The organism is Corynebacterium sp. LaCa_282 (assembly GCF_057198125.1).
On sequence record NZ_CP191095.1, the window covers coordinates 402,125 to 630,336 of the forward strand.

Sequence of the window (228,212 nt, forward strand, 5' to 3'; positions counted from 1 at the left end):
CCTAGGAGGTCAATGGTATTACCGGTGGCATCGGCAAGCTGCACCGAGCCCTTCGTGCCGGACATATTGACCTTGCCTTCCGCATCCGGGGTGGGAAGAGCCTGGGCCTGGCCATTGCCGGCGGCGCCCTGCACCAGGTAATAGCCGTGGGGAGCGATGGTGCCGGAAAGTGTAATCTTGCCGCCGCTATTGCCATTGGAGGCGAAGTACTCCACGGACCAGCCAGTGAGATCGATCGCGGCATCGGTGGGGTTATAAAGCTCGATGAAATCATTGGAAAAGCTCGCGCCCTTGTTTCCGCCACCGCCGTAGACCTCAGAGATGACCGCGGTGGAATTATCCGGGGCGGCCATGGCGGAAGGCACCGCGACGGATAGGGAGAGGGTGGAGAAACCGGCAGCGAGGGCTACCCTGCCAAGGCGGCGAAGTGCCATAGAAGTCACCTTAATCATAGAGAAAGTTGTCATGGACGCCTTTTATATTTACTCGCTGAACAATTGGTGTACCCGTGGCCGCAAGGGGTGGGTTGTGCGCGAGCAGGCGGTGAAACCTGGGTGCCGCGCAAAATTCGTTTTCCTGTTGGTCGTAATTTACGCGGTGTTTGCTTTGCTGGGGTGAAAACCCTGCAGTGGGGGTATATCTAGGGATTGGGCGGGGGTATGACTACACTGAATCGGGCAGACCTAAGCCCCATACAGTAAGGCAAAAATTTCATGGCTCGTGTAGTTGTCAATGTCATGCCCAAGGCGGAAATTTTGGATCCGCAGGGCCAAGCTGTCGTCCGCGCATTGGGTCGCATCGGAGTATCCGGTGTCAGCGATGTGCGCCAAGGAAAGCGCTTCGAACTCGAGGTAGATGACTCCGTTACCGCAGAGGAACTGGATAAGGTGGCAGAAACGCTGCTGGCTAATACCGTCATCGAGGACTACGAGGTTACGCAGCTGGAGGTCAAGTAAGTGACCGCAAAAATCGGAGTAATTACCTTCCCCGGCACCCTGGATGATGTGGATGCCGCCCGCGCGGCCCGCACCGCCGGCGCCGAGGTCATTAACCTCTGGCACGCGGATGCTGATCTGCGCGGCGTGGACGCGGTAGTCGTGCCGGGCGGTTTTTCTTATGGTGACTACCTGCGCTCGGGCGCTATTTCGGCGCTCGCCCCCGTCATGCGCAGCGTCATCGACCGCGCCAAGGCAGGAATGCCGGTGCTCGGCATTTGCAATGGTTTCCAAATCTTGACTGAAGCAGGCCTCTTACCGGGCGCATTGACTCGGAATAAGGGCCTGCATTTTCATTGCACCGATACCTACCTGGAGGTGGAGCACTCCACCACGGCCTGGACCAGTGAGTTTGAAAGGGGCCAAAAGATTTTGGTGCCCGCTAAGCACGGTGAGGGCCGCTTCCAGGCAGGCGATGACGATATCGCCCGCATCGAGGGCGAAGGCCGCGTGGTCTTCCGCTATACCGATAATTACAACGGCTCCATCAATGGCATTGCCGGTGTAAGCGATGAGTCCGGCCGGATTGTTGGCCTCATGCCGCACCCGGAGCACGCCATTGACCCGCTGACCGGCCCATCCACCGACGGATTGGGACTTTTCGTATCCGCCATCAAGGCCGTCGCGGAAGCGCCGGCGGTTTAAGGAGGCCACCTACATGACCGTTTCTAATGACACCGTAGACAAGGCACAGTCCACCCCGGATGAGCAGCAGCCGTACGTTGAGCTTGGCCTAAAGGATGACGAGTATCAGCGCATCCACGATATTTTGGGCCGGCGCCCCACCGACGCGGAGCTGACCATGTACTCCGTGATGTGGTCCGAGCACTGCTCTTATAAGTCTTCCAAGACGCACCTGCGCTACTTTGGTGAGACCATGACGGAGGAGATGGGGGAGAAGATCCTCGCTGGCATTGGTGAAAACGCCGGCGTGGTGGACATCGGCGATGGCAATGCGGTGACTTTCCGCGTGGAATCGCACAACCACCCCTCCTACGTGGAGCCCTACCAGGGCGCGGCCACCGGCGTGGGCGGCATCGTCCGCGACATCATGGCCATGGGTGCGCGCCCCATCGCCGTGATGGATCAGCTGCGCTTTGGGCCTGCCGATGCCCCCGATACCAAGCGCGTGCTGCCCGGCGTCGTATCCGGCGTGGGCGGCTACGGCAACTCCTTGGGCCTACCCAATATTGGCGGCGAAACCGTCTTTGATGAAACCTATGCGGGAAACCCGCTGGTCAACGCCCTGTGCGTGGGCACGCTCAAGGTCGATGACTTGAAGCTCGCCTTCGCCTCCGGCACCGGCAATAAGGTCATGCTCTTCGGTTCCCGCACCGGCCTGGACGGCATCGGCGGCGTATCCGTGCTGGCCTCCGATACCTTTGAAGACGGCGCCGAGCGCAAGCTTCCTGCCGTGCAGGTGGGCGACCCCTTCGCGGAAAAGGTGCTCATCGAATGCTGCCTGGACCTCTACCACGCCGGCGTCGTGGTGGGCATCCAGGACTTGGGCGGCGCCGGCCTGGCGTGCGCCACCTCTGAGCTGGCCGCGTCCGGCGATGGCGGCATGGAGGTCAACCTCGATGCGGTACCGCTGCGCGCGGAAAACATGACCGCCGCGGAAATCCTTGCCTCCGAGTCCCAGGAGCGCATGTGCGCCGTCGTGGCACCGGAAAACGTGGAGAAGTTCCGCGAAATCTGCGAGCACTGGGAGGTCACCTGCGCCGAAATCGGTGAGGTTACTGAAGGTGACCACTTGGTCATCCGCCACCAGGGTGAGGTCGTCGTCGATGCGCCGGCTGGCACCATCGCGGATGAAGCACCCGTCTACGAGCGCCCCTACGCCCGCCCCGAGTGGCAGGATGAGCTGCAGAAATACCAGGGCACGGACAAGCGCGGCCTGGTGGAATCCCTGCAAAAGCTCATTTCCTCGCCTTCGTTGTGCTCGCGCGATTTCATCATGAATCAGTATGACCGCTACGTGCGTGGCAATACCGTCCAGTCCCACCACGCGGACGCGGGTGTGCTGCGCATTGATGAGGAGACCGGCCGCGGCGTCGCCGTTTCCGCCGATGCTTCCGGCCGCTACACCAAGCTGGATCCGAACATGGGCGCGCGCCTGGCCTTGGCGGAGGCCTACCGCAACGTCGCGGTTACCGGCGCGAAGCCCGTTGCGATTACCAACTGCTTGAACTACGGTTCGCCGGAAAACCCGGACGTGATGTGGCAGTTCCGCGAATCCGTGCATGGGCTTGCCGATGCCGCCGTGGAACTCTCCATCCCCGTCTCCGGCGGCAACGTCTCTTTCTACAACCAGACCGGCTCCGAGCCGATTCTGCCCACCCCGGTCGTGGGCGTGCTCGGCGTGATCGACGATGTGCACAAGGCCATTGGCAATAACCTGGGCACCGTCAATGAGAAGGAGGTCCTCATCGCCTTGGGCGAGACCAAGGATGAGTTCGGCGGTTCCATCTGGCAGCTGGTGAGCGCCGAGGGCGCCGATAAGGACAACCTCAACGGCCTGCCGCCGCAGGTGGATATGGCTAATGAGAAGCGCCTCGCGGACTTCTTCCACGGCAACGATCTGCTCACCGCCGCGCACGATGTCTCTGAGGGAGGCCTTGCCGTCGCCGCCTTTGAGATGGCCAAGCGCGCCGGTGCGCTTGCCGATGCCGCCGGCCTCGGCCTCGACCTCGATCTCACCGCCGTGCACGAGGACGCCTTTACCGCGGCCTTCTCCGAGTCCGCTTCCCGCGTGCTCGTGGCCACCACCGCCGACCGCACCGATGAGGTGCTGGCTCGCGCCGCCGAGTTCGGAATCCCCGCCACCATCGTGGGTGAGACCACCAACACCGGTGCCTTGACCCTCGGCGGTGAGTCTGTCGCCATCTCCCAGCTGGTTGAGGCATGGTCTGCCACCTTGCCTGACCTCTTCGGCCACGCCGTGGGCGCCAACTCCGTCGTGGAGTAAACCAGCCCCTGGCATTGCCCAGCACAAGCCCGGCTTCGGCCGGGCTTGAGTAGCGTTTAGGCAATCTCCGATTTTCCCGGCCGCCGCCCATTAGATAACGCCATTTCTCTCTGATTCGAATCGTGATTTTACAGTAGGAGTCCCATGAGTGCGCATTCCCGCCACCAAGCCTCCGCACCCGCATCAACAGTGGTGCGGTGGTGCCACCATGGTATTGGGCTGGTATTTGGCCTAGTGGTCGCCATAATTTCCGTCGGAAAAATGAATTACGATGACTGGGATGCGTTATGGGTGGCGGGATTGCTCGTACGCGATGGAAACCGGGATCACCTCTATAGCATCAATGAACATGATTTCGCGATGCCCCGTGGTGACGTCTGGCTAGATACCATCGCCCACTCCGATGTCACTGGGTTTCCGCACCCTTATGTTCACGCTCCATTTCTTGCCGATGTCATGAGCTTGGTCGTGCAAGTCATGAGTTTTGATGTCTCCGTGATAGTGCTCGCGATTGTTTCCGGGTGGGCGTTGGTGGTGCTGATAGCCTCCGCCTGGTTCTTGTGGTTTGAAGAAGAAATACCGACCATGATCCTGCTTTTCGGCATACTCTTGGGCTGGGTATCGACGGCTTTTCAGTCATCGTTGATCCTTGGCCAGACGAGCCCGTTGATCTTTGCGGGGGTTGCATACGGCCTTGCTGCGTCCCGCGTGCACCCAGTGCGCGCGGGAATTGCACTGGGACTTGTATCTGCGGTGAAGCTAACCCCCATTGTCCTTGTGCTCATCTGCGTGGCATTTCCGCGGGCGCGGAAAACGGGAGTGGTAGCACTCGGGACAGGCGCCATCGCTGTACTGTACTCAATCGTCGTTTCTGGCTGGAACGTATTTACCTCTTGGTGGGATACCCTTCAGGACATCATGGGATCAGTAATGGTCGCCCCCGTCAACGGATCGATCGCCTCCCAGCTCAGCACCAACCGCGTTGAAGATGACAACCTCCTTGTCACCATTGTCGATGATCCTTCACTGGCTGCCAGCATTATTCCGCTACTTGTCACCCTGGCATTGATTGCACTGGTTATTGTTACCGCTGTGCGGTCACAGGATCCGTGGCGCATTACTGCCGTCGGCATCTTTACGGTGCTTACAGCTACCAGCAGTATCTTGTGGGATCATTACGTCTTGTGCGCCGTATTGCCACTGCTAGGCGTTCTGGCCCGCGGGCAGAATCGCATTATTTATGCCGTCCCAGTCTTGGGACTCTTCCTATTCCCGCCGCTGGCCAAGTCAGATTCTGATTTGTGGTTGCCGTGGTCCTCTTTCATCGCCTTGGCAGGTTTTGTCATCGCACTGTGTATCGCGGAGCTAAGCCGGAAGGACGCCCTGCCCCTGCGGGACCGCCGTCTTTCTTTCAAGAAAGCGAGTTAGTAGGCGGCTTTAGTCACAACGCCTTTCCAGAACTGAAGACTTCAAGATCGTTGCCCGGCCCTATCCGGCCAATGATGGTGGCACCCACCCAGTGATGATGTATGTCCACGGCGGCCAGGCGGTGCTGCATTCGCTTGCCGATGCCGCCGGCCTCGGCCGGGCCTTTGCTTGGGTTACGCTACTATTTAAGACCTACGGATAGTGAAGGAGGATCGTCATGGCACCTGTACGAGTGACGATTCAACCTGCTGTGCTGGCTTGGGCGGTATCCCGCACAGGGCTCTCACAATCCGCGCTACTCAAGCAATTCCCCAAAATCCAAGAATGGGAAGCTGGTGAAGAGCGTCCCACTCTAAAACAAGCGAAAGGCCTAGCGAAGAAAGCTCACATCCCTTTCGGCAGGCTGCTTCTCGATGTCCCTACAGGCGATGAGGTTGAGGTCGCGGACTTTAGAACCGTGCGCAATGAGCAGCTCGATACAGTCAGCCCAGAGCTGCAGGAAGTCATGTTCGCTTCCCAGACTCGCCTCGATTGGTACGTCGAATACGCACGGGACATAGGAATTGATCCGCCGGAGCTTTTCCATACCGCGAAGATTTCTGAGTCTGCTGCGGTTGCCGCTAGTAGCGTTCGGGACGTACTCCGCCTCACTCAAGAAACACCTCTTCCCGGGCGTGACAAAGTTCGTGAATTGGTTTCATTGATGGAAGATGCCGGGATACTTGTCGCCCGAAACTCCATTGCCGAAAACTCGACCCGTAGGGCACTTAATGTAGAGGAATTTCGTGGATTTACTCTTGAGGAGGATGGCTACTGCCTGGTTTTCATCAATACCCGCGATACCAAGACAGCCCAGCTTTTCAGTCTTGCGCTCGAATTGGCGCACGTTGTGCTTGGCAAACCCGGAATTTCTGATCACTCGGAGCGCCTAGAAACTGAGCAATGGTGTAATCAATTTGCTGCGGCTTTCTTGTGCCCGGGGCATTCTTTGCGGGAGAACTCCTGCCCAACCAGTGAAAATTCTGTCACTTCCTGCGTGGGGGAGAGGTTCTTCGAAACAGTGTTGAGCGCTGCAAGATCTGGTGTGTTGCCTGAGAAGCAGGCCGCTAGGTTCCTCGGCGTATCTTCGTATGCTTCCTATAAAGAACTTGTGCCGCTACCTGTCCAGTAAAAGTGGAGGTGTAGAAAGAATGCTTCCGATATTGCGGTATAAAGATTCGTCTCAAAAGGTTGCGTCGAAGTTTTCTTATCTTCATTTGTATCGTCCTGAATGATACAAATGAAGATCATTAGATGATACAAGTGGAGGGTTGCGTCCGCTAGTGTGGTGTATCTGTAACCCGTGGTAAGCCTCGTGCCGGTGCATAATAAGGCGACCATCACGGGTACCTTTCGAATCAACTTCTACTTATCTTCGAAAGGAATGTAACTGCGATGGCTGCTAATCCCCATCATATCGATCCCACTGCGTATCTGGAAGAATTGCTGACCCAAGCCTCCCCAGACTTGATGCGCCAGATGCTTACAGACTTCATTAAGCAGATACTTTCAGCCCAGGCTGACACGGTCTGCGGCGCTGATTACGCCACGGCACCGCGTTTGAACTATTCGGAGTAGTTGGAAATGGTGGTAGATTACCTTTCTTTTCAAGCCAACCGGGCTGGATGTCAGGCGTCCACCAAACGGGGATCGGGCCCAAGGTCCTTAGTATGGAGAGTTAAGACAGGAAGTCGTCAGAGTATTGCCGAATAACCGAATCGAAATCTTGGTCGCGCTCGAATCCTAATTTTTCCATTCGCTTTACGTCGAAGTTTCCGGGCCAGCTAGTAACAATGGAAGCTACACGTTCATTGGGCACATCAGAAGTTAAGGCTCTTGCTTCAGAACCCCCTACTCGTTCTAAGGATGCGAGCATTTCGCCTACAGTGACGCTGATTCCAGGAAGGTTCATGATCCGCCAGGAACCGAGGCGTGAGCTTTCAATGACTATTGCCCGTGCAATATTACGGATCGCAACTTGCGGTGAAGAGAGCCACATTAGCGTGTCATGTGGAACGGGAACTTCGGATGGAATCCCGTTGAGTGGTTCTCGGATAATGCCGCTGGCAAATGAGCTTGCCGCGGAGTTTGGCTTTCCAGGCCGTACGGAGATTGTCGGTAGGCGACAGATGCGTGCATCAATAAACCCTTTACGGCTGTATTCGTTGACCAGGATCTCGCAAATGGCCTTGGTCGCACCGTAAGTTGAGGCGGGCTGTGTGGCCCAGTATTCCGGCATTGTTTGAGGAAGCTCTCCGCCGAAAACAGCGAGCGAACTCGTGAAGATGAAGCGAGGTACAGGAGTTTTTTCCAATTCACGAACGGACCGTGCCGCTTCAAGGAGTGTACGAGTTCCGTCAATATTGACGTGCGTAGCAGAATCGAAGTCTAACTCCGATCCTCCCGAAAGAACAGAGGCCAAGTGGACGATAGTGTCAGTATTTTCGGTAACTGCTTGGCTGACGGCGTCTTTATCCGTGATTTCTCCTGTTATTGATCGCACCCGCGGGTCCGTGACGCTAGTGGGGATAAGATCGAAAGAAATTACCGAATCCAGTTTTATTTTTCCAGCGTCAGCTTCGGAGAGGAGATGTTGAATTAGCAGGGTGCCGAGGAACCCGGCTCCCCCGGTAATGACGATGTTCATAGTGGCTCCTTCGAGGACTGAAAAGTGGCAGGTTTGAGAAAAGGATAAATGCTGGGCATGCTCCAGTCGAGGCTTAAAGCGTATTTAATTATCGGGGTCGTACTAGCTGGGAAGTCGAAGTTTGCTGGTAAGGGCGTTGGAGACACACCGGGTTTCAGTGCCTGAAAGCAACGGTCAGCATTAAAGCAAAGGTTTCTTTTGGATGGGTTTCCTTTTAGTTACTTTTCCGTAAGAAGTGATGTAAGAGCTATCAGATCCAACATGTTATTGACTTCACAGCGGGCACCCCTTAGGGTAACAAACATCTGATTGAAGAAACATATCGGGTGTTTTATCCGTTTTATAATGCCCCCTCGGAAGCCATGAGGATCTTTAATGTCTCCAACTTTTCTTGTGACACTTGGTGTTGTCGCTGTAGCCCTCATCCTTGTCCTCATTATTAAAGCCAAGGTGCATCCATTTCTGGCTTTGCTTTTTGTGTCCATCGCGCTTGCGTTAACAGCGCGCGTGCCAATTTCGGAAGTCGTTCCTCTATTAAAAGATGGTATGGGCGGCACCCTTGGCGGAGTTGCACTCATAGTGACGCTTGGTGCTATGTTGGGTCGAATTGTTGAGGTGTCTGGCGGTGCAGATGTACTCGCTCGAGCCCTCGAGAAAAACTTTGGTGAGAAGCGTGCGCCTTGGGCATTGGGTGTTGCCTCCTTCATCTTTGGTATTCCTGTGTTCGTGGATGTGGCGACGATTGTGTTGGTTCCAATTGCCATCGCTGTCGCTCGGCGAATGATTGGCAAAGTCAACATGCTTGCTTTTGCACTTCCGGTCGTTTCTGCTCTGCTTGCTGTCCATGTGGTTCTGCCCCCTCATCCCGGCATTGTTGGTGCTTCGGAATTGATGCAAGCAGATGTGGGATTAGTGCTTCTTATCGGATTTATTCCCGTAATCGTGATGTGGTTTGTGGGACAGGTTTTGTCCGGATATGTGGCAGGAAAAGTGTTTTCACCAGTTCCTGTACTTGGTACTCAAGCGGCTGGTACAGCTGTGAGCGAGGAAAATGACACGGAACGTGAGCAAGCTCCGTCTGTCGGACTTGTCTTGGCTGCGATTATCCTTCCTCTTGCGCTGATTATGGGAGGCACAGTTTCTAAATTGGTGCTACCTGAAGGAAACTCCATTCGAGATTTTCTTGGATTCATTGGAGATTCCCCTATCGCCCTGTTCATCGGTGTAATTTTCGCTATCGCAACGCTAGGGATTGCTCGTGGATGGGGTAAAGAAAAGATCGAGGACGTCGTAGCATCTGCTCTTCCAGCCACTGCGGCCGTGATTCTTATTACTGGTGCTGGTGGAATGTTTGCCAAAGTTCTTACTGAGACCGGGGTGGCTGATGCCGTCGCAGATCTACTGGTTTCCACAGGCTTGCCAGTTCTGGTGCTGGCGTGGATGCTCGCTGCATTTCTCCGTGCCGCTCAAGGATCTGCGACTGTGGCAGCCCTCACCACCGCACCACTCGTGGCACCTATGACAGCATCGTTAGACCTCAACAGTCTGCAAATTGCTCTACTGACGGTAACCGTTGGTATCGGATCTATGGCATTCAGTCATGTCAACGACTCGCTTTTTTGGGTTTGGAGCCGTTACTTCCAAGTGGACACTGCGTCTGCATTGAAGTCTTATACAGTGACAACGACGATTATGTCGGTTACAGGTTTTGCCGTGGCAGGCGTCTTGTGGGGAGTTTTGGGGGCATTTGCATAAATAATGAAAATATTTTCAGAAATTGAAAGCTTGGAGGCTAATATGCGCCGAATTTTGGTCCTTGACGATGACCCTACCGGTTCCCAATGTGTGTCAGGAGTTGACGTCGCATTCGATACGGATCCATCGATTGCTGCGGATGTACTCAAAGAGCCCGGATCTACATGTTTCGTTTTAACTAATACTCGTGCTCTCGATGAGGACGCTGCAGTGAAGATGAACCATGAAATTGTGGCTGGTGTACTGAACGAATTAAGCCACCGGGATGGATTGCACGTGGTGTCTCGTTCCGACTCGACGTTGCGGGGGCATGTAATTGAGGAACCTAATGCAATCGCCGACGTGCTTTTGGAACATGGCTTAGAAGTGGATGCATTCCTTTTCTGTCCAGCGATGATTGAGGCAGGACGCTTCACAAAAGATGACGTGCATTTCGCAAAGGTTGATGGTGTTGAAAAGCGGGTAGAAGATACGGATTTTGCGAAGGATGCGACATTCGGATATTCCCATTCCAACCTTGCAGAATTCCTAGAGGAGCGTTCAGGGAGAGAAATTCAAGCCAAGGATTGTCTCTCGATTGGGCTTACTGATATCCGCGAAGGTGGCGTGCAGCGAGTGAAATCCCTGCTCCAGCAGGCTAAAAATCGCCGATGGGTGATTGTAAACGCTACGGAATATTCTGACATGGACGTGGTAGCGAAAGCTGTGGGGGAGCTTGAATCCCAAGGTCGAGTTTTCGTGTCTCGCTGTGGTCCTTCCTTTGTTCGTTCTCTTGCAGGGCAGCACCGTGCTCGAGTCCTCACGGAAGATGCACTACAAATCGATTCATCAAGATCATCACACGGACTGGTCGTAGTAGGTTCCCATGTGGGCCTAACAAGTCAGCAGCTTGCAGAGCTGCAAAGCCGCGGCGGCCATCTAGAATTTGAGCTTCAGGTTCCGAAACTTTTAGATTCTGCGACGCGTGAGAGCCATATCAACGAGATTTCTTCGAACATAATCAATCAATTAGCTAGTTCTGATTGTGTTGTGTACACCAGTCGCGAACTGATTAGTACAGATTCGAAAGCTGAATCACTCGAAATTGCGCGCCAAGTATCTGACGCAGTCGTCGCGGTCGTAAGGGCAGTCTGCAAAGCTCATCCAGCTTGGATTGTGGCCAAGGGAGGTATCACTTCCCATGAAGTCGCAGCATCAGGGTTGGGGATTCGCAGGGCGAAGGTGGAAGGCCAGTTTTATGAGGGGCAGATTAGTTTATTCACCGCTACTGATGCTCCAGATGACGTTCGTGGTGTTCCTTACGTGGTTTTTCCAGGGAATGTAGGAGGAACAGGCGCCTTGGCGGAGGTGGTTCAAAGACTACGCAACGCTTCGGAAAATGTTTGATTGGTAGATTTGGCACTGGGACAACGCGGCATACTGGAGCCCTTTTTAGCCAGTTAAAGACTCTGGTAACAAGAGTGATTCCCATATCGCATACAGGGTGATGCTGCCGCATATTTTGGCCATTTTAATTCTAAGTTCTGATCCAAAGGAGTAACTTTAATGACTACGACACCTAAAATTGCCTGGATTGGCCTAGGTGCTATGGGGGCACCAATGGCTCTTGCCACCGCTGAGGCAGGCATGAGTGTGACCGCATACGATGTATCTCCGGATTCGCTGAAAGCAGTTGAGTCTCACCTCTCTGTAGCTTCCAATGCTCGCGAGGCTGTCACTGGAGCTGATGTTGTAGCGATTATGGTCGCTACGGGCGCTCAGCTGGACTCCGTGCTTTTCGGGGACGATGGGGTTGCCTCGGAACTGAAGCAGGATACTGTTGTTTTGGTTATGGCAACCGTCGGGCCTCAAGCAATTGAAAGTGCTGCAGCAAGGCTTGAGGACGTGAATGTTCGAGTCGTTGATGCGCCAGTATCTGGTGGTGTCGCTCGAGCTAAGACTGGAGACTTGCTCATCATGGTTGGCGGCGAATCTTCTGATGTCTCCGTAGTACAGCCACTTCTCAACGCCATGGCAGCCAAATCTCCCGTCGTCGGTCCAAAACCGGGAGATGGACAGCGCTTCAAAATTGTAAATCAGTTGCTATGCGGCGTGCATATTGCTGCCGCCGCTGAAGCACTTGCACTGGCAGATTCTATGGGTCTTGACCTAACACAGGTCCACGACGTACTTGGGACCGGTGCTGCTGCGAGCTTTATGTTTAGCGACCGAGGACAGCGAATGATCGATGAAAACTTCGATGACGTTCGTAGCGCTCTAGATATTTTTGTTAAAGACATGGGCCTCGTGAGTGAAGCAGCGCGGGAAGTGCATCAACAGGTACCGCTCTCGTCGACGGCCGAGCAGCTTTATGTTCGGGGGCACCGTGAAGGCCTAGGACGCAAAGATGATTCAATAACTTTCAAGCTACTTCGAGGCGACAGTGATTAGCTTTAACAGCTAGATTAATATCCTTGTTCCTTGCAGCTTGTCTCAAATTACTGAACGATATAGAACATTGTCGGTGCAAGGTAAGGCTAGTGAATGATACAAGTTATTTGCGCGCCCTTGGGTGAGCGGCCAATCGGTCGTGCCAAGTTGTTTGTGTGTGGAGTGGGGTATAAGTATTAGCCCTACCCCGCGATGTGCCCACCAAGTCCAAGTGGGATCACGGCGTAAAACGTGGTTACCCTCTTTAGGCTGAAGAGATCACCAACCTTTTTCGATGATTTCCTCTTGGATGTACCTGAATATCTCGTCTGCGAGAGCATCGCTATGGTACTTCGAAAACATCGTCGTGCCCTTTCGCATTTGGCCGAGCGCCAATTCACGAGCAGCAAGGAGGATGGAATCTTCCATCAAAAGCTCATCGATTGCGAAGTCTCCGGGATACAGGATTGTCTTAACAGGGCCTGCTGAACGATAACTACTTCTGAACGTGTAGCCGCGCATATACGCCGGCGGCTCGTAGGTATCAGCAATATTTAATGTCGTGCAGGGCCTCCAAGTTCCGCCTTTGGAATTGCGACTAATTCTTAGGAAGAGCATTTCCACGTTGTTAATGCTCAAAGTGGCCACGCGGCGATCGATAGCGGACCTGTTCGTAGAGGGCATCGCCGTGACGGTCCAGATCTTCTTCTCCGTCAGATGTGGATAGGGGATGACATATGCCACGTAAGCGGACAGCGACCTTAAAATGTCTTCCCATCCAGGCTGCTTTCTAAGCTCCTCGAACTTTTTATTTGAAAGGTTTCGCTTTTTAGCGGTAACGGCTCGGTCGCCGATTTCGACCTCTCCTTCATCGGTAGCTTCTACGTCGAGCCATTTAGCTTGGACCTGCTGATCTATGAGCGCATCGAGTGGGGAATCGCCCAAAGGCTGTGCGAGGAGCGTCTTATTGCGCAGTAGGATTCCTGCTTTTCGGCGGCGTTGAATCTCGCCATATTCTGCCATGTTGAGCTCCCTTGCAGGAACCGGACAGAAATTGATGGCAACGATGTCAGGGTAGGTTCGCCGGTGGTCGGCTAAGCGCGAGGGAAAATTTACCGATTGGCCTACGTACTGCTCGCCATCGGAAAACTCAAGCACATAAATGCCACACGGATTTTTCAGTGTCAAGACTGCCGAGGGCGCCACATCGGAGGTGTAGTCCCATCTTTTGAATCGGAGATTACTCATTGCATTCCCACTTTATTCGTCTGGTTCAAGTTAATCAGGCTGTGGTCGTGACTTCCTCGTAAAAGCGTGGAAACACTTGCGCGTGACTCCGGTTCTCTTACTGAAAGCAGAATCTCCACCATGCATTTCCGGAAACGAGGACTAACGTTGCCGGTATGAAGATCATTGCTCGGCTGCTCTCCGTCCCGCTTGCGCTTGTCGCTTTCCTCGCGCTGTGGCTTGCGGTGGCACCATTTACGCCGCATATTCCGTATTGGGGTGCCGGCGCGCTCATCGGCCCGCAGTATATCGGGCCGGTGATTCTCTTTTCCCTTATTCTCCTAGTCCTTGCGGCGATTGGAAGGCTCGGCTCCCGCAGCTTTTACGTGCCAGGCGCGTTCGCGGCGGTTGCGCTCATTGCAGGCATTTCGCTTTTTGGGACGCAGATTCATGCTGCGAAGGAGCAGGGGACCGACGTAGATATTCGCGCCGCGTTGAGTTGGGCTGGTGTGGAAAGCACCGACGAGGGCCCTGATCATACGGTGGCCTACGATTCCTTCCATGGCGAGGACCTAGACATGGATATTTATACGCCCAATGATGGCGGCACCCACCCGGTGATGATGTATGTCCACGGCGGCGGCTGGGATCAGATGAACAAGCACTCTCAGGCGTTCAACATGCGTCAGATGGCGCAGCGCGGCTACCTCGTATTATCCATCGATTACACGCTATCCAGCTGGGACCAGCCCACGTGGAAGGTGGCAGCGGGGCATGTGGGGTGCGCGATGAATTGGGTCAATGCCCATGCAGCGGATTATGACGGCGACCCAGGGCGTTTCTTTACATACGGCGAATCTGCCGGTGGCCAGTTGGTGCTGAATGCGACTGCCGATGCCGCCGCGCACCCCAACCACCTACCTTCCGCCGATTGTCCCGGCACGCCGGCCGTTCCCCGCGCCGTGTATGCGGACTCACCGGCCCTCGATGTCCGCCACATCTATGATTCTGACGATCCTTATGCCGCGCAGGGTTCCCGCGATACCGTGCAGAAATACCTGGGTGGAACGCCCGAGGAATATCCCGACCGTGCAGATTTCGTCACCTCAGCTACGCATCTCACCACGGATATGCCACCCATCAAGATTGTCCGAAGCGACAACGATCGTCTCGTTCCGCCGGAAAGCTACGACGATTTTCGCCGCATAGCCCAAGAAAAGAATATCGACCTGAGCGAATACGTGCGCCCACACGCCGACCACGCATCCGCCCTTAGCGCTCATGGAGTCTGGAACCAGCACCTGCTCCAGGCGATGCCCCAATTCTTCGCCGAGCACGATCCACAAGGTTCTTAACCTGCCGAAACCCCTGGATCTATGCGTGGCTCATTTGGCTGACCTTGAAATGCTCCGAAGCAGTTTTGATGGCTCCGAAGGCTGCCCAAGTGACATGGAGGAGGAGCAGAACCAGCAGGGCGGCGCTCACGGTATCCATCCAGCCCAGGCCCCATGCCAGCGCCGCGGGCTGCGTGGATAGGGTATGGGTGCCCAGGCAGCAGGTGCCCACGGGGAAGGTGCTGGCCCACCAGCTGGGGTTATAGGACATTGGGGTATTTCCCAGGGCGGCGCCCCAATGCTTGGCGATGGCATAGACCGACAGCGGCACGCCCAAGCTCAGCATCGCTACGCCGTAGACCATGGCGCGGAAATGCCACTGGTCACTGGCGAGAAGCTGTGCCGCGGCGGTGGACTGGCCGACCAAGCCCATTGGGATCCAAGCGGTGGCAGCGAAGTTTATGGGAACCTTGGGAAAGGTACGCCGGTAAATAAAGGTAAATATCGGCATTCCCGTCACCAAAGCCACTACGAAGCAGAAAACGCCAACGCCGTGGACAAGCGAGCTCCACTCACCGACCTGCGTTGCCAGCTGCGCCGAAGAGGTTGCGGAAACCATCGGTGCCACCAGCGGCAGACCCAATGCAAAGGCTGGATCAGTGGGGTGGTTGAAGAAAAGATACTTTAAATACTTGATGCAGGTCATGAGGCTGAGGACGGTACCCACGGCCCAACACACAGTGTGAATCAACCAGGTATCAAGGATGAGGGAGTAGGCGCTACCCAATGCGAGGATGCCCATGGAGACCATGCCCCATGCAGGCATATCGTCGGAATGAAACCCAGGATTCCGGTACTTAATGAATCCCGCCGTAAGCGCCAAGAAGACAAGAGTTGCCACGCCGAGCATGATTTCAGCTGGAAGGTGCCCCAACACCGGACTCAGGTGGGTATCAATAAGGGATGAGGAGATCGATAGTCCCATGAGTGCTCCCGCCCAGGCAGGCCCTAGCGGCGGAATTTTCATGTCATTCCGAACTTTTAACATTTCAGGTTATGTGCTTCCTCATGCGTGCGGGGAGTGTGTAATCCGAACAGGATCCCAATGAATAAATCTACTCTCACATGAGATGATGATAGAGATCGGGCCTCTCCCATGCGGTAATGGAAACCGTACGGAAAGTCGATGTGTTGGATTCTGGCGAAAAGGATTAGATTCTCCTTTTCCTTGAAGCTCCTCACTCCTCTCAGTAGACTTACGGTAACGTAACTTAGCTCTGGTGGGAGAAAGAAGTATCGCTGTGGCTCAGATACATGCTGAAGGAACTCAAGAGGCGGGGGAGCATCCCTTGAAAGAAGGCTTGGTGCAGCGCACCTATTGGATGGCGGATCGCGGCGAGCGGCCGCTGACCCGTGGATGGGGTCATGCGCTGGCGGCGTTGCTATCGGTGATCGCCTCGACCGTGCTCATCACGTATGCGTGGATGACGCTCCATTGGTGGCAGGGCCTGGGCGTTACCGTTTATGGATTAGGACTGGTGGGGCTTTTTGGCGTCTCGGCGCTCTACCACCGCTATCCGTGGGCTAGCCCCCGGGCGGTGCGGTGGTGGCGGCGAGCAGACCACGCCACGATTGCGGTGTTTATTGCCGCCACGTACACCCCGCTGTGTTTGATTGCGCTGTCCCCGGCGCAGGCCGCGTGGATGCTGGCCATTGCGTGGGCGGGTGCCATCTTGGGCGTGATTTTGAACTTGGTGTGGATTGAGCACCCGCGGTGGCTCGACGTTGTGGTTTACCTGGCGTTGGGCTGGTTGGTGCTGCCGCTACTGCCCACGCTGTGGAGCGATGCCGGCGCGGCAGTAGTCTGGCTACTACTGGCCGGCGGAGTGGTTTACTCCGTAGGCGCGCTGGTCTATGGCTTTAAGTGGCCTGGGCGCAATGCGCGTTACTACGGCTATCACGAACACTTCCACACCGCGACCATCGCGGCGGCGGTGGTCCACCTCGTGGCGGTATGGCAGGTCGTGGTAGGAGCTAGCTAGGCTGGTGCAGACGGAGGAACCATGACCAGACCAAGCGATCACCCGGTGCGCACGAACTGCGCCGAGCCGCATCGCTGTCCGCGCGATGTCCGGCTGCGTGCGTTAGCTCAGTCGCGCCTGACAGGAATGCTGGAAGAAGAACAGCACGCGGACTTGGATACATATTTGCGCGCGTGGTCGTGGGCTAAAGGCGATCCGCTGGTCCTGGCGGGGCAGAAAAATACCGGGTGCTATATCTTGGTCGCAGGCAGGGTGCGCATTGAGCGCGCTGTGGGCGATGGCAAGACCGCTACCGTGGATATTGCGGTGCCCGGTGATATTATTGGTTCTTTGCTCGAGCCGGTCGCGGAAGAATCCGCCTGGGCCATGGAGACCACGTGTGCGCTGCACCTACCCGGGGATGCTTTAAGCGCGGTCGTGCACAAGTATCCGGCGATTTCCCTGGCCATCATGCAGCTGCAAGAGGAAAAATTGGCCCTCTCCCGCCAGCTTTCGCTGTCCCAAAGCGCACAGACGGTACAGGCTCGAGTGGCGGGGGCACTTATTCATTTGGATGAAAAATTGGGCCAGCAGCGTAGCGATGGTTCGCGGCTTTTGCAGGTGCGCCTGCGCCGCGAAGACCTAGCGGGCTTGGCAGGGACAACGGTGGAATCCACGTCCCGGGCGCTGACCAAGATGAAGAAACAATCTCTCATTGATTCGGGCCGGGAGTGGATTGTGGTGCTGGATTATGAGGCGCTACTCAAGCTTGCGGGGGCGTAGCAGCAGCATCGCGATGGCGATAACCAACAGCACGCTGGCTTCGTGGACAAGCATGCCGATGGACATCGTGACCCCGCCTAAGAAGACGCCGGCAAGCAAGATGGCCACGGTAATCAGTGCGATGGCAATATTTATCCGCATGGTGCGCACCGTGCGCTGGGCTAGGTTCAGTGCATAGGGCAGGCGGGGAAGCGCATCGGCCATCAGCGCAATATCCGCGGTTTCGATGGCAGCTGGAGGACCAGCCGCGCCCATCGCTACGCCGATATCGGCCTGCGCAAGCGCCGGGGTGTCATTGACGCCGTCGCCCATCATGGCCACCGTGTAGCCCTCGCCTTGTAGCTGCTTGACGATGTCCAGCTTGTCCTCCGGCAACAATTGCGCTCGCACCTCATCCACACCGAGCTCTTTCGCTACGCTTTTTGCCACGGGGTAGGCATCACCAGTGGCCATGACGATTTTTATGTCATTATCGTGCAGCGCTCGAACGGCTGCGGGGGCATCATCGCGGATGGTATCGGCCACGGCCACCACACCGATGGCTGTACCATCCATGCCGACGTACATGGCGGTCTTGCCCTCTTCATTGAAGCGTTGGACTACGTCATCCTCCGCGCCGGGGGCAGGCGTGGTGTCGAGGAGTTCTGCCGCCCCCACCACAATGGTGTGCTTGTCGATGTTTGCGGTAATGCCCTTACCCGTTACGGGGTTGGCGCTTTCTACCGGTTCCACCTCCAAATCCCTGTCCTTAGCGCCGGTGATTATGGCCTCAGCCAAGGGGTGCTCAGAGGCGGTTTCGGCGCGCGCCGCCAAGCGAAGGACTTGCTCTTCGGTGTAGGAGTGGTTGAGCACAGTGACATCGGTAAGCGCAGGGCGCCCCTTAGTTAAGGTACCGGTCTTGTCCACCACGAGGGCATCGATCTGGGCAGAAGTCTCTAGGTAGTCGCCGCCCTTGATCAGCACGCCGTCCTTGGCAGACCGGCCGATACCGGCCACGATGGAGACGGGGATCGAAATGACCAGCGCACCGGGGCAAGCGATGACTAGTAGGGTCAAGGCTAGCTCAATATCGCTGCTGATGAGTCCGATGAGGACAGCAAAGGCTATAACCGCCGGGGTGTAGTACTGGGAGAAGCGCTCTAGGAAGGATTGAGTGCGCGCCTTATCGTCTTGGGCGTCCTCCACGCGGTGGATGATCTTTGCCAGGGTGGAATCCGCGCCAATGCCTTCCGCGGTAACTCGCAGCAGACCAGACCGCAACCAAGTACCGGCGAAGACCTCGGAGTCTTGCGCCTTTTCCGCCGGCACGGATTCGCCGGTAATGGTGGCTTCATCGACCCCGCCGTGGCCGGAGATAACCGTTCCATCGACGGGAATCTGTTCGCCATTGCGCACGATGACGGTATCGCCAGGTTCTACCTCCCACAGTTCCACGGTCTCTTCTTCGCCCTCGCGCAGTACCTTAGCGATCTCTGGGGCAGAATCCACCAGATCCGATAGCGCCTTGCGGGTGCGATTCATCGTGGCCTTCTCTAGCGCCTTACCCAGCGCGAAGAGGAAGGTGACCGCGGCTGATTCCCAATAGTTCTGAATAAAAGCGGCACCCACGGCGGCGATGATGACCAATAAATCTATGGACACCATCTTGATGCGCAGGGCTTGCACTGCCGAGATAGCGATCTGCCACCCGGCGATGACCGCTGCCGTGAGCATGAAGACATCGGCTAAGCTGAGCGCTCCTACCGCGTCGATCTCAGAGGGAATAATCCACGAGAGGAAGATCAAAAGTCCAGAGACTATGACCACGCCCCAGGTTTTCGTCTTAAACATTGGCTGCGTTCCTTTCTGCTTGGCAGCGAAGCCAGGACTAGATGGCAGACGGCTTTGCCGTATAGCCAACGTCAGCAACGTACGAAACGAGATCGCGGACCGAGACTGCATCGGGGTCGTGCTTGACCATGATGCGGCCGGAGGAGAACTTCACTTCTGCGGATTCCACGCCGTCCAAACCATTGAGTTTGGTCTCGATCCTGGCGATGCAGCTGGGGCAGCTAAACTCATCAGAACGCAGGGTCGTGTTTTTAAATTGGGTTGCATTAGCCATGATGACTAAACCTTTCTGCACCGTATCCGGTACTTTTCGTGCTGTGTTCCTTACACTTTTGAATGTACGGAGGCAGGCAGAAAGGATCTTTGACCTAGATCAAAGAACGCGAAACTAGGTCAAAATTTCAGCAAGGCTCTCTTTTTCTAGCGTTGCGCTAAAAGATACGGCCTTATTCCGCAGCGGGGAAGAGCGCCCGCACATCCGAGTCGGTGGCCACGGCGGCGGCGACAAGCATGCGGGCCTGGGGCGCGCGGAGGGGTCCGGCGGAGATGACGCCGGCATCGGCAAGCGCGGCACCGCCACCGTAAATGCCCTTCACGGGGCCTTGGTCCACACGGGTGGTGAGCACGACCGGCATCGTCTTGGCGGCCTCCTTCGCGGCGGCGGCGAGGGAGGCGCTGATATTTCCGGTGCCCATGCCCTCGATAACGATGCCCTGGGCGCCACCGGCTACGGCGCGCTCGATGAGATCGCCAGACGCGCCGGGGTAGGCGGCGATAATGTCTACGCGGGCATCGCCAAGCGGAGCGTACTTCAGCGGGGCTGGGCGCTCCGGGAAGTCCTTCTCGCTATTGGTGGCAAAGCCATTTGGTTTGGTGGTATCGGCCATATATGCCCCACGGGCGGGCAGGACCTTATCCCCAAAGGCGATGAAGGTTCCCTTGCCCTGGTTCTCGGGATTGGCGATGGCCTCCACTGCGGCGGTGAGGTTATCCGGGCCATCCGCATCCGGGTCATCGGAGGGATGCATCGCGCCGGTGAGCACCACGGGCTTGTCGCTATCGTGGAAGGTATCGAGCGCAATCGCGGTTTCTTCGATGGTGTCGGTGCCGTGGGTGACAATCACGCCATCGACGTCCTTGCGCTTAATTTCCTCGCTGACGGCGCTGATAATGGTATCGGTATCGGCCAAGGTCATCTCGGGGGAATCTAAGTTAGCAATGTCTTTGACCTCGAGCTCCAGCTTGTCCTTATCAAAGGTGTCATAGAGCGGTTTTACGAGGTCATCGCCGGTAAGGGTGGGTGCAATCTCGCCCTTGTCATTGCGGGTGCTGGCGATGGTGCCGCCGGTAGAAAGCACCACGATGTGGCCCTCGATGGAGGCCGGGTCCACTGCGGCCTGCGGCTCCTTGGAGGAGGATGCGCTGGTGGTGCTGGACTTAGAGGACGCGGAAGAAGACTCGGAGGAGGACTTGGAAGAGCTGGTTTCGCTGCTGGGCTCGCTGGACTCGCTGGTCTCACTGGTAGTACTGCTGCTGCTACCAGCGCTGGTTTCGCCGGTTTCACTGGTAGCGCTACTGCTGCTACCAGCGTTGGTCTCGCTGGCTCCCGTGGAGGAGGAATCCTCCTGGTTGGCCGGGTTCTGGCAGGAGGCCAGCAGCAGCACGGAGGCAACTAATGCGGCGGAGTATTGCACCCTGCGGCGCAGGCGTGGGTTAGACATGTCAACTCGTTTCTCTAGCGTGGTTTCTGTTACCTATTTAATACCACGCTAGGGCACAAGCGCCGCGTACAAGAAAATGTGCTGAAAATTTAATCCACGTGTTGGTAGTGCGGCGCCACGATGAGCGGCTTGGGGGAATATTCGCCGCGCAGCTCGCGCAAGATATTGGCGTGCTCGGCCAGGCGGATATCTTCTTCCGTTTGTGGGGTAAAGGTGCGCGCGGTTAGCGGCTGCCCGTCGCGGTCCAGGCCAATATAGGCCACGGTGGCGTGGATGGCGGTGTTGAGGTTTTCGCGGCCGCCGCGGGGATCGCCGGAGCGGACGTGGATGGACATCTGCATGGAGCGGCGGTCCGTGCGCATCATGCGGGCATCGACCTCAATGAGATCGCCGATGGAAATGGGCTTATAAAAGCGGATGCCGCCGGCATAGACGGCCACGGTGCGCTCACCGGACCACTCCATGGTGCAGGCGGTGCCGGCCTCATCGATCCACTGCATCGCGGTGCCGCCGTGCACCTTGCCGCCCCAGTTGACGTCGGTGGGCTTGGCCAAAAAGCGGTTGACCATCCGTGGGGCATCGGAAGGCCCATCGTAGGTTTGCTTGTCCATCTCCAGCTCGATGGCCTTGCGCAGCTCGATGCGGGATTTCGCGGCCTCGGCCACGCGCAGGTGCTCATCGGTATCCGGCACGAAGGTGGGAACCGGGGTGGTCTTATCGCTTTCGGGATCCTTGGCCACGAAGATGACCAGGCAATCGCAGGCGCGGGTGAAAATTCCCTCGCGGGGATCGGCAGACAGCACCTCGTTGATGATGTGCATGGAAGACCGGCCGGTCATCGCGATGCGCGAGCGCACCTCCACGATGTGCCCGGAGGGAATGGGCCGGGTGAAGTGGATATGGCCCACATAGGCGGTCACGCAGTACTGCCCGGACCACTGCACGGCGCAGGCGTAGGCGGCCTTATCGATCCATTCCAGCACGCGCCCGCCATTGATGCCGGGGGCGCCGGCCATGGTGACATCGGTTGGCGATGCCATAAAGCGCAGCGTCAGGGTAGGGGACTTCTGGGTTTCCGCAGCAGCGTCAGTAGGTGACATAAACAATAAGATAACAGTAGCTATGCTGTGGCTATGCCTAAACCCGTAGATCCCGCCGCCACGCGCGCGGCCATAATCGCCATCAAGGATTGGATTCAGGACCCGGACGGGCAACAAAAGCCAGGCAGGGCCCTGCTTGCCGATGCCGTCCGTCGCACCGCCCGCACCCTCGAGGCCGACGCGCCGGGGCACTCGGTGGAGCTGCGCGTACCCCCATTTGTTGCGGTGCAGTGCATTGAAGGCCCCCGCCACACGCGCGGCACCCCACCCAATGTGGTGGAAATGGATGCGGAGACCTGGCTGCGTTTGGCCACCGGTGTCACGGACTGGGACGAGGTTAAAAACACAGGTCGCGTCGATGCTTCCGGGTCGCGTTCAGGGGAGATTGCACAGTGGCTTCCCATCATTCCGTTAGTTTTCGACGGCCCAACGCGCTAATATAAACGCCGTGGTAGAAGTACATACTCCTAGTATCACTGACCTTGACGATCATAACGAGGAGGAACCCCGCGAAGAGTGTGGCGTCTTTGGCGTCTGGGCTCCCGGGGAGGAAGTCTCCAAACTTACCTACTTTGGCCTTTTTGCTCTCCAGCACCGCGGCCAAGAAGCCGCCGGAATCGCGGTGGGCGATGATGACCGCATCGTCGTCTTTAAAGACATGGGCCTGGTGGCCAATATTTTCGATGAATCGACCCTTTCTGCCTTAACCGGCAACGTGGCGGTGGGCCACACGCGCTATTCCACGGCCGGCGGCAAGGAATGGTCCAACGTGCAGCCGATGTTTTCCACCTCCTCTACGGGCGTGGACATTGCCCTGGGCCACAACGGCAACCTGGTCAATTACCTCGAGCTGCGCGCAGAGGCCGTCGAGCGCGGCCTGATTAAGCCGCACGAGGAGTCGGTTTCTGACTCGATGTGCTTGTCCATGCTGCTTGCCGATGGCGTCGATGAGACCACCTCCGTCTTCGACTCCGCCCGCGAGCTCCTACCGCGGGTCAAGGGCGCATTCTGCTTGACCTTTACCGATGGCCACACCATGTACGCTGCGCGCGACCCGCAGGGCGTGCGCCCGCTGGTGCTGGGCCGGCTGGCCAAGGGCTGGGTCGTTGCCTCCGAAACCTGCGCGCTGGATATCTGCGGCGCGCAATTTATTCGCGAGATCGAGCCGGGCGAGCTCGTCGCCATCGATGAGGCCGGCATCCGCTCTGAAAACTTCGCGCCCGCCAAGCGCAGCGGCTGCGTTTTTGAATACGTCTACCTGGCCCGCCCGGATAGCGATATCAAGGGCCGCTCCGTCAATGCCTCCCGCGTGGAGATCGGCCGCCGCCTAGCTCGCGAATACCCGGTTGAGGATGCAGACCTGGTCATCCCCGTGCCAGAATCCGGCAACCCAGCCGCGGTGGGCTACGCCCGCGAATCCGGCCTCACCTTCGCCCACGGATTGGTGAAAAACGCGTATGTGGGCCGCACCTTTATTCAGCCCACGCAGACCCTGCGCCAGCTGGGCATCCGGTTAAAGCTCAACCCGCTGCGCGAGGTCATCGATGGTAAAAAGCTCGTCGTGGTGGATGATTCCATCGTGCGCGGCAATACCCAGCACGCGCTCATCCGCATGTTGCGCGAGGCCGGCGCCGCCGAGGTCCACGTGCGCATCGCCTCCCCGCCGGTAAAGTGGCCGTGTTTTTATGGCATCGACTTTGCCTCGCCCGGCGAGCTCATTGCCAACGCCAGCCCGTCCGATGATCCGGACGAGATTTGCTCCACCATCTGCGAGACCATCGGCGCTGATTCTTTGGGCTTTGTCTCCATCGATGAAATGGTCGCCGCCACCGAGCAGCCTCGCTCCGAGCTGTGCACCGCCTGCTTCTCCGGCGAATACCCCCTTGGCCTTCCCGCCGGAAACCCCAATGCCGATGCCGTGCGCACCCTGCTCGGAACCCACTAAAACTTTCTAAGGACTTCTACAAACATGAGTGACAACACCTACGCCGCAGCCGGCGTCAATATCGAAGAGGGCGACCGCGCGGTCAGCCTATTTGCCCCACACGCCAAGCGCGCCACCCGCCCGGAGGTTATGGGCGGCCTCGGCGGTTTTGCGGGGCTATTCAAACTGGGCGATTACAAGGAGCCCATCCTCGCCGCCGGCTCCGATGGCGTGGGCACCAAGCTGGCCGTGGCACAGGCCATGGATAAGCACGACACCATCGGCATCGATCTGGTGGCCATGTGCGTCGATGACCTAGTCGTCTGCGGCGCCGAGCCGCTATTCCTGCAGGACTACATCGCCGTGGGCAAGGTCGTGCCGGAAAAGGTGGCCGAGGTAGTCAAGGGCATTGCCGAGGGCTGCGTGCAGGCAGGCGCTGCGCTGCTTGGCGGCGAGACGGCCGAACACCCAGGCATGATGGGGGAGAACGAATACGATGTCTCCGCCACCGCCGTTGGCGTGGTCGAGGCCGATGGCGTGTTGGGCCCAGACAACGTGCGCGAGGGCGATGTGCTCATCGCTATGGGCTCGTCCGGGCTGCACTCCAACGGGTACTCGCTCGCGCGCCACGTCCTGCTGGAGCAGGCGGGCATGCCGCTAGATGGTTATGTGGAAGAGCTCGGCCGCCCGCTAGGCGAGGAGCTCTTGGAACCCACCCGCATCTACGCCAAGGAATGCCTGGCGTTGGCACAGGAATGCTCCGTATCCACCTTCTGCCACGTCACCGGCGGCGGGCTAGCCGGCAACCTGGAGCGCGTCATCCCAGAGGGCCTGAGCGCCGAGGTTAACCGCTCCACGTGGAATCCGGGCCAAATCTTCAAGCTCATCTCCTCCATGGGCAAGGTCGAACTGGCGGAGATGGAAAAGACCTTCAACATGGGCGTGGGCATGATTGCCGTCGTCAACCCGGAGGACCGCGACCGCGCCTTGGCCATGCTCACCGCCCGCCACATCGATGCGTGGGAGCTAGGCAGCGTCCGCGAGGCGGACGGCGAAGAACCGCGCGTTATCATGCACGGCGAGCACTCAAACTTCTAGGTACAAGAGGAAGGCCTTAGGTCAATAACCTAAGGCCTTTTGTGGATTTATCCGGCGAGCGGAAGATTAGCGCTCGTCGTCGTTGTCCTCATCCCATTCGTCGACATACTCGGCGTAGGGATCATCATCCTCTTCGTAGTCGTGGGAGTCACCCTCCTGCTGAGCAGCGAGTTCCCGCTGAAGGGACTCGATATCCATCTCGGGTGAGTTGTACTTGAGCTGGCGTGCAACTTTGGTCTGCTTTGCCTTAGCGCGTCCGCGTCCCATGTGCATGACCCCCTTGGGCTAGTAGGGCGCTCCAGGGATTCTTGGGCGCCCCATCGGCTTGTCAATTGTGTATCTTCCTGTAAGACACAATAGCGCGTGTGACGAAAAAATTCCGCACCGGCCCCCCGATGAGTGGAAAATCTACCGCCCGCGCAGCCGGTTTACCGCCTCGCGCCCGGCCTTTGGGCCCTCATCTTCGGGGATGGAGGACGCATCAATCGATGCCGCGGTATCGCCGATATCCAATGTGCCTGCATCCAGCGCAGAGCGCTTCACCAAGCCTAAGGCGATGGGGCCGAAATCGCAGTCATCCACGATGGTGCCGATGCGACCTACCTTACGTCCATTAAATGAAATGTCATCGCCCACATTCGGCCGCTCCGGCGCGGATCCGTCCAAGTGGAGGAGCACCAAGAGGCGGGGAGAGCGGCCCAGGTTCTCCACGCGCGCCACGGTTTCTTGGCCGCGATAGCAGCCCTTATTCAGGTGCACGTGGGCGGGATCGGCATCGCTGCGGCTAATCCACTGCGGAACCTCGTGCGGGATGGATTTCTTATCCAAATCGGCGGCAAGCTCCGGCTCGCGGGCGCGCACGCGCTCAGCAGTAAAGGCCATGAGCCCGGCCAGCCGCGCGCCCTCGGCCTCCAGGGCGGCCATGGATTCCACGAACTTTTCGCGCGGAACGGCGAGGTCAACGCGCTTGATTCCCGGCCATTGCACCTCGCGGGAAAAAACCACGGTGGGTGGGGTAGGAATATCGGCTTCACCCAGCAACGTCACTATGGCGATATCGGCTTCCTCGACCGTGACCTCGGACCAAAAGACCATTTTGGTCAAAAAGTCCTGGGCGGATTCGAACTGCGCGGCGGGCAGATCGAGGTAGAAGTCCTCGCCTGCGCGGGTGATATCCATGTGGTGCAAAATATGGCCCTGGATATCTAGGTCGAGGGCGCCGGCGGAGAAGCCGGAGGGGGCATCGTCAAGCTTCTGCGTGAGCAGGTTATTAAGAAACCCCGGCGCATCCGCACCGCTGACGCGCAGCACGCGGCGTTGCGAGCGGTCGATGGCGATGGTCCCGGTCTCGGCCGCACGCTGTTCCCCGAGGGGATTGCCATAGTGCCAGGCCACACCTTGGGCATCGAGTACAGTCGCGTCCTGGTGCTCGGCGGCACCGGCGCGTTGAAGAAGTGGCGAAGAATAACTCACATCTACCGATGGTAGGGCATAATCATTTCTATGAAACCCTCCCCGCGAAAAGAGCCGGTCATCTACGTCGTGGAACCCTTTGGTGGGTCGGTGCGCAAACATTCGCCCTCCCTGCCGCTGGTTTATGCCGATGATGCCGCCGTGACCCGCGGCGATGGCATCTTTGAATCGCTTCTGGTCCGCGGCGGCAAGGCGGCCAATCTCGCCCGCCACGCCCAGCGCTTTCGCGATTCGGCGCGGGCGCTCGATTTGCCGGAACCGCCGATGCACAAGTGGGAGGAGGCGACCCGGCTGGCGATCGCGGATTATTGCGGTACCGATGCCGATCATCCCGATGCCAAATGCACCTGGACCTACACCCGCGGCCGCGCCTCGACCGGCGTGCCCACCGCGTGGGTGACGGTGCAGCCGCTTGGCGATGCCCCGCTTCGCCAACGCACCACCGGCGTTACCGTCCTGACGAGCCCGCGCTTGTGGCACGTGGCCGAAGAGCTACCGGCCAAGACACTCAACTACGCCGCGACGATGGCGATGCTGCGCATGGCCAAGGACAAGGGCTACGACGATCTCATCCTCACGGATCCAGATAGCGGCGAAATCTTAGAGGGCGCTACCTCTACCGTGGTGGCGGTGCGGGGAAAGAAGCTGCGCACCGCCGCCGGGCGCGGCATTTTGCCCGGTACCACGCAGGCAGCGCTCTTTGACTATGCCCAGGACCGCGGCTACCGCTGCAAGGCCAAGCCGCTGACGGTGGAGTACTTAGAAAAGTCCGATTCGGTGTGGCTGGTCTCGTCCGTGCGCGTGGCGGTGCGGGTGACCAAGCTGAATGAAAAAACGTTAAAAGCCCCGGATAACGAGGAAGAAATCCGGGGGCTTATCGATGCCGCGCTAGGGGCCTAGCCAGTCTTAGCCGGCTCTAGCCGGCGATGCGGGTGAGCTCGGCGGACATGTAGGGGCGCATTTCGCCATCGACCATGCGCTCATCTACCCAGCCCAGGTTGTTATTGGGCATGAGACCGTACATGCGCTTGCCGGGGCCCAAGTTCTTCGGGCCGGTCTCGGTGACCATGGTGGAGGCGGATTCGAGCTGCCAAGCGCGCTCGTTGAAGGGCTCGCCGTAGAAGATTTCCACGATGCCGGTAGAAGAGGTATAGGTGACCTCGATTTCATCCTTGGCGGAGATGCGCCAGAAACCGGTCTCGCGGGTAGACGGGCCCTGCGGCTTGCCTTCGGTATCGATCTTCCAGGTGCGCGAGCTAAAGGTCAGGTAATTCTCGCCGTCGTGGGCGACGACCAGCTGCTGGCCAAAGGTGTATTCGCTGCCATCGGTGTCGTGGGCCTGGCCCTCGCCCTGCCAGACGCCTACGAGGGGGAGGAGCCCCAGCAGGCCATCGTGTAGCGACGGCCCCTGGCGCAGGTTGGCGGTATCGGCGGGAACAGGGACATCGCCAAGCTCAATGGCGGGGATATTGTGGCTGGCCGCGTCCTTCCACTGCTCGGCGGCTTGGTCGACCGCGTCATTGCCATTGAGCGCGCCGGAGGTGTTTTCCGGGTGGGACGCGGCGGCGGTCTCGACGTTCGGGGTATTGGTGTTCTCGGTATTTTCGCTCATGGGCGTCCAGCCTAGTCGTGCCGGGGCCGCTTTAACTACTAGACTGGTCCGTTGTGCATGCGCTGATGATTTCCAATCCCAATTCGACCTCGCAATCCAACGGGCTCTTTCGCCAAATCGTGCCCGCCCTGCGGGCCGTAGAAGGCATGCACCTATTGGTCAAATTCACCCATTACCCCGGGCATGCAGAAGACATCGTTCGGGGGCTTACCAGGGATGATTATGATGTCATCATTGCCGTGGGCGGCGATGGCACCGTCAATGAGATTGTCAACGGCCTGCTGGGACCGGCCGATGAAGATATCCCCAGCCCAAACGAGGTGCCGGCGCTCGCCGTCATTCCCACCGGATCCGCGAACGTCTTCGTCCGCGCCCTCGGCTTTCCCAATACGCCGGTTGAGGCCACCCACGTTCTGGCCCGCATGCTCGAGCGCGATCTGCGCCGCACCATTTACCTGGGCACTTGGAACGAACGCTGGTTTGCCGTCAACGCCGGCTTTGGCATGGATGCGGACGTCCTCGCACGCGTGGACCGCGCCCGCGAACAAGGCTTTTCCGCCACGCCGCTGCGCTACTTGAACGTGGCCATTCGGGCCTGGCTACGCGCGCGCCGCAACCCGCCGCAGATTACGGTGCACGCGGAATCGCGCTTGGGGCAGACGCTCCATAAGAAGGACTTCCCGCTCCTATTTACCTCTAATACCAACCCCTGGACCTTCTTGGGGCCCTTGCCGGTCGTGACCAACCCGCGCAATTCTTTCGATGAGGGCCTGGCCCTTTTCGGTCTGGAAAAACTCAGCGGTGTGCGTGGGGTCATCGGCCTGCTGCACCTCTTTGGCGCCGATAAGCACGGCTGGCTCAAGCGGCTGGTGAAGGAAAAGACCCTGGGCTTTGATGACGCCAAGCGCGTTGAGCTCGATTGCCACACCCCGCAGCGCTTCCAAGCCGATGGCGAATCCGAGGGGACCTTCCGCCACGTGACGCTGACCTCTGTGGCCGATGCCATCGAGGTCTACGCCCCGCAAGACAGGCGGCAGGTGGCCCAGCGCTCCGTGCAGGAAGTGCTGCGGGACTTTATTCGCCTCCGCTAGGATTCACCCTCTTTCGGTGCGGGGCCTACCTTATTGGCGGTATCGGCCGCCTTCTTTTCGGCCTCTTCCACGGCTCGTTGCTCAGATCCCTCGATTTCCAGCGGGGATAGCTGGGCCATCTGGACCTTGATATTGCGGCGCTGGACCTCAAAGTAAATGGTGCCGCCCTGCAGCCTTACCATGGTGGCCTGCGCCGGCAGCGGGAGCTCGCGTGTATCGAAGTTGAGGGAAAACGCCTCCTTGAGGCGCGGATCATCGGTTCCGTAGACCTCCATGCGAAACTCTGGGCCCACTAGCCGCAGCGTGACCATGGCGGTGGACTTTTCTTTGTCCCCGGGCAGGGTGCCGGTAAGCTCCGCCTCGGCAGAAACGCCGCCGGAGGGAGAAATATCATCCGGGTTAGCAATGGAGAGATCGGTAATGCCCAAAAGGCGGCCTAACGCCACGCCGTCGAGGGAAATTCCGCGCGAATACGTGGATACGGGTGCGCCTTCAATATCGCCGCTTACTACCTGCTCAGGGGTGACGGTAATATCGCGCAGCACGGTCGAGGCATTGACCATGCCCAGCTTGGGAACCTCCACATCGAGCGCCTTGACCTGCAGATAAGGAATTTCCTTGGAGCCTGCCGCCAACAGGTACGGGGTGCCGCCGATATACACCTGGGGCGAGTTTTCCAGCCTGGAGTTCTCCTTAACCTCCTGGGCAATCTTGTGTTCAGAATGCATGGCCACGCAGGCATCGGCCACCCATGCGGCAATGACCACGCCCACCACGATGAGGACGTGCACAATGCGCCGGTCGACTTTGACTACACTCACGCCTTCAAATTTAGCCTACGTATTATGGGCACCATGAATATCACCGAAGAAAACCTCCCCGCCTCCCCAGAGCTGGCGGGCACCCTGGAAGAACTAGCAGCGCACGCTGAAAAGACCGACGGCATCGCCCCGCTGTCGGAGCAATTCCTCAATGGCCTGCGCGATGAGCGCCTGCATCACAAGCACTTGGTGGCCTGGCTGGACGGCGAGCCCATTGGCGTATCCAGCCGCGAGGATTCCACCGCGGAGCTTTTTATCGCCCCAGACTATCGCGGCAAGGGCTATGGCACCGCGCTTTACGATGCCACCGCTAACGCCACCACCAACCTCGAGACTTGGGCGCATGGCAACGGCAAGCCCGCTCAGGCCTTGGCTAATTCCCGCGACCTGAAGGTCACCCGCACCCTCGTGGTCATGGGCATCGAGGGCAGTGATCTGGATAGCGCAGCCCACGTAGGCGAGCTTCCGCTACAAGCCGCCAATTACAGCGAGGCGGTGGACAAGTGGGGCAAGGACATCGTGGAAAAGGAGTGGCTGCGCGTAAATAACGAGGCCTTTAATTGGCACCCAGAACAAGGCGGCTGGGATTTAGAGCGCCTGCACCGCGGCATGGAAGCCGAATGGTTCGATCCTAAGGACGTCTTGTTCTTCTGGGATGAGAAGGAGCAGGGGCACCCGACCCTGGCTGGTTTCCACTGGACCAAGTGGCACGAGGAAGAAGATTCCGGCTTTGGTGAGGTCTACGTGGTGGGCCTTGCAGAGGCGTATCGCGGCCAAAAATTGGGCGGTCCATTGCTACAGATTGGCCTGCGCCGCATGGTAGAAAAGGGAGCTCAGCGGGTTATTTTGTACGTGGAAGCGGATAATGAACCGGCGCTGAAGGCCTACAAGCGGCTGGGCTTTTCCGTTGATGAAGAGCACGTTGTCTGGGGCTAGTGCGATTAAGGTCATGTCAACTTCTTGGCATGTTCATTAAGTGTTTACCTCACGTCACCCTGCTGGTTAATTCCGCCGGTTAGCTTTACTGATTGTGAGAAAGCCGCGCCTGCGCACCTGCACCCCGCTGCCGAAAAGCGGACGTGGGATGTGGGTTCCTCTTTATGGGGATGCGGTTTCCTCGGACAATCAATCTCTGATCTGCACCGGAAAGGGTTTTCCCGTGATTCGCAACTTCAAGCGCTCTGCCGCTATCTTCGGCCTCGTGGCCGCTACCTCTACCGCTCTCGTAGCGTGCTCTGAGGACACCTCCTCTTCCTCTGATTCCTCGGGATCCTCCGAGGGCAGCGGCGTCGCTGGCGAGCTTGTTGGTGAGGGCGCATCCTCCCAGCAGAACGCAATGTCCTACTTCGGCACCGTCTTCGCAGAGGACAACCCAGACGCAAACCTGTCCTACACCGCTTCCGGCTCCGGTAAGGGTGTTGAGGCATTCCTGAACGGCCAGGCAGACTTCGCTGGTTCTGACTCCCCGCTGAAGGAAGACGACGGCCAGATTGAGGCTGCCAAGGAGCGTTGCGACGGCAACGACGCATGGCACCTGCCTTCCACCATCGGCCCAGTTGCCATCGCTTATAACCTGGGCGACCAGGAGATCAACCTCTCCACCGATACCATTGCCAAGATATTCAAGGGCGAGATCAAGAAGTGGAACGACGAGGCCATTGCCGCTGATAACGAGGGCGCAGACCTGCCGGACACCGACATCCACGTCATCTTCCGTTCTGACGAGTCCGGTACCTCCGATAACTTCCAGAAGTTCTTGACCGCTTCCACCGGCAACTGGGACGGCGAAGGCAAGCAGTTCCCAGACTCCGTTGGTGAGGGTGCAAACGGCTCCTCCGGCGTTGCTGACCAGGTAGCCAACATCGAGGGTGCTATCACCTACGTCGAGGCTGGCTTCGCTGACCAGAAGGAAGCTGACGGCGTCAAGAAGGCCAAGATCGACTTTGGCAACGGCCCGGTTGAGCTGAATGACGATACCGTCAACAAAGCCCTGGAGAACCTGGAGTTCAAGGACACCGCTTCCGAGAACGACATGGTCGTTGACTCCAAGGCCCTCTTCGCTTCCGATGCAGAGGGTGCATACCCGCTCATCCTGACCACCTACAACATCGTCTGCTCCGCTGGCTACGATGACGAGACCGCTGAACTGGTCAAGACCTTCTTCAACGACGTTCTGGACCACCAGGATGACCAGTTGGCAGAGCAGGGCTTCATCCCAGTTAAGGGTGACCACCTTGACCGCCTGAAGAGCGCCGTTGACGCACTGCAGTAAGGCGTAAACTGCGCTTTACCTCGCGAAATAACGCTCCGCCCGCCCCCACTGCCGCCCTCGAGACGCGCTTTGGGGGCGCAGGCATGTAACGCATGACCCTTTGTTCCACTTTAAATAAGGATTAGTACGTCTCATGGCAGACAATAATCTCACCAAGGCATCGACCTCGGAGACCCTTCCCGTCTCTGGCGTTGAACAGCCTCATACCCGTGGCGATAACGAGAATGACTTGGCTACCTCCAGCTCCGGTAGCTCCGTCAAGCGCCCCGGTGACCGCATTTTCGAATTCCTCTCCACGGCCTCTGCCACGCTGATTACCGTGATGATCGCGGCGATTGCTGCCTTCCTCATCTGGCGCGCCGTGCCGGCGCTCAGCGTGAACGAGAATGGCCTGCTGGGCTTTTTCACCCACGGTGAGCGGTGGGAGACCACCGATACCTCCGCGATGAAGTTCGGTATCCCGACCATGTTCGGCACCACCGTCCTCATCTCGGTCTTCGCCCTGATCCTGGCCATGCCAGTGGCGCTTGCGATTGCCATCTTCTTGTCCAACTACGCCCCGGCACGCCTGGTTAAGCCGCTGGGTTTCTTGGTGGACATGCTGGCCGCCGTGCCGTCCATCGTCTACGGCCTGTGGGGTTGGCAGGTCCTCGGTCCGGCCCTGTCCGGCTTCTACACCTGGTTGGAATCCTGGGCCGGCGGGTTCTTTCTGTTTACCCATTACGATAATTCGCCCGCCTTTGCTACCGGCCGCAACCTCTTTACCGGTGGCATCGTGCTCGCCGTGATGATCCTGCCGATTATCGCCGCCACCGCCCGCGAGGTCTTCGTGCAGACCCCTCCGGGCCAGATCGAATCCGCTCTGGCGCTGGGCGCAACACGCTGGGAAGTCATCCGCATGACCGTCCTGCCCTTTGGCATGTCCGGCTACGTTGCTGGCTCCATGCTCGGCTTGGGCCGCGCTTTGGGTGAGACCATGGCGCTGTACATGGTGGTCTCGCCGCTGGTGGACTTCCGCTTCTCGCTTTTCGATGGCGGTACTACCTTCGCCACGGCCATCGCCCTCGCCGCTGCCGAGTTCGGTAACGAGACGCGCGCCGGTGCGTATATCGCTGCCGGTTTGATGCTGTTCTTGCTGACGTTCGTGGTCAACGCCATTGCCCGCGCCATCGTGAAGAGCAAGTAAGGAAGGACAACAATGACTACTACGACAAATAACAAGCCTGCCTCCGCTGGTGGGGCAACCTTCCTGGAAATCTCCGGTTCCCGCAAGGCGGCCAATAGTATTGCCACCGTCGTTGTATGGGCCGCTATGGCCTTGGCGATGGTCCCTTTGATCTGGGTCCTCTGGGAGCTGATCTCGCGCGGTAGCGGCGTGATTTTCTCCGCTGACTGGTGGACGCTGTCCCAGCGCGGCGTGATGAATAGCGCCGAAGGCGGTGGTGCCGCCCACGCCATCGTCGGTACCTTTGTCCAGACCGCCCTAGCATCCATCTTATCCATCCCGATCGGCATCTTTACCGCCATCTACCTGGTGGAATACTCCAAGGGTGGCTGGCTGGGCCGCACCACCACCTTCATGGTGGACATCCTGTCCGGTGTGCCCTCCATCGTCGCGGCGCTGTTTATCTTTGCCATGTGGATCACGCTCTTTGGCTTTGGCCGCTCCGGCTTTGCCGTCGCACTGTCCTTGGTCCTGTTGATGATTCCCATCGTGGTACGCAATACCGAAGAGATGCTGCGCGTGGTTCCGATGGACCTGCGCGAGGCCTCCTATGCCCTCGGCGTGCCCAAGTGGAAGACCATCGCACGCATCGTGCTGCCTACCGCCCTGTCCGGCATCGTGACCGGCATCATGCTGGCCATTGCCCGCGTGATGGGTGAATCTTCCCCAGTGCTGGTCTTGGTTGGTTCCTCCTCGGTCATCAACTGGGACGCGTTTAAGGGCTCGCAGTCTTCGCTGCCGCTGATGATGCTTGATATGTACAAGGCCGGCGCGCAGCCTGCCGTGCTGGATAAGCTGTGGGGCGCAGCGCTGACGCTGGTTATCCTCATCGCCATCCTCAATATCGCGGCGCGCGTAATTTCCGCGAAGTTCTCGGTCAAGAAATAGCCGCACTCGATTCCGCCACTTATACACCCCTTAAGAGGAGAAACCTCCACAATGTCTAAGCTCGAGCTCAATGACGTCGATATTTTCTACGGCGATTTCCACGCCGTGCAGAACGTAAATATGCAGATCCCGGCGCAGGCCGTGACCGCCTTCATCGGCCCCTCCGGCTGCGGTAAGTCCACCGTACTGCGCACCTTGAACCGGATGCACGAGGTCATCCCTGGCGCATCCGTCAAGGGCGAGATCCTGCTCGATGGCACTAATATTTATGGCCCCAAGGTGGACCCGGTATCCGTGCGCAATACCATCGGCATGGTCTTCCAGAAGGCCAACCCATTTCCCACCATGTCCATCGAGGATAACGTGGTTGCCGGCCTGAAGCTGTCTGGTGAGAAGAATAAGAAGAAGCTCAAGGAAGTTGCCGAACAGTCCCTGCGCGGCGCTAACCTTTGGGACGAGGTCAAGGACCGCCTGGATAAGCCAGGCGGCGGCCTGTCCGGTGGTCAGCAGCAGCGCCTGTGCATCGCCCGCGCGATTGCCGTGGAGCCAGAAGTTCTGCTGATGGACGAGCCCTGCTCCGCACTGGACCCGATTTCCACCCTGGCCGTGGAGGATCTCATCCACGAGCTGAAGGAAAACTTCACCATCGTCATCGTCACCCACAACATGCAGCAGGCCGCCCGCGTGTCCGATAAGACCGGCTTCTTCTCCCTAGAAGCTACCGGCAAGCCGGGACACCTCGTGGAATTCGATGAAACCACCCGCATCTTTGAGAACCCCTCCCAGAAGGAGACCGAAGACTACATTTCCGGCCGCTTCGGCTAATACGTAGCCCCTGATTGTCCGACAAGGGCGGTACCTCCAGCGCAGGGAGGTACCGCCCTTGTGGCAGTTTTAGGTCTATGGTCCTAGCGGCGGAATTGGCGTTCCAGTTCGCTCATGCGGGCCTCGAACTCGGCGTCCTTTTGATCCTCTTGGAGTTTTCTTTCAAACTCTTCCGGCAATAGGCCGGTGGCGAAGTAAATGATGCGCCCAGCCACGGAAACGCAGTGATCGGCGTAGCGCTCGTAGTAGCGGGTAATCTGCGCTGTCTCTACGGCCTGGCGCACCGTCCCTTCCCATTCGCGCTGGGTGAGGATGCGCAGCAGGTGGTGGTTAATATCGTCCACGGCATCATCATCGGAACGCAGGTTAACGGAGAGCTCGGCATCCGGGGTGACCAAAATATCGTGCACCACCGAACCCATTTCCTGGGTCAGGCGGAACATTTCTTCCATGAACCCGAGGTATTCAGCGGGCACGACGGCCTCTGGGTGGCGGCGGCGCGCGGCATCGGCAATGTGCTGGGCAAGCTGTCCCATGCGGAAGAGGTCTTCGACGATGTAAATGGAAGATACCACCTGGCGCAGATCCTGGGCCATGGGATTTTCCAACGCCAGGAGCTTTACCGCGCGTTCGGAGCAGCGCGAGCGAATCTCATCGAGTTCTTCGGTGAGGCTAAGCGCTTCCTCCGCGGGTTCCAGGGCGCGATCGAGCAGCGCCTGGGAGGCCTTATCCATGATGGTGCGGACGGTATCGCACATGACGATGAGGTCGTGCGAGAAGTTGTCCAGATGCTCACGGTAGGCAGTACGCATGCAGGAAATGATAGCTCACAAACCGCGCAAATGCTTGCTGAGTCACACCAGTGTGGGTTTAGCCGCCGGAGTTATAAATATCGGCGCCAACCGGAACGAATTCGTCCTCGGGGTCATCAAGCCAGCCATCGGGAAGCGCGACCTGGGAGGGCGAGCCCTGGCGCCCGCGCGCACCATCGGCATCGGCAGCCAAAGCATCAGAATCCGCCCAGGGCTCCAGCAATTCGCGCAGGCTCTCTAAGGAATCCACCTTGGCCAAGCCGGCGCGGACCTGCCCGCCGACGGGGAAGCCGCGCAGGTACCAGCCAATGTGCTTGCGGATGTCCCTGGATGCGTGATCCTCGCCCTCGTGCTGAGCGAGTAGCTCTGCGTGGCGGAGGATGACCTGGGTGACCTCGCCCAAGGTGGGCTCGGCGGGGATGGACTCGCCGCGCAGGGCAGCGCCCAGCTCCGCGAAGAGCCACGGCCGGCCCAGGCAACCGCGGCCGACCTGCACGCCATCGCAGCCCGTGGCCTCCATCATGCGGCGGGCATCATCGGCGCGGAAAATATCGCCATTGCCCAATACCGGAACGCCGGTATCCGCCAGGTGCTCCTTGAGCCGGGCGATCTCATCCCACCGGGCATCGCCGGAATAGCGCTGCGCGGCCGTGCGCCCGTGCAAGGTCACGGCGGCGGCGCCGGAATCCACGGCGATCCGCCCGGCATCGAGGTGCGTGTGGTGCTCGTCGTCGATGCCCACGCGCATCTTCACCGTGACGGGGATATTCGTGCCCTCGGTGGCCTTGACGGCGGCAGAGACGATATTGCCAAACAGGCGGCGCTTATAGGGCAGAGCAGAGCCGCCGCCACGCCTGGTCACCTTGGGGACGGGGCAACCGAAATTCATGTCGATATGATCGGCCAAGTTCTCATCCACGATGATCTTGGCGGCCTTATAGGTGTATTCCGGGTCCACCGTATAAATCTGCAGGGAACGCGGATCTTCATCCGGGGCAAAGGTGGTCATGTGCATGGTTTTCTCGTTGCGCTCCACCAGGGCGCGGGCGGTGACCATCTCGCAGACATACAAGCCCGATACCGTCCCGGTGCGGGCCAGCTCCTGCTCCCGGCACAACGTGCGGAAGGCGACGTTGGTTACCCCCGCCATGGGGGCGAGGATGACGGGGGAGGAGAGGTCATAGTTTCCAATGCGCAAATTCACGCCCTAATTGTGCTCGTTAACGGCGGAATTTAGCAACTAACAGCAAGGTGGTGGTTACCGAGGATTCCCATGATTGGGGTGAAGATCACACAATGATGGTGGCAAAAACGTTAATTTTCGCTACTGTGGTCTGTGTAACTAAATTGGGTTGGCCGTAACCCCGGTCTACTCGCAGATAAAGGAGGATGACAGTTGTCCGATAGAATCGCATACGCCCCGTTTGAGAAGCTCGTAGTTTCTGCAGAGGAGGCTGCGAAGCACGTCAACAATGGTGACCGCGTAGGCATCTCCGGCTTCACCGGCGCCGGTTACCCTAAGGGTCTGCCTACCGCCATTGCAGATAAGGCGAAGGCGCTGCATGACAAGGGCGAAGAGTTCAAGATTGACCTCTTCTCCGGTGCTTCTACCGCCCCGGACTGCGACGGTGTTTTGGCAGAGGCGGAAGCCATTAACTTCCGCTCCCCGTACAACTCTGACCCACTGCTGCGTAAGCAGTTCAACGATGGCACCGCGCTCTACCAGGACATTCACCTGTCCCACCTGGGCCAGCAGGTAGAAGAGGGCTTCTACGGTGACTTCCAGGTAGCCATCATCGAGGCCGTACGCATTACCGAGGAAGGCCATATCGTGCCCTCCTCCGCAGTGGGCAATAACCTCGAGTTCGTCGAGGCTGCAGACAAGATCATCATCGAGATCAACGAGTGGCAGTCCGAGAACCTCGAGGGCATGCACGACATCTACCGCATCGACAAGCTGCCTAACCGCCAGCCCATCCCGATTAACAAGCCGGGCGACCGCATCGGTACCACCTACATGGAGATCCCAGAGGAGAAGGTCGTTGCAGTTGTTAAGACCAACTCCCCAGACCGCAACGCTCCATTCCGCGAGCCGGACGAGACCTCTGAGAAGATCGCCGCTAACTTCATCGAGTTCCTGGAGGGCGAGGTAGCCGCAGGCCGCCTTGAGTACGACAAGTTCATCATGCAGTCCGGCGTGGGTAACGTGCCGAACGCCGTGATGGCAGGCCTGTTGGACTCCAAGTTCGAAAACATCCAGGCATACACCGAGGTCATCCAGGACGGCATGCTGGACCTTATCGATGCCGGCAAGATGACCGTGGCTTCTGCAACCTCCTTCGCATTGTCGCCAGAGTACGCAGAAAAGATGAACGCGGAGGCAGACCGCTACCGCAACCACATCATCCTGCGCCCGCAGCAGATTTCCAACCACCCTGAGGTCATCCGCCGCGTCGGCCTGATTTCTTCCAACGGCATGATCGAGGGAGATATCTACGGCAACATCAACTCCACCAACGTGTCCGGTTCCCGCATCATGAACGGCACCGGTGGCTCTGGTGACTTCACCCGTAACGCGTACATCTCCACCTTCGTGTCCCCGTCCATCGCGAAGGATGGCGCCATCTCCGCTCTGGTTCCGTTTGTATCCCACACGGACCACACCGAGCACGACACCATGGTCATCATCACCGAATACGGTGTGGCTGACCTGCGTGGCCTGGCTCCAAAGCAGCGCGTAGAGAAGATTATCGCCGTGGCTCACCCGGACTACCGTCCGCTGTTGGAGGAGTACTACGAGCGTGCGAAGGAAAACAAGTTCCAGCACACCCCGCACGACCTGAAGTCCGCCTTCGACTTCCAGGTTAACTTCATGGAAAAGGGTGACATGCGCGGTTAATCTCCACCGCCATGGCAAAGGAGGGCCTCCCGGTTGGGAAGCCCTCCTTTTGCTGTGTGTGGATACTCTCAGGCGAGGGGTGAATTAGGAGATCTAAAAGTCAACACGCTAATATAGAGCGACGTTGGGCCTTTAGCTCAGTTGGTAGAGCTACGGACTTTTAATCCGCAGGTCGTGGGTTCGATCCCCACAGGGCCCACATCAGGAGCCGCCTTCGGGCGGCTCCTTTCTAGTTTTTCACGAGCTTCTTAATGGCGTGCATAGCCTCCGCTAGCTTCTCCTTAGCCACCTCGCCGTCCTCGGCCGCCGCACCGGCCACGCAGTGCTCTATATGGTCCTCTAAGAGCGCCAGAGAGACGTTCTCTAGTGCGGAGGTCACCGCGGAGATTTGGGTGATGATATCGATGCAGTACTGGTCCTCATCGACCATGCGGTGAATCCCGCGCGCCTGGCCTTCGATGCGTTTCAGGCGCGCCAGATAACGCGCTTTGCTCTTGCTATCGGCGTTGTATCCGTGTACATCCGGCTCGTGGCAGGAACAAGTTTTCTGCTGCTCAGACATGGTAAAAACTCCTTCTGGGGGAGCGATTTTGTTTCTTGGTGATGTCTCCAGTATATTTCTAGAAGTCGCCAAGAAGCGACTGGCCCCCATCGTCTAGCGGCCTAGGACACTGCCCTTTCACGGCAGCGGCACGGGTTCGAATCCCGTTGGGGGTACCAACACTTTCGTGTTGGTTCTAAATAATTTCTCATTTGGCCTTGTGGCGCAGTTGGTTAGCGCGCCGCCCTGTCACGGCGGAGGTCGCGGGTTCAAGTCCCGTCAAGGTCGCATTCTGAACAGTACACGCTTCGGCGGGTGCTGTTCTTTTTTGGTTTTAGGCCGCTGTGTGGTGGTGTCACCTTGATGCAGGGGCATCGGCAAGCGCGGGAAAACCGCCTTTGTAGTGCTGATTTGTGTTGTTTCGAGGCGTCTGTGTAAAGTAACTACCCGTGCCCAAGGGGCACACAAAACTGAAAATGGCCTTGTGGCGCAGTTGGTTAGCGCGCCGCCCTGTCACGGCGGAGGTCGCGGGTTCAAGTCCCGTCAAGGTCGCGGAAACCTTCGGGTTTCTGGCCAGATAGCTCAGTCGGTAGAGCACACGCCTGAAAAGTGTGGGGTCGCCAGTTCGATCCTGGCTCTGGCCACAACTATGGTCCCTTCTTATTATCAAGGAGGGGCCATTTTTGGTTTAATGGGGGACATGGAAAAAGCAATTTCTCATCAGTCCGATTTGTCCCGTTTCGTGCTCACCGTTGATGGTGTGGAGGCAGGAATCTGCGAGTACGTAGATTCCGGTGATACCCGCGAATTTAATCACACGGTCATCGGGGATGACTTCCGCGGCCAGGGCTTGTCCTCGCCGTTGATTAAGGCGGCCCTCGATGAAACCCGGGAGGCCGGCATGAAGGTCATCGCCACCTGTTCCGCAGTGGCGCACTTTATGGACAAGAACTCCGAATACCAGGATCTGCTGCGCGGTTAAGCACAGCAAAAAGCGGCCCACATAAGCCTGTAGGCTGCTTTTAGTCTATTTAGATGTAGTAGTCCGGATCCACGAGTTTGACCCGCTCATGCCTATTTGAAGGCCGGTTTTGGGCGGGGATGCCCACGGCGATGTGGTCGGCCGGGACGTCTTTCGTCACCACGGCATTGGCGCCGATGGCGGAACCAGCCCCGATGGTGATGGGGCCTAAGACCTTGGCGCCTGCGCCGATGGTGACGTTATCTTCCACCGTGGGGTGGCGCTTGGTCTGGGTGAGCACCTGACCGCCGAGCGTCACGCCGTGGTAGAGCATGACGCCATCGCCAATTTCCGCGGTTTCGCCGATGACAATGCCCATCCCGTGGTCGATAAAGAAGCGGCGCCCGATGGTGGCGCCTGGGTGGATCTCAATGCCGGTAAAAAAGCGGTTAATTTGGGCCAGGATGCGCGCAGGGCCCCGCAGGCCGCGCTTCCATAGCCAGTGGGAGACGCGGTGAGACCAGATGGCGTGCAGGCCGGAATAGACGATCGCATTTTCAACGTCGCCGCGGGCGGCAGGGTCGTGGTCGCGGGCATTGGCTAAATCTTCGCGGATATATTTAATAATGCTCATGGGGACTATAGTACTGGTCACAAAAAGGCACCCGCCAAGCTTGACGGGTGCCTTTTATTCACGGACTAGGTGGCGGGGCTAATTATGCCTCGCGGATGTCCTCAAAAAGAACGGTGGAAACGTAGCGCTCACCAAAGTCCGGCAGGACAACGACGATGGTCTTGCCCTCGAACTCGGGGCGCTCGGCCAGCTTCAGTGCGGCGGAGAGGTTTGCGCCGGCGGAAATACCAACCAGCAGGCCTTCCTCGGTGGCAAGAGCGCGGGAAAGCTTGATGGACTCCTCGAGGGAAGCGGTCAGAACCTCATCCAGCTGCTCGCGGTTGAGCACGTCCGGCACGAAGTTGGCGCCCAGGCCCTGGATCTTGTGCGGGCCGGCCTGGCCTTCAGACAGGACAGGGGAGTCAGCCGGCTCAACGGCTGCGAGGTAGACGTCTGGGTTCTTGGACTTCAGGTAGCGGCCTGCACCGGTGATGGTGCCGCCGGTGCCGACGCCAGCGACGAAGGCATCGACATTGCCCTCGGCGTCTTCCCAGATCTCCGGGCCGGTGGTGGCCTCGTGGATCTTGGGGTTGGCCTCGTTAGCGAACTGGGAAGCCAGGATGGCGTTGCCGCGCTCGGCGACGACCTCGTTGGCCTTGTCAACCGCACCCTGCATGCCGGCGGCGCCGGGGGTCAGGATGATTTCTGCACCGTATGCGCGCAGCAGCACCTTGCGCTCATTGGACATGGTCTCTGGCATGGTGAGGACGACGTCATAGCCCAAGGTTGCGCCGGCCAGTGCCAGGGCAATACCGGTGTTACCGGAGGTAGCCTCAACGATGGTGCCGCCCGGCTTCAGGTCGCCGGACTCCTCGGCGGCCTTGATGATGGCCAGACCGATGCGGTCCTTCACGGAGTTACCAGGGTTAAAGGACTCTACCTTGGCCAGCACGGTGGCGCCCTTGCCCTCTGCTAGGCGGTTGATGCGGATGAGCGGGGTACCGCCGATGGTCTCCAGGACATTGTTATAAATAGCCATTTATTAAGACTCCTTTGGGAATCAGATTCGCGGTCAAATCAGGTACAAGCGTAAGGATACACTATTTAAGTAGACAGAGTGGTATATTTATTGCAGACAGCCTATTCGGGCATGGAATGTGGGATTCACCGCTGGGGAAACAAAGAGGCGATTTCGAATTACCCCCACTTGCTGTCTATAATTCCACGTAGTTACCCGCTGGTCCCCAAGTTTTCGGGGATATCGGGTGCACCTGCTTGGTTACCCCCGACGAGGAAAGAGTCTCATGGAGTCGCATCGCCTCAAAGATGATGAAGAATCCGTACGCGCGGCACTATCGTCCCTCAAAACCGCCACCGGAATCCCGGTGACGATGTACGCGACATTATTGGCGGATAACCGCCTGCAAATTACCCAGTGGGTGGGCCTGCGTACGCCGGCGCTGCAGAATCTGCTTATCGATGCCGGCGTGGGCGTCGGCGGGCGCGTGATCACCACCCGCCGCGCGGTTGGCGTATCGGACTACACGCGGGCTACCACCATCTCCCACGAGAACGACAGCGTCATTCAAGACGAAGGCCTGCACTCGATCGTGGCCGTGCCCGTTACCGTGCAGCGTGAAATCCGCGGCGTGCTCTACGTCGGCGTGCACTCCCCAGTGCGCTTGGGCGATAAGGTTATCGAGGAAGTAACGATGACGGCCCGGACCCTGGAGCAAGACCTTGCGGTCAATTCCGCGATGCGCCGCGCCGATGGCGGAAAGGGAGGCGCTTCCCGCGGTCACGCCATGAACGGTGCGGAATGGGAACAGGTTCGTTCCACCCACTCCAAGCTGCGCATGCTAGCCAACCGCGTCGAGGACGAGGAATTGCGCAAGGAACTTGAGGCACTCTGCGATCAGATGGTTTCTCCCGTGCGCGTGAAACAATCAACCAAGCTGTCCGCCCGCGAGCTCGATGTCCTTTCCTGCGTGGCGCTCGGCCACACCAATGTCGAAGCGGCAGAAGAAATGGGCATTGGCGCCGAAACCGTGAAATCCTACCTGCGCTCCGTGATGCGCAAGTTGGGGGCGCATACTCGCTACGAAGCCGTCAATGCAGCCCGCCGGATCGGCGCGTTGCCCTGATTACCGGTAGCGTAGAAACCTGTGAAAGATCAGTTTATTGTTTCCGGCGGTGCCCGCCTTGCAGGCACCGTCAAAGTAGATGGCGCCAAAAACAGCGTCCTTAAGCTCATGGCCGCCGCATTGTTGGCGGAGGGGACGACGACGCTGACCAATTGCCCAGAGATTCTGGACGTACCTTTGATGAAGAAGGTGCTCGAAGGTTTGGGCTGCGAGGTGACAATCGATGGCAGCACCGTTCGCATCACCACCCCCGCGAAGCCGCAATCGAACGCGGACTTTGATGCGGTTCGCCAATTCAGGGCATCGGTATGCGTCCTAGGCCCACTGACCTCGCGCTGCGGGCATGCCAAGGTAGCGCTGCCCGGCGGTGACGCCATTGGCTCCCGCCCGCTCGATATGCACCAGACCGGCTTGGAAAAGCTCGGCGCTACCACGCGCATTGAACACGGCGCCGTGGTGGCTGAGGCCTCCGAGCTTCGCGGCTCCACCATCCGCTTGGACTTTCCTTCCGTTGGTGCGACGGAAAACATTTTGACCGCCGCCGTCTTGGCCGAAGGCACCACCGTCCTCCACAATGCCGCCCGCGAGCCAGAGATCGTGGACCTGTGCGAGATGTTGAAATCCATGGGTGCCAATATCGAGGGCGAGGGTACCTCTGAGGTCACCATCCACGGAGTCGAGCGGCTCAATCCCACGGAGCACGAGGTCATCGGTGACCGCATCGTGGCCGGCACTTGGGCTTATGCCGCCGCCATGACGCAAGGCGATATCACCGTCGGCGGCATTGCCCCGCGCCACCTGCACCTTCCGCTGGAAAAGCTGAAGTCCGCCGGTGCGGATATTGAAACCTATGAAAACGGCTTCCGCGTGCGCATGGAAAAGCGCCCCACCGCGGTGGATTACCAGACGTTGCCTTTCCCAGGCTTTCCGACGGACCTCCAACCCATGGCCATCGGCATTTCCGCCATCGCCGAAGGAACCACCGTGATCACGGAGAACGTCTTTGAATCCCGGTTCCGCTTCGTTGACGAGATGCTGCGCCTGGGTGCCGATGCCCAAGTAGATGGCCACCACGTGGTGGTGCGCGGTAAGGAACATCTTTCTTCTACGCACGTGTGGAGCTCCGATATTCGCGCCGGAGCCGGCCTGGTCCTCTCCGCGCTGTGCGCCGACGAAGCCACGACCGTTCACGATGTCTTCCATATTGACCGCGGCTATCCCCACTTTGTGGAGAACCTTTCGCGGCTTGGAGCCACCATCGAAAGGACGCAGGAAGAAGAAATCTTCTAAATTAACCTGTCCCCAGTACGCATTTTTATGGTGTGTGCTGGGGATTTGTGTGTTTTTCGGGGTTGGGTGTAACTTTATCGAAGTCGCCGAGAGGTAGCCGGTTGGTTACTTTTGAGTGACTTTTTGTACTGACTTGGCTCGAGGATTTGACTTGGTTCAGGTTGTTGGGTAAGTTGGTACGAGGCGCCGCTGAGAGGTTAACGTTTGGTTAACTTTCTTGTGGTGTGTGGATGTTGTTTGAGAACTCAATAGTGTGCCAATGTACTTATTTTTTATTTTTGTGTGCATGGTTGTGTGTTGATTGGTCTGTTGGCCGGCGAACCTAATGGTGGTTTGTTGGTTGGTGTGTGCCGGTAAGGTGTTGGAATACGCATCTTTTTGAATACTGTTTAGTGTTTCGGCTGCATTGATGGATTGGTTGGCATGTGATTGTGTTCAACTTTTTTGTCTCCCTTTTTGTGCCCCGTCGGGTTGGGGAGGCAGTGATTTTTTCTTTGTAGTAATTTTTTGGACGCCAGCATGGGCCTGCTTTTGTGGGTTTGTGGTGGTTTGTTCTTTTGGTTAGGTTTGGGCTTTTCACGGCCTTTTCAGTGTTTTGCTGAAATTCTTTTTGTGGAGAGTTTGATCCTGGCTCAGGACGAACGCTGGCGGCGTGCTTAACACATGCAAGTCGAACGGAAAGGCCCTGCTTGCAGGGTACTCGAGTGGCGAACGGGTGAGTAACACGTGGGTGATCTGCCCTGCACTTCGGGATAAGCTTGGGAAACTGGGTCTAATACCGGATAGGAACCATCTTTAGTGTGGTGGTTGGAAAGTTTTTTCGGTGTAGGATGAGCTCGCGGCCTATCAGCTTGTTGGTGGGGTAATGGCCTACCAAGGCGGCGACGGGTAGCCGGCCTGAGAGGGTGTACGGCCACATTGGGACTGAGATACGGCCCAGACTCCTACGGGAGGCAGCAGTGGGGAATATTGCACAATGGGCGCAAGCCTGATGCAGCGACGCCGCGTGGGGGATGAAGGCCTTCGGGTTGTAAACTCCTTTCGCTAGGGACGAAGCTTTTTGTGACGGTACCTAGATAAGAAGCACCGGCTAACTACGTGCCAGCAGCCGCGGTAATACGTAGGGTGCGAGCGTTGTCCGGAATTACTGGGCGTAAAGGGCTCGTAGGTGGTTTGTCGCGTCGTCTGTGAAATTCTGGGGCTTAACTCCGGGCGTGCAGGCGATACGGGCATAACTTGAGTGCTGTAGGGGTAACTGGAATTCCTGGTGTAGCGGTGAAATGCGCAGATATCAGGAGGAACACCGATGGCGAAGGCAGGTTACTGGGCAGTTACTGACGCTGAGGAGCGAAAGCATGGGTAGCGAACAGGATTAGATACCCTGGTAGTCCATGCCGTAAACGGTGGGCGCTAGGTGTGAGGGTCTTTCTACGACTTTCGTGCCGTAGCTAACGCATTAAGCGCCCCGCCTGGGGAGTACGGCCGCAAGGCTAAAACTCAAAGGAATTGACGGGGGCCCGCACAAGCGGCGGAGCATGTGGATTAATTCGATGCAACGCGAAGAACCTTACCTGGGCTTGACATACATCAGATCGCTGCAGAGATGTAGTTTCCCTTTGTGGTTGGTGTACAGGTGGTGCATGGTTGTCGTCAGCTCGTGTCGTGAGATGTTGGGTTAAGTCCCGCAACGAGCGCAACCCTTGTCTTATGTTGCCAGCATTTGGTTGGGGACTCATGAGAGACTGCCGGGGTTAACTCGGAGGAAGGTGGGGATGACGTCAAATCATCATGCCCCTTATGTCCAGGGCTTCACACATGCTACAATGGTCGGTACAACGCGCTGCGACACTGTGAGGTGGAGCGAATCGCTGAAAGCCGGCCTTAGTTCGGATTGGGGTCTGCAACTCGACCCCATGAAGTCGGAGTCGCTAGTAATCGCAGATCAGCAATGCTGCGGTGAATACGTTCCCGGGCCTTGTACACACCGCCCGTCACGTCATGAAAGTTGGTAACACCCGAAGCCGGTGGCCTAAACGTGTTAGGGAGCCGTCGAAGGTGGGATCGGCGATTGGGACGAAGTCGTAACAAGGTACCCGTACCGGAAGGTGCGGGTGGATCACCTCCTTTCTAAGGAGCTTTTATTAGGCTGCAGTTGCAGCCATGACCCACAGTTGTGGGTTGCCCACTGTTGTTTGATGGTGGGTTGGTGGTTGAGTAGGCGAGTGTTCTGCTGCCACCATTGTTGAATCCGGGTAGGAGACACACCTTAATCAGCAGGGTCTAAGTGTTGAGACAGTGCTTTGTGACATGCGTAAAAGTGTCCATGCATACAGGAAGTAAAGTTGATTGGTAAGTCGTTGGTGCATTGTTGGGTGTCTGGGGCATTATCCCCTTTTTTGTGTGCCTGACTGGTTGATGAGCATCGTTTGTTGTGGTGGTGTTTGTTGCTGGTTGGGGTGTTGTGTGAGAACTGTATAGTGGACGCGAGCATCTCACATGATGCCGCCTGCTTATGTGGGTGGTGTTGTGTGTGTGATGTGATTTTTCTTTTTGTTTATTTTGTCAAGTTCACTTGTTGCCACTGCATACGGATTGTGTGACCTTTGTGTTGTGTGGTTTGTGTGTGGTGGTTGGTGTGTTCGTTATTTAGGGCGCATGGTGGATGCCTTGGCATGCTGAGCCGATGAAGGACGTGTAAGGCTGCGTTAAGCCTCGGGGAGTTGTCAATAAAGCGTTGATCCGAGGATGTCCGAATGGGGAAACCTGGCCCTGGTTATGTGGGGTTACCCTTCAGTGAATTCATAGCTGTTGTGGGGGTTACGCGGGGAAGTGAAACATCTCAGTACCCGTAGGAGGAGAAAATAATAATGATTCTGCTAGTAGTGGCGAACGAACGTGGATGAGGCTAAACCGTGTGCATGTGATACCTGGTAGGGGTTGTGTGTGCGGTGTTGTGGGGCCTGATTTTGTGTCATCTACCAGTGGCACGCCCTTTTTGCATTGTTGTTAGGTGAAGTGGTTTGGAATGATCTGCCGGAGTAGGTGAGAGTCCTGTAGCTGAAGATGATGATGTGGGGGTTGTTGGGTGCCCGAGTAGCAACGGGCTCGTGGAATCTGTTGTGAATCTGCCGGGACCACCCGGTAAGCCTAAATACTCAGTGTGACCGATAGTGGATAGTACCGTGAGGGAATGGTGAAAAGTACCCCGGGAGGGGAGTGAAATAGTTCCTGAAACCATGTGCTTACAATCCGTCAGAGCACCTGTTTGTGTGTGATGGCGTGCCTTTTGAAGAATGAGCCTGCGAGTCAGCGGCATGTCGCGAGGTTAACCCGTGTGGGGTAGCCGTAGGGAAACCGAATCCTAATGGGGTGTTTAGTGGCATGTCCTGGACCCGAAGCGGGGTGATCTACCCATGGCCAGTGTGAAGCAGCTGTAAGAGGTTGTGGAGGCGCGAACCCACGTAGGTTGAAAACTGCGGGGATGAGCTGTGGGTAGGGGTGAAAGGCCAATCAAACTCCGTGATAGCTGGTTCTCCCCGAAATGCATTTAGGTGCAGCGTCGCATTTAGCTTGGTGGAGGTAGAGCGACTGGTTGGTTGAGCGGGACTACAATCTTAGCAATGTCAGCCAAACTCCGAATGCCATCAATTGTGTTGTGCGGCAGTGAGACTGTGGGGGATAAGCTTCATAGTCGAGAGGGAAACAGCCCAGATCGCCGGTTAAGGCCCCTAAGGGTGTACTAAGTGGAAAAGGATGTGGGATCGCGAAGACAGCCAGGAGGTTGGCTTAGAAGCAGCCATCCTTGAAAGAGTGCGTAATAGCTCACTGGTCGAGTGGTTCTGCGCCGACAATGTAGTGGGGCTCAAGTACACCGCCGAAGCCGCGGCAAGCAACAATTTTTTGTTGTTTGGGTAGGGGAGCGTCGTGCATGGGTGGAAGCGTTACCGTGAGGAGGCGTGGACTGTGTGCGAGTGAGAATGCAGGCATGAGTAACGAATTGTAAGGTGAGAATCCTTACCGCCGGATGACTAAGGGTTCCTGGGTCAAGTTCGTCTTCCCAGGGTGAGTCGGGACCTAAGGCGAGGCCGACAGGCGTAGTCGATGGATAACCAGTTGATATTCTGGTACCCGTACATGTGCGCCCATGATAAAGCACGGATACTAACCACTGCGGATACGCTACCTTTGCACTCTTTGAGTGTTGGTGGTGTTGATGTCGTGGGGCCTGATGTGTGGTTCAAGTGATGGGGTGACGCAGTGAGGTAGCCGCGCCACTTAGTGGATTGGTGGTGTAAGCGTGTAGGCCGTGTGGTAGGTAAATCCGCCACACATTGTGGTTGAGGCGTGATGCGTAGACCCAAAAGGGTTGATGGTGGTGATCCTGTACTGTCGAGAAAAGCCTCTAGCGAGTGTGTGTATGGCCCGTACCCTAAACCGACACAGGTGGTCAGGTTGAAGATACTAAGGCGTTCGGGTGAACTGTGGTTAAGGAATTCGGCAAAATGCCCCCGTAACTTCGGGAGAAGGGGGGCCCTGTGACGTGAAGACCCTGTGCGGTTGGAGTGTTGTGGGGTCGCAGAGAATAGAGGGAAGCGACTGTTTATCAAAAACACAGGTCCATGCGAAGACGTTAAGTTGATGTATATGGACTGACGCCTGCCCGGTGCTGGAAGGTTAAGAGGACCGGTTAGTTAACGTTTGTTAGCGAAGCTGAGAATTTAAGCCCCAGTAAACGGCGGTGGTAACTATAACCATCCTAAGGTAGCGAAATTCCTTGTCGGGTAAGTTCCGACCTGCACGAATGGCGTAACGACTTCTCTGCTGTCTCGACCACAGGCCCGGTGAAATTGCATTACGAGTAAAGATGCTCGTTACGCGCGGCAGGACGAAAAGACCCCGGGACCTTCACTATAGCTTGGTATTGGTGTTTGGTTCGGTTTGTGTAGGATAGGTGGGAGACTGTGAAACCGTCACGCTAGTGGTGGTGGAGTCGTTGTTGAAATACCACTCTGATCGGATTGAGCATCTAACCTTGGCCCATGATCTGGGTTGGGGACAGTGCCTGGTGGGTAGTTTAACTGGGGCGGTTGCCTCCCAAAATGTAACGGAGGCGCCCAAAGGTTCCCTCAGCCTGGTTGGCAATCAGGTGGTGAGTGTAAGTGCACAAGGGAGCTTGACTGTGAGACAGACATGTCGAGCAGGGACGAAAGTCGGGACTAGTGATCCGGCACCTACTTGTGGATGTGGTGTCGCTCAACGGATAAAAGGTACCCCGGGGATAACAGGCTGATCTTCCCCAAGAGTCCATATCGACGGGATGGTTTGGCACCTCGATGTCGGCTCGTCGCATCCTGGGGCTGGAGTAGGTCCCAAGGGTTGGGCTGTTCGCCCATTAAAGCGGCACGCGAGCTGGGTTCAGAACGTCGTGAGACAGTTCGGTCTCTATCCGCCGCGCGCGTTGAAACTTGAAGAAGGCTGTCCCTAGTACGAGAGGACCGGGACGGACGTACCTCTAGTGTGCCAGTTATCCCGCCAGGGGTATCGCTGGTTGGCTACGTACGGAAGGGATAACCGCTGAAAGCATCTAAGCGGGAAGCCTGTTTTAAGATGAGGTTTCTTTTGAGGTCCCCTAAAGACTATGGGGTAGATAGGCCAGACTTGGAAGCACTGTAAGGTGTGAAGGCTACTGGTACTAATTGACCAAAACAAACACACCACAACAACCCCCAATCACTGTTTGGTTATGTTGGGTGGACTTGTTCTAGCGAGTAAACAAACAAGAAAACACATTATCGTGTGTGTCGCGTCCACTATGCAGTATCTGACACAACACCACACGCACATGTGGTGGGTAGTGTTCTGATAGGTTTGTCGGTGGTCAATAGCTACAGGGAAACGCCCGGTCCCATTCCGAACCCGGAAGCTAAGCCTGTACGCGCTGATGGTACTGCAACCGGGAGGTTGTGGGAGAGTAAGTCACCGCCGACACCAAACAACAAAACAACAAAATAGTGTTTATACGGTAGTCCCCGAAAGACCAACCACCCTGATTCGTTGGGGTGGTTGGTGTTTCGGGGACTACTTGGTGTTTTACCCCCGTTGGTATTTGCGACGTGTACTCTGTCGAGCTGGGGGAATGCGTGGTAGGTGTCGTGGTGTTACCCCCTACTGTCAGGTGTGGTGGATAGGGTGAATCCGTGTTAGACGAAAACACATTCGACACTTTTAAGGGTGTAGTACACCCCGGGGGATACGGTTACGATGACAAGTAGCACACCACCACCTACCACGACAGACCACGAGCCAGTTGGCGACACCACGCTGGGGAATACCCGTAAAGCCGGCGAGCCACTGGACTACGACACCAACACTGATCCTGATTACGACTCTGATGGTGAGGCTGTGGGGGAGGTACCGGTAGTCTTTTTTGCCACCAACACCCCAGACAATCCTATTGCTGCAGCTGGAGCACACGCCCGGAAGAACTCCTGGTTTTTCTACCAATCACTCCTTCCAGACCTCGACGACGACGTCGATCTGACACTGACGAGCCTGGCTAAAGATTTAGGCCTAACCTACAGCACCCTGTCGGGGATTATCAGGGCACATTTCCGCATGCAAGAACTACCCCTAGTCGCAGCGACCAACATGGAGCAGTGGATCCTGGATACACCACGCCTGCGGGTTATTGATAGGGAAATAGAACGCGTAGGCGACAACCACGACCACATAGGCCTCGTGGATGCCGCCCTGGCAGACTTTCTCACCCCGACAGCACCGTGCCAGCATGTGCCCACGGTGGCGGATATCCGCCGGTTTATCCGCGACTTCATCGACACCCACCACCTGGCAGACGACGAGACAGACGAGGTCGAACCCACCCTCAACGTGTCAGTGCATAACAACCGCGCCACCATGAGCCTGACGTGTGATAAAGCTACGGCCGCTATTATCGCCCGCCACATCGATTCCCAAGCAGACAATAATCAGTGCGGTGCTGGTGAGGCGCTTATCCAACTCATCTTGGATAACACCAATACCAAAGTTGCGATTAATACCTTCACCACCGCAGCCGCCAGTAACCCCGACCACAATGACGGTTCCGGAACTGGTGCCGCCGGGACTGCAGATACAAAGGTCTACTTCCCAGGCTACGGCTGGTCCCACAGGTTGCGTCCAGTAGCGTGGTGTATCTGTAACTGACGGTGGGCCCCTTATGAATGAGGCCGGCGACCACCGTAGTACCTTTCGATTCCGTAACCACACTTCCTCGAAAGGGATAACCACGATGGCCGCTAGCCCATATTCTATAGACCCGACTACCTACTTAGACGAATTGCTTGCCCAAGCATCCCCAGATCTCATGCGCGAGATGCTTCAAGGATTCATCAACCAAATCCTATCGACTCAAGCAGACCAGATCTGCGGCGCCGACTACGCCACCACGTCTAAGTCTCGAACCAATGTCCGCAATGGCTACCGCCACCGCGATCTTGATACTCGCGTTGGCACCATTGATGTCGCTGTACCCAAACTACGTACCGGGTCATTTTTCCCGGACTGGTTATTGCAACGACGCACTCGGGCAGAACGAGCACTAACAACCGTAATAGCTACCTGCTATTTAAAAGGCGTGTCCACACGCAGGATGAACGATCTCGTCGCCAGTTTGGGAATTAATAATCTTTCAAAGTCGCAGGTATCTGACATGGCTAAAGACCTGGACGAGATGGTCGAAGACTTCCGTACCCGACCACTCGATACCGGTCCATACCTGTATGTTGCCTGTGATGCATTGACCATGAAAGTCCGCGAAGGAGGACGCGTGGTCAAAGCTTCCGTCCTCGTGGCTACCGGGGTTAATGCCGAAGGCTATCGTGAGCTATTGGGCATGCAGGTTGCTACATCTGAGTCTGTGGCGTCGTGGACTGGGTTCTTTAGGGATCTTAAAGCTCGCGGACTTAATGAGGTCTATCTTGTCACCAGTGACGCGCATCTAGGAATCCAGCATGCGATTAGTGACGTGTTGCCGAATGCGTCCTGGCAGCGGTGTCGAACGCACTTTTCTAAAAACCTGTCTTCGATGGTTGCCAAGACCCAGTGGCCAACCCTATCGGCGATGTTTCATACGATATTCCAGCAACCAGACTCGGAATCGGTGTGGTCCCAAGCACGTGAGGTCGTAGCGTTTTGTGAAGATAAATTCCCCCACGTTGCCAGCTACCTGGAAGAAGCCCTCGACGAGCTCTTAGCTTTTACCAACGCCCCGAAATCCGTCTGGAAGAAAGTCTGGTCGAATAACCCTACTGAACGGCTCAATCGTGAAATCCGCAGGCGTACGGATGTTGTAGGCATCTTCCCCAATCGTGACGCTGTCGTGCGCCTTGTTGGTGCTGTCCTAGCAGAACAACACGATGACTGGATCCAGCAAAACCGCTACATGTCACTAACCAGCCTGGAACAGACCAAAGCATTGATTACCGCCAACGTCATAGACGCTGACACCACCAAGGAGGTCGCATGAACCAGTTAAAGCACCGAGCACGTGCTGGCCCCTGACACCATCACACTGCATGCTCTATCGAAAGGTAGAAACACCACTCAAACGGACTTGACCGTCCCACATTAAAAACCTAGAAAACATTGACACCTTCACCCGACACTTAAAACCAAAAGAAACCGAAAGCTACCAGCCCACCAGCCACATCCGCGCCTACACACAAGGAAGAGACCTCACCTGCCGCTGGCCCGGATGCACCATCCCAGCACACAAATGCCAACTCGACCACCGCATCGAATACAACGACGGCGGACCCACCAGCCCCGATAATCTTGTGACTTTGTGCCAGCATCACCACAACATCAAAACCGACAAACGCGTCCACTACATCATGGACCCGGTCACCGGCACCATCGCCTGGCTACACCAAGACGGCACCTACCACATAGACCACCCCACCGGGCCACTAGCCACCACAAACACACACTGGCACTACACCTGGACACAATTCCTCAACCACAAAAGAAACAAACACAACAAACAAAAATAAAACCCCACCAACCCAACACCACCACACCAGTGCGCCCAAATCAGCCCATGGGATGATGGGGCACTGCGGACAGGCGGGTTACTATGTAGAAAGGTAATTTCCCATTTACAAGGAGAACACGCTTTATGACTGATGCCGCGGCACGCGCCGTTGACTTGTTTAAGCAATACGGAAGCGATGACACGGCCGTTATCGCCCTTGATCACGTTTCCATCGAGTTTGGAAAGAACCAATTCACGGCCATTATGGGCCCTTCGGGTTCGGGCAAGTCCACGTTGATGCACACGATGGCAGGGTTGGACTCTGCTACCTCTGGCTCGGCGTTTATCGGAGATACCGATATGTCCCACCTCAATGACAAGGAAATTACGGCGCTGCGCCGAGACCGCCTGGGATTCATCTTCCAATCCTTCAACTTGGTTCCCACCTTGACGGCTGCGGAAAACATCACGCTGCCGACCGATATTGCGGGCAAGGACGTCGATAAGCAGTGGTTCGAAGAAGTCACGCGTCGCCTGGGGCTGGCGGAGCGCTTGGAGCACCGTCCGGCGGAGCTGTCTGGTGGTCAGCAGCAGCGTGTGGCCTGTGCTCGCGCCTTAGTGTCGCGGCCGGAGATTATTTTTGGCGATGAGCCTACGGGTAACTTGGACTCCAATTCTTCGGCCGAGGTATTGGATATTCTGCGCACTGCGGTGGACCAGGATAACCAGACTGTGGTCATTGTGACGCACGATGCTAAGGCGGCATCGTACGCCGATCGCGTTGTTTTCCTTGCTGATGGCAAGCTCGTTAACGAACTGCAGGATCCAACGATGGAGGCCATTCACAATGTAATGGCAGAGATTGAGGGTTAAATGGCACGCGGAAACGCAATGCGCAGGGTATCCGTGCGCAATATTTTGGCGCATAAATTGCGCCTTGGCCTGACAATTCTGGCGGTGGTTTTGGGCACCGCCTTTATTGCTGGCTCTTTCATGTTCACTAACTCATTGAAGGCCACTTTTGATTCTGCGGTGGATAACCAATTCCGCGGGGTAGACGCGGTGGTCAGTGAGAACGATGACAGCGACCAGAAGCTGGATGAAGGGCTGCGCAAGCAGCTGCTTGATGATGATGACGTTAAAAACATCAACGTCGCTGACTCGCAGACTGTGGTTGTTGCCGATGAAAACTCGGAGGCCTTCCAAACCCAAAGCGGTACTGCGAGCCTCGTGCCGTACTATTCCGCGGATAAAACCGTCGGTGGCGCGAGCGAACTCACGGAAGGCGATGAGCCAAAGGCCAAAGATGAGGTAACGATCAATTCGTCCGCTGCGGAGAAATACGATATCTCCGTTGGTCAGAAGCTTTTGGTGGTTCATCCGGATAGCCAGGATGAGGTTAAGGTTACGGGCATCGTGGAGCCGCCGGTGGAGCAGGGCGATAGCATCGAACTGCGCATGGACGAGTCGGATTACCTAGAACGCTTTGGTGATCCCTCCCAGCTGAAGGTCTCTGCCGCCGATGGTGTGGATGCGAATGCGCTTGTCGATGACCTGAATGACAAGTTCGACATCAAAGCCGAGTCCGGTGAGCGCCTTGCAGAGCAGACCAGTGAGGCAATGACCGAGGCATTGAAGTTTGTGAACTACTTCCTCGTTGCCTTTGGTCTGATCGCCTTGTTGGTGGGCACGTTTATTATCGCCAATACCTTCTCCATGATCGTGGCCCAGCGCATTAAAGAGTTCGCGCTTTTGCGCGCATTGGGCGCGTCGCGCCGCCAGATCACCAATTCCGTTGTGGTGGAGTCCGTCATCGTGGGTGTGCTGGGGTCTATCGTCGGTGTCGTTGCCGGTGTGGGATTGGTCGCGGTTATCAAGGCGGTGATGGGTGCCAACGGTATGGACATCGGCGGTGGCCTGGGCTTGAGTGTTTCTGCCGTGGTGGTCCCGATTATTTTGGGCACGATTGTTACCGTGGTCTCCGCATGGGCTCCGGCGCGGCGCGCGGGTGCCGTGGAGCCGGTTGAAGCGATGCGCACGACGGAGTCGGCCTCCGGTTCTTCGCTGAAGGTCCGCACGATTTTCGGTGCGATCCTCATGATTGGCGGCATTATTGCGGCGTTTGCGGGCGTGCTTAGCGATGCCGAAACGAACGTCCGCGCCATCCTCGTCGGCCTCGGCGCCGTCGGGGTGATTATCGGCTTCTTCTTGGCTGGGCCAGCGCTTTCTTTGCCGCTGGTGCCAACGCTGGGCAAGGCTATTGGGGCGCCCTTCGGGTCCATCGGCAAGCTGGCCGCTACCAACTCTCGGCGTAACCCGCGCCGCACTGCCGCCACGGCCTTTGCCCTGACCTTGGGCGTGGCATTGGTCACGAGCATCGGCATGCTGGGCCAGACAATGAAGGCCTCCATCTCTGATACCGTGGACCAAAATATTACGTCGGACTATATTTTGTCCGGTCCGAGCTCCGGAAACTTCCCGACGCCGAAGGAAACCGGCGAGCGTGCCGCAGAGGCAGACGGTGTGGATAAGGTCATTACCGTTGGCTCGGCCCCGGTTGCCGTGGACGGTCAGGCCTCCTTGGACTTTGGCGCCGGCGGGTTGTTCACCGTGACGGTGGATGCTGACCCCACCTCGATGCTGGCGATGAACATGGTGGAAGGCGATGCCAATATTGAAGGCGGCTTTGCCGCCACGGAAGACTTCGCCAAAGAAAATGGCTGGAAGGTAGGAGAGACCTACGAGGTCACCGGCAGCAAGCCGGGCAAGACTGCGGAAGCCAAACTGGTCGGCACCTTTGAGCCCATCGAGACCATTCAAAATATGGTGGTTTCGCAGGACGTGGCAGAAGAAGTCGCCGCTGACGGAGAATTCTCTGTGCAGATGGTGGGCGTATTAGGTAAAGAAGGCTACGACAAGGAAGAGCTACGCCAGAACCTCGAGGATGCCGTCAAGGATCTCGTGGTGGTGCAGGTCAACACCGGTAAGGAATATGCGGGTCAGGCCGCTGGCTTCATCGACCAGATGCTGGCCATTCTCTACGGTCTTCTCGCACTCGCCGTGATCATTGCCGTGCTGGGCATTGTCAATACCTTGACCTTGGGTGTTATCGAGCGCCGCCAGGAGATTGGCATGTTGCGTGCGGTGGGTACGCAGCGCCGCCAAATCCGCCGGATGATCACGCTGGAGTCGGTGCAGATTTCGCTCTTTGGCGCAATCATGGGCATCCTCATCGGCCTCGGCTTGGGCTGGTCCTTCATCGAGATCCTGAATGACCAAGGCCTTGGCGGTGCCGAGGTTCCGTGGGGCATGCTGGTGATCATGCTGCTGGGATCCGCGGTTGTGGGCGTCATCGCAGCGGTATGGCCATCGCAACGCGCGGCAAAGACGCCGCCGCTGGAGGCGATTGCGGATTAATGCTTGGACATCCAGGCCTTGACCGCATCCGTGGTCTTGAGGTCTGGAAGGTAGGCGTGCACGGTCGCTAGACCGATATTAGGAAGTTTCAGCTCGTCGTCGTAGCACAGGAACCAAGGGTGCTCTTCGGGCTGGAACTTCTTTTTGCTTGCTGCCAGGCTTTGGAATCCATATAAGGGCTCTACTTCTTTGCCTAGCCGGTGCAGGAGGTTATCGAGCCACGTTGGCGCTGCGGCTTCGCCGGCGAGGGGAGCGCCGGATAAAGAAATCCAGGCGCAGCCCTCGGAGTGGGCGATGAGCATGGCTTCTGAAATAAGTAGTTCCATGACGCCTTTGAATCCGTGCTCATTGCGTCGCATGACGTCGAGCGTGTAGCCCGCTATGCAACCTTTTTCAAAGACCGGCATCCAACTGGTCACGCCGTGGAGCGTACCGTCTTGGTCTTCGGCTACAAGAAGGCGGGTGCCGAGGACTTTCATTTCTTCCAGTCCACCCAGGGTAAAGCCCATTTCGGGGAGGGCCTTGTCTGACACCCATTCCTCACTCAGCGCGGTGATCTTGGCAATGGTGGCAAGATCAATGTCGTTCCAGCAGGTCCAGCGGGTATGAATTCCTTCTTTTACGGCCTTATTGCGGGCGGTGCGGATGTTTTGGAATTTTTTGCCCTTAAACTCCACGGTGCGGCAGGGTAAAACGGCTTCTTCCGCAACCTGGACGTGCTTGAGCTCGGGATGGGACGCGGCGAAGTCCGCCCCCACGGAATACCACGCCACGTCCCAGCCTTGATCAGAGGCAAAAGCGGAAAATTCGGCGCTGATGTCGTTTCCAATAGGAGAGCCCAGGGTTAAGGCGATTCCGTTGGATACGCGGTAGGCAACGTAGGAATCTTCGTGGAAGAAATAACGATTAGATTTCCATAGCGTCATAAAAGATAAATGGTCTCCGGTGCCGGACTCGAGGAGGCGTCGCGCGGTGCGGAGATCCTCCTCGTGCGCGGGGTCAGTAGGCCGGGAAAAGCCGCGGTAGAGGCGGAAGGCGACAAAGATCCAGAAGGCATTGCCTATCCATTCATAGACGAACCACGATATGGAGGACGCCGGGATGACGTAGTGGGGCAGGATCATGGCCACGATGGTGGGCAGGAAGCGCAAAGGGGTTTCAGCGAGCACGCGGGGAAGTGGGTCGTGCAGCAGCGCGATACCAATCCACAATCCGGCCCCAACCAGCGCAATCAGGGCGCTCAACAGTACCGTGCGCAGGAGATACGTACGGTTTTCATGGGTGCGGAATAACCTGCGGTTAGCTAGCAAGATTCCGAGGACGCACAACCATGGCAGCGTAACGGGGATGAGGCTGGGGAGAGAAGGGTTAGTGTTCCATAGCTGGTAGATGAGCAGTGCTAGGGCTATGACCTGGGAGGCTACTGCGAGCCGCCACGCGGTGATGCGCCCGCGCACTAGGCCGAAACAAAAAACGAGCTGCAGGATGAGCGGAAGTAGGTTAGCCACCATCGGGCCGATGCCATGGGCGCGGGCGAGGTCCAGGGTATCTGAGCTAGGCTCCCATAGCAGTCGCGTGACCTCGGAGAAGGGCCCTTGCGCCAGCGGGTCCAAGGCGATAAATGCTGGGCCTATCGCCACGCAGGCGACGCACACGGCGATGAGCACGCGTTGCTCGCGGGTCGACGGCGTACCAGAGGCAGGCTTCGCGAGTAGTTGGCCGGCGGTGATGGATAGGGCGGCGGTGATGGTGCCGAGGGCATCGGAAAGCGTGCCGGAATACAGCACGTATGTCGCGGTCAAGGAGACGATGGTGATGCGGAAGCGGCGGCGCCACAAGCGCGGCATGAACGCAGAGGCAAACCCAGCCGCCCCCACGATGAAACCAATCGGGCTAAGATACGCGGTGCTATCGGGCCACTGCTTGGCGATGCCCAGCGTCAACGGCACCCCAATCGCCGTCGTCGCAAGGCCGGCAAGGAGCGTGTAGGCGGAGCCGAGGCGCCACTCGGCAGGGGCCAGCCAGATGACGAGAAGCACGGTCAAGATGATGGAGGCGCCTGGATGCGCCGTAGTCAGCGTGAGCCACGGCTTCAAAGGGAAATCAACGAGGTGCAGCGACCACATCACCGCCAGCAGGCCGATGGATACGGGAAACTTTCTAAGAACGGACATCATTTTCTCCAATTCCATCGAAGGGATCGCGGTCTACCTGTAGGCCGCCGCGGGTTGCCGCCCACGCAAAAGACTCGCGCAAGGCGGGGCGCCAGACCTGGAAGGAATGGCCGCCCGGGCGGGTGCCGAAGTAGGTCTTCATTCCAGCGGCGCGGGCTTTATCCGAAAGAGAGCGCAAGGCGGTGACGGACTCAGTATCATCGTCCCCGGCAATGAAAATGGCCTGCAGGTTGTCATAGTGCTTGCGTTCCAATAGGTGAGCGGGGTCTTGATTGTTATAGGCAGCTTCATCACCGTGGAAGAATTTGTGCACCGTGGCGGAATGGGTGCCGATGGTAGGTTCCGCCTCACCGGAGATATCGATTACCGAGCCAAAGGCAGCGGGGTGAGTGGTGGCTATCTGCAGCGAGCAGGTTCCGCCATAGCTAAGACCACCGACTGTCCAGGTGTGCTGGTCGGGATTGACCTGGAACTTCTTTTTAATGGCGTGGGGAACATCCTGGGTAAGATAGGTCATGACTTGGGCAATATCGCTATCGGCGCAGATAGGGTTCGCGGTTTCAGAGCCAGTGGCATCAACGGAGACGACGATGGGGCTGCGCCCGCCGTTGGCCGCTTGGAATTGATCGGCGGTTTCGGCCGCCTCCCCCGAACCGAACCACTGATCCGGGCCGCCGGGGTTTCCATGGAGGAGCATGAGGACTGGGAGATTGTGATCCGTCCAATAAGCTGGTGGAATATACGCCGTGGCGGTGCGCGGGGAGAAATGAGAGGCGGTGCCGGGGAGATCGACGTGGACGATGGCGGCGCCTGAATGGGTAGAGGTGAATTCGTTGTAGTCCATTTCCTTGGCCACCGGGCGAGGATCCAAGGAACCGACATCCGGATAGGTCTGGTATTCCATATTGACCAAGCCGACGGTGGCGAGGATCGAAAAAATACCCGCCACGACCGTGACCACCTTGGGCTTGCGAAGAAGCGCGGCCAAAGGGACTACGGAGGCTAGGTAGATGTGCCAGGGGACTTCCCAGTGGCGGAGGAAGAACCAGGCAATGCCGCAGGCAATAGCGGCTATGGCCAGTGGCCACATCTTCTTCTGGGCAATAACGATAATCGCCGTGATGACGAGGATGAGGAGGAATATGACTCCGTTGACGGGCTCGGCCAACGGCAAGTTCATAAAGAAGTTCACACCGGAAATGGTAGGCCTGTGCTGGGGAAATGTGTTTAGGAGAAAGCTGGGAGTTGTCTACCTAGATCCCGTGATAGATAAGGCCGGCCCACATTACTCCGCGCCAGGCGAGGACCACTCCGATCCCGATGGTCCAAAACAGGTACTTACACAGCGGCCACCAGTGCCGCTGCTTGACCATTTCCCCAAGCTCTTTCGCCATGGTGGACCACGTAGAAAGACCACCGGCGAGGCCGAGGGCGAAGAGGGGATGGGCAAAGGGGGCATCGGCAAGCTGCGCAAAGCCCACCGCTAGGCCAAAGACCAAGGCACCTAGGATATTGGATACGAAGGTGCAATACGGCGAGGGCAGCAGGCGGGTAAAGCCGTAGCGCGCCGCGCCGCCGAAAAAGCCGCCGATAAGGACGAAGAGCAGGTTCATCGCAGCTTATCCCCAGCGAGGTAGGCGGCGGTGCAGCCCACGAGGGTGGCCGCGACATAGGCCAGGGCGATGCTCCAGTGGGAGTCTGCGGTGAAGAAAGCAAAGCCAGCAAAGCTGGTGAAACCGCCTAAGAAGCCGGTTCCCCAAAAGGGGCCCGGGCGGGTATAGCCCATCAGCGCGCTGCCGGCAATGTTGAGGATAAGCAGTGGGATCAGCCCGCCGCCGAGCGCGATGGTTAAAAGATAACGGGTCCCGGCGCCGAGTGCGGCACCGGAACCGACGGTCAAGGAGTGTGGCATGAGGCCCATTATAGTGGGCGAAGTCTCAGGAAAAGCACAGGGGTTTGTGTCCGAAAAGGGGAGGTTAAACGCTAAACTAATCCGCGTGAATAACGCGTTTGATGTGGTGAGCTTTATTGCCCGCTTTGGCATGGCGGCGGTGTGGATCATCGCTGGCGTAGAGAAGATGGCGCACCCGCTGGATACCCTGCAATCCATCAAGGCCTATGAGATTTTCACGCCGGAATGGTCTGGGTATTTGGCCCAGCTCATTGGGCCGCTGGAGCTAGTGGGTGGAATGCTGCTCTTGCTGGGGATTTTCCTTCGCGAGTCTTCCAAGGTAGCGGCCGTGGTCATGGTGCTTTTCATGGTCGGCATCCTGCAGGCATGGCTGCGTGGGCTGGATATCGATTGCGGGTGCTTTGGTGCTGGTGACGCTACTGCGGAGCCGGGCATGAACTATGGGCTGACGCTGCTTCGCGATGCCGCCTTCCTCGCCCTTACCGCATGGACCATCAAACGCCCGTTCACGAAATTTGCGCTCCACCCGTAGCGGTGGGCACAGTAGGTTGCAAGAGTCCGAAAGTATCAACAGGCAAGGTTTAAATGAGCAAAGTAAGTGACCCGAATGCCAAGTCTGGCAATGGTTTCATCTGGGGCGTCGGCGTCCTCCTCGTCATTATCGCTGTGGTCATTGGCTACATCGTGTGGAATGGTAAGCAGGCCAATGAAATCGAGGTGCAAGACGTCAACATGTCCATGGACTATAAGGACAACGCGATTACCCTGAAGTCCGATGCGGCCGATGACGATACTCCAGAGGTAGACCTGTACGAAGACTTCTCCTGCCCCCACTGCGCGGATCTGGCGGAAAACACCGATGAGGACATGAAGCAGGCGATTGAGGACGGCAAGCTGATTGTCCACGTGCGCACGCTGAACTTCCTAGACGGCGAGGATGTCGAAAACGAGGACGGTTACTCCACCAAGGCCGTCGCAGCCATGTCAGAGCTGGCTAAGTCTGGCGACGTAAAGACCTACTGGAATTTGCGCGACTACATGATGAAGAACCAGCAGAGCATCGCCACTAAGTGGGATATCGAGGACATCGCTGACCAAGCCAAGGAACTCGGCGCCGAGGATGACGTGGTTGATTCCATCAAGAACGTGGATATCAAGCAGGGCAATAAGGTGGCCAAGGCCAACTACGATAAGCTGAATAAGGCAACCGGCTCGGTTTCCTCGCCGCGCATTGTCCAGGATGGCAAGGATATTCCGGACCGTGAATCCGGCGAGTCCTTGAATGACTGGGTAGACATCGCCACCAAGTAGCAGGCGATTTGGTGAGTTAAATACTTGCCATGTATATTCATACGAGTTGCGGCCCACAGGGTTGCACCTCGTATATGGGGCTATGGCGCAGCTGGTAGCGCACCACACTGGCAGTGTGGGGGTCACGGGTTCGAATCCCGTTAGCTCCACAAATTAAGAGTCTCGAGAGGCTAGATAGCTTCTCGAGACTCTTTTTCCTTACTTCAGCGAGTGGCCGATGAGTTCGCCCAGCGCGTGGGTGCCGTTGGCGTTGAGGTGCAGCGGCAGGTTACCTGGTGCCGGTGGCAGCGGGTCTACTAGGTTGACCCACCAGCGGTCAGGAGAGCAGTTATCGTGGCCCGTGGAAATCGGGTGAGCGTCCAAGAAGGAAGCGCCGTTCTGCTCGGCTACCTCGCGCAGGGTGTTTTGCAGGCGCTCTTCGGTAGAAGCAACCCTGCTAGCCGGAATCGGGATGGTGGCAGAGGTCAGGCACGCGGAGTTGTTATTGGAGACCCGCGGGTATCCCACGATGGTTACCTTGGCATTCGGCGCAAAGTGGTGGGCGACATCGATGGCGCTGCGCATGCCGGTGCGCAGGAAGTGCTCGGAAGCCGCGATATTGTCCTTGTGCGGGTAAGTGTCATTTGCGCCGGCGTGGATGACAACATTCCTAGTCTCGGGGTTGAGATCCCCGTTGCGGGCGGCCGTGCGCAGGGTGTCATCGATGTGCTGGCCGCCGGTGCCAAAGGATGCGCCGGCGCACTGGTACTGATCCACATGCGCACCGGATACCCGCGTCATTTCGTTGGCGATGGAGTTATCGGTAATGCAACCGACCTTGGTGTTTGCTTTTATACCGGCGCGGTTTTGCGCGTAATCAAGGAAATTAGGGTTGGCGACGACGCTATCGCCCGTCAGGACCGTATTGCCAGGCACGGCCGCGGTAGCGACGGTGCTACCTCCCACGAGTGCGGCAGTGCAAGCGGCAATCGCGGCAAGTTTACTGAAGTTTTTCATGGTGTACCTCAAGGCTTCCGCAGGGACGGAAGCCACACTGATAGGGGATGATTAAGGCCACGATGATCCTAAAGGTTTTCTGGGACAAGCAAAAATGGAGTAGCGAAAATCGTTATGCTGGCGGGTATGCAGACTTTCTCGAAGCGAGTACGCGATGAAGATCAAGCAGGCGCCGAAGCCGCCGGATTGCGGTGGCTGGCGGAAGCCACGGATGCGGTAGTCACCGTCGTGCGCGCGGACGGGAAGGAAATCGTAACCAAGCGCATTGACGAGGTAGCGCCCACTCCAGAGGCCGCGCGGAAGTTTGGTGCGGAGCTCGCGCGCATGCACCGCGCCGGGGCCGCGGCTTTTGGCAGCGCGCCGGAGGGATGGGAAGGCAAAAACTTCATCGGCACCATTGAACAGGAGTGCACGCCCACCGATAACTGGGGTGAATTTTATACCCAGCAGCGCGTGCTGCCCTTTGCGGAGCCGGCCGGAATCAGCACCGCGCAGCGGGACCTGGTCAAGCGGGCCTGCGATGCCATTGCCGCCCGTAGCTGGGACGTGGCGCCCGCGCGCATCCACGGTGACCTGTGGGCGGGCAACCTGCTTTTCGATGCCCAGGGTGGCATCATGATCGATCCCGCCGCCCACGGCGGGCACCCGCACACTGATTTGGGCATGCTGGCCCTATTCGGCGCGCCCTATATAGAAGAAATCTTCCGCGGCTATGGGGCGCCGAAAGATATTGAAACCTGGATTCCCATGCACCAACTGCACCCGCTGGCCGTGCACGCGCTGACCCACGGCTCGGCGTATAACCGGCCGCTGGAGCGCGCGGCTCTTGCCACGCTGGAGGCGCTGGCCTAGGCGGTTGGCCCTTGCGGCATCTGGCGCTTGTGGATGCCGCGGTGCCACAGGGTCTCGATGCGCTCGCGGGCGGCATCGGGAACCGCCTTGCCCTCTAAGTAGTCATCGATGTGGGCGTAGGTGACGCCGAGCGCCTCTTCATCGGGAAGCTGCGGCTTATCGTCTTCCAAATCCGCGGTAGGGACCTTGGACCAGGTGGACTCCGGCGCGCCCAGGTGCTTGAGCAAAGCCGCGCCTTGGCGCTTATTCAGCCCGGCCAGAGGGAGTAGGTCTGCCGCGCCATCGCCCCACTTGGTGTAGAACGCGGTGACGTTTTCGGCGGCGTGGTCCGTGCCCACAACGAGCGCGCCCACCTCGCCGGCGATGGCATATTGCGCGGTCATGCGCAGGCGCGCCTTGGCATTGCCGCGGTTGAAATCGTTCAAGGAATCTTGGCCTACCGCACGGGCGACCTCGTGGCTTAGCGCCGCGGTGGCCGGTTGAATATCAACGGTGAGCCGGCGATCGGGCTGGATGAAGTCGAGGGCGATTTGGGCATCATCCTCATCCGCCTGCGTGCCGTGGGGCAGGCGCACGGCCCAGAATTCGGCGCCTTCTACCCGCTCTACTGCTAGCTGGGTGAGTTTTCCCGCCAAGGTGGAATCCTGGCCGCCGGAAATGCCTAGCACGTAGCCTTTGGCATGGGTCATTTCCAAGTATTCCACGAGGAAATCCACGCGGCGGGCAATTTCCTCTTCTGGATCGATAAAGGGGCGTACATCCAGCTGTTTTATGATGGATTGTTGCAAGTTTTCGGCATCGGGTGACATGACGTTCATCGTAGTCTCCTGACACAATTGCGTGCTGTGAATAAAGAAAGTTATGTCAAGGTAGTTGCAGGAATTGCCGCCCTTGGCGGTTTATTATTTGGATACGACACCGGCGTGATGTCCGGTGCTTTGCTGTATATCACCCCGGAATTTAATATGACCGCCCACCAAGAGGGCTGGGTGACCTCCATGCTGCTGGTGGGTGCCGCGGTGGGCGCGTTGACCGCAGGCCGCATCGCGGACCGTTTTGGCCGCCGCTTTACGCTGATTGCCGGCGGCATCATTTTCGTTTTGGGCTCTATCTGGTGCGCGCTGGCTGGATCGGTGACGATGCTGGCCACGGCCCGTACCTTCTTGGGCTTTGCCGTCGGTGCGGTATCCATTGTTTCGCCCATGTATATCTCAGAGATGGTGCCGGCCAAGATCCGCGGGCGCATGGTCTCCCTGAATACCCTGTTGATCGTGGTAGGCCAGTTGTTGGCCTACCTGGTAAATTCTGCCCTCGCGCCCACGGAAAGCTGGGAATGGATGCTGGGGCTTGCAGCCGTACCGGGTGCCGCCCTCGCCGTCGGCATGCTCTTCTTGCCAGAGACCCCAGTCTGGCTCGCCACGCATAACAAAATGGCGCGGGCCCGCGAGGTCGCAGGCCGCGCCGGGATGGATCTGGCAGAGCTTACCTCCCAAGAAACGGCGCGCCGTTCCAGCGGCTCCGAGTGGAAGGCACTGAAGGCCAATCGTTGGATGCAGGTGACGGTATTGCTCGCCATGCTGATGGGCCTGACCCAGCAGATTACCGGCGTTAATGCCATCGTCTACTTCGCGCCCACCATGATGAGCCAGGTGGGGATTTCTACCACCAACTCGGTCTATACCTCGATTGTCATTGGCGTGGTATCCGTTATTGCCTGCTGGGTGGGCCTCAAGGTGGTCGACCGCATCGGTCGCAAACGCCTGCTGCTCATCGGCCTGACCGGCAACGTGATTTCGCTATTCATCTTGTCCGTGGCGTACTCGCACGCCGCCGATTCCACCACGATGGCGATGGTCTCGCTGGTATTTATGGCCTCGTTCATTGCCTTCCAGCAAGCAGCGGTCTCGCCGACGACCTGGTTGCTCATCTCGGAGCTCGTGCCCCTGCAGGTGCGCGGCTTGGGCATGGGCATCGCCGGGCTCTCGCTGTGGGCCACCAACTGGGCCGTGGCCCAGTACTTCCTGCCGCTGGTGGAGTGGCTCACCGGCCCAGTGGCCTTTGGCGTCTTTGGCGTGCTGGGGCTCATCGCCATCGGCTACACCCGCATTTTGGTACCAGAGACCATGGGACGTAGCCTGGATGAGGTAGGCGAGGAGATGAAATCCCGCTACTCGCGGGAATCCGCACCCCATTAAGCCCTAGTGTTTTGGTCTTAATGGCCGCGTGAGGTAAAATTATTCCTCGTGTCATGGCTGGGGATTCCCAGTCCGTGCTTTATTTACTCAACCGCATGTAGATTGCGCATAACGAAAGGAGCGCCCGATGAAGGTCCGTAAGTCCCTTCGGTCGCTGAAGAAGAAGCCGGGCGCCCAGGTTATTCGCCGCCACGGTAAGGTCTTCGTGATCAACAAGAAGGATCCCCGTTTCAAGGCTCGTCAGGGCTAATTGAAACTTAAGGAAGTCCGCCTCCTCCGAGCGTTCGGAGCGGGGCGGATTTTTCGTTTCTACGCCTCGACGCCGGAATGTGAACTTTGCCACATGTTTAGGTGAACAGAAGGTAAACCCGCAGGAATGTCAGGCGTGTAGTTTCATGGTTGGGTGCCGGGGTGGTCAACATGTGGGGTCTCGCCCCTGGTCCTCCTGGGAATATCATGGGTGTAACTACTATATGTTGTGTCAGTTGCGGTCAATTCCCCCAAAGTATAGTGTCGTTGGTGTCGCTCAGAGCGGTGCAGGAAGTGGCCCGAAAAGGGGTCAGAACCTCCGCTTTCTACGAGCAAAAGCTATCTCGCAAAAGGATTTTAGGGAGTTATTATGTCTATCACCGTCTACACCAAGCCCGCTTGCGTTCAGTGCAACGCCACCAAGAAGGCCCTTGACCGCGCGGGTCTGGATTTCAACGTGGTAGATGTCACCGTGGACGATGAAGCCCGTGACTACATTATGGCTCTGGGCTACGTCCAGGCACCCGTCGTAGAAGCAAACGGCGAGCACTGGTCCGGCTTCCGCCCTGACCGCATCAAGAACCTTGCAGCACTAGCCGCCTCTGCGTAAGCAGCCGAGGAGGGAGGTGCCGTCATGTTGGTCGTGTATTTTTCCTCTACTACGGAAAATACGCACCGGTTCGTGCAGAAGCTAGGTTTCCCTAGCGCACGAATCCCCTTGCGCCGCACCGATGAGCCGCTAGTGGTTAACGAGCCTTTCGTCTTGGTGTGCCCCACCTACGGCGGGGGAGCCTCCATTAGCCACCAAAACTCCCGGCCCGTACCGGTGCAGGTAATTAGATTCCTTAATAATGAGCACAACCGCAGTTTTATTCGGGCGGTTATCGCCGGAGGAAATAGCAACTTCGGCGCCGATTTTGGCAAGGCTGGTGACGTCATCAGCGCCAAATGTAAGGTGCCCTATGTATATCGTTTCGAGTTGCTCGGAAACGATGAAGATATAAAAATTTGTCGCGAAGGCCTGCTGGCTAATGCTTCCCAGTTGGGACTGGATGAGGCCGCCTAGCCGCGGTGCGACACACCTAATAGAATCCTGATTTTAAGAAAGGCCGCGTCAGCTGTGAGTACGCAATTGGGAAAGACCGTAGCAGAGCCAGTATCGCAGGAAGAGCAGCTGGATTACCACGCGCTCAACGCCATGCTGAATCTCTACGACGGAGACGGCAAGATTCAATTTGATAAGGACCGCGAGGCCGCCAATCAGTTCTTCTTGCAGCACGTTAATCAGAACACGGTCTACTTCCACGACTTGGAAGAAAAGATCGATTACCTGGTGCGCAATAAGTACTATGACCCAGCGGTCATTGAGGCTTATGACTTCGAGTTCATCAAGTCCCTATTCAAGCGCGCCTACTCTTATAAGTTCCGCTTCAAGTCCTTCCTTGGCGCCTATAAGTACTACACCAGCTATACGCTGAAGACCTTCGACGGCCGCCGGTACTTGGAGCGCTTTGAGGACCGCGTCTCTATGACGGCGCTTTTCCTTGGTGATGGCGATGGTGAGCTGGCAGAGCGCCTCGTCGATGAGATCATGACCGGCCGCTTCCAGCCGGCTACGCCGACCTTCCTGAATGCCGGCAAGCAGCAGCGCGGAGAATTGGTTTCCTGCTTCCTGCTCCGCATCGAAGACAATATGGAATCCATCGGCCGTTCCATCAACTCCGCGCTGCAGCTGTCCAAGCGCGGCGGCGGCGTGGCCCTGCTGCTGTCCAATATCCGCGAATCCGGCGCGCCGATTAAGCACATCGAGAACCAGTCTTCCGGCGTCATTCCGGTGATGAAGATGCTGGAGGATGCATTCTCCTACGCTAACCAGCTCGGTGCGCGCCAGGGCGCGGGCGCGGTGTACCTCAACGCCCACCACCCGGACATCATGAACTTCCTCGACACCAAGCGCGAGAACGCGGATGAAAAGATCCGCATCAAGACGCTGTCCTTGGGCGTAGTGATCCCGGATATCACCTTCGAGCTGGCCAAGAAGAACGACGATATGTACCTGTTCTCGCCGTACGACGTCGAGCGCGTCTACGGTAAGGCCTTCGGCGATATCTCCGTTACCGAGCACTACGAAGAAATGGTCGAGGACCCGCGCATCCGGAAGAAGAAGATCAACGCGCGCCACTTCTTCCAAACCGTGGCGGAGTTGCAGTTCGAGTCCGGCTACCCGTACATCATGTATGAAGATACGGTAAACCGCGCCAACCCGGTCAAGACCTCCCGGATTAATATGTCCAACCTGTGCTCGGAGATCTTGCAGGTCAACTCCGCTTCCGAGCTCAATGCGGATCTTTCTTATGACCAGGTGGGCAACGATATTTCCTGCAACCTGGGTTCGCTGAATATCGCCATGACCATGGACTCGCCGGACTTCTCCCAAACGGTGGAGACCGCGATTCGCGGGCTGACCTCGGTGGCGGATAAGACCTCCATCGATTCCGTTCCATCCGTGCGCAAGGGCAACGATGACTCGCACGCCATCGGCCTGGGCCAGATGAACCTGCACGGCTACTTGGGCCGCGAGCACATCGAGTACGGCTCCGAGGAGGGCTTGGACTTCACCAACGCCTACTTCGCGGCCATCATGTACGCCGCCCTGCGCGCCTCCAATAAGATCGCCCGCGAGCGCGACACGACCTTCACCGAGTTCCCCGAATCTGACTACGCCAGCGGCGAGTTCTTCGACTCCTACGATCCGGCGGAGTTCCAGCCGCGCACGGAAAAGGTCAAGGCTCTTTTCGATGCCTCCTCCATCTACACCCCCACCGCAGAAGACTGGGCGGAGCTGAAGGAGGACGTCGCCAAGTACGGCCTCTACAACCGCAACCTCCAGGCAGTGCCGCCGACGGGCTCGATTTCCTATATCAACAATTCCACCTCGTCCATCCACCCGATCGCCTCCAAGATTGAAATCCGCAAGGAGGGCAAGATCGGCCGCGTGTACTACCCGGCAGCGCATATGGATAACGACAACTTGGAGTACTTCAAGGACTCGTACGAGATTGGCTACGAGAAGATCGTTGATACCTACGCTGAGGCCACCAAGTACGTGGACCAGGGGCTATCGCTGACGCTGTTCTTCAAGGACACCGCCACCACCCGCGATGTGAATAAGGCGCAGATTTACGCTTGGCGCAAGGGCATTAAGACCTTGTACTACATCCGCGTGCGCCAGATGGCCCTGGAAGGCACCGAGATCGAGGGCTGCGTTTCCTGCATGCTCTAAGCGCGGGCTCGGTCCAGGATAGCGCGCGAGGTGCGCTCGGCGGCTTCGGCCTCGCCGGCGTCAATCTCCCGCGCTAAATCCATATGTAGCTGCGTCGTTCCGCGAATCGGATCCCGCTTGCGGGAACCAAAGACGGACTTGCCCTTCAAGATGGCCAGCAAGGCTGGCGCCAGCGCGGCAATCATCTCATTGCCGGAGGCCTCCAGGATGAGGGTATGGAATTGCAGGTCGGTTTCGAGTTCTTCGCCCACCCGTGGGGAAGGGGTGGTCTCGAGCTCGCTGAGCCTTCCTGCTAGCCGCAGCAATTCGCGGCGCTGCTGTGGGCTGGCATTGCGCGCGGCAAGCTGCGCCGCCACCGGCTCGACGCCAAGGCGCAGCTCGTTGAGGCGCGCGACCTGTTCCGCGCGCGTTTTATCGTGGCCCAGCCGCCACGAAATAACGGCGGGATCATAAACCGCCCAGCTGCTGCGCGGCAGCACCTTAAGGCCCACCCGGCGCCCAGAGGAAACCATCCCTAGATGCTCGAGGGTGCGCATGGCCTCGCGCGCCACGGTGCGGGAGATGGCAAAGCGCTTCTCGATGTCCCCAAGGCGAAACCGCGTGCCTTCCGCCATGTCCCCGCTGACTATATCCGTGCCCAGTTGGTCTACTACAGGGCCTAAAAGGGGAGTGGTTTCTGCCATCGTGAGGGCGTCCTTTCCTGGCTGTGCACTGCGCTTTTAATATAGGCGCGGTGCGGCGGGCTGAGGCGGGGCGGCATTGGGTATGCTGGGACTCGAAATTCTACACAGTGAAGCATTGGAGTGACATCGCGTGTCGCACGAATACGATGACTACGTTGCTAGTCATGACAGCCCGGTAAAAGCTATCAACTGGAATACCATCCCCGATGACAAAGACCTCGAGGTATGGGAGCGGTTGACCGGTAATTTCTGGCTCCCGGAAAAGGTCCCAGTCTCTAATGACCTCCCCAGCTGGAAGACGCTGACGGAAAAAGAAAAAGAAACCACCATGCGGGTCTTCACCGGCCTGACGCTGCTGGATACCATCCAGGGCACGGTGGGCGCGATCTCCCTGCTGCCGGATTCGCAGACCCTGCACGAGGAAGCGGTATATACCAATATTGCCTTCATGGAGTCGGTGCACGCCAAGTCCTATTCCAATATCTTTATGACCTTGGCCTCCACGCCGATGATCAATGACGCCTTCCGCTGGTCCGAGGAGAACGAGAACCTGCAGAAGAAGGCGAAGATCATCTTGTCCTACTACAACGGCGATGATCCGTTGAAGAAGAAGGTGGCCTCCACGCTGCTGGAGTCCTTCTTGTTCTACTCCGGCTTCTATCTGCCGATGTACTTCTCTTCCCGCGCGAAGCTGACCAATACCGCCGATATCATCCGGCTGATCATCCGCGATGAGGCCGTGCACGGCTACTACATTGGCTATAAATTCCAGCAGGAATACAAGAAGCTGGATGAAAAGCGCCAGGAAGAATTGAAGGACTACACCTTCGACCTGGCCTTTGAGCTCTATGACAACGAGATCGACTACACCGAGGATCTCTACGACGAGCTGGGCTGGACCGAAGACGTCAAGCGCTTCCTGCGCTACAACGCCAATAAGGCCCTGAATAACTTGGGCTTTGAAGGCCTCTTCCCAGCTGATGAGACCCGCGTCTCGCCGGCCATCTTGTCTTCTCTTTCGCCCAACGCCGATGAGAACCACGACTTCTTCTCCGGCTCGGGTTCGTCCTATGTCATCGGCAAGGCCGAGGACACCACGGACGATGACTGGGACTTCTAACCTTTCCCGCGCACCCTCGCTTTAACCTCAACCGAAAGGTTGATAACGAGCGGGGGTGCGTTTTTCGGTTTTTGACCTGCGTATCTGGCGCACGCTGTGACATGCGACACCACAACCTGGGCGAGAGAACGTAGGCCTTAAATGATGCCCGCCCCACGTGCAGGGGCTATGTGACGGTTGTGGTTATTGAGGGAATACCCCCAAGCTGGCAGACCTTTAAGGGAAGCTGGCAAGAACAGGGGAAAATGTCCTAATATAATCGAGGTAAACCTAGGTGTAGGTGGACCCAGTCCGCTGACACTTTGTTATTCAGGAGGATTCTATGACCGCTGTGGCGCCACGGGTCGACGATTACGTCGCTCCCACACGTCCAGAGCCAACCGGTAGGGAAAAGACCGGTTCAAAGGCTTGGGTATTTTTAACCACCACCGACCACAAGCAGCTGGGCATCATGTACTTGATCATGGCCTTCAGCTTCTTCTTCCTCGGTGGCTTTATGGCATTGCTGATCCGTGCGGAGCTTTTCACCCCGGGTCTGCAGTTCCTGTCCAATGAGCAGTTCAACCAGCTGTTCACCATGCACGGCACCGTGATGCTGCTGCTTTTTGCAACGCCAGTTGTCTGGGGCTTTGGTAACTACATCCTGCCGCTGCAGATCGGCGCACCGGACGTGGCCTTCCCGCGTCTGAACGCCTTTGGTTTCTGGGTTACCCTGCTCGGCGGTGTCGTCATGCTGCTGGGCTTTATCACCCCTGGTGGTGCGGCTGACTTCGGCTGGACCATGTACATGCCGCTTGCCGATGGCGTCCATACCCCCGGTATCGGCGCCGATATGTGGATCGTCGGTGTGGGCGCTACCGGTGTCGGTACCATTGCTTCCGCCATCAACATGATCACCACCATCCTGACCCTGCGCGCACCGGGCATGACCATGTTCCGCATGCCGGTCTTCTGCTGGGGTATCTTCACCGCTTCCGCCATCGTGCTGATGATCTTCCCGCTGCTGACCGCAGCCGCCTTGGGCGTGCTGTATGACCGCAAGCTGGGCGGCCACATCTACGATTCCGCTAACGGCGGTGCCATCCTGTGGCAGCACCTCTTCTGGTTCTTCGGCCACCCTGAGGTCTACGTCCTCGCGCTGCCGTTCTTCGGCGTTGTCTCCGAGATCGTCCCGGTCTTCTCCCGCAAGCCGGTCTTCGGCTACATCGGCTTGGTCTTCGCCATCCTGGCCATCGGCTCGCTGTCCATGGCCGTCTGGGCACACCACCTGTTCGTCACCGGCGCCATCCTGCTGCCGTTCTTCTCGTTCATGACGTTCCTGATTGCGGTGCCTACCGGTGTGAAGTTCTTTAACTGGGTCGGCACCATGTGGAAGGGCCACATCACCTGGGATACCCCGATGATTTGGGCCATGGGCTTCATGGCTACCTTCCTCTTCGGCGGTATGACCGGTGTTATGCTCGCCGCTCCGGCGCTGGACTTCCACTTGGCTGAGTCCTACTTCCTGATTGCGCACTTCCACTACACCCTGTTCGGTACGGTTGTGTTCTCCGCATTCGGTGGCCTGTACTTCTGGTTCCCGAAGATGACCGGCCGCATGCTGGACGAGCGCCTGGGCAAGATTCACTTCTGGTTGACCTTCATCGGCTTCCACGGCACCTTCCTGATTCAGCACTGGGTCGGCAACATGGGTATGCCGCGTCGCTACGCCGACTACCTCGAGTCTGATGGCTTCACGGTCTTCAACCAGATTTCCACCATCTTCTCCTTCGTCCTCGGCGCTTCCGTTATCCCGCTGGTATGGAACGTATTCAAGTCTTGGCGCTACGGTGAGGTCGTTACCGTGGATGACCCATGGGGCTACGGCAACTCCCTGGAGTGGGCAACCTCCTGCCCGCCTCCGGGCCACAACTTCACCTCCTTGCCACGCATCCGCTCCGAGCGTCCGGCATTCGAGCTGCACTACCCGCACATGGTTGAGCGCATGCGCGAGGAAGCTCACGTGGGCAAGCACTAAGCCCGCACTTTAACTCCTGACTACAGCCGCCTTCCCCAGCCTCTCAGAGGTAGGGAGGGCGGCTTTGGCGTGTGTGGGATAATGGCCGGTGTGAATACTCAAGCTGAAACCACGACCATTACTAGCTTCGGACCGGACGAGCCAGGGGCGGCCGCCGCTTTCTTTACCGCGTTGGCTGATTTCTCTGCCCCGCTTGCCGATGTCCACCTCGCCACCCCCTCCAATCACCTCGCCCTCACCGCGCAGTGCGGTAACGCTGCCCTAGAAGAACGAGTGCGCGAGGCCATGGCGCCCTTCGGACACGAGGTGTCCGTTGCGCCAAGCTATGCCGTCGCACTCATCGGCGCGGAGATTACCGCCGAGGATATTAGCGCGGTGCAGGAGACCGTGAAAGGGGAGACGTTTCGCATGCGCCGGATAGCATTGGATTCCCTTTCCGCGGTGGAACTTACTGTGTCGCTCGAAGACGCGGACTCGGCACGGCGGGCGCTGAGGGAGGTGGGTAAGGACCGCGGCATTGATTTCTCCCTCGAGAGCTTGGCCAATCGCGGCAAGCGCTTGGTGTGCTTCGACTGCGATTCGACGCTGATTGAAGGCGAGGTTATCGAGATGCTCGCCGCCCACGCGGGCAAGGAAGCAGAGGTGGCCGCGGTGACCGAGCGCGCCATGCGTGGCGAATTGGACTTCGAGGAGTCCCTGCGCGAGCGCGTCGCGGTGCTGGAGGGCCTAGATGCCTCCATCATCGATGAGGTCGCCCGCGATATCGAGCTCACGCCCGGTGCTAGGGAAGCGATCGGAACCCTCCACCGTTTGGGCCACCGCACCGCCGTGGTCTCGGGCGGCTTTATTCAGGTACTCGAGGGCCTGGCCACAGACCTTCAGCTCGACTACGTGCGGGCTAATACCCTCGAAATCCGCGATGGGAAGCTGACCGGCAAGGTGATTGGGCAGGTGGTCGACCGCCAGGCCAAGGAGGAATTCTTGCGCGAATTCGCCGCCGATTCCGGAATCGGCATGGAGTCTACCGTTGCTGTGGGCGATGGCGCCAATGACATCGCCATGGTCACCGCTGCCGGGCTGGGTATTGCCTTTGACGCGAAGCCTGCGCTGCGCGAGGCCGCTGATGCCTGCATCACCCCGCGCCGCCTCGACGCCGTCCTACCGATGCTGGGGATTGCCAATGTCTAAATTCGAAATAGCGCACCAACGCCTCGTTGCCGCCTGCGCCGCCCGGGATTCTCACGAGGACCCCGCGGATCCGTCCACCGTGCAAGCGATGCAGATCGCGCTCCACCTGCCCAAGCAGGATCCGCCGGCGCGCAGCGAGGTGCTCGCCGCGGCCGCTCGCGCCGTGGTGGCCACCTGTCTGGATGACCGCGCCGGTGAGGACGGTGCCTTCGCCGCGGCGCTCGCGCAGTGGTACGGCCACCGCATCCGCAAGATCGCCCGCCGCGCGCGCAATAAGGCGTGGCGCGATGTGCAGCTACTGCCTGGCGTGACCGTCGATGACCGCGCGCGTGCTTTTGCACCCTCGGCGGTGGGGGAGGTGGACCCGCTAATCAGCAAGCTACAGATTGGTCATACGGATCTCGCGATGGACGAGCCAGGGCCTCCGCTTGCCGATGCCCCCATTATCTACGTCGACCGCAGCCTCGCCATGACCGCGGGCAAGGCCGCCGCCCAAGTGGGCCATGGCTCGATGATGCTCGCCGCCGCCATGAGCCAAGAGGAAGCCGCCGCCTGGGCAGCAGAAGGTTTCCCGCTTTCCGTCCGCGAGGTGGACGCGGAGGTATTTCGCACCGCCTGCGCGCAGGAGGACGCGGTGGTCATCATCGACGCTGGGTTTACCGAGATCGCCCCGGACTCGGCTACCGTGTGTGCGCTGCGGCGACCAATCGCTTAAGCGCCCCGCGCACCGTCTCTGGGTTCGTGGTTTGCCAGAACCGCGGCATGGACGCCTTGAGGAATGCGCCGTAGCGCTTGTATTCCAGCCGGTTATCCAACACGGCGACGACCCCGCGGTCCGTTACGTGGCGCAAGAGCCGCCCGGATCCCTGCGCCATGAGGAGGGCCGCGTGATTGGCGGAGACCTCCATGAACCCGGAACGCCCGGCGGCATCGGCTGCCTGGGATCGGGCCTGCAGCAGCGGGTTATCGGGCCGCGGAAAGGGGATGCGGTCAATGAGGACCAGCGAGCACGATGGCCCCGGAACGTCCACGCCCTGCCAGAGGGTCAAGGTGCCAAACAAGCAGGAGTTTTCCTTCGTGGAGAACTTGTCCACCAGCGTGCCGATAGTATCTTCGCCCTGCACATAGAGGTCAAACGGCAAACGCGGCGCGAGCGCCTCCGCGGCTTCTTCCGCCGCCCGGCGCGAGGAGAATAATCCCAGCGTGCGCCCGCCGGCGGCCATGATGAGCTCATATATTTCCTCCAAGGTTTCAGAGGACAGGCCATCGCGCCCCGGCGCCGGAAGGTGTTTGGCGGTATATAAGATGCCGGATTTCGCCGGATCAAAGGGCGTTCCTGCATCGAGCGTGTCATACGTGCCGGACGGCAGGCCCCATTGTGCCGCCATGGCGTCGAATCGCCCGCCCAGGGCAAGCGTGGCCGAAGTGAGCACCACCGTTTGCTCCCCAAATAGGTTCTCGCGCAGCATATGCGCGATAGACAGCGGCGCGACGGCGAGCGTATCGGTGCCCTCCACCCACACGACATCGTCCTGCGCGGCAGGATCATCGGTGGCGAAGACCTCCAAGATTCGCCCGATCGCCTCGGCCAGGTCCGTGAGGTGATTGCTTAAGTTTTGGCGCTCGGCGTTCTTTTCTGGGTCATCGTTGGCCTCGCCTTCTGGGGCGCGGGAGATGAGGGATTTAACGCGCAAGAATTCATCGGCAAGCGCGCGCAAATGTGCTTGCGACGTCTCATCTAAATCCGTCCAGCGGCCGGGCTCCTGCACGCGCAGCAGATCATCGAATTCGTCCGCCAACTCCGTGAGGTTCCCGGCATTGCCCAATGACTTAGCCCGGTTCGCCGCCATCTTAATGGCGCGGGAGGTAATCTCCGCGGTGGACACGGAGGTAATGCGTCCATCGAGCTCGTGGGCCTCGTCGATGATCGCCACATCGTGTTCGGGCAGGATATTGGCCTCAGAGATGGCGTCGATGGCGAGCATGGCGTGGTTGGTGACGATGATATCGACATCGGCAGCCGCCCTGCGGGCCACTTCGGCGAAGCAATCCGCACCGTGCGGGCAGCGCCCGGCTCCCAAGCACTCATTCGAGGTCACCGATACCGCTCGCCACACCAAATCCGGCACGCCGAAGTCTAAATCATCCCGGTCACCGGTTTCGGTCTCCTGCGCCCAGTCGTGGATGCGGCGCACGGCCTTGCCGCGGTAGGAGATATCGGACTCATCGATAAGAGCCTCCGGGTCATCCGGTGTGGCCGCGATCTTATTCAGGCATACGTAATTATTGCGGCCCTTCATGATGGCGAAGGTGGGGGTGCGCTCCATGACATCGGCTAGCGCCTCCGTCAGCCGCGGGAGGTCGCGCTCCACCAACTGGCGCTGCAGCGCCAGCGTGGCGGTGGAGACGACGACGGTGGAACCCGAGTTCATCGCATGCCGGATGGCCGGAACCAGGTAGGCCAAGGATTTACCCGTACCCGTGCCCGCCTGAACGGCGAGGTGGCGCTCGGATTCTAAGGCCTTGGATACCGCGTTAGCCATGCGAACCTGGCCCTCGCGGCGGGAGCCGCCGAGCGCATCCACCGCCGCGCCTAGCAGCGTTTCCGTGTCGTGGTTTAGGGGCTCATCTGCGGGGTCACTCACCCCACACAGTCTAGCGACCTAGTCCTTAAAGCCCACCATTCGCGTGGGCACGGCGGCGTCATCGCGCGAAAGCGCCAGTCCTTCCCACGGCAGGGTCTTGCGGGCCTCGTTCAAGTAGGTGCGGGAGGCCTCAAGATCGGGCAGGTCCTCTACGATGTGCCCATCGCGCATCAAGGGAATGGTCAACTCGCGGGTGGTGAGCTGGCCCGTATCCGGCGCGTCTGCGGCAAAGGGGTAGACGACCTCTTCTACCGCCACGCCGGAGGACCGGTAGGTGCGCAGCGCGCGCTTGGCCCCGCCCACCGATTGCTTGGACGACGAGCGCTTGGCCACCGGGACCCCGTCGACCTCGACGACCTTGTAGACCATGCCCGCAGTCGGGGCACCAGAGCCGGTGACCACGGAGGTACCCACGCCGTAGACATCGACGGGATCGCCGCGCAGACCCGCAATGGCGAACTCGTCCAAATCGGAGGAAACAACGATATTGGTATTGTGATTGCCCAGCTCATCGAGCTGCTTGCGCACGCGCCGGGTCACCGCACCTAAGTCACCGGAATCGATGCGCACCCCGCCAAGCTCCGGGCCACCGACCTTGACGGCGGTGTCGACGCCCTTGGTGATGTCATAGGTATCCACCAGCAGGGTGGTATCGATGCCCAGGGTATCGATTTGCGCGCGGAAGGCCGCCTCCTCATTGCTCGTGCCATCCGGGTTCGTGTGCGCCAAGGTCCAGGCGTGGGCGGCGGTGCCAGATACCGGGATGCCGTAGCGGAAGCCGGCCTCCAGATTGGAGGTGGCGGTAAACCCGGCGAGGTAGGCAGCGCGGGCGGCGGTTACGGCCGCGTACTCGTGGGTGCGGCGGCTGCCCATCTCCAAAATGGGGCGGCCATCGGCGGCGGTGACCATGCGGGATGCGGCAGAGGCGACGGCGGAATCGGCATTCAAGATGGACAGCACGATGGTTTCGAGCACCACGCACTCGCCAAAGGTGCCGCGCACCGTCAAGATAGGAGAGTTGGGAAAATACAGCTCGCCCTCGCGGTAGCCATCGATCTGCCCGGAAAAGCGCCAGTCGCGCAGGTATTGTCGGGTATCTTCATCCAGGAAATCCATCTGTTCCAGCTGCTCGGGGGAGAAGCGGAAGTCCTCTACCGCGCGCAACACGCGGTCGGTGCCGGCGACGACGCCGTAGCGACGCTCATTGGGCAGGCGGCGGGAAAAGACCTCGCAGGTCACGTTGCGGTGGGCGGTGCCATCGCGAAGCGCAGCCTGCAGCATGGTGAGCTCGTATTTATCCGTGAGCAAAGCGGTGGAGCGATCGATAGAGCGTGCTATGTCATTCATGAGCCTGATACTACTCACAGGTTAAGAAGCTTTCAGCATACCCGGGCCACCACCCTGGTGAGCTGCGGGGAGACCCAATGCCCAAAATGCCAGCGAAAAATGATTAGGCTATAAGGCATGAAGCCGCAACACCCCGAAGTCCGTATGAGCTCTCCCATGGCCACGCCCGACTTGGATGAAGGAATCGAAGTTGATGTGGCCGCGAGCGAGAACCTGCCGTGGATGTGCATCGTCTGGGACGATCCCGTCAATTTGATGAGCTACGTGTCCTACGTATTCCAAACCGTTTTGGGCTACGACAAAAAGCGGGCCAACGAGCTGATGATGCAGGTCCACACGGAAGGCAAGGCCGCCGTGTCCAGCGGCGAAAAGGACAAGGTTGAGGCGGACGTTAAAAAGCTCCAGATCGCGGGTCTGTGGGCGACGATGCAACAGGCAGGGTAGATAGATGCAACCGTGGAAAAAGAAGAAATCGCTGATGCGCGGGCCCAAAATCACGGCGGTATTCGAGCCCATGGAGCGCGAGGTCATTGGCAACCTCACCGCCACCGTCTCTGAGGCGATCATCGGCCGCGCCCAGTCCGCGCCGAAGGACGAGCTCGCTGAAATGCTAGACATGCCCACCGGCCACACCGAGGCTCCAGAAGATCCTTCCCTGGCGCGGCTGTTTCCGGACTTCCAAAAGCCCGGCGATGAGGAATACGACGGCGATGCCTCCCTCTTGCGCTCGCTGCACGAAAATGACATCGCGCGGGCGAAGCTGCAGAACCTGCAGGTCATCGGCAATGCGCTCGGCCCTACCGGCGGGGTAGAGGTCTCCATTTCGGAACAGGAAGCCCAGGCCTTCGTGGCCGGCCTCAATGATCTGCGCTTATACGTCGCGGCCGGGGAAGCGACCGACGAAAACCTCATGACGGACCGCGATACCTTGGTGGAATGGCTGGCCTATTGCCAGGATTCCCTGCTGGAAGTGTTGATGGATTAATGATTGACGGCATTAGCATTGGCCATTTTTCCGGCGAGGACACTGGCGCCACCGTGCTCTACTGCGGCCCGAAGGGCGCGCTAGCCAGCGTGGATGTGCGCGGCGGCGGGCCCGGTACGCGCGAGACCGATCTCTTGCAACCGCACAATACCGTTGAGCGCGTCCACGCCATCGTGCTCGCGGGCGGGTCCGCCTTCGGCTTGGCGGCCGCTGACGGCGTCATGCGCGAATTGGAAGCGCACGGGGTGGGTTTCCCCGTCTTTGGCGAGGACAAGCCCGGCCCGCGCGTGCCCATCGTGCCGGCGGCGGTGATTTTCGATCTGCTGGCGGGCCCCTCCCGCCCGGGACCGGAGGATGGCGCGGCGGCGCTGCGAGCGGCGATGGCCGGACACGACGAGACGGTCGGCACGGTCGGCACGGGCGTCGGCGCCACGGCGGGCAAGCTGCGCGGCGGCTTCGGCCTGGCCACCCGCAAGGTCGGAAACTACGAGGTCAGCGCCGCGATGGTGGCCAATCCCGTGGGCGAGGTCATCGACCCGCACACAGGTCGCCTTTACGGCGCGCCGGGCCGCACGCCGGTCAACGCGGACGCCTACCGCGACCTGCCGCACCCCGCGGCGAAGCTGAATACGACGATTGGCGCCGTGCTTACCGATGCCCCCGTCACCACCGCCCAAGCCCAACGCCTCGCCATGACGGCCCACGACGGGATTGCGCGCGCCGTTCGCCCCGCGCATTCGCCGCTGGACGGAGATACCATTTTCGCCCTGTCCACAGCGCAGGAACCCGCCGAGGTGGATATGGTCCAGCTGTGCGCCGCGGCGGCCGACGTGGTGGAGGAGGCCATCGTCACCGCGGTCACCGCCGCACGCCCTGGCCTGGGGCTTCGCGCGTATCGCGACTTGCTCGGCTAAGATATTGCCCATTATGACTATGGGTGGAACTTCACGTAATCAGCCGGCGCCGACCAGCACGAACAACCGCGGCCGTGGCCGCATCAGCACCGGCCTATCCTTGGCCCTGGGGTTCCTTGCGGTGGAGTGGTCGGTCCACCTCATCAACGCCGTTGTCTTCGGCGGCGGGTTGTCCAATTACGGCATCCGCCCGCTCGACGTGGACGGCCTGTGGGGCATTATCACGGCGCCGCTGCTGCACGGCAGCCTGGAGCACTTGATGTCCAACTCGCTGCCGGGTGCCCTGTTCTGCTTCCTTATCGGCTTGTCTGGGCGCCGGGTGTGGTGGGAGGTCACCCTGATCACCACCGTGGTGGCGGGCCTTGGCACGTGGCTTTTGGGCGGGGCCGGTACCTCGCACATCGGCGCGTCCGGGCTGGTCTATGGCTGGCTGGCCTACCTCGTGGTGCGCGGCGTCTTCAATCGCTCCCTGCTGCAAATCATTTTGGGCATTATCCTGGGCTTTTCCTATTCCGGGCTGATTTGGGGCGTGCTGCCCGTCGCCGAGGGCATTAGCTGGCAAGGCCACCTCTTCGGCGCCCTGGGCGGTGTAGCGGCCGGCATGTTCATCACTTCCGATAACCCCGCAAAGGCAGGGAGGAAATAATGCCCAACGCGTCGTCTCCCATCGGCATCTTTGACTCGGGCGTCGGCGGGCTGACCGTGGCCCGCGCGGTGATGGAGCAGCTGCCGCAAGAATCCGTTATCTATAAGGGTGATACCGCCCACGGCCCCTACGGGCCGCGGCCCATCTCGCAGGTGCGGGCCTTTTCCCAGGATATTGCCGATGAGCTGGTGGAGCGCGGCTGCAAGATGCTGGTCATCGCCTGCAATACCGCCACCGCGGCCTTCCTGCACGATGCCCGCGAGCGCTATGATATCCCCATCCTGGAGGTCATCCGCCCGGCCGTGCGCCGCGCCATGTCCACCACGCGCAATGGCAAGATCGGCGTCATCGGCACTGAGGGCACCATCAAATCCGGCGCGTACCAGGACCTGTTCGCGGTCAACCCCAATGTTGAGGCGGTAGCCGCGGCCTGCCCGGACTTCGTTCCCTTTGTCGAGCGCGGGATTACCGCGGGCCGCCAGATCCTCGGCGTCGCCGAGGGCTACCTTGCGCCCCTGCAGGCCCAGGGCGTGGATACCTTGGTGCTGGGATGCACGCACTACCCGCTGCTTACCGGCATCATCCAGCTCGCCATGGGCGAAAACGTGTCCCTGGTGACCTCCTCAGAGGAAACCACCAAGGACGTCATGCGCCTGCTCACGGAAACTGACATGCTCGCCCCCGAGGGCAACCAGCCGGTCCATTCCTTCGAATCCACCGGCGATCCTGAGGTTTTTGCCCAGCTGGCCACGCGCTTTTTGGGCCCGCAGATCGGCTAATCCTCCCCCTTTTGCGCGCGGTACCAGCATTTGGTCCGGATTCATGGAACTATTGGTTTCATGAAGCTGACCATCCTAGGCTGCTCCGGTAGCGTACCCACCGCAGACAATCCTGCCTCCGGCTATGTCGTGTCCTTCGACAATGCACCGTCCATCATCCTGGATATGGGCTCGGGCACGCTGGGCCAGCTAGCTCAACTGCAGGATCCGTGCGATGCCCACGTGGCCTTTAGCCATCTGCACGCGGATCACTGCGCGGATTTTCCCTCCCTCATGGTGTGGCGCCGCTTCCATCCCACCGCCCCGGCGGCCTCGCGCAATTTCTGCTTCGGCCCGTCCGCCACCCCGACGCACCTAGGCCGCCTGTCCTCCGACGAGGTAAATGGGATCGACGATATGTCCGATACCTTGGCGTTTAGCCCGTGGGTGGCGGGGGAGCGCCAGCTTGTCGATGACGTCTTTATCACCCCCTTCCCCGTCAACCATCCGGTAGAGGCTTATGCGCTGCGCATCGAGCACGCCAAGACCGGCAAGACCATTACCTATTCCGGCGATACGTCTTATACGCCCGCGCTTGTCGATGCCGCCCGGGGCGCCGATCTCTTCCTCTGCGAGGCCACCTGGGGTGCTTCCTCCGAGGGCATGGCACCCGGCATGCACATGTCGGGCGCGGAAGCGGGGCGCGCGGCGCGGGAAGCGGGCGTTCGCACGCTGGTGTTAATCCACATCCAGCCCTGGGGCGATGCGGAGGCTACCGTGGCGGCGGCGCGGGAGGAATTCGACGGCGAGATCGTGCTGGGTACTGCGGGCATGCAGTTCTAAGTTACGCTGGAGGGCATGACTGAATTTACTCGTGCCGATGGGCGCGCGCTTGACCAAATGCGCAGCGTCCGCATTACCCGCAATTTCACCACCAACCCGGCTGGATCCGTCTTGGTGGAATTTGGCAATACCCGTGTGATGTGCACCGCCTCCGTCGAACTCGGGGTGCCGCGTTTCAAGCGCGATTCCGGCGAAGGCTGGCTGACCGCCGAGTACGCCATGCTGCCGTCCGCCACCCACGACCGCATGCCGCGCGAGTCCATGCGCGGCAAGGTCAAGGGCCGCACCCACGAGATTTCCCGCCTGGTCGGCCGCTCCCTGCGCGCCGCCGTGGACCTGGAGCAGCTGGGAGAAAACACCATCCAGCTCGACTGCGACGTGCTGCAGGCCGATGGCGGCACCCGCACCGCCTCCATCACGGGCGCCTACGTCGCGCTTGCCGATGCCATCGCCCACCTCAAGTCCGAAGGCGTTGTCCCCGGCGAACCGCTGCTCGATCCCATCGCCGCGGTTTCCGTGGGCATCATCGACGGCGAAATCTGCTTGGATTTGCCCTATGAGGAAGATTCCCGCGCCGAGGTGGATCTTAACGTGGTGATGCAGGAATCCGGCGACTTTGTAGAAATCCAGGGCACCGGTGAGCACGGCCTCTTCGGCCGCGAGCAGCTCAATGGCATGCTGGATGTGGCCCAGAAGGGCTGCAGCGAGCTCATCGCGGCGCAGAAAGCGGCGCTGGGATGGTAATCCTCGTCGCCTCCGGCAATCCGAAGAAGCTGGCCGAGCTCGATCGTATCTTGTCCGAGGCGGGCATCGAGGGCGTGGAACTGCGCCTGCTTTCTGAGGTCGAAGCCTACCCAGAGCCCATCGAAGACGGCCGCACCTTTGCCGATAACGCGCTCATCAAGGCCCGCGCCGGCGCCGCCGCCACGGGCCTGGTGACCATCGCGGATGATTCCGGGCTGGCCATCGAGGAGCTCAACGGCATGCCCGGCGTGCTTTCCGCTCGGTGGTCCGGCCAGCACGGCAATGACCAGGCCAATAATGACCTGGTCTTGGCGCAGATGGCCGATGTCCCTGACGAGCGGCGTGCCGCCGCCTTCGTCTCCGTGTGTGCCCTCGTGACCCCCGAGGGCACAGAGCGCGTGGCCGAGGGCCGCTGGGAAGGCAAGCTGCTGCGTGAGCCGCGCGGCGCTAATGGTTTTGGCTATGACCCACTCTTCCAACCAGATGGCGAGTCGCGTTCTGCGGCGGAAATGTCGCCTGCGGAAAAGAACGCGGTCTCGCACCGCGGCCGCGCCCTTTCCCAGCTGGTCCCGCTTATCGCAGAGCTGGCCAGCTAATTAAGCGTTGAGCTGGAATTGCTCCTCGATTTCCTTGCGGCGCTTGTGCTCCATCCAGAAGGACAGGAAGGGCACCACGCCGGCGAGCGCGGTGGTAATCAGCTTGCCGGCGGGCCACAGCGCACGCGGGCCCAGAATCAGGATGGACAGCAGGTAGGTCATGTACGCGATGCCGTGCACGATGGCGATGTAGGTCGCCCATTCCGGGATTTCTGCGCCCATGACGTATTGGAAGAACATGCGGATGACCAGGATGATCAGGAAGATACCGGTTACCGTGGCCGCGATGGAAAAGAACTTCAGCGGGCCACGGATGCGCGCCTTGCGGTCTGGGTGTACCTGGTTTGTCATGATTTATTTTCTCCTTTTATCTGTCGGGCCTTCGCCGCGATCCTCTGCGGGGGAACCGCGGCGGCGCCGAGGCTGATTCAACGCATTAAACTCTTCCACATTCAGCTGCGGGCGCTGCGGCAAGAAATCCTCATCGATGGCGGTCTTCTCCGCCGACCCGCGGCCCATCGAGCTACCGGCCTCCGAACCAGCTGCCGAATCTCCGCCTATCGAACCAGATTCTGAGCCGACAATTTCAGAGGCGTTTTTTGAGGCCTGCAGCGAATCCATCTCGCGGGCTTCGTTTTCCGCGGCGAGGCGCTCATTTTCATAGCGCAGGGTGGTGCGATAAGCATAGACCACGAATACGGCAAAAAGAGGCCATTGAAAGGCGTAGCCCAAGTTTTGAAAGGTGCCCGAGCCGGAGCGGAAGCGCGTCCACTGCCAATAGGCGAGGAAGAGGAAAAGCACCACGAAAAATATGACGAGGGCGATGTGCCACCACCGCACCTTCACGCGCCGTTTCTTCTGATCCTCGTGCATACTCACCTCACCCAGCCTACCTATCCGCCGCCGCAATACGGAATGCCCCTGGTTTCTTGTTTATCAGCCCGCCGTGTACACTATTCAACGTTGCTCGCGCCCGTGGCGGAATTGGCAGACGCGCTAGATTTAGGTTCTAGTGTCTTAGGACGTGTGAGTTCAAGTCTCACCGGGCGCACAATCGGCGCCGTCGGCCCTCGTGGCCGGCGGCGCTTTTCGTGTACCCCCACTTCAGAGCTGCCCTATGATGGTCATCATGAAAAAGCTGCTTTCCACCCTTATCGCCGTCATCCTTATTGCCGCCGTGGCTGCCACCGCGGTGGTGGTCTGGCAGGCAAAAGATCCAGTGGACGTGGAGACGGAATCGAGCAATACCAAGGTCATCAAGGCCGTAGAACGGGAGGAACAGGTGGTGCTCGTCTCGCTGGGGATGCAGGGGCTCTCGGAGGAATCCGCTACTAGCAAGCTGTGGAATTGGCGAGTCCCAGGCAGCGGGCGCACCCAGTACATCAAGTACTCCTACCGCGCGAAGCTGGGCATCGAGGGATCGCAGGTCCAGGTGGAAGAAGAATCCCCGCACCACTTCCGCGTGCAGATCCCGGAATTTATTTTCATCGGACATTCGGATGCGAACTTCGAAACTGCGGTGGAAGATAATGGCGCGCTGAGCTGGATTACCCCGGATATCAATACGGCGGAAACTATCACCAAAATCCTCAACGAGGACAAAAAGAAAAAGGACATCGCGGATAATCGCGATGTCCTCCAATCCCAAGCCAAGCAGTTCTACACCGGAATTATCTCCGGCGTAGACCCAGAGGCCGAGGTGGATTTTTCCTTTCGCTAGCTAGTCCACCTCGGTGAACTTGCGGTCCCAGGAGGAGCGGACGGGGTTGGCATCGGCAAGCAGGATATCGAAGCGGTCATTGGCGATCTCGACGATTTCGCTGAGAGCAATGCGATATTCCTGCGCATCGGAATTGGCCAGGCGCCGCACGCCGGCATCGATGACGCGCTCCACCGTGTCATTGGTATCGAGGTACGCGACAAAGGGCATGCCAAAGCGCTCGCGGTAGGCGGCAGATAGCTCGGTAATGCGCTCGGTTTGCACGTCGTCAAGCTCGCTGAGTCCCAGCGAGCCGCGGTCGGCGGAAATATTCGCCGCCTCATCGGCAGAGGCCAAAAGCAGCTCGTCCATCGCGGGGTAGTCGTGGATGAGCGCATCGCGGCGTTCAGCATCCGCGGTCAGCACGGCAACCTGGATGGCGGCGCGCAGCTCGTTGACATCGCTAAACGGCCGGGACTGCCAGGCCAGATCCAGCGGCCAGGTCTCATTATTAAAGAGCGGGCGCAGCGCGGCGGTAAACTCCTCGCGCGAGGCCTCGTTCAGCTCGTTGAGGCTCACGCCCTTGCCATCGGCGCGCGAGACCTGTGCGCTCGCGCTGCCGGTGTGGAAGAACAACAAGTTGAGCAGGATGGCGGTAATCGCGCCGATGGACATGCCAGAAGAAACGAAGGTCTGCGCCCACTCAGGGAAGGCAGTGGCAACCTCCGGCTTGAAGGTCACCAGCATGGCCAGGCCCAGCGCGGAGGTGACGATGACGGAGTTGCGGCCATCGCTGAGATCCGACTTTGCAATGGTCTGCAGGCCCACCCACGCCACGTTGGCAAAAAGCGCGAGCGATGCGCCGCCGAGCACCGGCGACGGAATCGCGGCGACCACCGCGCCGGCCTTCGGCAACAGGCCCAGCACGATCATGAACCCCGCGGCTGCTACGGCCACCCAGCGCGATTTCACGTTGGTCAGGCGCACCAAGCCGACGTTTTGCGCAAAGCAGGTGTAGGGGAAGGAATTCATGACGCCGCCTACCAGGGTGGAGACACCATCGGCGCGGATGGCGCGCACCACATCATCGCGGCGGATGCGCTTTTTGACGATTTCGCCGGTGGCAAACACATCGCCGGTCGTTTCCACCATCGTGATGATCATGACGATAATCAGCGAGAAGATCGCCACGAGGTCGAATTTCGGCATGCCGAAATAAAATGGCGTCGTAATGCCGAGGGCGGGGGAGGAGGAGACTTCGCTAAAGGAGGCATCGCCAAGCGCGAGCGCCACGCCCGTGCCCAGGACCAAGCCGATGAGCACCGCCAACGTGCCCACGAAGCCGGAGGAAAAACGCTGCACCATAATGATGACCGCCAGCGTGCCAAAGCCATAGAGCAAATCGCGCGTGGCCGGCACGCCCTCGGCATAATTGACAAAGTCATTGGCCGATACCGCCAGCAGTGAGGTACCCATCACCAGCAGCACCGAACCGGTAACCACCGGCGGGAAGAAGCGCAGCACCTTGCCAAAGACTGGCGCGGCGAAGAAGGTAAAAAGGCCCGCGACGATGATGGCGCCGTAAATCGTGGGCAGCGATGCCACCCCGCCCTCGCCGTCGGTGGCGCCCAGGCCAATCGCGATGATGGGCGATACCGCCGTCGTGGTCACGCCCTGCACGATGGGCAGGCGCACGCCAATATGCTTGCCGATGCCCACCGACTGAATGATCGTCGCAATGCCGCAGGTTAAAAGGTCGGCATTGATGAGGTGGATGGTCGTTTCCGCGTCCAGGTTCAACGAGCTGGCGATGAGCAGCGGGACGATGACCGCCCCGGCATAAAACGCGAGGACGTGCTGCAGCCCAAGGGCGGCGAGTTTCGGCGCGGGGGGAACGATGTCTACGGGGTGCTTGGGCTGGGACGCCACGAAGTCCTCCTTGTTACGGAAGCGAAGCTGACCGCCTTAACAGTAGAGGTACACGCAGGTCGGCGCCAAAGTGTACGTGAGCAAAGCCACGATCGGGGCTAGATTGCCCCCGAACAAAAACGTACGGGAGGTTTATATAAATCGGGCTACCAGCAAAGTATGATGACCGGTTTATAACTGGTGCTCACGGCGATGTTTATGGTTGTTAATTTCGCGAATCGGGCCGACAATGGAGAGGTGACGGGGCTTGATGCTGCGGGAAGAAAAAGGCGGCATGTGCCCCGGGAAATTTGACCCAGAAGAAGGGAATTATGACTACCGCAACTAAGCCCCAGCAGTATCAAGGGTGGGAAGGTTTTGCGCCCGGCCCTTGGACCGAGGGCATCAACGTCCGCGATTTCATCCAGCGCAACTACACGCCTTATGACGGCGATTCCAGCTTCCTCGCTGGCCCCACCGATAAGACGCTGCGCGTGTGGGACACCCTGGAAAAGGACTACCTGTCAGTCGAGCGCGAAAAGCGCATTTACGATGTCGATACGCACACCCCGACCGATATCGATGCCTTCCCGGCCGGCTACATCTCAGAAGACGATGACGTCATCGTCGGCCTACAAACCGATACTCCGCTTAAGCGCGCCATGATGCCGTTCGGCGGCTGGCGCATGGTGAAGCAGGCCATCGGCGAGGCGGGCAAAGAGGTAGACCCCGAGGTGGAGAAGATCTTCACCCGCTACCGCAAGACCCACAACGATGCGGTCTTCGATATCTACACCCCGCGCATCCGCGCCGCCCGTTCATCACACATCATCACCGGCCTGCCCGATGCCTATGGCCGCGGCCGCATCATCGGCGACTACCGCCGCGTGGCGCTGTACGGCGTGGACTTTCTCATCCAGGAAAAGATTGAGGCCCGCGATGCCATTGCCGATGCCGGCTTTTCCGAGCACTGGGCCCGCTACCGCGAGGAGCACTCCGAGCAGATCAAGGCCCTGAAGAAGCTCAAGGCGATGGCCGAGTCCTACGGTTTTGACATCTCCGAGCCGGCGCGCACCGCACACGAGGCCGTGCAGTGGACCTACTTTGGCTACCTCGCCTCCATCAAGTCCCAGGACGGCGCCGCCATGTCCATCGGCCGCCTGTCTGCGTTCTTCGACTGCTACTTCGAGCGCGACCTAGCCGCTGGCATCATCACCGAGGAGCAGGCACAGGAAATCATCGACGCGCTCGTGCTGAAGCTGCGCATCGTCCGCTTCCTGCGCACCATCGACTATGACCAGATTTTCTCCGGCGACCCGTACTGGGCCACCTGGTCCGATGCTGGCTTCGGCAGCGATGGCCGCCACATGGTCACCAAGACCTCCTTCCGCCTCCTGCAGACCCTGATCAACCTGGGGCCATCACCGGAGCCGAATATCACCATTTTCTGGGATCCGGAGCTTCCCGCAGGCTACAAGGAATTCTGCGCGCACATCTCCATCGAAACCTCCTCCATCCAATACGAGTCTGACCGCCAGATTCGCGACGAGTGGGGCGATGACGCCGCGATTGCCTGCTGCGTGTCCCCGATGGAAGTGGGCAAGCAGATGCAGTTCTTCGGCGCCCGCGTCAATGCCGCCAAGGCCCTGCTTTACGCTATGAACGGCGGCCGGGACGAGGTCTCCGGCAAGCAAATTGTCGAAGGCTACGAGCCGATTCAAGGCGATGGCCCGTTGGACTTCGACGAGGTCTGGCAAAAGTACGAGGAGATGCTGGACTGGGTGGTTGGCACCTACGTCGAGGCACTGAACATCATCCACTACTCGCACGATAAGTACGCCTACGAGGCCGTGGAAATGGCGCTGCATGATTCCAATATCATCCGCTCCATGGGCTGCGGCATCGCGGGGCTTTCCATCGTCGCCGATTCGCTTTCTGCCATCAAGTACGCCAAGGTCACCCCGGTCCGGGATGAGACCGGCCTGATTACGGATTACATCACCGAAGGCGAATTCCCGTTCTACGGCAACGACGATGACCGCGCCGATGACATCGCCGCCACCATCGTGCACACCGTGATGGAAAAAATTAAGGCCATCCCGATGTACCGCAACGCCATCCCCACCCAGTCCGTGCTGACCATTACCTCCAACGTGGTCTACGGCAAGGCAACAGGTTCCTTCCCGTCGGGCCACAAGGCCGGCACCCCCTTCTCTCCGGGTGCTAACCCCGAAAACGGCGCGGATAACCACGGCATGGTCGCCTCCATGCTGTCGGTGGGCAAGCTGGATTACAAGGATGCCCTGGACGGCATCTCGCTGACCAATACCATCACCCCGTCCGGATTGGGCCGCACCCCAGAAGAGCGCATCACCAACCTGGTGGGCGTGCTGGATGCCGGCTTCATCATGGAACAATAAGAATCACGACAAGGAGAACCATCATGGCAACCCCAACCTATGCAGAACGCCTTTCAGACATGAAGGCCAGCCGCGACGAGCACAAGATGAACTCTGGCCTGTACCACGCCAACATCAACGTGCTGGACAAGTCCACGCTGGAAGATGCCGTCGAGCACCCAGAGAAGTACCCGAACCTCACCGTTCGCGTCTCTGGCTACGCGGTCAACTTCGTCAAGCTCACCAAGGAGCAGCAGCTTGACGTCATTTCCCGCACCTTCCACCAGGGTTCATAATCATGGCTGATGGCATTACTGGTGTGGTCACCCTGTCGCCGGAATCCGGCGAGCGCGTTCGCGGTGTTGCCGCGGGCCTGGGAACCGACCACGAACTCGATGAGATTACCCGCCCCGAGCTCATGGAGGCGCGCCGCACCGGCGATATCGCCCTCGTGCACTCTTGGGAGCTGGTAACCGCCGTCGACGGCCCGGGCACCCGCATGACCATGTTCATGTCCGGCTGCCCCCTGCGCTGCCAGTATTGCCATAACCCGGACACCATGGAGATGAAGACCGGCACCTTGGAGCGGGTAGACGATGTGGTCAAACGCATCAAGCGCTATAAGCCCATCTTCCAAGCTTCCGGTGGCGGCCTAACCATCTCCGGTGGTGAGCCCCTCTTCCAGATTGCCTTTACCCGCCGCGTCCTCAAGGAAGTCCACGACGCTGGCATCCACACCACTATCGATACCTCTGGGTTCTTGGGCTCGCGCCTGCGCGATGAGGATCTAGACAATATCGACCTGGTGCTGCTGGACGTGAAGTCGGGCGATGAGGAAACCTATCAGCGCGTAACGAGGCGCCAGCTGCAGCCCACGCTCGATTTTGGCGACCGTCTCAACGCGATAGGCAAGCCGGTGTGGATTCGCTTCGTCGTCGTGCCGGGCCTGACGGATTCGGCCGAGAACGTCGAAAACGTCGCCTCCATTGTGGCGCGGTGGAAGTCCAATGTGGAGCGCGTCGAGGTCTTGCCCTTCCACAATATGGGCAAGGACAAGTGGGAGGGGCTCGATATGACCTGCCACTTGGCAGATACCAAGCCGCCGAAACCGGAGGACGTGGAAAAAGTCCGCGACGTTTTCCGCGCAAAGGGCCTGGAGGTCTACTAACCTGGGTGGGCATGACTCACTACCGCCGCTTCGGCCACGATATTATTGAACACACCCTGGAAGTCCCGTGGGATTATGACAATCCGCGCGGGACTTTTGATCTCTATGCCCGTGAAATCATCCCGCCAGGAGGCGAGGACCTGCCGGCGCTTTTGTACCTGCAGGGCGGCCCGGGTTTTCCGGCCCCGCGGCCGGTCAAGCCGACGGGGCTTATCGGCAAGGCGCTCGAGCGCTACCGCGTCATCCTCCTCGATCAGCGCGGCACGGGGCGCTCGCACCGCATCGATAGGCTAAGCCCCGCAGAAGAGCGCAGCGCCGACCACCTGGCTTTGCTGCGCCAAGACAATATCGTGCGCGATGCCGAGCGCCTGCGCGAGCACCTGGGGCTGGAGACTTGGTCCCTGTTCGGCCAGTCCTTCGGCGGCTTTTGCATCACCGCGTACCTGTCCCAAGCTCCAGAGTCGGTCAAGCACGCGTTTTTCACCGGCGGTATCCCCACGCTGCAGGGTGCGGATCACCTCTACCGCGCGACCTTTAGCAAGCTCAAGGCCCGCCAGGAGCGCTTCTACCGCGAATTCCCCTGGGTGCAGCGCCGCATCGAGGAAATCATCGACCACCTCGATAATTCAGATGAGCGCCTGCATACCGGCGAGCGGCTGTCCTCGCTGCGTTTTCGCACCATTGGCACCGATTTGGGGCGGGGCACCGGCTTCGACGGCCTGGCCTACCTCCTGGAAGAGCCCTTCCGCACCGTGCGGGGAGAGAAGGTGCTGCGGGATGATTTCCTGTGGGGTATCGGCGAGCGCGTGAGCTTTGCGGAGGCCCCGCTTTATGCGGCGATCCACGAGTCCATTTATGCCGGCAGCGGCGGGCAGGCGGCGACGCAGTGGTCGGCACACCGCGTGCGGGAGGAGTTCCCGGAGTTTGCCGAGTCCGGCACCTGGCTGACCGGCGAGCATATTTTCCCGTGGCAGTTCGACGAGGACCCGGCGCTGCAAGCATTCAAGGAGGGTGCGCACGGCTTGGCGGAGCGGGAATTTACTGCGCCTTATGCGCTTGCCGATGCCCCCACCACCGCCGCCGCCATCTACCTCGACGATATCTTCGTTCCCCTGGAAGAATCCTTGGCCACCGCCGCGCACTTGGGCGATCTGCGGCCGTGGGTGACGAATGAGTACCAGCACAATGGCATCGGCGAGAACGGTGCGGAGGTGATGGGCAAGCTTTTTGCACTTATCGATGACCACTAGCGAACGCTTTCTGCCTGTGCGAAAATTAATTTCACACACGTAGTTAGGGAGAGGAAATGTTGAGCTTAATCATCATCGGCGTCATCATCTTGCTGATTCTCGGCACCGTATTCGATGGGTACTACATCGTGCGTACCCGCGAGGCGGCGATCTTGGAGCGTTTGGGTAAATTCCAGACGGTCGCCCACGCGGGCTTGCACTTCAAGATGCCCTGGATTGACCGCGTGCGCGATAAGATTTCGCTGCAGGTGCGCCAGCTAGACGTGATGGTAGAAACCAAGACGAAGGACAATGTCTTCGTCCAAATCCCGGTCGCGGTGCAGTACGAGGTCGTAGAGGGCCGCGAGCGCGAGGCCTTTTATATGCTGTCCAACCACGAGCAGCAGATCGTGGCCTATGTGCAAGATAATGTGCGCTCGTCGGTGGCGAATATGGGCTTGGATGAGTCCTTTTCTTCCAAGGACACCATCGCGCAGAACGTGGCGGCCTCACTGCGGGATAATATGGCCGAATACGGCTGGAACTTCGTCAATACGCTGGTAACCGATATCCGCCCGGATTCCCGCGTGCGTGAATCCATGAACTCCATTAACGCGGCGCAGCGCGAGCGCGAGGCGGCCATCGCCCAGGCGGAGGCGGAAAAGATTCGCGTGGTCAAAGAAGCCGAGGGTGCCGCGGAGGCAAAGAAGCTGCAGGGTAGGGGCGTTGCCGAGCAGCGCAAGGAGATTGTAGAGGGCATCGCCCAGCAATACGAGCTACTGCGCGATGCCGGGGTCCAGGAATCCCCCGAGGTCCTCATGCTGGTATCGCAGTACCTCGATGCGATGGTCGATGTCTCGAATAACGGCCAAGCCTCCGTGCTCTACATGCCGTCCAATCCGCAGGGCATGGGCGACCTATTCAGCGGCATGCGCGACGTGCTGATGGCCGACCGCGCGCTCGACGAGTCCGCCGGGCGATAGGAGCCTACCTGCGCCGCAGGAGGAGCACCAGCCCCAGGATGACGGGGACGCCGCCCATGATGAGAAGGTAGGTCGTTTCGGCGGATGCCGAGGTGGGATCGTATAGCTGCGACATCGAACCGGCCAGCGAGGTGCCGATGGCCATGGTGAGGAAGTACAGCGCGGAAAAGCGGGTGGCATAGGCCCGCGGCGCGTGGGCGGCGGATGCGGCCATGCCCACTGGGCCGATGAAGAGCTCGCCGAGAGACATCAAAAAGATGGTGCCCGCTAGCACGAGGAACGGCGTGGAATTTTCCCCGCCGCCGACAAAGGGCAGCAGGAGGAACATGCCTGCACCGGCGAAGATGATGCCGCAGCCCATGAGCGCGCGCCGCGAGTTGGCCCAGCGCGTCATGCCCGCCGCCAACGGCAGCGAGAGCAGCAGGATAAATAGCGGGTTGAGTGATTGCGTCCAAGCCGGTGGGATCTCGACCCCGCCGATGGTTCGGTTGAGGCGCTGATCCGAATAGACCGCAAGCACGCCGTAGATTTGTGGTTGCAGGGTCCAGTAGGCTGTCGAGCAGGCGAAGAGCGGAATGAAGTCCAGGATGCGGCGCCGCTCATCCGCGGTGACCTGCGGGGATCGCAGCATGCTGGCAAAAAGCCCCGCCGCGGCCGCTACCGTGGCGATAAGAAGCAGCACGGTCAGCGTGCCTGGGGAGACGGTGATGACGAGCAGCACGCCGGCTACAAGCGCCGCCAGCGCGACCAGACCTGCCTTGCCTGGGGCCTGGGTGGGGTGAGGCGGGCGCGATGGCACATCTATCTTTTTCCGCAGCGCGCCGTAGGTGGCACACCCGCAGCACATGAGCACCGCTGCGGCGAAGAATCCGGCGTGGTAGCCGTATTCCTCGGCTAGCCAGCCTGTCAGCATGGGGCCAAAAAGCGCGCCGACATTGATGCAGAGGTAGAAAATCTGAAAGGCCCCGTCGCGCGCGCCGGCCTCGGCGGGAAAAGCTGCGCCCAGAATCGTTATCGCGGCGGTCTTGAGCAGCCCCGAGCCAAGCGCGAGCGGCAAGAGCCCGATGATGAGCCCCGCCGTGCCGGGGACGAGCGAGAGGGCAAAGTGCCCGCACACCAACAGCCCGGCGCCGGTAAGCAGGGTGCGCTCGGCGCCCAAGAGCCGGTCGCTGACCCAGCCACCCACAAACGTGAAAAGATAGAGCAGGCTGCCGTACGCGCCGACGAGCGCGGTGGCCTGCGTTTGCTCCATGCCAAGCCCGCCGGAGGTTAGTACGCGAGGATGGCTTGCATGCCATAAAAGCTGAAGCGCTCCCACATCTCGATGCCCGCAACCGCCGGCAAAACCACGGGTACGCGGCGAATTGAACGCCGTTCAAGAACTTTCATAAAAAGGACTATAGCGGCCGAGCGTGTGTGCTAGATCTAATTTGGTGGATATTTCTACTAATGACATAGCGACAATCGATGCCCACCACATCTGGCACCCCTACGCCGAGCCCGGCGCGCCCACGCGCGTCGTGGAGTCGGCCGCGGGCGTCCACCTCACGCTTGCCGATGGCCCCCAGCTCATCGACGCCATGTCCTCCTGGTGGGCCGCCGCCCACGGGCACAGCCACCCGCGGCTTACCGCGGCCGCCAAGGAGCAGATCGACCGCATGAGCCACGTGATGTTCGGCGGGCTCACGCACGAGCCGGCGGCGCGGCTGACGGCTAATCTCATGGAGCTCACGCGCCACGACTTCGCGCAGGTCTTTTATGCGGACTCGGGATCGGTTTCGGTGGAGGTAGCCATCAAGATGGCCCTGCAATACCAGCAGGGGATCAGTCATCCGGAGCGCACCAAGATGTTGACCTGGCGCTCGGGCTATCACGGGGATACGTTTGCAGCGATGAGCGTGTGCGATCCCGATGGCGGCATGCACTCGATGTGGACCGGCACCCTGGCGCAGCAGGTTTTCGCCCCGGCACCGCCGACGCGCGGGGCGAGCGAGAAGGCGCGCGAGGACTACCTGCGCGAATTGGAGGGCTGCATTACCGACGAGGTCGCGGCCCTGATTATCGAGCCCGTCGTCCAAGGCGCCGGCGGCATGCGCTTCCACGATCACGAGTTGGTGCGCGGGGCGCGCGAAATCTGCGACCGCCATGGAATCGTGCTGATCGCGGATGAAATCGCCACGGGGTTTGGGCGCACCGGGGAGCTTTTTACCACCCAGGCGGCGGGAGTGGTGCCAGATATCATGTGCGTGGGCAAGGCGATGACCGGTGGTTTCATGACGATGGCCGCCACGCTTGCCACCGCCCGGGTAGCCGAGGGTATGCACCCCCGCGCGCTTATGCACGGCCCGACCTTTATGGCCAACCCGCTGGCTTGCGCGGTATCTGCCGAGGCGACCTCCATGATCCTGGAGGGAACGTGGCGGGGGCAGGTTGCGGGCATCGAGAAGCAGCTGCGCGCCGGGCTTTCCGGGTTGGAGGGCGAGCCGGGCGTGGCAGACGTGCGGGTGCTGGGGGCTATCGGCGTGGTGGAGATGGAGCGCGACGTCGACATGGCAGGCGCCACGGATGCAGCGGTGGACCAGGGCGTGTGGCTGCGCCCGTTCGGCCGCCTCATCTACACCATGCCGCCGTTTATTAGCACCGAGGACGAGGTCGCGCAGATTTGCCGCGGGGTGCGCGCTGCGGTGGCAGGAGGAAAGCGATGATTATCTTTGTCACCGGCACCAATACCGACGTGGGAAAGACGGTGGCCACGGCGGCGCTCGCCAGCGCCTTTGCCCAGAGCGGGCGCGAGGTCGTCTATGCCAAGCCCCTGCAGACCGGCGAGCCGGACAAGAGCGGCGACGCGGCGACGGTGCGGGACCTGGCCGGGGTCGAGGTCACGGAGATGGCGCGCTTTCCCGAACCGCTAGCACCGAACCTCTCGGCGCGCCGGGCGGGCATGACGCCGCCGAGCAAAGAGGAACTCCGGGACTGGATCGCAGGGTTGGACGCACCAGGCCGTGTGGTGCTGGTGGAAGGCGCCGGCGGTCTGCTGGTGCGTTTGGCAGACGACTACACGCTTGCCGATGTCGCTACCAACCTCCTCATCGTCACCTCCCTCGGCCTCGGCAGCCTCAACGCCGCCGAGCTCACCGTCCGCGAGGCGCAGCGGCGCGGGATTAACGCGATGGGGCTTATCGGCGGCAGTTTGCCCGCGAGGCCGGATCTGGCGACGCGGCTGAACGTGGACGAGCTGCCGGCGGTCACGGGCTGCCGGTTGTGGGGCAGAGTGCCAGAGGGGGCCGGAGCGCTGGGCCGGGAAGACTTCGCCCGGATGGCCAGAGAGCTCTTTCCCGGTGATGTGTGCGCGCAGTTGCTTGCGCACGCCGAGTAGCGCTACCTCGGTGAGGCAGCGCTAGCGGACCCAGCGGACCTTGCCGTTTACCCGGGCAAGGCGGCCGCGCAAGGGCGGGGCGTTCGGATCGTCTTGGTTCACCCCGTTGTGGTACGGGCAGCACACGGTGAGGTTCTCCGCGTTGGTCATCCCGCCATGCTTCCACGCCTGCATATGGTGGATCTGAGACTTATCCGCCGGGTGATTGCACGGCGGCCACGGGCAGGTGGGGTTTTCAGCGGCGGCCATCAGCCGCTGCTTTTCCGAGGCAAAGCGCGATGTCCGATACAGGTTGACCGGGCCCTTTACCGGGTGGATTAGCGTGGCTAGCCCGTGCTCGCTGAAGGTGCGCTCGACGAGCTGCGCGCCGGTGATGGTCGAGCCGTTGGTCAGCCGAAGCGTGCCCTCGTCGCCATTGCCTTCCAGTATTTGATCCAGCGCGTTGAGCGGGATAATCACGTTCGTCGTGGTCTGCACCGTGGCAGCGCCCTCGCCGCGGAGGAGATCGCGGAAGGATGCGAGTGGGTTTTCGGGGTCGAGGGCGGAATCGAGATCCGCGAGGAAGGACGAGGGCGCGGTAATACGCATCGTCCACGGGCCTTCCGGGCGGCGCAGGAGCTGTATGCCCTCGCGCGGCGGCCGGCGGCGCGGGCGCCATTCGCGCAGGCGCTTTTTAGCGAGCCGGGCGATCTCAGAAGCCGGTCCGTGCTGCCGGCACAGCTCTACGCGCAGGTTCCACGCGGCGCGCTTGGTGGCCGCGCGGGTGGCGTACTTCTCGATGAGCTTGAGCGTCACCAAATCGTGGTGGCGCGCGCCCGCGGCGGCAAGGCGCTGCTTGCGGCTAAAGGAAGTGGTGCCGAAATAAACCTCCGCCAGGCAGAGCAGCTCGCGGGCCTCGACATCCGGCAGGCCGAGCTCAACGAGGGCGCTTTCAGGCATACCGTGGGCCTCGGCGAGGATATCCATCGCCGAGGAAATCTGGGTGGCATAGGCCTGCAGTGCGTTCATGCCTGCAAATCTAGGCGCGCGCTACCGCGGCGCCAATCGCGCCCAGCGCCCGCCTGTGGATAACTTGTATAAACGTCTACAAACTTATCCCGCGGCCACCGCAAAGAGGTACGAAATCAGCATGCGCTTTAGCTCCATGACCACGGAATCAAACTTGTCTGGATCGCCCGAAATGGCGTAATTGAGCAGCGAAACTACGGTGTGGATAAGGAAGCGCGCCAGCTCAATGCGTTGCGCATCGCTGTGCTCGGTGGCCAGCGGGCGAAGGATCTCGGCGAGCGGCTCCAAGAGCTGCAGCTCGGTATCGGCGGCCGTGGCCCGCGTCGCTGGGGTGGACTGGATGGCGTGCCAAACGGCGCGCCGGGAAGGATCCTCGCGCCACATCCGCGCGAGGTGGTCGATGAATTCATCCAAGACATCCGGCCACTGCGGGGCCGGCACGAGGCGCGAAAAGCGCTCGATTTCGGCCAGGCTGGTGGCGGTATCTTGCCGGTCGAGCTCGCAGATGAGCACGTATTTATTGGCAAAGAACTGATACAGCGTGCCGATGGGGACCCCAGCGCGGTGGGCGACTTCATCGAAGGTGAAGGATTCGAAGCCGACATCGACAAGCACGGCGCGCGCCGCCTGCACAATGCGCTCAAAGCGCTCCCGGCTGCGCGCCTGCGCTGGCCGACGTCGCGGGACGAGGATTTCCTCCACCGGCTTACTCGAGGCCCTTCATCACGCGCGCGACGTGTCCAGTGGCCTTCACATTGTAGTGGGTCTGGCCGATGGTGCCATCCGGCTCCACGAGGAAGGTGGAACGGATAACGCCTTGGACCACCTTGCCGTAGTTCTTCTTCTCCCCGAAGGCGCCATACGCGGTCATGACGGACTTATCTGGATCAGAAAGCAGCGGGAAGTTGAGATCGTGATCATCGCGGAACTTCGCCAGCGCCTCGGGTTTATCGGGGGAGATGCCTACCACCGCGATATTGAGGTCATTGAGTTCCGCTAAGGAATCGCGGAAATCGCAGGCTTCCTTGGTGCAGCCCGGCGTATTGGCACGCGGATAGAAGTACACCAGCACGCGCTGGCCTGCGTAATCGGACAGGGACACGGTGTTGCCGGTGGCATCGGCAAGCGCAAAAGCTGGGGCAGTATCTCCTACGTTCAAACGAGTTTCAGTCATGGGACCTACTTTACGTGCTCCCCGGCCTGCGCGGGGGAGGCCCTGCACGGTAAGATAAGCTCGTTAAGAGCGAAACTTAAGCTAAGAGGAGAATTCCGTGGCACGCAATATTGAAGATATTCAACGCGATATCGAACGCACCCGGCGTCAGCTGGCTAGCACCCTGGATGAAATTGCGGATCGCAGCAAGCCGCAAAACCTCGTCGATGACGCCAAGAACGCCGCCACCGAAAAGTTGCAGGACCGCAACGTGCAGTTGGTGCTCGGTGGCGTCGGCGCGGCCGTCGCTGGGCTGATCGCCTATTCCGTGTTCCGCTCGCGCCGCCGCAAGAGCGACCTGAAGGAATTGCAGCGCTTGCTGTCTGAGCGCCACTAATTTTCCCCGCCTTACCCCCACGCGCGCCGTGGGGGCTTTTTTCGTATGCTAAGTTGCGATGAAAACTCCAATTCCTTTTTATTTGCAGGAAATTTTGACCCAGGTGCGAGGAAACCGCAGCGGCGCGGTGGCGGACTATATTCCCGAGCTCGCCAAGGCGGAACCGGACTACCTCGGCGTGGCCATCTGCACCACGACGGGGCACGTATATTCCGCTGGCGATGCAGAGGTGGAATTTACCTTGCAGTCCGTGTCGAAGCCCTTTGCGTATGCTCTAGCGCTGCAGGAGCTCGGCTTGGATGCGGTGCGTGAGATCGTTGGTATGGAGCCGTCTGGCGAGGCCTTCAACGAACTTTCGCTGAACCGCTATGACCACCGGCCGGTGAACCCGATGATCAATGCGGGCGCGATTGCGGTAACGCAGCTGATTAACGGCGTGGATTCGGATCCCGCCGAGCGCGTGGAGCAGCTGCGCAGCTACTTTTCGCGGCTGGCGGGCCGCGAGCTGAAGATTGATGAAAAGGTGCGCGATTCCGAGCTGCAGGTTTCCGATAGGAACCTGTCTTTGGCGCACATGCTGCGCAATTACGACATCATCCAGGACGAGGCCCACGATGCTGTGTCGACCTACGTGGAGCAGTGCTCGATTAAGGTCACGGTGCGCGACCTCGCCGTGATGTCTGCCACCCTGGCCAATGGTGGCACGCAGCCGGTGACGGGGGAGAAGATCCTCGATGCCGATGTCTGCCGCCTGACGCTTTCTGTCATGAGCTCTGCGGGCATGTACGACGGCGCTGGGCGATGGATGGCCGAGGTCGGAATCCCAGCGAAATCCGGCGTTTCGGGCGGCCTCCTGGGAACCCTGCCCGGCCAATTGGGGGTCGCGACCTTCTCGCCGCGGCTTAATAAGGAGGGCAATTCCGTCCGCGGAGTGGATGCCTTGACCTTGCTGTCGAAGGATATGGGGTTGCACTTGATGTCCACGGATGAGCGCTACGGCGTGCACCCGGTGCGCAGGATGGAAACCGAGGACGACCTCACGGTGATCTTCCTGCAGGGGCTTATCAATTTCAACGCAGCGGAGACCATCTTGCATCAGCTCACCGAATGCGAATTCGGCGAGGGCACGGTGGTGCTGGAGCTATCTCATATCACCGGATCCAACCGGATGGGCCGGCGCATGCTGAAGGAAGGCCTCCGGCGCATCCGCGAGGCCGGCTTCGATATCGCCATCGTGGATCCGGATGGCGAATTGGAAGATCGCACCATGGCGGATGGCACCGAGGTGCCCAAGGGCGAGCCGGAAGACTACGCAATTGCCGAGGAAGCAGTTTAGGTTTGGGTCACCTTACCTGGTTAGGCTAGGATAGGTTCGCCCTTATCCTCGTATCGAGGATCCCGATCGACCAAGGACTCAAAATGGCATATAGATTCCCCAAGGTATTGGCCGTGGTAGCGGCCTCCGCCACCGCACTGGCAGGCTGCAGCGCCGCCGAAGAAACCAACAACACCAATAACAGCAGCGGCAGCGACGATGCCGCCCTGTCCTTCACCGACCTCGCGGGCCGCGACGTAGAACTCGACAAGGCCCCCGAGCGCGTCTTGCTGGGCGAGGGCCGCTCCCTCTTCGCTACCGGCATTCTCAACACTGAAGACCCGCTGGATAAAGTCGTGGGCATCGGATCCGATCTGAAGAAAAACGTGCCGGACTACTACAACGTCTTGGAAGAAAAGCTGCCCAAGGTCACTGAACTGCCGGAAGTTGGTGCTATCTCCAAGGGCGATGTCACCGTGGAAAACCTGGTGAGCCTGGACCCAGACCTCATCGTGCTGTCCAAGGACCAGTATGACGCCTCACAAGAGGCGGGCCTGACCGAAAAGATGGACCAGGCGGGCCTTAAGTACGCTGTGACCGATTTCCGCGCCAAGCCGCTGGAAAACACCACCAAGTCCATGGAAATCTTCGGTGAGATCTTCGGCAAAGAAGAGCGCGCCGAGGAATTCAACAAAGAGTGGCAAAAGACCGTGGACCTGGTCAAGGAGCGCGCGGACAAGGTAAAGGATAAGCCCAAGACCTTCGTCTGGCGCGCGGCCGGCGTCATGGACTGCTGTGGCTCCTGGAATAACTCCAATATCGCGCAGTTGGTGAACGAAGCCGGCGGTGAGAACGTAGCCGATGGCATCATTCCAGGCGAGGTCGGTGCCGTGACCCCGGAAAAGGTCCTCGAGGCGGACCCAGACATGGTGATTGCGACCGGCGGCGACTGGTCCGAGAAGAAGGACGATGAGGGCAACCCCGTCGGCTACGCCGCGGTGGGCTATGGCATCGGCGAAGATGAGGCAGAGGCGAGCATCGCCAAGCTGCCGAGCAACCAGCCAGGTTTCGAGAACCTGCGCGCGGTCAAGGAGCACAAGCTGCACAGCATGTGGCACCAGTTCTACAACTCGCCGTTCAACTACCTAGCGCTGCTGCAGATCGCGAAGTGGATCAACCCGGAGGCGTATGAGGATATGGACGTCGACAAGGAGTGGATGCAAGCGCAAGAAAAGTACTCGCCGGTTGCTGGCGAGGGAACCTTCTTTAGCACGAATTAATGGTAAGCGCGGAGGTAGCTGCCCTTACGCAGCAACACAAAAAGCTCACCTGGCAGCGCATTAGCATCGTCGCGGGCCTGTGCCTCATCGCGGCGGTGGCGTTTGTGGTCAGCAACTTCGTCGGCGCCATCGACATCAGCCCCGGCGAGGTCATCAGGGGCATTGTGAATCCCTCGAGCCTGGATGACCAGACGCATACGGTGCTGTGGAAGCTGCGCTTGCCGATGGCCGTCATGGCCCTGCTCATCGGCGTCAGCCTCTCGCTGGCCGGCGCGGAGATGCAGACCATCTTGAATAACCCGCTGGCGGAGCCGTTTACGCTCGGCATTTCCGCCGCAGCGGCTTTCGGTGGTGCTAGTTCCATCGTGCTGAAGTGGCAGCTGCTGACCCAGCCGCAGTTCAACCTGGCGCTGGTGGCGTGGCTGTCGGCGGCGGTGGCGACGGCGATCATCGTCGTGGCGGCCATCATCCGCGGCGCGAAGGCAGAAACCATGGTGCTGCTGGGCATTGGTTTGGTCTTTTTCTTCCAGGCCATGCTCGCGCTTATCCAATACCAGTCTTCGGCCGAGGCGCTGCAGCAGATCGTCTTTTGGTCCATGGGTTCGCTCACGCGCGCCAACTGGGTTGCCAACGGCGTGCTTGCGGGCGTGCTGCTGGTTGCCCTGCCCATTTTGTGGGCGCTGTCGTGGCGGCTTACGGCCTTGCGGCTTGGCGATGCCCGCGCTGCCGCCATGGGCATTAATACCGCCCGGCTGCGCGTGGTGGTGCTCATCGTGGTTTCCCTCGTGGCGGCAACGACGGTGGCCTTCGCCGGCATCATCGGCTTCATCGGTCTGGTAGGTCCGCACATCGCCCGCATGCTGGTGGGCGAGGACCAGCGCTATTTCGTGCCCGCCTCCATGGCCGCAGGTGCGGCCGTGATGTGCGCGGCGCACGCGGCGAGCTTGATGATTAAGCCGGGTCTGGCCATCCCGATTGGTATCGTGACCTCGCTTTTGGGTGTGCCGTTCTTTATCGCCATCGTGATGACTCGAAGGAGGGCGCTGTGGACGTAGAACTTACCCTGCGCGGCATAAGCGCGGCCTACGGCAAGCACACCGTGCTCGAAGCGGTCGACGTGGATACGCTGCAAGGCGGCCAGTTGGTTGGCCTGCTAGGGCCCAACGCCTCCGGCAAGACCACGCTGATCAAGTCCCTTGCCGGCGTGCATCGCGGGTACAAGGGCGAGGTGGATTTTCTGGTGGATGGCGAAAGCCCGCGGGGCAAGCGCCGCCGCCAACTCATCGGCTACGTCCCGCAGGACCTGCCCAGCACCGCGGCGCTGCGGGCGTTTGAGACGGTGCTTATCGCGGCGCGTCGGGAAGCATGCGAGGATCCCATCACCCGCAGCGCCGAGGTGCTGCACGCGATGGGGCTGGATGCCATTGCCTCGCGCTACCTCAACGAGCTATCTGGCGGCCAGCGCCAGCTCGTGGCCGTGGCGCAGATGCTGGTGGGCAACCCGGGCCTGATGCTCTTGGACGAGCCGACGTCCGCGCTCGACCTGCATCGCCAGTTCTTCGTCCTCGAGGAGGTGCGCGAGAAGGCTAGGCGGGAAGGCAGCCTGGGGCTGGTGGCCATTCACGACATCAACCTGGCCGCGCGCATGTGTGACCAGCTGGTGGTGCTGAAATCGGGCCATATTCGCGCCCAGGGCGCGCCTGGAGACGTGCTCACGTGCGAGCTGGTGGAAAGCGTCTATGGGGTAGAGGCAGACATCGTGGAGCACCGCGGTGTTCCCGTCGTCGCGCCCCAGCGCGTGAATAAGCAGTAAAACAAGCAAAGGCCGAGCGAGATGCTCGGCCTTTTTGCTAGCTTTGAAAGCGAACTTTGAAAACGAAAAAATCGCGAGGCATATACCTCGCGATTTCGCTGTTGTGCGCCATCAGGGAATCGAACCCCGAACCCACTGATTAAGAGTCAGTTGCTCTGCCAATTGAGCTAATGGCGCAGTGTTGACGTCCTGCCGTGCGGCTCTCTGTGCAACGAGTAGAAACTTTAGCACCCCGGTTGAAAAACTGTAAAATCGCCTGGTCATAGCGTGTTTTCGGGGGAGTATAACAGTTTGGACAATGGTGCGCTTGTTTCTGGTATTTGGGGTGGCAAGGCGATAATCTGGATTGGTCTTGAAAGAACTACTGTGTTTCTAAGGTCTACTTAGTGATTAACTCCCTCTCTAATTCCCGCCGCATTGCTGCTGCGAGCATTGCGTGCATTTCCCTGGTAGTAGCCTCGTGCTCCGTTGATTCCGCCGCTGAAAACCGCCCGGAGGATAAGGAAACTACCTCGAGCTCAGCAGAGAAATCTGAGCAGAAAGAAAAGTCGAAGCTTTCGGCTTCCGTGAAGGATGGGGCAGAAGACGTCGATCCATCCAAGCCCGTCACCGTGGAATCCACCACCGAGCTCAAGAGCGTGACCATGACCAATGAGCTGGGCGTGGAAGTTGAAGAAAAGCTTTCTGAGGACGGCAAGAAGTGGACTACGGCCGAGGATCTTGGCTATAACCACACCTATTCCATCGTTGCCTCCGATAAGGACGGCAATAAGAAGAACCTGAGCTTTTCTACGTCTCAGGCGGCGGGCGTCGCCCAGGTGGCGATGACGCCTATCCCGGGCTCCGAGGTGGGCGTGGGCCAGGTCATCGGCGTCAATTTCGGTACCTATATCACCGATCGCAAGGCGGCAGAGGACACGATTACGGTTAAGACCAACCCAGAGGTAGAAGGCGCGTTCTACTGGGTGAATAACCAAGAGGTGCGCTGGCGACCCAAGGAGTATTGGGAGCCGGGCACCAAGGTTGAGGTCAAGGTCGATCAGTACGGCAAGGACCTCGGTGGCGGAATCTACGGCGGGGAAAATACGGGGACGGATTTCACCATTGGGGATCGCACCGTCGCGCTGGTGGATAACGCCACCAAGACCATGAAGGTCTACAAGAATAAGGAGCTCCTGCGCACCATTCCGGTTTCGCTGGGCCGCGACTACCAATACGACACCCCGAACGGGCGCTATGTCATTGGAGATCAGCACCAGTCGCTCTTGATGGATTCTGAGACCTTCGGGTTGCCGCACGATGCGGGCGGGTACAGCACCGAGGTGGACTGGGCTACCCAGATGTCTTATTCGGGCATTTACGTGCACTCTGCGCCGTGGTCCGTGTGGGCGCAGGGTAACTCCAATACCTCCCACGGCTGCATCAACGTCACGCCAGAGGCAGCGCAGTGGTTCCAGAACACCGTCAAGCGCGGCGATATCGTCCGCGTATTCAATACCTATGGCGAGACGCTCAATCCCATGGATGGCTTGGGCGACTGGAACCTGTCCTGGGAGGAATGGTCCAAGGGCAACGCGGACGCTAATCAATAATCCGCACAACCTTTAGGCGCATGGCTACAGTGGTGGCCATGCGCTTTTCTATTTTGGACCGCGGGGCGGCGGGCACGCTCGATGGGATAGCCGAGCATGCGCAGCATGTGGAGCGGCTGGGGTTTCGCAGGTTTTTCCTGGCCGAGCACCACGGCGTGCCGGGCATCCCAGCGGGCCAGCCGGGCATGTTGGCCGCGCACGTAGCGGCGCGCACGCAGCGCATTCGCGTGGGGACCGCAGGCATCATGCTGCTCAACCACCCGCCGTTTCTTGTCGCGGAACAAATCAACCTTCTGGAGGCGCTGTACCCGGGCAGGATCGATATCGGACTGGGCTCCTCGGTGGGCTTTACGGCGCCGGTGCGCAAGGCCCTGCGCCAGGGCGATCCGCTGGAGCTCAAGCCGCAGTTCGAGAACGAGGTCGAGACCCTGCTGCGCTACCTGCGCGGCGAGGAGGCGGTCACGGTGCGGCCCGAGTACGCGGGCACGCCCCTCTATATCCTCGCCGGCTTTCGGTCGGTTACGGTGGCCGCGCGGCTGGGATTGGGCGTCATCCTGGGCGGGCCCGTAGCGATGCAGGAAAAGGCGGCGCGGCTCTACCGCGAGCATGCGCTTGCCGATGCCCCACCTATCATCTCCTCCCTCAATATCGCCGTAGCCGATACCGCGGACCAAGCGCGCGACCTTTTGCTGCCTGAGTCCTATGCAAAGGTCATGGCCCAGTCCACCGGGGAATTCGCGCCGCTGCGCCCGGCCCGAGAATTGGACCTGGAGGGGCTAACGAGCCAACAGCAGCGCCGCATCGACGAGTCTCTGAGTCACGATATTTGGGGGAAGGTGGGGGAAGTTGGGGAGGAACTAAGGGGCATCGGCAAGCAACTGGGCGTCGATGAGTTCCTGATTACCGGAGACATGCCGGATCTCGCGGGGAGGGCCCGCTCGGAGGAAATGGTGGTGGAGATATAAAAAATCCCGAGCGCGGGGCTCGGGAGTTTGGGGTGGCTGACGGTGTCTGAGTTCACGACATATTTGACACCCTGTTCCTGCGAAGGCAGTCCTGATGCTTGACAGGTGAGTCGGGACAAACTTGACACTTAGCCCACCCTTACCGTGTCAGGTGATGTTTTACAGGTGAGTCGGGACATGTTTGACACTATGAACAGTCCCAACCGTAACCTCGCCATCGTCAAAGCAGTCCGCGGGCAAAAGCGCAGCCCATCACAAGTAGCCAAGCAATTCGGTATCTCTCGCCAACGCGTTTACCAAATCCTTCATGCCTTCGATGCCGGTGGCACAGACGCCATCGCGCCGAAATCCCGCGCCCCACGCACTCACCCCCAAGCCGTGCCAGACACCGTGTGCAAAGACATCATCACAATCCGTAAACAGCTCACCCGTCACGGACTCGACGCAGGTCCAGAAACCATTGCCTACCACCTACAACAAGACGGCAAACGCGTCCCTTCAACCTCGACAATCCGCCGCATCCTAAGAAAAGAAGGACTCATCACCCCAGCACCAAAAAAGAAGCCCAAAAGCTCCTTCATCCGCTTCGAAGCAGCCATGCCCAACGAATGCTGGCAGGCTGACATCACCCACCTGTACCTAGCGGACACCACCCGCATCGAAGTCCTTGACTTCCTCGACGATCACTCCCGCTACCTGCTATCAATCACCGCAGCCGCAGCCTTTAGCGGCACACAAGTCGCCGAGGAACTATCACGCCTGATAGCAGAATACGGACCACCAGCATCCACACTCACCGACAACGGCCTCGTCTTCACCGCCCGCCTAGCAGGACGCAAAGGCGGACGAAACGCCTTTGAAAAAGTCCTCAACGCCAACAAAATCCAACAGAAAAACGGCCGACCAGGCCATCCCCAAACCCAAGGAAAAATCGAGCGCTTCCACCAAACACTCAAAAAATGGATCAACGCCCGACCACCCGCTAAAACCGTAGCTGACCTGCAGACACTCCTCAATGAATTCCGCGACTACTACAACACCACACGCCCCCACAAAGCACTAGGCCGACGCACCCCACACCAGGCCTACACCACCGGCACCAAAGCCAACCCAGCCCACAACCCGACACAAGAATGGCGCACAAGAAACGACGTCGTCTGGGACAACGGCAAAACCACCGTGCGCTACGCCGGCAAACTCTTCCACCTAGGCATCGGCCGCAAATGGAAAAGACAGAAAATCCTCATGGTCATCGCCGACAACCACGTCATCACATCACTAGCCGAAACCGGCGAAGTCATCACCGAACACTACATCGACACCAGCCGCAACTACCAAAAGCCCTACTGGAAACAAGGAGACCCACCCCTAGGCCCAGAATAAGAAGAAACCGGCATCCCAGAACAAAAAGAAACTGAGATGCCGGTTTGTCAACGATGTCGCGACTCACCTGTCAAGCATGTCGCGACTCATGACATTGGGGTGGCTGACGGGACTCGAACCCGCGACAACCAGGATCACAACCTGGTGCTCTACCAGCTGAACTACAGCCACCATCGTTGCGCGAAAGCAACGAGATATAGGTTAACTCACGCCGCGTAAATTACAAAAACGCCTGGTAATCGGCGGTTGTTTCGGCCTTGAGGGTCTCGGCTTCGGCAGAAGTTGGGCCCTCATCGGTGCGAAAGACGCTGCGGCGATAGAAATCCAGCTCGCGGATGGACTCGATGATGTCCTGCAGCGCGCGGTGGGCCATGCCCTTATCAGGCTGGTTGTAGTAGGCCCGCGGGTGCCAGCGCCGGGCGAGCTCCTTGATGGTGGAGACGTCGATCATGCGGTAGTGCAGCGCCTCATCCAGCCGCGGCATGTAGGCGCGGATGAAAGTGCGGTCGGTGGCGATGGAATTGCCGGCCAGGGGAGCGGGGTGTTCGCAGTGCTCGTTGATGAGCGCCAGCACCGCGTCCTCGGCCTCGCGGATGGTGGTGGTGGACTGGCGGATTTCTTTATCGAGGCCGGAGTTTGCGTGCATCTCGGTGACGAAGGAATCCATCTGTGATAGTTCCTCTTCGGTGGCGTGGACGACGAGATCGATGCCCTTGCCAAGGATGTTGAGGTTGCCATCCGTGATGACGGCGGCTACCTCGACGATGACGTGGCGCTCTGGGTCGAGGCCGGTCATTTCCAGGTCGATCCACACGAGGCGATCGTATTTTGCGGCGATTTCGGGAGAAGACATGCGTTCCATTCTAACCCCGGCCGGCCGGGCCCTCCGCGCGCCCCGATCCGCACCCCGCAAAGCAAAAAGAAAAATTTACCTATCGTTTTACCGACACTGGGAAGTGATTTACGGCATACTTTCTATATCGTGCTTCACAAGGGAGGTGCGAATGACTAAGGAGTTTCTCGATGGCAAACTTTCTCGATGCCCTCAATTCCATAATTTGGTCGCCCGCCCTCGTGTTTTTGTGCTTGGGTGCGGGTGTTTATTTCACCGTGGTAACGCGGGGCCTGCAGGTCCGCTGCCTGCCGGATATGCTGCGGCAAATTTCCAAGGGCGAAAAATCCGATGACGGTGTTTCTTCGTTCCAATCGCTGATGGTCTCGCTATCTGGCCGTGTGGGCGTGGGTAATATCGCCGGCGTGTCCACGGCCATCGCTTTCGGTGGCCCGGGTGCGGTGTTCTGGATGTGGGCGGTGGCGCTTTTGGGCTCGTCCACCTCTTTCATTGAGTGCACCCTGGCGCAGATTTATAAAGAAAAGGACCAGGACACCGGCGAGTACCGCGGTGGCCCGGCTTACTACATCGAAAAAGCGTATAAGCACACCAAGGCCGCGCCGTTCATGATGGTCTATGGCATCCTCTTTGCCATCGCCATGATTTTGGCCACCAGCTACTTCCTGCCGGGCATTCAGGCCAATGCTGTGGCCGCAGCGGCCGATACCGCGTGGGGTATTAACTCCACCTGGGCCGCGGTGGTCCTGGCCGGCATTTTGGCCATCATCATTATCGGTGGTGTCAAGCGCATCGCTAACTTCGCCACCCTGGTCGTGCCGTTTATGGCCGTGATCTACATCGGCATCTCCATCGTCGTGATGCTCATCAACTACTCGCAGATTCCAGAGGTCTTTGGCCTTATCTTTAAGTCTGCCTTCAACCTCGAGGCCGGGTTCTCCGGCATGCTGGGTGTGGCCATCATGTGGGGTGTCAAGCGCGGTATTTACTCCAACGAGGCTGGCCAGGGTACCGGCCCGCAGTCCGCTGCCGCCGCGGAGGTCTCCCACCCGGCTAAGCAGGGCTTCGTGCAGTCCTTCGCCGTGTACATCGACACCCTCTTCGTGTGCTCCGCTACGGCGTTTATGATCATCTCCACGGATATGTACACCGTCTTCCGCGGCGAATCCGAGGACGGCGAGGTTGTCTACCAGGGCTCGCTTCCCGATGACGTCGCGGTCGGCCCCGGCTTCGTCCAATCCGGCCTCGATAGCGTCTTTGCCGGCTGGGGCCCGACGTTTATCGCCGTGTCCATTGCTTTCTTCGCCTTTACCACCGTGCTGGCGTACTACTACATGTCCGAGGTCAACCTGACCTACTTCAACCGTTGGGTCAAGTCTCGCCCGATTCGCCGCGGCCTGGTGTGGGCGCTGCGCATCCTGATTATCGTCTCGGTCATCGTGGGTGCTACCACGACTCCGGGCTCGGCCTGGGCGCTGGGCGATATCGGCGTGGGCACCACCGCATGGCTAAATATCATCGCCATCCTCTTCCTGCAGGTGCCGGCGCTGAAGGTCCTGAAGGACTACGAGAAGCAAAAGAAGGCGGGCAAGGATCCGGAATTCGACCCAGAAGCGGTGGGCATCAAGAACGCCGATTTCTGGGTGGACCGCAAAAACGCCCGCACGGCGGCACAAGCCGCCAGCAAGCAAGCCGCCGGCGAGAATGCGGAAAGCTAGCCCATCTGGGAATAAAACCGCCCAATGAGCGGCGCGATGACTGGGGTCGGCAGCACCTTGCTGACCACGTTCATCGCCTTTGACAAGGGGCCAGGGACCACGCGTCGCTGGCCTTTTTGCATGGCCGCGATGGTCTCTTTGGAGCAGGACTCATATGTGGTCCACAACGCATCGGGCACGACCTTATCCACGATGGTCTGGTCCTCTTCGGCGATGGTCGCTTCGCGCACCGGCCCAGGAGCAAGCAATGTGCAGCTGATGCCAGAGCCCTTGAGCTCATAGTGCAGCGCCTCCGTAAACGCATTCACCCCGGCCTTGGTAAAGACGTAGGTCGCATTATTGGGGATGGGGATATTGCCGGCCGTTGAGCCCACATTGCAGATGGCGCCCGCACGCCGCGGGAGCATATGTTCCAGCGCGGCGCGGGTCAGGCGGTGCACGGCGGTGCCATTTAAGGCGAATTGGGAGGACTCGTAGCCCCAGTCCTGGTCCATGAAGGGCCCGAAGCTGGCGATGCCGGCGGAATTGACCAGGATGGAGACTTCCTTGGAGGAGATGGCGTCAATGACTACCTCGACCCCTTCATCGGTGGCCAAATCCGCGGGCAGGACACTGGCCTCAATGTGGTGGCGGCGCTCAAGTTCTGCGGCTATGTCTTCCAAGATTTCGCCGCGCCGGGCAACGAGGATGACGTTATAGCCCATCGCCGCAAAATCGTGGGCCATCGCCTTGCCGATGCCCTGACTAGCGCCCGTAACCAGGGCATAGGAGGTACGAGATGGTGCCGGAAGTGACATTGTCGAGCCTTTCGAAGGAGCCGTTTGCTAAAGACCCCAGCGTAGACAAAAAGCCGGCATGCTGCGAAAAAGTCTCGAGGCTTCACAGGCATATAGAGCTTCGAGGGGCCTCCTAATAGGCCATCAGGCGGCCATTCAGCTCCCCGTGACTGCTACGCTCCGGAGAAATATCGGGAGTGTGACTGGCGGAGGTTTTCCTCACTCGCGCTAGCAACCGCCACAATTTCCATATCCGGGTCATTATTGGATCGGTCTAAACGCAATCGTTCACGCGTAGCTGCGGAGAGTGAATCGAACTTTTCACATCGGACAGTGCCCTTTTTGCGATGGTATTCAATCAAGAATGCTGGCATGGAGCTTGTCACTTTCCTTTCTGCGCGATATCTGACCGTACTTTAACTAATTCCGAAAGTCTATCTTCGAGTATGCCAAAAGCACGGCTCCTCAGCTGACGAATTTCCGAATGCAGTGGGCCGACTCGCCTCGTGGAGCTAAAGGGGATGAAGACACTATCAGCGACTCTCTCCGCTTGATGGACAGTGCCAGAAGCCTCATGTAGAAGTTCCATCTCCGTGCGAGCCGCGGGGTTCGGTTTCGCACCAAATTCCAGGTAGCGAATGTCCCTGCCGTAGATATCAGCTGCGACCTCGTAGAGGTTCGCCCATTGGGCCTGCATGGCTGTTCTTATTTGAAACTCAGCGCGCCCCGCAGGGGTGACAAGGTGCAAATGTATGGCTCGGTAACCGGAGTGCGCATTCTCTCTCATGTCACTAATCTCGACCTTGGTTGCACCGGCGTTTAGAAAATCTTCCTTAAAAAGTTCAGCTATCTTAGTTTGCTCGGATAGGGTTAAATCGCAGTCAAACCTAAGCCCTGACACGTCCCAGATGTTTTCCAGCGGATATGTTGGCATCCTCCGAAGTTTTTCTATAAGCGTGCCGAATGTCTTAACCCTGGCGGCAAATACATAATCGCCCGAGTCAGGCCTGATCGATCCTTCTTGTTCATTTAATGGATAAATTAGGCATCTGACTGTGTTGGTTGCTATTTCCATCAGAGCGTCGCAGAGAACGGCTTGGTGCTCGAGGAATCGAAGAAGTAACTCCTCGTCGTACGGGGTGCCTTTGCGCAGATTGCTTCCGACTTTGTGTACCTGATTCCAGGTGAATGAATCTCGGTCGGGCTTGGTCTTTATGAAGTCCATGTCAGTTCTGTAGGTTCCGAATAATATCCCTAAGCGGATAAGTTGCTGGGGCAGAGAGGTTGAGTTTTAACTCTATCTTTCCCCGTCCTACCCATTTTTGCAGTAGTCCTGGGTTGAAGTAGGGACCTCGCGGGCGGAGCTTATGGCCGAATTTCGTGTGGTGATCCAGGCATCTTGACTGTGGGCTACTGCTTTCGGATATGTTCCATTCGGCACTCTCTTCACACCGCACGATTCACGGCAGACCTTGGCATCGCTGGCAATTAAGGGTGGGCAAATCCTAGAGTGCTTCAGATGATATTTGGACACTCGAGCGTAACCATTACGAAGGACAGATACGGTCATCTTTATCCGGAAGATTTAAGCGCGTTCACTTCCGGTTGCGATACGTTATTTTCAAAGGATTGTGCCCATTGTGTGCCCAAAGGCCACTTTCTTCGCGGTGTTAATCCGTCAGAAAGTGGCCTTGAGCTGCGGTGCCCCCAGCAGGACTCGAACCCGCGACACATGGGGTAGAAACCCACTGCTCTAATCCGCTGAGCTATGGGGGCTGGACAGCACACTCATATTAGCCCACAGCCACGGCGATTCCTAAGCCAGGGGGCGGGCGGAATCGTGCGAGCGCAAAATGTCGACCAATTCTTGGGCGGCCGGGGTAAGTTCGCGGTCGGAGCGATAGGCCAAGATGGCATGGAAGCGCGGAAGATCCTCTTTGACCGTTAGTTTAGCGATGCCCTGCGGATGCAGCGCGGGGGCGCACCGGGGCATGAAGCTGATGCCAAAGCCACTGGAAATCATCGGGATGGCGGCATGCAGCGATGCGACGTCTTGAATGTGATCCGGCTTGTAGGAGGGGTGGTTCTCCCACAGGTCATCGTAAAGCTCCGCCATGCCTGGAAGCTCGCGGCAGTGGGGAGGCACCAGCCAGGTTTCCTCGCGCAAGTCCTGCAAGGAGACAGGGGAAGGAAGGTCTGCCATGGCCTCTGGCACCGCGAGGGAGTAGTCGAATTCGGCGACGTCGTGGATGGTGAGCTCGGGAGAGTAGCGGCGGATGAAGGCTTTGGGGTCGGACGTCGGCAAGAGCGCGAGGTCCACCTGGCCTTCCAAGAGCCGCTTGATGGCAGTGGCGGCGGTGGAATCATCCAGGCTGATGCGGGCTGAGGGGTGGAATTCGGTGAGCTCGGAGAGGACGGAAGGGGTAAATTCCCAGTTTAAGATGGGGCACGACGTCAGGGACACGGTATTGGCGTTATCGCCGGTGATTTCGCTGATGTGGCGTTGGGCATCGGCAAGCAGGGCATCGACCTTGAGGGCGGTGTCATAGACATAATCACCCGCCTCCGTGGTGGTTACGCCCGAGCGCCCGCGGGAGAGCAACTGGGTATTGAGCTCCTTTTCCAATTTGCGGATGGAAAGGCTCAGGGAGGGCTGGGTCATTTCAAGGGCTGCGGCGGCATGGGTGAAGGACCCATTGTCTACAACGGCACGGAAATAAAGAAGTTGACGGGTGTCCATAGGCTCTATCATGGCACATCCAGGGGCAAAATATGCGTTCGCTTTGCATTAGGGTGGCCCTATAGAATGCGAGCTATGGTCAATACGCTGGTCAAAGGCACGCAGTCTGGAACGCAAAAACCCCGTCCTTCCTGGGGAATTTTTATTGCAGCAATGCTTTTTGCTGGCTTGGTCGCGGGGTTCATTTCCCTATTCTTATTGGCTGATTCCTTGGCTGCCCTAGGTATTCCGGACCCCGGGCGGATTACCACCTTTGGCCTGCCGCTTTTCCGTGGGCTGGCGTGGCTGTTGATGGCGCTGTCCGTGGGCTCCTTTCTGGCCTCGTCGTTTCTCATCGCCCCGCGCGGGGACAACGATTCCCTCATCGAGGCGCCTTTATCGGTCGACGGCCATATCGCCGCCCGCACTGGCACGTGGTCGGCCTTCGGCGTTGCGGCCGTGGGGCTGGTAGAAATCCCGATGATCATGTCGGACCTGACCGGCACGCCATTTTTTAAGGTCTTCAACCTGACCATTTTGAAAATGGCCTTTACGGAGATTTCCTCCACCATCGTGTGGGGAATCGCGGTGCTTATCGCCCTTACCGTGGGAATTATTGGCAGCTTCAGCCGCACCTGGGCCATGCAGCCGGTCCTGCTTTTGCTGTCCATCCTGCAGGTGGTTCCCATCGGACTTGAGGGCCACTCCGCGACCGGCGGCGACCACGACTACGGCACGAACTCGCTGCTGTGGCACCTGGTATTTGTGATGCTGTGGGTGGGCGGCCTCATGGCGCTCATCGCGCACGGACGGCGCCTGGGCCCGAACCTCGCCTTCGCCGTCAAGCGCTATTCCGCCATCGCATTCATGGCCATCGTCGTGCTGGCCGTGTCTGGCCTGGTCAATACGCTCATCCGGATGGATATTTCGGACCTGCCGCAATCGCCCTACGGCATCATCCTGATCACCAAATTCGTGCTCACCATCCTGCTGGGCATTATGGGGCTTATCCACCGTGAACTCACCATTCCGCAGTTAGATAAAAACCCGCGGCTCTTTATCCGCATCGCCATCGTGGAGCTCGCGGTCATGGCGGGCACGATTGGCGTAGCCATCACCTTGGGGCGCACCGTGCCGCCGCCACCGCGGGATCCGAACTTGAGCTCCATGCAGATCCTCATGGGCTATAACCTGCATGAGGCGCCCACGGTATTCAATATCTGGACGATGTTCCGCTTTGACATCATGTTTGGCACGATTGGCCTGCTCTTGGCCGCGGCATATGGCTACTGCGTTTACCGCGTGCACAAGCGCGGGTTGAGCTGGGACAAGGGGCGCACCGCGTGGTTTATGGTCGGTTCGCTGGGCCTTACGCTCGTCATGTCCACTGGCCTAGGCCTGTACATGCCAGCAATGTATTCCATCCACATGCTGGTGCACATGATTTTGTCCATGACCATTCCGCTGCTCATGGTGCTAGGCGCGCCCGTCACCTTGGTCATGGAGGCCTACGAACCGGGTCCGAAGGGCCAACCCAGCCCGCACGATTATGCCTTGGCGCTGACCCAATCTAAGTTCGTGCGGGTCATTACCAATCCCTTCGTGAACTTGGCGCAGTACCTCTTTTTCCTCTACGTGCTCTACCTTTTCCCGAGCCTGTACGAATTCGCCATTTCGGAGCACGCCGGCCACCTCATCATGAACTACGTGTTCCTCATTTCCGGCTACTTCTACTTCTGGGAGGTCATTGGCCCAGATCCCTTGCCTAGGCGCCATTCCACGCCTTTCCGGCTTGGCATGCTTTTCTTGTCGATGCCCTTTCACCTCTTCGCCGGCGTGTACCTGATGCAGCTGCAGACGGTGCTTGGCCTCGACTTCTATCAGTACCTCGAGCTGCCTTGGGATCAAGACTTGCTGCAGGACCAGCGCGTGGGCGGGGGTATCGCCTGGGGCTTTGGCCAATTCCCCTTGGTCATTGTCTTTGGCAAGCTCTTTTTGGATTGGCTGCGCGATGACCGCGCGACGGCGCGGCGCCACGATGTGCAGGCGGAGGCGGACGATGACGCTGAACTCGCCCGCTATAACGCGATGCTGGAGGATATGAGCCACGGCGATGAAAGCGGGTTCCGCGGGCACTAATTTATTGCCCACCTGTGGATAACCCACCCGAAAGTGACCATCCTGGCACCGCTTTGTTGAAGGGGACAACAAGTTATCCACAGCGCTGGGCGGCATGGCATGGTGCCGGTTGCGCTGCGGCAGCAGGATGTGAAAGCGAGCGAGGGACATACCACTCGCGAACCCACAACCTAGTAAAGGAATTTCAGCACCATGTCTCAATACCCAGTGATGCTCACCGGCCGCCTTACCCAAGATCCCATCTTGACCAAGACCTCGACCGGCGCATATAAAACCAAGCTGCGCATCGCATCCTCGCGGCGCGTGCCTGATCGCCCCGCCGATACCGGCACCGACGCCGATAACCAACGCGGCCAGCAGCAGTGGCGCGATGTAGACCACCTCTTTATTGACGTGGAGATGTGGAACCAATTTGCCATCAACGTCAAGAAATCCCTGGCCAAGGGCATGCCGCTACTGGTCTGCGGCTCGATCGTCTCCGACCAGTGGCGCGATGATGAAGGCAAGGACCACTACCGCACCTTTATCAAGGCGCAGTATGTGGGCCTGTACCTAAACCGCCACGTCATCGGCGCAAAGCGCTTGGCGCCGCAATACAACCAGGAAAACATCGCCATCCCAGAGCTTGGCGAAAACGAAGTTGTGCCCGACGTAGATAACTCCGCGCCGGGCGATACCGCCGCTGATACCGCTGCAGACCGCATCCAAGCGGGAAATAGTGCGGCAGCCCAAGACGGCGAGGAAGTAGCAACGCAAGAGGAGGAGGCCGCCGAAACCGTGCATGCATAGCGCCAGCCATTCGCCTCGGGTTCGCCCGACCCGAGGCACCTAGGCGCGCATTCTGATGTAGTGTTTGTGTAGATAAATACGTCTCCCAAATTTTTGCAAAGGGGTAAAAAGTGGGCGAATTCATCTACACGATGAAAAACGTGCGCAAGGCAATTGGCGATAAGGTCATCCTTGATGATGTCACGATGGCGTTCTACCCGGGCGCCAAGATTGGTGTGGTCGGCCCCAACGGTGCCGGTAAGTCCTCCATTCTGAAGATCATGGCCGGCTTGGATCAGCCTTCCAATGGTGAGGCATTCCTCGATCCGGGTGCTACCGTGGGCATCTTGCAGCAGGAGCCGCCGCTGAATGAAGAAAAGACCGTGCGCGGCAACGTCGAGGAGGGCCTCGGCGATATCTTTGAAAAGAAGCAGCGCTTCGAGGAAATCGCCGAAGAAATGGCGACCAATTACAGCGATGAGCTCATGGCAGAAATGGGCAAGCTGCAAGAGGACTTGGATGCCGCCGATGCATGGGAGGTTGATTCCAAGATCGAGCAGGCAATGGAAGCATTGCGCTGCCCGCCTTCCGATGCCCCAGTGACCAACCTCTCCGGTGGTGAGCGCCGCCGCGTGGCCCTGGCCAAGCTCCTGTTGACGGAGCCGGACCTGCTGCTTTTGGACGAGCCCACCAACCACTTGGACGCCGAGTCCGTGGAGTGGCTGGAAAAGCACTTGGCGGATTACCCAGGTGCCGTCCTAGCCGTCACCCACGACCGTTACTTCCTGGACCACGTCGCGGGCTGGATCTGTGAGGTGGATCGCGGCAAGCTGTACCCGTACGAGGGCAACTACTCCACCTACCTGGATAAGAAGCAAGAGCGCCTCCAGGTCGCCGGTAAGAAGGACGCCAAGCTGCGCAAGCGCTTGAAGGACGAGCTGGAATGGGTACGCTCCGGTGCCAAGGCTCGCCAGGCCAAGAACAAGGCTCGTTTGGAGCGCTACGAAGAGATGGCTGCAGAGGCGGAGAAGTACAAGAAGCTGGACTTCGAGGAAATCCAGATTCCTACGCCGCCGCGCTTGGGCAATAAGGTCGTCGAGGCAAAGAACCTGGTCAAGGGCTTCGATGATCGCACCCTGATTAAGGACTTGTCCTTCACCCTGCCGCGCAACGGCATCGTCGGTGTCATCGGCCCGAACGGTGTGGGTAAGACGACGCTGTTTAAGACCATCGTCGGCTTGGAAGAGCCGGATGATGGCTCGGTTGAGGTCGGCGAGACCGTCAAACTGTCCTACGTGGACCAGAACCGCGAGAATATCGACCCAGAGGCTACGGTGTGGGAGGTCGTCTCCGGCGGACTGGATTATATTCACGTTGGCCAAAATGAGATGCCATCGCGCGCATACCTGTCCGCGTTCGGCTTCAAGGGCCCGGATCAGCAAAAGCCGTCGAAGGTGCTCTCCGGTGGTGAGCGCAACCGCTTGAACTTGGCGCTGACCCTGAAAGAGGGCGGCAACCTTATCCTTCTTGACGAGCCAACCAACGACTTGGACGTCGAAACCCTGGGTTCGCTAGAAAACGCCTTGGAGAAATTCCCTGGCTGCGCCGTTGTTATTTCCCACGACCGCTGGTTCTTGGACCGCACCTGTACCCATATTCTGGCGTGGGAAGGCAACGTTGCCGAGGGGCAATGGTTCTGGTTTGAGGGTAACTTTGGTGACTATGAGAAGAACAAGGTGGAGCGTCTGGGAGAAGACGCCGCCCGTCCTTCTCGCGTCACTCACCGCAAGCTCACCCGATAATCCCTGAGGAGAATGATGGCGACCGATAACGCGCATACCCACCAAGTGCCCACCCGCTGGGGCGATTTCGATATGTACGGCCACATGATGAACGCCAACTATATCGAGGTTGCCCAGGAGGCACGCTTGGCTTTTGCCAAGGAGAATATCTATGCCAAGGGCATCGATTTCATGGCCTTGGTGCGCCATCTCGACGTGGACTATATGCGCCCCATTCCCTTTGAGGGCAATGCCCACGTCATCGTGGAAACCACCGTTTCCCACATCGGCTCGTCGTCCTTTACCACTTCCCAGCAGGTCAAGACCGCTGCTGGAGAGGTAGCGGCCACGGTGAACTGTGTGCAGGTAGTCATTGACAAGAAGAAGCACACCCCGCGCCCGCTTACGGATGAGGAAAAAGATATTCTGCAGATGAGCGCCTCTTAAACGGCGCACAGTGCACATATAGAAAGGTAGGGCCCGCACGCCATGGTCACCGAGTCGCTTGAAATTCGCAGCGGAGGACCTGGCTTGCGGGCCCTTCTTGCGCGCGCAGTTGGGGTAGACGCGACTGCGTCGGTGCGCCTGCGCCAGCTTGCCGATGACGTCGTTGACGCCTTCGTCACCACCCCCTTCGAGGTCGTAGCCTCCCGGCGGGTGCAGGGGAAAGTCTCCCGCGATGGGGCAGTGGTCTCCGCGTCGACGCTGGAGCAACAGCTCGCGAAAAACGATGGCACCGGCGTTATGGAACTCGGCCCGTCCCGCGATGCGTCGTGGCCGGGCGCATTGCCCCCGGCGACCGGCTTTAGCGTGGTAGATACCCTGCCGGTGACGGTGGTGCGCGAGCTTTCGGACCAAGGCCAGAAGCTGACCCGGGAGTTTTCTGGCCCCATGGGCCCGCCACCCAGCCTGCTTAATCAGACCGTGGTCACGGTTGAGGGCAATGGGCAGACGGTGGAAATCCCGATGCGGATGATCTTTGCCTGCACCAACCTGGGCCTAATCCCGGGGTTCTCTGCCTCTATGGATATACCCCGGCACCTGCGCGTATCGAGCCTTGGCCGGTGGGTGCGCCTTGATGCGCCGTTTGGCAGCATCTACCGTTCCACGCGGCTATCCGTGCTGTAAAACTCCCCGAATCTGGTATTCCGCCGCCCAAAACGGACAGCGAACAATATCTATAACACAATAGTCGGGGGTGGTGGATATTTTCTGGGTATGCATTTCTAACCCTATACACTGCAGTATCGAGGAAATCGTGATTATTGTAGTCACCCCCGTTCGTGAAATACGCACAAACTAATATCCTCCTTCGTATTCTGCGTTAACCTGACAGCGAGAAGTAAATTTTCGCCTCTGTAACCAACACATGAAGGAGAACCTCCGTGCGCATTTCTGTACCCAAAGAAATCATGAATAATGAAAGCCGCGTCGCCCTCACCCCAACCGAGGTGCGGACCTTGGTTACTGATGGGCACGAGCTATTCATCGAATCGGGCGCGGGCGTAGGCGCGTCCTTCCCCGATGAGGAGTATGTAGAGGCTGGCGCTACCATCGTTGATTCTGCGGACGAGACGTGGGCCAAGGCCGAGCTTCTGCTGAAGGTAAAGGAGCCGCTCGAGTCCGAGTACCAGTACCTGCGCTCTGATCTCACCGTCTTTACCTACCTCCACTTGGCGGCGGATCGCCCGTTGACGGAGGCGCTGACGGAAGCGAAGACAACCTCCATTGCCTATGAAACCGTGACGGACCGCCGCGGCACCCTGCCGCTTTTGACCCCCATGTCCCAGGTCGCCGGGCGCTTGGCTGTCATCGAGGGCTCGCACCACCTGCTGTCCACTCAGGGCGGCCGCGGCCTCCTGGTTTCTGGCATCCCGGGCACCCAGCCTGCGCGCGTGGTGGTCATCGGCGGCGGCCAGGTAGGCGCGTCCGCGGTGGCGATGGCGCACGGTCTCCGTGCAGAGGTCACGGTCTTGGACGTGGATCCGCATGTCCTGCAGCGCTTTGATGACCAGTACGCCGGCGGCGTGCGCACCCTGATCTCTGATCCGTCTACGCTGGATAAGGAGCTGGAGGAGGCCGATCTCGTCATTGGCGCCGTCCTAATTCCAGGCGCTGCGGCACCGAAGCTGGTGCGCGAGGAGACCGTGAAGAAGATGAAGGAGGGCGCGGTGCTTGTCGATGTCGCCATCGACCAAGGCGGCTGCTTCGAGAACTCGCGCAAGACCTCCCACGACGAGCCGACCTTCAAGGTGCACGACACCCTCTTCTACTGCGTGGCCAATATGCCCGGTGCGGTGGCCAATACCTCGGCCCGCGCCTTGGCCTCGGCGACGCTGCCGTATATCCGCGCGGTGGCCAACGACAACCTGGATGCCGCGATCGAGCGCTTCCCAGGCTTGCGCTCCGGCGTGATGACCCGCGGCGGCAAGCTGATATCTGAGCCGGTACGCCAGGCTTTCGACTGGAAAGACTAAGCATCCGGCAGCGCTAACTTGGCGCTAGCGCACAGTAAAAGAGGCCCGCGCACTTACCTAATGTAGAAGTGCGCGGGCCTCTTTGTACAGCCTGTAACGCCTTGCACAGGCAGCGCTACAAGCAGGTGAAACTTAAGGCGCTCTATTGATGAGCATGGCGGCGACGCGCTGCATGTGGTCCCAAATCATGGTGCGATACGCCGGCGGGATGGTGTCTTCCTCGATACTATCGAGGGATTTTCCCATCAGCTCGAGCCAGCGGTCGTGAGCTTCCATATCAATGGGAAAGGTTGCATGCCGCATGCGCAGGCGCGGGTGGCCGCGGTTTTCGGAGAAGTGTTGGGGGCCGCCCCAGTACTGAATCAGGAACCAGGTAAGGCGCTGTTCCGCGCCTTCCCAATCCTGATCCGGGTACATGGGGCCAATCACGTCATCTTCTTTGACCTGGTCATAAAAGCCATGCACGAGACGCTCAAAGGTAGGGGTCCCACCGATGGCTTCATAGACGGAATTCATTTAGGCATCGTCTCCCTTATGCGGATTGGCAATGCCGATGCCGTGTGGGTAAGGGGTGCTGATGCCCTCTGCGTGCATGACGTTGAGGACGCGGGACTGGACAAAGCGCTGGACATCCCACTGGCGGCCCGGCAGCGTCTTGGTGGACACGCGGAAGGAGACGTAGTCCGGCTCGAACTTGGACATGCCGTCGATGCGCGGGGTGCTGAGCACCATCTTGCGGATCTTTTCGTCCTTGACGGCATCCTTGACGGCCTTGTCGATGACCTCCCCGGCAACCTCTGGGTCGTTGGATAGCCCGACGGGGATTTGGATGCGGGCAACGGAGTACTCATCGGAGTGGTTAGCCACCTGCAGGATTTCGCCGTTGCGGACGTACCAAAGGGCACCGTCGATATCGCGGACGGTGGTAATGCGCAGGGAAATGGACTCGACGTCGCCAAAGACGCCGTTGCCCAGGTCAATGACATCGCCAATGCCGTATTGATCCTCAATGAGCATGAAGATACCGGAGAGGAAGTCTCGGACCAGTTCTTGTGCACCGAAGCCGAGGGCAACACCGATAACACCGGCAGAAGCGATCAGCGGGGCAACGTTGACTTCCAATTCATCCAGGATGGCAATGCCAGCCGAAACCCAGACCACGATGGCAACCGCCGATCGCCCCACGCCGGCGAGGGTCTTAATCCTCGAGGCGCGGCGCGCCTCCCTGGTTTCTCGCAGGGTGTCATCTGGCTGGCTATCCTCCCCAGACCTGCTGCGGGTGCGGCTGGGCTTTTTGAGGGTGGAGGCCTTAATGCTGTTTTTCGCCAGCCGGTTGATGAGGTGGCGCAGCGCCCAGTGCGCAATGAAGGCCAAAATGATAATGAGGCCGATGCGGATGGGCCGCTCGATAAGCCAAAGTTGAACGTTCTCGTCGTTCCAGAAGCTGGATACGGACTCTACTGCATCGTCTTTTTTCTCTGCAGCGCCCTGAGCCATGGTAAATAGGTTCGTACTCATCATTCTTTCTTGATCGTGGACACAAACTAACCGCACCCATTCTAGAGGAGAATCCTGAATTCTCACTGACGGCGCCGAATCGGCAACGCGTAGAGAGGGCAGAATATAAATTGCCGAATGGCCGGTGTGGATGAACCGCTTAGTCTACGATTGGGAGGCATGACTGAACACAGCGCGCAAAACTTGGCAAAAGGATTTTCATCCCGATCCATTCACGCTGGATATCACCCGGATCCGCACATGGGATCCATCAACGTGCCGATCTATGCCTCGACTACGTTCGCCCAGGATGGCCTCGCGCAACTGCGCGGCGGCTTTGAATACGGGCGCGTGGCCAACCCGACGGTTCGCTCGCTTGAAAAGACCTTGGCCGCGCTGGAGGGCGCGGATTACGCCCGTGTCTTTGCCACCGGTATGGCCGCCGCCGATACGATGGTGCGCATTTTGGTGCGCCCCGGCGACCACGTCATTTTGGGCAATGACTCCTACGGCGGTTCCTACCGCCTGCTTAATGATTTCACGGAATGGGGTGTGGAGATGTCCATTATCAACACCTGTGATGTCGATGCCGTCGCCGCCGCGGTGAAGGACAATACCAAGCTCATCTGGCTGGAAACCCCGACCAACCCGGCGCTGAATATCACCGATATTGCGGCGGTGGCCAAGGTCAAGGGCAATGCGCAGGTGTTGGTGGATAATACCTTCGCCACGCCGTACCTGCAGAACCCGCTCGCGCTCGGCGCGGACCACGTCCTACACTCCACCACGAAGTACTTGGGTGGGCACTCCGATGTCCTCGGTGGCGCCGTAGTTACCAATGACCCTGAGGTGGATGAGCAGCTGCTGTACTTCCAAGGCAATGTGGGCGCGGTCGCCTCGCCCTTCGATGCTTACCTGACCGCCCGCGGCATTAAGACCCTAGGTGTGCGCATGGATCGCCACTGCGCTAATGCCCAAAAGGTGGCGGAATTCTTACAGGCCCGCCCAGAGGTCAAACAGGTGCGCTACCCGGGATTGGCGGAGCACCCAGGTCACGAGCTGGCGGCACAGCAGATGCGTGGGTTCGGCGGCATGATGTCCGTGCGCTTCCACGACCCAGAGCACGCCAAGCAGATTTGTTTGAATACGCGCCTTATTTGCCTGGCGGAATCGCTGGGCGGGGTGGAATCGCTCATCGAGCACCCGCAGAATATGACCCACGTATCGGCCGAAGGCTCCGAATTGGTGCCGCCGGAGGACATGGTGCGCATCTCCATCGGCATCGAGGACATCGATGACCTTCTGGAGGATCTGCAGCAGGCGCTCGACGCCCTTTAAAACGCGCTCTAAAACGCGTACTTAGTGGCCGCCGGCAACCTTGAGCAGGGAGCCGGCGGTCTTATCGGTTTCTTGCAGCATGAGCGGATCCGTTCCCGGCATGGGGGAAATCGTTGTATCCGGCCACTGCGCATAGGTGGGAATGCCCACGATATGCAGGCGTTCATCCAGGCTGCCATCTGGGTGGACGGTGCGCCGCGTGGCACCATCGGTTTCGGGGGAACCGGTGTCCTGCCCGTGATCGGCAAACGGGCGCACCCGTCCACCCTCGACCAATCCGCGGGTGAGCGGGTCGCCGGCGAAGCGGATATCGGGCTTGTGCATGAAGGCATCGACAAGCGTGGGCGCCGATGCTGAACGCGGGCCAGAAGTCAGGGTGTAGTGGTCTGACTCGATCGCGAGGGTGGGGTGATCGCCGAGGAAGTGGACCAGGTGGGCATCGACAAGCGCGAGCAATTGGCGCACGCGGAAAAGCGGAGGTCCCGAGCCCACCATCTGCCCAAAGGACATGAACTGCGCGTAGCGGCCCGTGCGGGACTCGCGGGTATAGCGGCCCTCCGCGCCGAGGATGGAGGCGGGCTTGCGCGACTGGGACAGCGACCACAGCGCGGCCTTCATGGGCGAATCGTGCCCGGCGGCAGCCTCCTGGATATCACCCGCCAGGCTATCCGCAATGTGGGCGGTGAGCGCCGAAATATCGCCGGTAAAACCAGCGACCTGGTACATAAGATCTGTCATATCCCACGGCAGGGTGACCAAGGGAGCGAGGGCGGTGCCGAGATCATCCGGCGCGGTGGAATCGATGACCGCGAGGATCTCTTCGCGCGGGCGGAGCAGCGCCGCCGGATTCACCCGTTCCAGCGTGGTGATATACGCCTCGTAACTATCGCGCGCGATGGCGGGCCAAACCTGGGCGTCAAAGTCGATGTCCTCGGCGCCCTGGAGCTTATCGATGACCCCATGCAACCGCCGCCGCGGCATCGTGGGCGGCAGCTCGTTGTACTCGGACTTGGGGTGGAAGGGATAACCGCGGCCGGATGAGACGATGAAATGTGGTTCCTTCCCGCTCGCCTCGTAGCGCAGGCCGGAGCGGGTGGTGGCATCCTCGACGAACCTGCCGCCGCGCTCGATGGTGGTCAGCGCCATGATGTCATAAAAGCCCATGCCAAGTCCGCGTACCAGCACGTCTTCGCCGGCGGGAATGGCTTCATAGTCTTGTTCCACGGGGTTGCCTGGCGCGATCCAGCGCAGCCCAGACTCCGCCAAGCGCTGCTCCTCATCATTAAAGCGCGGCGCCATCCAGCCATAGGCTAGGACCGTAGCATCGGCGCGCACCTGCGAGCCATCGTCCAAGTGCAGGATATCGGCCGCGCCGTCCGCGGTAATGGTCTCCACGCGGTGGTGATGGCTGACCGTAGAAATGCTCTCCGGCAGGCGAGCCAGCACCACATCATAGACCCAGCGCAGGTACTCGCCGTATAAAGCGCGCGTGGGGTTGGACTCCGGGCGGGTTGCGGCCAACTCCGCGTGGTACTCGGTGGCAATATGCGGGGCCGGAGGGTGCTGGGCAAACAGCTCGCGCTTGGCAGGAGCTACCTTATCGCCCTCGCCGCGCAGCAGTTGGATCCACTCGTATTGCGTCGGCCCCTCGAGCACGGGGGCATCCACCGTCGCGCCGGGCTCGGTAAAAAGCGTGACAGCCCCCGCGCGCGTATTCATGCACAGGGTTTTGGTTTGGTCGGTTTCCCAGACGCGGCCGGCGCCGTGCTGGGCCTCATCGATGAGGTGAATGGTAACGGGGGAGCTGGAATCATCCATGCGGGCGGTGAGGCGTTCCAAGATGGAAATGCCGCGCGGGCCCATGCCGACGATCGCGATTGCAGGAGTAGCCATAACCCCTATCGTGCCACACCGCACCCTGGACGGTTTTATTGGACTCGCCGGTTTTAGATAAGTAGACCAAGATGTCTACCTTAAAATTAGTAAACCGCAATGAGTGCTGGGTAGAGGGTAGACCGTGCGGTCTTGTGTTTGTGGTGGCGGTGTGTTCTAATGGGCTGGTCCAACTTCAACCTTTAAGGAATTGACCTCCCTTATGAAGTATCTACATCGGCTTTTTAAGCCTCTCGCCGCGGTGGTTGCCAGCACCGCGCTTGTTGTAACGCTCAGTTCTTGCGCGAATACTACCCACGCGGCCGAAGATGGCATGGTGACCTATGCCGAGCCGAATATGTTCAATAACCTCTATCCACCGGCGGGAGGCTATTATCCCAACGGAGGCGTGCTCAATAACATCGCGGACCGCCTGCTCTGGCAGGACCCAGAAACCTTGGAGCTTCACCCATGGATTGCGGAGGACCTGCCTGACACCAATGCGGATGACACGGAATTTACGTTCCATATTCGTAAAGGCGTGACCTATTCCGATGGTTCCGTGCTGGATGCAGCAAACGTGAAAAAGAATTATGACCTGTATGCCAAAGGTGATAATTCCCGCATGCTGACCCCGTCGGAGCAGCTTCCTAATTACGTGAAATCCGAGGTCATTGATGACTACACGGTGAAGTTTTACTTCAGCGAGCCGTCCCCGGGTTTCCCGCAATCCACGTCCGTGATGAATCAGGCCCTGTTGTCTAATGACACCTTGGACTTGGATGACACGGGATTTTCACCTGGCCACGCTACTGATATTTCTGGTTCGGGGCCCTTTGTTATTGAGGAAGAGGATATGGGCACCAAGTTGGTGCTAAAGGCGCGCAAGGACTATGACTGGGCGCCGCCCGCCCGGAAAGACCACCAAGGCCCTGCAGAAATTGAGGGCATCAATGTGGTGCTGGCGGCAGAAGATTCCGTGCGCGTGGGGTCCCTCGTGGCTCGTCAATCCGATATCGCCCGCCAGATCGAAGCCCCCGATGAGAAGCACTTGAAAGATAAGAACCTTCAGGTCCTTGCTGCCCCAACCCGGGGTGTGAATAATAGCTACCACTTCCACTTCCGGCACCCGCTGCTGGCGGATAAGCGAGTACGCCAGGCACTTATTCACGCCATCGATCGCGATAATATCCTGAGTACCTTGTATTCGGATTCTTATCCCAAGGGGTCATCTATCCTTGCTCGCACCGCCGTAGGCTTTAAGGATCAATCCGAAAATTATGCCTTTGATCCAGATAAATCCCGACACCTACTCGATGAAGCCGGCTGGATTCCAGGCGAGGATGGCATCCGCGTGAAAGATGGGAAGCGGCTTTCTCTGACATTCAATGAGTCCGTCCCACAGCCTCGTTCCCGCGAGATGTTTACCAAGGTCCAAGAGATGCTGAAAAACATCGGGGTTGAAGCCAACCTCTATCCGGGAGACCGGACTGCACAGGATAAAGCCATGAAGGACCAGGATTCCGTACAGGTCCGCCACTCCATGGTTGGGCGCGCCAACGTGGATACCTTGGCTACCTGGATCAACGGCAAGGGTCGCAATTCCTTCCTCAATTATGACGAAGGAACCGATTCCTTCGGTGACCCCAAGCTGCAGGACATGGTGGAGGAGCATTTCTCTTTAAAGAGCGAAAAAGAACGTCTCGAAATGAGCGGCCGGATGCAGGATTACCTTTCGGAGCAGGCCTATATTCTGCCGCTCTTTGAGGAACCACAAGTTTATGGCTTCCAGCCCTATGTGGAGGGCCTTACCACCGAAGCCATCGGGCGCCCTTCCTTTTATGCGGTGAAGATCAATGCGGAAGAAGGGCAGGAATAAGACATGAGTCCAACATCGATTGCGTTGCGAATAGGTCAAGCCGTTGTGGTCATCTGGGCCACGTTTACCGTGGCATTTATCCTGCTTACAGCGCTTCCTGGGGATGCCGTTGCCTCCCGGTACGACAACCCCAACTTGGGTCTTACGCCTGAGCAGCTCGCCACCATTCGAGAGGTTTACGGGGCCGATGAGCCGCTAGTTAATCGTTATATAAATGCTCTAGGCGGGTTTATTACCGGTGATTTCGGCTTTTCCGTGGCTACTGGTACGCCAGTGGCAGACATGCTTGCTGATGCCCTGCCGTCTACCCTCGCCCTTGCGTTGCTTGCCTTCCTATTTGGGGTGGTTTTGGCCTTTGTCATTGCCATTGCCGCTACCTTTGGTCCGCTGGTGTGGTTGCGCGGTTTCTTTCGCGGCCTGCCTTCCGTATTGGTGTCGGCCCCAACGTTCTGGGTAGGCATCATCTTGATCCAAGTATTCTCCTTCGCGCTGGGGTGGGTTCCAGTCATTGGTGCTTCTACAGCGCAGGGGCTCGTTTTGCCGGTTATTACCTTGGGACTTTTCGTCTCCGCGCCGTTGGCCCAGGTGCTGATGCGCTCTATCGATGAGGTGATGGATATGTCATTTGTACAGGTAGTACGCGCTAAGGGGGCCAGCGAAGCCTGGCTATTGTTGCGCAATGTCTTGCGCAACGCCATCCTGCCGGCACTTACCATGGCTGGTCTGACCTTCGGCGAGCTAGTGGGCGGGTCCGTGGTGACGGAGGCCGTCTTCGCGCGCCACGGTATCGGTGCGCTGACCGTGGATGCCGTAGCAAATCGCGATACCTCGGTGCTACTCGCCATCGTAGTGCTGGCGGCTACCATATTTGTCCTCATCAACCTTGTGGTGGACTTGCTTTACCCAGTTCTCGACGTTCGCCTACGTGACCGGGATAAGGGTAGTGCCACTTCCGTCGCAACGTCGCATGCCACTCACCACGTTGGGTGCAACACGCGGCCCGTGAAGCGGATGAAAAGAAGGCTCAAGCATGAATCTGAAGACGAAGAAACTCCTGACCTCTCCCGGCTCTGTAATTTCCGTGTTGGTCTTAGCTTTCGCTGTTGTATGCGCGCTATTTCCGCATCTTTTTGCCTCCCAGGATCCTAACCAGGGCGGCGATACACAGGCACTATTGGCTCCCAGCTCGCAACACTGGTTTGGTACCGATGCCGTAGGACGCGATCTCTATACTCGCGTTATCTACGGCGCACGCCAATCCTTGCTCGGTGCCCTCATCGCGGTGCTCTTCGGTCTTACCGTAGGCACCGTGCTTGGCATTATTGCCGGCGTACAGAAAGGCTGGGTGGATGCGGTCATTATGCGCGTTGTGGATGTGCTTCTATCCATTCCGGGCCTCCTGCTATCGCTATCTGTCATCATCGTTTTGGGGCATGGCACCTTTAACGCCGCTATTGCTGTCGGTATTACTTCTGTTGCCACTTTTGCCCGCTTGGCCCGCTCGCAGGTATTAAGCGTGGCCGAATCGGACTTTGTGGAGGCGGCCTATGGCTCGGGTGGCACGCCTTTCCAAGTGCTAACTCGCCATATTTTGCCTAACTCCTTGACCGCAGTTTTTGCAGTCGCGGCATTGCAATTTGGCTTGGCCATTTTGCAGCTGGCAACCCTGGGATTTTTGGGTTATGGCACTCCGCCACCTACGCCGGAATGGGGGTTATTGATTTCGGAATCACGTGACTATATCGCCACCGCCGGCTGGCTAACCCTAGCCCCCGGCGCCGTCATCGTCGCCGTAGTACTTGCGGCTAATCACTTAAGCCAGACACTGCGAAAGGCTGCCTAATGTCTCTTCTAAGCGTAAAAGATCTGTCCATTACCTATCGCACAGACAAAGGCGATTTTCAGGCCGCCAGCGGCATTAACCTTGAGGTAAATGCCGGGGAAATGACCGCCATTGTCGGCGAATCTGGTTCCGGTAAGTCCACCTCCGCAATGGCAGCCATTGGTCTGTTGCCGGAAAATGCCTCCATCGTATCCGGTTCCATTTCTTTCGATGGCCGCGATGTCACGCAATATTCGCAGAAACAGTGGCGTGAATTGCGTGGTCGGCGCATCGCTTTGATCCCGCAGGATCCCAATAATTCCCTGAACCCCCTAAAAACCATCGGTGCCGCGGTGGAAGAAGGCATGGCCGTGCATTCGCAGGGCACTAAACACTCTCGCCGCCAGCGCGCGGTGGAGCTCTTGGAACGCGTCGACATTGATGATCCTGAGCGCCGCTACGGCCAGTATCCCCATGAACTTTCCGGTGGTATGAAACAGCGTGCGTTGATTGCCGCAGCCGTAGCATTGGAACCGGAACTTATCATTGCGGATGAGCCCACCTCGGCGCTCGATGTCACCGTGCAGAAGATCATTCTGGATTTGTTGGATGATATGCGCGATGAACTAACTATGGGCATATTGTTTATCACCCACGATCTTGCCGTGGCCGGGGATCGCGCTAATTCCATCGTGGTGATGGAAAAGGGCCATGTGCGCGAGTCTGGAGTGGCCGCCAATGTGTTAACCGCGCCCCAGCATGAGTACTCTAAGCGCCTGCTTGCCGATGCCCCCTCATTGTCCACTCCCACCCTTACTCGCCGCACCGCAACCGAAGGAGCCACGCCTTTATTGGAAGTGGAAGGGCTGAGCAAACGGTTCGGGGATTTTAATGCCGTGCGCGATATAAGTTTTACGGTTGCGCGAGGCACCACCCACGCCCTTGTAGGCGAGTCAGGTTCAGGTAAAACCACCACCGGTCGCGCTATCTCCCTTTTTTCTCGGCCCACCGAAGGAACCATTCGGCTCTCGGGTGAGGAATTGACCGGTGTGAGGGGAAAGCGCCTGCGGGAACTGCGGCAAAAGATTCAACTGGTGTACCAAAATCCTTTTAGTTCGCTCGATCCGCGCCTGAGTATTGGGGAAACGATCGCTGAGCCGGTCCGGAACTTTAAGCGTGCTTCGCGGCGCGATGCCAATAAAAAGGCACAGAAGTTCTTGGACTTGGTTGCTCTTGATTCAGCGATGGCAGGCCGCAAGCCGAAGGAGCTATCCGGCGGGCAGCGACAGCGCGTAGCTATCGCCCGTGCCATGATCGTCGAGCCGGAGCTGGTGGTGCTTGATGAAGCCGTCTCGGCGCTTGACGTTACAGTGCAAGCGCAGATCCTTCGCCTACTTGATGAGCTGCAAAAAGAACTAGATCTGACGTATATTTTTATTTCTCACGATTTGGCCGTGGTCAATCAGATTTCGGATACGGTATCTGTGCTGTCACATGGGCAGCAGGTGGAATCGGGCCGCACCGCAGAGGTCTTTGCGCATCCGGAAACGGCCTATACCCGCGAACTTATTGCGGCCATTCCCGGCTCTCGCTACCGCGCGGGCGACCTAAACTTAGGGCTGTAGTCCAACTAGGCCCCTCCATTCGCATTAAGCATAACGATAGAAAGGTGACACCGATGGTAGATATTATCAACGAACTCTCCGGTGCTTCTCAGGAAGTACAGCGCCTGCGTACAGCACGCCCGCAAGCCCAAGACAATGCCCAATTAAGCTTTAGTGCATTGCTCGAACCGGAAGACCCTGACACCTTTTCTTATGCCGAACGCTACGCGATTGCTGCCTTTACCGCGGCCATCAATCATGCGCCCGCGGCGGAATTCTATTTTGACCTACTCAGCGATGAAGCAAGCGAGCCCCTTGTAGCCGCAATTCGCGCCGCGGCCCGACGCGGGGCATCGACGGGGCCGTACCAAGACGCGGATTTTCTCGTCTTCGGTGAAAATACGACTGGGGAAGCCCAAGACTCCGAAGGAGCATTAGGGAAGCGCTTATCCGCTGCATGTGAATGGGCGCATCTCTTGACCTTCCACCCCAAGGACGCGTCCCCGCAGGCACTTGGTCATCTCGATGCCGCTGGGTGGTCTGCCACCGATATCGTGAGCCTTTCCCAGCTCGTTTCTTTCCTCGCATTTCAACTCCGCGTGGCCCACGGGCTGAGCGTGCTTTCGGGTCAGGCTCCGACTGTCTCGGAAGCGCGCCGTGCGACCGGCGGAGTCCAACCTGATTGGGAAGCGACCGAGAATACTCTTCAGCCCGACGGGGTTATCCCAGACCACTTTGTTAATCACTCACTCGGTTGGCTGCCGTGGGTGGCGCCGCTTCCCAAAGAGGACTTCACCCCAGCGCATATGGACGCGCTTATTAAGCCCGAGCGCATTGATTCCGAGTACTTCCGCCTGCTCGCTCGAGATCCCGCCGCCCTGAAGGCGCGTACCCTGACGGACTTGGATATTTTCTACAACACCGAAGGCGGACTATCGCGCGCGGATAGGGAACTAGCCGCTACCGTTGTTTCGCGTTTCAATGGGTGCGTTTACTGCGCATCCGTGCACCAGGCGCGGTGCGTGAAAGAAGGCGGGGAGAGGGAAATAGTGGATCGTCTTCTTGCAGAGGGCATCACAGCGGATCTCGGTTCTCAAGAATGGGATCTTATTCGCCGCGCTGCTCTGGCGCTGACTTCATCGCCGATAAACTTTGACGCTGAACTCTGCGCTGAGCTGCGCGATTCTGGATTCGATGATCAGTCCATCGTGGATATCATTTATGCATCCTCCTTTTTCAACTGGGCTAATCGCCTTATGCTCACCTTGGGTCAGGCCAATGTTCCGGAGCGTTATCGGTAGGTAGAGGACACTGCGGTGTCGCGTCAGCGACACAGTATTTTGCCTATGATGGGGTGGCATGACTGATACCACGAATGTGCCAGAGAAAATCGCCGTCGTTACCGGTGCCACCGGGGGCATGGGGCGCGAGATTATCAAGGAACTCGCCCGCGATCACCACGTGTATGCGCTGGGCCGCAGCGCCGATGAGCTGCCAGAAGCCGCGAATATCACGCCGGTTGCCAGCGACTTGGTCGCCGGCTTGGACGAGGGCATGCAGCTGCCCGAGCTAGAGCGGGTCGATGTCCTCGTGCACGGCGCGGCGCGCGCCACGAAGTTCTCGGTGGAAGAGGCCACCCCGAAAGATTGGCGCGCCCACATGGACTTAAACGTCCACGCGCCAGCGGAGGTCACCCGCGCGCTCTTGCCGCAGCTGCGCAAGGCAGAGGGCACCGTCGTCTTCATCAACTCTGGGGCGGGGCGCAAGAGCTACGGCGATAATGTGGTCTACGCTGCCACGAAGCACGCGCTGTATGCGCTTGCCGATGCCCTGCGTATCTCCGAACCCGGTATCCGCGTCTCCACCGTGGCGCCAGGCCCCACCGACACCCCGATGCTGGAGGACCTGCAGGACTACAACCCGAGCGAGGTTATTGCGCCCGTGGAGGTGGCGCGCGCCATCCGGACCGTCGTGGAGGCTGGGCCCACCACCCAGCTCACGGAGATCCAGGTGCGCCCGCGCATTGAACTGAACCTCCGCAAGAAATAGCCACCTAGTTGGCGTCGATCTCGCGGTTGCGCAGGGCGCGGGCCACGCGGTCGCGCTGCTCGGTGATCGCGCGGCGCAGGCCGCCTGCCAGATCCTTCTGCAGGAAGGCATCGGCGCGATCAAGGCCGTCCTGGGTGATGTCCCAGGACGGGAATAGCCCGGTAACGGTGGTCAGGCCCACCTCGGAGGACTGGGAATCCCAGATCTTTTCGGCCACCTCAAAGAATTCCGCGGTGGGCAAGAGATCATCGGAGTGCGGGTAGTTTAAGCCCTCCAGCTTGGAGGTGAGCTCGCGGTTGGTGAGATCCCCGGCGACGATCTCTTCCCATACCGCGCGCTTATTATCCGCGGTGGCAATCGCGGCGCGGGCGCGCAGGGAAGAGTAGTGGCCGGTAGCGGAATTATCGCGCTTGAGCTGGGCGGCGATGGCGGCCTCGGCATCGGCAAGCGCACCCGCGGCAGCAAGCGCTGCGACGGCGGACCAGCGCAGCCCGGCATCATCGGAATCCGCGAGGAGATCGTGCAGGTAGTCGCGGGCCGGCTGATGCAGCCGAATCCTAGACAGCGCCTGCGTGCAGATGATGGAACGCTGCGCATCGGTGCTCCGGGCGCCATCGACAAGCGCCTGCGCCAAAACCGTGCTGTCTTTCGCCCACGCCGGATCCGCGTAGTTTTTCAGCGCGGTAGACGCCTGCGAGACGATGCGCTCGAGGACGGCGAGCTCGGTTTCCGCCTTCATGCCGCGGGCCACCAGGCGGATGAAGTCGCGGGCGCGCATGGTGCCGGCGCGGGTCATCTCCCAGGCGGTGGACCAGCAGAGGGTGCGCGCCATAGGGTCATCGAATTTCTCGATATTATCCAGCAGGAATTGCAGGGATCCTGCATCCAAATCGATGAGGCAGTAGGTCAGATCGTCATCGTTGGGCAGGATGAAATCGATGTCATTGAGGTTGCGCCCGACCAACTCTGGGATCTCGGTGGCCTCGCCCTCCACGTCCATCTCGAGGCGCTCGGTGCGCACGACCTTGCCGTCCTGCGTACCATACAGGCCCACTGCAACGCGGTGGGTGCGCAGGGTATCGCCGCGCTGGGTAAGGTGCGCCTGGGTGATGGTGCCGTCATTGTCGGCCGCCGTGGCAACCGCCAGGGTATTAATACCAGTGGTCTTCAGCCATTGCTGTGCCCAGAAGGAGAGATCGCGCCCGGATGCCTCCTCGAGGTGGCGGAGCAGATCGTCGAAGGTGGCATTGCCCCACGCATGGGCGGCGAAGTGGCGGCGCACGCCAGCGAGGAAGTTCTCGCGGCCAACGTAGGCCTGCAGCTGCTTGAGCACCGAGGCGCCCTTGGCATAGGTGATGCCGTCGAAGTTTTGCTCCACGGTTTCGATATCGCTGGCATCGGTGGAAATGGGGTGGGTGGTAGGCAGCTGATCCTGCTGGTAGGCCCAGGACTTTTCCACGTTGGCGAAGGTGACCCAGGCGGTATCGTATTCGGTTTCTTCCGCCTGCGAGATGGCAGCGGACCAGGTGGCGAAGGACTCGTTGAGCCACAAGTCATTCCACCACTGCATGGTCACGAGGTCACCGAACCACATGTGGGCGAGCTCGTGCAGGACGGTATCGGCGCGGCGCTCGTACTTGTAGTGCGTGGCCCGCGAGGTAAAGACGTATTCATCGCGGAGGGTCACGCAACCGGCGTTTTCCATCGCACCTGCGTTGAACTCGGGGACGAAAATCTGGTCGTACTTGCCAAAGGGGTAGGGGAAGCCGAAGTTGCGGTGGTAGAAGTCGAAGCCCTGCTTGGTCTCAGTAAAGAGGCGTTCGGCATCGAGGGAATCTGCCAGCGAAGCGCGGCAATAAATACCGAGTGGAACCTCGAGCTTTTGCGCCGGCTTGCCCTCGGGGTGCTCGGTCAGCTCGCCGTGCCAGGTATCGGTGACCTCGTGGTAGGGGCCGGCGCACAGGGCAACCAGGTAGGTCGACAGCGGATAGTCGATCTCAGAATGGGAGGTATCTCCCTCGCGGGTGACCGGGCCATTGGTGATAATGGTCCACTCCTCTGGGGCCTTAAAGTGCAGGGAGTAGGTGGCCTTCAGATCCGGCTGGTCGAAGCAGGCAAAGACGCGCTTGGCATCGGCAGTTTCAAACTGGGTGTAGAGGTAGACCTCGTTATCGGCGGGATCCACGAAGCGGTGCAGGCCCTCGCCGGTACGGGAGAAGGGGATTTCCGCGGTGACCTCGAGCGTGTAGTCCGCTACCTGCAGCCCGGAGAGGGGAATGCCGTAGGTGGGGTCATAGGACTGCGTGGGCAGCGGGTTTCCGTTCAGGCGTACCTCGTGCAGCTTGTCCGCGCGCAGATCGATGAAGGTAGAACCGGCCTCCTGGGTGCTAAAGCGCACCGTGGTGGTGGACAGGAAGTGGGTATCGGAATGCTTAAGGTCTAAAGCGACATCGTAATGGTCAACCTTGAGCATCTGGGAGCGATTTTTTGCTTCCTCCCACGTGAGGTTTACAGAGGTCATTGCCTAGATTCTCCTTTGCTAACGAAAATAGTGATGCATCAAGGTTAGCAGCGCGTTTACAGTGGTGGGGCAAACTGCACTTATTTCAAGGAGGAATAATGACTACCCCAGTTAAGTTTTGGTTCGACGCTTCCTGCCCGTTTGCATGGGCAACGTCCCGCTGGATCAAAGAGGTAGAAAAGGTCCGCGATATTGCCGTGGAATTCGAGCCGATGTCCCTGTCGGTGCTTAATGATGGCCGCGATCTTGATCCCGAATACATGGAAATGATGGAGGCCAACTGGGGCCCTGCCCGCGTATTCGCCAAGGTTAAGACCGAGCAGCCAGAAAAGGTTGATGAGCTTTATACCGCCATGGGCACCCTGATCCACGCCAAGGGCAACGGCGGAAAGAAGGGCGATGGCGGCTATGACGAGATCATCGTCCAGGCATTAGAGCAGGTTGGCCTCCCCGCAGACTTTGCGGAGGTGGCACACACCGAGGAATACGACGAGAAGCTGCGCGAATACCACCACAACGGTATTTCTTCCGTGGGCGATGAGGTAGGCACCCCGGTTATTAAGCTGGGCGATACCGCCTTCTTTGGCCCGGTTATTACCCGCGTTCCCAAGGGCGAGGAAGCCGGTGAGCTTTTCGATGCCTCCGTGCGCCTCGCCCAGTTCCCCTACTTCTTCGAGCTCAAACGCTCCCGCACGGAGATGCCACAAGTAAAAGAAGACTAGTTTCTAGTGCTGCGGGCTGTGCTTGCGGCGCACCGCCGCGGCGAGGCAGCAACCAGCGACTACCGGCGTTAAAATAAACGCTGGTAGCCCGGCGATATTGATGATGGGCAGATAGGCTTGCGCGTGGAATTCTTCCCATGCGGCGGCCACCCAGGTAGCCCATGAGGCCGCGGTGAGCAGGGATAAAATCCCTATCACCGCGGCCAGTTCGCCGAGGCGATTTTTCTTTATAGCCCTCTGCACCAGCCACCACAGCCCCACGACAAGGTGGGCGACTGTGAAGAGTACGGTATAAAAAAGCGGCAAGAGGAAGTTCTGAGTGGACAAGAACATATTCGCCGCAAATAGCAGCACCGCGACAGCAAGGATGCTGCCGTAATACGCGAGGACGCGAGGGGTCATATAGAGCCTTTCTGTGCGGCACGTAGTGGCGCTTTAGTTTATCAGCGCCGGACTATAAGCGAAATAGGTTGTACAAAGTGGTGCCCAGAAGGCGGCGGTGCCGGTACTGTAGGGGTTATGCGCGTATATCTTGGAGCTGACCACGCAGGTTTTGAAACCAAAAACCTGATTTCTGAACACCTCACCAAACAAGGCCATGACGTTATCGACTGCGGCGCCCATACCTATGACGCCGAGGATGACTACCCCGCATTCTGCATTGAAGCGGCCCTGTGCACCGTCAATGATCCAGGTTCCCTAGGGATCGTACTGGGGGGATCCGGAAACGGCGAGCAGATTGCCGCCAATAAGGTCAAGGGCGCGCGCTGCGCGCTGGCATGGTCGCCAGAAACGGCGCGCCTGGCCCGCGAACACAATAATGCGCAGCTCATCGGCATCGGCGGCCGTATGCACTCGCAAGAAGAAGCCTTAGAAATCGTGGATGCCTTCTTAGATCAAGAATGGTCCCGCGCCGAGCGCCACCAGCGCCGCATCGATATCCTTGCAGAATATGAGCGCACCAATATCCCACCCGAGCTTCCTAAGGACCCGCGCTAAAATCGTTGGGATCCCCTAGCCGATATAAATAAACGCCGCGGGCCTTTGTTGGCCACGCGGCGTTTTATGTGGTGATTACGCCGAGCGCATTAGGCGTCGTTCATGTCGTTGGGGTGATGCCCACCGCGGCCGTCTTCGCCCTCTTCCAAAGAGGTGATTGCCGCCATTTCCGCATCCGTGAGTTCGAAGCCGAAGACATCGAAGTTTTCTGCGATGCGGGAAGGCGTCGAGGACTTGGGGAAGAGGATGACCCCATTTTGCAGGTGCCAGCGGATGATGACCTGGGCTGGGGAAACGCCGTGTGCCTCGGCGGCTTCAGTAACCTCTGGTGCCTCCAAGATATCGCTCTTGCCCTGCCCCAGCGGGCCCCATGCCTCGATGGCGATGCCGTGGGCGCGGCCTGCGTCTAGTTCGCGCCAGCGCTGCAAGTAAGGGTGCAGTTCCACTTGGTTAATCGCGGGGACGACATCCGTGTGCACCTCCAGTTGATCTAAGTGCTCGGGCTCAAAGTTGGACACGCCAATGGACTTCGCTTTGCCCTCTTTGCGCAGTTCAATGAGCTGTTTCCAAGCTTCCACGTACGTGCCCTTGGCCGGGGTAGGCCAGTGGATGAGGTACAGGTCTACGTAGTCAAGTCCCAGCTTCTGCAGGGATTCATCCAGCGCCGCGGCGGCATCGGTGTGGCGGTCATTCCACAGCTTGGTGGTAATGAAGAGTTCCTCGCGCGGGATGCCGGAGTTGGCAATGGCCTTGCCCACGCCTTCCTCATTGCCGTAAATAGCTGCGGTATCGATGTGGCGGTAGCCCACGCGCAGCGCCTCAGCTACGTATTCCTCGGTCTTTTCCGGGTCCATCTGGAAGACACCAAAGCCCAGCTGGGGGATTGTATTTCCATCGTTCAAAGTAATATTAGGTACGGTCATGGACACCAGATTACGCTTTTCTGGCCACCGACCCAATGTGATGTATTTATAGCTGCGCTTGGCGGGAGATGGGCATCGGCAAGCAGGAGCCTAGCTGCAGATATGGAAAAACCCACCATACGGTGGGTTAAAGCGAGGGAATGACGGGAATCGAACCCGCGTCTTCAGCTTGGAAGGCTGAGGTATTAGCCACTATACGACATTCCCACAGCGTTACCTTGAACGCTGTCGGCTACTTTAGCGCATGAGCGCCCCAAAACGAAAATAGGGAACACGCGCAGTGGGTAGGCCGTTAAAATAGGTAGGACCAATTCCAGTAAAGAAAGCGATGATTGTTGTGGAACTCCTACTTCTTGTAGTCGTACTCGGTGGCGGCGCGTGGTACCTATCCTCGCGCAGCTCAAAAAAGAGCCGGGAGGAGCGAGAGGCGCAGCAGTTAGCGGATGCCCAGGCGGATGCGCGTCGGTGGATTGAGCGCCTGGGCGGCCAGGTTATGCAGATTTCCGGTACGGATACCGCCTCGCAGCAGGCAATGGCGGACGCATCGGAGCGCTTTACCGCAGCCAACTCCGCTATTTCGCGGGCCACTACGGTCAAGCAGGCCAACTTGGCCCGTGAATCGGCGCTTGAGGGCATGCATTACGTCAATGCTGCCCGCGAGATTATGGATATGAATCCGGGGCCGGAATTGCCGCCGCTGGAAGGCCAGCGCGCCGCGGGCAAGGTTACCGAGAAGCGCACGGTGGATGCGAATGGCGAGCAGCTGACTGCGTCCCCGTACGCCTCCGAGGAAACCCCGAACTATTACCCCGGCGGAACCGTGGCTGGGCGCCCCGTTCCGGCCGGTTGGTACTCCCGCCCTTGGTGGGCGGATGCCCTGCAAACGGGCGTGTGGATGATGGGTTATTCCATGATGTTTAACGCCATGTTTGCCGGCATGTCCGGCGTGGGCTATTCCGCAGCCGCCGCAGAAAACGGCGACTGGGGCGGCGCCGAGGGTGGCGAAGGCATGGACGGAGCTGACGGCGGCGGAGACGCAGGAGATGCCGGAGACGCCGGGGATGCCGGCGATATGGGCGGCGATGCCGGAGGGGGAGACGCCGGTGACGGTGGCGGATTCTTCGATGGATTATCTGACGGCGATGGCGGCGGCTTCTTTGACGGTATGTTTGATTTCGATTTCTAAGTCAAGCGGCCAGAAATTATGCCGTTAACCTGCGTCTACGCCCTTAACAGGGGGTTGATTTAGGAGATTTAAATCCGACACGCTAAACTGTCTCAGGTATGCAACGCAGCCAAGGCAACTTGGTGGCCTACATACGGGGCGTGGCGCAGTTTGGTAGCGCACCTGCTTTGGGAGCAGGGGGTCGCAGGTTCAAATCCTGTCGCCCCGACGTATGGGGGTCTGAAAATGCCCTAATAAGGTTTTTCAGACCCCCTTTAATTTTTATGTACGTAGAAAAACAATGAAGCCAGGGAGATTCACTCGTGAAGACCACCGTAGACAAGCTGAGCGATACCCGCGTTAAGCTTACCGTCAACGTTCCGTTTGCGGAGCTAGACCAGGAAATCGATCAAGCTTACGCGGCAATCGCGCAGCAGGTTTCTATTCCAGGTTTCCGTAAGGGCAAGGCCCCGCGCCAGCTGATCGACGCTCGCTTCGGCCGCGGCCCGATTCTGGAGCAGGTTGTCAATGACATGCTGCCTTCCCGCTACGAGCAGGCCGTTCAGTCCGAGGACCTGAAGGTCATCGGTCAGCCGGACGTAGACATTTCCAAGATCGAGGACAAGGACTTCGTCGAGTTCACCGCCGAGGTTGACGTTCGCCCCGAGTTCGAGGTTCCGGACTTCTCCGAAATCTCCATCACCGTCCCAGCCATCAAGGCCGGCGAAGAAGACGTGGACAAGGCCCTCGAGGATCTTGCAGAGCGCTTCGGTGAGCTGAAGGACACCAAGCGCAAGATGAAGACCGGAGACTACGCCATCATCGACATCACCGCAGAGGTTGACGGTGAGAAGATCGAAGAGGCTTCCACCGAGGGTCTGTCCTACTCCATCGGTGATGACAACCTCATCAAGGGTTTGGACACCGCACTGCGCGGCATGAAGACCGGTGAGGATAACGAGTTCACCTCCACCATTCAGTCCGGTGAGCACAAGGACGAAGAAGCTACCTTCAAGGTCCACGTGCAGCAGACCAAGGAGCGCAAGCTGCCGGACATGGACGATGAGTTCGCCCAGATGGCCTCCGAGTACGACACCATCGAGGAGCTGCGCGAAGCCACCAAGACCGAGGTCGAGGAGTCCAAGAAGGCTGAGCAGGCCGGCCAGATCCGCGATGAGGTTCTGAAGGCTGCGCTTGCTGATGTCGACTTCGAACTTCCCCAGTCCGTCGTCGACGAGCAGGCCCACGCCCAGCTGCACCAGATCCTGGGCCAGCTGGCACACGATGAGAAGGCGCTGGCACAGCTGCTCGAGGCACAGGGCACCTCCCGCGAAGAGTTTGATCAGCAGACCCGCGAGCAGGCCGAAGAGTCCGTACGCACGCAGATCTTCTTGGACGCCGTGGCAGAAAAGGAAGAGCCGGAAGTTTCCCAGCAGGAGCTCTCGGACCACATCCTGTTCACCGCACAGTCCTACGGCATGGACCCGAACCAGTTCATCCAGCAGCTGCAGTCCAACGGTCAGATTGCCAACCTGTTCTCTGACGTACGCCGCGGCAAGGCACTAGCTGCCGCCATTTGCCGTACCACCGTCAAGGACGAAGAAGGCAACGACGTTGACGTTGAGCAGTACTTCGGTGAGGTAGAAGAAGACGAGAACGAAGCTACCGACGCGGAGTAAATCTTCTGCTTAAAAGCCCAGCTTGGCCCCTCGCACCGTCGAGGAAGTCTGGCTGGGCTTTTCTCATCGCCGGGTCGAAAAAGCAGACAAAGATCGGTGCAAACGCTGATAGCGAACAGACCCCACAATTATCGCCACATTAAGTAGTGTGGTGGCATTAGAGATTAACCGTCCTCAAGGAGACTTTTCGAATGTCTAAGAAATCTGACCAGCTTCAGATGACCACCCCAGCAGGCTCCGGCCTGAACTTGGGTGACAGCGTCTACGAGCGCCTGTTGCACGAGCGCATTATCTTTTTGGGCACCCAGGTAGACGATGAAATTGCCAATAAGCTGTGCGCACAGATCCTGCTGCTTTCCGCAGAGGATCCCACGCGCGATATTTCGCTCTACATCAACTCCCCGGGTGGCTCCGTGACCGCGGGTATGGCCATTTATGACACGATGAAGTACTCGCCGTGCGATATCTCCACCTACGGCATGGGCTTGGCCGCTTCCATGGGCCAGTTCCTGCTCTCTGGTGGTACGAAGGGCAAGCGCTATGCGCTGCCGCACGCTCGCATCATGATGCACCAGCCTTCCGCTGGTGTGGGCGGTACCGCTGCAGACATCGCCATCCAGGCGGAGCAATTCGCCCAGACGAAGCGCGAGATGGCCGAGCTCATTGCAGAGCACACCGGCCAAACCTTCGAGCAGATCACCAAGGACTCTGACCGCGACCGCTGGATGACGGCGCAGCAAGCCAAGGAATACGGCATTGTTGACCACGTTATCGAGTCCGTGAACGGCCCACTGAGCAACTAGGGAATAAGGAGAAAATCACTATGAACAAGTCGCAGATGCCAAGTTCCCGTTACGTACTGCCTTCCTTTATTGAGCAGTCCGCTCAGGGGACGAAGGAAACCAACCCGTACTCTAAGCTCTTTGAAGAGCGCATCATCTTCCTGGGTACCCAGGTCGATGACACCTCTGCCAATGACATCATGGCCCAGCTGCTGGTTCTTGAAAGCCAGGATCCGGACCGTGACATCACCATGTACATTAACTCGCCCGGTGGCTCCTTTACTGCCCTGATGGCAATTTATGACACCATGCGCTACGTGCGCCCCGATGTGCAGACCGTGTGCCTGGGCCAGGCGGCTTCTGCTGCCGCAGTGCTTTTGGCCGCTGGTGCTCCGGGCAAGCGCGCGGCGTTGCCGAACTCCCGCGTATTGATCCACCAGCCTGCAACCCAGGGCACCCAGGGCCAGGTCTCGGACTTGGAAATCCAGGCCGCAGAGATCGAGCGTATGCGTACCTTGATGGAAAACACCCTGGCGGAGCACACCGGCCGTACTGCCGAGCAAATCCGCATCGACACCGACCGCGATAAGATCCTCACCGCGGAAGACGCCGTGGAATACGGAATCATCGATACCGTCTTTGAGTACCGCAAGCTCAATTCTTAATACGGTGCTGGTGGGCTAACTCCATCAGCTAACACCCTGCGAGGCCGCTTCGAGAGGAGCCCTCGCAGGGTTTTATTATGTGCATATGAGTGCGCTCGATATATGCCTATGAGGGGCGTAGCAGGGGAGTGGTAGTGCTCGAGGGCCTACCCCAAACGGGGTGAATCTTTCAGAGAAATATCTGCAGGTCGTTAGGCAGATTTTTCAGTGCGATGTTTCACGTATAATGCCCGATTTGTGAATTAGGCCTCTGAGTGGTCGTATTATGCTATGACAAATAAGGATCCAGAGGCGGAGGAGCAGACCTCCGCACCCGCTGCTTCGAGCGGGGAGCGCACATTCTTCGGTCACCCGTGGGGGCTGGCTAACCTGTTCGGCGTGGAGATGTGGGAGCGGTTCAGCTTCTACGGCATGCAGTCCATCGTGCTGCTGTACATGTACTACGCCACGACCGATGGTGGCCTCGGCCTCGACCGCGGCGATGCAACATCGATCGTCGGCGCGTACGGCGGCTTGGTGTACATGGCCTGCCTGTTGGCATCCTTGGTAGCAGACCGCATCCTCGGTGCGGAGCGCACCCTGTTCTACTCCGCGATCATGGTGATGGCCGGACACCTCGTCTTGGCCTTCATCCCCGCCGTGACGGGTCTTGCCATCGGCCTGATCCTCATCGCCGTTGGTTCCGGTGGCGTGAAGACTACCGCGTCGGTGGTGCTGGGCTCGCTTTATAGCCGCGATGATCCTCGCCGTGACGGCGGCTTCTCCATCTTCTACATGGGCGTTAATATCGGTGCCCTTTTTGGTCCGCTTCTTACCACCGCAATGTGGGGCTGGAAGGGCTTCCACTGGGGCTTCGGTATCGCTGCCGTCGGTATGGCCTTGGGCCTTATCCAGTACACCATCATGCGTAAGACCACCATTAAGGATGCCGGCCACGAAATCCCGAACCCGGCGGACTCCAAGCAGCGCATGATGGGTCTTGGTGCGATCGTCGTCGTCATCCTCGTCATGGTCATTGGCCTGGGTACTGGAATCATCAAGGTGGAGTGGCTGTCCAATATCGTTACCGCCGTTGCCCTTATCGCCGCCGTGTACTTCTGGATTCAGATGTACACCTCTGATTTGGTGACCCGGAAAGAAAAGAACCGACTCTTGGGCTTTATTCCGATGTTCATCTCTGGTGTGCTGTTCTTCGGCATCTTCCAGCAGCAATTTACCGTGATGACCATTTACGCCGATGTGCGCTTGGACCGCCACATCTTCGGCCTCGAGATCCCGCCGTCACTGGTGCAGTCCATTAACCCGATCTTCATCGTTATCTTCTCCGCAATCTTCGCAGCGATGTGGACGAAGCTCGGTGACCGTCAGTGGTCCACTCCGGTGAAGTTCGGCGTGGCCAATATCATCATCGGTGTCTCGCTCTTCTTCTTCCTGCCGTTCTCCGGCTCGGGCGCAAACTCCACGCCAATGTATGTCATTATCTGGATCCTCTTCCTGTTCACCATGGGTGAGCTCATGCTGTCCCCGGTGGGCAACTCCTTGGCCACCAAGGTGGCGCCAGAGGCATTCCCATCGCGCATGATGGCCGTGTGGATGATGGCCGTGGCCATGGGTACCGCGCTTGCTGGCTCGCTGGCTAGCTTCTACAACCCAGAGGATGCGGCTGCGGAAAACACCTTCTTCATTTCCCTGGGTGTCGCTTCCATCGCGCTGGGCATCGTCCTGCTCGTGCTGAGCCGCTGGGTGGTCAAGAAGTTCGCTACCTTCCGTTAAAGCGGGAAGTAAACACCCTATATTTTGAGAGGTGCGTTGGCGTTCAGCCGGCGCACCTCTCTTAGTGTTTTATACCACGGTATTAAAGGCTGAAAATAGATTAGAATTTTGAAAAAATACTGGTAGAGCGCGGATTTTCGGCATGGGGCTGGTGCCAAGCCGCACGCGGAAGGTTAACACTAGGCAAAGTGCAGTTTACTTCTTAGAAACGCTATTGGCTCGCCTTATTATTGCGGGGTACGCTGCTCTTGGTGCGCGACGAATAACGGCGTCGCAAATGCACTTTCTCGTCATTTGTTGATTGCTTACAAGGGGCCAATGCTGTGACAGCGACTTTGATTATCTTGGGCATTGTGGTGGTTACCGCCCTAGCCTTCGACTTCACCAATGGTTTTCACGACACCGCCAATGCGATGGCAACCTCCATTGCCACCGGCGTGCTGAAGCCATTTACCGCGGTAGCGATTTCTGCCGCGCTCAACCTCGTCGGCGCATTCCTGTCCGTGAATGTCGCGGCAACGGTGGCTAAGGGCATCGTCAACCTCGATTCTTATGACCTGTCGGGCGCAGCCGCTGATTCCGATGGTCAGGCCCTTTTGATGGTGGTCTTTACCGGCCTTATCGGCGGTATTCTCTGGAACCTGTTCACTTGGTTGCTCGGACTGCCGTCCAGCTCTTCCCACGCCCTTTTCGGTGGCCTTATCGGCGCCGGTTTCGCAGCCATGGGCACTGGGGGAGTGGAGTGGACCTCCATCATGGCCAAGATCATCATTCCAGCGGTGGCCTCTCCGATTATCGCCGCCTTGGTATCTGCCTGCGCCACCTTCCTCGTGTATTGGGTAACCAACACCATTCCAAATAAGGAAAAGAACGAGCACTTCCGCCACGGCCAGATTGTGACCGCTTGCTTGGTATCGCTGGCGCACGGTGCCGGCGACGCTCAGAAGACCATGGGCGTTATCTTCCTCGCCCTCGTGGCCTCAGGCCATGCGGTTGCCGATGCCCGCATTCCCACCTGGGTCATTGTTGCCTGTGCGATTGCCATTGCGGCCGGTACGCTGTCCGGCGGCTGGCGCGTTATCCGCACCTTGGGCAAGGGGCTCGTGGAGATCGAATCCCCGCAAGGTATGGCAGCCGAGGCTACATCTGCGGCCATCATCTTGACCTCCGCTACCGGCGGCATGGCGCTTTCTACGACCCACGTATCCACCGGTTCCATCCTGGGTACCGGCTTGGGCCGCCGCGGCGCGGAAGTTCGCTGGGGCGTGGCGATGCGCATGGTGGCTGCCTGGCTCATTACGCTGCCCTGTGCTGCTTTCGTTGGCTTCGCATCGTGGTGGCTGGCGCACGGCGTTTCCTCTGTCACGACGGTGGCTACCGGTGCCATCGTGGACTTCGTCTTGCTCTTGGCCATGACCGCACTCATCGTCATCCGCTCCCGCATGAACCCGGTCGATGCCTCCAACGTCAATAATGACTGGGATGACAACGCTGAGTCCGTGGATTCCTCCTTGGAGCCACGCGTTGGCGCGAAAGAGTCCGTCGCAGCCGCAGGGGGTATGACCCCGGTAGCGGCCGTCGACGGGAGCACGAACCCCACCTCATCTACTCCGAACGAGGAGCGCTAGAACATGACTGCTGCAGAAATCTTCGAATCTATTCTTCGCGTCGCTGGATTGGCCCTCGTCTTCGGCGCCGGCATTCCCTTGCTCTTCGCCCTGGGCATGCGTTCCATGACGGGCGATCCCATTCGGGATGATAACGGCGTGGTGGTAGGAGATACTCCCGCGAGCCGGCAAATGAAGGTGCTGGGTTGGACCGTTTATGCCGTACTAGGTGCCATCATTGTGGTGGCAATCGCGTGGATTGCGCGCGATACCCTGAACCATTACTTCGGCTTCGCCCCGTTCGGCGACCTTTAAGAGTCACCCGCGGGCCGAGGGAACGAGCCCGTGACCATGTAATACGCCTCACAGCCACTTAAAGTTAACAAAAGGTTAACTTTAAGTGGCTTAGGGGTTGCTTAGTGGGTAAGTACCAAGTATATTCAACCCTATCAACAGTGCAACATTGAGAGGTGAGAGAGATGAACACGATGCGGACCTTCTTTGGTGGCATTAGCGATATGTTCAAGGACTCCACCACGGGTACGGGTTTGGATACGGTGTCGCAGACGCCGGTTTCTGCCCGCGTAGCGGAAAATCTCGTTGACGCGGGGCTGACCCCCGCGACGACCAAGGACGTCGCTGAGTCCTTCGCATTCGTTGCCGGCCACGCGCCAGATGAGTTGGAAATGCTCGATGTCGAGGCATTCTTGCTCGAATTCGGCTGGCTGCAATAAAAGCCGCACTAGATAACCCCGCCAGGCACCATCCTCGGTGTCGGCGGGGTTATCTGCGTTATAGGGCTGGGCATCGGCAAGCGCTAGCGCGGCGTCAGGATGGCCTCAGGGGTTTCGGGCAGGAGCTGGCCGCCGTCAATGATCAGCGTTTGGCCGGTGATATATCCGGCCTCGGTGGACGCAAGGAAGGCTGCGGCGTTGCCAATATCGCGGGGGCTGCCGAGTCGGTGCAGCGGGATGGAGCGAGTCATCTCATCGAGGTAGTCCTGGCCCTGCGCTTCCAGTCCCTCGGTGAGGATATTGCCGGGCAAAACGCCATTGATGGTGATGCCATCGCGGGCGATTTCTAAGGCAGCGGAACGGATAAAGCCCTGTTGGGCCGCCTTGGAGGCGCCGTAATGCGCCCAGCCGGGAAAGCCGGTGTGCGAGCCGGTAATGGAAGTGGTGATGACGATGCGCCCGTAGCCGCGTTCTTTCATATACGGCAAGGCTTTCTGTACAACCTTGAACGTGCCGTGGGTATTGATATCAAACATGGTTTCCCACTGCTTATCCGTCATCTCTTCCAGTGGGCAGTTGGGAAAGACACCGGCATTGGAACAGACAATGTCAATTGCACCGTGCGTGGCGTGGACCTTCGCAAACATTTCTTTAATGGAGGCCCTATCGGTGACATCGACGGGATAAGCGGTGGCGCCGAGTTCCGCGGCGGTGGCTTCGGCCTTGTCGATGTCAATATCGGCGATGACAACGTTAGCGCCGGCTTCGCGCAGGGAGGCAACGATGCCCTTGCCGATGCCCGCTGCCCCGCCCGTGACAATCGCGGTACGGTCCGTGAGGTCGAACATAAAATGGCTCCTTCGTTGGTGGTGGGGTGGTGGAGGATCCACTTTCCAAGTTTAGTTGTGCGGGCGGAGAAAGATCTGCGAATTTCGCCACGCGGAGGGAATGAATAGGAGCCGCGTCGGGTTGATTTACTAAGGTAGATTTTTGAACAACGAACCGCGGGGATGGAAGTAAGCGAGCCTTCCCGCCCCACCTTTAGAAGCGGTAAACAAGAGCGAGTGTGAAAGTACTGAATGGCACGTATGCAAGAAAGCGCTGACCTCCTGAAGTGTTCCTTCTGCGGAAAGAGCCAAAAGCAGGTGAAAAAGCTCATTGCCGGTGGCGGGGTCTACATCTGCGATGAGTGCATCGAGCTCTGCAATGAGATTATTGAAGAAGAGCTCGGCCACGAGCAGGCCGAGGAGTCTTCCGAGGCGGAGGTGCGCCTGCCCAAGCCTTCGCAGATTTCTTCCTTTTTGGATAAGTACGTCATTGGCCAGGACAAGGCCAAGCGCGTGCTGTCGGTAGCGGTGTATAACCACTACAAGCGCATTAAGGCCGAAGAATCCGCCGCGTTGGATGCGCGCCGGAAGAAGGCCGAGGGCGAAGAGGTAGAGATCTCTAAGTCCAATATTTTGATGCTGGGGCCTACCGGTTCCGGTAAGACCTACCTGGCGCAGACCTTGGCGCGCCTGCTGGATGTGCCTTTCGCCATCGCGGATGCCACCAGCTTGACCGAGGCCGGTTATGTGGGCGAAGACGTAGAAAATATCCTCTTGAAGCTGCTGCAGGCAGCGGACTTTGACGTGGAGCGTGCCCAGCGCGGCATCATCTACGTCGACGAGGTGGATAAGATTTCCCGCAAGTCTGAAAACCCCTCCATTACCCGCGATGTCTCCGGCGAGGGCGTGCAGCAGGCGCTGCTGAAGATCCTGGAGGGAACCGTGGCCGCCATCCCGCCACAGGGCGGGCGCAAGCACCCGAACCAGGAATTTATCCAGCTAGATACCTCCAATATCCTCTTCATTGTCGCTGGCGCGTTTGCGGGCCTCGACCAGGTGATCGCGGATCGCGTGGGCAAGAAGGGCGTTGGCTTTGGCGCGAAGCTGGGCACCGAAGACGAGCGGGAAAAGGTGGACCTATTCTCCCAGGTGCGCCCGGAAGACCTCGTGAAGTTCGGCTTGATCCCAGAATTTATCGGCCGCCTGCCCGTGGTGGCGACGGTGGATAACTTGGACCGCGAGGCCCTGGTCAAGGTGCTTACTGAGCCCAAGAACTCGCTACTCAAGCAGTACAGCCGCCTATTTGAGATGGATGACTGCGAGCTGCACATGGAGGACGGGGCGCTGGATGCTATCGCTGAGCTCGCCCTCGAGCGCAAAACCGGCGCGCGCGGCCTGCGCGCGATCCTGGAAGAGCTGCTCGTTCCAGTGATGTTTGAGCTGCCAGACAGAGAAGATATTTCCGCCGTGCACATCACCGCAGACTGCGTCACCCAGGGCGCAGAGCCCGAATTCACCTACAAGGATGAGGCGAAGGAATCGGCTTAGTGAGAAGGGGGCACCGGCAAGCTGCCGGTGCCCCTACTTTTATGCCTCGCCGTAGATATCTTGCGGGGAGGCTTCATCGCCCTCGTCGGCATCAGAAGGCACCAAATAAGACTCGTGGCCGGAATCGGGGATATTGGCGGTGAGGAATGCCAGCACGGCATCGACGGTAAGCCGGTGCATGCCGTCGGTATTTGCCTGGCTGGACATATCCACGCCCAACAGGTTGTCCATCATCGCCCGGTTGGTCACGCGGTACGAGGTGAGCGAGGCGATGATGGTGAAAATATCGTTGGTGGAAATGCCCGGGCGGAAGGCGCCGGCGTCCTGGCCCAGCATGAGCAGGCGATCGAGGTGAAGGGCGACGCCGCTAAAATCCGCCACGGGATTGGTGGAAGAGCCCACGATGGACTGGGCGGTTTCCCAGGTCATCATGCGGATGGCCTCGGGGTGGTTGACGTACTGCCAAAAGATCCAGTCCACCAGCTTGCGCACGCCCTCGACTGGGACCGCGGAATCGAGTTCCAGGTCTTCTTCGTCAGGGCGGAGGCGCTCGGCGGCGGTGCTTAGAGCGCTTAAATACAGGCCCTGCTTATCGCCAAAGTGGTAGTGAATCATGCGCTTGGACATGCCGGATTCCGCGGCGATGGTATCCAGCTTGGTTTCAGAAAAACCCCACGCGGAAAACTGGGAAATGGCGATATCCACCACGGCATCGGTGCTGATGGAATCCGCAGCGTGAGTGTCGGAGTCCTCCGCCTGCTCCGCAGCGTGCAGCGGTTCGGTGTGCTCAGTGCTCATAGCATGTGTCCTATCTCTGCTTCGCGGCGCCGATGTGGCGATGGTGGGTAGTGTCTCGGGAACTGCACGGCCGGCCTCATGCTGGTTTGATGCGGCAGTGGTTGGCCACCGTGCAGCCGCCCACAGGCAGTGAATGCATCCCTGCAAGCGCGCTCCCCAGTGGGGTCTGTGCCGCTTCCATCATGCCCGATTAGCCCCACCCCGCGGGAGGTATGTGCCCATTGGGGGCGTTAATTTGGAGGTAAACGGGGGTAATATCCGGAAATTTGGCGGCGTTTTCCCTCCGAAAGAGGGGGATTTATTTCACAACACGCTACCTCCGTATAGCGCTAAGCTCGGGGGTGGATACATCCCGTGGAGGGTGGCGTGCATGAGGGACGCTTACAACTCCACGACATATGAGGAGGAATGAGCATGACCCAGCCAGTAAAAGTAACCGTTACCGGCGCCGCCGGAAATATCGCCTACTCCCTGCTGTGGCGGATTGCCGCAGGCGACGTATTTGGCAAGGACACCCCGGTAGACCTTGCCCTCTTGGAAATCCCCGCGGTAGTAGAAAAGGCCGAGGGCGTGGCCATGGAGCTGCGCGATTCCGCCCTGCCGCTGGTGAATTCGATTGCGGTGACTGATGACCTCAAGGTCGCCTTCGAGGATGCCTCCGCCGCATTCCTCGTCGGCTCCCGCCCGCGCAGCAAGGGCATGGAGCGCGCGGACCTGCTCGAGGCCAACGGCGCCATCTTTACTGAGCAGGGCAAGGCCATCAATGACTACGCGGCGCGCGATGTTCGCGTGCTGGTGGTGGGCAACCCAGCCAATACCAACGCGCTGATTGCCGCGCATAGCGCGCCGGATCTGGATAACTCCCAGTTCAACGCACTCATGCGCCTAGACCACAACCGCACCTTGGGCCAGTTGGCGGCCCAGACGGGCAAGGCCACCAAGGACTTTTCCAAGATTGCGGTCTGGGGCAACCACTCCGCCACCCAGTTCCCGGATATCGCCTTCTCAAACGCGGAGGTAGATGAGCAGTGGTACCGCGAGGAGATGATCCCCAAGGTGGCCAAGCGCGGCGCGGAGATCATCGAGGTGCGCGGCAGCTCGTCCGCGGCGTCGGCTGCATCTGCCGCAGTGGACCACATGCACGATTGGGTCCACGGCACCGAGGATTGGCGCACCGCCGCCGTGCCTTCGGATGGCTCCTACGGTGTCGATGAGGGCCTCATCTGCGGCTTTCCCACCATCTGCCGCGACGGCAAGTGGGAAATCGTCCAAGGCCTGGAGCTCAGCGATTTCCAGAAGGAGCGCATCGAGGCCTCCGTGCAGGAGCTGCGTGAGGAGCGCGAGGCCGTAGCCCACCTGCTGAAAGGTTAAGCCTCCAGCACCAAGTTATCGATGAGCCGCACCGGCCCCACATGCGCTGCTACCAGCGCCAAGGCGGGCCGGTGTTGTGCATCTACGGGCTCGAGCGTGGCCGGGTCCACCACGGTGAGGTAATCCACCGTCACGCCGGGGGAGGAAGCGAGCTGGGCCTCAGCTTCTTCACGTGAGGCGCCATCCTGCAGCGCGAAGAGTGCCTGGGATAAGGCGACCGCCTGCTCACGCTCGGCGGCACTGAGGCGCGCATTGCGGCTGGACTCGGCCACGCCGTCCGTTGCGCGCACGATGGGCACGCTGATGATGTCCAGCGGCAGGTCGAGGTCCGCCACCAGGCGGCGGATGATCGCTACTTGCTGCGCATCCTTTTGCCCAAAATAAGCGCGGTCTGGTGTGACAAGGTGAAACAGCTTGCTCACCACGGTGGCCACGCCGTCAAAGTGGCCGGGGCGCGAGGCACCTTCCAAGACCGAGCCCATCTCACCCGTGCGCACCCACACCCGCGGGGTGCCACCCGGGTACATTTCCTCCACGCTGGGGGCGAAGACCGCATCGACTCCCAACGAGTCCAGCAGTGCGGCATCCGCGTCGAGGGTGCGCGGGTAGGCGCGGTAGTCTTCGCAGTCGCCCAGGTCCGTGAACTGGAGGGGATTGACAAAGACCGAGCACACCACGGTGTCGTTGTCTTCGCGGGCGCGGCGAATGAGGGAAGCGTGGCCGTCGTGAAGCGCGCCCATCGTGGGCACCAAACCCACGGAACCGGACGCTGCCGCGCGGAAGGCACGGAGTTCGGATTTAGTTGTGAGGATCTGCATGGCTTAAGACCTTAGTCCTCGAAAGACTCCTCGGCGTTGGGGAAGGAACGTTCACCCACATCTGCGACATAGTCCTTCGCTCCTTCCAGCAGCGCGCCGCGCAGATTCGCGTAGCGGCGCACAAAACGCGGCGCCTTGGGACCTCCCAGGCCGAAGGCATCGGTCCACACCAGAATCTGACCGTCGGTCTGCGCGCCGGCGCCGATGCCGATGGTGGGGATGGGCAGCTCCTTGGTCACCTGCTCAGCAAGGGCTGCCGGGACCATCTCCAGCACCACGGCGAAGGCGCCGGCCTCGGCGAGGGCGCGGGCGTCGTCGTGAAGCTTCTCCGCACCGGCACCCCGGCCTTGGACCACGAAGCCGCCCAAGGCGTGGACCTGCTGGGGTGTAAAGCCAATGTGGGCGCAGACCGGGATGCCAGCGGCGACAAGCGCGGCAACAATGGGAGCGCGCTCCGCACCGCCCTCCAGCTTCACGGCCTGCGCGCCGGTTTCCTTCATGACGCGCACCGCGGTCTCCAGCGCCTGGGAGGGGCCGTCCTCATAGGAGCCGAAGGGAAGGTCCACCACCACGAAGGCGCGGGAGGTCGAAGCAACCACCGCGCGGGCCAGCGGGATCATCTCATCGAGGGTGAGCGAGAGCGTGGTTTCGCGGCCCAGCACCACGTTGGCCAGGGAATCGCCGACGAGCAGGAGATCGACCCCGGCTTCATCGAAGATTTCGGCGGTCAAGCAGTCGTAGCTCGTCAGGCACGCGAAGGCCTGAGAGTTGTCTTTGGCTTGGGTGAAGTAACGGGTGCGGAGGCGGGCGCGGTGGCCAGGGTTGTGAGACATGCCCTTACTCTAGACAGGCCGGTGGTGCCAGTTGACGCACAGGGTAGAGTTGGCCAGGTGACTGATCAGAATAAAGAGCAACTCGTTGGCACCAACCGCGCGGACCAGCTTCCCAAGTCCTGGGAGCCGCAGGCAGTAGAAAAAGACCTCTACGAAGGCTGGGTAAGCGCCGGTTACTTCACCCCGGATGCATCCTCGGAGGCGGAGCCCTATTCCATCGTGCTGCCGCCGCCGAACGTCACCGGCCAGCTGCACATGGGCCACGCCTTGGACCACACTCTGATCGACTCCATCATTCGCCGCAAGCGCATGCAGGGCTATGCCACCCTGTGGCTGCCGGGCGCTGACCACGCAGGCATCGCCACCCAGACCAAGGTGGAGGCCCGTCTGCGTGAGCAGGAGGGAAAGAAGCGCTGGGACTATGAGCGCGAGGAATTCATCAACAAGGTCTGGGAATGGAAAGAGCAATACGGTGGCACCATCCAGAACCAGATGCGCGCCATCGGTGACTCCGTGGACTGGACCCGCGAGCGCTTTACCCTGGATGAGGGCCTGTCCCGCGCGGTGCAGACCATCTTTAAGAACCTCTACGATGAGGGCATGATTTACCGGGCCAACCGCCTGGTCAATTGGTCGCCGGTGCTGGAGACCGCCGTCTCCGATATCGAGGTCGTCTATAAAGACGTCGAGGGCGAGCTGGTCTCCATCCGCTATGGTTCGCTCAATGACGATGAGCCGCACCTTATTGTTGCCACCACTCGTGTGGAAACCATGCTTGGCGATGTCGCCATTGCCGTCCACCCCGACGATGAGCGCTACGCCCACCTCGTGGGTCAGGAATTGGATCACCCCTTCCGCGATGATTTGAAGCTGAAGATCATCGCCGATGATTACGTGGACATGGATTTTGGTACTGGTGCGGTAAAGATCACCCCGGCCCACGATCCCAATGACTACGCCATGGGTACCCGCCATGACTTGGATATGCCGACGGTCATGGATACCACCGGCCACATCGCGCATACCGGCACCCGTTTTGATGGCATGACGCGAGAAGAAGCGCGCGTGGAGATCCGCGAGGCGTTGCGGGAACAGGGGCGCGTAGTCAAAGAAATTCGCCCCTATGTCCACTCCGTGGGCCACTCGGAGCGTTCCGGCGAGCCCATCGAGCCGCGCTTGTCGCTGCAGTGGTTCGTCGATGTTTCGCAGATGGCGAAGGCTTCTGGTGATGCCGTGCGCGAGGGCGATACCGTCTTGCACCCGCAGTCGCTGGAGCCGCGCTATTTCGAGTGGGTCGATGACATGCACGATTGGTGCATTTCCCGCCAGCTGTGGTGGGGCCACCGCATCCCCATTTGGTACGGCCCGGAGCGTACGAACGAGTCCGGCGAGGTCGAGCGTGACATCGTGTGCGTCGGCCCCGATGAGGAGCCGCCGGCAGGATACGAGCAGGATCCGGATGTCCTCGATACCTGGTTCTCTTCGGCGCTGTGGCCATTTTCCACCCTGGGCTGGCCCGATAAGACCCCGGATCTGGAGAAGTTCTATCCCACCAATGTGCTGGTTACGGCCTATGACATTTTGTTCTTCTGGGTCGCCCGCATGATGATGTTTGGCACCTTCGCCGGCACCAAGACCCCAGAGCTTTTGGGTGAGGGCACCGATGGCCGCCCGCAGATTCCTTTCAAGGACCTCTACCTGCACGGCCTTGTGCGCGATGAGCAGGGCCGCAAGATGTCCAAGTCCCTGGGCAATGGCATTGACCCGATGGACTGGGTGCGCGATTACGGCGCCGATGCGCTGCGCTTTACCCTTGCCCGCGGCGCCAACCCGGGCGTGGATTTGCCGCTGGGCTCTGATGCCGCCGCGGCATCGCGTAACTTTGCCACCAAGCTCTTTAATGCCACCAAGTTCGCGCTGATGAACGGCGCCGGCGTGGCACCGCTGCCAAAACGCACGGAGCTTTCCGATGCCGACCGCTGGATCCTCGACCGCGCCGAAGAGGTGCGCACTCAGGTCGATGCCTACTTGGACGATTATCAATTTGCCAAGGCCAACGAGCTGCTTTACCACTTCACCTGGGATGAGCTCTGTGACTGGTACCTGGAGATTGCCAAGACGCAGATCCCTCGCGATGGCGAAACGGTAGAAGGCCGCAATACCCAGATCGTTTTGGGCCGCGTCATCGACGTGGTGCTGCGCCTTTTGCACCCCACCATGCCGTATGTGACCGAGGTGCTGTGGAAGGCATTGACCGGCGGGGAATCCATCGTCATCGCCCCATGGCCCACGGTGGCCGATACCAACGGTGGCGCCACCAAGGACGCAGTGGCCGCCCGCCGCATCGACGATGCCGATAAGCTCATTACCGAGCTGCGCCGCTTCCGCTCCGATCAAGGCGTCAAGCCATCGCAGAAGGTACCGGGCCGCCTCGACTTCGCCGCGGCAGACCTGCAGGGCCAAGAGGAATTGGTCCGCAACCTGGCCAATACCACCGCGCCGGACGAGGACTTTAACCCCTCGGCCTCCATCGAGGTGCGCCTGTCCCAGGCCACCGTGGAGGTCACGCTGGATACCCACGGCGCGGTAGACGTCGAAGCCGAGCGCAAGCGCCTGGAAAAGGATCTGGCCAAGGCCAATAAGGAACTGGAACAGACCGGCAAGAAGCTGGGCAATGAGAACTTCCTGGCCAAGGCGCCGGAAGAGGTGGTCACTAAGATTCGGGCGCGCCAAGACATCGCGCGCGAGGAAGTTGAGCGCATTACCAGCCGTTTGGAGGGCCTTAAGTAGTGACAGATCAGCGCTTCAATCACGACGCCAACGGCAATGGCGAGGCCACCGGGGGAGAGGACGATTTTGAGATCGTCGATGCCCTCAAGGAAGGCACCGATGGCACCCCAGTGGAGATCACGGAATCGGGCCTGACCCTCAACCTGGGCATGGGCGAGGACGAAGAATATAACGACGCCGCGCCCCAAGAGGTATCCCCGGAGGAGCTGCAGGCGCTCGGTGAGGTGGAAGACGAGCTCAACCAGCGCTGGCCGGAGACCAAGATCGAGCCCACCCTGGAGCGCATCGAGATGCTCATGGATTTGCTCGGCCACCCCGAGCAATCCTTTGATGTCATCCACATCGCGGGCACCAACGGCAAGTCTTCTACCGCGCGCATGGTCGATTCGCTGCTGCGTTCCTTCCACCGCCGCGTGGGCCTGGTCACCAGCCCGCACCTGCAGCGGGTCACCGAGCGCATCGGCATCGATGGCCGGCCCATCCACCCGCGCGACTACGTGCGCCTGTGGCACGAAATCAAGCCGTATGTGGAGATGGTGGATGCGCGTTCCGATGTCCCCATGTCCAAGTTCGAGGTCCTGGTGGGCCTGTCCTATGCAGCGTTTGCCGATGCCCCCGTTGACGTCGCCGTCGTCGAGGTTGGCCTCGGCGGGCTGTGGGATGCCACGAACGTGGGCAATGCAGACGTCTCCGTAATCACCCCGGTGGGTCTTGACCACACGGATTACCTGGGCAGCGATATTCGGGAGATTGCGGGGGAGAAGGCGGGCATCATCAAGCGCCGCGCCGATGCCGAAGACCCGCTGACCCCGAACGAAAACATCGCCATTATTGCCGAGCAAGTCCCCGAGGCCATGCAGGTCATTCTGCAGCGCGCGGTGGATATGGATGCGGGCGTGGCCCGCTCCGGCGCGGAGTTCGCGGCCCTAGAATCCCGCATCGCGGTCGGTGGCCAGCAGGTCAATATCCAGGGCCTCGGCGGCATGTATGAGGATATTTTCTTGCCGCTGCACGGCGAGCACCAGGCCAAGAACGCGGCCGTTGCCCTTGCGGCGGTGGAAGCCTTCTTCGGTGCCGCTTCCGGGCATCCTCTGGATATTGCCTCTGTGCGCAATGGTTTTGCCAAGACGATTTCGCCCGGCCGCCTCGAGCGCGTGCGCACCTCGCCCACGACGTTTATCGATGCCGCCCACAATCCCCACGGCGCCAAGGCGCTCGGCGCGGCGCTCGACCGCGACTTCGATTTCGCCCGGCTTATCGGCGTGGTCTCCATCTTTGGCGATAAGGACGCCCAGGGCATCCTCGCCGCGCTGGAGCCGTACTTGAGCGAGGTGGTCATCACCCAAAACTCCTCGCCGCGCGCGATCGATGCCTATGAGCTAGCGGAAACGGCCCGCGATATTTATGGCGAAGAGCGCGTCTATGTGGCCGATGATCTGCCCGGTGCCTACGCGCAAGCCGTGGAGCTGGCCGAGGAATCCGAGGTGCAATCCGGCTCCGGTATCGTGATTACCGGTTCGGTGGTCACCGCCGGCGAAGCCCGCGCGATGTTTGGAAAGGAGCCCGCATGACCAGCCCTGATCCTCGGTCTCGTCCGCCTCGTCCGCCGCGCCGTGGCGACGACATCGCGGAGAATGAAATCGGCCCATTGGGCTTGGGGCAGGACCCCGTCAAGGATCCGCTCAAGAGCTTTAACGGCATGGTCATCGCCAGCTCGCTCATCATGGAGTCGATCACGCTCGTTTTAGCCCTGCCGCTGTTGTACAAGCTGTATGACGGCACGCTGTGGACGCCGTTTAACTACGGTGTGGTCGTAGGTGCCCTGATATTCCACCTGGGCATGATCGCGTTTATGAATAAGAAGTGGGCGCTGACCGTCATCGTCTGGGCGCAGCTATTGGGGCTTATCCTGGGGTTTATGGCGCACTGGTCCATCGCCGCGATCTTCATCATCTTCGGCATGGAGTGGCTGCTCGCGGCGTATTTGCGCAGTAACTTAATCGCCCGCATGAAGCGCGGTTACTTAACTACCCAGCACCTCAACCAGAAGTAGGGGCCATGCGCACCGTCTATCTCGTCCTCGCGGCCCTGGCTTGCATTGCCGCGGTAGCTGCCCGCGCGGCCACGGGTGCGCCGTGGCTGCCGCTAGTAGCGCTTATCATTGCCGCCGTATTTTTGGCCCTGGCCCTGCGCGCCAATTTTCAGCGGGCAGAAGAAGCCACCCTTGATGATTTAGATAAAAAGCAGCGAGCAGAGATTAAGCGGTTGCTGGGTAACGGCCAGTTCGGCACAGCGGTCAACCAGGTGCGCCTGTGGTTTAGGGGGACCTCGCACGAGCGCGCGACGGAGATAGTCCAGCAGCTTACTTAATGCTGCCCCCGCTTATAGCCCTCGGTCGTGGACGAGTTGTGGGTATTCGGTACAGTATGGGGCATGACTGAACGTACATTGATCCTCATTAAGCCGGACGGCGTAAAGAACGGCCACGTGGGCGAGATCATCGCCCGCATCGAGCGCAAGGGCCTCAAGCTGGCTGAGTTGGACCTGCGCGTGGCTGACCGCGAGACCGCAGAAAAGCACTACGAAGAGCACAAGGACAAGCCATTCTTCGGCGAGCTGGTGGACTTCATCACCTCCGCACCGCTGATTGCCGGCGTTGTTGAAGGCGAGCGCGCCATCGAGGCATGGCGCCAGCTGGCCGGCGGCACCGACCCAGTCTCCAAGGCCGCACCGGGTTCCATCCGCGGTGACTTCGCACTCAGCGTGGGCGAGAACATCGTGCACGGCTCCGACTCCCCAGAGTCCGCAGAGCGCGAGATTGGAATTTGGTTCCCGAATCTCTAAGTACTGAAGCTAGCTAGATTTCAAGGAAGCCCGAGCGTTAAGCTCGGGCCTTTTCCTTTATAAAGGGATTTATTAAGGGTCTAAAAACGTTGATTGGCTCACAGAATTGCGGGCATATTAGCTCAAAGTTTTATAGTTAGTGGCTCTTTAATCGAAGGAGAGTAACTTGCACAGTGCGGTGAAAGCTTGTTTTTGCACTTCATGGGTGACGGTGCGGCCAGTTTGCCGTTTGGCTAAGAGGCCAGCATCCCGCAATTTTGCAAGATGGTGAGACACCGTCGGCTGGCTGAGACCGGATAATGTGGTCAGTTCGGAAACGCTCATCGGGCCGCAGCCTTCATCGCACAAGATGGATAAAAGACGAAGTCGGGCGGGATCTGCAAGTACCTTGAATTGCTGGGCAAGATGCACGGAATCGGCCTGGTCTAGGGGGCCGTTGCTGAGTGAACAACATTCGTTGATGTGGGGATTTTTGGTCGTGCCGTGCGAAGAAACCATGCCTTCAGTATATGGGCGTTTGCCTCATCTATTCATATTGACGAGCATCGATATGAACGGTTACAGTAGTGCAGAATACAGTGCTACTTGGGTCAATAGAGGAGACGGTTATGGCTACATCACAGCAGCCGCGTTTGGCTTTTCTCGATCGCTTTCTTCCCGTGTGGATCATCATAGCTATGATTCTTGGCCTGCTTATAGGCCATTTTCTTCCAGGCATTGGAAAGGCGCTCTCAGCTTGGGAAGTTGGAGGTATATCCCTTCCAATTGCTTTAGGGCTGCTGGTGATGATGTATCCACCGCTTGCTAAAGTGCGCTATGAAAAGACCCGGGAGATTGCAACAGATCGGCGGTTGATGACCGTGTCGATCGTCTTGAATTGGCTTGTAGGGCCAGCATTCATGTTCGTACTGGCCTGGATATTCTTGGCGGATCAACCGGAGCTGCGTACGGGTCTTATTATTGTCGGTCTTGCCCGCTGCATCGCTATGGTCTTGGTATGGTCAGACCTATCCTGCGGTGACCGGGAAGCCACGGCAGTGCTAGTAGCAATCAACTCCGTTTTCCAAGTTGCGATGTTCGGTGTCCTGGGGTGGTTCTACCTGCAGATTCTGCCGGGGTGGCTGGGCCTTGATACCACATCTGTCGAATTTTCTTTCTGGTCCATTGTTACTTCGGTGCTCGTATTCCTAGGTATCCCGCTTTTGCTCGGGGTCATCTCTCGAGTAGTGGCAGAGAAAACTAAAGGGCGTGAGTGGTTTGAAAACCGTTACCTTCCCGCCGTGTCTCCTTTGGCAATGATCGGTTTGCTGTACACAATTGTCTTACTGTTTTCCCTGCAGGGAGAACAGCTGGTGGAGCAGCCGATAGCGGTAGTTAGGGTAGCGGTGCCTCTGATGCTGTACTTTGTCGGGATGTTCTTTCTGGCTTTGGGCGTCGCTAAAGCTGCCGGAATGAATTATGCACAATCTGCCTCAGTGGCCTTTACCGCAGCGGGAAACAATTTTGAGTTAGCCATCGCGGTGTCCATCGGTACTTTTGGGGCCACCTCTGCTCAAGCATTAGCCGGCACCATCGGGCCCCTCGTGGAAATTCCGGTTTTGGTTGGCCTGGTATACGTCATGCTCTGGATTGGCCCAAAGTTGTTTCCTGGAGACCAAAGTTTGCCAAGTTAGCGTTTGCCAATTTGATAGAGGCAGCGCACGCCAGTAGGGGTGAGGCTGATGCGCCAGCTTTCTACTTTTGATCGCAGCCCAATATTTTCTACCTTTACTAGCCCATGCTTTTTTAGTTCCTGGAGCGCATCGGACAGGGGATCTAGCTCCACCTGCATCAGGCGGGACAAGGCATTGGTGGTGGTCGTATTGCCCTGGACGGCCCCGGCGGTGACGAGGGCGGTGAGGATATCGAGGTGGGCATCGGCAAGCTGCATGGCATGATCTGTGACCCCTTCTAGTGGATCTTCAGCCACGATGCGCTGCATGCGGCGGCGGCCAATGCGGAAGGACTGGGAATCCATGGCCCACAAACCCAGTGGAAATGCGAACGCCGACACCGCGCCGGTTAAGATACCTTTCACGGGTGGGGCCAGGGAAATGTCCGGCAACCAGCCAGCCGCGGATAGCGGGGCCATGGCCAGCGGTAGAGCAATTGGAATTACTGGCGCCCAATAAGCAATGGCGGGGTAATCGCCCTCGAGGTAGACATCCTGGCTAGCCCCAGTGGAGCGGGGATAGTGGCGGATGAGGGGCACTAGTCCGATGACCGCAAAGACCGCAAAAACGGCGGCGCCTATCAGCATGTAGCTGGCCCCCGTTTGAGCAAAACCGAGGGCAAAGCCGGCCGGAACGCCGCATAAGCACGCCTCTTTCGGCGTAATTTCATTGCGTTTCCGGTACTGCGATAATTTCCGGGCGGGAAGTGGTGCCAGTTCTGCCATAATTTCAAACGTAGCATCGCCCACAGCCTGCTCTCTTCGCTAGGATTCTGTGACACAATGGAACTCACGCGCAGCGCGCGCATAATTTCATAATCCCACAAGCTTTAACGCAGTGCGTTTATCGTGGCTATTCGTGCGGCAGCGGCGCGGTCCTTTTTAGGGCTGTGCCTGCGCCCGAGTGGCCGGCGCACCATACAATCGAAGTACAGGAGTAAGCCCAACTAATGGCGGCACAGAACTCTCAAGAAACAACTGAAAACCTCCAGGCAGCCGCGGCTTTGGCCCAGCGCATAGACCCGAGCGAGCTCAAAGATAAAACCCGCGTGTATGCCTTGGCCAAAAAGCTCGGCCTATCCTCGCGCCAGCTGGTGGCCCAGCTCAAGGACATGGGCCTGAACAAGACCGCGCAGAGCTCCATTACCCGCGCGGAAGCAGGCGATCTCTTCGCCGCTTTAGCCCGCCATGCAGGGGGCGCGGATGCGGAGCAACCTGCAACCGCGGACGAGAACCCAGCAGAAGCAAAGCCCGAGGGCAAGGCCAAGACCACCAAGCGCGCTCGGCGCACCCGCAAGGCCACGAAGAAGGCCGCGCCCGCGGCAAAGGAAAACCGGCGCGGGCCGATGCCGCGGAGGCAGATAGCGCTCCGGCTGAAAACACCGCAGCCGATGCGGAAGAGGAAAAGAACCTGCGCTACCGCGTGCGAAAGAACGTGGACAATGAAATCTCCCAGATTGAGGAAAAGGTCGATGCATCGCTGGTAAAAAGCGCATTGCCGGATGTAAAGCAGGCGCCGGACCGTCTGCCCGATCCTGAGCCGGCGAACGCGCCCGCGCGCGCTGAAGATGATGCCCCTGCCGACGCTGATGCTGCTGGTGCGAGCGAAGCGACCGGGACCGTGGATCCAGCGAAGCTGCATGAGGTGTTGGCAGATGCCGGCGAAGACTTCGACGATGATTACTATGCACCGCGCATAGTCCCGCGCGCGGAGACCGACGACGATTCCGCCGCGTATGACTTCGCGCCGCTGTTTATGCCGCCGCAGCAGCAGGAAACCGAGGAGCTTGGTGAGGACGAGGCTGCGGACATGGCAGCTATCGCTGAAGCCGCAGATGCGGCGGATCCTGCCGAAGATGCCGAGGCCGACGAGGCCGAGGCAGGCAATAAGGCGGCGCGCGGGGGTTCCGACAAGCGCCGACGCGGTCGCCGCGGTACCTCCCGCGGGCGCGGCGGGAACGAGAACGCCAAGAAGGATGCGGCGGACAAGGAGCCTGAGCTTATCGATGAGCCCAAGGCCATCCGCGGCTCCACCCGCATCGAGGCGCAGAAGCGCCGCCGCGCAGAATTGCGCGAGAAGGGCCGCGAGCGCCAGCACATCGTGTCCCAGGCGGAATTTTTGGCGCGGCGCGAGGCCGTGGAACGCACCATGGTGGTGCGCGATAAGCAGCGCGAGGACGGCGCGGGCATCGTCACGCAGGTGGGCGTGCTTGAAGATGACCTCTTGGTCGAGCACTTCGTTACCACCGAGGCCCAGGCCTCCCTCATTGGCAATATTTACTTAGGCCGCGTGCAAAACGTCTTGCCGTCCATGGAGGCGGCGTTCGTGGACATCGGACAGGGCCGCAATGGCGTGCTCTACGCCGGCGAGATTGATTGGCGCAAGACCAAATTGCACGGGCGCTCCCGCAAGGTAGAAAATACCCTGAAATCCGGCGACCAGATTTTGGTGCAGGTGGCAAAGGATCCGATCGGCCACAAGGGTGCGCGCCTGACCACCCGAATTTCCTTGGCCGGGCGCTACCTCGTCTACGTTCCAGGCGGGCGCAGCGCCGGAATTTCGCGCAAGCTGCCGGCGCCGGAGCGCAAGCGCTTAAAGGATATCTTGGGCCGCGTGGTGCCAGGCGATGGCGGCGCCATCATCCGCACCGCTGCCGAAAACGTTCCCGAAGAGGCCATCGCAACCGACGTGCAGCGCCTGCATAACCGGTGGGAAGATATTTCCGCCCAGGCCAAGAAGGAAAAATCCTCTAAGGGCGCTAAACCGGTCACGCTTTATGAAGAGCCGAATATGCTCATCAAGGTTGTCCGTGACCTCTTCAACGAAGATTTCCACCGCCTGATCGTGGACGGGAAGCGGTCCTTTAATACGGTCAATGCCTACGTGGAATCCATGGCCCCGGATCTTGCGGACCGCGTGGTGCGCTATAAGCCGAAGGACCACGGCGGCCAAGACGCCTTTGCCGCCTACCGCATTGATGAGCAGCTGCATAAGGCACTCTCGCGCAAGGTGTGGCTGCCATCTGGCGGCACCTTGGTTATTGACCGCACCGAGGCCATGACCGTGATTGACGTCAACACCGGCAAGTTCACCGGTTCCGGCGGCAACCTGGAAGAGACCGTGACCCGCAATAACCTGGAGGCGGCCGAGGAAATCGTGCGCCAGATGCGCCTGCGTGATCTGGGCGGCATGATTGTGGTGGACTTTATTGACATGGTCCTGCCGGAAAACCAGGACCTGGTTTTGCGCCGCCTGAAGGAAGCCCTGGGGCGCGACCGCACGCGCCACCAGGTATCCGAGGTCACCTCCCTGGGCTTAGTGCAAATGACGCGCAAGCGCTTGGGCACCGGCCTGGTAGAGACCTTTTCCACCGACTGCGAGCACTGCCATGGCCGCGGCATCATCATCCACGAGTACCCGGTTGATGAAGCAGAAGACAACCACTCCGGCCACCACTCGCACGGTTCCTCTAAGGGGCACAAGAAGCCTGAGCACGATCCCCAGCAGCATCCGGCTGCCGTGGTCATGCACGAGCACGACGACGAGGACGAGCGCGCGGAGAAGAAGGGGCAGAAGGGACGTAAGGGCCGCAGGAATGCCACGTCCCAGCCGCAGAAGTACCAGAAGACGGACGCCCCGCTCTACGGCAACGAGGACGAGCAGTCACCGTCGCTGGAAGAGCTGGTGGCCAATGTCGTCGTAGACGATGAGACCGGTGACTCCGAGCAGAAGGATTCCCAGAAGCGTGCCGACGACCGCAGCCGCGGACACCGCGACCACCGAGGCCGCGGCGAGGGTAAACAGAAGAAGCGCCGCCGGGCGCAGAAGAAATCCGAAGTCTCTGAAATCGAGGCCATCGCCTATGCAGCGGCGGACAACGCCGCCGAAAGCGATGAGGTACAGGAATTTAATTCCTATGTGCCCGATGGCCAAGAAGCACCGGCGAAGGAGAACAAGCGCACCCAGCGGGGCAAGAAGCCGCGCCGGGCAACGCGGACCTCGCCCGCGTCCCGTCGCGAGCAGGAGCAGCCGAACAAGCGTCAGCAGGCCGCTGAAGGAAAGGCTGAAGAGAAGAAGGCGGTAGCTGCCGGTGCACCAGAGAAGACCTATGAGGAGGCAGTAGCCGAGTTTGAGGCTTCTCCACGCCGCAAGCGCCGCACGCGCGGCAATTCGCGTTCCGATAATCGCCCGCGCCCAGAGGATTTTGCCCAGCCGCAACAGGCGGAACCCGCGGGTTCCTCGCAGCAAGCTCGCGATGGCGATGCGGCACAGCAGGACGCTGATCAGCAAAACCCCCGCAGCACGTCACGCGGGCGCGGTCGGCGTCGCAGCGTGCGCACCCAATCGAATTCTCGCCGAGCTACTGTGCAGGCCTCACACCGGGCACATGCGCAGGAAGCCAAGCCAGGGGAGAAGAGCGAGGACGCCTCGCGGACGGCGGAGCAGCGACACGAGAATATAAGTCGCGGGAAGAAAAACTCCCCGGCACAGGGAAGCCGACGCGGGAAACGCCGCGCGGTGCGCACTAGCCCGAGAAGCAAGGCCGCCTCGCATAACGAGGGGGACCCAACGGCTACACCTGTTCAAGGGGAGAAGGATTCCCAGAAGCGTAGTGCTCCGCAGTCCGAGACCAAGGTCATTCGCCGCGGAAAGAAGCGCGCGGTGAAAAAGACCGGAGCCCCAGCGGCGGCCGCGCGACAGGCACGTGCTGGGGAAAAGGTGTCCACCAACGCGCCGGAGACCCCGCAGACTGGTGGCAAGGATGCGGGCCGGCGGCGGCGCCGTGTAACACGGCGGGCTACGTCCTAGCGCATCGCCACGCGGGTACGAAGTGCGTGGTTTGTATTTTGTACCCGTGGCGGGGTAGTCTTTGACAGTCGCTGTTTAGAACTCTCGGCGCTGGATCAGCCCACAATCGCCGCCCCGGTGATTGCGGACATGTTCGCGCGAGGTCTGAACGCAATATGTAAGTGTCCATTCGGATAACGGTCTCGATGCCGTGTCCGAGCGAGTTTAGATAAGGGGTAACCCTCTATGTACGCGATCGTCAAGACCGGCGGCAAGCAGTACAAGGTTGCTGAAGGTGACCTCGTCAAGGTCGAGAAGATCGAGGGTGAGCCAGGCTCTGCCGTGGCTCTCACCCCGGTTCTGCTCGTCGATGGCGCCGCTGTGAAGTCTAAGGCTTCCGACTTGGAGAAGGTTTCTGTTTCCGCGGAAATCGTTGAACAGGGTAAAGGTCCAAAGATTGATATCCTGAAGTACAAGAACAAGACTGGTTACAAGAGGCGCCTAGGTCACCGCCAGCCTCTGACCACCTTGAAGATCACCGGTATCAAGTAAGCCTTAACCGGGCTGCAATTCATCCCCGAAGGAGGGAAACGACATGGCACACAAGAAGGGTGCTTCCAGCTCCAACAACGGTCGCGATTCCGAGTCCAAGCGCCTCGGCGTCAAGCGTTTCGGTGGTCAGCAGGTTAACGCCGGCGAGATCATCGTGCGTCAGCGCGGTACCAAGTTCCACCCAGGTGAGAACGTTGGCCGTGGCGGCGACGACACCTTGTTCGCACTTGCTGCTGGCTCCGTAAAGTTTGGCATCAAGCGCGGTCGCCGGATGGTCAACATCATCCCGGCTGAAGAGGTTGCTGCAGAAGCTACTGCTTAACCTGTATCACTTAAATCCCGAGTCCATGGGAAATCAAGCCCCGCAGGACTCGGGATTTTTGCGGGTTAAGTAGCAGGAAGCGTGTCTCGGTCTCAGAGTAAACGCTGGTTAGCTTGTTTAAATAGGGGCTGAATAAGCTGTTGGGGCTTATTCGGCCCTGCTTTTGTTCAATCCGCCGGAATGGCACCTGCATGTGGTATGTGGTGAGCTGGTTGAATTTTCCGGTGACTACTAACCGACCACGATGCCCTATTTGTGCAGGGCAGATGAAGAAAAATGGCACAACATCCAAAGGGAAAACCAGATGGCGATGCAAAGACCCCAACTGCGGAAGCTCCTTAACGCGCCAACGAACTGACCACACCCAGGCCCGAGACTTCCGCGCCTTCTACCGCTACGCGGTATCTACAACGTCTTTGACGCAGCTCGCTCAGCAGCAAGGAATAAGCCGGTGGACTCTCAACCGCCGGTGTGAGCCCTTATGGCTTATCGATATTCCTAATACCCCGGATCCTCACCGAATCTACGACCAAATCTTCATCGACGGCACCTACACCGCGGCAGGCTGTCTGCTTGTCGCAGCAAGCCATGACCACGTCACCTCCTGGCACTGGGCTAAAAGGGAATCCACCGACGCCTATATTCAATTACTTAAAAACATAGCGCTACCTTTATGCGTCGTACTTGATGGCGGACTCGGCGCCCAATCAGCCATCGCACCATGCTGGCTACACACACCAATCCAGCGCTGACTAGTCCATGCCCAACGCGTAATCCGCCGATACACCACCAGCCGGCCACGTACCGATGCCGGCAAAGCCATCTATGGCCTAGCGCTGCAATTAACCAAAATCAGCACTCTAGACCAAGCACGGGAATGGACGAAGAACCTGCATGACTTTGGCCAGGTCTATAAGCGCTTCCTTTGCGAGAAAACCCTGGCACCTACACATCGCCGCAGGTCCAACCGCACGTGGGAGTGGACCCATTTACGCGTTCGCCAAGCCTATAAATCACTGCGGAACCTGAAGTGCCCCGGGTTTTGTTCCTAGGCATTTGCCTTGTTTTCCATTATTGCCTGTTGCGGGGTCTTCTTCCAAAATTCGGTTTCCACCTCGGCTGGGGTTCGGTATCCCAGGCTTTGGTGGAGCCTTGTCTCGTTCCACCATGACACCCACTCGAACGTCGCAATTTCTACCTCGACAACATCATTCCACCTGCGAGTATGGATAAGTTCGTTCTTATGAGGGGCCGTTAACGTTTTCAGCCAGAGCATTGTCATAGGAGTCACCAACACTTCCGGTGGAAGCTGTAATGCCGTGCTGGGTAAGTCGCTCGTTGTAGACAACGCTGACGTACTGCGAGCCGTGATCCGAATGGTGAATGAGACCTGTTGTTTCCTCAGCACATACGATCGCCTGGTTAAGTGCTTGCAGCGGCAAAGCTTCGGTCCGCATCGAATCTGACAGCGCCCATCCGACGATCCGCCGGGAGTAGACGTCGGTGACAAACGCGGTGTAGACGAATCCTTTTCGTGTCCGTACATAGGTAATGTCAGCCACCCACAGCTTATTCGGGCCTTGAGCTTTAAATTCACGCTCGACCAAATCCGGGCGCAAATCAGGCACGTGAGCTTTTCGGGTTGTAATCGGTGATCCGCCTTTGCCTTTGCCAGAAACGCCAGCCAGGCGCATCAGTCGGGCGGTTTGTTCACGACCGATATCGATTCCGTCACGGCGAAGTGCATGCCACATTTTCCGCACACCGTAGACACCATAATTATCCCGATGAACAGCACTAATGCGTTCAACTAGAACAACCGTCACGAAGGCGACGAGCACTTAACCCGCGAGCCTTGGACTGAAGTGTCCTGGGTTTGGTTCCGCTTCTTTTACGGCCCTGTGTTGATGGGCTGGGTGAGATAGTACTCGGTTTCTACTTCCTGTGGGGTGGCGTAGTCCAAAGCTTCATGAAGCCGCTTGGTGTTCCACCAATGCACCCACTGCAAGGTGGCCAGTTCGACTTCTCCGACCGACGTCCACGGGCCTTGGGCATGAATCAGTTCAGCCTTGTAGAGACCGTTGACTGTTTCGGCTAGTGCATTGTCGTAAGAATCGCCGACTGTTCCGGGCCCGACCCCCGGAAAGTGGACACATCGGGGGCTAGCTATGCTGCTGTGGTCAGTATAGCCGAAGTCTTGGTTTCAAAGACATCAGGCGCTACGAGATTGCACCAGGAGTGGCGCCTGCGGGTGTTGTAGCGCATGCACCACCGGAAGACCTCTTGGCGACAGGTAATTGGGTTGTCAAAGACTTTCCGATCACGTAGCACTTCCCGCTTTAAGGTGGCGTTAAAGGATTCTGCTAGGGCGTTATCAGCACTCGTTCCTACCGCTCCCATGGACTGGCGTACACCTAACGACGAGCAGTAGTTCCTAAAGGCTTGTGAGGTGTACACGCTGCCGTGATCAGAATGGAAAATAGCCCCGTCAAGACTGCCGCGCACACCGTGTGCGTGGGCTAGGGCATCGATGACCAGTGAGCCCCGCATGTGGTCTGCGAGTGCATACCCTGCAAGTTTGCGTGAATGAAGTGTCAATGACTGTGGCCAAATACATGTTCTTGCCGCCCTTACAGGGCAAGTAGGTAATGTCGCCGACATACACACGATTCGGCTCGTCAGCTGTGAACTTGCGGCCTACTAGATCTGGCATGACACGGTGACCAGGCTTACGCCTGGTAGTAATGCATCGACGCCGTTTGCTAAAGCCTTTTAACCCCATGGATTTCATGATGCGTGCAACTTTCTTGTGATTGATCGGGGTATACGCCAGGTCTTCCTTGAGGCTTGCGGCGATGCGTTTAGCACCATAAAGCCCGTGCTCATCATCGAAGATGGTCTTGATTCTTGCACCAATAAGACCGTCAGAATACATCTTTAACCTGCGTTTTTTACGGGTGCTCACCCACTTGTAAAACGAGGAACGATTCAGCTTTAACACATCGCACATCCGCTTAACCGAGTACTCGGTTCGGTGGTCATCGACAAACTGGAAGCGGATCACCAGTGAGTTGCTTTAAGCAAAATATTTCGGGGCCTTACGCAGGATGTCGCGTTCTTCGCGCAGCTTAGAGACTTCTTTTTCCAGCTGACGGATTCGCGCAGAATCATTCGCCGCTTGGGCTTGATCGTGCACGGCCTTCGTGCGGGCACGTTTGCCAGTGCCGTACTTTTTGACCCAAGAATGTAGCGAGGCACGGTTGATACCGAGCTCAGCTGATGCTGAGTTCAGCGAGAGATCCTCGTTGTTCTCATAGAGGGCTACGGCATCGCGTTTGAACTGTTCGGAGTACCTGGACATGGTGGTAGATTACCTTTCTTCCCAGCTCGACTGGGCTGGATATCAGGTGTCCACCACATGGGGGTCAGGTCCTCCCACACTCGGGCGGATTCCTGACTCAGCTAGCGCGGTGGAATACTTCCACGACACGTACTGGCTGCCCCGATCGCTATGGTGAATTAACTGGTTTCATGAATTCGCCCTGCAGTCGTTAACGCATGTTCCAATGCCTCCATGGGCAGCGCATCGGTGCGCATTGTCGATCGTGTAGCGACACCAACAATTTTTCGGCTGTAGACATCAACGACAAACGCGGTGTAGGCGAATCCTGACAGGGTGCGAACGTAGGTAATGTCGGCAACCCACAACCTGCCTGGCGCCTGCGCATGGAAGTCTCGCTGTACAAGGTCTGGGCGATGATCCGGTGCCTTCGGGCTAATCGTTGTCACAGGGGTTCGCCCACGTCTGTGGCCAGAAACACCTGCGAGTTTCATCAGACGTGCGGTCTTGTCGCGGCCGATATGAAAGCCTTCACGGTTCATGGCGTGCCACATTTTGCGGATGCCGTAGACCGAGAAGTTTTCCGCATGCACACGCTGTATCTCTGGGATGAGCAGGCTATCGCTTAAGGCTCTTGCGCTGGGAACACGTGTGGTGGCTTTGCGGTAGCCGCGTGAGGTGATGAATCCACGATCTGCTTGTTTTAGGACTCTGCAGATGGACCCGGGCCCCAAACTGATCTTTATACGCGTCGATGTAGGAGATCATTTGGTCTTAGGGTCGGTCGAGTTCCGCTGCGAAAAAAGCCGAAGCAGTCTTAAGAATCCCGTTTGCTCGTTTCAGTTCGCGGTTTTCTCGGCGCAGACGCCCCAAGCTCTTCTTCCATTGTTTCGCCGCCTGAAGCGTCAGAGTCATCACGTACTGAAGCGCTGTCACGGTACCAAGCCCGCAACGTGTGGTGAGATACTCCAAGCAGCTCACCGACCTCCGTGTAGGCGCGTTGCAGTGAGCAAGACTCCAGGCGGACCATTTCGATGATCTGATGGACCGCCTTCTCCTTGAACTCGACGGAATACTTTCTAGGCATAGTTCAATCCTTCCTTAGCTGAGGTAGGAACTAAACCCAGGACGCTTCATTTCTTAACGTTTTGGGTCGAGTTCCGACGCGAAAAAGCTGAGGCAGCCTTCAACAGCTCATTAGTATCGCGTAGCTGGTGATTTTCACGGCGTATCCTCGCATGTTCGGCGGCCACATCTTCAGGCCTTGGTTCTGGGAAGCTCCCAGCACGGCGGGCTGCCTGCGCCCATTGCCGGGCAGCATGCCACGCACGATCTTGCACGCTTGCTGCATGGACATGTTTTCCGCCAAGATGCGGTCCTCAACAAGGCGAACCACACGGTCCTTTGCATCCCGGTCAAATTTTCTTGGCATATTCCAGATTTTCCCATCTACTCAAACACAACAAACCTGGCATACCTCACCTCGGAGTTTTAGTATAAATAGATTACAAATCGACATCATAAAAACTCTTATATATTAACTCAGCTCTGGAGACGGCTTCGTATTGTTTAAAGAGATTAGAAATATGCTTTTTTATAGAGATCTCGGAAAAATCTAACAATTCTGAGATTTGAAAAGTAGTTTTCCCTTGGCGCACGAGGTGGAGGATCTTACGATCGGTTTTGGAAAGAGCGCTACGCCTGTTGTGGGTAAAATCCGAATAATTGTGAAGAGTAAGTTTGACTAGTCGAGCAGTGTCCTGATTGGATAAGTAGCATCCGCCCCTTCGAACAACTTCTACCGCCTTTTGAACCTCTGAAATCGTTTTTGGAGGGCGGATAATCGCTGACACGCCGGCGGCCAGTAACGTTAAAAATATGTTATCTGATTCTGAGATCGTTAATGCGATGGAATAGGTGCGTACCGATGCACTGTTATTTTGAATGAAACCTAGGACAGGTAAACAGTTTTGTAATGATGTTGTTGCGTCGATAAAAACGATGTCGAAATGCTGGTGCCTTAAAAGTTCAATGGCATGCGTTCCACCTCTTGAGACTGAAACATCCTTTAGAATACTCTGAATTAAAGAAAACGGAGGAACTAGGTCGTCAGGTGCGTTGGTATCGGCGTCGCTTAGAATCAATACCCTCATTTAAGGCCTCCGTAAGTTTAAGCGGTAAAGCAGGTATAGCATTGAAGTTGCCTAACAATTAGGCCCAGTCTGTTTAAGTGTTGACCGTGTTTTCTTATCTCCATTGTTGTGAATACTTTCGTGGACTGAGGTAGCCCAGTGAAGAATGCGGATGGAAGTTATTGTAGCGCCGTGACCACTGGGCCACGAGCAAGCGGAAGTGCTCGAGATTCTCGATGTTGTTGTCTACTAACAGTTCGTCTCGCATCCAGTTGTGGAAAAACTCGACCTGCCCGTTATGCCACGGCTGATCTGGCGGGAAGAACGCTTGGATTGTTTTATCCTCGGCCGCCGAATCTTGCAGCGCATGTTCGATGAATTCAGGGTCGTTGTCCATCCGGAGCATCGGCGGACGCCCGCCATGGTCAAGGCTTGCGGGGGCGAGGAGTTCGATTACGGATCTCGCATCGATTTTCTTGTTGACCGCGAAAGCGACGTGTTCGCGAGTGTATTCATCGATGATGCTGCAGATCTCGATCGTCTTAGCAAGCCAAGTCGAATCAAACTGGAAATCCCAAGCCACACACCGCGCGGGTATTGCCCGGCAGGAGCATCTCGCAGGCCGTGGCCAGTGGCGCATTTTCGTTTCCTGCGCGGTAGTACGCGGAGGCCTTCTTCACGCCAGAGGCGACGGAAGGTTTCTCGGCACATCCCATAGCCCTCAGCGAAGGCGCTTATCCTGGCGCGCCGGTGGCCCCACCGGCGGTGATCACGCGCGAATTTATGCATCCACTCGCGCAGTTGCGCGTATTTATCAGGCTCACTGGCCCAGTTCCTAACACGCTGATAAGTGTTGCGAGAGAGTCCGAAGATCTGACAAGCGTATCTCTGAGAGTAGCCCAGCTCGACCAGGTACCAGACGGCATCATGGCTGCGAGCTGGGCTTAGAAGTTTCCCTCCGATAATTCTCTCAATGCCTCTTTGTAGAGCTCTGCATGACCAAGCAGGCGTTTGAGGCGCGTGTTTTCCTCGCACAGTCGTGGGAGTTCTTTGGCTTCGCTCTTGGTCATCGCCGCGTAGGTTGACTGCCACCGATTCAGGATGGATTCACTGATACCGAGCTCGATCCAGATCTGAGCCATGTTCGATCCTGATTCTCTGAATTCTTGAGCCGCATCGAGCTTGCGAACAAACTGTTCGGGAGTGTGTGTACCGAACTTCTTCACCATTCATCCTTTCTCTCCACCCACAGGCAGGGCATCAGTGGACAACACTAAAGTCACCTGGACCTAGAACCAAAGGCACTCCAGTATCTCCATTTTCATCGGGTTGATTGGGTAGTAAACACCGTTATCATTATTTTGATCTATAACTTACTTCAAATCAATCATTCTGATGGGGATACTATACAAAAGTATAAGAAAGCTATATTTTTCTAACATTTATCATGAGGTCTTGATAACTTGGATTCCCGAGAAGGTAAGGAGGTGAATATTAATGACCAGTATTTATGAAATTCGTGAAGCCGCTAAGGGGCTCGGCGATCAGGTTAATCGTGCAGATAGCCATGTGAGCGTGACTGACTGCGCAGCTGCACGGGAAAGCCGAGCAAGCATTGCTTGGTGTGGTAACTAAAATTTGTTTGGAGTGAGGGCTCTGAAGAGAGCCCTCACTGCATTTTATGAGTGAGAGAATGTTTCCAGTGCGTTCCCTTTGGGTGGCCGCAATCGCTTCGGCTGTTACCTCCGCGTTGTGGATGGTGCAACCATGGTTGCTTGGACAGTTGGTTGATGGTCGAACAATTCTAAGGTTCCCAGCGTGGGTGGTTCTAGTAAGCGTAACTATTTTTTGGGCTTTGGTAAGCAAAGGAGCCGAGTTCCTCAAAGGAATTGCTGAAGTTAACGGGATAGGAGCAGTCAGGACCGCCCTATTGGAGCGGTCAAGGATTGAGGTGAAGGAAAAGGGGATTCCAGCCTATAACGACAATCTAGCCTCAAATATTCTTACTGATTCCAGAGAATATGTTTCCGGAGTTGTGAGTATCGTCTGCTCGATTTCTTCTTCGCTTACAAGTGTAGTCGTAGCTGTGATTTTAGTTCTTCGGGTTAATAAAGCTTTTCTGCTCTTTATTGCGATCTCATTGATAGTCGGAATCCTCCTGACAAAAGAAGGTCTGCGGAAACTGGAGTACTCAAATGCAAAAGCGCTCGATATGAATGCTCAGCTTGTAGACGAAACGGCTTCCTTTGTGAGGAGTTATGAAGAAATTAGAGTTTTTGACGCTTTTGGTGAGGGAAAACTTGAAATCGATGATACGGTAAGTAAAATGACTTCAGCTTTGCGCGGAGTGGTACTTACCAAGTTCATTTATTTGACGGTTCCCTCTCTTATTTTTGCTTTGGTTCCTACAGTGTGTGTCGCCTTAGCAATGATTTTTCTCGTTCCTAGAGGAAATTTGTCTGTCGGTGAAGTGATTACCGTTTTTACAGTTGCTGGGATGGTAGTTTCCCCGGTTCAAGCTGTGACTGAAAGCTTGGAAAGCTTTAAAAAGTCGGAAGCTGCGAAAAAAAGAATTCCAACTTTAAAGAGAAAAGAGTCTTTAATATCGGAGACTGCTGATTTACCAATTATCGAAAGCTCATTGTGCTTGAATTTTGCGGGAATTACGTGCGACGAGTTTCAGGCAGAGGGTAGTTATTCAGATAGTTTTAAACGGTCAGATCTTGTAATGATTTCCGGAGCGTCCGGCTGCGGAAAAACGACACTCTTGCGCGTATTAGCTGGCTTAAAAGCTCCTGAATACGGATTTGTTGAAATTTGGAATGGGCAGCAGGTTGAAAAACCAAGCAATAGGTACCGAGATTTAATTGGCTATTGTCCTCAAGAACCGGGCCTTGAAACTGAAGAAGTATCAGGAATTCTGGCGGATATTCTAGGTTTAGATACGGGTTTAGACGACTTCCTTTCCGACATATCAGATACTTTAGCTGGAAGTTCGACGGCTCTTACGGTAGGGGAACTTTCTGGAGGACAAAAGCGTCGGCTGGCCCTAGGAAGGCTTTTAGCGTCCACTAAACCTATACTGCTTTTGGATGAGCCATTCTCAGGACTTGATGAACACAACTGTGTACGTTTAGCAAAGCTATTAAATTCACAACGCTCCAGGATTGTCGTACACGCTAGTCACCACATTCCATGTCAGATAAGAAACACAAAAATAATAGCAATGAAGGATGGAAATTGAAGCTCAAAACATTTGCTGTGAGTTCACACCCTTTGGTATATGACGACCCTAAAAGAGAAAGTGAAAGGTGGAAAATTTCTGAACGCTGGAGCTTTTTAAGTCGTGATATTGCTTCTCCATGGCGCTTCGTCGGCCCCAAGCCGAACGACCTTCCTCAATGTGGATGGAAAATCCACCTGAGTGCGATTCCTTCACAAGCTGAAGAAATTCTGGGCACGGCGATTCCAATTCTTGTAGACGCAGGAGTTTACTTTAAGGTCGCGGCCGATCCATCAGTTTATTTTAAAAAGCTCTTGAAGACAGCGTCGGTAGACGAATTTGGCAAACTTTTGACGGCATATCCGGTGACGCTTGAGAAGTTTGATGCACTGGTCTCCGAACTTTATCATGCACTCCAGGGTTTTCGTGCACCCGAAATATTATCCGATGCCCAGATAGGCAACTCCCCAGTACATTTTAGGTATGGATCATTCTTACTGATGGAGAAGTGGTGCGAAGAAAAACAACGTTGGCTTGAAGCACTTGAGTCCCCCTCGGGAGAGGTTTTTTGGCCGAGTCGATCTGGGTGTTTAGAGATTCCCCGATGGGCACCTCGGAGTGGATCTATCAATGCTGCCTTAGCTAAGCGTGATAGAAACGCAGTCAGAGTCCCCTTCGAGGTAGACCAGGTTCTTCGCTACAGCAGTAGAGGTCTCTCGATGAAAGCCTACTATCAAGGTCGTGAGGTCTTTGTAAAGGAAGTTAGAGTGCTTTCGGGTTTCACTACAAGGAGTTCGGACGGAGTCTCCAGCCTGAAGCAGGAAAGTAAAGTGCTGGAGGAACTAAAGGGATTAGACGGAGTTCCAAGTAAGTGCGAAATGATAAATGGTGAGAAGTCTAGCTTTTTGATTACCGATTATTTCAACGGGAAATCACTTAGGGCGTATGTCACGGAAACTTGTCCGCTCGTCTTGGGGACCGAGGAAAAAACGGATTCATACGTCTTTTGGGCGAAATCTTGCATGGAAAAGGCTAGAGCCGTACTTACTAGGGTGCATGATATCGGCTGGTGTCACGGTGACATTTCACCTGACAACATTTTGGTTTCTCTAAACGGAGAGGTCATGATTGTAGATTGGGAGGCGGCGGCCCCTACAGGAACAGGGGTCCCCAAATACTGGACACCGGGATTTTCTATGGCGGATCCGAGGATCCGGTGTTCAAATCAAGAAAAAGATTTTCGTCTCGAGGAGAACGACCTTTACGGGCTGGGAAAAATCGCGCTGTCACTTTTTTACCCGTCTGCGTCCCAGGTGGACTTCTCATTAGAAGAGCGGAGCGTGATTCTAGATGAGATTCAAGATTTCTACGGTAAAGCGGCTCGTGAATGGTTGGAGGAGTTTATCGAGCTCCCTGTACCGCGGTACGCTTTTGGTCGAGTCAATGAGTTTGATCTTGCAGGTGGCATTGTCGAGTCGTGGGGCAGGTTCGAAGAGCATTTGCAAGTCAGCGAGACTATACCAGTTGGAGCCGGTAGCTTAGGTAGCGGTACGATATTTTCTCCCGAAGGGCTGCGGGATTTAGTGTACACGCAAAGTCAAAACCAGTACGAAGACTACAGGTTTAAGAGTGAATTATTGAGGAAAGCGGAAATAGATTCTGATCTTTATAACAGGAATGCTGTACATTTGACTGAGCTCCGTATGGTGCTAAAACCTACACCAGACTCGATAAATGAGTATGTTCAATCCTTGGAGCGAGAATACAGTTCGAAGATTGAGCATGAATTCACGCTTGAAAAAATGATTCGAGATCTAGTTATACTTTCTCGCGTTAGAGGTTCCGGATCATTACTCCGAAATGAGACAAGCCTTTTGCTTGAAGAGCTTGGACTGAATTTGTCTGATCTGCTCCTTAGCTCCTTTGGGGATAGAAAGATCGAAGCCTCCGGTGGCCTTTTAAGCGGCTGGAGTGGAGCTGCTATGGCACTCCTCCAGTGGTGGGAATTCGAACAAAGCTCGAGGGCCGAGAGTGTTTTAGATGTCGCTGAAACTATGTGTACCGAGGACCTTCTTGGTTGTAAGAAGTCCAAAAATGGAAGCTTGATGATCGATGATGGGGATAGGCTGCTCCCGTACCTAGCAGAAGGAAGCGCTGGTGTCTTGTGGGCAATAACTGAGTTTGCGAAAAAGCATAGAATCATTGCCACCGACGAGCAACTTTTAGGCTTAATAGAAGCGTGTTCGTCAAAGTACTTCGCTACAGCGGGATTGTTTTACGGTCGTGCAGGCTGTTATTGGGCGTTGAAGCGAGCTAATGAGGTTTTTGGCTCTCAAGTCGGAGGACAAATGGTTCGAAGTCAAGAAATACTTTTGAAAAAGCAATGCATGGAGATGGATGGGGTAGTCTATTGCCTTGGAGACCGCAATGAAAGGTTTACTCTTGACTTCGCCTTTGGCACGGCTGGAGTGCTTTACGCACTTACCAAGAAAGCTTGTCGACCAGGGGATTGGATCCCTTTTCCTGAACTAGGAGGAAAGAATGCTTGAGCTATGTAACTTAGAAATATCGTCGAAACGAGGCAAGATACTTGCTTGCATAGACAAACGCTTTTCGGAAGGAAGTGTCCATTGGGTTCGAGGCAAATCGGGGGCAGGTAAAACCACCCTCCTAAAGACAATCGCCGGACTTCAACCACCTTCATCAGGAGAGGTAAAATTATGCGGAAAAAGTCTTTGGTCAATTTCGAGACGTCAGCGTGATATGCTGAGGGCTCAATCTATGGGCGTGGTGTTCCAAGATTCAGGGTTGATCCCTTGTCTAACTGTAGGCGAGAATCTAGCTTTTGCGTGCAGCCTTTCTAGTGACTCATCACTTTCGACAGACAGCAGTTCTCTGCTCACGAATTTCGGGATTATTGAGCTATCTGATTGTCTTCCCGGTGAACTTTCCGGAGGCCAGCGCCAGCGTGCAGCTGTTGCAACAGCGCTTTGTAAACAGCCGCGACTTATTCTTGCAGACGAACCTACCAGTGCACTCGACGAGGAAAATGCATATATTGTCCTGAATTACCTTTCGCAATATGCCCAATCCTGCCAAGCAATTGCTTTGATAGTTTCCCACGATGAACGCGTCGCGGAGTTTGCTGATCACAGTCTTGCAATTGGGGGCCCTCTGTGAATTATCGCTCGTTGGCATCGAAGATTCGGAGGGACACAATCGTTGAAAGTGTCCCATTTCTTTCAACTTGTTTTGTCCTTACTTTTTTCATCGGCATATTGATCTCGACTGTAGGGGCGAAGGAAGTCACTGAGTCGTTATCGATGGGGCTGATGTATTCTGCTGTCGTTTCTCTAGTACCTTTCAGCTTGGCTCTTAAGTATTGTATTAGGCACGTCATAATGGGGAGAAGAGCACATTATAGAGCCCTTCGTTTGTTTGGATTCCCATTGTCAAAGATTCGCTATGGGTTGGTGTGTGAAGCTGTAGTAGTGATCGCGTGCTTTTCCTTGGTCAATGCTTTTCTTGTACCAATGGTTATTCAGCCGCTTTTTTCGTTTATATATTCTGGGGTTAGAATTACTTCGCCTTCTGGTTTCCCGTCCCCATTCCTCGTGGCTTTCCTTACGTGCTTGGTTACGACCCTGCTTAGTATTTTTCCCCTACGGCAAGAAACGAGTTCTCTAGCTGAGCTAAGGAAGAAACCTGTTGGCGTAGATGCAGAGCCCAGTAGTCCGCAAGCTTCAGAGTTGTTTCATTATCCGTTGGGGATTGTTGCTTGTGTGCTGGGAGTCGCCATTTTTCTTTTGATACCGCAGGCTCCTCCAGGAAGCCGCTGGCCGTTGTTGTTCATTTATGCCACGCCTTTTTTGGTTAGCGCTGCTTCGGTATTTATTTATGCGCTTATTCTTTACGTGATTGAGCGTTTTTTGTTACGCCGACGTGGTTGGACCTCATTCGTGCTAGCTATTCGACTTTTGCGTTCCTTCATTCCCGCCACAGTTTTGCGGATGGTTTGCATTTTTGTCTTACTTCCAGTCATATTATTTGTTTCTAACGACTCGGCCCTTTTCTCCGCCCGACAGGCATTAGCCGATAATGTTGAAGATGTATTTGTGGCAGCTCCGGTCGGTGAAGGAACAGATGGCGTTGCGGAGGTAAGAAAAGCTTGTCGAGATTATTCGCAGGATTGTTTAGGCGTGCTAAGGTGGGCGCCGGCTATTGAAGACTCGGGACAGCTTGAACCTTCCAGCCTGGAAGAAGGGGCCGTTTACACCCTAGTGGAGGATCGAGATGGAACCATTGATTCTTTGTTAAAAGACAAGGGCGTAGTAGGTCAAGAGCCTCGTTCCCCATTTGACCAGACTTGGATGCGACCATGGGATCAAACCTTCAATTCTCAGTCAGAACCTGCTTGGCAAAGCGATGAGGAAGATACGTATTCAGTTGCAGTATTTTCGAACCCTCCTGACCTCGGAGTTACTGAGAATATATCAATTGCGAGTGCCAATCAGTGGGCAGAAAAACTTCCTGAGCAGTTACTTTATGGCCCGAACGGTACGGGCACTAGCGAGTTTATACCACTATTTGCCTACGTGATTGTTGGTGTGGCAGTCCTTATTTTCGGGTTGGCGTTAGCTCAGCAGGGGAGGCTTATTCGGGATGCGCGAACAATTTGGGAACAGGGAGTACCAGTCACTGAAGCGTATCGCACTAGAAAACTGGCCAATTGCGTGCCGTCTGCCTTCGCGGTGTTGCTTTCGCTGGGAGTAGCCGGGTTCCTAAGTACGTATATGGATTCTCAAATTGCACATAGATTGGTAATTCACTTTCCCTCTCTTCCTCTTGGTCTCATCCTATTCTTAGTAGCGGTTATCGGTTTGGCTGCCATTAGTAGTAATTTTGTGCAGTCACCAAAAGAGGATAATGGTTAATCGGTCGTGTAATGGTGTTCATAACTCAAGCTTGAAGCGCCCCAGACTTTCCCAACTACTCAAACGGAACAAAACCTGAGGCACTTCAATATAACGATATGGGAAGCTCTGGGCTATGATGTACATGTTGGTGGTTGCCTTGAGCTATGGCCCACCCGAGGCATGTTTAGCGGCTGGAATCGACACGTTATTCCGAGTGCCATGCCTAAAGAATTGCGCCGAACCGTAGTGGATTGTGCACTGTGGTGGGCGGAACCGTAATCGGAAGGACACGTCGATGGCTCATTCTGCCTCGTCTCTGCTTCGGTCCCTATCTTCAGTACTCGTACGCATTGTGGCATTCGTACTTAGTATTGTCATTGGGGCTTCTTTTTTGGTAATACCCCAACTGACAACACCGCACGCAGCGGCAGCCGAAGGCTCTAATAGGAATAGCTCGGATGGCACCAACTTTGGTGATTGTTCCTTTCGTACAGGCACAGGCGATGTTGAACAATGGGCGAATCAGATTTGCTGGCTTGATGTCAGTGATATGACGAGGCCGGGGCGCGTCACCCAACATGTTGGGGACTACACCATTACGTTTGACTTGTCGATTTCGTCGAAAGATCCAAATACATCAATTACGTCGCAGCCTAACCCGACGTGGTCCGAAGCTATTTTCGGGAAACCTGGCTTTTTCCAGAAAGCAACTGGGAATATCACCCAAGATGTGCTGCAGATGGAGGGGGGAAAGGACCCGTTTACCCGTTTTACATTGAGCAATATTAAGGTCGAGCGCGCTGGTGTCAAAGAATCGTTGTCCAACTACCGCTTTGCCGTCGCGGATGCTGAATCTACGGGTGGACCTGGCATTGGTGAGATGATCAGTGTGGACGGTGGTGCCGGCAGTAAAGTCACTGAACCGGTGGAGCTACGCCGGAATAATGAGCATAAGGCCTGTGAAAGACAATTCGGCGTGGGCAAAGAGCCGACGCCGGGGCAGTGGCGACCCATCGCTGATGATGATCGTCAAAGAGGATTCGTGTGTCACTCCAGAGTCGGTGGTGCGCACTCGTCTTGGGTGGTCGGGGTAGATAATCCAAAGACTATGCAAATCAGCATGGGTTCTCGCACGCCGGGTAAGCAGGCTGTCGCTATCGGGGTGTCCCTCAATCGGCTTAGTTTTAACGCGAAACAAGATCTAGCAAAGATCGATTCTTCTTACGAAGAAGCGGCGACTCAGGTATCCCGGAATGCCGACTACCATGCTTTTCTTAGCGATAACACCGGTGAAACTGATATCCCGGTCAACGCAGGTGGATCCGGTACGGTGATGCGTCGGCTTGACACTCATGGGAACGCCACGGGCCGGATAGGATTCCGTTCCCAACTTAATCCGACGGACAAGGCGTTCGACCGTTATGATCCCGTCTGGCGTTGTACGTTGAGCAATTCTGATGGCGGTGTCCAAACCTTTGATATCAAGGCCGGAAATGTGCCGAGTGGTTATGACTTAAATAAAGACACCGCATCCGGGCAATCGACATTACTACTGCCAGCAAACGACAATCGTGTACCCAATTGCTCGGTTTCCTGGCAGCCCAAGTTTTCGCCAGCTGCGTTAACCCTAAGCAAAAAGGTAAATGGTTCCGCGGCAAACTTTAGCGATATTCAGTCCCGTAAGTTTACCTTGCACTACTCGTGTAAAGCTCCGTCCGGGTTTGAAAACGCCTATCCGGAAGTGAAGCTGGAAGATGACGTTGAATTAGAGAGCGGAACCTCTGAAGTAGTTAGGTCCTTGCCGGAGGGTGCGTCCTGTACCGTGAGCGAAAAATTTGCCGAGGGCGAAGAGGCCCCTCCGGGAACGGACTTTAGCCTCGCATGGAATGGTCAAAAAGCTACGGGTGATCCGAATTCTGCGGTCAAGGTGGAGCTTAAGCCGGATAGGAATAATCCCAGCCGGCCTGCCTCCGGGAAGGCTGACGCAGTAAACACCTACGATTATCAAAAAGCTTCACTAAAGCTCAGTAAGCGTATCACCGGTGAGCCAGTAAATGATGGCGAGGTTGGCGGTGCCTTTAAATATAGCGTGCGTTGTGAAGGCACGAATATGGGTCAGCGGAATGGAACGCTGGATCTCAGCAAGGCTAAGCCGGAAAACTCCGCGGTCATCTCGGACCTGCCTGTCGGAAGGGAGTGCATTCTAGAATTCTCGCCTGAGTTTTCTGAGGAGCAGGACCAGACGATCTCCGTTGATAAACAAAGTGCCACTTTGAATGGGCAACCCATTGAGACGGATGAAAACAACTACTATCACTTCTGGTTAGAGGCGAAGGGAAAAACGAAGGAGCTCCGCGAAGAGACGGAGTTCGGGTACAAAACCTTCCCTTTGGTCATCCAAAAGCAGGTTTCCGGATTAGCGGCTGGCAATGAAGACGTGAAAGCCCTTGATTTCCAGGTTAATTACCGCTGTGAGGTAGGTGGAAAGACGGTTAAGGAAGGAAAAGTTAATCTCCTTCACAACGGCGATGAAGTATCCATCGATGGAATCAGGGCAAACGCCGATTGCTACGTCTGGGAAGATGAGCCAACTGGAACTACAACGGCCGACTTCAAAGGCGCAATGATCAGCGCTACAGATGCCAGCGGTATTGTAAAAAAGCTGAGCAACGCGGAAGCACAAAATGCTGCCATTGTGACTATGCGCCAAGTATCAGGCGATAGCCGGAACGTGGTCACCGTGACGAATAAATTCGACTCAAAGCTCGGGGCGGTGACCCTGCGTAAAAACGTTGAATCCACGGTAAACAACGCGACCCTTCCAGGTTCCTATACCTTTACATATCGCTGCGGACCGCGGAACGTCTACGAAGGTAGCGGCGATGATGCGCAAATCCGGATCGTCAACCTCGAAGGTAAAGTCACTGTACCTGCTGACGGGGAGGCAAAGTTGGTCTCGGACGATCCGCGGCTGAATGATAAGAATGGCAAGCTGGGCGTGCCCTATGGCAACGAGTGTAGCTTTGTCGAAGAGACACCCCAGGTCAGCGGTGGCATCAACTTCGAGACCGATACTGACCCAGTAAAGGTTTCAGTTGACGGCGAAAACAATACTGCGACTGCAACTAACAAATTCACACCTGCCGGCCAAGGCCTAAATATTTCTCTGCGCTCTACCGGGCGTGAGTCATTGGCCCCAACATCGTGGAATTACGATCTGCGTTGCGATAACGGCTACTCCGCTAAACTTGATTTAGCTCTAGGAAAGAGCGCAAACATTGCGGCGAATGAAGTTCCTTTGGGAACGGAATGCGAATTAGTTGAAGAAAAAGACTCTGCAGAGCGTACGTCCGATACTGGAGAAACCTATCCCATCGGTATCGATTCAGACTATCGTTACGCCGCCGATGAAGGCGAGCCTAAAGAAATAGGCAATGGGGAAAAGTTCACCATCGGTGAACAGTCCACCATTCAAATTCACCACGATTATCATTTCTTGCAAGCTACGGTTTCGAATGCCAAAGAAGTTAATTTTGATGATCCCAATAATCTGATCTCGCAAACTAGCCGTGAGGCCAAGGCGGCTCAGGAGTTCCCTGTCGAGCTAAGATGCACCAACCCGGATGGTACGCCTGGCGTGCACGTGACCTCGACGATCAAGGTAGGCAAGAGCGAATCAGCAAATATTAACGTGGGTTCGCACTGTACAATTTCCGAGCCGAAAATCGATCCGGAGGTCGGTGTCTCCCTAGAGCAGAGCATTAATCTCAATGGAGATACCAGTGTGGGCGGTTCTAGGGACTACACGTTTAGCAACCCAGATAATGTAAATGTCACGTTCATCAATACCTATAAGCGTCAAATCTCGGACCTTAAGTTGAATACCAAGGCGTGGTTGCCAAACCAGAGCATCCGCGATCAGTATTCGGCTGCCGGTAAGAATGTTGCAGATATCTTTAATGAGCACAACTACAATTTGGTGTGCCAAGAAGCTGGTGCTGCCGGCGGTGGTGACCCCCTGTTTAGCCAAACGGTAACAGTCAAGGGTGAGGGAGATGCCACGTTCACCGGGGTTCCTGTAGGCGCCGATTGCCATATAACCGGTGATCGATTCGGTCAACTGGACTTGGATATCAACGACGGGGAACACGATAATAAAGCGTTCGTCCGGCCATCCCATGTGGAATGGACTACCCAGCAACAAGCCGGAAATGCGGTGGAAGACAAGGAACTGAAAGATGAAAAGTCGACCTCGCCCTCTTTCAACATCTCGGGTGAAGACGACGAAAACCAAGTCCGCCTTGTAAATCACTACGAGTACGAGACCGCCAAGGTGAAGCTCAGCAAGGATCTCGTAGGCCGCGAGGGTAATCTGAAGGAAATCCCAAACAACTATGAAATGAACTTCACTATGCAGTGCGAGGCTGTGGGCTATAGGACCAGTACAATCGGTGATCTTTCATTCCTTTCGCAACACCTGCGGCCCAACTCTGCATCTGTAATCCCGTCTTCTATCACCAAGAAGCAATTCCACGATGCTGGTACGCAAGGGGAAAATAGCGTCCTTTCCTTCAACTCTGACGAGGCCCTAGTTCCCGCAGGAGCAACGTGCCGAGTAACGGAGCAAGATGCCTCCAATACCCCGGTGGCATTGGAGATCACCCCGGAAGAAAAGGACATCGAAAAGAATGCCCCTAATCCTGGTGCGGATAAAGCAACGGATCTTCACTTCATCAATAGGGTGGAGCGGCGCACTGCACCTGTGAATTTGATTGTCCGGAACTCTGGATATCTTGAGGGAGCTAATCCTTCGGGATATACCGCAACTGTGGTTTGCAAGGATCCGGCGGCAACGGCAATCACTGAGAATTTCCCATTAGCCGATACCAGTGCGACGGAGTTGCCGCGAACATATGAGGCTCCTACGGGCGGTCGTCCCCTGCAACTTCCTGTTGGCGTGGACTGCACACTGCAACTAGGTGGCGATGCATTTGCGGAACGCGGCCAGCTGGAAGCCACGGCGGGCAGCCGCACGCCATTGACCCAATACGCACGATGGGCCGCTGACCAACGAGAAATCCCAAACAGCTCGTTATCGAAGATCGCTGCTAAGGACGTCAAAAAGGACGATAAGAAACGTGAGTACACGTTTAAAACCGCGGCAGAGCGTTCATCCACCAGTGAACCCATGGTGATCGGTGCAGATATTTACCATCCGCGTGCGCATTATGACGTCAAATTCACTAAGAACGCCTTTGGTGGCCCCGCACAAGACGCAGAGTTTACATTCCGCCATTCTTGTAGCGATCCCAATGACCCAGACGCGTCCGATGGGGAATTTACTTTGAAGTCGGGTGGCGAGCACACCATTAAGAACGTTCCTGTGGATTCCGATTGTCAGATCACCGAGATCAACGATGGAGTAGAAGGCAACGACTCCATTTTCAGTCTTGGTGATACGGGCGATCGAATCACTGCGTTGCCAAGCGCCTCGGGCGGTTCTCTCCCAGGCGGAGCGCCTGCCGATGCCGCTGAGCCGAACAACGGCGAAGCAATGAGGTCGATTGCCTTTAACGTCCAGCCGGTCCAAGACGGCGCTGACACGAGCCGTTCCGGTGAGCGGTGGTCAGTAGTGGCAAAGAATGAATTTGCCGGATTGAATGTGGAAAAGTCTATTGAGGGTACGCCCTTGGGCAAGCTCACGGGTGATGTATTCGATACCACGCTGCTTCCGGCAGATGCGAAGACCATGCCCATGACTTATAAGGTCACCAATGATGGTGTATTCGATCTGGAAAGCCTGCAGGTCAAAGACCAATCCTTGGCGGGATTGCACCTTCTAAAGGACGGCAAGTCCGTGGAGGTTCCGCAAGACGGCGTTATCCCGCAGGAGATTTGCTCCCCGCCGGAAGCACTCAAGGTGGGTGACGAATTTAGTTGCAGTTTCGAGGCACAGATACCGGTGGGTGATGATGAAACTTATCGGTACCCAGATACGGGAGACTCCACCGTGACTGTGACTGCGCAGGTACAAGGACAAGACGGCGTTCATTCTGCTTCTGGTTCCGATACGCAAGGGGCACTGCGCCCATCTGGGCTTATCGCAGGCCTACTGCCCGAAACGGGTATGCAGACCCTCGTATGGATCCTCATCCTGGGGCTTGCGCTTCTTGGATTTGGACTGTGGCGTTACCTGCGTCAATCTGACGATGAGGACGATTCCCCAGAAGAGTCCTAGCAGGACTAATCTTTGGCACCCAGCAGGGTGGTGGGTCCTTGCTAATTAAGGCATAGCGGTCAAAGTGAAGCATTCACCTTGACCGCTAACCTTTGTATATATTCCTTATTCAATAACTATCTTTTAGCAGGTGAAAAGTTTGCTTCTCCAATTGTGTAGTGGACTATCACCGGCATATACTTTTACACTGGTTTCATTTTCGCGCTGACCGGCTCCCTTGAACTTCGGCTCAGTAATTCTCTATGAGAGGACCCCTTACTAATGTCTCGTATTGCCTCTAAGACCTTAGCGGTCGCTCTTGCGGCAGGATTGGCCGCAGCCACCCCAGTTGCATTCGCTGCTCCCGGTGATGGTGCATCGGTACTGGCACAGGCCGAAAATGTCCGCGCCTCTATTGATGCAAACAAAACGGGTTCCATCACCATCGATAAGCACTCGGGCGATCCCGTTGGAGATGGCAATCCAGGCGCGGACACCGCTCTTGAGGGGATGAAGTTCAAGGTCGAAAAGGTCCAGATGACCAATAAGCTAGATACCGCAGCTGGCTGGACCGAGGCGAAGAACTTGGTTGAAACCGGAGCTGAGAACGCAGCGATCGACCAGGGATTTACGGCGCAGGAAAAAACTACTGATGGATCCGGTCAGGCTAAATTTACGGATTTGGCCGTCGGCATGTACAAAGTGACTGAGCTTCCTAGCGAAACCAACACTAACTACACTATCGGCGCTCCGTTCTTGGTCACCGTTCCTTTAATCGGGGATGACGGTGCGGTAAACTATGACCCTAAAGTTTCCCCGAAGAACCAGCTGATTCAGCCAAAGAAGAGCGCCGAAAACGGAAACGCCAACGTTGGCGATAACATTTCTTATACCATTGAAGCTCCGGTACCTGCGGGTGACGTTGACCGCCAAGGCAACCGCAATATCCCGCATTTCGAGATTACGGATAATCTCAATGAGCACCTTGATTTTGCGAACGGTGCAGATGGCGTAACCGTGAGCGCTGAGGGAGTCGAAAACCTTACCCGCGGAGATCAAGGTGACTATACGGTCGCAATTACCGGAGACGGTAATAAAAACCTCTCGGTGAAATTCACTGACGCTGGGCGGGAAAAGCTTGCTACGGCTCGAGCCAACAAACCTGATCTCTCTGTGCAGGTAAAGTTCGACGCCACGGTCCTGAGCATCCCTGCGAACGGTAAAATTGAAAACCTCGCTCATTTGGACTTGAACGGCAACGATCAAGATCCCGGCATCCCCACCACGCCTGGCGGGGACAACTCAGGGAACAATGAAGGCTCGACGACGACGCACTACAACGACGTGTCGATTATGAAGACGTTGAACGGTGAGCCTACTGAGGATGAAGCCACCGGTGCTGGCGCAGAATTCCAGGTTTTTGAGTGCACCGCTGACGGTGACAAGTGGCAGGTATCTGATCAAGCTGATCCTATTAAGGGTGCCAACGCAGAAGGTACGGCTGTAGTTTCTGCAACGCTGACAGCGGCTGAGCCAGCACAGGGCGAGGCAGCAAAGGCCGATGGCTACTTCCTGCAATTCGATCCGAATAAGGAATATTGTGCGGTCGAGACGAAGGCTCCTCAGGGCTACCTCATCAACCCAGATCCGCACCACCTTGCCAAGTCTGATCAAACGCGCGGCGAGGGTGAAAATACTCGCTTTATTTATACCGCGACCATTGATGACGTGAAGGACAATATCTGGGGCAAGCTGCCGGCTACCGGTATGCGGACGATGCTGATCATCCTCGGCCTCGGCGCGCTCTTGTTCATCGGCGGTGCCTACTACCAGCTGAAGCGCCGTAACGCCTAAACGGGCAAGTGGCTCATACCCGCGTGCCTCGCCTGCAAGGGTAGGGGCGCGCGGTTTGGGCGAGTGGCGGGAGGCGAAACGTAGAATGTCGTTCTCCCTGCCTAGCAGTGGATTCTGCGTAGTGGAAGGTTGTTGAATTGCGCGTGCGGCGAGTGCGGCAGATTGGTGCCGCGGTGATAACGATGGGGTTAATTAGTGGCCTCTTGTTTCAGCCGCAGCCGGTATCGGAAATGCCGGGAGGAACCGGCATTTCGGCGGTCGCACATGCGGCATCGCGGAGCAGCGACCTTCACATCGATCTCAAGGAATCCGTGGGTGAAGAATGGTTCCAGGATATTGGGGACCGTGAACTTGAGCTGCTATTGATTAAAGATGTACGCATTAATGACTTGCCGCAGCTCAACGTGCCGCAGTTATTGCGCGATAATCCGGATAGTTTTATCCCGATGGCGAAGAAAACCACCTCTGATGGGGAAGCAACTTTCAAGGGCGTAGAACCTGGTGTGTATCTCCTCAACGTGGCCGATAACCAGGGCTCTAAAGACTCCCGGGTATCGTATGCGCCATTCGTCATCGCCGTATCAGGTGACGGTAAGGCGCATAATATCGAGCTCAAGGCGCAAGTCCTTAATGCAGAAATTCATCCGCGGACATCGTGTAGCGTCGCCGGAGGTCGTTTTGCGGTCGCAGCTGGCGGCCGGATTGTCTACGAGATTTCCGGGTCCGCGCCGAATGTTAGCGCTGAAGGAGAAATTAAGCGCTATGAAGTGACTACCACAGTGTCGGTAGGTCATAAAGCAGAAAGCCTTGCGGTGGACTCGGTGCGAATCGTGGGCGCAGGTAAGCAGATCGAGCTATCCGCAGACCAGTACCGCGTAGAAAACACCGGGCCCACGGTGAAACTAGCTTTTAAGGATTCCGCGCTACAACAATTGGCAGATCTTCGTAGCCTAGATCCTTCAACTGTGGTGAAAGCCAGCATCTCAGTTCGTGCAGAGGCTGATGCAGTGGGCGAGCTTAGCGCCACTACAACGATTCTTACGGACGGCATGGACGCGGAACGGCGTCCGGTTGAGGTATCCGATGCCGCGAGTCTGCCCGTAGTGGCATATTCGGAGTGCATGAAAGGTACGGATTCGACGACACCTGCCGTCCCATCTGGAGGGCAGTCGCTTCCTTCTTCGGCCCCAGGTTCCTCGTCGGATGCTGGATCCGGTGAACCTGAAGCGAATGGTTTCCCGCCCCCTCCATCGGAAGATGGGCACCAGGGAGCCTTATCTGCCGCAGAAGGCGATCCAGATTCTTCCCAAAAAGATGGCAAGCATGGCAAAATTCTAGGCAGTTTGGCATCTACCGGTGCATCAGTGATCGGCATCGTCGCACTAGGAGTAGTACTCATCCTTGGAGGCCTCATTGTGCTTGCGCGGCGGCGAAAAGATGACGAAGATTCCAATCAGCACGTTGGACCAGAGGGAGGCAACTCGTGACCGCGACCGTTGAAAAGCCGTTGCCCGCTGAGAACAAAAAGAAAAAGAAGAGCAACGCGGTTTCCATCATTGCGCTCATTCTCGGCGCACTCTTGCTGCTATATCCGGTGGTGTCTACTTTGGCCAACCACAATAAGCTGATGCGGCAGACCGAAGCTTATAGCGGAAAGGTCGAAGATCTAAGTCAAGAGGAAAAAGACCGCCAACTTGCCCGCGCACGCGAATATAACGAGCGTCTGCTGGCTGAAGGCCCGCACGCTCGTCCGCCGGTGGATAGCGATCCAGGCATGGAAGACTATATGTCCCAATTGAATATTGACGGTCCTACCGACATGATTGCCCGCATTCGCATTCCGCGCATCAATGTGGATTTGCCCGTCTTCCACACCACTGCGCCGAAGGTGCTTTACGATGGCGCCGGGCACATGTATGGCTCCACGCTTCCGGTTGGCGGTGATGGAACGAATGCGGTGATCTCTGCCCACACGGGCATGGTCAATGCGGCGATGTTTGATGAGCTTCCGCGTTTGCAAGAAGGCGATGAGATTTTCATCGAGGTTATGGGGGAGCGCCTCCGGTACAAAATGACCGGCAGGGAAGTGGTCAAGCCTGAAGCTTATGACGCGGTGACGTATGAGCCCGGCCACGATAAGCTCACTCTGATTACGTGTACTCCCTATGGCCTTAATACCGATAGGTTGCTTGTTCACGCGGAACGCGTACCGCTGGAGCCAGGGAACCCAGAGCCTGATACCGCTGGATTTGGCTGGTCATGGTGGATGATTCTGGTCATCGCGATCATCTTGCTCACCGTGCTTATTATCCTGTGGAAGAACTACCGGCGGCGCAAGAAGAAAAAGCAGCAGGAAGCTCAACAAGCATCTGCCGAAGGCGAACTCTAAAATTCCGCGCATCGTGGATAGTGGGGTGGAGCTGATAGACTTTAGTATCTAATTGATAGCGAAGAGAGGCTGTTCATGGCACGTTTTATTGACCGCGTCGTCTTGCACTTGCAGGCTGGCGACGGTGGGCATGGCTGCGTGTCTGTCCACCGTGAGAAATTCAAGCCTCTGGGTGGACCGGATGGCGGCAATGGCGGCCACGGTGGCGACATCATCTTGGAGGTCTCGGAGCAGATCCATACCTTGATGGACTTCCACTACCGGCCGCATATTAAGGCCGAGCGCGGTGGCAACGGCGCTGGCGATATGCGCAATGGCGCGCGCGGTGAGGACCTGATTTTGGAGGTTCCCGCGGGTACGGTCGTACGCACGGAAAAGGGCGAGACCCTGGCGGATCTCACCGTGCCGGGCACGCGTTTCGTCGCGGCTGAGGGCGGTTTCGGTGGCCTGGGCAACGCGGCGCTGGCGTCCAAGAACCGCAAAGCACCGGGCTTTGCGCTGCAGGGCGAGCCGGGCCAGGCCCACGATCTGGTACTCGAGCTGAAATCCATGGCGGATGTGGGGCTCGTGGGCTTTCCTTCGGCGGGCAAGTCCTCGTTGATTTCGGTGCTCTCTGCTGCCAAGCCGAAGATCGGTGATTACCCGTTTACCACCCTGCAGCCTAACTTGGGCGTGGTGGATATGGGCGATAGCTCCTTTACCATTGCTGATGTTCCAGGCCTTATTCCCGGCGCTGCCGATGGCAAGGGCTTGGGGCTGGACTTCCTGCGCCACATTGAGCGCACGGCCGTGCTGGCCCACGTCGTTGATACCGCGTCCATCGAGCCGGGCCGCGATCCGGAATCCGATATTGAGGCGTTGGAAAATGAGCTGGCCAAGTACCAGGAGGCGCTAGAAAGCGATACCGGCTTGGGCGACCTGCGCGAGCGCCCGCGCGTCATCATCCTGAATAAGGCGGATGTCCCGGAGGCGGAAGAACTGGCGGAGTTCGTCAAGGATGACCTGAAGGAGAAGTTTGGCTGGCCGGTGTTTATCATTTCTGCGGCGGCGCGCAAGGGCTTGGACCCGCTGAAATTCAAGCTCATGGAGATGGTCACCGAGCACCACAAGGCACAGCCTAAGCCGAAGCGGGATGCTTCCCATACTGTTATCCACCCCAAGGCCCAGGCGCATAAGAAGAATACCGGCAGCTTCGCGGACTTTAATGTGCGACCGGATCCAGAGGTGCAGGGCGGATTCATCGTGGAAGGCGAAAAGATCGAGCGCTGGATTACCCAGACCGACTTTGAAAACGATGAGGCCGTGGGCTACTTGGCAGACCGCCTGGCCAAGGCCGGCGTGGAAGACGAGCTGCACAAGCAAGGCGCGGTGGAAGGCTGCCCCGTGACCATTGGCGGGATTACCTTCGAGTGGGAGCCGATGACCGGCGGCGATCCCACCATGGCCAGCCGCGGCGAGGATGCCCGCCTGAAGGGCACCAACCGCGTCTCCGCGGCGGAGCGCAAGCGCGCCTCCCAGGCCCGGCGTGGCTTGGTCGATGAATTCGACTACGGCGACGAGGAAGAGGTCACCCGCGAGGGCGCCAACCGCGACCGCTGGCAGGGTTAGCCACCGCGCGAGTGGGGAAGTGGGGCCTCGTCCGCTGGGGCGAGTGCCCCCACCCCGGGCATAATGTGCTGCGCACATGGGGGAAATACGCCCCAATGAAGGGGACTCGTGCCGGAAGCTTTGTACACTATTGAGTTATGTCTTCTGATCAACAGAAAGAGCCCATTCTTCCGCTCCCCGTAGAGCCTTTTGATGGCCCTACCGCTGATACCCCGTTCCCTGAAGCCCTCGATGAAAACCCGATAGCCTCTGGGTTTGAATCCGAATTGCGCAACTCTATCGCTGAGGCCAAGCGCGTCGTTGTCAAGATTGGTTCCTCGTCGCTCACGGATGATAACTTCCGCGTCTCGCAGGAAAAGATCGATCACATCGTGGATGCCGTCCACGCGCGCATGGGGCGCTCCGATGTCATCATCGTTTCCTCCGGTGCGGTTGCCGCCGGCATGGGCCCGCTCGGCCTGCACCAGCGCCCCACCGACCTGGCTACCAAGCAGGCCTCGGCGTCTGTGGGCCAGGTGCACCTGGCCTATGAGTGGGGCCGCTCCTTTGCGCGTTACCAGCGCACCATCGGTCAGGTGCTGCTCACGGCTTCCGATGCCGGGCACCGCGACCGCGCCCGCAACGCGCAGCGCACCATTGATCGCCTGCGCCAGCTGCGCACCATTCCCATCGTGAACGAAAACGACGCCGTGGCTACCTCTGAGATGCACTTTGGCGATAACGACCGCCTGTCGGCCTTGGTCGCCAACTTGGTGGGCGCGGACGCGCTCTTCTTGTTCTCTGACGTCGATGGCCTCTATGACAAGAACCCAGCCGAGCCGGATGCGAAGTTCATCGATGAGGTGCGCACCGGTAAGGATCTCAAGGGCGTTGTTGCCGGCGATGGCGGCAAGGTCGGCACCGGCGGCATGGCCACGAAGGTCTCCGCCGCCCGCCTGGCTACCCGCGGCGGCATTCCAGTGCTGCTCACCTCTACCGATAATATTGGGCCCGCGCTTTCCGATGCCTCCGTGGGCACCGTCTTCCACACCCGCGAGGAACGCCAGCTTTCGGCCTGGAAGTTCTGGGCACTCTACTGCGCCGATACCGGTGGAGCCGTCCGCCTGGATGAGGGCGCGAAGGAAGCCGTGACCAAGGGTGGTACCTCCTTGCTCGCCGTGGGCATTACGGATGTCCGCGGTGAATTCAACAAGGGCGAGATCATCGATATCTTGGGCCCGAAGGGCGAGGTTATCGGCCGCGGCGAGGTCCGCTTCGATTCCGAGGAATTGAACGCCATCAAGGGCATGCAGATGAGCGAGCTGCCAGAAGATAAGCGCCGCTCCGTCGTGCACGCGGATTACCTGTCTAACTTCGCCTCGCGCATCTAGCCGCGTGCCGTACGCTGGTCCCATGAAGTATTTTATGGGACCAGAAACCTGGCAGCCGATGGTCGATGACTTAAGCGCTGCCGGCCACGAGCGCGTAGAGAACCTCGAAGACGCAGAGGTCTATGTCAATACCACACCCAGCCCGCGCCGCATCCCAGAGATGCCGGACAATATCGGCTGGGTGCAACATTGTTTTACTGGCGTCAACCAACTTATCGATGCCGGATTGATTACCCCCGAGGGATTGCCGTGGTGCAATTCCGCCGGCGCCTTTGCTAAGCCTGTGGCCGAATGCGCCCTGGGCCTGCTGCTCTCCCAGGCGCACCAGCACAAGGCCTTTGCGCAGGCCGGCACGTGGTCGGTGGCCAAGGAGCTGGATGAGGCGCAGGAGTGGATTTATGACCAGCAGGGGCCGAAGAAGGTGGCGATTTTGGGCGCTGGGGGCATCGGCAAGCAGCTCATTGCCTTGCTGCAGCCCTTTGGGGCGCACATCACCGCCGTGAATCGCTCTGGGCGCCCGGTAGAGGGCGCCGATGAGGTGGTGGCCATGGATGACGCCGCGCACGTGTGGAGCGAGGCAGACGTCATTTTCTGCATCCTCCCCGCTACGGCAGAAACGGAGGGGCTAATCGATGCCGGAAAGTTCCGCGCCATGAAGTCGTCCGCTCTGTTTATCAACGTCGGCCGCGGCAGCACCGTGGTCACGGATGATTTGGTGGATGCCTTGCGCGAGGGCGAGATTGCAGGTGCGGGCTTGGAGGTCGTGGACCCAGAGCCGCTTCCCGATGACCACCCGCTGCTCTCCCTGCCCAATTGCACTATGACCCCGCATATCGGGGCGACAAAGCACGTGGCGCAGTATCACATGGGCGATATTTTCAACGCCAACGCCGCCGCGTGGGAGAAGGGCGAGCCCATGCCCACCCAGGTGGACCCAGAGGCGGGATACTAGAAAAATCAAAAGCCACGGACAGCGATGGCTGGGTGCGTCGTGTGTGTACCGAAGAAAGGACGTACCGCCCACTGTCCGTGGCAAGTGAAAATAAAAGTTCAACTCGTTGAACTACTGCTAAACTAACACTAATCCAAGGACGACGCAAGCACGATTATGAAGATGGTGGATATGCACCTAGAAGAACTGCCTACCCGCAGCCAGGACTACCTGAAAGTTCTGTGGGACTTATCGGAGCACTCCGGTGGCGCCCCGGTTGCGCTGAAGGATGTGGCGGGGCGCCTGGAGCAAAAGGTGCCCACCGCCTCCGAGGCGATTAAGAAGCTCGCCGCCCAAGGGCTGGTGGAGCACGAGCGCTATCAGGGCGTCTCATTGAGCCCTGCGGGCCGTAAGCTGGCGATGCAGATGGTGCGCCGCCACCGCCTATTAGAAACCTTCTTGGTAGAGACCCTGGACTATTCCTGGGACGAGGTGCACGAGGACGCTGACCGCCTCGAGCACGCCTGCTCCGATCGCTTTATCGGCCGCATCGATGCGCTGCTGGGATCCCCCGACCGCGACCCACACGGCGATCCCATTCCCGATATTGGCGGCGGGATCGAGGATCTTGGCACGCTCACGCTCGCCAGCGCCCCGCTCGATGCGCCCGTGACCGTGGAGCGCGTCTGCGATGAGGATCCAGGCCTGCTGCGCTACCTCGACCGCTTTGGGGTAGAGCTGGGCAACGAGCTGCGCGTCAGCGATAGCGTGGCCGGCCTGTTGACGGTGCAGACCGAAAGCGGCGAGATGTCGCTGGCGGAGGTGGCCGCCCGCGAGATCACAGTCCGCCTGGCCTCGTCTAATTAACGCGACGCAGCACTGCGTTGCTGCGTCGCGCCGTGTGACGCCGTGCAGCGCCGTGCAGCGCCGCACGTTAGGAAATCGCCTTATAGGCCGTCATGCTGGCGAGGTAGAACACGCCGGCCACAATGGCGATGGTGCCGCCGGCCGAAAGGCTCAAGTGTGCGGCGATAAAAAGCCCGGCAACCGCGATGGTGATGCCAATGATGCCCGCCCCGATAAGCAGCGCCTCCGGGCGCGATACCCACGGGCGCAGGCCCGCGGCCGGGGCCACGAGCAGGGCAATGGACAAGATGGTGCCGACGGCGGGGATGACGGCGGCCATCGTCAAGCAGATAAGGCCGAGCGTCAGGGCATCGTAAAGCCCGCTATGCGGGGACGTGGTGGGGTCGAAATACGCCTGAAAGAGGCGGCGCCGGCAGGCTAGTACCGCAAGCAAACAGATAATGACCAGGCCGGCTGCGACGGCGACATCGCGGTGGTTGACCGTGGTAAGCGAGCCCACCAGGAAGCTATCGACGTGCAGCGGCAGCGGCTGGAACCAACGCAGTAGCAAGATGCCCAGCGCAAAGCCCAGGGTCAGCGTGGTGCCCGCCGCGGCGGTGGAGGATACGCCGTGCACCTTGCCCAGGTAATGCATGAAAACCGCCAGCGGAATGCAGACCGCCACGGAGCCGAGCATGAGTCCATCGCTCAAGTTGGCGCCCAGCGCATTGGCCACGACGACGCCGAGGACTGCGCCGGGAAAGGTGCCGTGGGAGAGGCTCTCAGCAAAAAAGACGCGGTTGCCCAGCACCATGAGCGTGCCCACCAGCCCGGAGAGGCAGCCCACCGCGATGGCCTCGAGGAATGGCAATGTTAAGACACCCATATGCGCCTGCCTAAAAGTGCGAGCGGAACGGTCAGGGACAGCGACAGCGCGACGATGGCTTGCGGGGAAATCTGGTGGGAGGTCACCGAAAGCATGAGCCACAGGCCCACGCATACGGCGACTACCGCGCCCACCAGCGCCCACAGGAGCATCTGCAGTGGGGTGCTAGCCAGGACGCGCCCGACCAGGCCAGGTACCACCACGAAACCCAGAACGAGCAATACACCAATGGCGGAGCTCGCGGCGACGACGATTAGGCCCACCGCTACGTTGGCAGTGACATCGATTACCCCCACGCGGATGCCGGTGGCGCGCGCGGATTCGCGGTCAAAGGCGACGGCTACTTGCGAGCGCCAGGTGGCCAGGATGAGCAGGGCGGCAACCACGCACAAGATGATCGAGGGGATCATGCGGTCAGTGGTGATATCGAGCAAGCGGCCAAACATAAGGGCCTCCAGCTGGCCAGAGCGATCCCCCACGGCGAGGCTGATGACCACGCCGATGCCATACATCAAGGTCAGTACCACCGCGGTGCCGGATTCATGGTCGTGGCCATCGCTGCCGGAATTCAGGCGCGCCAAAATGAGCACGGCGACACCCGCGGCGACGGCGGCACCGGGCAAGATGCCGGGAAAACCCGCCACGGCCAGGCCAATGACGATGCCCGGGAATACCGAGTGGACTAGCGCCTCGACGCTAAATTCCATGCGGCGCAGGTTGACTACCACGCTGACCACCGCGCCGGTTAAGGCCACGCACAGCAAGAATAGCGCGGCGCGCTGCATATAGGGAGCAGTAAGCAGAAGCGTCACATGTCCCCCTGTAATACCGACGTGGCCTCCAGGTAGCGCTCGACTGCATCCTCGGTATCGAGGACCTCGCTGTGGCCGTCCACGATGAGCATGCCGGCATCGCAAGCGCGCTGCGCCAAAATGGGATCGTGGGTAGAAATGAGCAGGGCAACCCCGCTTTCCTTAAGCTTGGCGATGATCCCTAAAAGCACCTGCCTGCTGTCTTGGTCCAGGCCATTGAAGGGCTCGTCCATGAGCACCAAGTCCGGGTGGGCGGCCAGCGCGCGGGCGATAAAGATGCGTTGGCGCTGCCCGCCCGAGAGCTTATCCCAGCGGGTCTTCGCCTTATCCGCCATGCCGACGAGCTCTAGCGCTTGGTCGATCTGCGGGCGCAGGCGGCGCATGCTGCCCATGCGCTCCCACCACGAGGCCTTATTGAGCAGGCCCATTTCCACGACCCGGCCGGCGGTGACGGGAAAGGTGGGATCGCAGGTGTGGTGCTGGGGAACATAGCCCAGCGTCGCCGTGCGCTGATGCTCGCCGCGCAGCGTAGCAAGGCCGGCGATGGCCTTTAAGAGAGTGGATTTACCAGCACCATTAGCCCCCAGCAGCGCGATGGCCTCACCTTCGTGGATGGTCAAGGAGACATCGTCCACGATGGTGGTGGTGCCATAGCCGCAGGAGGCATGGGAAAGCTCTAAAAGCGGTGCACTCATCGTGCGTTATCCAGGCTTTCTGGCAGATCGGCCGCTTCACCGTCCCAGGCATCTACCAAGGTGGTGACGTTGTGGATGATGGAGCCGATGTAGGTGGCGCCGTCGCTATTCGGCACGCCCAAGGAGTCGCCGTACAGGGCGTCATCATCCATAATGGCCTTGACGCCTGCGGCGCGGGCGATGGCCTCGATGGACTTAGAGTTATTGGAGTTTTCCGCGAAGATGGCCTTGGCGCCGGAATCGCGAACCTCCTTAGCGGCATCCTCGATGTGCGAGGAGGTGGCGTCCTGCTGGTTATTGAAGTCCGTGAGCGCGGAGCCGATGAACTTCACGTCATAGTCGTTGGAGAAGTAGCCAAAGGCATCGTGCGAAGTAAACAGCACGCGGTCCTGCTCGGGGACGGTCTCCAGGGACTCGGTGACCCACTTATCCAGCTCGTCGAGCTGCTTGGTGTACTTTTCGCCGACTTCCTTCACGGATGGCTCCTTATCGGCCAAGGCATCCACGATGTTTTCTACCTGGATCTTGGCGTTCTTGGGGGAGGTCCATACGTGCGGGTCGTGGGTGAATTCTGGTTCCTCGCCGTCCTCACCGGGGAAAGGCCACTCGCGCAGGTCTACCTTGTGCTTGGAGTTGTCATCGCCGGCGGTGACGATGGTCTCGCCGTCAAAGCCGGAAGACTCCACGGCGTTATCGAGGAAGTGCTCGAGATCGACGCCGTTTTTAAAGAGGAAGTCCGCATCCGCCATGGCACTCATCTGCTGCGGGGTCATCTCGTGCTCGTGCGCGCTGGCATTCGGCGCCAACAGGCAGGTGAGATCGAGGGTGGTATCGCCATCGCCCTCGGTGGTTTCCTTGCCGCTGGAATCCACCTTGTGGAGCGTCATGCCACCCTGGGCAATCTGGGTGAGGTAATCGCAGATCTGCGTGGTGGTGGCAACGGCCTTGATGGTCTGATCGTCGCCCGAACCGGAGCCCGCGTCGGAACCGTTGCCGCCGTCGTTCGTGCTGCAGGCGGCGAGGGCGACCCCGCTCAGGGTCAGCATCAGGCCCAGCTTGGCCACGTTCTTTTTCATGAGTGCTCCTTATTTCAGTGTGAAACTTATCAAGCAAAGAATAAACATACCCAAGTAACTATTTCAAGGAATTGAACAATTGGATTTGTAGTTGTGAGCTTTACCGCACTCTCGGGTGCGGGTAGAGGGGGTGGTTTTCTCTGCGTGGCCTGCCTAATTTAGGCAAAGCGTGAGGTACACGGCGGGCGGCTGAAAAACTCGGGCGGGTACGTTACTCTGGTATGACATGAGCAACACTGAACGCGACGAAGTTCTGTCCAAAGCCCGTGCTGCTAAGGATGTTGTGCCCGTCGTGGCGCAGCTGTCCACGCCGCGCAAGAATGAAATCTTGCAGCGCGCAGCCGAAAATCTCATTGCCCACACCGATGACATCCTTGCTGCCAACCAGCAGGATATTGAGGCCGGCCGCGAACGCGGCATGTCCGATTCCCTGATTGACCGCCTGACCTTGGACGCCGCCCGTGTTGAGGGCATTGCCGATGGCCTGCGCCAGGTCGCTGGCCTGCAAGATCCAGTAGGCGAGATCCTGCAGGGCCGCACCATGGATAACGGCATCCAGATGAAGCAGGTGCGCGTCCCGCTCGGCGTGATGGGCATGGTGTACGAGGCCCGCCCGAACGTCACCGTCGATGCCTTTGGCCTGGCGCTGAAGTCCGGCAATGTGCCGCTGCTGCGCGGTTCCAAGTCCGCGCGCAACTCCAATACCAAGCTGGTGGAGCTCCTGCAGGATACCCTCGCGGAGTTCGATCTGCCGCGCGAGGTGGTTCAGCTCCTGCCGTGCGAGACCCACGATTCCGTCCAGGACTTGATTACCGCGCGTGGCCTGGTGGACTTGGTCATCCCGCGCGGCGGCGCCAAGCTCATCGAGGCCGTGGTTACCGGCGCTACCGTTCCGGCCATTGAGACCGGTACCGGCAACTGCCACTTCTACATCGACGCTTCGGCCGATATGGACAAGGCCATCGACATGGTCATCAACGGCAAGACCCGCCGCACCTCGGTCTGCAACTCTACGGAGTGCGTGCTTATCGATGCCGCGCTTGATGATGCCACCAAGCTGCGCATCGTCCGCGCCCTTCAGGATGCAGACGTCACCGTCCACGGCGACGTGGACGAGCTTGAGGGCTTCGGCGCCACGGACGTCGTCCAAGCCACCGAGGAGGACTGGCGCGAAGAGTCGCTGTCCATGGATATCTGCGCCAAGGTAGTGGACGGCGTCGACGGTGCCATCGCGCACATCGCGGAATTTACCACCGGCCACACCGAGGGCATTGCGGCCCAGGATGCCGACGTCTTGGTTAAGTTCGGCAACGAGGTCGATGCCGCGGCTGTCATGCTGAACGCCTCCACCGCGTTTACCGATGGCGAGGTCTACGGCATGGGTGCAGAAATCGGCATTTCCACCCAGAAGCTGCACGCCCGCGGCCCAATGGCCCTGCCGGAGCTGACCTCTTCCAAGTGGGTCCTCCAAGGCACCGGTCACGTACGCCCATAAGAACGTGCGCCTTTTCTCTCGCTCTCGCGCCGCCGCTGGTTTCGTAACTATCGCCGCCACGGCGGCGCTTGGCGCGTCTATGCTCGCCCCTGTCGCGGCGGCGGGGCAGCCCCACCCACAGGCCGAAACCTGCCCCGATTACGTCTTCCTTGCCGCGCGCGGCTCGGACCAAAACGAGGAGCACGGCGAGTACTTCGGCCCGCAGCGCTACTCGGAACAGGGCGCGGAATCCAATGGCTATGAAGGCCCCAACCTTGCCGCGCTCTTCCACTTGGTAGAACAACGCCACCCCGGTGCGATGGATAATGCCTACGTGCTGGCGCTGGATGCGGATGCGTATCCCGCCTCGATGAACCTGCCACCGCTGGCCCAAGAGGGTGAAAACCTGCGCCCACTGCAGCTGATGCGTCGCCTGGGCGGAGTGCTGCTGGAACACCCCTTACACGAGCTGATTTATCAGGTCACCATTGGCCTTGTGCAGAGCCTGCGCAGCGGCATGAACAATGCGCCGCGCGTGGTGGAGCAGTACGAAGAGGAAACGGGCTGCAGCCCGCGCTATATCACCGCCGGGTATTCGCAGGGAGCGATTATCGCCACCAGCGCGGAGCGCTACCTCGCGTCCCAGGACAAGCTCGCCGGGGCAATCTACCTGGGCAATCCCCTGCGGCGTCCAGGCGGCATGGCCGGTCCGATCCCGCGGATCTTCGTGCCGCGCAGCGCCGCACTGCCGGCCGATCGCCGCATCGATTACTGCCTTGCCGGCGACTTCGTCTGCGATCTCAACCTACGCAACGCCAAGGAGGCCTTGGCCACAAAGGCCGCTCACCACGCCTCGTATTTCCGCGATAGCCAGGGTGATGCGGCAGTGGAGCAGGATAATGCGCGGGTGGCCGATACCGTGGCTGGCTGGCTTAACTCCCCGGCAGGGTAGCGGCTATACTCTCCAGCCATGACTAATTCCCAGCGTATTGGGATCATGGGCGGCACCTTTGATCCAATCCACAATGGCCACCTGGTCGCCGCTAGCGAGGCGGCGCACCGCTTTGCCCTCGATACCGTAGTCTTCGTTCCCACCGGCCAGCCGTGGCAGAAATCCTCCCGCGAGGTCACCGCCGCGGAGCACCGGTATTTGATGACCATGGTTGCTACGGCTTCCAACCCGCGCTTTACCGTCTCCCGCGTGGACATCGACCGCAAGGGCCCTACCTATACCATCGATACCCTGCGCGATCTGCGCGAGCTTTTCCCGGGCGCCGAGTTCTACTTCATTACCGGTGCGGATTCCCTACAATCCATCATGAGCTGGCATAACTGGGAAGAGATGCTGGATATGGCGCACTTCGTGGGCGTCACGCGCCCGGGCTACGAGCTGAGTACGGACATGCTGCCGGCCGGCTCGCGGGAGGATATCAACCTTATCGATATCCCCGCCATGGCCATTTCTTCCACGGATTGCCGCGAGCGCGCCGCCCAAAACCGCCCGGTGTGGTACCTGGTTCCAGATGGGGTGGTGCAATACATCACCAAAAATAATCTCTACTCGGCGCAGCCGGATAAACCTTTATAGTTCAAGTTTGGGCACAATCGCGGCGAACGTGCAAGAATAGACAGCTAAAAGACACTTCCTCACCAGACGCGAAAAGGGAATTTTTATACATTGTCTATTTCTGATCTCGCCCGCCGCATGGCGGCAACCGCGGCGCACGCCGCACAGGACAAGCTAGCAAGCAATATCGCGGCAATCGATGTCTCCGATGTCCTCGCCATCACCGAGGTTTTCGTGCTGGCTTCTGCCGATAATGAGCGCCAGGTCGGCTCCATCGTGGATGAGGTGGAGGACCAGATGACGGCCCAGGGCTTCGAGCCGCAGCGCCGCGAGGGCAACCGTGAAAACCGTTGGGTGCTTCTGGATTATGGCAATATCGTCATCCACGTGCAGCGCACGGACCAGCGCGAGCACTACGGCCTCGACCGCCTCTACCACGATTGCCCCTTGGTGGAGATCGAGGGCATTGAGCCTCCCGAGCGCCCCGGCGATTGGACCAATGGCGTTAATCCGCGCACCGTGGATTCCATTGATGAGCTGCCATTGGCGCAAAAGGCCCCTGGCGAGGACGAGGAGCTTTAACCCCACCATGAGCCGCCGCCTGATTCTGATCCGCCACGGACAAACCACCTACAATGCCTCCGGCCGCATGCAGGGCCACTTGGACACTGAGCTTTCCGATGTCGGCTATGAACAGGCCCGCGCCGCCGCGCGCCTGCTCCGGGATCAGGGCGTGGTAAAAATCGTCGCCTCCGATTTGCAGCGCGCGCGAGAAACCGCGCGGGTGGTGGCAGAATCGCTCGGTTTGGACTTTTCTACGGATCCTCGCCTGCGCGAGACGAATCTGGGGCAGTGGCAGGGCAAGAGCTCTGCTGAAGTGGATGCGGAATTTCCTGGTGCCCGCGCCATCTGGCGGCACGACCCCACCTGGGCCCCGCCAGAAGGCGAGTCCCGCGTGGATGTGGCTCAGCGCGCGCGCCCGGTCATCGACGAGCTCATGCAAGAATTTTCCGGCTGGGAAGACGGTGCCGTGCTTATCGTCGCCCACGGTGGTGCCATTTCCGCGCTCACGTGCCACCTTTTGGGCTTGGACCATGCCCAATACGGTATTTTATCCGGCCTGAAAAATACCCACTGGTCGCAGCTGACCGCCCGCCCGGATTTCAATCCGGCAACCCCCGTGACCTCGCTGGAATTTACGCCGGAGACAGTGGCGAGCGCTCAGTGGTACTTCGATGGCTGGAATATGGGTGGCGAGGTCACCGGTGATGGAGGGGCAGATACCTAGTGACCGTTCGCGTCATTACTGACTCCGCGGCCAGCCTGCCCCCAGAGATTGCTGCAGAACTCGATATCACCGTCATTGACCTGCACGTGATGGATAGCGAGGACAAGGGCGGAAAACTGCGCACCACCTCGGGCCTGTCCTCTCTCGAATTGGCCGCGGCCTACGGCAGGGAAATGGAAAAGGCGCAGGATGATGGCGTGATCGCCATCCACCTGTCCAAGGAGCTTTCATCTACGTGGTCGGCGGCGGTGGCTGCGGCAGGGGTTTTTCCTGATACGGTGCGCGTTATCGATTCCGGCTCGGCCGGCATGGTCATGGGCGCGGCGGCGATGGCGGCTGCTACCAAGGCGGCACAGGGCGCGGCGCTGGAAGAATGCCACGCGGCGGCGCTCGACAGCATCGAACGCGCGGCTACCTGGGTGTACCTACATTCCATGGAGGATATGCGCCGCTCAGGCCGCATGTCTGCCGCCACCGCCATGTTGTCCACCGCGCTTTTAGCCACCAAGCCGATTATGTCCATCGTGGACGGCAAGCTGGAATTGGTGGGGAAAACCCGCACGCAGACCAAGGCCTTTACCAAGGTGGTAGAGATCATCGCCGCCCGCGCCGCCGGGGAGCCCGCATTCATCGCCATTCAGCACAACCAGGCCGGCGAGGCGGCGGACAAGCTGCAGGGCCTCTTGCGCGACGCCCTGCCAGAGGGCACGTCCTTTATCACCACGCCCTTAACCGAGGTACTCGCCGTGCACGCTGGTCCCTCCGCCATCGGGGTTTCTGCGGTATTTAGCTCCTAGTCCCTCGCACGCACGCGCGAAGCTGGCCGGCCTGTGGGCCCCTGATTGTGGATAACCGCCCCGCCTCAGCCCGTTTGGTTGCGTCCCGCAACGACTTATCCACAGCGCCTCCGCCCACATCCCCGCACCGCACGCGGGGGCTTCCTAGCCTGTGAGCTATGGCGTCTCCCAAAATCAGCGAACGACTCCGCGAATTTACCCAACCCACCGGCGAGGAAGAACTCCTCCGCGTCGATTACCCGCGCCCGCGCGTGCGCATCAGCCGCTGGCAGGCGTGCGCGGTAGCCATCATGGTGGTGGGCGTCATTATTTGGCTGGGCCTGAGCTCCCGTAATTCGGATGAGTCCGGCATGCCCGAGCCCGCAGCGATGGGCAGTACCACCGCCGAGCCCAGCGCGGAGGCGAGCGAAATCGTCGTATCCGTCGTCGGCGAGGTTGCAGCGCCCGGCCTGAAGACCCTCGAGCCCGGCGCCCGCGTCGCCGATGCCCTCGCCGCAGCCACACCCCTGCCGGAGGCGGAGACCATGACGCTCAACCAAGCGCAGCGGCTTGCCGATGGCCAGCAGCTCCACATCCTGCCCCAAGGTGCTCCGCCAGACCCCGCGCTTGCCGATGCCCCCACCGCCGCACCCGCCGGCGGCGATAAAGTCAGCCTTAATTCCGCGACCGCCGCCGATCTCATGGATCTCAACGGGGTAGGGGAGGTCACCGCGGAAGCCATCGTCTCCTTCCGCGAAGAGCGCGGGGGATTTAAGGACGTCGAGGAACTCCTCGAGGTCAGCGGGATTGGGCCTGCCAAGTTTGCCAAGCTCAAAGATGACGTGCAGCTGTAGGCAGAAGAGGCCACGCCGCGATGAAAGAACTCCGTCTGCTGCCCGGCGCCCTGACCGCATGGGTGGCGGTCATCGCGGTGCTGGTTTTCGGGCAGGGGTGGGCCGTGGCGTGCATCGGCAGTGTCGTAGGAATATGCCTGCTCGCTCGGCACTGGGGCCAAGCTATTTTTTGCGGCGTGCTCGCCAGCGCCGCCGCCTTCGTTGCAGCGGTGCGGCAGGCGCGAGCGGCCGCCTTCGATTTCGGCCGCGAGATTACCGGCCGCGTGGTCACCGCGCCGACCCAAACGAGCACCGGCGGTTGGTTCATCCGGCTCGATGTCCCAGGCTACCCCGCGCAGCTTCCGGTATTTAGCCCCGAACCACTGAGCGCACCCGCCGGAACGCAGGTCACGGCCGCGGTACAGCTTTCCGAGTCCGACCAACCCGGAGTGGGAACCGTGATAGCCAACGCCTCCCACCTGCGTATCGATGCGCCGCCTTCGGGCCTGGCCGGCTGGGCCGCGCGGGTGGCCGATAACTTCCGCGCGGTCGTACTAGAGGCGGTAGGCCCGAGCAGCCAGGGGCTTATCCCAGGCATGGTGCTTGGCGATACCTCCCTGCAAAGCCCCGCCGAGCGCGATCTCTACATCGATACCGGGCTATCGCACCTCAGCGCAGTGTCTGGTGCCAATGTGGCCATCGTTTGTTCCTTTGCCGCCATCGTCTGCGCCGCCTGCGCGGCCGGCCCGCGCACTAGGGTGGCGGTCTCGCTGGCCGCGCTAGCCACCTATGTCATCTTGGTGGGCCTTGAACCGTCGGTGCAGCGCGCAGCCGTCGCCGGGGTAGTAGGCCTGCTCGCGGTGCTGCACTCTTCCACCATGGAACCCATCCACGCGCTCAGCCTCGGCATCCTCACCCTCCTTTTCGTGGATTCGGACCTCGCGGTGCATTTTGGCTTCGCGCTATCGTGCGCGGCGACCTTCGGCATCGTCATGCTAAGCCCGCTTATTTATTCCCATCTAGCGGTCACCGGCTGGCCCGCCATCTTTCTGCGCGCTATCGCGGTGGCGATTGCCGCCGATATCCTCACTCTGCCGCTTATCGCCCTCATGTCCGGCGAGGTATCCGTCGTCTCGGTCCTCGCCAATGTCCTAGTAGCGCCCGCCACCGCACCCATTACCGTGGTGGGGCTGCTCGCGGCCATCGCCGCGCAGCTAGGCCCCTTGAGCATTATCGCCGCGGGATTATTGAAACTCATCGAACCCGCGGCGTGGTGGATTAATACCATCGCCCACGGCGTGGCCAGCCTGCCCGTGGTCACCATTACCGCCCACCCGCTCTTTACGCTCCTCGCGTACGGATGGGTCATCGCCGGGCTGCTCTATCACCGGCCGTGGCTGACCTTGGCGGGGGTTATCGCTTGTCTGGGTGTGTTTGCCGCCTAGCGCTAAAATGATGGGCATGCCTCCCGTACACCTCATTCTCGGCGACGATGAATTCCTCACCGAACGCGCCCGCCACACCATCCACAAGGTCGCGGCCGAAGGCGAGGCCACCCGCCCCGAAATGATGACGCTGAAGGCCTCCGAGGTATCCGAGGGCGAAATCTTAGAGGCCACCAGCCCATCGCTGTTTGGCGATAATCGCGTCATCGTCATCACGGACTGCGAACGCGCCGGGAAAGAGGTAGTCGATATCATCCTGCGCGCCTGCGCCAATCCCGCGCCGGGCATGACCATGGTGGTGGTCTATTCCGTGGCCGCGAAGACGCTGAAGAAAAAGAAGAAGGCGCCCGAGCTGGTGGCGAAGCTGCGCAAGATTGCGGAGGTGCACGAGGTCTTTTCGCTCTACCCCAATGAGCTAGGCCAGTGGGCCACCCGCGAGTTCGCCTCCCACGGCGTTCGCCCCACCCCGGATGTCGTGCACGCGGTTCTCGACGGCGTCGGCTCCGACCTCCGCGAGCTTGCCTCCGCCATCTCCCAGCTCGTGGCCGATACCGGTGGCAATGTCACGCAGGAAGCGGTGCGTAATTACTACGTCGGCGTGGCCGAGGTAGCCAACTGGGACATTGCCGATGCCGCCGTCGCCGGCCGCGTCGAGGCCGCCGTTTCCACCTGCCGACGCGCCCTCCAGCTCGGCGCCAGCCCCGTGGCCATCGCCGCGGCCTTGGCCAATAAGGTAGGCGCCATCGCGCGCCTATATTCCGCCCGCGGGGACCAGTACACACTTTCCAGCCAAACAGGGCTTGCCCCGTATGTGGTGAAAATGACCCAGCCGGTGGCCAGGCGCTGGACTGCCGATGACATCACCGCCGCCGTCATCCTCGTCTCCGAACTGGACGCCGCCGTTAAAGGCCAAGGTGGTGAGCCCGAATTCGCCGTTGAGGCGGCCGTAAAACGAATCGCGGAATTGGCACGTTAAGCTAGAGTCCATGTCTGAGGAACAAGTGCAAGAATTCGCCGGTCGGCTCTTTGACATGGCGCGGGAGGGAAACCCGGATCTCCTGAATTACATTGACCAGGGCGTCAATATCAATCTGGTCAACCAAGAAGGCCAGTCTTTTCTCATGCTTGCCGCATACCACGGCCACGCGAATCTCGTCACCGCGCTAGCAAGTGCCGGCGCCGACGTGAACTTGCTCAATGATCGCGGCCAATCACCCCTGGCAGGGGCGATCTTCAAAAAAGAAGACGCGGTTGTCGATGCCCTCCTAAACGCCGGCGCTTCCGCCACCGCCGGCCAGCCAACCGCCATCGATTCGGCCCGCATGTTTGGCCGCGAGGATCTGCTCGGTCGCCTGGAAGGCGAGTCCGCGCAGTGAGCTGGACTTCCTTTTTCACCATCCTCCTGATGAATCTGGTGGGCGTGGCCTCACCGGGCCCGGATATCATCCTGGTCACCCGCTATGCCACCAAGTCGCGCCGCCATGCCATCGCTGCGGCCGCGGGCATTCAAATCGGCGTGTTCTTCTGGTGCGGTGCCACGGTCTTTGGCGCAGCCGCCCTCCTGACCGCCTTCCCCGGAATCTTAGGCGCGGTCCAGGCCATCGGCGGCAGCTTCCTCGTCTTCATGGGATGGCGGGCGCTGCGCAGCGGCCTCGAACAGCGCACCAACCCGCCCGTTGATCTGGAGGATGCCGAGGCCAAGCTGGGCCGGCTGCGCCACTCCTTCAAGATGGGGCTGGCAACGAACCTGTCGAACCCGAAGATCGTGCTCTTCCTCGCCGCCATGATCGCTCCGCAGCTGCCGGCATCCCCACCGCTGTGGCTGGCCATCGCGCTGACCCTGGCGCTGGCGCTCTCGGCCTTCGCTTTCTTCCTCGTGGTGGCCATGGTGATTTCTACGAATGCGGTGCGCCGCAAGCTCATCGCCGCGGGCCCGTGGATCGATATTGGATCGGGCCTGTTCTTCATCATCGCCGGCCTCGCGCTCGTGGTCGCCGGAGTGCAGCAGCTCGTGACCTAAAGCCCAGGCAGGGCTTCAGTTTCGCCTTCTGCCACCACATCCAGCGCCCACTGGATCCACCGCGCCACCGTCGAGGCCCGCCGCCTCGCCGTGCCAGCGCCTAGGCCGAGACCTTCTATCGCCGCCGCGATCTCGTGCGTCTCGGCCACCTTCCCGCGCCGCAGGCTTATCTCCAGCGCCTGCCGGAATACCCGCCGCGCCGCCAACGCGCGCAGGAGGGCAGCGTTGCGCCCATCGCGCCGGGGCTGTGCGATGGCCTTTTCGCCGCGAGGGGTGAGCTGATAGTGACCATCGGCAAGCTCCAGCAGCCCGAGGTAGCACGCCGCATTGGCGTAATAGTCTGCCTGGCGCAGATGGAAGTCGTATACCTCAGCGATTTCCTCCTTGCTCATCGGCTGTTGCGCAATGAGTTCCACCAGGTTGACCACGCGCTCAAAACTATTGGCTTGCGGGAAAGGAATCCCCACCGGTTCCGGTTCGGTATCGACGGAGGCAATGATGCCCAGCGCATCCTCCACGCTGAGGTGCGAAGCGCTCAAGGCGTAGCGGGCGTGGTCTACCAGCGCGATGCTGCGAAAATCCGCGGGATCACTGAAATCGTACCGATACAGGTGGAAGATGCCATTCGAGTAGACCAAAAACACGGGCACCACGGCTTTAGATAGCCACTGCTGGAAGCGCCGGTACGGAAAATACAATTGCCGGATATTGAAATCTTCGGAGATGTGATTTTTCGCCTCCACCAGCACCAAATGCTCGAGCGATTCGAAGCCGCCGTCGATTTCCATTTGCGCGCGGTCGACCTTGACTGTCAGCCCCAGATCCGGCACTGGAATCGTCATTTCCAGCGACGACATGCGCCCGGCGACGGTGGCCTGCAATGGTTCGCATCCCAAGAAGTGCTCGAGCATGCCGCTTGCCGATGCCACATTCAACGCCATCGATTCCGAGTTCACGCTTTCGATATCGAGGGTGTCAAGGCCCGCGGGCATGTCCAACGTGCGCACAGAACTCGGCCCGGCGTGGGTCGGGTCCGGGAACCGTTCGTACAGGTCCAACGGCCCAACGAAGTATTCGCTGCGGCTAACCGGAAGGATCCCAAGCCCCAATTCCTTGAAAATCCACGGCCGCGAGGTAGAAAAGTCGTGCTTGGCCATCAGCCGCGGCTCCCGGCCGGAAAGCTCCTTTAGCTCTTTGGCCGTGAGGTAGAAGTACCCTTTTTCTTCCAGCTGCTCGCCACACCCCGAGGCTAGAATGCGCAGCCATCCCCAATCATCGAGGCCAAGCTTTTCGCCCTCAGGGACACCGAACAGCGCGCGAAGCTCCCGCTGTTCCTGTGCGCTCGGTGCTTTACTCATGGCCCACCTCGTAGTTGCGCACGAGCACTTCATCTACTTTGCCGCGGCGCGATCCCACGGAATTGATGGCGCGGGTGGCCGCCACGGTGTCGATGGAAAAATCCGCGTAGAGCTCGCGGATGAACTCCGTGGCGGAATTGGACAGGAGGAACTTCACCCCGCGGGCATCGAGATCATCGCACACCGCCTTCAAGCGCTCTTGCTCCGCGCGGTCAAAACCGCCTTTTTGATAACCGGTAAAGGAACTGGTGACGTTGACCGGGTCATAGGGCGGATCGAAATAGACAAAGTCTCCTTCACCAGCACCTGCCACCGCCGCGGCGAAATCGCCCTGCGTGAAGGTAATGTCATTGTCCCGAAAATACTGGTGGACCCCGCGCAGCGTATCCGCATCACAAATTGTGGGGTTCTTATAACGACCAAAAGGCGCATTGAATTGCCCCGCGGAATTTACCCGGTATAGGCCGTTATAGCAGGTTTTATTTAGATACAGCGTCCGCGCGGCGCGCTCGGTGGCAGAAAGCGCCGCGAACCGGTCCGCATCCCGGTCCACCGCGCGCAGCTGGTAGAAAAAATCCGCGTCGTTCGGATAGGTCGAAACCAGGCTGATGAGCTCGTCGACGCCTTCGCGCACTACCTCATATAAATTAATCAGCTCCGAGTTGAGGTCATTGACCCGCGCAGAGGCCGGGGTGAGCGAAAATAAAACCGCGCCGCCGCCGATGAAGGGTTCATAATAACGCCGCGGCGTCCCAGCGGGCAGGGCGGCGTGAATATGCGGTAAGAGCTGGCGTTTCCCGCCGGCCCATTTCACCAGAGGCTTGACGTTGTTCATTGGTGACTTATCTTAGCCGCCCCCGCAGACACGAACTCCATCGCCCTTTCGAACATATTAGCCCATAAAGGTGTACTTCGGCGTGCTGAAGAGTATCGGCCTGCATGGGGAGAGCTGCCTGGGCCCTGCTTCCGGCGCTAGCACCCGCTCGCGGGAGAAGCCCAGCGCCCCTGCCTTCCTGTGCCGCGCGTCCTGCGTGCTCACATGTGCCGGCGCTTCGGCGCAAAATATCCCTGCGGTTGACTGTCTACGGGCCGAGAATTCCGCGTTGACATGCGGGAACCTCAGAGCTTTGCGGTGGTTAGGGAAGCCTACCAAGGGGCGGTTTTTCTTGGCGGGGAGAATGACTATAAGGTGAAGAAAAATCCCATGTTTAAGGGGATTGAATAATTGGGTTTCCCACGGGGTCGTGGGAAAGAGGGGAGAGAGTATGCCGCGCATTTCAGAAATCCGCGTCGCAGCACTGCGGCTCGTCATTGACCACGGGTATGACGGGTTCACCATGGAAACGCTTGCACAAGACGTAGGGATATCGCGGCGCACCCTTTTTAACTACGTCAAGGATAAGGAATCTGCGGTTCTGGGCCCGGAGGTTTCGGAAAAGTTCGACCAGCAATTGCAGAACTTCGCCGCTGGCCTGCCCACGGGTAGCCTGCGGGAGGATTCTGCGATCATGGCGAATGCGGAATTTGATCACGCCGTGGGCAACGATCATTTCCCGGAGATTTCCCAATTGACCGCCCAGGCGCTTTCCCAAGACGGGAAGTTGTTGTCCATGTATTGGCGCCGAAACGAGCGCGTCATGATGCACATCCGCCGGGCATTGCAAGCGCGCGAAGGGTGGAAGGCCTCGGATCCTAGGCTCATTCCGACGGTCAATATCATCCACACGCAGTTTCAAGCCGCCATCCAGACTTTCGTGGAAACCCATGGCCGGACATCCTTATCGGTGGCCTATGCGGATGCGGGCAAGATCTTCGAGGCCTACTTCGACGATGACCTAGCCTAGGTCCATCCGACGCAACAAAACCGGCGCAATAAAAATCCCCCAAACAAGCCGCTGCACACAGGCAGCGCTTTGCTCGGGGGAGACAAGAAGGCTAGTTACTAGTCCATCTTGTTGAAGGCGGTGGCCAAACCGGACTTCTTGTTGGCAGCAGCGTTGCGGTGGAAGACGCCCTTGGAAACGGACTTATCCAGCGCACGGGAAGCAACGCGCAGCTGCTTTTCTGCTGCAGCCTTGTCGCCAGCCTCTACGGCCGCACGGAACTTGCGGATCTCGGTGCGAACCGCGGAACGCACGCTCTTGTTGCGCTGACGAGACTTCTCGTTGGTCAGAACGCGCTTCTGCTTGGACTTGATATTAGCCATGAAAATACCTCTTGATAATCGAAGATGATTGATTCAGAAACAAACCCGCCGGACGTGTCCCGCGAATCCCCTTGCTAAGAACGAGGAGAGCGCTCGGCGCTGGTATTCGAAGAGCGAACCCAAGGTCCTGCCCGCCCCGGCCAACGCGCCCGGAAAGTAAGTAACTTGCACATAGTAGCAGCGCAACCGCGCACCAGCCAAGTCTGCGGGCGCCGCGCCGCTGAACTACGCCCAGTGGTAGCGCGAGCGCAAGCGGTTGGCAATCCTTTCGAACCTGCGTTCTGGAAAAAGGATGCCCTGGCGGCGCACCTGCTCCTCGGAAACCTCCAATAAACGGTCCAAGCGCACCCAGCAATTGCGCCCAGAGGCGTCCCATTCGCCGCAGCCGATTTCGAGCCAGGCATCGTCAAGCGCATGCTCCGGGTTGGCGGAAATGAGCAGGCCCGTCACGGTGGTGCGGGTGCGCCCGACCACCAAGATGGCGCGCTCGCGGGGAGGGGACTGCTTGCCTTCCGAAGGCGTCCACACCCACACCACCTCGCCGGAATCGGCCTGGCCATCCATATCGGGGGAGAAGAAGATGGAGCGGGGGTGCGCCGCGGTGGCCTCGACCTGGATGGAGGCGGCCTTGCGCGGCTCGTGGCTCTGGGTGGACCTGTCCAGCCCTAACTGGGAGTTGATGCGGTTGAGGCCGGAGTCCACGGGCTCGCGCTCGCTGATTCCGAGCGCCTCGCGCAGACGGGTGAGCATGCCGGAATTCATGTCGACTATTGTAGACGTATGTCTGAAAACTTTGCGGCCACGACGTTTACGGATCCCTCCCGGATCCGTAACTTCTGCATTATTGCTCACATCGACCACGGAAAGTCGACGCTGGCAGACCGCATCCTGCAGCTATCTAAGGTGGTTGCGGAGCGCGATATGCGTGACCAGTTCCTCGATAACATGGATATCGAGCGCGAACGCGGCATTACTATTAAGGCGCAGAACGTGCGCCTGCCGTGGGTGCCGCAATCGGGGGCATCGGCAGGCGAGCAGATCGTCATGCAAATGATCGATACTCCCGGCCACGTGGACTTTACCTACGAGGTCTCCCGCGCGCTCGAGGCGTGTGAGGGCGCCATCCTGCTTGTCGATGCCGCCCAAGGTATCGAAGCCCAAACCCTCGCCAACCTGTACTTGGCGATGGAAAATGACCTGGAAATCATCCCGGTGCTCAATAAGATCGACCTGCCCGCGGCCGACCCAGATAAATATGCGCTGGAAATCGCCAATATCATCGGCTGCGAGCCCGAGGAAGTGCTGAAGGTATCCGGCAAGACCGGCGAAGGCGTGGTTGAGCTGCTCGATAAGGTCTGCGAGCTGGTACCACCTCCCTCCTCAGAATATGAACCGGACGCGCCCGCGCGTGCGATGATTTTTGACTCCGTTTATGACACCTACCGCGGAGTGGTGACCTATATCCGCATGGTGGATGGCAAGCTCACCCCGCGCCAAAAAGTCACGATGATGTCGACGAACGCCAACCACGAGCTGCTGGAAATCGGCATCGTCTCGCCCACGATGCAAAAATGCGAGGGCTTGGGCCCCGGCGAGGTGGGCTACCTGATTACCGGCGTGAAGGACGTACGCGAGACTAAGGTGGGCGATACCGTTACCTGGTCCCACGGCGGCGCCGAGACCCCGCTGAAGGGCTACAAGGATCCTGACCCGATGGTTTATTCCGGGCTTTTCCCCATCTCCCAGGCCGATTTCCCCGACCTGCGCGATGCGTTAGAAAAGCTGCAGCTTAACGATGCCTCCTTGACCTTCGAGCCCGAGATCTCCGTCGCCCTTGGCTTTGGCTTCCGCTGCGGCTTCTTGGGCCTGCTGCACATGGAAATCACCCGCGACCGCCTGGAGCGCGAGTTCGGCCTCGACCTGATTTCTACCGCCCCGTCCGTCACCTACCGCGTGGTGGCAGAAGACGGCGAAGAAAGCTGGGTTCACAACCCTTCGGACTGGCCGGAAGGCAAGCTCAACGAGGTCTACGAGCCCATTGTCTCCATGACCGTCATCGTTCCCGAGCAGTTCGTCGGCCCGACCATGGAGCTATGCCAATCCAAGCGCGGCCAGATGGGTGGGATGGATTACCTGTCCGAAGACCGCGTGGAGCTGCGCTACACCATGCCCTTGGGTGAAATCATCTTTGACTTCTTCGACATGTTGAAATCCCGCACCAAGGGTTACGCCTCGCTCAACTACGAGGAGGCCGGCGAGCAACAATCGGACCTAGTCAAGGTGGATATCCTCCTCAACGGTGACCCGGTCGATGCCTTCTCCGCCATTATCCACCGCGATTCCGCCCAGTGGTACGGCAATAAGATGACCAAGAAGCTAAAGGAATTGATTCCACGCCAGCAATTCGAGGTCCCCGTCCAGGCGGCCATTGGTACCAAGGTTATCGCCCGCGAAAACATCCGCGCCATGCGCAAGGACGTGCTGGCCAAGTGCTACGGCGGCGATATCTCGCGTAAGCGCAAGCTGCTGGAAAAACAGAAGGCGGGTAAAAAGCGCATGAAGACCTTGGGCTCCGTGTCGGTGCCGCAGGAGGCCTTCGTGGCGGCACTGTCGACGGATGCGGACGACTAAGCACTGGAAAGCGCAGCGTAATAGTACCTTAACTTTCAGTTAACAATCTCCGCGGCGGCCGCCGCCTAAAAGCGAGGCTGAGCTGCACCTATAGGGCATTCCTGAGACTAGGAATGCCCTTTTTGAGTATTTGCGGTTTATAGGTGGGCGGCGTTTAATTTCGATTCGAAAGCGACCGATGACTCTTCGGCGAGCCACAGCCACTTTCTCCCTCTTTGTTTCACTCGACTTAAGGCGGAAAATAAGATGAAGCTTCGCTCTCGCGCTGTGGCAGTGTGCGCCGCAGCTGCTGCTACAACCTCTCTGGTTCCCGGCATCGCGCAGGCCGAAACCAAGACCCCCATCGATCACGTCGTGGTCATTTACTCCGAAAACATTTCCTTCGACCACTACTTTGGCACCTACCCACACGCCGCAAATAACGACGACGAGAAACTCCAGGGCAGCGAGAAGCCCGCCCCCAAATTCACCGCTAAGGACGATACCCCGCGGGCAGAAAACCTCGAAAATACTGACCTGCTGGGGGAGAAGAACCCCAACTCCATCAAGCCTTTCCGCATCGCTCCCGAACACGCCGTAACCACGGACCAGAACCACCATTACGCCGATGAGCAGGAAGCCTACAACGGCGGCAAGATGGACAAGTTCCCGGAGACGGTGTCCACGGACATCGATAAGTATGGCGAAGGCTCGTACGCCACCCCCGGCATGACCATGGGATACTACGACGGCAATACCGTGACCGGCATGTGGAACTACGCGCAGAACTTCGCGCTAAATGACAACAGCTTTTCCACCATCTTCGGCCCCTCCACCCCGGGAGCGCTGAACCTGGTTTCCGGCACCGTTGCGGATGCCACCATGCACGACCCAGCCACGGGCGACCAGCAGAAAATCGAGGATGGCAAGAACCACGCCCTAGCCGGCGTATCCGAGGACGGCAGCACCGCCACCGTGGTGGGCGACCCGGACCCGCTTTTCGATGACTGCTCCAATAAGTCCTCCGCCGGTACCAACCAGGTCACCGCGATGCACTCCAAGAACATCGGTGACCAGCTCAACGATAAGGACGTCACCTGGGGCTGGTTCCAAGGCGGATTCCGCCCCACCGATGAGGCGACGAAGGACTCCCGCGCCCGCTGCGGTTCTTCGCACACCACGCTGACCGGCCAGAATCAGACGGACTACAACCCGCACCACGAGCCGTTCCAGTACTATGCCTCTACCGCCAACCCGCACCACCTGGCCCCGTCCAGCGATGACATGATTGGCAAGACCGACCAGGCGAACCACCAGTACGACCTCGCGGACTTCGATACCGCCATCGAGCAGGGCAACCTGCCCTCCGTGTCCTTCCTCAAGGCCGCCAACTACCAGGATGGCCACGCCGGCTACTCCAACCCGTTGGATGAGCAGGCGTTTATCACCCACTACATCAACGAGCTGCAGAACTCCCCGGAGTGGGATTCCACCGCAGTCGTCATCGCCTACGACGATTCCGATGGCTGGTACGACCACAAGGCGCCGGAAATCCTTAATGGTTCCGACGACCCGCACCAGGATAAGGAAATCTGCACCGCCGCTGCCGCAAAGGTAGGCATCAAGGGCGATAAGAACGGCCAGTGCGGACCCGGCACCCGCCAGCCGCTGCTGGTTGTATCTCCCTACGCCAAGACCAACCACATCGATTCCACCTATACCGAGCAGACCTCGGTGACCAAGTTCATCCAGGACAACTGGGGCCTCGGCCGCTTGGGCGGCGATTCCTTCGATGATCGCGCGGGTGAGCTCACCGGCATGTTCGACTTCGCCGCCGCGGAGAAGGCCCCGAAGCTCTTCCTCAACGAAACCGATGGCACGGTGGCGGAGGATTACAGCTCCGTCGAGCGCGTCGACGACACCTCGCGCGCTGGCACCAACCTGAAGCCGGTTGTCGATGGTATGAATGACACCAAGGTTACCGAGCAGGGCGTTCCTGCCGTGACCACGCTGGATAAGGCCCAGCAGCCGGACACCAACCACGCCGCATCCGGTTCCTCCAAGGCAGGCATCATCGGCATCCTCGCCGCACTGGGCATCGCCGCCGGCATCATCGGCTGGTTCATGAGCGGCCACCCCGGCCTTGATTTGAAGAACCTGCCATTCTAATTTATGAAGATTTCCCGTTTCGCCACCGCATTCGCGCTCGCCGTTGGGCTTTCCATCCCGCAAACGGCTGCCCAGGCGAGGCTCGCCGGGCACAGCGACGAGCAACCCACGCGCGAGCTCGCCGTGCGCGATGTGTATTCCTGCCCGGCGCCTGAGGACGTGCAGGGTGAGGCGAAATGGAAGATCAATAACACCACCGGGCTCGCCCTCACGGTCTACGTTTCCGATGATAAGGGCAATGCCTACCAGGTTCTCGAGCGCGTCGGCACCCCCGCTGTCCGCGAGTGGAACCCGCAGCTGGAGGACGGAAACTACCACCTGACCTGCGTATTTCATAACGATTCCGCCGTGGAGTCCGACGTTTTCACGGTGACGGGCTCCACCGTGGCTGATGCTCCCAAGATGGTCCCCATTACGGATCACGAGGTCGCCGCGGTTTCCATCAAGCAGGCTGAAAGCCAGAAAAAGCGCGTGCCGGAGCTGCAAAAGCGTGCGCATGCGCTTGCCGATGCCACCTCTTCCTCCCGCCCCGCCGCCCAAGCCGCCTACCTGGACTACCTGGAGTATTACCGCTCCTTCGACGATTCCAGCGCGGAGTGGCCGGGCCCGGAGTTGGAGGGCTACGAAGACATCGAGCGCATCCTGTGGTCCAACCGCCCGCCGAGCGATGCCACGGGACCCGCCGCCGCGCTTGCCGATGCCACCGACCAGACCGCCCACGCCCTCGACACCTCCCATTTCGCCATCCCCGCCCCGGATTATGGGCTGCGCGCGCATGAGGTGATGGAGGAGTTCGAGCGCTTTGACCTGCGCGGCGAGCGCGATTTCGGCGCCCATGCCCTGCCTGCCGCCCTGCGCGGGGTTATTACATCGACGCGGGTGACGTTGGATCCCGTGCGCTCCTTGGTCGAGGATCGCGGTTTAGACACCGCTCCCATCTATGATCAGCTCGCGGATTTGGACTCCCTTGCTGAGGAATTCGACGATAAATACGGTGGTGCGTCTAGCGTCGCTTTTGCGGACTGGCCGCAGGAGGACCGCTTGCGCTTGCAGGCGGGCGTCGCCAAGGCGAATGAGCTGCTCGCCCCGGTTGCCACCATGACCGTTATCCGGAGGATGAACTAGTGCCGTGCCCGTTTAACTTTTCCCGCCGCTCCTTTTTGTCTGGCCTCGCCGCCTCCGCGGCCGTCGGCGCAGCCCCGGGAGCAGGAGCCGAGCCCACCTCGCTTCCGCTGGAATCCACCGATTCACTGGATCGCCCGGGCGCGCTGGATTTTCACGGCGAACACCAGCAAGGCATCATCAATCCCCCGCAGAAGTACTCGGAAATAGTGGCGCTGGACGTGCAGGTCAAGACAAAAGCCCGCTTGGACAAGATCCTGCGCACGCTAAGTGAAAGGGCGCGCATCTTAACCGCAGGTGGCACTCCCGCGCCCGATGGCATTGCTTACCCGGCGATGGATTCGGGCGAGCTGGGCCCAGAGCTGCCGGCCGATCACTTATCCATCACCCTCGCGGTGGGCGATTCGCTTTTTGATGACCGCTTCGGCCTCGCCGCCCACAAGCCCGTTCACTTGAGCGCGATGGAAGCATTTGCCGATGACACCCTGCAAGAAGAAGAATGCCACGGCGACCTCGCCTTACAGATTTGCGCCGATGAGCGCGATACCGTTCTGCATGCGCTGCGCGATATGTTGCGCCATACGCGCGGCGATGTGGCAGTGCGTTGGCGGCAGAATGGTTATATGAATTCCCCGCGGCCATCGGGTACGCAGCGCAATCATTTGGGGTTTAAGGATGGCATCGTCAATCCTGGGCCCGATGATTATGATTCGCTCGTGTGGGCAGGTTCGGATGAGCCCGACTGGGCCGCGGGCGGCAGCTATATGGCGGTGCGGCTTATCGCGATGTACACCGAGTTTTGGGATCGCATTTCCATTGCCGAGCAGGAGCAAATCTTCGGTCGCGACCGCACTACTGGCGGCCCGTTGTCGGGCGGCGATGAGCACGCCGAACCAGATTACCTCGATGATGCCACCGGTGATGTCATTCCCACCGATGCCCACATCCGCCTAGCCAACCCCCGCACCCCAGAAACCGCTGACCAGTTGATGCTGCGCCGCGCTTATAATTACGACAACGGCGTGCGCGATAACGGCACGCTCGATGTGGGGCTGGTATTTATCTCCTTCCAGCAGGACTTGGAGCGACAGTTCATCACGGTGCAAAAACGCCTCGAGGGCGAACCGCTGGCTGACTATATCCGCCCCTACGGCGGCGGTTACTTCTACGCGCTTCCCGGCATCACCGATGAATCCGATTATTTCGGCCGCAGCCTCCTCGAAGCCTAAAACCTCCTACCCAGCTAGCCACTGGTCGCTCGCGAACATCTACCACCACGCCAAGGCCCTGACTTAGCCACCACCCAGCGTTGAGGACACGCCACAGCGCACGGGCCTTACAGCGCATGGGCCTTATGGCATGCCAAACCGGCAACCGCTAAACCAGCGGTTGCTATCGGCGGCAATGAGAAGAGCAACGGTAGGAAAAGGAGCCACTTACTTAGGAACCGCAGAAGTTCTCGGGCCCGGCTCAATCGAATCAAGTAAAGGCGGCACTTAGCTGGGCGGCGAGGCCCAGGGCGGAAGCCATTCGATGCGGCCGCGATGGCGATGCAGGCGGCCGCGCACCGGTGGGGCGTGCGGGTCATCGTCATTGACGCCGTTGTGATAGGGGCAAGAAATGGTCAAGTTGTCCATATTCGTCTCGCCGCCGTGCTTCCACGCCTGGAGATGGTGGACTTGGCATTTATCGGCCGGATAATTGCACTCCGCCCACGGGCAGGAGGGGTTTTCGGCGGCGGCCATCAGCCGCTGCTTTTCGGAGGCGAACCGCGAGGTTCTATAGAGGTTGACTGGGCCCTCGAAGGGGTGAATGAGGGTGACAAGGCCGACCTCGGCAAGCTTTTTCTCCACCAACTTGGTCCCGGAAATCTCGGCGCCATTGGTCATCTGCAGCGTGACCTCTTCGCCGCCACCGCTTAAGATCTTGTCCATCTCATCGAGGTGGATGACAATATTGGTGCTAGCCACCGGGCGCGTGGCGCCACCGCGGAAGAAGATGCGATCGACGGCCTCGAGCGGGGAATCCTCCCCAATGGTGGAATGCAGGTCGGCGATGAAATCGGAATCGCCGGTAATCGACAGCGTGGAGGGCCCGCCCTTTCGCCGGGTCATGCGCACCCCGCGCTGGGGCGGGTGAGTTGTGCGCCTTTGTTCGGGTTGATCTCATCCCAGCAGATCGGCATCAGGTTTCCTTCCATAGCAGGTGTTCAAGAGTCATGTGAACAATATCGTCACATGATTTGCGATCGGTGCTCGACAGCCCGGTCGAGCAATTCGTGCTATCGGTGAGCGCGAACCAAAACTCCGCAACGCACAGCCACCATTGTCCTAGATGACCGTTGTTTACAAGTGTCCCATAGATTTGGGATCGCTGGCGACCACGCGGTGCTGATGTGGGGCCCGACCCCCGGAAAGTGGACACATCGGGGGCTAGCTATGCTGCTGTGGTCAGTATAGCCGAAGTCTTGGTTTCAAAGACATCAGGCGCTACGAGATTGCACCAGGAGTGCCGCCGGCGCGTGTTGTAGCGCATGCACCACCGGAAGACCTCTTGGCGACAGCTAATTGGGTTGTCAAAGACTTTCCGATCACGCAGCACTTCCCGCTTTAAAGTGGCGTTAAACGATTCTGCCAAGGCATTATCAGCACTCGTTCCTACCGCTCCCATGGACTGGCGTACACCTAACGACGAGCAGTAGTTCCTAAAGGTTTGTGAGGTGTACACACTGCCGTGATCAGAATGGAAAATAGCCCCGTCAAGACTGCCGCGCACACCGTGTGCGTGGGCTAGGGCATCGATTGAAGTGCCCCGGGTTTTGTTCCTAGGCATTTGCCTTGTTTTCCATTATTGCCTGTTGCGGGGTCTTCTTCCAAAATTCGGATTCCACCTCGGCTGGGGTTCGGTATCCCAGGCTTTGGTGGAGCCTTACCTCGTTCCACCATGACACCCACTCGAACGTCGCGATTTCTACCTCTACAACGTCATCCCACCTGCGGGTATGGATTAGCTCGTTCTTATGAGGGGCCGTTAACGTTTTCAGCCAGAGCATTATCATAGGAGTCACCGACAGTCCCAGTGGAAGCGGCAATGCCATGCTGGGAAAGGCGCTGGTTGTAGACAACGCTGACGTACTGCGATCCGTGATCCGAATGGTGAATGAGACCTGTTGTTTCCTCAGCACACTTGGGTCGCCTGGTTGAGAGCTTGCAGCGGCAGTGCTTGAAGTGCGCATCGAATCTGACAGCGCCCATCCGACGATCCGCCGGGAGTAGACGTCGGTGACAAATGCGGCATACACAAAGCCTTTCTTCGTGCGCACGTAGGTAATGTCGGCCACCCGCAGCTTATTCGGGCCCCGGGCTTTAAATTCACGCTCGACCAAATCCGGGCGCAGATCAGGCACGTTAGCTTTTCGGGTTGTAATCGGTGATCCGCCTTTGCCTTTGCCAGAAACGCCAGCCAGGCGCATCAGCCGGGTAGCGTGTTCACGACCGATATCGATTCCTTCACGGCGAAGAGCATGCCACATTTTCCGCACACCGTAGACACCATAATTATCTCTATGAACAGCACTAATGCGTTCAACCAACGCAGCATCACGAAGTCGACGAGCACTTAACCCGCGAGCCTTGGACTGGCGATACCCACGCGAGGTGATAAACCCACCAGCCCGGTTATTTTTCAACGTCTTGCAGATGAACTCGGGCAGAGAAACGATTCCGGTTTTCATCGATGAACCGGATCATTTCTTAACGTTTGGGGTCGAGTCATGAGGCGAAAAAAGCCAAGGCAGCCTTCAACAACTCATTAGTATCGCGTAGCTGGTGATTTTCACGACGTAGCCTCGCGTTTTCGGCAGCCAAATCTTCAGGCACAGGTTCTGGGATGCTCCCCGCACGGCGGGCAGGCTTAAGTCCATTGACGAGCCGTGTGCCATGAAACCCCCAGCTTTGGGGCTACTGCCTGGCACGCGGCCTGCATCGACATATTTTCCGCCACGATGCGGTCTTCCACGAGACGGACCACACGGTCCTTTGCATCCTGGTCAAATTTTCTCGGCATGTTCCAGATTTTCCCATCTACTCAAACGGAACAAAACCTGGGACACTTCAGACCTCTCGTTGAACTCAGCATCATCAGAGCTCGGCATCAATCGAGCCTCGCTGCATTCTTGGGTCAAAAAGTACGGCACTGGCAAACGTGCCCGCATAAAAGCCGTGCATGAGAAAGCCCAAGCGGCGAATGATTCTGCGCGAATCCGACAGCTAGAAAAAGAAGTCTCTAAGCTGCGCGAAGAACGCGATATCCTGCGTAAGGCCGCGAAGTATTTTGCCGAAGAGACTCACTGGTGATCCGCTTCCAGTTTGTCGATGACCACCGAACCGAGTACTCGGTTAAGCGGATGTGCGATGTATTAAAGCTCAATCGCTCCTCGTTTTATAAATGGGTCCATACGCGTAAAAAGCGCAGGTTAAAGATATATTCTGACGGTCTTATTGGTGCAAGAATCAAGACCATCTTCGATGATGAGCACGGGCTTTATGGTGCTAAACGCATCGCCGCAAGCCTCAAGGAAGACCTGGCGTATACCCCGGTTAATCACAAGAAAGTTGCACGCATCATGAAATCCATGGGGTTAAAAGGCTTTAGCAAACGGCGTCGATGCATTACTACCAGGCGTAAGCCTGGTCACCGTGTCATGCCAGATCTAGTAGGCCGCAAGTTCACAGCTGACGAGCCGAATCGTGTGTATGTCGGCGACATTACCTACTTGCCCTGTAAGGGCGGCAAGAACATGTATTTGGCCACAGTCATTGACACTTCATTCACGCAAACTTGCAGGGTATGCACTCGCAGACCACATGCGGGGCTCACTGGTCATCGATGCCCTAGCCCACGCACACGGTGTGCGCGGCAGTCTTGACGGGGCTATTTTCCATTCTGATCACGGCAGCGTGTACACCTCACAAGCCTTTAGGAACTACTGCTCGTCGTTAGGTGTACGCCAGTCCATGGGAGCGGTAGGAACGAGTGCTGATAATGCCTTGGCAGAATCGTTTAACGCCACTTTAAAGCGGGAAGTGCTGCGTGATCGGAAAGTCTTTGACAACCCAATTAGCTGTCGCCAAGAGGTCTTCCGGTGGTGCATGCGCTACAACACGCGCAGGCGGCACTCCTGGTGCAATCTCGTAGCGCCTGATGTCTTTGAAACCAAGACTTCGGCTATACTGACCACAGCAGCATAGCTAGCCCCCGATGTGTCCACTTTCCGGGGGTCGGGCCCGATGTGGTGGTCTTAGTGACCGTTACGCCGGTGGTGTCGGCGGCGATCTGCTCCCAGTGCGTGCGCTCGAGAGAGGGAAGTGCTGCCCACAACGCCATGCGAAGGTAGGCTCCGCGACTGCGGTTGGTGCGTGCGGCGAGCGCGTCGAGGCGCTCGACGAGTTCGGGTTCTACCCGCATCGAGACCACGGGTCCGCGCCCGACCCAGTCTTTCTGATTCCTCGTCGCCACCACCGGCCCCCTTGTCTGCGCGCATGTTTGCGCGGGTGTGTTCACGGTTCGTTGTAGACACTGTTTACACATGGCCCGAACCCGCCGCCACCCCGGGATGACTTTTGTGCGGAGACTGCCGCCCGGTTATGGGTAAACAACGTTTACACTCGGGTTATGTGGTGGTCAGTGCTGGCGCATCAACTCACCGTTACAAGGCGTCTATTTGCACAAGCTCTCGTTTCCCTCCTCCCGCAGTAACAGGGGCAAAAGTAGGGGGATTGTGATTGATATTCGCCCACAGTTCCTGCCAAGAGTCCGATTCCGCTAATAGGCTCAATTCTTCGAGCCGTTCAAAAATGGGGGAGGGCATAGAGATTTTCATGTTCACTTCTGGCATCAAGACCGTGTGCCTTTCTGAGGCTTGACTTCGATCGCCAGGGCAAGCTTTGATGATCTCCATAAACGGCCAGCAGTATGCGGTGTCTACGAGCGTTTGAAATTCATCGTCGGAATATAAAGACTTCACAGGAGCCCCGGGAGGGTCGACCATATATCCTCTCCAGTGGTCGTTTTCGAAATAAGATAGGGAAGCAATCCTTGGAGCAGCGCTACCGACGAGTTGTCGTACTGCGTCTGGCGCGCTAGACAACTGGGTTTTCGCCTTTGAGACAGAAGATTGGTCGAATCCATTTGTTCGACCTTTCGCCTCGACGAGCAATCTCCCTAGACTGTTCGCTGTCGCGCCTTGCCTGTAGCCCACGAGGTCGGGTCGTTGGACGTTTCCTATTTTCTGTCCGAGAAATTTCAGTACCGCATCGACGTGCACCAAATGGGGTGTGTTCCACAGCTTCTTGGCAATAATGGCCGGCAGAACCATACCCAGGCAGTAGCTCACTCCACTTTTCTCACTGGGGTCGAGGCGCTTATATGAAGAATTTTGCTTCCAGCTACCTGAAGCTTGGTCCAAGTTCGCCAGGATCATGTTTACGCGCCATAAAAACTCGCGCCATGTGCGCGGCGGAGTTCCAAAAACTGCCGAGGTTGCCCCGACGTCTGCGGCGGCCTTGCAGACCTCATGGGATGAGACATCGATAGGAAAGGTGCCGTTTGGCCAAGGCCAATCTCTTGGCCAAGAGATTGGCCTTGGCAAAGAGGTAGGGAAATTTTCAGTTGTGATCTCAACCAGAGGCATGGGATATCTACTTTCATATTAGAAATATCAGTTGATCGCGTATCGCGATTGAGGAACGGTACTTGTCTATATCTCGTCGGAATGAGCTGTAGGCAGACGTCCATAAAACAGCTCACGCGCCGCACAATACGGGGCGGGGTGCGGGCAGTGTGGGGATCAAGTCCTGGGAAGTGGTGTATCTGGCTTTCGAGTATGTGGTTAGTTTCGGGGGCGGGTGCTTGGGGCCGTCTCGGGGGCGGGGTTGGGTAAGCATTAGGCGGCGATCTCCTTACCGTCGGTGGGAGTGTCGTCGACGAGGTTGGCAGCGATGATCTCCTTGGTCTGGGTCAGGCTGGTCAGCGACATGTAGCGTTTTTGCTGGGTCCACTCATCGTGTTGTTCCGCAAGGACGGCCCCGACCAGCCGGATGACGGCCTCACGGTTTGGGAAGATCCCAACTACGCAGTTGGGCGAAAAGTTAATCTACTACCATTTCGAAGCATTATTCGGAGGAGTTCAAGTGTGATGCCGTGTCCTTGCATGAAGACCATCTGGAGCATTCATAGTCCTCTGCCACCGCTGGCCTAAGAAACAATCGTATAACCTTGAAGGCCTGAGTCGAGAAGTACGGAACGGTTAACTCCAGTTAAAAGCAAGATTTTATTAGACGTACTTTTTTGCTTCTCGCATCATCATCTCAAAATGACCCCGATGCGCTCCATTAGAGGTTTTCTGGAAGACCCGCTCAAACGCTTCCAACCAGCGCTTGTTAGAGACAGATGATTGAGCGTAAACCTCTGCGCCCACGATGGTGTGGGAACCACCGTGCGACCAGGCAATAAGCGCATCGTGAAGCGTCTTTTCAGGGGGTTCCAGTCCTTCACCAATCTTATACAGATTCTCTTGGCCGCCCAGAGTAGAAAAGTAGCTCTCTAGAATTCTTCGCAAAATATTCGGAAGCCAAGGCGTCCGAGAGTCGGGATATAGTTGCGCAGTGGCCACCTCGTCCCAAAGTTCCTGATAAGCCGAACGGATGGGATTCTTCCGCCCACAGTCTTTCATTTGGTTCGGTTCAGGCGAGAACTTTCTGATTCGGTAGAATTTCACTTTTGGTGACTCTTCACCCTTGTGGCTATAGCTGACTTCTTCATGAAACCGAGTGTTATGGGTCAGGAGAAGCACTTGCGAGACCCGGTCGTGTTTTTGCTGGCGGACCTTCTGAATTAGGTCGCGAGTTAAGGCAGAGACCACGAACATGATATCGCCGTCAAGACTCGAGATGGGATCATCGATAATTGCGCAGATCTTCTCGGTTTCCTCATCCTGCCTTACTTCGGAAAGCGAATGGTAGAAGTAAAGGAAGGTGACGAAGGTGCGCTCTCCTTCACTAAGGGTAGCGATATCCGCTGTTTGAGCATCGTCTCGAACGATTCGATAACCATCCTTCGTGTGGTGTGCTTTCGCCAGCTTAAAGCTATGAAACTGGCTCATTTCAAGCATTTTATTGATCGTTTCAATGGTGGCTTCACTGGAAGTGGTCTGGGCTCGAAGCTGGCGTAGCTCGCTCTCGTAACTTTGGCAGAAGCCCTCCTGCTGCTCAATCTTTTCCTGGAGCCCGTTGATCTTCTTGTCTACCTTTTCTTTTTCCTTAAGAAACGTCGTGATGAGGTCATTTACGTGACCTCGCACAAACTCTCGCCAGGCGTTGTCGATAATGATGGAACGCTGGTCCTTACGGGTCCGAATGATTGTGTTGTTCTTCTTTATCTCTTCATTTGCTCGATCGACGATCGACACAAGCACTGCATGAGATTGGGCTACACTCCCTACCTCTATGGCATCCGACGGTTTCATCATTTTTTGTTCGAGAGATGTCGCAATGCTTTTCAAGCCCACTTCGACAGCCTCAAAGGCCTGGTTAATCTCCACAGATCCGCCGCCGTATTGCAAAACATCAACATTCTGCTTTTTATAAGAGGTTAGAGATTGATCAAAGGCTTCAAGCTCCCGTTGAAACTGTTCGATCTCGCCACGCTTTTCTTGATAAGTATCGTCAAAGAGGCGCGCAAGCTGCTCGCCTAGGTTTTGGGGAGCAGTCTGCTGACAAAACGGGCACAGTGTGGCAGAGTTCCGTGGATCATGGAAGTGCTCCACCCCCTCCCTCACCCAGTCGGAGATACCTAAACGTTCAATCATGTCGGACAACGGAACATCCGCGCTGCCAACAATCGGAGTGCGGAGCGCCTCGCGCAGATTCCCTTCATCCCATTCCAGAACTGGTACAGGGAGGATTGGTGGTTGCTCATCGATTTCCTTCGAGAACACAACGCGGGCCTTTGATAAAAGAGAATCGAAAGTTTCCTCGCCTCTATTAGGGAACTCGGCAGCTTTCTCAAGAGTGAGTTCAAGACACCGATCTCGCCCACCATTCAATCCGGTCATCTCGCGCCTAAGCACTTCAGGTATGTCGCTACGGCGCTCCCAAACCTTGTCACGAAGATCTTTGCGCTTAGCCTCGAGATCGTTTTTCGCTGTCTCAATCGCGCTCCGAAAGTTTCCAATTTTCCCCTCGGCTTTTTGGAGGGCATCTTGTAATTCTTTGATCTGGTTAAAGGTTTCTTTGCTGTCCTCACCGAGAAGAAATACGCCACGTTCCTCAGCTTTGGTGAACGTTTTATTCACGTAATCCCGGTTGTAAACCTTTACCGTCTGCGACCCCGAGGTCCATTGGACATGAGAGTAGTCTTTGTCAATGCCATTTAAGCTCGGAGCTAGGCTCCGGCTAATCGATGTCTTACCGGAACCATTGGGCCCAAAGACATAGTTTATAGTGGCGAGGTTATCCAGAACCTCTTTGTCACCAAAGCTAGGAAGCTCGGAGAGGGAAACCGACTTGATCATGGGTGTCTCCTAAACGTTTCCGCGGGTCAGTTGTTGGACCAAAGCTGCTCTCATGGTCTTAGCCTAGCGCGGGTATCGCATATGCATCATCCTAAAATGAGAATGCCGCGCCTTCTAGGGCCGTTGGAAGGCAGTGGCCTTTTAGAAGGAAGCAAATGTAGGTGAGCTGCCCAGTCACGGAGACGGACCCGCCCTACAGGTAGTTGAATGGTCTCTACTTCCGTTCCATCTGAGTAGACAAGAGATCCTAGGAGAGAGTGTCTAATGGTTTGTGTGTAGGTTCCCAACCTGCATAAGGAGATAAGCCAGAATGACTAGTGTGGCACGACGAGATCCGGCTGATAAGGCCAAGATTGATGCGAGTGAAAAGAAGCTGCTTGCTAACCCTGACATCGCGAAACTGATTGATGACCTAGGCACTTCCACCGCGGATGCCAACGACCTGGTTCGGGGCATGTTGCAGGCCTCGATTACCAGGGGTTTGAATGCTGAGATGGATGCCCACCTTGGCTACGAGTCTGGCGACAGGAGTGCTAAAGCTGCTGCTGGGACAGACAATTACCGCAACGGGTCGTATCCAAAGACCGTGGATTCTAACTACGGGCCGGTGGGGTTGCCCGCAAATCGTGGACACGTAGTGGAGCTACCTAGTGGTTAGGCAGCTATTTCTTTTCTGCTGGTGGTTAGGCTGGTGTGGTTCTCGAAATCGACGGGGCTGACCATCCCGAGTGCGGAGTGCCGGCGCCGACGGTTGTAGACGGCTTCAATCCAGTAGGCAACGGCCTGACGCGCAGTATCGCGGGTTGGCCAGCGCTTCCGGTCGTAGAACTCGGTCTTAAGCGTCGACCAGAACGACTCGGCCATCGCGTTATCGAAACACACCCCAGTACGCCCCACAGACTGAGCAACACCTAGGTTGCGGCACACCTCCCAGAGCTGCTCGCTGGTAAATTGTGTTCCCCGGTCGGCGTGAAACACCAGCCCGTCAGGAACGTCACCACGGAAGTGTATGTGCCATCCGCAGTGCTCGTTCGACCAGGTATGTATCTTGCACGCTATCCATAGCCCAGCCCAGCACCCTGCGGGAATGACCATC

At 58.4% G+C, this 228,212-nt stretch carries 198 protein-coding genes, 12 tRNA genes, 3 rRNA genes and 14 pseudogenes (2 of these 227 running past the window's edge); 146 read left to right on the forward strand and 81 right to left on the reverse strand.

The features are described 5' to 3' along the window. Positions 1 to 434: the start of an ExeM/NucH family extracellular endonuclease gene (locus ACP8KU_RS01805; protein WP_023017937.1), read on the reverse strand. It extends 2,287 nt beyond the left edge of the window; the window shows 434 of its 2,721 coding nt (coding positions 1-434); the start codon lies at positions 432 to 434; its stop codon lies off the left edge, out of view. Positions 435 to 713: 279 nt separating this feature from the next. Between ACP8KU_RS01805 and purS the strand changes: the two genes are divergently transcribed. The 6 genes and pseudogenes from purS to ACP8KU_RS01835 all read left to right on the forward strand — a co-directional run. Further along, positions 714 to 956 carry a phosphoribosylformylglycinamidine synthase subunit PurS gene (gene purS, locus ACP8KU_RS01810; protein ID WP_005279580.1) on the forward strand — a complete coding sequence of 81 codons (243 nt, stop codon included), beginning with the start codon at positions 714 to 716 and terminating at the stop codon, positions 954 to 956. Next, positions 957 to 1,640 (forward strand): phosphoribosylformylglycinamidine synthase subunit PurQ, encoded by a 684-nt coding sequence (gene purQ, locus ACP8KU_RS01815; protein WP_023017935.1) that lies wholly within the window; start codon positions 957 to 959, stop codon positions 1,638 to 1,640. A 13-nt stretch (positions 1,641 to 1,653) separates the two neighbouring features. After that, a complete protein-coding gene (gene purL, locus ACP8KU_RS01820) occupies positions 1,654 to 3,963 on the forward strand; it encodes a phosphoribosylformylglycinamidine synthase subunit PurL (protein WP_023017934.1) in 2,310 nt (769 codons plus the stop codon). A 144-nt stretch (positions 3,964 to 4,107) separates the two neighbouring features. Then, complete coding sequence (locus ACP8KU_RS01825) at positions 4,108 to 5,391, forward strand: glycosyltransferase family 87 protein (protein ID WP_023017933.1); 1,284 nt, start codon at positions 4,108 to 4,110, stop codon at positions 5,389 to 5,391. 217 nt (positions 5,392 to 5,608) lie between these two features. Continuing rightward, positions 5,609 to 6,562, forward strand: a complete 954-nt coding sequence (locus tag ACP8KU_RS01830; protein ID WP_023017931.1) for an ImmA/IrrE family metallo-endopeptidase — start codon at positions 5,609 to 5,611, stop codon at positions 6,560 to 6,562. 263 nt (positions 6,563 to 6,825) lie between these two features. After that, positions 6,826 to 6,984, forward strand: a pseudogene (locus ACP8KU_RS01835) (IS256 family transposase); the annotation flags it as partial. A 124-nt stretch (positions 6,985 to 7,108) separates the two neighbouring features. Here the strand turns inward: ACP8KU_RS01835 and denD are convergent. After that, complete coding sequence (gene denD, locus ACP8KU_RS01840) at positions 7,109 to 8,077, reverse strand: D-erythronate dehydrogenase (protein WP_023017928.1); 969 nt, start codon at positions 8,075 to 8,077, stop codon at positions 7,109 to 7,111. A 375-nt stretch (positions 8,078 to 8,452) separates the two neighbouring features. Between denD and ACP8KU_RS01845 the strand changes: the two genes are divergently transcribed. The 3 genes from ACP8KU_RS01845 to ACP8KU_RS01855 all read left to right on the forward strand — a co-directional run bounded on the left by ACP8KU_RS01845 (position 8,453) and on the right by ACP8KU_RS01855 (position 12,262). Next, the gene (locus ACP8KU_RS01845) at positions 8,453 to 9,832 is read left to right on the forward strand and encodes a GntP family permease (protein WP_023017927.1); all 1,380 of its coding nucleotides are present in this window, start codon (positions 8,453 to 8,455) and stop codon (positions 9,830 to 9,832) included. 3 nt (positions 9,833 to 9,835) lie between these two features. Beyond that, entirely contained in the window at positions 9,836 to 11,218 is a 1,383-nt protein-coding gene (locus ACP8KU_RS01850; RefSeq protein WP_042403801.1) for a four-carbon acid sugar kinase family protein, read from the forward strand. 159 nt (positions 11,219 to 11,377) lie between these two features. Continuing rightward, complete coding sequence (locus ACP8KU_RS01855; protein ID WP_023017925.1) at positions 11,378 to 12,262, forward strand: NAD(P)-dependent oxidoreductase; 885 nt, start codon at positions 11,378 to 11,380, stop codon at positions 12,260 to 12,262. A gap of 258 nt (positions 12,263 to 12,520) precedes the next feature. On the opposite strand, the gene ACP8KU_RS01860 is transcribed toward ACP8KU_RS01855, so the two are convergent. After that, positions 12,521 to 13,489, reverse strand: coding sequence for a GIY-YIG nuclease family protein (locus ACP8KU_RS01860; RefSeq protein WP_023017924.1), 969 nt, complete (start codon positions 13,487 to 13,489; stop codon positions 12,521 to 12,523). Between the two features lie 155 nt (positions 13,490 to 13,644). Here ACP8KU_RS01860 and ACP8KU_RS01865 point away from each other — a divergent pair, with 155 nt between their 5' ends. Further along, positions 13,645 to 14,823: an alpha/beta hydrolase family protein gene (locus ACP8KU_RS01865; protein WP_023017923.1), complete on the forward strand. Its 1,179-nt coding sequence runs from the start codon at positions 13,645 to 13,647 to the stop codon at positions 14,821 to 14,823. Between the two features lie 19 nt (positions 14,824 to 14,842). On the opposite strand, the gene ACP8KU_RS01870 is transcribed toward ACP8KU_RS01865, so the two are convergent. After that, complete coding sequence (locus tag ACP8KU_RS01870) at positions 14,843 to 15,850, reverse strand: TDT family transporter (protein WP_484483895.1); 1,008 nt, start codon at positions 15,848 to 15,850, stop codon at positions 14,843 to 14,845. Positions 15,851 to 16,184: 334 nt separating this feature from the next. On the opposite strand from ACP8KU_RS01870, the gene trhA reads away from it, so the two are divergent. Both trhA and ACP8KU_RS01880 read left to right on the forward strand, forming a co-directional pair. Continuing rightward, complete coding sequence (gene trhA / locus ACP8KU_RS01875) at positions 16,185 to 16,844, forward strand: PAQR family membrane homeostasis protein TrhA (RefSeq protein ID WP_284632067.1); 660 nt, start codon at positions 16,185 to 16,187, stop codon at positions 16,842 to 16,844. A gap of 21 nt (positions 16,845 to 16,865) precedes the next feature. Then, on the forward strand, positions 16,866 to 17,606 hold the full coding sequence (locus tag ACP8KU_RS01880) for a Crp/Fnr family transcriptional regulator (RefSeq protein WP_284632050.1): 741 nt from the start codon (positions 16,866 to 16,868) through the stop codon (positions 17,604 to 17,606). Here ACP8KU_RS01880 and ACP8KU_RS01885 read toward each other — a convergent pair. The 4 genes from ACP8KU_RS01885 to ACP8KU_RS01900 all read right to left on the reverse strand — a co-directional run bounded on the left by ACP8KU_RS01885 (position 17,583) and on the right by ACP8KU_RS01900 (position 22,257). Then, a complete protein-coding gene (locus ACP8KU_RS01885; protein WP_484483896.1) occupies positions 17,583 to 19,436 on the reverse strand; it encodes a heavy metal translocating P-type ATPase in 1,854 nt (617 codons plus the stop codon). The genes ACP8KU_RS01880 and ACP8KU_RS01885 overlap by 24 nt on opposite strands. Positions 19,437 to 19,473: 37 nt before the next feature. After that, a complete protein-coding gene (locus tag ACP8KU_RS01890) occupies positions 19,474 to 19,710 on the reverse strand; it encodes a heavy-metal-associated domain-containing protein (RefSeq protein WP_284632053.1) in 237 nt (78 codons plus the stop codon). Between the two features lie 172 nt (positions 19,711 to 19,882). Further along, a complete protein-coding gene (locus ACP8KU_RS01895; protein WP_484483897.1) occupies positions 19,883 to 21,157 on the reverse strand; it encodes an asparaginase in 1,275 nt (424 codons plus the stop codon). 89 nt (positions 21,158 to 21,246) lie between these two features. After that, positions 21,247 to 22,257 carry an acyl-CoA thioesterase gene (locus tag ACP8KU_RS01900; protein ID WP_237792329.1) on the reverse strand — a complete coding sequence of 337 codons (1,011 nt, stop codon included), beginning with the start codon at positions 22,255 to 22,257 and terminating at the stop codon, positions 21,247 to 21,249. A 33-nt stretch (positions 22,258 to 22,290) separates the two neighbouring features. Here ACP8KU_RS01900 and ACP8KU_RS01905 point away from each other — a divergent pair, with 33 nt between their 5' ends. The 3 genes from ACP8KU_RS01905 to purM are packed head-to-tail and all read left to right on the forward strand — an operon-like array spanning position 22,291 to position 25,279. Further along, positions 22,291 to 22,695 carry a sterol carrier family protein gene (locus ACP8KU_RS01905; protein ID WP_023029522.1) on the forward strand — a complete coding sequence of 135 codons (405 nt, stop codon included), beginning with the start codon at positions 22,291 to 22,293 and terminating at the stop codon, positions 22,693 to 22,695. 10 nt (positions 22,696 to 22,705) lie between these two features. Continuing rightward, on the forward strand, positions 22,706 to 24,202 hold the full coding sequence (purF, locus tag ACP8KU_RS01910; protein WP_278723181.1) for an amidophosphoribosyltransferase: 1,497 nt from the start codon (positions 22,706 to 22,708) through the stop codon (positions 24,200 to 24,202). A 24-nt stretch (positions 24,203 to 24,226) separates the two neighbouring features. Beyond that, positions 24,227 to 25,279, forward strand: coding sequence for a phosphoribosylformylglycinamidine cyclo-ligase (gene purM, locus ACP8KU_RS01915; RefSeq protein ID WP_005284632.1), 1,053 nt, complete (start codon positions 24,227 to 24,229; stop codon positions 25,277 to 25,279). A 66-nt stretch (positions 25,280 to 25,345) separates the two neighbouring features. Here purM and ACP8KU_RS01920 read toward each other — a convergent pair whose 3' ends face one another. Both ACP8KU_RS01920 and ygfZ read right to left on the reverse strand, forming a co-directional pair. Further along, positions 25,346 to 25,546, reverse strand: coding sequence for a DUF3073 domain-containing protein (locus tag ACP8KU_RS01920; RefSeq protein ID WP_484483898.1), 201 nt, complete (start codon positions 25,544 to 25,546; stop codon positions 25,346 to 25,348). Positions 25,547 to 25,687: 141 nt separating this feature from the next. Next, positions 25,688 to 26,752 (reverse strand): CAF17-like 4Fe-4S cluster assembly/insertion protein YgfZ, encoded by a 1,065-nt coding sequence (gene ygfZ / locus ACP8KU_RS01925; RefSeq protein ID WP_474899649.1) that lies wholly within the window; start codon positions 26,750 to 26,752, stop codon positions 25,688 to 25,690. A 30-nt stretch (positions 26,753 to 26,782) separates the two neighbouring features. On the opposite strand from ygfZ, the gene ACP8KU_RS01930 reads away from it, so the two are divergent. Further along, a complete protein-coding gene (locus tag ACP8KU_RS01930) occupies positions 26,783 to 27,652 on the forward strand; it encodes an aminodeoxychorismate lyase (RefSeq protein ID WP_284640726.1) in 870 nt (289 codons plus the stop codon). Between the two features lie 16 nt (positions 27,653 to 27,668). Here the strand turns inward: ACP8KU_RS01930 and ACP8KU_RS01935 are convergent, their stop codons facing one another. Continuing rightward, positions 27,669 to 28,364 (reverse strand): heme-binding beta-barrel domain-containing protein, encoded by a 696-nt coding sequence (locus ACP8KU_RS01935; RefSeq protein WP_484483899.1) that lies wholly within the window; start codon positions 28,362 to 28,364, stop codon positions 27,669 to 27,671. Between the two features lie 53 nt (positions 28,365 to 28,417). Here ACP8KU_RS01935 and ACP8KU_RS01940 point away from each other — a divergent pair, with 53 nt between their 5' ends. After that, positions 28,418 to 29,455 carry a diacylglycerol/lipid kinase family protein gene (locus tag ACP8KU_RS01940; RefSeq protein WP_156905115.1) on the forward strand — a complete coding sequence of 346 codons (1,038 nt, stop codon included), beginning with the start codon at positions 28,418 to 28,420 and terminating at the stop codon, positions 29,453 to 29,455. Here the strand turns inward: ACP8KU_RS01940 and ACP8KU_RS01945 are convergent. Continuing rightward, positions 29,452 to 30,276, reverse strand: coding sequence for an LmeA family phospholipid-binding protein (locus ACP8KU_RS01945; protein WP_023017912.1), 825 nt, complete (start codon positions 30,274 to 30,276; stop codon positions 29,452 to 29,454). The two genes, ACP8KU_RS01940 and ACP8KU_RS01945, sit on opposite strands and share 4 nt — an antisense overlap. A 33-nt stretch (positions 30,277 to 30,309) precedes the next feature. Between ACP8KU_RS01945 and mshD the strand changes: the two genes are divergently transcribed. From mshD to pstB, 5 genes are all read left to right on the forward strand, one after another. Then, entirely contained in the window at positions 30,310 to 31,212 is a 903-nt protein-coding gene (gene mshD / locus ACP8KU_RS01950) for a mycothiol synthase (RefSeq protein ID WP_484483900.1), read from the forward strand. A 223-nt stretch (positions 31,213 to 31,435) separates the two neighbouring features. Continuing rightward, the gene (gene pstS, locus ACP8KU_RS01955) at positions 31,436 to 32,548 is read left to right on the forward strand and encodes a phosphate ABC transporter substrate-binding protein PstS (RefSeq protein WP_023029517.1); all 1,113 of its coding nucleotides are present in this window, start codon (positions 31,436 to 31,438) and stop codon (positions 32,546 to 32,548) included. A 133-nt stretch (positions 32,549 to 32,681) separates the two neighbouring features. Further along, positions 32,682 to 33,734: a phosphate ABC transporter permease subunit PstC gene (gene pstC / locus ACP8KU_RS01960; protein ID WP_023017909.1), complete on the forward strand. Its 1,053-nt coding sequence runs from the start codon at positions 32,682 to 32,684 to the stop codon at positions 33,732 to 33,734. Between the two features lie 12 nt (positions 33,735 to 33,746). Further along, entirely contained in the window at positions 33,747 to 34,661 is a 915-nt protein-coding gene (gene pstA / locus ACP8KU_RS01965) for a phosphate ABC transporter permease PstA (protein ID WP_005279624.1), read from the forward strand. A 51-nt stretch (positions 34,662 to 34,712) separates the two neighbouring features. Beyond that, positions 34,713 to 35,486, forward strand: a complete 774-nt coding sequence (pstB, locus tag ACP8KU_RS01970) for a phosphate ABC transporter ATP-binding protein PstB (RefSeq protein WP_005279626.1) — start codon at positions 34,713 to 34,715, stop codon at positions 35,484 to 35,486. 83 nt (positions 35,487 to 35,569) lie between these two features. Here the strand turns inward: pstB and phoU are convergent, their stop codons facing one another. Both phoU and dusB read right to left on the reverse strand, forming a co-directional pair. After that, complete coding sequence (phoU, locus tag ACP8KU_RS01975; protein ID WP_005279628.1) at positions 35,570 to 36,298, reverse strand: phosphate signaling complex protein PhoU; 729 nt, start codon at positions 36,296 to 36,298, stop codon at positions 35,570 to 35,572. Positions 36,299 to 36,356: 58 nt separating this feature from the next. Continuing rightward, entirely contained in the window at positions 36,357 to 37,502 is a 1,146-nt protein-coding gene (gene dusB, locus ACP8KU_RS01980; protein WP_284622957.1) for a tRNA dihydrouridine synthase DusB, read from the reverse strand. A gap of 192 nt (positions 37,503 to 37,694) precedes the next feature. Between dusB and scpC the strand changes: the two genes are divergently transcribed. After that, positions 37,695 to 39,197 (forward strand): succinyl-CoA:acetate CoA-transferase ScpC, encoded by a 1,503-nt coding sequence (scpC, locus tag ACP8KU_RS01985; RefSeq protein WP_005284616.1) that lies wholly within the window; start codon positions 37,695 to 37,697, stop codon positions 39,195 to 39,197. A 126-nt stretch (positions 39,198 to 39,323) separates the two neighbouring features. Continuing rightward, positions 39,324 to 39,396 (forward strand) — tRNA-Lys (locus ACP8KU_RS01990). Between the two features lie 30 nt (positions 39,397 to 39,426). Here the strand turns inward: ACP8KU_RS01990 and ACP8KU_RS01995 are convergent. After that, positions 39,427 to 39,759, reverse strand: a complete 333-nt coding sequence (locus ACP8KU_RS01995; RefSeq protein WP_005279633.1) for a metal-sensitive transcriptional regulator — start codon at positions 39,757 to 39,759, stop codon at positions 39,427 to 39,429. 82 nt (positions 39,760 to 39,841) lie between these two features. On the opposite strand from ACP8KU_RS01995, the gene ACP8KU_RS02000 reads away from it, so the two are divergent. From ACP8KU_RS02000 to ACP8KU_RS02020, 5 genes are all read left to right on the forward strand, one after another. Further along, positions 39,842 to 39,917: transfer RNA gene (locus ACP8KU_RS02000), tRNA-Glu, on the forward strand. Positions 39,918 to 39,952: 35 nt separating this feature from the next. After that, a tRNA-Asp gene (locus ACP8KU_RS02005) sits at positions 39,953 to 40,026 on the forward strand. A gap of 190 nt (positions 40,027 to 40,216) precedes the next feature. Further along, positions 40,217 to 40,290, forward strand: a tRNA-Asp gene (locus ACP8KU_RS02010). Between the two features lie 19 nt (positions 40,291 to 40,309). Then, positions 40,310 to 40,382 (forward strand) — tRNA-Phe (locus ACP8KU_RS02015). Positions 40,383 to 40,438: 56 nt separating this feature from the next. Continuing rightward, complete coding sequence (locus ACP8KU_RS02020) at positions 40,439 to 40,720, forward strand: GNAT family N-acetyltransferase (RefSeq protein WP_167530828.1); 282 nt, start codon at positions 40,439 to 40,441, stop codon at positions 40,718 to 40,720. 49 nt (positions 40,721 to 40,769) lie between these two features. On the opposite strand, the gene epsC is transcribed toward ACP8KU_RS02020, so the two are convergent. Then, positions 40,770 to 41,333, reverse strand: a complete 564-nt coding sequence (gene epsC / locus ACP8KU_RS02025; protein WP_005279637.1) for a serine O-acetyltransferase EpsC — start codon at positions 41,331 to 41,333, stop codon at positions 40,770 to 40,772. A gap of 82 nt (positions 41,334 to 41,415) precedes the next feature. Further along, positions 41,416 to 42,351, reverse strand: coding sequence for a cysteine synthase A (gene cysK / locus ACP8KU_RS02030; protein WP_005284610.1), 936 nt, complete (start codon positions 42,349 to 42,351; stop codon positions 41,416 to 41,418). 265 nt (positions 42,352 to 42,616) lie between these two features. On the opposite strand from cysK, the gene ramA reads away from it, so the two are divergent. The 10 genes from ramA (at position 42,617) to ACP8KU_RS02080 (ending at position 57,194) form a co-directional block, all read left to right on the forward strand. Further along, a complete protein-coding gene (ramA, locus tag ACP8KU_RS02035; RefSeq protein ID WP_005279642.1) occupies positions 42,617 to 43,456 on the forward strand; it encodes an acetate metabolism transcriptional regulator RamA in 840 nt (279 codons plus the stop codon). Positions 43,457 to 43,477: 21 nt separating this feature from the next. Next, positions 43,478 to 44,746, forward strand: coding sequence for a UDP-N-acetylglucosamine 1-carboxyvinyltransferase (gene murA, locus ACP8KU_RS02040; RefSeq protein ID WP_023017906.1), 1,269 nt, complete (start codon positions 43,478 to 43,480; stop codon positions 44,744 to 44,746). A 609-nt stretch (positions 44,747 to 45,355) separates the two neighbouring features. Continuing rightward, a 16S ribosomal RNA gene (locus ACP8KU_RS02045) occupies positions 45,356 to 46,873 on the forward strand. Positions 46,874 to 47,381: 508 nt separating this feature from the next. Beyond that, positions 47,382 to 50,461: ribosomal RNA gene (locus tag ACP8KU_RS02050) — 23S ribosomal RNA — on the forward strand. A gap of 155 nt (positions 50,462 to 50,616) precedes the next feature. After that, positions 50,617 to 50,734, forward strand: a 5S ribosomal RNA gene (gene rrf, locus ACP8KU_RS02055). The 16S, 23S and 5S rRNA genes sit together here, the layout of an rRNA operon. A 273-nt stretch (positions 50,735 to 51,007) precedes the next feature. Continuing rightward, positions 51,008 to 51,949: a hypothetical protein gene (locus ACP8KU_RS02060; protein WP_484483901.1), complete on the forward strand. Its 942-nt coding sequence runs from the start codon at positions 51,008 to 51,010 to the stop codon at positions 51,947 to 51,949. An 85-nt stretch (positions 51,950 to 52,034) separates the two neighbouring features. Continuing rightward, complete coding sequence (locus tag ACP8KU_RS02065; protein ID WP_023016495.1) at positions 52,035 to 53,270, forward strand: IS256 family transposase; 1,236 nt, start codon at positions 52,035 to 52,037, stop codon at positions 53,268 to 53,270. Positions 53,271 to 53,505: 235 nt separating this feature from the next. Next, positions 53,506 to 53,796, forward strand: coding sequence for an HNH endonuclease (locus ACP8KU_RS02070; protein WP_484484145.1), 291 nt, complete (start codon positions 53,506 to 53,508; stop codon positions 53,794 to 53,796). A gap of 125 nt (positions 53,797 to 53,921) precedes the next feature. Further along, positions 53,922 to 54,650 (forward strand): ABC transporter ATP-binding protein, encoded by a 729-nt coding sequence (locus tag ACP8KU_RS02075; RefSeq protein WP_484483902.1) that lies wholly within the window; start codon positions 53,922 to 53,924, stop codon positions 54,648 to 54,650. Further along, a complete protein-coding gene (locus ACP8KU_RS02080) occupies positions 54,651 to 57,194 on the forward strand; it encodes an ABC transporter permease (protein ID WP_237801541.1) in 2,544 nt (847 codons plus the stop codon). Here the strand turns inward: ACP8KU_RS02080 and ACP8KU_RS02085 are convergent. The 4 genes from ACP8KU_RS02085 to ACP8KU_RS02100 form a co-directional block, all read right to left on the reverse strand. Continuing rightward, complete coding sequence (locus ACP8KU_RS02085; RefSeq protein ID WP_237801540.1) at positions 57,191 to 59,386, reverse strand: bifunctional lysylphosphatidylglycerol flippase/synthetase MprF; 2,196 nt, start codon at positions 59,384 to 59,386, stop codon at positions 57,191 to 57,193. The genes ACP8KU_RS02080 and ACP8KU_RS02085 overlap by 4 nt on opposite strands. After that, complete coding sequence (locus tag ACP8KU_RS02090) at positions 59,355 to 60,560, reverse strand: alpha/beta hydrolase (RefSeq protein WP_237801539.1); 1,206 nt, start codon at positions 60,558 to 60,560, stop codon at positions 59,355 to 59,357. The genes ACP8KU_RS02085 and ACP8KU_RS02090 overlap by 32 nt, the downstream gene beginning before the upstream one ends. A gap of 61 nt (positions 60,561 to 60,621) precedes the next feature. After that, on the reverse strand, positions 60,622 to 60,981 hold the full coding sequence (locus ACP8KU_RS02095; RefSeq protein WP_237801538.1) for a fluoride efflux transporter FluC: 360 nt from the start codon (positions 60,979 to 60,981) through the stop codon (positions 60,622 to 60,624). Beyond that, positions 60,978 to 61,280, reverse strand: a complete 303-nt coding sequence (locus ACP8KU_RS02100) for a fluoride efflux transporter family protein (protein WP_237801537.1) — start codon at positions 61,278 to 61,280, stop codon at positions 60,978 to 60,980. Before ACP8KU_RS02100 ends, ACP8KU_RS02095 begins: the two co-directional genes overlap by 4 nt. 85 nt (positions 61,281 to 61,365) lie before the next feature. Here ACP8KU_RS02100 and ACP8KU_RS02105 point away from each other — a divergent pair, with 85 nt between their 5' ends. The 3 genes from ACP8KU_RS02105 to ACP8KU_RS02115 all read left to right on the forward strand — a co-directional run bounded on the left by ACP8KU_RS02105 (position 61,366) and on the right by ACP8KU_RS02115 (position 62,740). After that, entirely contained in the window at positions 61,366 to 61,812 is a 447-nt protein-coding gene (locus tag ACP8KU_RS02105; RefSeq protein ID WP_237801536.1) for a MauE/DoxX family redox-associated membrane protein, read from the forward strand. Between the two features lie 53 nt (positions 61,813 to 61,865). Further along, positions 61,866 to 62,591 carry a DsbA family protein gene (locus ACP8KU_RS02110; protein WP_023029188.1) on the forward strand — a complete coding sequence of 242 codons (726 nt, stop codon included), beginning with the start codon at positions 61,866 to 61,868 and terminating at the stop codon, positions 62,589 to 62,591. A 76-nt stretch (positions 62,592 to 62,667) separates the two neighbouring features. Further along, positions 62,668 to 62,740, forward strand: a tRNA-Ala gene (locus ACP8KU_RS02115). A 49-nt stretch (positions 62,741 to 62,789) separates the two neighbouring features. Here the strand turns inward: ACP8KU_RS02115 and ACP8KU_RS02120 are convergent. Beyond that, positions 62,790 to 63,587, reverse strand: a complete 798-nt coding sequence (locus tag ACP8KU_RS02120) for a GDSL-type esterase/lipase family protein (RefSeq protein WP_023016962.1) — start codon at positions 63,585 to 63,587, stop codon at positions 62,790 to 62,792. Between the two features lie 114 nt (positions 63,588 to 63,701). Here ACP8KU_RS02120 and ACP8KU_RS02125 point away from each other — a divergent pair, with 114 nt between their 5' ends. Then, a complete protein-coding gene (locus ACP8KU_RS02125; RefSeq protein ID WP_023016963.1) occupies positions 63,702 to 64,439 on the forward strand; it encodes a fructosamine kinase family protein in 738 nt (245 codons plus the stop codon). On the opposite strand, the gene nadE is transcribed toward ACP8KU_RS02125, so the two are convergent. Beyond that, positions 64,436 to 65,257, reverse strand: a complete 822-nt coding sequence (gene nadE, locus ACP8KU_RS02130; protein ID WP_023030294.1) for an ammonia-dependent NAD(+) synthetase — start codon at positions 65,255 to 65,257, stop codon at positions 64,436 to 64,438. The two genes, ACP8KU_RS02125 and nadE, sit on opposite strands and share 4 nt — an antisense overlap. Before the next feature lie 27 nt (positions 65,258 to 65,284). Between nadE and ACP8KU_RS02135 the strand changes: the two genes are divergently transcribed. The 5 genes from ACP8KU_RS02135 to nrdE all read left to right on the forward strand — a co-directional run bounded on the left by ACP8KU_RS02135 (position 65,285) and on the right by nrdE (position 70,166). Next, positions 65,285 to 66,634, forward strand: a complete 1,350-nt coding sequence (locus tag ACP8KU_RS02135) for a sugar porter family MFS transporter (RefSeq protein ID WP_284612749.1) — start codon at positions 65,285 to 65,287, stop codon at positions 66,632 to 66,634. Positions 66,635 to 66,761: 127 nt separating this feature from the next. Beyond that, positions 66,762 to 66,884: a type B 50S ribosomal protein L36 gene (ykgO, locus tag ACP8KU_RS02140; protein ID WP_003847162.1), complete on the forward strand. Its 123-nt coding sequence runs from the start codon at positions 66,762 to 66,764 to the stop codon at positions 66,882 to 66,884. Between the two features lie 369 nt (positions 66,885 to 67,253). Continuing rightward, entirely contained in the window at positions 67,254 to 67,493 is a 240-nt protein-coding gene (nrdH, locus tag ACP8KU_RS02145; protein ID WP_023029185.1) for a glutaredoxin-like protein NrdH, read from the forward strand. Between the two features lie 24 nt (positions 67,494 to 67,517). Then, complete coding sequence (gene nrdI / locus ACP8KU_RS02150; protein ID WP_005277734.1) at positions 67,518 to 67,949, forward strand: class Ib ribonucleoside-diphosphate reductase assembly flavoprotein NrdI; 432 nt, start codon at positions 67,518 to 67,520, stop codon at positions 67,947 to 67,949. A 54-nt stretch (positions 67,950 to 68,003) separates the two neighbouring features. After that, positions 68,004 to 70,166 (forward strand): class 1b ribonucleoside-diphosphate reductase subunit alpha, encoded by a 2,163-nt coding sequence (nrdE, locus tag ACP8KU_RS02155; protein WP_126319713.1) that lies wholly within the window; start codon positions 68,004 to 68,006, stop codon positions 70,164 to 70,166. On the opposite strand, the gene ACP8KU_RS02160 is transcribed toward nrdE, so the two are convergent. Further along, on the reverse strand, positions 70,163 to 70,849 hold the full coding sequence (locus tag ACP8KU_RS02160; protein ID WP_484483903.1) for a FadR/GntR family transcriptional regulator: 687 nt from the start codon (positions 70,847 to 70,849) through the stop codon (positions 70,163 to 70,165). The genes nrdE and ACP8KU_RS02160 overlap by 4 nt on opposite strands. Before the next feature lie 130 nt (positions 70,850 to 70,979). Here ACP8KU_RS02160 and nrdF point away from each other — a divergent pair, with 130 nt between their 5' ends. The 4 genes from nrdF (at position 70,980) to ACP8KU_RS02180 (ending at position 75,889) form a co-directional block, all read left to right on the forward strand. After that, positions 70,980 to 71,969, forward strand: a complete 990-nt coding sequence (nrdF, locus tag ACP8KU_RS02165; protein WP_023016968.1) for a class 1b ribonucleoside-diphosphate reductase subunit beta — start codon at positions 70,980 to 70,982, stop codon at positions 71,967 to 71,969. 322 nt (positions 71,970 to 72,291) lie between these two features. Next, positions 72,292 to 73,986: an aa3-type cytochrome oxidase subunit I gene (gene ctaD / locus ACP8KU_RS02170; RefSeq protein WP_005277744.1), complete on the forward strand. Its 1,695-nt coding sequence runs from the start codon at positions 72,292 to 72,294 to the stop codon at positions 73,984 to 73,986. A gap of 81 nt (positions 73,987 to 74,067) precedes the next feature. Beyond that, on the forward strand, positions 74,068 to 75,174 hold the full coding sequence (gene serB, locus ACP8KU_RS02175; protein WP_484483904.1) for a phosphoserine phosphatase SerB: 1,107 nt from the start codon (positions 74,068 to 74,070) through the stop codon (positions 75,172 to 75,174). After that, a complete protein-coding gene (locus ACP8KU_RS02180) occupies positions 75,167 to 75,889 on the forward strand; it encodes a peptidyl-tRNA hydrolase (protein ID WP_023016970.1) in 723 nt (240 codons plus the stop codon). Before serB ends, ACP8KU_RS02180 begins: the two co-directional genes overlap by 8 nt. Here the strand turns inward: ACP8KU_RS02180 and ACP8KU_RS02185 are convergent. Together ACP8KU_RS02185 and ACP8KU_RS02190 are read right to left on the reverse strand one after the other, a co-directional pair. After that, complete coding sequence (locus ACP8KU_RS02185; protein WP_484483905.1) at positions 75,855 to 77,819, reverse strand: ATP-dependent DNA helicase; 1,965 nt, start codon at positions 77,817 to 77,819, stop codon at positions 75,855 to 75,857. The two genes, ACP8KU_RS02180 and ACP8KU_RS02185, sit on opposite strands and share 35 nt — an antisense overlap. Positions 77,820 to 77,837: 18 nt before the next feature. Further along, positions 77,838 to 79,166 carry a nicotinate phosphoribosyltransferase gene (locus tag ACP8KU_RS02190; protein ID WP_005284538.1) on the reverse strand — a complete coding sequence of 443 codons (1,329 nt, stop codon included), beginning with the start codon at positions 79,164 to 79,166 and terminating at the stop codon, positions 77,838 to 77,840. Between the two features lie 117 nt (positions 79,167 to 79,283). On the opposite strand from ACP8KU_RS02190, the gene clpS reads away from it, so the two are divergent. From clpS to rdgB, 8 genes are read left to right on the forward strand one after another with little or no spacing between them, the layout of a single operon-like run. Then, on the forward strand, positions 79,284 to 79,610 hold the full coding sequence (gene clpS, locus ACP8KU_RS02195) for an ATP-dependent Clp protease adapter ClpS (protein ID WP_005277757.1): 327 nt from the start codon (positions 79,284 to 79,286) through the stop codon (positions 79,608 to 79,610). 4 nt (positions 79,611 to 79,614) lie between these two features. Next, the gene (locus tag ACP8KU_RS02200; protein ID WP_284609792.1) at positions 79,615 to 80,151 is read left to right on the forward strand and encodes a DUF2017 domain-containing protein; all 537 of its coding nucleotides are present in this window, start codon (positions 79,615 to 79,617) and stop codon (positions 80,149 to 80,151) included. Continuing rightward, positions 80,151 to 81,065: a P1 family peptidase gene (locus tag ACP8KU_RS02205; RefSeq protein WP_126319701.1), complete on the forward strand. Its 915-nt coding sequence runs from the start codon at positions 80,151 to 80,153 to the stop codon at positions 81,063 to 81,065. Before ACP8KU_RS02200 ends, ACP8KU_RS02205 begins: the two co-directional genes overlap by 1 nt. Before the next feature lie 13 nt (positions 81,066 to 81,078). Beyond that, the gene (locus tag ACP8KU_RS02210; protein ID WP_005277768.1) at positions 81,079 to 81,711 is read left to right on the forward strand and encodes a rhomboid family intramembrane serine protease; all 633 of its coding nucleotides are present in this window, start codon (positions 81,079 to 81,081) and stop codon (positions 81,709 to 81,711) included. Further along, positions 81,711 to 82,490 carry a glutamate racemase gene (gene murI, locus ACP8KU_RS02215; RefSeq protein ID WP_005284527.1) on the forward strand — a complete coding sequence of 260 codons (780 nt, stop codon included), beginning with the start codon at positions 81,711 to 81,713 and terminating at the stop codon, positions 82,488 to 82,490. The genes ACP8KU_RS02210 and murI overlap by 1 nt, the downstream gene beginning before the upstream one ends. Positions 82,491 to 82,550: 60 nt before the next feature. Continuing rightward, positions 82,551 to 83,312 (forward strand): MBL fold metallo-hydrolase, encoded by a 762-nt coding sequence (locus tag ACP8KU_RS02220; RefSeq protein WP_126319697.1) that lies wholly within the window; start codon positions 82,551 to 82,553, stop codon positions 83,310 to 83,312. Positions 83,313 to 83,327: 15 nt separating this feature from the next. Continuing rightward, positions 83,328 to 84,056 (forward strand): ribonuclease PH, encoded by a 729-nt coding sequence (rph, locus tag ACP8KU_RS02225; RefSeq protein WP_237801525.1) that lies wholly within the window; start codon positions 83,328 to 83,330, stop codon positions 84,054 to 84,056. Further along, complete coding sequence (gene rdgB, locus ACP8KU_RS02230) at positions 84,050 to 84,652, forward strand: RdgB/HAM1 family non-canonical purine NTP pyrophosphatase (protein WP_284636875.1); 603 nt, start codon at positions 84,050 to 84,052, stop codon at positions 84,650 to 84,652. The genes rph and rdgB overlap by 7 nt, the downstream gene beginning before the upstream one ends. On the opposite strand, the gene ACP8KU_RS02235 is transcribed toward rdgB, so the two are convergent. Then, a complete protein-coding gene (locus ACP8KU_RS02235; protein WP_005277777.1) occupies positions 84,653 to 85,003 on the reverse strand; it encodes a DUF3817 domain-containing protein in 351 nt (116 codons plus the stop codon). It lies immediately after the preceding gene. Between the two features lie 3 nt (positions 85,004 to 85,006). Continuing rightward, positions 85,007 to 85,525, reverse strand: coding sequence for a hypothetical protein (locus ACP8KU_RS02240; RefSeq protein ID WP_484484146.1), 519 nt, complete (start codon positions 85,523 to 85,525; stop codon positions 85,007 to 85,009). 96 nt (positions 85,526 to 85,621) lie between these two features. On the opposite strand from ACP8KU_RS02240, the gene ACP8KU_RS02245 reads away from it, so the two are divergent. Together ACP8KU_RS02245 and ACP8KU_RS02250 are read left to right on the forward strand one after the other, a co-directional pair. Continuing rightward, a tRNA-Leu gene (locus ACP8KU_RS02245) sits at positions 85,622 to 85,703 on the forward strand. Between the two features lie 78 nt (positions 85,704 to 85,781). After that, complete coding sequence (locus tag ACP8KU_RS02250; RefSeq protein ID WP_232207995.1) at positions 85,782 to 86,372, forward strand: hypothetical protein; 591 nt, start codon at positions 85,782 to 85,784, stop codon at positions 86,370 to 86,372. On the opposite strand, the gene ACP8KU_RS02255 is transcribed toward ACP8KU_RS02250, so the two are convergent. Next, complete coding sequence (locus ACP8KU_RS02255) at positions 86,373 to 88,280, reverse strand: solute carrier family 23 protein (protein ID WP_484483906.1); 1,908 nt, start codon at positions 88,278 to 88,280, stop codon at positions 86,373 to 86,375. A gap of 311 nt (positions 88,281 to 88,591) precedes the next feature. On the opposite strand from ACP8KU_RS02255, the gene pflB reads away from it, so the two are divergent. The 5 genes from pflB to ACP8KU_RS02280 are packed head-to-tail and all read left to right on the forward strand — an operon-like array spanning position 88,592 to position 94,038. Next, positions 88,592 to 90,679 carry a formate C-acetyltransferase gene (gene pflB / locus ACP8KU_RS02260; RefSeq protein ID WP_005277782.1) on the forward strand — a complete coding sequence of 696 codons (2,088 nt, stop codon included), beginning with the start codon at positions 88,592 to 88,594 and terminating at the stop codon, positions 90,677 to 90,679. 23 nt (positions 90,680 to 90,702) lie between these two features. Then, positions 90,703 to 90,954, forward strand: coding sequence for an autonomous glycyl radical cofactor GrcA2 (gene grcA2, locus ACP8KU_RS02265; protein ID WP_005284503.1), 252 nt, complete (start codon positions 90,703 to 90,705; stop codon positions 90,952 to 90,954). Positions 90,955 to 90,956: 2 nt separating this feature from the next. Beyond that, positions 90,957 to 91,826 (forward strand): pyruvate formate-lyase-activating protein, encoded by an 870-nt coding sequence (gene pflA, locus ACP8KU_RS02270; RefSeq protein WP_484483907.1) that lies wholly within the window; start codon positions 90,957 to 90,959, stop codon positions 91,824 to 91,826. Positions 91,827 to 91,837: 11 nt separating this feature from the next. Next, positions 91,838 to 93,076, forward strand: coding sequence for an alpha/beta fold hydrolase (locus tag ACP8KU_RS02275; protein WP_237801522.1), 1,239 nt, complete (start codon positions 91,838 to 91,840; stop codon positions 93,074 to 93,076). A gap of 56 nt (positions 93,077 to 93,132) precedes the next feature. Beyond that, positions 93,133 to 94,038, forward strand: coding sequence for an SPFH domain-containing protein (locus ACP8KU_RS02280; protein ID WP_005277794.1), 906 nt, complete (start codon positions 93,133 to 93,135; stop codon positions 94,036 to 94,038). 4 nt (positions 94,039 to 94,042) lie between these two features. Here ACP8KU_RS02280 and ACP8KU_RS02285 read toward each other — a convergent pair. Further along, positions 94,043 to 95,427 (reverse strand): annotated as a pseudogene (locus ACP8KU_RS02285) (peptide MFS transporter). A 41-nt stretch (positions 95,428 to 95,468) separates the two neighbouring features. On the opposite strand from ACP8KU_RS02285, the gene ACP8KU_RS02290 reads away from it, so the two are divergent. Together ACP8KU_RS02290 and bioD are read left to right on the forward strand one after the other, a co-directional pair. Continuing rightward, positions 95,469 to 96,743, forward strand: a complete 1,275-nt coding sequence (locus ACP8KU_RS02290; RefSeq protein WP_484484147.1) for an adenosylmethionine--8-amino-7-oxononanoate transaminase — start codon at positions 95,469 to 95,471, stop codon at positions 96,741 to 96,743. After that, positions 96,740 to 97,414 carry a dethiobiotin synthase gene (gene bioD / locus ACP8KU_RS02295; protein ID WP_484483908.1) on the forward strand — a complete coding sequence of 225 codons (675 nt, stop codon included), beginning with the start codon at positions 96,740 to 96,742 and terminating at the stop codon, positions 97,412 to 97,414. Before ACP8KU_RS02290 ends, bioD begins: the two co-directional genes overlap by 4 nt. A gap of 21 nt (positions 97,415 to 97,435) precedes the next feature. Here bioD and ACP8KU_RS02300 read toward each other — a convergent pair whose 3' ends face one another. The 3 genes from ACP8KU_RS02300 to bcp form a co-directional block, all read right to left on the reverse strand. Further along, the gene (locus ACP8KU_RS02300; RefSeq protein WP_484483909.1) at positions 97,436 to 98,422 is read right to left on the reverse strand and encodes an HNH endonuclease signature motif containing protein; all 987 of its coding nucleotides are present in this window, start codon (positions 98,420 to 98,422) and stop codon (positions 97,436 to 97,438) included. Between the two features lie 84 nt (positions 98,423 to 98,506). Further along, complete coding sequence (locus ACP8KU_RS02305; RefSeq protein WP_023023678.1) at positions 98,507 to 99,124, reverse strand: TetR/AcrR family transcriptional regulator; 618 nt, start codon at positions 99,122 to 99,124, stop codon at positions 98,507 to 98,509. Between the two features lie 4 nt (positions 99,125 to 99,128). After that, positions 99,129 to 99,596 carry a thioredoxin-dependent thiol peroxidase gene (gene bcp / locus ACP8KU_RS02310; RefSeq protein WP_023023676.1) on the reverse strand — a complete coding sequence of 156 codons (468 nt, stop codon included), beginning with the start codon at positions 99,594 to 99,596 and terminating at the stop codon, positions 99,129 to 99,131. Positions 99,597 to 99,693: 97 nt separating this feature from the next. Here bcp and ACP8KU_RS02315 point away from each other — a divergent pair, with 97 nt between their 5' ends. The 5 genes from ACP8KU_RS02315 to ACP8KU_RS02335 all read left to right on the forward strand — a co-directional run bounded on the left by ACP8KU_RS02315 (position 99,694) and on the right by ACP8KU_RS02335 (position 104,380). Beyond that, positions 99,694 to 99,972, forward strand: coding sequence for a DUF3618 domain-containing protein (locus tag ACP8KU_RS02315; RefSeq protein WP_005277817.1), 279 nt, complete (start codon positions 99,694 to 99,696; stop codon positions 99,970 to 99,972). 58 nt (positions 99,973 to 100,030) lie between these two features. Continuing rightward, positions 100,031 to 101,308: a glutaminase gene (locus tag ACP8KU_RS02320; protein WP_005277820.1), complete on the forward strand. Its 1,278-nt coding sequence runs from the start codon at positions 100,031 to 100,033 to the stop codon at positions 101,306 to 101,308. An 83-nt stretch (positions 101,309 to 101,391) separates the two neighbouring features. After that, entirely contained in the window at positions 101,392 to 102,567 is a 1,176-nt protein-coding gene (locus ACP8KU_RS02325) for an ABC transporter substrate-binding protein (protein ID WP_484483910.1), read from the forward strand. Further along, positions 102,567 to 103,622, forward strand: a complete 1,056-nt coding sequence (locus ACP8KU_RS02330; protein WP_005284482.1) for a FecCD family ABC transporter permease — start codon at positions 102,567 to 102,569, stop codon at positions 103,620 to 103,622. The genes ACP8KU_RS02325 and ACP8KU_RS02330 overlap by 1 nt, the downstream gene beginning before the upstream one ends. Next, on the forward strand, positions 103,613 to 104,380 hold the full coding sequence (locus ACP8KU_RS02335; protein WP_023016991.1) for an ABC transporter ATP-binding protein: 768 nt from the start codon (positions 103,613 to 103,615) through the stop codon (positions 104,378 to 104,380). The genes ACP8KU_RS02330 and ACP8KU_RS02335 overlap by 10 nt, the downstream gene beginning before the upstream one ends. 104 nt (positions 104,381 to 104,484) lie before the next feature. Here ACP8KU_RS02335 and ACP8KU_RS02340 read toward each other — a convergent pair. Beyond that, positions 104,485 to 104,557: transfer RNA gene (locus tag ACP8KU_RS02340), tRNA-Lys, on the reverse strand. Positions 104,558 to 104,766: 209 nt separating this feature from the next. Here ACP8KU_RS02340 and ACP8KU_RS02345 point away from each other — a divergent pair. The 3 genes from ACP8KU_RS02345 (at position 104,767) to ACP8KU_RS02355 (ending at position 108,320) form a co-directional block, all read left to right on the forward strand. Next, positions 104,767 to 105,972, forward strand: a complete 1,206-nt coding sequence (locus ACP8KU_RS02345; RefSeq protein WP_023016992.1) for a L,D-transpeptidase — start codon at positions 104,767 to 104,769, stop codon at positions 105,970 to 105,972. 20 nt (positions 105,973 to 105,992) lie between these two features. Next, positions 105,993 to 106,937: an MsnO8 family LLM class oxidoreductase gene (locus ACP8KU_RS02350; RefSeq protein WP_484483911.1), complete on the forward strand. Its 945-nt coding sequence runs from the start codon at positions 105,993 to 105,995 to the stop codon at positions 106,935 to 106,937. 189 nt (positions 106,938 to 107,126) lie between these two features. After that, positions 107,127 to 108,320, forward strand: coding sequence for an IS481 family transposase (locus ACP8KU_RS02355; RefSeq protein WP_484483824.1), 1,194 nt, complete (start codon positions 107,127 to 107,129; stop codon positions 108,318 to 108,320). 95 nt (positions 108,321 to 108,415) lie between these two features. Here ACP8KU_RS02355 and ACP8KU_RS02360 read toward each other — a convergent pair. Next, positions 108,416 to 108,491: transfer RNA gene (locus ACP8KU_RS02360), tRNA-His, on the reverse strand. Between the two features lie 49 nt (positions 108,492 to 108,540). After that, on the reverse strand, positions 108,541 to 109,182 hold the full coding sequence (gene orn / locus ACP8KU_RS02365; RefSeq protein WP_284636482.1) for an oligoribonuclease: 642 nt from the start codon (positions 109,180 to 109,182) through the stop codon (positions 108,541 to 108,543). Positions 109,183 to 109,343: 161 nt separating this feature from the next. On the opposite strand from orn, the gene ACP8KU_RS02370 reads away from it, so the two are divergent. Continuing rightward, entirely contained in the window at positions 109,344 to 110,888 is a 1,545-nt protein-coding gene (locus ACP8KU_RS02370; protein WP_284631060.1) for an alanine/glycine:cation symporter family protein, read from the forward strand. On the opposite strand, the gene cmrA is transcribed toward ACP8KU_RS02370, so the two are convergent. The 4 genes from cmrA to ACP8KU_RS02390 all read right to left on the reverse strand — a co-directional run bounded on the left by cmrA (position 110,885) and on the right by ACP8KU_RS02390 (position 114,404). Further along, the gene (cmrA, locus tag ACP8KU_RS02375; protein ID WP_484483912.1) at positions 110,885 to 111,685 is read right to left on the reverse strand and encodes a mycolate reductase; all 801 of its coding nucleotides are present in this window, start codon (positions 111,683 to 111,685) and stop codon (positions 110,885 to 110,887) included. The genes ACP8KU_RS02370 and cmrA overlap by 4 nt on opposite strands. 361 nt (positions 111,686 to 112,046) lie before the next feature. Next, a complete protein-coding gene (locus ACP8KU_RS02380; RefSeq protein ID WP_484483913.1) occupies positions 112,047 to 112,889 on the reverse strand; it encodes a hypothetical protein in 843 nt (280 codons plus the stop codon). Positions 112,890 to 113,366: 477 nt separating this feature from the next. After that, positions 113,367 to 113,440 (reverse strand) — tRNA-Arg (locus ACP8KU_RS02385). 40 nt (positions 113,441 to 113,480) lie between these two features. Beyond that, positions 113,481 to 114,404 (reverse strand): LysR family transcriptional regulator, encoded by a 924-nt coding sequence (locus tag ACP8KU_RS02390; RefSeq protein ID WP_232018254.1) that lies wholly within the window; start codon positions 114,402 to 114,404, stop codon positions 113,481 to 113,483. A gap of 66 nt (positions 114,405 to 114,470) precedes the next feature. Here ACP8KU_RS02390 and ACP8KU_RS02395 point away from each other — a divergent pair, with 66 nt between their 5' ends. The 6 genes from ACP8KU_RS02395 (at position 114,471) to ald (ending at position 121,548) form a co-directional block, all read left to right on the forward strand. Next, positions 114,471 to 116,522 carry a bifunctional copper resistance protein CopD/cytochrome c oxidase assembly protein gene (locus ACP8KU_RS02395; protein WP_431603623.1) on the forward strand — a complete coding sequence of 684 codons (2,052 nt, stop codon included), beginning with the start codon at positions 114,471 to 114,473 and terminating at the stop codon, positions 116,520 to 116,522. A 192-nt stretch (positions 116,523 to 116,714) separates the two neighbouring features. After that, on the forward strand, positions 116,715 to 117,311 hold the full coding sequence (locus tag ACP8KU_RS02400) for a single-stranded DNA-binding protein (protein ID WP_484483914.1): 597 nt from the start codon (positions 116,715 to 116,717) through the stop codon (positions 117,309 to 117,311). A 110-nt stretch (positions 117,312 to 117,421) separates the two neighbouring features. Beyond that, positions 117,422 to 119,092: an energy-dependent translational throttle protein EttA gene (gene ettA, locus ACP8KU_RS02405; protein WP_005277855.1), complete on the forward strand. Its 1,671-nt coding sequence runs from the start codon at positions 117,422 to 117,424 to the stop codon at positions 119,090 to 119,092. Between the two features lie 12 nt (positions 119,093 to 119,104). Then, on the forward strand, positions 119,105 to 119,518 hold the full coding sequence (locus tag ACP8KU_RS02410; RefSeq protein WP_005277857.1) for an acyl-CoA thioesterase: 414 nt from the start codon (positions 119,105 to 119,107) through the stop codon (positions 119,516 to 119,518). Positions 119,519 to 119,560: 42 nt separating this feature from the next. Beyond that, a complete protein-coding gene (locus ACP8KU_RS02415; protein WP_023017000.1) occupies positions 119,561 to 120,199 on the forward strand; it encodes a DUF8185 domain-containing protein in 639 nt (212 codons plus the stop codon). Positions 120,200 to 120,456: 257 nt separating this feature from the next. Further along, on the forward strand, positions 120,457 to 121,548 hold the full coding sequence (ald, locus tag ACP8KU_RS02420) for an alanine dehydrogenase (protein WP_023030326.1): 1,092 nt from the start codon (positions 120,457 to 120,459) through the stop codon (positions 121,546 to 121,548). A 132-nt stretch (positions 121,549 to 121,680) separates the two neighbouring features. On the opposite strand, the gene ACP8KU_RS02425 is transcribed toward ald, so the two are convergent. Together ACP8KU_RS02425 and ACP8KU_RS02430 are read right to left on the reverse strand one after the other, a co-directional pair. Beyond that, positions 121,681 to 122,064, reverse strand: a complete 384-nt coding sequence (locus ACP8KU_RS02425; RefSeq protein WP_005277863.1) for a globin — start codon at positions 122,062 to 122,064, stop codon at positions 121,681 to 121,683. After that, positions 122,065 to 123,069 (reverse strand): mechanosensitive ion channel family protein, encoded by a 1,005-nt coding sequence (locus ACP8KU_RS02430; protein ID WP_126319656.1) that lies wholly within the window; start codon positions 123,067 to 123,069, stop codon positions 122,065 to 122,067. A 156-nt stretch (positions 123,070 to 123,225) separates the two neighbouring features. On the opposite strand from ACP8KU_RS02430, the gene ACP8KU_RS02435 reads away from it, so the two are divergent. Next, positions 123,226 to 124,383: a cystathionine gamma-synthase gene (locus ACP8KU_RS02435; RefSeq protein ID WP_484483915.1), complete on the forward strand. Its 1,158-nt coding sequence runs from the start codon at positions 123,226 to 123,228 to the stop codon at positions 124,381 to 124,383. Positions 124,384 to 124,404: 21 nt separating this feature from the next. Here ACP8KU_RS02435 and ACP8KU_RS02440 read toward each other — a convergent pair whose 3' ends face one another. Then, entirely contained in the window at positions 124,405 to 126,276 is a 1,872-nt protein-coding gene (locus ACP8KU_RS02440; protein ID WP_484483916.1) for an FAD/NAD(P)-binding protein, read from the reverse strand. A 202-nt stretch (positions 126,277 to 126,478) separates the two neighbouring features. On the opposite strand from ACP8KU_RS02440, the gene ACP8KU_RS02445 reads away from it, so the two are divergent. The 6 genes from ACP8KU_RS02445 to ACP8KU_RS02470 are packed head-to-tail and all read left to right on the forward strand — an operon-like array spanning position 126,479 to position 133,609. After that, on the forward strand, positions 126,479 to 128,134 hold the full coding sequence (locus ACP8KU_RS02445; RefSeq protein ID WP_284641483.1) for a TIGR04028 family ABC transporter substrate-binding protein: 1,656 nt from the start codon (positions 126,479 to 126,481) through the stop codon (positions 128,132 to 128,134). Between the two features lie 3 nt (positions 128,135 to 128,137). After that, positions 128,138 to 129,283 (forward strand): ABC transporter permease, encoded by a 1,146-nt coding sequence (locus ACP8KU_RS02450; protein WP_484483917.1) that lies wholly within the window; start codon positions 128,138 to 128,140, stop codon positions 129,281 to 129,283. Beyond that, positions 129,165 to 129,977 (forward strand): ABC transporter permease, encoded by an 813-nt coding sequence (locus tag ACP8KU_RS02455; protein ID WP_284631068.1) that lies wholly within the window; start codon positions 129,165 to 129,167, stop codon positions 129,975 to 129,977. Before ACP8KU_RS02450 ends, ACP8KU_RS02455 begins: the two co-directional genes overlap by 119 nt. Further along, entirely contained in the window at positions 129,977 to 131,581 is a 1,605-nt protein-coding gene (locus ACP8KU_RS02460) for a dipeptide ABC transporter ATP-binding protein (RefSeq protein ID WP_284641479.1), read from the forward strand. Before ACP8KU_RS02455 ends, ACP8KU_RS02460 begins: the two co-directional genes overlap by 1 nt. Before the next feature lie 53 nt (positions 131,582 to 131,634). Then, positions 131,635 to 132,861, forward strand: a complete 1,227-nt coding sequence (locus ACP8KU_RS02465; protein ID WP_284631070.1) for an alkylhydroperoxidase domain protein — start codon at positions 131,635 to 131,637, stop codon at positions 132,859 to 132,861. Between the two features lie 58 nt (positions 132,862 to 132,919). Then, positions 132,920 to 133,609, forward strand: coding sequence for an SDR family oxidoreductase (locus tag ACP8KU_RS02470; protein ID WP_484483918.1), 690 nt, complete (start codon positions 132,920 to 132,922; stop codon positions 133,607 to 133,609). Positions 133,610 to 133,613: 4 nt separating this feature from the next. On the opposite strand, the gene pepN is transcribed toward ACP8KU_RS02470, so the two are convergent. Beyond that, entirely contained in the window at positions 133,614 to 136,130 is a 2,517-nt protein-coding gene (pepN, locus tag ACP8KU_RS02475; protein WP_484483919.1) for an aminopeptidase N, read from the reverse strand. A gap of 98 nt (positions 136,131 to 136,228) precedes the next feature. Between pepN and ACP8KU_RS02480 the strand changes: the two genes are divergently transcribed. After that, positions 136,229 to 136,852, forward strand: coding sequence for a mycothiol-dependent nitroreductase Rv2466c family protein (locus tag ACP8KU_RS02480; RefSeq protein ID WP_484483920.1), 624 nt, complete (start codon positions 136,229 to 136,231; stop codon positions 136,850 to 136,852). Between the two features lie 3 nt (positions 136,853 to 136,855). Here ACP8KU_RS02480 and ACP8KU_RS02485 read toward each other — a convergent pair whose 3' ends face one another. Then, a complete protein-coding gene (locus ACP8KU_RS02485; RefSeq protein WP_005277876.1) occupies positions 136,856 to 137,254 on the reverse strand; it encodes a hypothetical protein in 399 nt (132 codons plus the stop codon). Positions 137,255 to 137,371: 117 nt separating this feature from the next. Between ACP8KU_RS02485 and ACP8KU_RS02490 the strand changes: the two genes are divergently transcribed. Further along, complete coding sequence (locus ACP8KU_RS02490; RefSeq protein ID WP_005277878.1) at positions 137,372 to 137,851, forward strand: ribose-5-phosphate isomerase; 480 nt, start codon at positions 137,372 to 137,374, stop codon at positions 137,849 to 137,851. Between the two features lie 89 nt (positions 137,852 to 137,940). Here the strand turns inward: ACP8KU_RS02490 and ACP8KU_RS02495 are convergent, their stop codons facing one another. Next, entirely contained in the window at positions 137,941 to 138,774 is an 834-nt protein-coding gene (locus tag ACP8KU_RS02495) for an aldo/keto reductase (RefSeq protein WP_484483921.1), read from the reverse strand. Between the two features lie 135 nt (positions 138,775 to 138,909). Continuing rightward, positions 138,910 to 138,981 (reverse strand) — tRNA-Gly (locus ACP8KU_RS02500). A gap of 121 nt (positions 138,982 to 139,102) precedes the next feature. Between ACP8KU_RS02500 and ACP8KU_RS02505 the strand changes: the two genes are divergently transcribed. From ACP8KU_RS02505 to ACP8KU_RS02545, 9 genes are all read left to right on the forward strand, one after another. Beyond that, positions 139,103 to 139,960, forward strand: a complete 858-nt coding sequence (locus tag ACP8KU_RS02505; RefSeq protein ID WP_302522024.1) for a DUF1542 domain-containing protein — start codon at positions 139,103 to 139,105, stop codon at positions 139,958 to 139,960. A gap of 134 nt (positions 139,961 to 140,094) precedes the next feature. Next, a tRNA-Pro gene (locus ACP8KU_RS02510) sits at positions 140,095 to 140,168 on the forward strand. Positions 140,169 to 140,262: 94 nt separating this feature from the next. Then, positions 140,263 to 141,618, forward strand: a complete 1,356-nt coding sequence (gene tig / locus ACP8KU_RS02515; RefSeq protein ID WP_237792425.1) for a trigger factor — start codon at positions 140,263 to 140,265, stop codon at positions 141,616 to 141,618. Between the two features lie 191 nt (positions 141,619 to 141,809). Beyond that, positions 141,810 to 142,421: an ATP-dependent Clp protease proteolytic subunit gene (locus ACP8KU_RS02520; RefSeq protein WP_005277891.1), complete on the forward strand. Its 612-nt coding sequence runs from the start codon at positions 141,810 to 141,812 to the stop codon at positions 142,419 to 142,421. Positions 142,422 to 142,441: 20 nt separating this feature from the next. Continuing rightward, positions 142,442 to 143,065: an ATP-dependent Clp protease proteolytic subunit gene (locus ACP8KU_RS02525; protein WP_005277894.1), complete on the forward strand. Its 624-nt coding sequence runs from the start codon at positions 142,442 to 142,444 to the stop codon at positions 143,063 to 143,065. A gap of 270 nt (positions 143,066 to 143,335) precedes the next feature. After that, positions 143,336 to 144,838 (forward strand): peptide MFS transporter, encoded by a 1,503-nt coding sequence (locus ACP8KU_RS02530; RefSeq protein ID WP_005277899.1) that lies wholly within the window; start codon positions 143,336 to 143,338, stop codon positions 144,836 to 144,838. A gap of 323 nt (positions 144,839 to 145,161) precedes the next feature. Beyond that, positions 145,162 to 146,466 (forward strand): anion permease, encoded by a 1,305-nt coding sequence (locus ACP8KU_RS02535; protein WP_484483922.1) that lies wholly within the window; start codon positions 145,162 to 145,164, stop codon positions 146,464 to 146,466. Between the two features lie 3 nt (positions 146,467 to 146,469). Further along, positions 146,470 to 146,760 (forward strand): hypothetical protein, encoded by a 291-nt coding sequence (locus tag ACP8KU_RS02540; protein ID WP_005277904.1) that lies wholly within the window; start codon positions 146,470 to 146,472, stop codon positions 146,758 to 146,760. 164 nt (positions 146,761 to 146,924) lie between these two features. Then, positions 146,925 to 147,179 carry a hypothetical protein gene (locus ACP8KU_RS02545; RefSeq protein ID WP_005277906.1) on the forward strand — a complete coding sequence of 85 codons (255 nt, stop codon included), beginning with the start codon at positions 146,925 to 146,927 and terminating at the stop codon, positions 147,177 to 147,179. An 83-nt stretch (positions 147,180 to 147,262) separates the two neighbouring features. Here the strand turns inward: ACP8KU_RS02545 and fabG are convergent, their stop codons facing one another. Beyond that, entirely contained in the window at positions 147,263 to 148,027 is a 765-nt protein-coding gene (fabG, locus tag ACP8KU_RS02550) for a 3-oxoacyl-ACP reductase FabG (RefSeq protein ID WP_484483923.1), read from the reverse strand. A 231-nt stretch (positions 148,028 to 148,258) separates the two neighbouring features. Between fabG and clpX the strand changes: the two genes are divergently transcribed. Beyond that, the gene (clpX, locus tag ACP8KU_RS02555) at positions 148,259 to 149,554 is read left to right on the forward strand and encodes an ATP-dependent Clp protease ATP-binding subunit ClpX (protein ID WP_023017073.1); all 1,296 of its coding nucleotides are present in this window, start codon (positions 148,259 to 148,261) and stop codon (positions 149,552 to 149,554) included. Positions 149,555 to 149,593: 39 nt separating this feature from the next. Here clpX and ACP8KU_RS02560 read toward each other — a convergent pair whose 3' ends face one another. After that, entirely contained in the window at positions 149,594 to 150,352 is a 759-nt protein-coding gene (locus ACP8KU_RS02560; RefSeq protein WP_005277915.1) for a TetR/AcrR family transcriptional regulator, read from the reverse strand. 408 nt (positions 150,353 to 150,760) lie between these two features. On the opposite strand from ACP8KU_RS02560, the gene ACP8KU_RS02565 reads away from it, so the two are divergent. After that, on the forward strand, positions 150,761 to 151,723 hold the full coding sequence (locus ACP8KU_RS02565; protein WP_284611513.1) for a malate dehydrogenase: 963 nt from the start codon (positions 150,761 to 150,763) through the stop codon (positions 151,721 to 151,723). Here ACP8KU_RS02565 and panC read toward each other — a convergent pair. Next, positions 151,720 to 152,541, reverse strand: coding sequence for a pantoate--beta-alanine ligase (gene panC / locus ACP8KU_RS02570; protein ID WP_005284412.1), 822 nt, complete (start codon positions 152,539 to 152,541; stop codon positions 151,720 to 151,722). The genes ACP8KU_RS02565 and panC overlap by 4 nt on opposite strands. Before the next feature lie 11 nt (positions 152,542 to 152,552). Beyond that, positions 152,553 to 153,374: a 3-methyl-2-oxobutanoate hydroxymethyltransferase gene (gene panB, locus ACP8KU_RS02575; protein WP_005277923.1), complete on the reverse strand. Its 822-nt coding sequence runs from the start codon at positions 153,372 to 153,374 to the stop codon at positions 152,553 to 152,555. 57 nt (positions 153,375 to 153,431) lie between these two features. Between panB and ACP8KU_RS02580 the strand changes: the two genes are divergently transcribed. The 5 genes from ACP8KU_RS02580 (at position 153,432) to ndk (ending at position 159,008) form a co-directional block, all read left to right on the forward strand. Continuing rightward, a complete protein-coding gene (locus tag ACP8KU_RS02580; RefSeq protein ID WP_484483924.1) occupies positions 153,432 to 156,164 on the forward strand; it encodes a valine--tRNA ligase in 2,733 nt (910 codons plus the stop codon). Then, positions 156,164 to 157,735, forward strand: a complete 1,572-nt coding sequence (gene folC, locus ACP8KU_RS02585; RefSeq protein ID WP_484483925.1) for a bifunctional tetrahydrofolate synthase/dihydrofolate synthase — start codon at positions 156,164 to 156,166, stop codon at positions 157,733 to 157,735. Before ACP8KU_RS02580 ends, folC begins: the two co-directional genes overlap by 1 nt. Beyond that, the gene (locus tag ACP8KU_RS02590; protein WP_126319629.1) at positions 157,732 to 158,217 is read left to right on the forward strand and encodes a DUF4233 domain-containing protein; all 486 of its coding nucleotides are present in this window, start codon (positions 157,732 to 157,734) and stop codon (positions 158,215 to 158,217) included. Before folC ends, ACP8KU_RS02590 begins: the two co-directional genes overlap by 4 nt. 5 nt (positions 158,218 to 158,222) lie before the next feature. Beyond that, positions 158,223 to 158,534, forward strand: coding sequence for a hypothetical protein (locus ACP8KU_RS02595; RefSeq protein ID WP_023029145.1), 312 nt, complete (start codon positions 158,223 to 158,225; stop codon positions 158,532 to 158,534). Positions 158,535 to 158,597: 63 nt separating this feature from the next. Further along, positions 158,598 to 159,008 carry a nucleoside-diphosphate kinase gene (gene ndk, locus ACP8KU_RS02600; RefSeq protein ID WP_005277934.1) on the forward strand — a complete coding sequence of 137 codons (411 nt, stop codon included), beginning with the start codon at positions 158,598 to 158,600 and terminating at the stop codon, positions 159,006 to 159,008. Positions 159,009 to 159,155: 147 nt separating this feature from the next. Here the strand turns inward: ndk and ACP8KU_RS02605 are convergent, their stop codons facing one another. After that, entirely contained in the window at positions 159,156 to 159,506 is a 351-nt protein-coding gene (locus ACP8KU_RS02605; RefSeq protein WP_023029143.1) for an ArsR/SmtB family transcription factor, read from the reverse strand. A 110-nt stretch (positions 159,507 to 159,616) separates the two neighbouring features. Between ACP8KU_RS02605 and arsB the strand changes: the two genes are divergently transcribed. Further along, entirely contained in the window at positions 159,617 to 160,681 is a 1,065-nt protein-coding gene (gene arsB / locus ACP8KU_RS02610; protein WP_284644119.1) for an ACR3 family arsenite efflux transporter, read from the forward strand. On the opposite strand, the gene ACP8KU_RS02615 is transcribed toward arsB, so the two are convergent. Further along, positions 160,678 to 161,445, reverse strand: a complete 768-nt coding sequence (locus tag ACP8KU_RS02615; RefSeq protein ID WP_284611509.1) for a hypothetical protein — start codon at positions 161,443 to 161,445, stop codon at positions 160,678 to 160,680. The genes arsB and ACP8KU_RS02615 overlap by 4 nt on opposite strands. Before the next feature lie 224 nt (positions 161,446 to 161,669). Between ACP8KU_RS02615 and ACP8KU_RS02620 the strand changes: the two genes are divergently transcribed. From ACP8KU_RS02620 to ACP8KU_RS02640, 5 genes and pseudogenes are all read left to right on the forward strand, one after another. Beyond that, positions 161,670 to 162,206 carry a translation initiation factor IF-2 N-terminal domain-containing protein gene (locus tag ACP8KU_RS02620; protein ID WP_484483926.1) on the forward strand — a complete coding sequence of 179 codons (537 nt, stop codon included), beginning with the start codon at positions 161,670 to 161,672 and terminating at the stop codon, positions 162,204 to 162,206. Further along, positions 162,131 to 164,930, forward strand: a pseudogene (locus tag ACP8KU_RS02625) (Rne/Rng family ribonuclease); the annotation flags it as partial. The gene ACP8KU_RS02620 and the pseudogene ACP8KU_RS02625, both read left to right, overlap by 76 nt. Positions 164,931 to 165,754: 824 nt before the next feature. Next, positions 165,755 to 166,060 (forward strand): 50S ribosomal protein L21, encoded by a 306-nt coding sequence (rplU, locus tag ACP8KU_RS02630; protein ID WP_005277949.1) that lies wholly within the window; start codon positions 165,755 to 165,757, stop codon positions 166,058 to 166,060. Positions 166,061 to 166,103: 43 nt separating this feature from the next. Further along, positions 166,104 to 166,382 carry a 50S ribosomal protein L27 gene (gene rpmA, locus ACP8KU_RS02635; RefSeq protein WP_284631076.1) on the forward strand — a complete coding sequence of 93 codons (279 nt, stop codon included), beginning with the start codon at positions 166,104 to 166,106 and terminating at the stop codon, positions 166,380 to 166,382. Positions 166,383 to 166,606: 224 nt separating this feature from the next. After that, positions 166,607 to 167,425: pseudogene (locus ACP8KU_RS02640) on the forward strand (IS1249 family transposase); the annotation flags it as partial. Between the two features lie 5 nt (positions 167,426 to 167,430). On the opposite strand, the gene ACP8KU_RS02645 reads toward ACP8KU_RS02640, so the two are convergent. The 11 genes and pseudogenes from ACP8KU_RS02645 to ACP8KU_RS02695 form a co-directional block, all read right to left on the reverse strand. Then, on the reverse strand, positions 167,431 to 167,664 hold the full coding sequence (locus tag ACP8KU_RS02645; RefSeq protein ID WP_484483927.1) for an integrase core domain-containing protein: 234 nt from the start codon (positions 167,662 to 167,664) through the stop codon (positions 167,431 to 167,433). Next, on the reverse strand, positions 167,624 to 168,223 hold the full coding sequence (locus tag ACP8KU_RS02650; RefSeq protein WP_484483928.1) for an IS3 family transposase: 600 nt from the start codon (positions 168,221 to 168,223) through the stop codon (positions 167,624 to 167,626). Before ACP8KU_RS02650 ends, ACP8KU_RS02645 begins: the two co-directional genes overlap by 41 nt. A gap of 50 nt (positions 168,224 to 168,273) precedes the next feature. Further along, positions 168,274 to 168,522, reverse strand: a pseudogene (locus ACP8KU_RS02655) (integrase core domain-containing protein); the annotation flags it as partial. A gap of 26 nt (positions 168,523 to 168,548) precedes the next feature. Then, complete coding sequence (locus ACP8KU_RS02660) at positions 168,549 to 168,980, reverse strand: transposase (protein ID WP_484483929.1); 432 nt, start codon at positions 168,978 to 168,980, stop codon at positions 168,549 to 168,551. Continuing rightward, complete coding sequence (locus tag ACP8KU_RS02665) at positions 168,871 to 169,392, reverse strand: IS3 family transposase (protein ID WP_484484148.1); 522 nt, start codon at positions 169,390 to 169,392, stop codon at positions 168,871 to 168,873. Before ACP8KU_RS02665 ends, ACP8KU_RS02660 begins: the two co-directional genes overlap by 110 nt. Positions 169,393 to 169,458: 66 nt before the next feature. After that, on the reverse strand, positions 169,459 to 169,743 hold the full coding sequence (locus tag ACP8KU_RS02670) for a transposase (protein WP_484483930.1): 285 nt from the start codon (positions 169,741 to 169,743) through the stop codon (positions 169,459 to 169,461). A gap of 72 nt (positions 169,744 to 169,815) precedes the next feature. Beyond that, positions 169,816 to 170,809, reverse strand: a pseudogene (locus ACP8KU_RS02675) (IS3 family transposase); the annotation flags it as partial. Between the two features lie 240 nt (positions 170,810 to 171,049). Then, positions 171,050 to 171,179, reverse strand: a pseudogene (locus ACP8KU_RS02680) (transposase); the annotation flags it as partial. A gap of 48 nt (positions 171,180 to 171,227) precedes the next feature. After that, positions 171,228 to 171,875, reverse strand: coding sequence for a LuxR C-terminal-related transcriptional regulator (locus ACP8KU_RS02685; RefSeq protein ID WP_023029135.1), 648 nt, complete (start codon positions 171,873 to 171,875; stop codon positions 171,228 to 171,230). Positions 171,876 to 171,969: 94 nt separating this feature from the next. After that, entirely contained in the window at positions 171,970 to 172,437 is a 468-nt protein-coding gene (locus ACP8KU_RS02690) for an integrase core domain-containing protein (RefSeq protein WP_198012719.1), read from the reverse strand. Between the two features lie 361 nt (positions 172,438 to 172,798). Next, positions 172,799 to 173,083 (reverse strand): transposase, encoded by a 285-nt coding sequence (locus ACP8KU_RS02695; RefSeq protein ID WP_237801799.1) that lies wholly within the window; start codon positions 173,081 to 173,083, stop codon positions 172,799 to 172,801. Positions 173,084 to 173,351: 268 nt separating this feature from the next. Here ACP8KU_RS02695 and ACP8KU_RS02700 point away from each other — a divergent pair, with 268 nt between their 5' ends. From ACP8KU_RS02700 to ACP8KU_RS02760, 13 genes are all read left to right on the forward strand, one after another. Beyond that, positions 173,352 to 173,489, forward strand: coding sequence for a hypothetical protein (locus ACP8KU_RS02700; RefSeq protein ID WP_156906124.1), 138 nt, complete (start codon positions 173,352 to 173,354; stop codon positions 173,487 to 173,489). Positions 173,490 to 173,556: 67 nt separating this feature from the next. After that, on the forward strand, positions 173,557 to 175,098 hold the full coding sequence (locus ACP8KU_RS02705; RefSeq protein WP_284612888.1) for an ATP-binding cassette domain-containing protein: 1,542 nt from the start codon (positions 173,557 to 173,559) through the stop codon (positions 175,096 to 175,098). Then, positions 175,050 to 177,626 carry a class III lanthionine synthetase LanKC N-terminal domain-containing protein gene (locus tag ACP8KU_RS02710; protein WP_484483931.1) on the forward strand — a complete coding sequence of 859 codons (2,577 nt, stop codon included), beginning with the start codon at positions 175,050 to 175,052 and terminating at the stop codon, positions 177,624 to 177,626. The genes ACP8KU_RS02705 and ACP8KU_RS02710 overlap by 49 nt, the downstream gene beginning before the upstream one ends. Beyond that, positions 177,619 to 178,257 carry an ABC transporter ATP-binding protein gene (locus ACP8KU_RS02715; RefSeq protein ID WP_023029129.1) on the forward strand — a complete coding sequence of 213 codons (639 nt, stop codon included), beginning with the start codon at positions 177,619 to 177,621 and terminating at the stop codon, positions 178,255 to 178,257. Before ACP8KU_RS02710 ends, ACP8KU_RS02715 begins: the two co-directional genes overlap by 8 nt. A 269-nt stretch (positions 178,258 to 178,526) precedes the next feature. Further along, the gene (locus ACP8KU_RS02720; protein ID WP_484483932.1) at positions 178,527 to 180,011 is read left to right on the forward strand and encodes an FtsX-like permease family protein; all 1,485 of its coding nucleotides are present in this window, start codon (positions 178,527 to 178,529) and stop codon (positions 180,009 to 180,011) included. A gap of 334 nt (positions 180,012 to 180,345) precedes the next feature. Beyond that, complete coding sequence (locus tag ACP8KU_RS02725; RefSeq protein ID WP_484483933.1) at positions 180,346 to 186,231, forward strand: CshA/CshB family fibrillar adhesin-related protein; 5,886 nt, start codon at positions 180,346 to 180,348, stop codon at positions 186,229 to 186,231. Positions 186,232 to 186,492: 261 nt separating this feature from the next. Then, positions 186,493 to 188,064: a SpaH/EbpB family LPXTG-anchored major pilin gene (locus tag ACP8KU_RS02730; RefSeq protein ID WP_484483934.1), complete on the forward strand. Its 1,572-nt coding sequence runs from the start codon at positions 186,493 to 186,495 to the stop codon at positions 188,062 to 188,064. Positions 188,065 to 188,267: 203 nt separating this feature from the next. After that, on the forward strand, positions 188,268 to 189,551 hold the full coding sequence (locus ACP8KU_RS02735; protein ID WP_484483935.1) for an LPXTG cell wall anchor domain-containing protein: 1,284 nt from the start codon (positions 188,268 to 188,270) through the stop codon (positions 189,549 to 189,551). Next, positions 189,548 to 190,453 (forward strand): class C sortase, encoded by a 906-nt coding sequence (locus ACP8KU_RS02740; RefSeq protein WP_484483936.1) that lies wholly within the window; start codon positions 189,548 to 189,550, stop codon positions 190,451 to 190,453. The genes ACP8KU_RS02735 and ACP8KU_RS02740 overlap by 4 nt, the downstream gene beginning before the upstream one ends. A 75-nt stretch (positions 190,454 to 190,528) precedes the next feature. Next, positions 190,529 to 192,061, forward strand: a complete 1,533-nt coding sequence (obgE, locus tag ACP8KU_RS02745; protein WP_005277958.1) for a GTPase ObgE — start codon at positions 190,529 to 190,531, stop codon at positions 192,059 to 192,061. Positions 192,062 to 192,198: 137 nt separating this feature from the next. Beyond that, complete coding sequence (gene proB / locus ACP8KU_RS02750; protein WP_005277962.1) at positions 192,199 to 193,431, forward strand: glutamate 5-kinase; 1,233 nt, start codon at positions 192,199 to 192,201, stop codon at positions 193,429 to 193,431. A gap of 22 nt (positions 193,432 to 193,453) precedes the next feature. Further along, positions 193,454 to 194,383, forward strand: a complete 930-nt coding sequence (locus ACP8KU_RS02755) for a D-isomer specific 2-hydroxyacid dehydrogenase family protein (RefSeq protein WP_284623211.1) — start codon at positions 193,454 to 193,456, stop codon at positions 194,381 to 194,383. 156 nt (positions 194,384 to 194,539) lie between these two features. Then, entirely contained in the window at positions 194,540 to 195,229 is a 690-nt protein-coding gene (locus ACP8KU_RS02760; RefSeq protein WP_484483937.1) for a metal-dependent transcriptional regulator, read from the forward strand. 67 nt (positions 195,230 to 195,296) lie between these two features. Here the strand turns inward: ACP8KU_RS02760 and ACP8KU_RS02765 are convergent, their stop codons facing one another. The 4 genes from ACP8KU_RS02765 to ACP8KU_RS02780 are packed head-to-tail and all read right to left on the reverse strand — an operon-like array spanning position 195,297 to position 198,677. Continuing rightward, on the reverse strand, positions 195,297 to 196,094 hold the full coding sequence (locus tag ACP8KU_RS02765) for a metal ABC transporter permease (RefSeq protein WP_484483938.1): 798 nt from the start codon (positions 196,092 to 196,094) through the stop codon (positions 195,297 to 195,299). Continuing rightward, positions 196,082 to 196,906 (reverse strand): metal ABC transporter permease, encoded by an 825-nt coding sequence (locus ACP8KU_RS02770; RefSeq protein WP_484483939.1) that lies wholly within the window; start codon positions 196,904 to 196,906, stop codon positions 196,082 to 196,084. Before ACP8KU_RS02770 ends, ACP8KU_RS02765 begins: the two co-directional genes overlap by 13 nt. Continuing rightward, the gene (locus ACP8KU_RS02775; protein ID WP_284623214.1) at positions 196,903 to 197,601 is read right to left on the reverse strand and encodes a metal ABC transporter ATP-binding protein; all 699 of its coding nucleotides are present in this window, start codon (positions 197,599 to 197,601) and stop codon (positions 196,903 to 196,905) included. Before ACP8KU_RS02775 ends, ACP8KU_RS02770 begins: the two co-directional genes overlap by 4 nt. Continuing rightward, positions 197,598 to 198,677, reverse strand: a complete 1,080-nt coding sequence (locus ACP8KU_RS02780) for a metal ABC transporter substrate-binding protein (protein WP_284624356.1) — start codon at positions 198,675 to 198,677, stop codon at positions 197,598 to 197,600. Before ACP8KU_RS02780 ends, ACP8KU_RS02775 begins: the two co-directional genes overlap by 4 nt. A 226-nt stretch (positions 198,678 to 198,903) precedes the next feature. On the opposite strand from ACP8KU_RS02780, the gene ACP8KU_RS02785 reads away from it, so the two are divergent. The 11 genes from ACP8KU_RS02785 to ACP8KU_RS02835 all read left to right on the forward strand — a co-directional run bounded on the left by ACP8KU_RS02785 (position 198,904) and on the right by ACP8KU_RS02835 (position 208,080). After that, positions 198,904 to 200,172, forward strand: a complete 1,269-nt coding sequence (locus tag ACP8KU_RS02785; protein ID WP_484483940.1) for a glutamate-5-semialdehyde dehydrogenase — start codon at positions 198,904 to 198,906, stop codon at positions 200,170 to 200,172. A 4-nt stretch (positions 200,173 to 200,176) separates the two neighbouring features. Continuing rightward, on the forward strand, positions 200,177 to 201,103 hold the full coding sequence (locus tag ACP8KU_RS02790) for a cutinase family protein (RefSeq protein ID WP_484483941.1): 927 nt from the start codon (positions 200,177 to 200,179) through the stop codon (positions 201,101 to 201,103). An 18-nt stretch (positions 201,104 to 201,121) separates the two neighbouring features. Then, positions 201,122 to 201,739 (forward strand): nicotinate-nucleotide adenylyltransferase, encoded by a 618-nt coding sequence (nadD, locus tag ACP8KU_RS02795; protein WP_005284339.1) that lies wholly within the window; start codon positions 201,122 to 201,124, stop codon positions 201,737 to 201,739. Positions 201,740 to 201,856: 117 nt separating this feature from the next. Next, complete coding sequence (rsfS, locus tag ACP8KU_RS02800; RefSeq protein WP_005277990.1) at positions 201,857 to 202,300, forward strand: ribosome silencing factor; 444 nt, start codon at positions 201,857 to 201,859, stop codon at positions 202,298 to 202,300. Between the two features lie 7 nt (positions 202,301 to 202,307). Then, a complete protein-coding gene (locus ACP8KU_RS02805; RefSeq protein ID WP_484483942.1) occupies positions 202,308 to 203,006 on the forward strand; it encodes a histidine phosphatase family protein in 699 nt (232 codons plus the stop codon). Next, positions 203,006 to 203,803 carry a DegV family protein gene (locus tag ACP8KU_RS02810; RefSeq protein WP_237792450.1) on the forward strand — a complete coding sequence of 266 codons (798 nt, stop codon included), beginning with the start codon at positions 203,006 to 203,008 and terminating at the stop codon, positions 203,801 to 203,803. The genes ACP8KU_RS02805 and ACP8KU_RS02810 overlap by 1 nt, the downstream gene beginning before the upstream one ends. 158 nt (positions 203,804 to 203,961) lie before the next feature. Further along, entirely contained in the window at positions 203,962 to 204,636 is a 675-nt protein-coding gene (locus tag ACP8KU_RS02815; protein WP_484483943.1) for a ComEA family DNA-binding protein, read from the forward strand. A 20-nt stretch (positions 204,637 to 204,656) separates the two neighbouring features. Further along, entirely contained in the window at positions 204,657 to 206,060 is a 1,404-nt protein-coding gene (locus tag ACP8KU_RS02820; RefSeq protein ID WP_484483944.1) for a ComEC/Rec2 family competence protein, read from the forward strand. A gap of 7 nt (positions 206,061 to 206,067) precedes the next feature. Then, complete coding sequence (gene holA / locus ACP8KU_RS02825) at positions 206,068 to 207,036, forward strand: DNA polymerase III subunit delta (protein WP_484483945.1); 969 nt, start codon at positions 206,068 to 206,070, stop codon at positions 207,034 to 207,036. 10 nt (positions 207,037 to 207,046) lie between these two features. After that, positions 207,047 to 207,436 (forward strand): ankyrin repeat domain-containing protein, encoded by a 390-nt coding sequence (locus tag ACP8KU_RS02830; RefSeq protein WP_284900379.1) that lies wholly within the window; start codon positions 207,047 to 207,049, stop codon positions 207,434 to 207,436. Continuing rightward, positions 207,433 to 208,080 carry a LysE family translocator gene (locus ACP8KU_RS02835; protein WP_126319597.1) on the forward strand — a complete coding sequence of 216 codons (648 nt, stop codon included), beginning with the start codon at positions 207,433 to 207,435 and terminating at the stop codon, positions 208,078 to 208,080. The genes ACP8KU_RS02830 and ACP8KU_RS02835 overlap by 4 nt, the downstream gene beginning before the upstream one ends. Here ACP8KU_RS02835 and ACP8KU_RS02840 read toward each other — a convergent pair. Beyond that, the gene (locus ACP8KU_RS02840) at positions 208,077 to 209,438 is read right to left on the reverse strand and encodes a type II restriction enzyme (RefSeq protein ID WP_484483946.1); all 1,362 of its coding nucleotides are present in this window, start codon (positions 209,436 to 209,438) and stop codon (positions 208,077 to 208,079) included. The genes ACP8KU_RS02835 and ACP8KU_RS02840 overlap by 4 nt on opposite strands. Further along, entirely contained in the window at positions 209,431 to 210,273 is an 843-nt protein-coding gene (locus tag ACP8KU_RS02845) for a DNA adenine methylase (RefSeq protein WP_126319593.1), read from the reverse strand. Before ACP8KU_RS02845 ends, ACP8KU_RS02840 begins: the two co-directional genes overlap by 8 nt. Before the next feature lie 430 nt (positions 210,274 to 210,703). Here ACP8KU_RS02845 and ACP8KU_RS02850 point away from each other — a divergent pair, with 430 nt between their 5' ends. Continuing rightward, complete coding sequence (locus ACP8KU_RS02850) at positions 210,704 to 211,282, forward strand: TetR/AcrR family transcriptional regulator (RefSeq protein ID WP_484483947.1); 579 nt, start codon at positions 210,704 to 210,706, stop codon at positions 211,280 to 211,282. A 98-nt stretch (positions 211,283 to 211,380) separates the two neighbouring features. Here the strand turns inward: ACP8KU_RS02850 and rpsT are convergent, their stop codons facing one another. Both rpsT and ACP8KU_RS02860 read right to left on the reverse strand, forming a co-directional pair. After that, positions 211,381 to 211,644 (reverse strand): 30S ribosomal protein S20, encoded by a 264-nt coding sequence (gene rpsT / locus ACP8KU_RS02855; protein WP_005278016.1) that lies wholly within the window; start codon positions 211,642 to 211,644, stop codon positions 211,381 to 211,383. Between the two features lie 225 nt (positions 211,645 to 211,869). Further along, positions 211,870 to 212,406, reverse strand: a complete 537-nt coding sequence (locus ACP8KU_RS02860; RefSeq protein ID WP_023017102.1) for a type II toxin-antitoxin system PemK/MazF family toxin — start codon at positions 212,404 to 212,406, stop codon at positions 211,870 to 211,872. Positions 212,407 to 212,424: 18 nt separating this feature from the next. Between ACP8KU_RS02860 and lepA the strand changes: the two genes are divergently transcribed. The 4 genes from lepA to efeB all read left to right on the forward strand — a co-directional run bounded on the left by lepA (position 212,425) and on the right by efeB (position 218,774). Then, entirely contained in the window at positions 212,425 to 214,275 is a 1,851-nt protein-coding gene (gene lepA / locus ACP8KU_RS02865; RefSeq protein ID WP_484483948.1) for a translation elongation factor 4, read from the forward strand. A 246-nt stretch (positions 214,276 to 214,521) separates the two neighbouring features. Beyond that, positions 214,522 to 216,423, forward strand: coding sequence for a phospholipase C (locus ACP8KU_RS02870; RefSeq protein ID WP_237800936.1), 1,902 nt, complete (start codon positions 214,522 to 214,524; stop codon positions 216,421 to 216,423). 3 nt (positions 216,424 to 216,426) lie between these two features. Continuing rightward, positions 216,427 to 217,548, forward strand: coding sequence for an EfeM/EfeO family lipoprotein (locus ACP8KU_RS02875; RefSeq protein WP_284623223.1), 1,122 nt, complete (start codon positions 216,427 to 216,429; stop codon positions 217,546 to 217,548). Further along, positions 217,548 to 218,774 carry an iron uptake transporter deferrochelatase/peroxidase subunit gene (efeB, locus tag ACP8KU_RS02880; protein ID WP_484483949.1) on the forward strand — a complete coding sequence of 409 codons (1,227 nt, stop codon included), beginning with the start codon at positions 217,548 to 217,550 and terminating at the stop codon, positions 218,772 to 218,774. Before ACP8KU_RS02875 ends, efeB begins: the two co-directional genes overlap by 1 nt. Before the next feature lie 267 nt (positions 218,775 to 219,041). On the opposite strand, the pseudogene ACP8KU_RS02885 reads toward efeB, so the two are convergent. The 4 genes and pseudogenes from ACP8KU_RS02885 to ACP8KU_RS02900 all read right to left on the reverse strand — a co-directional run. Beyond that, positions 219,042 to 219,677, reverse strand: a pseudogene (locus tag ACP8KU_RS02885) (HNH endonuclease signature motif containing protein); the annotation flags it as partial. A gap of 304 nt (positions 219,678 to 219,981) precedes the next feature. Further along, positions 219,982 to 220,344, reverse strand: a pseudogene (locus ACP8KU_RS02890) (transposase); the annotation flags it as partial. Positions 220,345 to 220,369: 25 nt separating this feature from the next. After that, a complete protein-coding gene (locus ACP8KU_RS02895) occupies positions 220,370 to 221,278 on the reverse strand; it encodes an IS3 family transposase (protein ID WP_484483950.1) in 909 nt (302 codons plus the stop codon). A gap of 179 nt (positions 221,279 to 221,457) precedes the next feature. Then, positions 221,458 to 221,656 (reverse strand): annotated as a pseudogene (locus tag ACP8KU_RS02900) (hypothetical protein). Here ACP8KU_RS02900 and ACP8KU_RS02905 point away from each other — a divergent pair. Beyond that, positions 221,652 to 222,794, forward strand: a pseudogene (locus tag ACP8KU_RS02905) (IS3 family transposase); the annotation flags it as partial. The pseudogenes ACP8KU_RS02900 and ACP8KU_RS02905 overlap by 5 nt on opposite strands. On the opposite strand, the gene ACP8KU_RS02910 reads toward ACP8KU_RS02905, so the two are convergent. From ACP8KU_RS02910 to ACP8KU_RS02925, 4 genes and pseudogenes are all read right to left on the reverse strand, one after another. After that, a complete protein-coding gene (locus ACP8KU_RS02910) occupies positions 222,772 to 223,134 on the reverse strand; it encodes a ribbon-helix-helix protein, CopG family (RefSeq protein WP_484483951.1) in 363 nt (120 codons plus the stop codon). The pseudogene ACP8KU_RS02905 and the gene ACP8KU_RS02910 overlap by 23 nt on opposite strands. A gap of 118 nt (positions 223,135 to 223,252) precedes the next feature. After that, a complete protein-coding gene (locus ACP8KU_RS02915; RefSeq protein ID WP_484483952.1) occupies positions 223,253 to 224,236 on the reverse strand; it encodes a hypothetical protein in 984 nt (327 codons plus the stop codon). A 252-nt stretch (positions 224,237 to 224,488) separates the two neighbouring features. Beyond that, positions 224,489 to 224,677, reverse strand: a pseudogene (locus tag ACP8KU_RS02920) (transposase); the annotation flags it as partial. 201 nt (positions 224,678 to 224,878) lie between these two features. Next, positions 224,879 to 227,116 (reverse strand): AAA family ATPase, encoded by a 2,238-nt coding sequence (locus tag ACP8KU_RS02925; RefSeq protein ID WP_484483953.1) that lies wholly within the window; start codon positions 227,114 to 227,116, stop codon positions 224,879 to 224,881. A 310-nt stretch (positions 227,117 to 227,426) separates the two neighbouring features. On the opposite strand from ACP8KU_RS02925, the pseudogene ACP8KU_RS02930 reads away from it, so the two are divergent. After that, positions 227,427 to 227,744, forward strand: a pseudogene (locus ACP8KU_RS02930) (transposase); the annotation flags it as partial. Positions 227,745 to 227,815: 71 nt separating this feature from the next. On the opposite strand, the pseudogene ACP8KU_RS02935 reads toward ACP8KU_RS02930, so the two are convergent. Next, a pseudogene (locus ACP8KU_RS02935) lies at positions 227,816 to 228,212 on the reverse strand (IS3 family transposase) (its annotated part continues 447 nt past the right edge of the window); the annotation flags it as partial.

Excerpts from the sequence above, each read along its gene's own strand:
- purS (WP_005279580.1), top strand. The coding sequence starts at position 714 with ATGGCTCGTGTAGTTGTCAATGTCATGCCCAAGGCGGAAATTTTGGAT.
- purL (WP_023017934.1), top strand. The coding sequence starts at position 1,654 with ATGACCGTTTCTAATGACACCGTAGACAAGGCACAGTCCACCCCGGAT.
- ACP8KU_RS01825 (WP_023017933.1), top strand. The coding sequence starts at position 4,108 with ATGAGTGCGCATTCCCGCCACCAAGCCTCCGCACCCGCATCAACAGTG.
- ACP8KU_RS01830 (WP_023017931.1), top strand. The coding sequence starts at position 5,609 with ATGGCACCTGTACGAGTGACGATTCAACCTGCTGTGCTGGCTTGGGCG.
- denD (WP_023017928.1), bottom strand. The coding sequence starts at position 8,077 with ATGAACATCGTCATTACCGGGGGAGCCGGGTTCCTCGGCACCCTGCTA.
- ACP8KU_RS01845 (WP_023017927.1), top strand. The coding sequence starts at position 8,453 with ATGTCTCCAACTTTTCTTGTGACACTTGGTGTTGTCGCTGTAGCCCTC.
- ACP8KU_RS01850 (WP_042403801.1), top strand. The coding sequence starts at position 9,836 with ATGAAAATATTTTCAGAAATTGAAAGCTTGGAGGCTAATATGCGCCGA.
- ACP8KU_RS01855 (WP_023017925.1), top strand. The coding sequence starts at position 11,378 with ATGACTACGACACCTAAAATTGCCTGGATTGGCCTAGGTGCTATGGGG.
- ACP8KU_RS01860 (WP_023017924.1), bottom strand. The coding sequence starts at position 13,489 with ATGAGTAATCTCCGATTCAAAAGATGGGACTACACCTCCGATGTGGCG.
- ACP8KU_RS01865 (WP_023017923.1), top strand. The coding sequence starts at position 13,645 with ATGAAGATCATTGCTCGGCTGCTCTCCGTCCCGCTTGCGCTTGTCGCT.
- ACP8KU_RS01870 (WP_484483895.1), bottom strand. The coding sequence starts at position 15,850 with ATGTTAAAAGTTCGGAATGACATGAAAATTCCGCCGCTAGGGCCTGCC.
- trhA (WP_284632067.1), top strand. The coding sequence starts at position 16,185 with ATGGCGGATCGCGGCGAGCGGCCGCTGACCCGTGGATGGGGTCATGCG.
- ACP8KU_RS01880 (WP_284632050.1), top strand. The coding sequence starts at position 16,866 with ATGACCAGACCAAGCGATCACCCGGTGCGCACGAACTGCGCCGAGCCG.
- ACP8KU_RS01885 (WP_484483896.1), bottom strand. The coding sequence starts at position 19,436 with ATGTTTAAGACGAAAACCTGGGGCGTGGTCATAGTCTCTGGACTTTTG.
- ACP8KU_RS01890 (WP_284632053.1), bottom strand. The coding sequence starts at position 19,710 with ATGGCTAATGCAACCCAATTTAAAAACACGACCCTGCGTTCTGATGAG.
- ACP8KU_RS01895 (WP_484483897.1), bottom strand. The coding sequence starts at position 21,157 with ATGTCTAACCCACGCCTGCGCCGCAGGGTGCAATACTCCGCCGCATTA.
- ACP8KU_RS01900 (WP_237792329.1), bottom strand. The coding sequence starts at position 22,257 with ATGTCACCTACTGACGCTGCTGCGGAAACCCAGAAGTCCCCTACCCTG.
- ACP8KU_RS01905 (WP_023029522.1), top strand. The coding sequence starts at position 22,291 with ATGCCTAAACCCGTAGATCCCGCCGCCACGCGCGCGGCCATAATCGCC.
- purM (WP_005284632.1), top strand. The coding sequence starts at position 24,227 with ATGAGTGACAACACCTACGCCGCAGCCGGCGTCAATATCGAAGAGGGC.
- ACP8KU_RS01920 (WP_484483898.1), bottom strand. The coding sequence starts at position 25,546 with ATGGGACGCGGACGCGCTAAGGCAAAGCAGACCAAAGTTGCACGCCAG.
- ACP8KU_RS01930 (WP_284640726.1), top strand. The coding sequence starts at position 26,783 with ATGAAACCCTCCCCGCGAAAAGAGCCGGTCATCTACGTCGTGGAACCC.
- ACP8KU_RS01935 (WP_484483899.1), bottom strand. The coding sequence starts at position 28,364 with ATGAGCGAAAATACCGAGAACACCAATACCCCGAACGTCGAGACCGCC.
- mshD (WP_484483900.1), top strand. The coding sequence starts at position 30,310 with ATGAATATCACCGAAGAAAACCTCCCCGCCTCCCCAGAGCTGGCGGGC.
- pstC (WP_023017909.1), top strand. The coding sequence starts at position 32,682 with ATGGCAGACAATAATCTCACCAAGGCATCGACCTCGGAGACCCTTCCC.
- pstA (WP_005279624.1), top strand. The coding sequence starts at position 33,747 with ATGACTACTACGACAAATAACAAGCCTGCCTCCGCTGGTGGGGCAACC.
- pstB (WP_005279626.1), top strand. The coding sequence starts at position 34,713 with ATGTCTAAGCTCGAGCTCAATGACGTCGATATTTTCTACGGCGATTTC.
- phoU (WP_005279628.1), bottom strand. The coding sequence starts at position 36,298 with ATGCGTACTGCCTACCGTGAGCATCTGGACAACTTCTCGCACGACCTC.
- ACP8KU_RS01995 (WP_005279633.1), bottom strand. The coding sequence starts at position 39,759 with ATGTCTGAGCAGCAGAAAACTTGTTCCTGCCACGAGCCGGATGTACAC.
- ACP8KU_RS02020 (WP_167530828.1), top strand. The coding sequence starts at position 40,439 with ATGGAAAAAGCAATTTCTCATCAGTCCGATTTGTCCCGTTTCGTGCTC.
- epsC (WP_005279637.1), bottom strand. The coding sequence starts at position 41,333 with ATGAGCATTATTAAATATATCCGCGAAGATTTAGCCAATGCCCGCGAC.
- cysK (WP_005284610.1), bottom strand. The coding sequence starts at position 42,351 with ATGGCTATTTATAACAATGTCCTGGAGACCATCGGCGGTACCCCGCTC.
- ramA (WP_005279642.1), top strand. The coding sequence starts at position 42,617 with ATGGAGTCGCATCGCCTCAAAGATGATGAAGAATCCGTACGCGCGGCA.
- ACP8KU_RS02060 (WP_484483901.1), top strand. The coding sequence starts at position 51,008 with ATGACAAGTAGCACACCACCACCTACCACGACAGACCACGAGCCAGTT.
- ACP8KU_RS02065 (WP_023016495.1), top strand. The coding sequence starts at position 52,035 with ATGGCCGCTAGCCCATATTCTATAGACCCGACTACCTACTTAGACGAA.
- ACP8KU_RS02075 (WP_484483902.1), top strand. The coding sequence starts at position 53,922 with ATGACTGATGCCGCGGCACGCGCCGTTGACTTGTTTAAGCAATACGGA.
- ACP8KU_RS02080 (WP_237801541.1), top strand. The coding sequence starts at position 54,651 with ATGGCACGCGGAAACGCAATGCGCAGGGTATCCGTGCGCAATATTTTG.
- ACP8KU_RS02085 (WP_237801540.1), bottom strand. The coding sequence starts at position 59,386 with ATGGAATTGGAGAAAATGATGTCCGTTCTTAGAAAGTTTCCCGTATCC.
- ACP8KU_RS02095 (WP_237801538.1), bottom strand. The coding sequence starts at position 60,981 with ATGAACCTGCTCTTCGTCCTTATCGGCGGCTTTTTCGGCGGCGCGGCG.
- ACP8KU_RS02100 (WP_237801537.1), bottom strand. The coding sequence starts at position 61,280 with ATGCCACACTCCTTGACCGTCGGTTCCGGTGCCGCACTCGGCGCCGGG.
- ACP8KU_RS02110 (WP_023029188.1), top strand. The coding sequence starts at position 61,866 with ATGAGCAAAGTAAGTGACCCGAATGCCAAGTCTGGCAATGGTTTCATC.
- ACP8KU_RS02120 (WP_023016962.1), bottom strand. The coding sequence starts at position 63,587 with ATGAAAAACTTCAGTAAACTTGCCGCGATTGCCGCTTGCACTGCCGCA.
- ACP8KU_RS02125 (WP_023016963.1), top strand. The coding sequence starts at position 63,702 with ATGCTGGCGGGTATGCAGACTTTCTCGAAGCGAGTACGCGATGAAGAT.
- nadE (WP_023030294.1), bottom strand. The coding sequence starts at position 65,257 with ATGAACGTCATGTCACCCGATGCCGAAAACTTGCAACAATCCATCATA.
- ykgO (WP_003847162.1), top strand. The coding sequence starts at position 66,762 with ATGAAGGTCCGTAAGTCCCTTCGGTCGCTGAAGAAGAAGCCGGGCGCC.
- nrdH (WP_023029185.1), top strand. The coding sequence starts at position 67,254 with ATGTCTATCACCGTCTACACCAAGCCCGCTTGCGTTCAGTGCAACGCC.
- nrdI (WP_005277734.1), top strand. The coding sequence starts at position 67,518 with ATGTTGGTCGTGTATTTTTCCTCTACTACGGAAAATACGCACCGGTTC.
- ACP8KU_RS02160 (WP_484483903.1), bottom strand. The coding sequence starts at position 70,849 with ATGGCAGAAACCACTCCCCTTTTAGGCCCTGTAGTAGACCAACTGGGC.
- ctaD (WP_005277744.1), top strand. The coding sequence starts at position 72,292 with ATGACCGCTGTGGCGCCACGGGTCGACGATTACGTCGCTCCCACACGT.
- serB (WP_484483904.1), top strand. The coding sequence starts at position 74,068 with ATGGCCGGTGTGAATACTCAAGCTGAAACCACGACCATTACTAGCTTC.
- ACP8KU_RS02180 (WP_023016970.1), top strand. The coding sequence starts at position 75,167 with ATGTCTAAATTCGAAATAGCGCACCAACGCCTCGTTGCCGCCTGCGCC.
- ACP8KU_RS02190 (WP_005284538.1), bottom strand. The coding sequence starts at position 79,166 with ATGAATGACATAGCACGCTCTATCGATCGCTCCACCGCTTTGCTCACG.
- clpS (WP_005277757.1), top strand. The coding sequence starts at position 79,284 with ATGAAGCCGCAACACCCCGAAGTCCGTATGAGCTCTCCCATGGCCACG.
- ACP8KU_RS02200 (WP_284609792.1), top strand. The coding sequence starts at position 79,615 with ATGCAACCGTGGAAAAAGAAGAAATCGCTGATGCGCGGGCCCAAAATC.
- ACP8KU_RS02205 (WP_126319701.1), top strand. The coding sequence starts at position 80,151 with ATGATTGACGGCATTAGCATTGGCCATTTTTCCGGCGAGGACACTGGC.
- ACP8KU_RS02210 (WP_005277768.1), top strand. The coding sequence starts at position 81,079 with ATGACTATGGGTGGAACTTCACGTAATCAGCCGGCGCCGACCAGCACG.
- murI (WP_005284527.1), top strand. The coding sequence starts at position 81,711 with ATGCCCAACGCGTCGTCTCCCATCGGCATCTTTGACTCGGGCGTCGGC.
- ACP8KU_RS02220 (WP_126319697.1), top strand. The coding sequence starts at position 82,551 with ATGAAGCTGACCATCCTAGGCTGCTCCGGTAGCGTACCCACCGCAGAC.
- rph (WP_237801525.1), top strand. The coding sequence starts at position 83,328 with ATGACTGAATTTACTCGTGCCGATGGGCGCGCGCTTGACCAAATGCGC.
- rdgB (WP_284636875.1), top strand. The coding sequence starts at position 84,050 with ATGGTAATCCTCGTCGCCTCCGGCAATCCGAAGAAGCTGGCCGAGCTC.
- ACP8KU_RS02235 (WP_005277777.1), bottom strand. The coding sequence starts at position 85,003 with ATGACAAACCAGGTACACCCAGACCGCAAGGCGCGCATCCGTGGCCCG.
- ACP8KU_RS02240 (WP_484484146.1), bottom strand. The coding sequence starts at position 85,525 with ATGCACGAGGATCAGAAGAAACGGCGCGTGAAGGTGCGGTGGTGGCAC.
- ACP8KU_RS02250 (WP_232207995.1), top strand. The coding sequence starts at position 85,782 with ATGAAAAAGCTGCTTTCCACCCTTATCGCCGTCATCCTTATTGCCGCC.
- pflB (WP_005277782.1), top strand. The coding sequence starts at position 88,592 with ATGACTACCGCAACTAAGCCCCAGCAGTATCAAGGGTGGGAAGGTTTT.
- grcA2 (WP_005284503.1), top strand. The coding sequence starts at position 90,703 with ATGGCAACCCCAACCTATGCAGAACGCCTTTCAGACATGAAGGCCAGC.
- pflA (WP_484483907.1), top strand. The coding sequence starts at position 90,957 with ATGGCTGATGGCATTACTGGTGTGGTCACCCTGTCGCCGGAATCCGGC.
- ACP8KU_RS02275 (WP_237801522.1), top strand. The coding sequence starts at position 91,838 with ATGACTCACTACCGCCGCTTCGGCCACGATATTATTGAACACACCCTG.
- ACP8KU_RS02280 (WP_005277794.1), top strand. The coding sequence starts at position 93,133 with ATGTTGAGCTTAATCATCATCGGCGTCATCATCTTGCTGATTCTCGGC.
- bioD (WP_484483908.1), top strand. The coding sequence starts at position 96,740 with ATGATTATCTTTGTCACCGGCACCAATACCGACGTGGGAAAGACGGTG.
- ACP8KU_RS02300 (WP_484483909.1), bottom strand. The coding sequence starts at position 98,422 with ATGAACGCACTGCAGGCCTATGCCACCCAGATTTCCTCGGCGATGGAT.
- bcp (WP_023023676.1), bottom strand. The coding sequence starts at position 99,596 with ATGACTGAAACTCGTTTGAACGTAGGAGATACTGCCCCAGCTTTTGCG.
- ACP8KU_RS02320 (WP_005277820.1), top strand. The coding sequence starts at position 100,031 with ATGAAAACTCCAATTCCTTTTTATTTGCAGGAAATTTTGACCCAGGTG.
- ACP8KU_RS02325 (WP_484483910.1), top strand. The coding sequence starts at position 101,392 with ATGGCATATAGATTCCCCAAGGTATTGGCCGTGGTAGCGGCCTCCGCC.
- ACP8KU_RS02330 (WP_005284482.1), top strand. The coding sequence starts at position 102,567 with ATGGTAAGCGCGGAGGTAGCTGCCCTTACGCAGCAACACAAAAAGCTC.
- ACP8KU_RS02350 (WP_484483911.1), top strand. The coding sequence starts at position 105,993 with ATGGCTACAGTGGTGGCCATGCGCTTTTCTATTTTGGACCGCGGGGCG.
- ACP8KU_RS02355 (WP_484483824.1), top strand. The coding sequence starts at position 107,127 with ATGAACAGTCCCAACCGTAACCTCGCCATCGTCAAAGCAGTCCGCGGG.
- orn (WP_284636482.1), bottom strand. The coding sequence starts at position 109,182 with ATGGAACGCATGTCTTCTCCCGAAATCGCCGCAAAATACGATCGCCTC.
- ACP8KU_RS02370 (WP_284631060.1), top strand. The coding sequence starts at position 109,344 with ATGGCAAACTTTCTCGATGCCCTCAATTCCATAATTTGGTCGCCCGCC.
- cmrA (WP_484483912.1), bottom strand. The coding sequence starts at position 111,685 with ATGTCACTTCCGGCACCATCTCGTACCTCCTATGCCCTGGTTACGGGC.
- ACP8KU_RS02380 (WP_484483913.1), bottom strand. The coding sequence starts at position 112,889 with ATGGACTTCATAAAGACCAAGCCCGACCGAGATTCATTCACCTGGAAT.
- ACP8KU_RS02390 (WP_232018254.1), bottom strand. The coding sequence starts at position 114,404 with ATGGACACCCGTCAACTTCTTTATTTCCGTGCCGTTGTAGACAATGGG.
- ACP8KU_RS02395 (WP_431603623.1), top strand. The coding sequence starts at position 114,471 with ATGCGAGCTATGGTCAATACGCTGGTCAAAGGCACGCAGTCTGGAACG.
- ACP8KU_RS02400 (WP_484483914.1), top strand. The coding sequence starts at position 116,715 with ATGTCTCAATACCCAGTGATGCTCACCGGCCGCCTTACCCAAGATCCC.
- ACP8KU_RS02410 (WP_005277857.1), top strand. The coding sequence starts at position 119,105 with ATGATGGCGACCGATAACGCGCATACCCACCAAGTGCCCACCCGCTGG.
- ACP8KU_RS02415 (WP_023017000.1), top strand. The coding sequence starts at position 119,561 with ATGGTCACCGAGTCGCTTGAAATTCGCAGCGGAGGACCTGGCTTGCGG.
- ACP8KU_RS02425 (WP_005277863.1), bottom strand. The coding sequence starts at position 122,064 with ATGAATTCCGTCTATGAAGCCATCGGTGGGACCCCTACCTTTGAGCGT.
- ACP8KU_RS02430 (WP_126319656.1), bottom strand. The coding sequence starts at position 123,069 with ATGATGAGTACGAACCTATTTACCATGGCTCAGGGCGCTGCAGAGAAA.
- ACP8KU_RS02435 (WP_484483915.1), top strand. The coding sequence starts at position 123,226 with ATGACTGAACACAGCGCGCAAAACTTGGCAAAAGGATTTTCATCCCGA.
- ACP8KU_RS02440 (WP_484483916.1), bottom strand. The coding sequence starts at position 126,276 with ATGGCTACTCCTGCAATCGCGATCGTCGGCATGGGCCCGCGCGGCATT.
- ACP8KU_RS02445 (WP_284641483.1), top strand. The coding sequence starts at position 126,479 with ATGAAGTATCTACATCGGCTTTTTAAGCCTCTCGCCGCGGTGGTTGCC.
- ACP8KU_RS02450 (WP_484483917.1), top strand. The coding sequence starts at position 128,138 with ATGAGTCCAACATCGATTGCGTTGCGAATAGGTCAAGCCGTTGTGGTC.
- ACP8KU_RS02455 (WP_284631068.1), top strand. The coding sequence starts at position 129,165 with ATGAATCTGAAGACGAAGAAACTCCTGACCTCTCCCGGCTCTGTAATT.
- ACP8KU_RS02460 (WP_284641479.1), top strand. The coding sequence starts at position 129,977 with ATGTCTCTTCTAAGCGTAAAAGATCTGTCCATTACCTATCGCACAGAC.
- ACP8KU_RS02465 (WP_284631070.1), top strand. The coding sequence starts at position 131,635 with ATGGTAGATATTATCAACGAACTCTCCGGTGCTTCTCAGGAAGTACAG.
- ACP8KU_RS02470 (WP_484483918.1), top strand. The coding sequence starts at position 132,920 with ATGACTGATACCACGAATGTGCCAGAGAAAATCGCCGTCGTTACCGGT.
- pepN (WP_484483919.1), bottom strand. The coding sequence starts at position 136,130 with ATGACCTCTGTAAACCTCACGTGGGAGGAAGCAAAAAATCGCTCCCAG.
- ACP8KU_RS02480 (WP_484483920.1), top strand. The coding sequence starts at position 136,229 with ATGACTACCCCAGTTAAGTTTTGGTTCGACGCTTCCTGCCCGTTTGCA.
- ACP8KU_RS02485 (WP_005277876.1), bottom strand. The coding sequence starts at position 137,254 with ATGACCCCTCGCGTCCTCGCGTATTACGGCAGCATCCTTGCTGTCGCG.
- ACP8KU_RS02490 (WP_005277878.1), top strand. The coding sequence starts at position 137,372 with ATGCGCGTATATCTTGGAGCTGACCACGCAGGTTTTGAAACCAAAAAC.
- ACP8KU_RS02495 (WP_484483921.1), bottom strand. The coding sequence starts at position 138,774 with ATGACCGTACCTAATATTACTTTGAACGATGGAAATACAATCCCCCAG.
- ACP8KU_RS02505 (WP_302522024.1), top strand. The coding sequence starts at position 139,103 with ATGATTGTTGTGGAACTCCTACTTCTTGTAGTCGTACTCGGTGGCGGC.
- ACP8KU_RS02520 (WP_005277891.1), top strand. The coding sequence starts at position 141,810 with ATGTCTAAGAAATCTGACCAGCTTCAGATGACCACCCCAGCAGGCTCC.
- ACP8KU_RS02525 (WP_005277894.1), top strand. The coding sequence starts at position 142,442 with ATGAACAAGTCGCAGATGCCAAGTTCCCGTTACGTACTGCCTTCCTTT.
- ACP8KU_RS02530 (WP_005277899.1), top strand. The coding sequence starts at position 143,336 with ATGACAAATAAGGATCCAGAGGCGGAGGAGCAGACCTCCGCACCCGCT.
- ACP8KU_RS02540 (WP_005277904.1), top strand. The coding sequence starts at position 146,470 with ATGACTGCTGCAGAAATCTTCGAATCTATTCTTCGCGTCGCTGGATTG.
- ACP8KU_RS02545 (WP_005277906.1), top strand. The coding sequence starts at position 146,925 with ATGAACACGATGCGGACCTTCTTTGGTGGCATTAGCGATATGTTCAAG.
- fabG (WP_484483923.1), bottom strand. The coding sequence starts at position 148,027 with ATGTTCGACCTCACGGACCGTACCGCGATTGTCACGGGCGGGGCAGCG.
- clpX (WP_023017073.1), top strand. The coding sequence starts at position 148,259 with ATGGCACGTATGCAAGAAAGCGCTGACCTCCTGAAGTGTTCCTTCTGC.
- ACP8KU_RS02560 (WP_005277915.1), bottom strand. The coding sequence starts at position 150,352 with ATGAGCACTGAGCACACCGAACCGCTGCACGCTGCGGAGCAGGCGGAG.
- ACP8KU_RS02565 (WP_284611513.1), top strand. The coding sequence starts at position 150,761 with ATGAGCATGACCCAGCCAGTAAAAGTAACCGTTACCGGCGCCGCCGGA.
- panC (WP_005284412.1), bottom strand. The coding sequence starts at position 152,541 with ATGCAGATCCTCACAACTAAATCCGAACTCCGTGCCTTCCGCGCGGCA.
- panB (WP_005277923.1), bottom strand. The coding sequence starts at position 153,374 with ATGTCTCACAACCCTGGCCACCGCGCCCGCCTCCGCACCCGTTACTTC.
- ACP8KU_RS02590 (WP_126319629.1), top strand. The coding sequence starts at position 157,732 with ATGACCAGCCCTGATCCTCGGTCTCGTCCGCCTCGTCCGCCGCGCCGT.
- ACP8KU_RS02595 (WP_023029145.1), top strand. The coding sequence starts at position 158,223 with ATGCGCACCGTCTATCTCGTCCTCGCGGCCCTGGCTTGCATTGCCGCG.
- ndk (WP_005277934.1), top strand. The coding sequence starts at position 158,598 with ATGACTGAACGTACATTGATCCTCATTAAGCCGGACGGCGTAAAGAAC.
- ACP8KU_RS02605 (WP_023029143.1), bottom strand. The coding sequence starts at position 159,506 with ATGGTTTCTTCGCACGGCACGACCAAAAATCCCCACATCAACGAATGT.
- arsB (WP_284644119.1), top strand. The coding sequence starts at position 159,617 with ATGGCTACATCACAGCAGCCGCGTTTGGCTTTTCTCGATCGCTTTCTT.
- ACP8KU_RS02615 (WP_284611509.1), bottom strand. The coding sequence starts at position 161,445 with ATGGCAGAACTGGCACCACTTCCCGCCCGGAAATTATCGCAGTACCGG.
- ACP8KU_RS02620 (WP_484483926.1), top strand. The coding sequence starts at position 161,670 with ATGGCGGCACAGAACTCTCAAGAAACAACTGAAAACCTCCAGGCAGCC.
- rplU (WP_005277949.1), top strand. The coding sequence starts at position 165,755 with ATGTACGCGATCGTCAAGACCGGCGGCAAGCAGTACAAGGTTGCTGAA.
- rpmA (WP_284631076.1), top strand. The coding sequence starts at position 166,104 with ATGGCACACAAGAAGGGTGCTTCCAGCTCCAACAACGGTCGCGATTCC.
- ACP8KU_RS02645 (WP_484483927.1), bottom strand. The coding sequence starts at position 167,664 with ATGACAATGCTCTGGCTGAAAACGTTAACGGCCCCTCATAAGAACGAA.
- ACP8KU_RS02665 (WP_484484148.1), bottom strand. The coding sequence starts at position 169,392 with ATGTGCGATGTGTTAAAGCTGAATCGTTCCTCGTTTTACAAGTGGGTG.
- ACP8KU_RS02670 (WP_484483930.1), bottom strand. The coding sequence starts at position 169,743 with ATGTCCAGGTACTCCGAACAGTTCAAACGCGATGCCGTAGCCCTCTAT.
- ACP8KU_RS02685 (WP_023029135.1), bottom strand. The coding sequence starts at position 171,875 with ATGAGGGTATTGATTCTAAGCGACGCCGATACCAACGCACCTGACGAC.
- ACP8KU_RS02695 (WP_237801799.1), bottom strand. The coding sequence starts at position 173,083 with ATGGTGAAGAAGTTCGGTACACACACTCCCGAACAGTTTGTTCGCAAG.
- ACP8KU_RS02700 (WP_156906124.1), top strand. The coding sequence starts at position 173,352 with ATGACCAGTATTTATGAAATTCGTGAAGCCGCTAAGGGGCTCGGCGAT.
- ACP8KU_RS02710 (WP_484483931.1), top strand. The coding sequence starts at position 175,050 with ATGTCAGATAAGAAACACAAAAATAATAGCAATGAAGGATGGAAATTG.
- ACP8KU_RS02715 (WP_023029129.1), top strand. The coding sequence starts at position 177,619 with ATGCTTGAGCTATGTAACTTAGAAATATCGTCGAAACGAGGCAAGATA.
- ACP8KU_RS02730 (WP_484483934.1), top strand. The coding sequence starts at position 186,493 with ATGTCTCGTATTGCCTCTAAGACCTTAGCGGTCGCTCTTGCGGCAGGA.
- obgE (WP_005277958.1), top strand. The coding sequence starts at position 190,529 with ATGGCACGTTTTATTGACCGCGTCGTCTTGCACTTGCAGGCTGGCGAC.
- proB (WP_005277962.1), top strand. The coding sequence starts at position 192,199 with ATGTCTTCTGATCAACAGAAAGAGCCCATTCTTCCGCTCCCCGTAGAG.
- ACP8KU_RS02755 (WP_284623211.1), top strand. The coding sequence starts at position 193,454 with ATGAAGTATTTTATGGGACCAGAAACCTGGCAGCCGATGGTCGATGAC.
- ACP8KU_RS02760 (WP_484483937.1), top strand. The coding sequence starts at position 194,540 with ATGAAGATGGTGGATATGCACCTAGAAGAACTGCCTACCCGCAGCCAG.
- ACP8KU_RS02765 (WP_484483938.1), bottom strand. The coding sequence starts at position 196,094 with ATGGGTGTCTTAACATTGCCATTCCTCGAGGCCATCGCGGTGGGCTGC.
- ACP8KU_RS02775 (WP_284623214.1), bottom strand. The coding sequence starts at position 197,601 with ATGAGTGCACCGCTTTTAGAGCTTTCCCATGCCTCCTGCGGCTATGGC.
- ACP8KU_RS02780 (WP_284624356.1), bottom strand. The coding sequence starts at position 198,677 with ATGAAAAAGAACGTGGCCAAGCTGGGCCTGATGCTGACCCTGAGCGGG.
- ACP8KU_RS02785 (WP_484483940.1), top strand. The coding sequence starts at position 198,904 with ATGAGCAACACTGAACGCGACGAAGTTCTGTCCAAAGCCCGTGCTGCT.
- nadD (WP_005284339.1), top strand. The coding sequence starts at position 201,122 with ATGACTAATTCCCAGCGTATTGGGATCATGGGCGGCACCTTTGATCCA.
- rsfS (WP_005277990.1), top strand. The coding sequence starts at position 201,857 with ATGGCGGCAACCGCGGCGCACGCCGCACAGGACAAGCTAGCAAGCAAT.
- ACP8KU_RS02805 (WP_484483942.1), top strand. The coding sequence starts at position 202,308 with ATGAGCCGCCGCCTGATTCTGATCCGCCACGGACAAACCACCTACAAT.
- ACP8KU_RS02815 (WP_484483943.1), top strand. The coding sequence starts at position 203,962 with ATGGCGTCTCCCAAAATCAGCGAACGACTCCGCGAATTTACCCAACCC.
- ACP8KU_RS02820 (WP_484483944.1), top strand. The coding sequence starts at position 204,657 with ATGAAAGAACTCCGTCTGCTGCCCGGCGCCCTGACCGCATGGGTGGCG.
- holA (WP_484483945.1), top strand. The coding sequence starts at position 206,068 with ATGATGGGCATGCCTCCCGTACACCTCATTCTCGGCGACGATGAATTC.
- ACP8KU_RS02830 (WP_284900379.1), top strand. The coding sequence starts at position 207,047 with ATGTCTGAGGAACAAGTGCAAGAATTCGCCGGTCGGCTCTTTGACATG.
- ACP8KU_RS02840 (WP_484483946.1), bottom strand. The coding sequence starts at position 209,438 with ATGAGTAAAGCACCGAGCGCACAGGAACAGCGGGAGCTTCGCGCGCTG.
- ACP8KU_RS02845 (WP_126319593.1), bottom strand. The coding sequence starts at position 210,273 with ATGAACAACGTCAAGCCTCTGGTGAAATGGGCCGGCGGGAAACGCCAG.
- ACP8KU_RS02850 (WP_484483947.1), top strand. The coding sequence starts at position 210,704 with ATGCCGCGCATTTCAGAAATCCGCGTCGCAGCACTGCGGCTCGTCATT.
- rpsT (WP_005278016.1), bottom strand. The coding sequence starts at position 211,644 with ATGGCTAATATCAAGTCCAAGCAGAAGCGCGTTCTGACCAACGAGAAG.
- ACP8KU_RS02860 (WP_023017102.1), bottom strand. The coding sequence starts at position 212,406 with ATGAATTCCGGCATGCTCACCCGTCTGCGCGAGGCGCTCGGAATCAGC.
- lepA (WP_484483948.1), top strand. The coding sequence starts at position 212,425 with ATGTCTGAAAACTTTGCGGCCACGACGTTTACGGATCCCTCCCGGATC.
- ACP8KU_RS02870 (WP_237800936.1), top strand. The coding sequence starts at position 214,522 with ATGAAGCTTCGCTCTCGCGCTGTGGCAGTGTGCGCCGCAGCTGCTGCT.
- ACP8KU_RS02875 (WP_284623223.1), top strand. The coding sequence starts at position 216,427 with ATGAAGATTTCCCGTTTCGCCACCGCATTCGCGCTCGCCGTTGGGCTT.
- ACP8KU_RS02895 (WP_484483950.1), bottom strand. The coding sequence starts at position 221,278 with ATGAAAACCGGAATCGTTTCTCTGCCCGAGTTCATCTGCAAGACGTTG.
- ACP8KU_RS02910 (WP_484483951.1), bottom strand. The coding sequence starts at position 223,134 with ATGTGTAAACAGTGTCTACAACGAACCGTGAACACACCCGCGCAAACA.
- ACP8KU_RS02915 (WP_484483952.1), bottom strand. The coding sequence starts at position 224,236 with ATGCCTCTGGTTGAGATCACAACTGAAAATTTCCCTACCTCTTTGCCA.
- ACP8KU_RS02925 (WP_484483953.1), bottom strand. The coding sequence starts at position 227,116 with ATGATCAAGTCGGTTTCCCTCTCCGAGCTTCCTAGCTTTGGTGACAAA.